Origin of the sequence: Pseudomonas sp. CCC3.1 (assembly GCF_034347405.1) — a bacterium.
Classification (GTDB): domain Bacteria; phylum Pseudomonadota; class Gammaproteobacteria; order Pseudomonadales; family Pseudomonadaceae; genus Aquipseudomonas.
In genome coordinates this window covers 4,589,506-4,820,191 of record NZ_CP133778.1, presented here as the reverse complement: position 1 = coordinate 4,820,191, position 230,686 = coordinate 4,589,506, and the positions used below count along the sequence as shown (strand labels likewise).

The 230,686-nt window shown below is 58.6% G+C and carries 174 protein-coding genes, 2 tRNA genes, 2 pseudogenes and 1 riboswitch (2 of these 179 running past the window's edge); of the genes and pseudogenes, 92 read left to right on the top strand and 86 right to left on the bottom strand.

From position 1 onward, the window contains the following. From putP to RHM56_RS20990, 3 genes are all read left to right on the top strand, one after another. Nucleotides 1–151, top strand: partial view of a sodium/proline symporter PutP gene (gene putP, locus RHM56_RS21000; protein WP_322235708.1) — the final stretch only. It extends 1,337 nt beyond the left edge of the window; 151 of the gene's 1,488 nt are visible here — the last part of the coding sequence; its start codon lies off the left edge, out of view; it ends in the stop codon at nucleotides 149–151. Between the two features lie 237 nt (nucleotides 152–388). Beyond that, nucleotides 389–733 (top strand): hypothetical protein, encoded by a 345-nt coding sequence (locus RHM56_RS20995; RefSeq protein ID WP_322235706.1) that lies wholly within the window; start codon nucleotides 389–391, stop codon nucleotides 731–733. 89 nt (nucleotides 734–822) lie between these two features. Then, entirely contained in the window at nucleotides 823–1,659 is an 837-nt protein-coding gene (locus RHM56_RS20990; RefSeq protein WP_019411485.1) for a 23S rRNA (adenine(2030)-N(6))-methyltransferase RlmJ, read from the top strand. Between the two features lie 79 nt (nucleotides 1,660–1,738). Here RHM56_RS20990 and msrA read toward each other — a convergent pair whose 3' ends face one another. From msrA to aceE, 6 genes are all read right to left on the bottom strand, one after another. Continuing rightward, the gene (msrA, locus tag RHM56_RS20985; RefSeq protein WP_322235704.1) at nucleotides 1,739–2,386 is read right to left on the bottom strand and encodes a peptide-methionine (S)-S-oxide reductase MsrA; all 648 of its coding nucleotides are present in this window, start codon (nucleotides 2,384–2,386) and stop codon (nucleotides 1,739–1,741) included. A 67-nt stretch (nucleotides 2,387–2,453) separates the two neighbouring features. Continuing rightward, a complete protein-coding gene (locus RHM56_RS20980; protein ID WP_322235702.1) occupies nucleotides 2,454–5,147 on the bottom strand; it encodes an EAL domain-containing protein in 2,694 nt (897 codons plus the stop codon). Nucleotides 5,148–5,333: 186 nt separating this feature from the next. After that, on the bottom strand, nucleotides 5,334–6,722 hold the full coding sequence (locus RHM56_RS20975) for an alkaline phosphatase D family protein (RefSeq protein WP_322235700.1): 1,389 nt from the start codon (nucleotides 6,720–6,722) through the stop codon (nucleotides 5,334–5,336). Then, a complete protein-coding gene (locus tag RHM56_RS20970) occupies nucleotides 6,710–6,958 on the bottom strand; it encodes a hypothetical protein (RefSeq protein WP_322235698.1) in 249 nt (82 codons plus the stop codon). Before RHM56_RS20970 ends, RHM56_RS20975 begins: the two co-directional genes overlap by 13 nt. A 150-nt stretch (nucleotides 6,959–7,108) precedes the next feature. Then, nucleotides 7,109–8,746, bottom strand: coding sequence for a dihydrolipoyllysine-residue acetyltransferase (aceF, locus tag RHM56_RS20965; protein ID WP_322235696.1), 1,638 nt, complete (start codon nucleotides 8,744–8,746; stop codon nucleotides 7,109–7,111). Between the two features lie 11 nt (nucleotides 8,747–8,757). Further along, nucleotides 8,758–11,403 carry a pyruvate dehydrogenase (acetyl-transferring), homodimeric type gene (gene aceE / locus RHM56_RS20960; protein ID WP_322235694.1) on the bottom strand — a complete coding sequence of 882 codons (2,646 nt, stop codon included), beginning with the start codon at nucleotides 11,401–11,403 and terminating at the stop codon, nucleotides 8,758–8,760. 384 nt (nucleotides 11,404–11,787) lie between these two features. On the opposite strand from aceE, the gene glnE reads away from it, so the two are divergent. The 8 genes from glnE to RHM56_RS20920 all read left to right on the top strand — a co-directional run bounded on the left by glnE (nucleotide 11,788) and on the right by RHM56_RS20920 (nucleotide 21,883). Further along, a complete protein-coding gene (gene glnE, locus RHM56_RS20955; RefSeq protein WP_322235692.1) occupies nucleotides 11,788–14,730 on the top strand; it encodes a bifunctional [glutamate--ammonia ligase]-adenylyl-L-tyrosine phosphorylase/[glutamate--ammonia-ligase] adenylyltransferase in 2,943 nt (980 codons plus the stop codon). Between the two features lie 204 nt (nucleotides 14,731–14,934). Further along, nucleotides 14,935–15,969 carry a lipopolysaccharide heptosyltransferase II gene (gene waaF, locus RHM56_RS20950; RefSeq protein WP_322235690.1) on the top strand — a complete coding sequence of 345 codons (1,035 nt, stop codon included), beginning with the start codon at nucleotides 14,935–14,937 and terminating at the stop codon, nucleotides 15,967–15,969. Next, complete coding sequence (waaC, locus tag RHM56_RS20945; protein ID WP_322235688.1) at nucleotides 15,970–17,031, top strand: lipopolysaccharide heptosyltransferase I; 1,062 nt, start codon at nucleotides 15,970–15,972, stop codon at nucleotides 17,029–17,031. Next, nucleotides 17,031–18,152 carry a glycosyltransferase family 4 protein gene (locus tag RHM56_RS20940; RefSeq protein ID WP_322235686.1) on the top strand — a complete coding sequence of 374 codons (1,122 nt, stop codon included), beginning with the start codon at nucleotides 17,031–17,033 and terminating at the stop codon, nucleotides 18,150–18,152. Before waaC ends, RHM56_RS20940 begins: the two co-directional genes overlap by 1 nt. After that, nucleotides 18,152–18,958, top strand: a complete 807-nt coding sequence (rfaP, locus tag RHM56_RS20935; protein WP_322235684.1) for a lipopolysaccharide core heptose(I) kinase RfaP — start codon at nucleotides 18,152–18,154, stop codon at nucleotides 18,956–18,958. The genes RHM56_RS20940 and rfaP overlap by 1 nt, the downstream gene beginning before the upstream one ends. Then, a complete protein-coding gene (locus tag RHM56_RS20930) occupies nucleotides 18,958–19,692 on the top strand; it encodes a lipopolysaccharide kinase InaA family protein (protein WP_322235682.1) in 735 nt (244 codons plus the stop codon). The genes rfaP and RHM56_RS20930 overlap by 1 nt, the downstream gene beginning before the upstream one ends. Beyond that, nucleotides 19,689–20,441 carry a lipopolysaccharide kinase InaA family protein gene (locus tag RHM56_RS20925; RefSeq protein WP_322235679.1) on the top strand — a complete coding sequence of 251 codons (753 nt, stop codon included), beginning with the start codon at nucleotides 19,689–19,691 and terminating at the stop codon, nucleotides 20,439–20,441. The genes RHM56_RS20930 and RHM56_RS20925 overlap by 4 nt, the downstream gene beginning before the upstream one ends. Beyond that, on the top strand, nucleotides 20,441–21,883 hold the full coding sequence (locus tag RHM56_RS20920; protein WP_322235677.1) for a lipopolysaccharide kinase InaA family protein: 1,443 nt from the start codon (nucleotides 20,441–20,443) through the stop codon (nucleotides 21,881–21,883). Before RHM56_RS20925 ends, RHM56_RS20920 begins: the two co-directional genes overlap by 1 nt. 13 nt (nucleotides 21,884–21,896) lie before the next feature. Here RHM56_RS20920 and RHM56_RS20915 read toward each other — a convergent pair whose 3' ends face one another. The 3 genes from RHM56_RS20915 to RHM56_RS20905 all read right to left on the bottom strand — a co-directional run bounded on the left by RHM56_RS20915 (nucleotide 21,897) and on the right by RHM56_RS20905 (nucleotide 33,037). Next, nucleotides 21,897–26,180, bottom strand: coding sequence for a membrane-targeted effector domain-containing toxin (locus tag RHM56_RS20915; RefSeq protein WP_322235675.1), 4,284 nt, complete (start codon nucleotides 26,178–26,180; stop codon nucleotides 21,897–21,899). Between the two features lie 96 nt (nucleotides 26,181–26,276). Beyond that, on the bottom strand, nucleotides 26,277–28,355 hold the full coding sequence (locus RHM56_RS20910) for a TonB-dependent receptor (protein WP_322235673.1): 2,079 nt from the start codon (nucleotides 28,353–28,355) through the stop codon (nucleotides 26,277–26,279). A gap of 377 nt (nucleotides 28,356–28,732) precedes the next feature. After that, nucleotides 28,733–33,037 carry a membrane-targeted effector domain-containing toxin gene (locus RHM56_RS20905; RefSeq protein ID WP_322235671.1) on the bottom strand — a complete coding sequence of 1,435 codons (4,305 nt, stop codon included), beginning with the start codon at nucleotides 33,035–33,037 and terminating at the stop codon, nucleotides 28,733–28,735. 257 nt (nucleotides 33,038–33,294) lie between these two features. Here RHM56_RS20905 and RHM56_RS20900 point away from each other — a divergent pair, with 257 nt between their 5' ends. From RHM56_RS20900 to RHM56_RS20870, 7 genes are all read left to right on the top strand, one after another. Next, nucleotides 33,295–35,052 carry a carbamoyltransferase gene (locus RHM56_RS20900; RefSeq protein ID WP_019411468.1) on the top strand — a complete coding sequence of 586 codons (1,758 nt, stop codon included), beginning with the start codon at nucleotides 33,295–33,297 and terminating at the stop codon, nucleotides 35,050–35,052. Then, nucleotides 35,036–36,166 carry a glycosyltransferase gene (locus RHM56_RS20895; protein WP_322235668.1) on the top strand — a complete coding sequence of 377 codons (1,131 nt, stop codon included), beginning with the start codon at nucleotides 35,036–35,038 and terminating at the stop codon, nucleotides 36,164–36,166. Before RHM56_RS20900 ends, RHM56_RS20895 begins: the two co-directional genes overlap by 17 nt. Next, nucleotides 36,166–37,062, top strand: coding sequence for an antimicrobial resistance protein Mig-14 (locus RHM56_RS20890; protein WP_322235666.1), 897 nt, complete (start codon nucleotides 36,166–36,168; stop codon nucleotides 37,060–37,062). Before RHM56_RS20895 ends, RHM56_RS20890 begins: the two co-directional genes overlap by 1 nt. 63 nt (nucleotides 37,063–37,125) lie before the next feature. Further along, nucleotides 37,126–38,550 (top strand): PIG-L family deacetylase, encoded by a 1,425-nt coding sequence (locus tag RHM56_RS20885; protein ID WP_322235664.1) that lies wholly within the window; start codon nucleotides 37,126–37,128, stop codon nucleotides 38,548–38,550. Further along, a complete protein-coding gene (locus RHM56_RS20880) occupies nucleotides 38,547–39,503 on the top strand; it encodes a glycosyltransferase (RefSeq protein WP_322235662.1) in 957 nt (318 codons plus the stop codon). The genes RHM56_RS20885 and RHM56_RS20880 overlap by 4 nt, the downstream gene beginning before the upstream one ends. A gap of 68 nt (nucleotides 39,504–39,571) precedes the next feature. Then, nucleotides 39,572–40,333 carry a glycosyltransferase family 2 protein gene (locus tag RHM56_RS20875; protein ID WP_322235660.1) on the top strand — a complete coding sequence of 254 codons (762 nt, stop codon included), beginning with the start codon at nucleotides 39,572–39,574 and terminating at the stop codon, nucleotides 40,331–40,333. 47 nt (nucleotides 40,334–40,380) lie between these two features. After that, the gene (locus RHM56_RS20870) at nucleotides 40,381–41,472 is read left to right on the top strand and encodes a glycosyltransferase (RefSeq protein WP_322235658.1); all 1,092 of its coding nucleotides are present in this window, start codon (nucleotides 40,381–40,383) and stop codon (nucleotides 41,470–41,472) included. Here RHM56_RS20870 and RHM56_RS20865 read toward each other — a convergent pair. After that, on the bottom strand, nucleotides 41,469–42,074 hold the full coding sequence (locus tag RHM56_RS20865; protein WP_322235655.1) for a toluene tolerance protein: 606 nt from the start codon (nucleotides 42,072–42,074) through the stop codon (nucleotides 41,469–41,471). The two genes, RHM56_RS20870 and RHM56_RS20865, sit on opposite strands and share 4 nt — an antisense overlap. Nucleotides 42,075–42,172: 98 nt before the next feature. Between RHM56_RS20865 and RHM56_RS20860 the strand changes: the two genes are divergently transcribed. The 3 genes from RHM56_RS20860 (at nucleotide 42,173) to hldE (ending at nucleotide 46,847) form a co-directional block, all read left to right on the top strand. After that, the gene (locus tag RHM56_RS20860) at nucleotides 42,173–43,339 is read left to right on the top strand and encodes an O-antigen ligase family protein (protein WP_322241827.1); all 1,167 of its coding nucleotides are present in this window, start codon (nucleotides 42,173–42,175) and stop codon (nucleotides 43,337–43,339) included. A 16-nt stretch (nucleotides 43,340–43,355) separates the two neighbouring features. Next, entirely contained in the window at nucleotides 43,356–45,167 is a 1,812-nt protein-coding gene (gene msbA / locus RHM56_RS20855) for a lipid A export permease/ATP-binding protein MsbA (RefSeq protein WP_322235653.1), read from the top strand. 258 nt (nucleotides 45,168–45,425) lie between these two features. Further along, complete coding sequence (gene hldE / locus RHM56_RS20850; RefSeq protein WP_322235651.1) at nucleotides 45,426–46,847, top strand: bifunctional D-glycero-beta-D-manno-heptose-7-phosphate kinase/D-glycero-beta-D-manno-heptose 1-phosphate adenylyltransferase HldE; 1,422 nt, start codon at nucleotides 45,426–45,428, stop codon at nucleotides 46,845–46,847. A 115-nt stretch (nucleotides 46,848–46,962) separates the two neighbouring features. Here the strand turns inward: hldE and RHM56_RS20845 are convergent, their stop codons facing one another. The 4 genes from RHM56_RS20845 to RHM56_RS20830 form a co-directional block, all read right to left on the bottom strand. Further along, complete coding sequence (locus RHM56_RS20845) at nucleotides 46,963–47,916, bottom strand: metal ABC transporter ATPase (RefSeq protein WP_322235649.1); 954 nt, start codon at nucleotides 47,914–47,916, stop codon at nucleotides 46,963–46,965. Between the two features lie 41 nt (nucleotides 47,917–47,957). Beyond that, a complete protein-coding gene (locus tag RHM56_RS20840) occupies nucleotides 47,958–48,770 on the bottom strand; it encodes an aldo/keto reductase (RefSeq protein WP_322235647.1) in 813 nt (270 codons plus the stop codon). Beyond that, nucleotides 48,767–49,942 (bottom strand): NAD(P)/FAD-dependent oxidoreductase, encoded by a 1,176-nt coding sequence (locus tag RHM56_RS20835; RefSeq protein WP_322235645.1) that lies wholly within the window; start codon nucleotides 49,940–49,942, stop codon nucleotides 48,767–48,769. The genes RHM56_RS20840 and RHM56_RS20835 overlap by 4 nt, the downstream gene beginning before the upstream one ends. A 275-nt stretch (nucleotides 49,943–50,217) precedes the next feature. Continuing rightward, nucleotides 50,218–50,550 (bottom strand): DMT family transporter, encoded by a 333-nt coding sequence (locus tag RHM56_RS20830; protein WP_322235643.1) that lies wholly within the window; start codon nucleotides 50,548–50,550, stop codon nucleotides 50,218–50,220. A gap of 147 nt (nucleotides 50,551–50,697) precedes the next feature. Here RHM56_RS20830 and waaA point away from each other — a divergent pair, with 147 nt between their 5' ends. Further along, nucleotides 50,698–51,975: a lipid IV(A) 3-deoxy-D-manno-octulosonic acid transferase gene (waaA, locus tag RHM56_RS20825; protein ID WP_322235641.1), complete on the top strand. Its 1,278-nt coding sequence runs from the start codon at nucleotides 50,698–50,700 to the stop codon at nucleotides 51,973–51,975. A 24-nt stretch (nucleotides 51,976–51,999) separates the two neighbouring features. Here the strand turns inward: waaA and RHM56_RS20820 are convergent, their stop codons facing one another. Next, nucleotides 52,000–56,700, bottom strand: coding sequence for a dermonecrotic toxin domain-containing protein (locus RHM56_RS20820; RefSeq protein WP_322235639.1), 4,701 nt, complete (start codon nucleotides 56,698–56,700; stop codon nucleotides 52,000–52,002). Nucleotides 56,701–56,793: 93 nt separating this feature from the next. After that, complete coding sequence (locus RHM56_RS20815; protein ID WP_322235637.1) at nucleotides 56,794–58,230, bottom strand: TolC family outer membrane protein; 1,437 nt, start codon at nucleotides 58,228–58,230, stop codon at nucleotides 56,794–56,796. Nucleotides 58,231–58,409: 179 nt separating this feature from the next. After that, nucleotides 58,410–58,515, top strand: a riboswitch (TPP riboswitch). A gap of 154 nt (nucleotides 58,516–58,669) precedes the next feature. On the opposite strand from RHM56_RS20815, the gene thiC reads away from it, so the two are divergent. After that, nucleotides 58,670–60,559 (top strand): phosphomethylpyrimidine synthase ThiC, encoded by a 1,890-nt coding sequence (gene thiC / locus RHM56_RS20810; protein WP_322235635.1) that lies wholly within the window; start codon nucleotides 58,670–58,672, stop codon nucleotides 60,557–60,559. A gap of 165 nt (nucleotides 60,560–60,724) precedes the next feature. Beyond that, nucleotides 60,725–61,990, top strand: coding sequence for a putative hydroxymethylpyrimidine transporter CytX (gene cytX / locus RHM56_RS20805; protein ID WP_322235632.1), 1,266 nt, complete (start codon nucleotides 60,725–60,727; stop codon nucleotides 61,988–61,990). An 87-nt stretch (nucleotides 61,991–62,077) separates the two neighbouring features. Here the strand turns inward: cytX and RHM56_RS20800 are convergent, their stop codons facing one another. Beyond that, nucleotides 62,078–62,815: an RsiV family protein gene (locus RHM56_RS20800; protein ID WP_322235630.1), complete on the bottom strand. Its 738-nt coding sequence runs from the start codon at nucleotides 62,813–62,815 to the stop codon at nucleotides 62,078–62,080. Nucleotides 62,816–63,036: 221 nt separating this feature from the next. Between RHM56_RS20800 and RHM56_RS20795 the strand changes: the two genes are divergently transcribed. The 9 genes from RHM56_RS20795 (at nucleotide 63,037) to RHM56_RS20755 (ending at nucleotide 72,365) form a co-directional block, all read left to right on the top strand. After that, entirely contained in the window at nucleotides 63,037–63,660 is a 624-nt protein-coding gene (locus tag RHM56_RS20795; RefSeq protein ID WP_322235628.1) for an NUDIX domain-containing protein, read from the top strand. Then, nucleotides 63,651–64,103, top strand: coding sequence for a DUF1249 domain-containing protein (locus tag RHM56_RS20790; RefSeq protein WP_322235626.1), 453 nt, complete (start codon nucleotides 63,651–63,653; stop codon nucleotides 64,101–64,103). The genes RHM56_RS20795 and RHM56_RS20790 overlap by 10 nt, the downstream gene beginning before the upstream one ends. Nucleotides 64,104–64,224: 121 nt before the next feature. Continuing rightward, nucleotides 64,225–65,040, top strand: coding sequence for a 3',5'-cyclic-AMP phosphodiesterase (gene cpdA / locus RHM56_RS20785; RefSeq protein ID WP_322235624.1), 816 nt, complete (start codon nucleotides 64,225–64,227; stop codon nucleotides 65,038–65,040). A 100-nt stretch (nucleotides 65,041–65,140) separates the two neighbouring features. Beyond that, the gene (locus RHM56_RS20780) at nucleotides 65,141–65,749 is read left to right on the top strand and encodes a YqiA/YcfP family alpha/beta fold hydrolase (protein ID WP_322235622.1); all 609 of its coding nucleotides are present in this window, start codon (nucleotides 65,141–65,143) and stop codon (nucleotides 65,747–65,749) included. A 52-nt stretch (nucleotides 65,750–65,801) separates the two neighbouring features. Continuing rightward, a complete protein-coding gene (gene parE / locus RHM56_RS20775; RefSeq protein ID WP_322235620.1) occupies nucleotides 65,802–67,706 on the top strand; it encodes a DNA topoisomerase IV subunit B in 1,905 nt (634 codons plus the stop codon). Then, the gene (locus RHM56_RS20770; RefSeq protein WP_322235618.1) at nucleotides 67,706–68,686 is read left to right on the top strand and encodes an esterase-like activity of phytase family protein; all 981 of its coding nucleotides are present in this window, start codon (nucleotides 67,706–67,708) and stop codon (nucleotides 68,684–68,686) included. Before parE ends, RHM56_RS20770 begins: the two co-directional genes overlap by 1 nt. Next, the gene (locus RHM56_RS20765; RefSeq protein WP_322235616.1) at nucleotides 68,683–69,204 is read left to right on the top strand and encodes a retropepsin-like aspartic protease family protein; all 522 of its coding nucleotides are present in this window, start codon (nucleotides 68,683–68,685) and stop codon (nucleotides 69,202–69,204) included. Before RHM56_RS20770 ends, RHM56_RS20765 begins: the two co-directional genes overlap by 4 nt. Nucleotides 69,205–69,215: 11 nt before the next feature. Continuing rightward, entirely contained in the window at nucleotides 69,216–71,480 is a 2,265-nt protein-coding gene (gene parC, locus RHM56_RS20760) for a DNA topoisomerase IV subunit A (protein ID WP_322235614.1), read from the top strand. A 180-nt stretch (nucleotides 71,481–71,660) separates the two neighbouring features. Further along, the gene (locus RHM56_RS20755) at nucleotides 71,661–72,365 is read left to right on the top strand and encodes a PqiC family protein (protein WP_322235612.1); all 705 of its coding nucleotides are present in this window, start codon (nucleotides 71,661–71,663) and stop codon (nucleotides 72,363–72,365) included. A gap of 181 nt (nucleotides 72,366–72,546) precedes the next feature. Here the strand turns inward: RHM56_RS20755 and RHM56_RS20750 are convergent, their stop codons facing one another. Next, nucleotides 72,547–74,085 carry an AhpA/YtjB family protein gene (locus RHM56_RS20750; RefSeq protein WP_322235610.1) on the bottom strand — a complete coding sequence of 513 codons (1,539 nt, stop codon included), beginning with the start codon at nucleotides 74,083–74,085 and terminating at the stop codon, nucleotides 72,547–72,549. Nucleotides 74,086–74,217: 132 nt separating this feature from the next. Here RHM56_RS20750 and serB point away from each other — a divergent pair, with 132 nt between their 5' ends. Beyond that, nucleotides 74,218–75,432 carry a phosphoserine phosphatase SerB gene (serB, locus tag RHM56_RS20745; RefSeq protein ID WP_322235608.1) on the top strand — a complete coding sequence of 405 codons (1,215 nt, stop codon included), beginning with the start codon at nucleotides 74,218–74,220 and terminating at the stop codon, nucleotides 75,430–75,432. Between the two features lie 96 nt (nucleotides 75,433–75,528). Here serB and asd read toward each other — a convergent pair whose 3' ends face one another. The 3 genes from asd to RHM56_RS20730 are packed head-to-tail and all read right to left on the bottom strand — an operon-like array spanning nucleotide 75,529 to nucleotide 78,790. Further along, nucleotides 75,529–76,380, bottom strand: coding sequence for an archaetidylserine decarboxylase (asd, locus tag RHM56_RS20740; RefSeq protein ID WP_322235606.1), 852 nt, complete (start codon nucleotides 76,378–76,380; stop codon nucleotides 75,529–75,531). Between the two features lie 9 nt (nucleotides 76,381–76,389). Then, nucleotides 76,390–77,217, bottom strand: coding sequence for a rhodanese-like domain-containing protein (locus RHM56_RS20735; protein WP_322235604.1), 828 nt, complete (start codon nucleotides 77,215–77,217; stop codon nucleotides 76,390–76,392). A gap of 43 nt (nucleotides 77,218–77,260) precedes the next feature. Next, nucleotides 77,261–78,790: an HDOD domain-containing protein gene (locus RHM56_RS20730; protein ID WP_322241825.1), complete on the bottom strand. Its 1,530-nt coding sequence runs from the start codon at nucleotides 78,788–78,790 to the stop codon at nucleotides 77,261–77,263. Nucleotides 78,791–79,055: 265 nt separating this feature from the next. Between RHM56_RS20730 and motA the strand changes: the two genes are divergently transcribed. Beyond that, complete coding sequence (gene motA, locus RHM56_RS20725; protein WP_322235602.1) at nucleotides 79,056–79,907, top strand: flagellar motor stator protein MotA; 852 nt, start codon at nucleotides 79,056–79,058, stop codon at nucleotides 79,905–79,907. Nucleotides 79,908–79,910: 3 nt separating this feature from the next. After that, entirely contained in the window at nucleotides 79,911–80,900 is a 990-nt protein-coding gene (motB, locus tag RHM56_RS20720; protein ID WP_322235600.1) for a flagellar motor protein MotB, read from the top strand. Between the two features lie 106 nt (nucleotides 80,901–81,006). Here the strand turns inward: motB and rsgA are convergent, their stop codons facing one another. Further along, the gene (gene rsgA / locus RHM56_RS20715; protein ID WP_322235598.1) at nucleotides 81,007–82,038 is read right to left on the bottom strand and encodes a small ribosomal subunit biogenesis GTPase RsgA; all 1,032 of its coding nucleotides are present in this window, start codon (nucleotides 82,036–82,038) and stop codon (nucleotides 81,007–81,009) included. A gap of 106 nt (nucleotides 82,039–82,144) precedes the next feature. On the opposite strand from rsgA, the gene orn reads away from it, so the two are divergent. Both orn and RHM56_RS20705 read left to right on the top strand, forming a co-directional pair. After that, the gene (orn, locus tag RHM56_RS20710; RefSeq protein WP_322235596.1) at nucleotides 82,145–82,687 is read left to right on the top strand and encodes an oligoribonuclease; all 543 of its coding nucleotides are present in this window, start codon (nucleotides 82,145–82,147) and stop codon (nucleotides 82,685–82,687) included. A gap of 110 nt (nucleotides 82,688–82,797) precedes the next feature. Continuing rightward, complete coding sequence (locus RHM56_RS20705; protein ID WP_322235594.1) at nucleotides 82,798–83,409, top strand: trimeric intracellular cation channel family protein; 612 nt, start codon at nucleotides 82,798–82,800, stop codon at nucleotides 83,407–83,409. Here the strand turns inward: RHM56_RS20705 and RHM56_RS20700 are convergent. Then, on the bottom strand, nucleotides 83,406–83,663 hold the full coding sequence (locus RHM56_RS20700) for a DUF3077 domain-containing protein (protein ID WP_322235592.1): 258 nt from the start codon (nucleotides 83,661–83,663) through the stop codon (nucleotides 83,406–83,408). The two genes, RHM56_RS20705 and RHM56_RS20700, sit on opposite strands and share 4 nt — an antisense overlap. A gap of 338 nt (nucleotides 83,664–84,001) precedes the next feature. Continuing rightward, entirely contained in the window at nucleotides 84,002–85,069 is a 1,068-nt protein-coding gene (gene queG / locus RHM56_RS20695; protein WP_322235590.1) for a tRNA epoxyqueuosine(34) reductase QueG, read from the bottom strand. Between the two features lie 62 nt (nucleotides 85,070–85,131). Between queG and RHM56_RS20690 the strand changes: the two genes are divergently transcribed. The 13 genes and pseudogenes from RHM56_RS20690 to RHM56_RS26010 form a co-directional block, all read left to right on the top strand. Continuing rightward, nucleotides 85,132–85,992 carry an NAD(P)H-hydrate dehydratase gene (locus tag RHM56_RS20690; protein ID WP_322235588.1) on the top strand — a complete coding sequence of 287 codons (861 nt, stop codon included), beginning with the start codon at nucleotides 85,132–85,134 and terminating at the stop codon, nucleotides 85,990–85,992. Then, nucleotides 85,980–86,450 carry a tRNA (adenosine(37)-N6)-threonylcarbamoyltransferase complex ATPase subunit type 1 TsaE gene (gene tsaE / locus RHM56_RS20685; RefSeq protein ID WP_322235586.1) on the top strand — a complete coding sequence of 157 codons (471 nt, stop codon included), beginning with the start codon at nucleotides 85,980–85,982 and terminating at the stop codon, nucleotides 86,448–86,450. Before RHM56_RS20690 ends, tsaE begins: the two co-directional genes overlap by 13 nt. Nucleotides 86,451–86,452: 2 nt before the next feature. Further along, the gene (locus RHM56_RS20680) at nucleotides 86,453–87,880 is read left to right on the top strand and encodes an N-acetylmuramoyl-L-alanine amidase (protein ID WP_322241824.1); all 1,428 of its coding nucleotides are present in this window, start codon (nucleotides 86,453–86,455) and stop codon (nucleotides 87,878–87,880) included. Further along, nucleotides 87,877–89,790: a DNA mismatch repair endonuclease MutL gene (gene mutL / locus RHM56_RS20675; protein ID WP_322235584.1), complete on the top strand. Its 1,914-nt coding sequence runs from the start codon at nucleotides 87,877–87,879 to the stop codon at nucleotides 89,788–89,790. The genes RHM56_RS20680 and mutL overlap by 4 nt, the downstream gene beginning before the upstream one ends. Further along, a complete protein-coding gene (gene miaA / locus RHM56_RS20670) occupies nucleotides 89,790–90,770 on the top strand; it encodes a tRNA (adenosine(37)-N6)-dimethylallyltransferase MiaA (RefSeq protein WP_322235582.1) in 981 nt (326 codons plus the stop codon). The genes mutL and miaA overlap by 1 nt, the downstream gene beginning before the upstream one ends. 90 nt (nucleotides 90,771–90,860) lie before the next feature. Then, nucleotides 90,861–91,121, top strand: a complete 261-nt coding sequence (gene hfq, locus RHM56_RS20665) for an RNA chaperone Hfq (RefSeq protein ID WP_019411154.1) — start codon at nucleotides 90,861–90,863, stop codon at nucleotides 91,119–91,121. 12 nt (nucleotides 91,122–91,133) lie between these two features. Further along, the gene (gene hflX / locus RHM56_RS20660; protein WP_019411155.1) at nucleotides 91,134–92,435 is read left to right on the top strand and encodes a ribosome rescue GTPase HflX; all 1,302 of its coding nucleotides are present in this window, start codon (nucleotides 91,134–91,136) and stop codon (nucleotides 92,433–92,435) included. A gap of 96 nt (nucleotides 92,436–92,531) precedes the next feature. Further along, on the top strand, nucleotides 92,532–93,713 hold the full coding sequence (gene hflK, locus RHM56_RS20655; protein WP_322235580.1) for an FtsH protease activity modulator HflK: 1,182 nt from the start codon (nucleotides 92,532–92,534) through the stop codon (nucleotides 93,711–93,713). Continuing rightward, entirely contained in the window at nucleotides 93,713–94,582 is an 870-nt protein-coding gene (gene hflC, locus RHM56_RS20650) for a protease modulator HflC (protein ID WP_322235578.1), read from the top strand. The genes hflK and hflC overlap by 1 nt, the downstream gene beginning before the upstream one ends. A gap of 346 nt (nucleotides 94,583–94,928) precedes the next feature. Beyond that, nucleotides 94,929–96,116, top strand: coding sequence for an ATP phosphoribosyltransferase regulatory subunit (locus RHM56_RS20645; protein ID WP_019411158.1), 1,188 nt, complete (start codon nucleotides 94,929–94,931; stop codon nucleotides 96,114–96,116). 57 nt (nucleotides 96,117–96,173) lie between these two features. Further along, nucleotides 96,174–97,463 (top strand): adenylosuccinate synthase, encoded by a 1,290-nt coding sequence (locus RHM56_RS20640; RefSeq protein ID WP_019411159.1) that lies wholly within the window; start codon nucleotides 96,174–96,176, stop codon nucleotides 97,461–97,463. 158 nt (nucleotides 97,464–97,621) lie between these two features. Beyond that, a pseudogene (locus RHM56_RS26015) lies at nucleotides 97,622–98,749 on the top strand (HAMP domain-containing protein); the annotation flags it as partial. 363 nt (nucleotides 98,750–99,112) lie between these two features. Beyond that, nucleotides 99,113–99,607, top strand: a pseudogene (locus tag RHM56_RS26010) (methyl-accepting chemotaxis protein); the annotation flags it as partial. A 114-nt stretch (nucleotides 99,608–99,721) separates the two neighbouring features. On the opposite strand, the gene RHM56_RS20630 reads toward RHM56_RS26010, so the two are convergent. The 8 genes from RHM56_RS20630 to RHM56_RS20595 form a co-directional block, all read right to left on the bottom strand. Further along, nucleotides 99,722–101,275 (bottom strand): iron ABC transporter permease, encoded by a 1,554-nt coding sequence (locus tag RHM56_RS20630; RefSeq protein ID WP_322235574.1) that lies wholly within the window; start codon nucleotides 101,273–101,275, stop codon nucleotides 99,722–99,724. Further along, a complete protein-coding gene (locus tag RHM56_RS20625; RefSeq protein ID WP_322235572.1) occupies nucleotides 101,275–102,297 on the bottom strand; it encodes an iron ABC transporter substrate-binding protein in 1,023 nt (340 codons plus the stop codon). Before RHM56_RS20625 ends, RHM56_RS20630 begins: the two co-directional genes overlap by 1 nt. A 121-nt stretch (nucleotides 102,298–102,418) precedes the next feature. Further along, on the bottom strand, nucleotides 102,419–103,525 hold the full coding sequence (locus RHM56_RS20620; protein WP_322235570.1) for a cytochrome-c peroxidase: 1,107 nt from the start codon (nucleotides 103,523–103,525) through the stop codon (nucleotides 102,419–102,421). Then, a complete protein-coding gene (locus RHM56_RS20615; protein WP_322235568.1) occupies nucleotides 103,522–106,263 on the bottom strand; it encodes a TonB-dependent receptor in 2,742 nt (913 codons plus the stop codon). The genes RHM56_RS20620 and RHM56_RS20615 overlap by 4 nt, the downstream gene beginning before the upstream one ends. A gap of 113 nt (nucleotides 106,264–106,376) precedes the next feature. Beyond that, nucleotides 106,377–107,339 carry a FecR family protein gene (locus RHM56_RS20610; protein ID WP_322235566.1) on the bottom strand — a complete coding sequence of 321 codons (963 nt, stop codon included), beginning with the start codon at nucleotides 107,337–107,339 and terminating at the stop codon, nucleotides 106,377–106,379. Beyond that, on the bottom strand, nucleotides 107,332–107,838 hold the full coding sequence (locus RHM56_RS20605; RefSeq protein ID WP_322235563.1) for a sigma-70 family RNA polymerase sigma factor: 507 nt from the start codon (nucleotides 107,836–107,838) through the stop codon (nucleotides 107,332–107,334). Before RHM56_RS20605 ends, RHM56_RS20610 begins: the two co-directional genes overlap by 8 nt. Before the next feature lie 204 nt (nucleotides 107,839–108,042). After that, nucleotides 108,043–108,129 (bottom strand) — tRNA-Leu (locus tag RHM56_RS20600). Nucleotides 108,130–108,304: 175 nt separating this feature from the next. Further along, nucleotides 108,305–108,391, bottom strand: a tRNA-Leu gene (locus RHM56_RS20595). Between the two features lie 224 nt (nucleotides 108,392–108,615). On the opposite strand from RHM56_RS20595, the gene rnr reads away from it, so the two are divergent. From rnr to RHM56_RS20555, 8 genes are all read left to right on the top strand, one after another. Further along, nucleotides 108,616–111,291, top strand: coding sequence for a ribonuclease R (rnr, locus tag RHM56_RS20590; protein WP_322235561.1), 2,676 nt, complete (start codon nucleotides 108,616–108,618; stop codon nucleotides 111,289–111,291). Further along, a complete protein-coding gene (rlmB, locus tag RHM56_RS20585) occupies nucleotides 111,288–112,055 on the top strand; it encodes a 23S rRNA (guanosine(2251)-2'-O)-methyltransferase RlmB (RefSeq protein ID WP_322235559.1) in 768 nt (255 codons plus the stop codon). Before rnr ends, rlmB begins: the two co-directional genes overlap by 4 nt. A gap of 305 nt (nucleotides 112,056–112,360) precedes the next feature. Further along, nucleotides 112,361–112,786, top strand: a complete 426-nt coding sequence (gene rpsF, locus RHM56_RS20580; protein WP_003439045.1) for a 30S ribosomal protein S6 — start codon at nucleotides 112,361–112,363, stop codon at nucleotides 112,784–112,786. A gap of 28 nt (nucleotides 112,787–112,814) precedes the next feature. After that, nucleotides 112,815–113,045: a 30S ribosomal protein S18 gene (gene rpsR, locus RHM56_RS20575; protein WP_003171373.1), complete on the top strand. Its 231-nt coding sequence runs from the start codon at nucleotides 112,815–112,817 to the stop codon at nucleotides 113,043–113,045. Between the two features lie 36 nt (nucleotides 113,046–113,081). Beyond that, nucleotides 113,082–113,978 (top strand): hypothetical protein, encoded by an 897-nt coding sequence (locus tag RHM56_RS20570; RefSeq protein ID WP_322235557.1) that lies wholly within the window; start codon nucleotides 113,082–113,084, stop codon nucleotides 113,976–113,978. Between the two features lie 19 nt (nucleotides 113,979–113,997). Continuing rightward, nucleotides 113,998–114,444 (top strand): 50S ribosomal protein L9, encoded by a 447-nt coding sequence (gene rplI, locus RHM56_RS20565; RefSeq protein WP_003439047.1) that lies wholly within the window; start codon nucleotides 113,998–114,000, stop codon nucleotides 114,442–114,444. Nucleotides 114,445–114,578: 134 nt separating this feature from the next. Then, complete coding sequence (gene dnaB / locus RHM56_RS20560) at nucleotides 114,579–115,973, top strand: replicative DNA helicase (RefSeq protein ID WP_016783319.1); 1,395 nt, start codon at nucleotides 114,579–114,581, stop codon at nucleotides 115,971–115,973. 144 nt (nucleotides 115,974–116,117) lie between these two features. Beyond that, complete coding sequence (locus RHM56_RS20555; protein WP_322235555.1) at nucleotides 116,118–118,424, top strand: YgiQ family radical SAM protein; 2,307 nt, start codon at nucleotides 116,118–116,120, stop codon at nucleotides 118,422–118,424. A 345-nt stretch (nucleotides 118,425–118,769) separates the two neighbouring features. Here RHM56_RS20555 and RHM56_RS20550 read toward each other — a convergent pair whose 3' ends face one another. After that, nucleotides 118,770–118,964 carry a hypothetical protein gene (locus tag RHM56_RS20550; RefSeq protein ID WP_322235553.1) on the bottom strand — a complete coding sequence of 65 codons (195 nt, stop codon included), beginning with the start codon at nucleotides 118,962–118,964 and terminating at the stop codon, nucleotides 118,770–118,772. Nucleotides 118,965–119,281: 317 nt separating this feature from the next. Here RHM56_RS20550 and azu point away from each other — a divergent pair, with 317 nt between their 5' ends. Beyond that, a complete protein-coding gene (gene azu / locus RHM56_RS20545) occupies nucleotides 119,282–119,728 on the top strand; it encodes an azurin (RefSeq protein WP_322235551.1) in 447 nt (148 codons plus the stop codon). A 66-nt stretch (nucleotides 119,729–119,794) separates the two neighbouring features. Here azu and RHM56_RS20540 read toward each other — a convergent pair whose 3' ends face one another. The 4 genes from RHM56_RS20540 to RHM56_RS20525 form a co-directional block, all read right to left on the bottom strand. Then, nucleotides 119,795–120,817: a DUF1338 domain-containing protein gene (locus RHM56_RS20540; RefSeq protein ID WP_322235549.1), complete on the bottom strand. Its 1,023-nt coding sequence runs from the start codon at nucleotides 120,815–120,817 to the stop codon at nucleotides 119,795–119,797. 332 nt (nucleotides 120,818–121,149) lie between these two features. After that, the gene (nadE, locus tag RHM56_RS20535; RefSeq protein ID WP_322235547.1) at nucleotides 121,150–121,977 is read right to left on the bottom strand and encodes an ammonia-dependent NAD(+) synthetase; all 828 of its coding nucleotides are present in this window, start codon (nucleotides 121,975–121,977) and stop codon (nucleotides 121,150–121,152) included. A gap of 3 nt (nucleotides 121,978–121,980) precedes the next feature. Next, complete coding sequence (pncB, locus tag RHM56_RS20530; protein ID WP_019408322.1) at nucleotides 121,981–123,195, bottom strand: nicotinate phosphoribosyltransferase; 1,215 nt, start codon at nucleotides 123,193–123,195, stop codon at nucleotides 121,981–121,983. A 65-nt stretch (nucleotides 123,196–123,260) separates the two neighbouring features. After that, entirely contained in the window at nucleotides 123,261–124,211 is a 951-nt protein-coding gene (locus tag RHM56_RS20525) for a LysR family transcriptional regulator (protein ID WP_322235543.1), read from the bottom strand. 151 nt (nucleotides 124,212–124,362) lie between these two features. Between RHM56_RS20525 and RHM56_RS20520 the strand changes: the two genes are divergently transcribed. The 8 genes from RHM56_RS20520 to RHM56_RS20485 all read left to right on the top strand — a co-directional run bounded on the left by RHM56_RS20520 (nucleotide 124,363) and on the right by RHM56_RS20485 (nucleotide 134,373). Next, nucleotides 124,363–125,853, top strand: coding sequence for an aldehyde dehydrogenase family protein (locus tag RHM56_RS20520; protein ID WP_322235540.1), 1,491 nt, complete (start codon nucleotides 124,363–124,365; stop codon nucleotides 125,851–125,853). A 124-nt stretch (nucleotides 125,854–125,977) separates the two neighbouring features. Beyond that, nucleotides 125,978–127,261 (top strand): FAD-binding oxidoreductase, encoded by a 1,284-nt coding sequence (locus RHM56_RS20515; protein ID WP_322235537.1) that lies wholly within the window; start codon nucleotides 125,978–125,980, stop codon nucleotides 127,259–127,261. A 362-nt stretch (nucleotides 127,262–127,623) separates the two neighbouring features. Continuing rightward, nucleotides 127,624–128,760, top strand: a complete 1,137-nt coding sequence (locus tag RHM56_RS20510) for an ABC transporter substrate-binding protein (RefSeq protein WP_322235535.1) — start codon at nucleotides 127,624–127,626, stop codon at nucleotides 128,758–128,760. A 305-nt stretch (nucleotides 128,761–129,065) separates the two neighbouring features. Further along, complete coding sequence (locus RHM56_RS20505) at nucleotides 129,066–129,980, top strand: ABC transporter permease subunit (RefSeq protein WP_019408327.1); 915 nt, start codon at nucleotides 129,066–129,068, stop codon at nucleotides 129,978–129,980. A 2-nt stretch (nucleotides 129,981–129,982) separates the two neighbouring features. Then, nucleotides 129,983–131,266: a high-affinity branched-chain amino acid ABC transporter permease LivM gene (gene livM / locus RHM56_RS20500; RefSeq protein ID WP_322235533.1), complete on the top strand. Its 1,284-nt coding sequence runs from the start codon at nucleotides 129,983–129,985 to the stop codon at nucleotides 131,264–131,266. Nucleotides 131,267–131,277: 11 nt separating this feature from the next. After that, the gene (locus RHM56_RS20495) at nucleotides 131,278–132,153 is read left to right on the top strand and encodes an ABC transporter ATP-binding protein (RefSeq protein WP_322241823.1); all 876 of its coding nucleotides are present in this window, start codon (nucleotides 131,278–131,280) and stop codon (nucleotides 132,151–132,153) included. Continuing rightward, nucleotides 132,150–132,866: an ABC transporter ATP-binding protein gene (locus RHM56_RS20490; RefSeq protein ID WP_322235531.1), complete on the top strand. Its 717-nt coding sequence runs from the start codon at nucleotides 132,150–132,152 to the stop codon at nucleotides 132,864–132,866. Before RHM56_RS20495 ends, RHM56_RS20490 begins: the two co-directional genes overlap by 4 nt. A 739-nt stretch (nucleotides 132,867–133,605) precedes the next feature. Then, a complete protein-coding gene (locus tag RHM56_RS20485) occupies nucleotides 133,606–134,373 on the top strand; it encodes an SDR family oxidoreductase (RefSeq protein ID WP_322235529.1) in 768 nt (255 codons plus the stop codon). Between the two features lie 28 nt (nucleotides 134,374–134,401). On the opposite strand, the gene RHM56_RS20480 is transcribed toward RHM56_RS20485, so the two are convergent. The 6 genes from RHM56_RS20480 to RHM56_RS20455 all read right to left on the bottom strand — a co-directional run bounded on the left by RHM56_RS20480 (nucleotide 134,402) and on the right by RHM56_RS20455 (nucleotide 138,776). Next, nucleotides 134,402–135,535, bottom strand: a complete 1,134-nt coding sequence (locus tag RHM56_RS20480; protein ID WP_322235527.1) for an AGE family epimerase/isomerase — start codon at nucleotides 135,533–135,535, stop codon at nucleotides 134,402–134,404. 134 nt (nucleotides 135,536–135,669) lie between these two features. Next, a complete protein-coding gene (gene ureG / locus RHM56_RS20475) occupies nucleotides 135,670–136,281 on the bottom strand; it encodes an urease accessory protein UreG (RefSeq protein ID WP_322235525.1) in 612 nt (203 codons plus the stop codon). 9 nt (nucleotides 136,282–136,290) lie between these two features. After that, nucleotides 136,291–136,965, bottom strand: a complete 675-nt coding sequence (locus tag RHM56_RS20470; protein ID WP_322235523.1) for an urease accessory protein UreF — start codon at nucleotides 136,963–136,965, stop codon at nucleotides 136,291–136,293. Continuing rightward, nucleotides 136,962–137,462, bottom strand: coding sequence for an urease accessory protein UreE (ureE, locus tag RHM56_RS20465; protein WP_322235520.1), 501 nt, complete (start codon nucleotides 137,460–137,462; stop codon nucleotides 136,962–136,964). Before ureE ends, RHM56_RS20470 begins: the two co-directional genes overlap by 4 nt. Nucleotides 137,463–137,623: 161 nt before the next feature. Beyond that, nucleotides 137,624–138,256 carry a TetR family transcriptional regulator gene (locus RHM56_RS20460; protein WP_322235517.1) on the bottom strand — a complete coding sequence of 211 codons (633 nt, stop codon included), beginning with the start codon at nucleotides 138,254–138,256 and terminating at the stop codon, nucleotides 137,624–137,626. Nucleotides 138,257–138,455: 199 nt separating this feature from the next. Further along, the gene (locus RHM56_RS20455) at nucleotides 138,456–138,776 is read right to left on the bottom strand and encodes a hypothetical protein (RefSeq protein WP_322235514.1); all 321 of its coding nucleotides are present in this window, start codon (nucleotides 138,774–138,776) and stop codon (nucleotides 138,456–138,458) included. Between the two features lie 330 nt (nucleotides 138,777–139,106). Here RHM56_RS20455 and RHM56_RS20450 point away from each other — a divergent pair, with 330 nt between their 5' ends. Beyond that, nucleotides 139,107–141,173 (top strand): AsmA family protein, encoded by a 2,067-nt coding sequence (locus RHM56_RS20450; protein WP_322235512.1) that lies wholly within the window; start codon nucleotides 139,107–139,109, stop codon nucleotides 141,171–141,173. A 92-nt stretch (nucleotides 141,174–141,265) separates the two neighbouring features. Here the strand turns inward: RHM56_RS20450 and RHM56_RS20445 are convergent, their stop codons facing one another. Further along, nucleotides 141,266–141,796, bottom strand: coding sequence for a ferritin-like domain-containing protein (locus RHM56_RS20445; protein ID WP_322235510.1), 531 nt, complete (start codon nucleotides 141,794–141,796; stop codon nucleotides 141,266–141,268). Nucleotides 141,797–141,882: 86 nt separating this feature from the next. Beyond that, nucleotides 141,883–142,776 (bottom strand): DMT family transporter, encoded by an 894-nt coding sequence (locus tag RHM56_RS20440; protein WP_322235508.1) that lies wholly within the window; start codon nucleotides 142,774–142,776, stop codon nucleotides 141,883–141,885. 97 nt (nucleotides 142,777–142,873) lie between these two features. On the opposite strand from RHM56_RS20440, the gene RHM56_RS20435 reads away from it, so the two are divergent. The 3 genes from RHM56_RS20435 (at nucleotide 142,874) to RHM56_RS20425 (ending at nucleotide 145,297) form a co-directional block, all read left to right on the top strand. Further along, nucleotides 142,874–143,659 carry a helix-turn-helix transcriptional regulator gene (locus tag RHM56_RS20435; RefSeq protein WP_322235506.1) on the top strand — a complete coding sequence of 262 codons (786 nt, stop codon included), beginning with the start codon at nucleotides 142,874–142,876 and terminating at the stop codon, nucleotides 143,657–143,659. Nucleotides 143,660–143,742: 83 nt separating this feature from the next. Next, nucleotides 143,743–144,033, top strand: coding sequence for a PsiF family protein (locus tag RHM56_RS20430; RefSeq protein ID WP_322235504.1), 291 nt, complete (start codon nucleotides 143,743–143,745; stop codon nucleotides 144,031–144,033). Nucleotides 144,034–144,286: 253 nt separating this feature from the next. Beyond that, on the top strand, nucleotides 144,287–145,297 hold the full coding sequence (locus RHM56_RS20425) for an AI-2E family transporter (protein WP_322235502.1): 1,011 nt from the start codon (nucleotides 144,287–144,289) through the stop codon (nucleotides 145,295–145,297). Nucleotides 145,298–145,388: 91 nt separating this feature from the next. Here the strand turns inward: RHM56_RS20425 and RHM56_RS20420 are convergent, their stop codons facing one another. Then, a complete protein-coding gene (locus RHM56_RS20420) occupies nucleotides 145,389–146,654 on the bottom strand; it encodes an Hsp70 family protein (RefSeq protein WP_322235500.1) in 1,266 nt (421 codons plus the stop codon). A gap of 301 nt (nucleotides 146,655–146,955) precedes the next feature. Here RHM56_RS20420 and RHM56_RS20415 point away from each other — a divergent pair, with 301 nt between their 5' ends. Then, the gene (locus RHM56_RS20415) at nucleotides 146,956–147,867 is read left to right on the top strand and encodes a DnaJ C-terminal domain-containing protein (protein ID WP_322235498.1); all 912 of its coding nucleotides are present in this window, start codon (nucleotides 146,956–146,958) and stop codon (nucleotides 147,865–147,867) included. A 2-nt stretch (nucleotides 147,868–147,869) separates the two neighbouring features. Continuing rightward, complete coding sequence (locus RHM56_RS20410) at nucleotides 147,870–148,175, top strand: chaperone modulator CbpM (protein WP_322235496.1); 306 nt, start codon at nucleotides 147,870–147,872, stop codon at nucleotides 148,173–148,175. A gap of 162 nt (nucleotides 148,176–148,337) precedes the next feature. On the opposite strand, the gene RHM56_RS20405 is transcribed toward RHM56_RS20410, so the two are convergent. Next, nucleotides 148,338–149,471, bottom strand: coding sequence for a HAMP domain-containing sensor histidine kinase (locus tag RHM56_RS20405; protein ID WP_322235494.1), 1,134 nt, complete (start codon nucleotides 149,469–149,471; stop codon nucleotides 148,338–148,340). A gap of 172 nt (nucleotides 149,472–149,643) precedes the next feature. Here RHM56_RS20405 and RHM56_RS20400 point away from each other — a divergent pair, with 172 nt between their 5' ends. Further along, complete coding sequence (locus RHM56_RS20400; RefSeq protein WP_322235492.1) at nucleotides 149,644–154,854, top strand: dermonecrotic toxin domain-containing protein; 5,211 nt, start codon at nucleotides 149,644–149,646, stop codon at nucleotides 154,852–154,854. Between the two features lie 101 nt (nucleotides 154,855–154,955). After that, nucleotides 154,956–160,175 carry an NEL-type E3 ubiquitin ligase domain-containing protein gene (locus tag RHM56_RS20395; protein WP_322235490.1) on the top strand — a complete coding sequence of 1,740 codons (5,220 nt, stop codon included), beginning with the start codon at nucleotides 154,956–154,958 and terminating at the stop codon, nucleotides 160,173–160,175. A 43-nt stretch (nucleotides 160,176–160,218) separates the two neighbouring features. Here the strand turns inward: RHM56_RS20395 and ureC are convergent, their stop codons facing one another. The 11 genes from ureC to urtA all read right to left on the bottom strand — a co-directional run bounded on the left by ureC (nucleotide 160,219) and on the right by urtA (nucleotide 170,285). Next, nucleotides 160,219–161,919 (bottom strand): urease subunit alpha, encoded by a 1,701-nt coding sequence (gene ureC, locus RHM56_RS20390; RefSeq protein ID WP_322235488.1) that lies wholly within the window; start codon nucleotides 161,917–161,919, stop codon nucleotides 160,219–160,221. A gap of 108 nt (nucleotides 161,920–162,027) precedes the next feature. Then, nucleotides 162,028–162,336, bottom strand: a complete 309-nt coding sequence (locus RHM56_RS20385; RefSeq protein WP_322235486.1) for an urease subunit beta — start codon at nucleotides 162,334–162,336, stop codon at nucleotides 162,028–162,030. After that, the gene (locus tag RHM56_RS20380; protein WP_322235484.1) at nucleotides 162,333–162,866 is read right to left on the bottom strand and encodes a GNAT family N-acetyltransferase; all 534 of its coding nucleotides are present in this window, start codon (nucleotides 162,864–162,866) and stop codon (nucleotides 162,333–162,335) included. The genes RHM56_RS20385 and RHM56_RS20380 overlap by 4 nt, the downstream gene beginning before the upstream one ends. Further along, entirely contained in the window at nucleotides 162,863–163,396 is a 534-nt protein-coding gene (locus tag RHM56_RS20375) for an N-acetyltransferase family protein (protein WP_322235482.1), read from the bottom strand. Before RHM56_RS20375 ends, RHM56_RS20380 begins: the two co-directional genes overlap by 4 nt. 9 nt (nucleotides 163,397–163,405) lie before the next feature. After that, entirely contained in the window at nucleotides 163,406–163,708 is a 303-nt protein-coding gene (gene ureA, locus RHM56_RS20370) for an urease subunit gamma (RefSeq protein WP_322235480.1), read from the bottom strand. A 113-nt stretch (nucleotides 163,709–163,821) separates the two neighbouring features. Then, nucleotides 163,822–164,661, bottom strand: a complete 840-nt coding sequence (locus tag RHM56_RS20365; RefSeq protein WP_322235478.1) for an urease accessory protein UreD — start codon at nucleotides 164,659–164,661, stop codon at nucleotides 163,822–163,824. Between the two features lie 33 nt (nucleotides 164,662–164,694). After that, the gene (gene urtE / locus RHM56_RS20360) at nucleotides 164,695–165,393 is read right to left on the bottom strand and encodes an urea ABC transporter ATP-binding subunit UrtE (RefSeq protein ID WP_322235476.1); all 699 of its coding nucleotides are present in this window, start codon (nucleotides 165,391–165,393) and stop codon (nucleotides 164,695–164,697) included. 101 nt (nucleotides 165,394–165,494) lie between these two features. After that, on the bottom strand, nucleotides 165,495–166,340 hold the full coding sequence (gene urtD, locus RHM56_RS20355; protein ID WP_416194867.1) for an urea ABC transporter ATP-binding protein UrtD: 846 nt from the start codon (nucleotides 166,338–166,340) through the stop codon (nucleotides 165,495–165,497). Next, nucleotides 166,337–167,416 carry an urea ABC transporter permease subunit UrtC gene (gene urtC, locus RHM56_RS20350; RefSeq protein WP_322235472.1) on the bottom strand — a complete coding sequence of 360 codons (1,080 nt, stop codon included), beginning with the start codon at nucleotides 167,414–167,416 and terminating at the stop codon, nucleotides 166,337–166,339. Before urtC ends, urtD begins: the two co-directional genes overlap by 4 nt. After that, nucleotides 167,416–168,918: an urea ABC transporter permease subunit UrtB gene (gene urtB, locus RHM56_RS20345; RefSeq protein ID WP_322235470.1), complete on the bottom strand. Its 1,503-nt coding sequence runs from the start codon at nucleotides 168,916–168,918 to the stop codon at nucleotides 167,416–167,418. Before urtB ends, urtC begins: the two co-directional genes overlap by 1 nt. Before the next feature lie 101 nt (nucleotides 168,919–169,019). Next, nucleotides 169,020–170,285, bottom strand: a complete 1,266-nt coding sequence (urtA, locus tag RHM56_RS20340) for an urea ABC transporter substrate-binding protein (protein ID WP_322235467.1) — start codon at nucleotides 170,283–170,285, stop codon at nucleotides 169,020–169,022. A 295-nt stretch (nucleotides 170,286–170,580) separates the two neighbouring features. Between urtA and RHM56_RS20335 the strand changes: the two genes are divergently transcribed. The 3 genes from RHM56_RS20335 (at nucleotide 170,581) to RHM56_RS20325 (ending at nucleotide 178,184) form a co-directional block, all read left to right on the top strand. Continuing rightward, nucleotides 170,581–173,991, top strand: coding sequence for a hypothetical protein (locus tag RHM56_RS20335; RefSeq protein ID WP_322235464.1), 3,411 nt, complete (start codon nucleotides 170,581–170,583; stop codon nucleotides 173,989–173,991). Nucleotides 173,992–174,159: 168 nt separating this feature from the next. Then, complete coding sequence (locus RHM56_RS20330; RefSeq protein ID WP_322235460.1) at nucleotides 174,160–176,934, top strand: DUF4329 domain-containing protein; 2,775 nt, start codon at nucleotides 174,160–174,162, stop codon at nucleotides 176,932–176,934. Between the two features lie 308 nt (nucleotides 176,935–177,242). Further along, nucleotides 177,243–178,184 (top strand): hypothetical protein, encoded by a 942-nt coding sequence (locus tag RHM56_RS20325; RefSeq protein WP_322235458.1) that lies wholly within the window; start codon nucleotides 177,243–177,245, stop codon nucleotides 178,182–178,184. A gap of 204 nt (nucleotides 178,185–178,388) precedes the next feature. Here the strand turns inward: RHM56_RS20325 and RHM56_RS20320 are convergent, their stop codons facing one another. The 12 genes from RHM56_RS20320 to cbiE form a co-directional block, all read right to left on the bottom strand. Next, the gene (locus tag RHM56_RS20320) at nucleotides 178,389–179,399 is read right to left on the bottom strand and encodes an iron ABC transporter permease (RefSeq protein ID WP_322235456.1); all 1,011 of its coding nucleotides are present in this window, start codon (nucleotides 179,397–179,399) and stop codon (nucleotides 178,389–178,391) included. Beyond that, nucleotides 179,396–180,346, bottom strand: coding sequence for an ABC transporter substrate-binding protein (locus RHM56_RS20315; protein ID WP_322235453.1), 951 nt, complete (start codon nucleotides 180,344–180,346; stop codon nucleotides 179,396–179,398). The genes RHM56_RS20320 and RHM56_RS20315 overlap by 4 nt, the downstream gene beginning before the upstream one ends. Further along, complete coding sequence (locus RHM56_RS20310; protein ID WP_322235451.1) at nucleotides 180,343–181,131, bottom strand: ABC transporter ATP-binding protein; 789 nt, start codon at nucleotides 181,129–181,131, stop codon at nucleotides 180,343–180,345. Before RHM56_RS20310 ends, RHM56_RS20315 begins: the two co-directional genes overlap by 4 nt. A 101-nt stretch (nucleotides 181,132–181,232) precedes the next feature. Further along, entirely contained in the window at nucleotides 181,233–183,356 is a 2,124-nt protein-coding gene (locus RHM56_RS20305) for a TonB-dependent receptor (protein WP_322235448.1), read from the bottom strand. Between the two features lie 166 nt (nucleotides 183,357–183,522). Further along, nucleotides 183,523–184,899 carry a PepSY domain-containing protein gene (locus tag RHM56_RS20300; protein WP_322235445.1) on the bottom strand — a complete coding sequence of 459 codons (1,377 nt, stop codon included), beginning with the start codon at nucleotides 184,897–184,899 and terminating at the stop codon, nucleotides 183,523–183,525. Between the two features lie 128 nt (nucleotides 184,900–185,027). Beyond that, nucleotides 185,028–187,118: a TonB-dependent copper receptor gene (locus RHM56_RS20295; protein WP_322235443.1), complete on the bottom strand. Its 2,091-nt coding sequence runs from the start codon at nucleotides 187,116–187,118 to the stop codon at nucleotides 185,028–185,030. A gap of 101 nt (nucleotides 187,119–187,219) precedes the next feature. Further along, nucleotides 187,220–187,600, bottom strand: a complete 381-nt coding sequence (locus tag RHM56_RS20290) for a DUF2946 domain-containing protein (protein ID WP_322235440.1) — start codon at nucleotides 187,598–187,600, stop codon at nucleotides 187,220–187,222. Nucleotides 187,601–187,648: 48 nt separating this feature from the next. Next, a complete protein-coding gene (locus tag RHM56_RS20285; RefSeq protein ID WP_322235437.1) occupies nucleotides 187,649–188,143 on the bottom strand; it encodes a copper chaperone PCu(A)C in 495 nt (164 codons plus the stop codon). Between the two features lie 47 nt (nucleotides 188,144–188,190). Then, nucleotides 188,191–188,589: a DUF2946 domain-containing protein gene (locus RHM56_RS20280; protein ID WP_322235433.1), complete on the bottom strand. Its 399-nt coding sequence runs from the start codon at nucleotides 188,587–188,589 to the stop codon at nucleotides 188,191–188,193. A gap of 220 nt (nucleotides 188,590–188,809) precedes the next feature. Then, nucleotides 188,810–189,538, bottom strand: a complete 729-nt coding sequence (locus tag RHM56_RS20275) for a cobalt-precorrin-6A reductase (RefSeq protein WP_322235430.1) — start codon at nucleotides 189,536–189,538, stop codon at nucleotides 188,810–188,812. Then, on the bottom strand, nucleotides 189,535–190,632 hold the full coding sequence (locus RHM56_RS20270) for a cobalt-precorrin-5B (C(1))-methyltransferase (protein ID WP_322235427.1): 1,098 nt from the start codon (nucleotides 190,630–190,632) through the stop codon (nucleotides 189,535–189,537). Before RHM56_RS20270 ends, RHM56_RS20275 begins: the two co-directional genes overlap by 4 nt. Further along, entirely contained in the window at nucleotides 190,625–191,836 is a 1,212-nt protein-coding gene (gene cbiE / locus RHM56_RS20265; protein WP_322235425.1) for a precorrin-6y C5,15-methyltransferase (decarboxylating) subunit CbiE, read from the bottom strand. Before cbiE ends, RHM56_RS20270 begins: the two co-directional genes overlap by 8 nt. Nucleotides 191,837–192,049: 213 nt before the next feature. Here cbiE and RHM56_RS20260 point away from each other — a divergent pair, with 213 nt between their 5' ends. From RHM56_RS20260 to RHM56_RS20225, 8 genes are all read left to right on the top strand, one after another. Continuing rightward, nucleotides 192,050–197,008, top strand: a complete 4,959-nt coding sequence (locus tag RHM56_RS20260) for a dermonecrotic toxin domain-containing protein (RefSeq protein WP_322235422.1) — start codon at nucleotides 192,050–192,052, stop codon at nucleotides 197,006–197,008. A gap of 146 nt (nucleotides 197,009–197,154) precedes the next feature. Then, nucleotides 197,155–198,498: a precorrin-3B synthase gene (cobG, locus tag RHM56_RS20255; RefSeq protein ID WP_416194866.1), complete on the top strand. Its 1,344-nt coding sequence runs from the start codon at nucleotides 197,155–197,157 to the stop codon at nucleotides 198,496–198,498. Next, complete coding sequence (locus RHM56_RS20250; RefSeq protein ID WP_322235417.1) at nucleotides 198,491–199,117, top strand: precorrin-8X methylmutase; 627 nt, start codon at nucleotides 198,491–198,493, stop codon at nucleotides 199,115–199,117. Before cobG ends, RHM56_RS20250 begins: the two co-directional genes overlap by 8 nt. Beyond that, nucleotides 199,117–199,848: a precorrin-2 C(20)-methyltransferase gene (locus RHM56_RS20245; protein WP_322235414.1), complete on the top strand. Its 732-nt coding sequence runs from the start codon at nucleotides 199,117–199,119 to the stop codon at nucleotides 199,846–199,848. Before RHM56_RS20250 ends, RHM56_RS20245 begins: the two co-directional genes overlap by 1 nt. After that, the gene (gene cobJ / locus RHM56_RS20240) at nucleotides 199,845–201,512 is read left to right on the top strand and encodes a precorrin-3B C(17)-methyltransferase (RefSeq protein WP_322235412.1); all 1,668 of its coding nucleotides are present in this window, start codon (nucleotides 199,845–199,847) and stop codon (nucleotides 201,510–201,512) included. Before RHM56_RS20245 ends, cobJ begins: the two co-directional genes overlap by 4 nt. A 409-nt stretch (nucleotides 201,513–201,921) precedes the next feature. Next, complete coding sequence (locus RHM56_RS20235) at nucleotides 201,922–202,719, top strand: hypothetical protein (protein WP_322235410.1); 798 nt, start codon at nucleotides 201,922–201,924, stop codon at nucleotides 202,717–202,719. A gap of 124 nt (nucleotides 202,720–202,843) precedes the next feature. Then, entirely contained in the window at nucleotides 202,844–203,560 is a 717-nt protein-coding gene (locus tag RHM56_RS20230) for a hypothetical protein (RefSeq protein ID WP_322235406.1), read from the top strand. Between the two features lie 141 nt (nucleotides 203,561–203,701). Next, nucleotides 203,702–204,355, top strand: coding sequence for a hypothetical protein (locus RHM56_RS20225; protein WP_322235404.1), 654 nt, complete (start codon nucleotides 203,702–203,704; stop codon nucleotides 204,353–204,355). A 41-nt stretch (nucleotides 204,356–204,396) separates the two neighbouring features. Here the strand turns inward: RHM56_RS20225 and RHM56_RS20220 are convergent, their stop codons facing one another. From RHM56_RS20220 to RHM56_RS20150, 15 genes are all read right to left on the bottom strand, one after another. Next, the gene (locus RHM56_RS20220) at nucleotides 204,397–204,993 is read right to left on the bottom strand and encodes a MarC family protein (protein WP_322235401.1); all 597 of its coding nucleotides are present in this window, start codon (nucleotides 204,991–204,993) and stop codon (nucleotides 204,397–204,399) included. A 79-nt stretch (nucleotides 204,994–205,072) separates the two neighbouring features. Next, nucleotides 205,073–207,850: a hybrid sensor histidine kinase/response regulator gene (locus RHM56_RS20215; protein WP_322235399.1), complete on the bottom strand. Its 2,778-nt coding sequence runs from the start codon at nucleotides 207,848–207,850 to the stop codon at nucleotides 205,073–205,075. A gap of 102 nt (nucleotides 207,851–207,952) precedes the next feature. Further along, on the bottom strand, nucleotides 207,953–209,251 hold the full coding sequence (gene purD, locus RHM56_RS20210; protein WP_322235396.1) for a phosphoribosylamine--glycine ligase: 1,299 nt from the start codon (nucleotides 209,249–209,251) through the stop codon (nucleotides 207,953–207,955). Nucleotides 209,252–209,440: 189 nt separating this feature from the next. Then, nucleotides 209,441–211,048 (bottom strand): bifunctional phosphoribosylaminoimidazolecarboxamide formyltransferase/IMP cyclohydrolase, encoded by a 1,608-nt coding sequence (gene purH, locus RHM56_RS20205; RefSeq protein ID WP_322235393.1) that lies wholly within the window; start codon nucleotides 211,046–211,048, stop codon nucleotides 209,441–209,443. Nucleotides 211,049–211,129: 81 nt separating this feature from the next. Beyond that, nucleotides 211,130–211,450 (bottom strand): DNA-binding transcriptional regulator Fis, encoded by a 321-nt coding sequence (gene fis, locus RHM56_RS20200; RefSeq protein ID WP_019408796.1) that lies wholly within the window; start codon nucleotides 211,448–211,450, stop codon nucleotides 211,130–211,132. Further along, nucleotides 211,447–212,460, bottom strand: a complete 1,014-nt coding sequence (dusB, locus tag RHM56_RS20195; RefSeq protein ID WP_322235391.1) for a tRNA dihydrouridine synthase DusB — start codon at nucleotides 212,458–212,460, stop codon at nucleotides 211,447–211,449. The genes fis and dusB overlap by 4 nt, the downstream gene beginning before the upstream one ends. Nucleotides 212,461–212,688: 228 nt before the next feature. Next, entirely contained in the window at nucleotides 212,689–213,966 is a 1,278-nt protein-coding gene (locus RHM56_RS20190) for a DUF3426 domain-containing protein (RefSeq protein ID WP_322235388.1), read from the bottom strand. Nucleotides 213,967–213,996: 30 nt separating this feature from the next. After that, nucleotides 213,997–214,875 (bottom strand): 50S ribosomal protein L11 methyltransferase, encoded by an 879-nt coding sequence (prmA, locus tag RHM56_RS20185; protein WP_322235385.1) that lies wholly within the window; start codon nucleotides 214,873–214,875, stop codon nucleotides 213,997–213,999. Between the two features lie 244 nt (nucleotides 214,876–215,119). Beyond that, the gene (gene accC / locus RHM56_RS20180; RefSeq protein WP_322235383.1) at nucleotides 215,120–216,478 is read right to left on the bottom strand and encodes an acetyl-CoA carboxylase biotin carboxylase subunit; all 1,359 of its coding nucleotides are present in this window, start codon (nucleotides 216,476–216,478) and stop codon (nucleotides 215,120–215,122) included. 17 nt (nucleotides 216,479–216,495) lie between these two features. Next, nucleotides 216,496–216,957: an acetyl-CoA carboxylase biotin carboxyl carrier protein gene (gene accB / locus RHM56_RS20175; protein WP_019826877.1), complete on the bottom strand. Its 462-nt coding sequence runs from the start codon at nucleotides 216,955–216,957 to the stop codon at nucleotides 216,496–216,498. Nucleotides 216,958–216,982: 25 nt separating this feature from the next. Continuing rightward, nucleotides 216,983–217,438 carry a type II 3-dehydroquinate dehydratase gene (gene aroQ / locus RHM56_RS20170; protein WP_003439222.1) on the bottom strand — a complete coding sequence of 152 codons (456 nt, stop codon included), beginning with the start codon at nucleotides 217,436–217,438 and terminating at the stop codon, nucleotides 216,983–216,985. 130 nt (nucleotides 217,439–217,568) lie between these two features. Then, the gene (locus tag RHM56_RS20165) at nucleotides 217,569–219,347 is read right to left on the bottom strand and encodes a protein-disulfide reductase DsbD (RefSeq protein ID WP_322235380.1); all 1,779 of its coding nucleotides are present in this window, start codon (nucleotides 219,345–219,347) and stop codon (nucleotides 217,569–217,571) included. A 144-nt stretch (nucleotides 219,348–219,491) separates the two neighbouring features. After that, nucleotides 219,492–220,001: a hypothetical protein gene (locus tag RHM56_RS20160; protein WP_322235377.1), complete on the bottom strand. Its 510-nt coding sequence runs from the start codon at nucleotides 219,999–220,001 to the stop codon at nucleotides 219,492–219,494. Between the two features lie 102 nt (nucleotides 220,002–220,103). Next, nucleotides 220,104–221,147, bottom strand: a complete 1,044-nt coding sequence (locus RHM56_RS26005; protein ID WP_416194922.1) for a methyl-accepting chemotaxis protein — start codon at nucleotides 221,145–221,147, stop codon at nucleotides 220,104–220,106. Nucleotides 221,148–222,117: 970 nt separating this feature from the next. Then, entirely contained in the window at nucleotides 222,118–223,788 is a 1,671-nt protein-coding gene (locus RHM56_RS20150) for a PleD family two-component system response regulator (RefSeq protein ID WP_322235372.1), read from the bottom strand. Nucleotides 223,789–224,077: 289 nt separating this feature from the next. On the opposite strand from RHM56_RS20150, the gene RHM56_RS20145 reads away from it, so the two are divergent. From RHM56_RS20145 to speA, 4 genes are all read left to right on the top strand, one after another. After that, nucleotides 224,078–225,148, top strand: coding sequence for a DUF2333 family protein (locus tag RHM56_RS20145; protein WP_322235369.1), 1,071 nt, complete (start codon nucleotides 224,078–224,080; stop codon nucleotides 225,146–225,148). Between the two features lie 3 nt (nucleotides 225,149–225,151). Next, entirely contained in the window at nucleotides 225,152–225,694 is a 543-nt protein-coding gene (locus RHM56_RS20140; protein ID WP_322235367.1) for an NUDIX hydrolase, read from the top strand. 297 nt (nucleotides 225,695–225,991) lie between these two features. Further along, nucleotides 225,992–226,363: a translation initiation factor Sui1 gene (locus tag RHM56_RS20135; RefSeq protein ID WP_178110145.1), complete on the top strand. Its 372-nt coding sequence runs from the start codon at nucleotides 225,992–225,994 to the stop codon at nucleotides 226,361–226,363. Between the two features lie 195 nt (nucleotides 226,364–226,558). After that, nucleotides 226,559–228,472, top strand: a complete 1,914-nt coding sequence (speA, locus tag RHM56_RS20130; protein ID WP_322235365.1) for an arginine decarboxylase — start codon at nucleotides 226,559–226,561, stop codon at nucleotides 228,470–228,472. 83 nt (nucleotides 228,473–228,555) lie between these two features. Here speA and RHM56_RS20125 read toward each other — a convergent pair whose 3' ends face one another. Next, nucleotides 228,556–229,884 carry an MATE family efflux transporter gene (locus RHM56_RS20125; RefSeq protein WP_322235363.1) on the bottom strand — a complete coding sequence of 443 codons (1,329 nt, stop codon included), beginning with the start codon at nucleotides 229,882–229,884 and terminating at the stop codon, nucleotides 228,556–228,558. A gap of 372 nt (nucleotides 229,885–230,256) precedes the next feature. Here RHM56_RS20125 and RHM56_RS20120 point away from each other — a divergent pair, with 372 nt between their 5' ends. Further along, nucleotides 230,257–230,686, top strand: partial view of an alpha-2-macroglobulin gene (locus RHM56_RS20120; protein WP_322235360.1) — the 5' portion only. It continues 4,463 nt past the right edge of the window; the window shows 430 of its 4,893 coding nt (coding positions 1–430); the start codon lies at nucleotides 230,257–230,259; the stop codon falls past the right edge of the window.

Here is a 230,686-nt window from a genome sequence, read left to right as displayed (position 1 = left end):
CTTCAACCTGCTGGGGCTGTACGAAATCATTCCGGGCTTCATCTTCGCCAGCATCGCCATTCTGGTGGTCAGCGCCATGGGCCAAGGCCCAAGCAAGAAGATGATCGAGCGTTTCGACGCTGCCGAGAAAGACTTCAAACTGAACCGCTGAGTGCGTTGAGCCACGGCTCAATCAAGGCGTGAAAAAAACGGCCCGTCTCCTTTGGAGGCGGGCCGTTTTTATTGGGGGCAGGTTGAAAAGAACGTCATGAGTCAGATGGGTTACCCGTTTAAACCTGATATTTCTCGTTTGTGCTGCGGGTTCTTCTGAAGCGTAAATGACAGGCCGAATACGTATTAGCCTTGGTTGAGCGCTCGCTTTCGAGCGCATTAACTAAGGACAGTTAAAATGCGAAAAAAGATACTCCTCGGGAATGTTTCCCCTCATGACCTGCCGTTCTCGCTGCGAAGCGATTATGTGTGGACCATTTGTGTGTACGCCCTCGCAGCGGGAGGCACCGAGCGGTTGTTGCTTGAAACGCATGGTTATTACGCCATTCCGGCGCCTTGGACCTTTGCCTTTCATTTGGATGACGACGAATCGCACAGCCCGGCTGAAGGTTACAAAATTCGTGTGGAGGTGCTGGATAAGCAAGTGCTGATTGCAGACGCCAGCGAGCAATTCTCGATTGACTGGTTGGCGGCTTCAAGGGATAGCGTTCATAACCTGGTGCTGGAGCCGCGGGCGATCTGATCGCGGGCGCCGTCCGGCGTGGATATTGGCTTTACCCCTGACGTTAGTCGCTGCACAGGGTAAACTTCGCCCCCTGCGCAGGAGCAACCATGAACTATCGTCACGCCTTCCACGCCGGCAACCACGCCGACGTTCTCAAACATATCGTCTTGACCCGCCTCATCGCTTTGATGTCGCGTAAAGAGCAGCCTTTTGCTTACCTCGATACCCATGCCGGGATTGGTTTGTACGACCTTCAAGGCGATCAGGCCAACCGCACGGGCGAGTACCTGGAAGGCATCGCGCGGTTGTGGGGGCAAAAAGACCTGCCTGCGGTGACAGCGGACTACATGCAAGTGCTGCACAAGATGAACCCGGATGGCGAGTTGCGCTACTACCCGGGCTCGCCTGAGCTGGCGCGGCGTCTGACCCGTTCGCAAGACCGCGTGTTGTTGAACGAAAAACACCCCGAAGACGGCGTGATGCTCAAAGACAACATGAAAGGTGATCGCCGGGTGGCGGTGCATTTGGGGGAAGGCTGGCACGTACCGCGGGCGTTGCTGCCGGTGGCTGAAAAGCGTGGCTTGATGCTCATCGATCCGCCATTTGAAAAGCTCGACGAGATGAAGCGCTGCGCCGAATCGTTGAAAGACGCCATCAGCCGCATGCGTCAGACCGTTGTTGCGATCTGGTACCCGATCAAGGACAAGCGTCAACTGCGTCGCTTCTACCAAGACCTGGCAGGTTCAGGTGCGCCGAAATTGCTGCAAGTTGAATTGTTCGTGCACCCGCTGGACACCCCAAACAGTCTGAACGGCTCGGGCCTTGCCATTGCCAATCCGCCATGGGGTCTGGAAGAAGAACTGCGCGAACTGCTGCCATGGCTGGCCAAGAAACTGGGCCAGACCCAGGGTGGCTGGCAGATGGAATGGTTGATCGCTGAGTAAAGATCACCTCACCCTGTAGGAGCGAGCTTGCCTCGCGATCTTTTAAAGATCAAAAGATCGCGAGACAAGGGGTGTGTCGTCAGATTGGGCACGTAACGCCTGTGCCACCGATGCCGCAGTAGCCCTGCGGGTTTTTCGCCAGGTACTGCTGGTGGTACGCCTCGGCGAAGTACACCGTCGGTGCCTCTTCAATTTCGGTGGTGATGGTGCCCAAACCAGCCTTGTTCAGTTCGGCCTGATACGCCTCTTTGCTGGCCTCGGCCGCCGCCAGTTGCTCTGGCGTGGTGCAGTAGATCACCGAGCGGTACTGGGTGCCGATGTCGTTGCCTTGGCGCATGCCCTGGGTCGGGTTGTGCAGTTCCCAGAACATCTTCAGCAGGTCTTCGTATTTGACTTTGGCCTGGTCGTAAACCACCAGCACCACTTCGGTGTGCCCCGTCAGGCCCGAGCAGACTTCTTCATAGGTCGGGTTGGGGGTAAAACCACCGGCATAACCCACGACCGTACTGACCACGCCGTCGACTTGCCAGAACTTGCGTTCTGCGCCCCAGAAGCAACCCAGGCCAAAAATCGCAAAGCCGACATCGTCCAGAAACGGGCCCAGCAGAGGGTTGCCGGTGACGAAGTGGGTTTCGGGCAGTTGCATCGGTGTTTCACGGCCCGGCAGGGCTTGTTCTTGAGTGGGTAGCACGTTTTTATTCACCAGGATTTCCGAGCGCAAGACCATGTTTCAAGTCCTCTCAGTCAGATTGTAGGAAGTTAGGCCATTAGTGTGCCCGAGTGTTACAGCGCTGTCAGGTCAGCGGTCCGCGCGGATAACGTTTGAGCTTTCGCTCCAATTCGGCGCCAGGGATCGGCCGGTCGAACAGGTAGCCCTGGCCAACGTCGCAGCGGTGGCGGCGCAGGAAGGCCAGCTGGGCTGCGGTTTCGATACCTTCTGCAACCACTTTGAGCTTGAGGTTGTGGGCCATCGCGATCACCGCGGAGGTGATTTCCATGTCGTTCTGGTTATCGGGAATGTCTTTGATAAAGCTGCGGTCGATTTTGATGATGTCGATCGGGAATTTTTTCAAGTAACTGAGTGAGGAATAACCCGTACCAAAATCATCCATGGCCAAGGTCAGGCCCAGTTCTTTGAGCTGATCGAGTTGCAGGCGGGTGTCGTCGGTGGCTTCCAGTAACAGGCCTTCGGTCAGCTCAAGTTCCAGCAAAGCGGCGGGTAGTTTTTCTTCCTTGAGGATGCTGGCAATCGAGGCCACTAGGTCCGGGTCGGAAAACTGTTTGGGCGACAGGTTGATCGCCACCTGTAAGTTGCCAAAACCTGCCGCACTCAGTTGTTTGCTCATGCGGCAGGCCTGGCGCGCGACCCATTTGCCAATGGGAATGATCAGCCCGGTTTCTTCAGCCACGCTGATGAACTGGTCGGGGCGGATCATGCCCTTTTCGGGATGGTTCCAGCGCAGCAAGGCTTCCATCCCCAGCAGTCGGCCGGTGCGCAAACAGAGTTTGGGTTGGTAAAACACATCCAGTTCGTTTTGCGTCAGGGCGCGGCGCAGGTTGTTTTCGACGAACAGCTTGTAGCTGGCCTCGGCGTTCAACGTCTCGGTGAACACTTGCACCTGGTGTTTGCCGTTGGCTTTGGCCTTGTGCAGTGCCAGACCGGCGTTGCGCATCAGGGTTTGTGGGTCGAGCCCGTGCAAGGGTGCACAGGCAACGCCGACAGAGCCGGTGACGCTGATCAGCTGGTTATCGACGAACATTGGTTTGTCGAGGGTCATGAGCAATTGGCTGGCGGTCTGCTGGCCGATTTCAAGGTTGGTGTTATCGAGCAGCACGGCGAATTCGTTACTGGCAAACCGCGCCAGATTGTCGTCAGGGCTGAGGCTGTTGCGCAGGCGCCGGGCCAGGCTGATCAGCAGCTTGTCACCGGTCTGGTGGCCGAGGCTGTCATTGATCCGCTTGAAGTTGTCGATGTCCACCAGCAGCAGGCAAACCTGAGTGGTGCTGTCGCGGGCGAAGCGCTCATCGAGGTTGCGAATAAAGGCCGGACGATTGCCCAGATTGGTCAGGTTATCGGTGTACGCCAGGCGCTCGATTCGCTGCTGAGCCAGCTTGGATTCGGTGATGTCTTCGTAAATGCCGATGTAGTGGGTCAGTTCGCGGTTGTCGCCATAGACCTTGGAGATCGACATCTGGCCCCAGTACGGCTCCAGATTCTTGCGTCGGCTCTTGAATTCGCCCTGCCAGCTGTTGCCATTGCTCAGGCTTGAGTGGGCATCGAACAGCAGGTCGCTGAGGTTCTCCAGGGCGGGCAGTTCGGACAGTTTGTGGCCCTGGACTTCTTCGGAGCTGTACTGGGTGATGGCGGTAAAGCTGGGGTTTACGTATTCGACCACGCCGTCGCAGTTGACCAGCAGGAAGGCGTTGGCGCTTTGCTCGACCGCCCGCTGAAACAGGTGCAGGGCGTTGGTGGCAGTGCGCCGGTTGTGGTTGTTGATCACTTGGGCGAACTGGTCGGCCAGCTCCCCGGCAAAAGCAATTTCGTCGGCCTTCCACACCCGGGTCTTGCCGGTCTGTTCGAGGCACAACACGCCGATCACTTGGCCATCAATGCGGATACTCGCATCGAGCATGGCATTGGTTGGGTGGTGATACAGGCTGGCCGCCAGCTCGCGGGTACGCGGGTCGCGATTGGCGTTCTGCGCATCGATAGAACGACTGGTGTGCAAGGCTTCGAGGTAGTCCGGAAAAGCACTGACGTCGATGACTTCTTGCGTCACGTAAGCCTGGCTTTCGCGCTGATAAGCGGAAATAGGCACCAACCGATGGTCCTCGAGGTTCCACAGGCTGGCGGCGTCGATTTGATAAATATCGCAAGCGCTACGGGTGATCAGCTCGGCGGCTTCTTGCAGCGAGTTGTGCTGGCTGTACTTGTGGCGCGCCAGGCGCAGGATCAGGTCCTGCTGGGCGCGCACGCGTTCCAGGTGTTGCAGTTGTTCTTGCTGGGCGCGCTGGTTCAACTCCAGGGCGATGTGCAGTCGGCTGTTTTGGGTTTCGAGTTCGGCGACAGGTGCCAGCGGGGGGCTACTGACCGGGCCTTCGAGCACCAAGAGGTAGCCGCGCAACAGGTGACGGCTGTGTTGCTTGTAGGATTCACCTACTTCCATCAGGTTCAGCGGCCCATGAGTGGTGTGCAAGGTGTAATGCACCACATAGTGGGGGCTGGTTCGCAGTTGTAGCTCTATCGCATCGTGCAAGCGATAGCGGGCCTTGGGTTCCATCAGGCTGGCGTAAGGTGAGCCGACCAGCGCGCACAACTCTGCCGCAGGCAAGCCAAAATGGCGCTCGCAACCAGGATCGAGGTAGAGCAAGGCCCAGCTGGCTTCATTAAGCCGTTCGAAACGCAGCATCCCGAGCCGCGAGGGCACGGGTAACTGCGTCACGACCTCGGCTGCCATTCTCGGGGCAGCATCGGATTGGCTTTTCATTGAGACACTCGCTTAACACATGCTGATGGCGTAAGGGCCCAAGCCCTGTTCCTGCGGTCTGCGGCAAGGTTGCATCATGCTTACAGCGCTGACAAGTGAACTTGACAGCGATAACGCTATAGAAGGTTATCGACAGGCCAGCGAGTTGCGACAGGCTGGCGTTCGAGGGTTTCAGTTTTATGACGGTTATTTAAGCTCAATTTTTGCCGATTGGAGGAGTTTACCTTTCGGGCTGTAAAACTCGACCTTCAGTTGCTGCCCATTCAGGGTCACGCAGGCGAAGTTGTCCTCGCTGACCATGCCGCTAGTCATTGTGGGTGAATAATGGCCTTTGTTATTACTGGCCAGAGGCGCATCCAGTATTAAATTACTGCGTTGGGCATAAGGCAGCAGCTTGGTGTTGCACAGAGGGGACGACACGATGCCGTGTATCACAAAGTTTGGGTCTGTGCTGTGGGTCAGCTTGCAGGTGAGGGAGCCGTGGATGTCGCCGCTGACAAAGATCACGTTTTTGATGGCATTGGAGCGAATGGTTTCCAGGATGCGGTGGCGTTGCGCGGCAAATGCCTTCCAGCCGTCATCACCATGGCTTCTTCGATCGGGCATGAACATGACGCTGCTGACGATGAACTTCACTTTTGCGGTGCTGTTGATCAGCCATTTGTAGAGAGCATTTTCTTGCGCTACGCCGATCATCCTGGTGTCAGTACCCGTTAAAACACGTTCGGTACGGCAATCCATCACAAACCAGTCTGTATCGCCGTCGGCGAAGGTGTACCAGTAGTTTTTCGGGCGGCGGTTGATGCGTCCATTGGCAAGCAGATCGTGGGCGGGGCCATGGCTGCACTGGAAGATTTCGTAGGCATGTATGGCATTTCGGTAGAGCGTTTCGTCGCCGTTGCTGCGATTTGCAGGCCAGTTATCTTCGATCTCATGATCGTCGAGGATCATATAAGTCGGGGTGCTGGACATGAGTTGGCTGATATGGGGCTGCGAGAATGCGGCTCGGTATTTGCGCGATATATCCGCGTAACTGCGGTCCGGGGCCACGATATTCAAGTCATCGACGTACACCTGATCACCCACCATCAGTACGGCATCCAGCGGGCCGGTACCCTTCAGGTCGTAGATGGTATTGAAGATCTTGTCACCCAGATCTGGCCGGGAGGGGACGTTCAGCGTGAGCCTGAGGTAGCGGCATGAACCTACGATGTATCGATGCTCCCGATCACGTTTGGGAGAGGCGGATCTGAACTGGTAGATCGTCGAGGGCCACCTCAGCGCAATCTGTTTAACGGTTTCTGTGGTGTGGTCGTGGGAGGTGGTGGTGAACCAGCCAGCCTGGTATTCGTATTGGGTGTTTGCGCTCAGGCCATTCAGCACAAGCGTGTCGGCCATGTCGTACGTCTCGCTGAGCCTTGAATACACCCCGGCAGACCATTGCTGTGTGCCCGCCTTGCGGTGGCGAATACCGGCGAAAACGATATCTCTATTATCAGGACCCCCTCTCACGAAAATGCGGGTGTGATCGGGGGTGGTGTAGCCGACAATCGGACCAACGGTTAGTTTTTCCACATCGAATTCCTTTCTGATGTTTGGCGATCAATGTCGCGGTGGTTATTCCCTTTTGTTAACCGTAGTGGTGCTTGATTGAATAATCGCTTCTCGTATTCAGCGGGCTTTGTAGTGTTTGGTTGTTGCGATGTGAGTGACTTTTCTGGTCGCCCAAGCAAGATGTCGTAGTCGCTGACGAAGCATGAGGCTGCGATGCGGGCCGCAGGACCGCCGTTCAGGGTCGCTTCGCCACCCATCGCAGCCTCATGCTTCGTCAGCGACTACGGGAATGCGCAAGGTGTCAGGCAAAAAAAAGCCCCGCTTATTGGGCGGGGTTGAGGTACGAGCGTGGCGCTCGGAAAACAGTGCGCTATCCCGGCCTTCGGTGAGGAAGGCCGGGACGTGGCTTACAGCAGGATGGTGCGAATGTCGCCCAGCAGCTGGCTCAGACGCTGGGTGAAGCGTGCAGCAGCGGCGCCGTTGATCACACGGTGATCATAGGACAGCGACAAAGGCAGCATCAGTTTCGGCTGGAAGGCTTTGCCGTCCCAGACTGGCTGGATGGTTGCCTTGGAGACGCCAAGGATCGCCACTTCTGGAGCATTGACGATCGGCGTGAAGCCGGTGCCGCCAATGTGACCGAGGCTGGAAATGGTGAAGCAAGCGCCTTGCATGTCGTCAGCCGTGAGCTTCTTGTCACGGGCTTTGGCAGCCAGTGCAGCCGCTTCAGCCGCCAGTTGCAGCAGGCTCTTCTGATCTACGTTCTTGATCACAGGGACCAGCAGGCCATCCGGGGTGTCTACGGCGAAGCCGATGTTGACGTATTTCTTGCGGATGATCGCTTTGCCGCTTGGTGCCAGCGAGCTGTTGAAGTCTGGCATTTCCTTGAGCAGGTGCGCGCAGGACTTGAGCAGCAGAGGCAGGACGGTCAGTTTCACACCGGCTTTTTCTGCGACGGCTTTTTGCGCGACGCGGAAAGCTTCCAGCTCGGTGATGTCAGCCTGGTCGAACTGAGTCACGTGCGGGATATTCAGCCAGCTGCGGTGCAGGCTCGACGCGCCGATTTGCATCAGGCGGGTCATGGCCACTTCTTCCACTTCACCGAAGCGGCTGAAGTCGACAGCAGGGATTGGCGGAATGCCAGCGCCGCCGGTTGCAGCGCCGGTAGCCGGAGCTTCCTTGGCTTTCTGCAGAGCGGTTTTGACGTAAGCCTGTACGTCTTCTTTCAATACGCGACCGTGCGGGCCACTTGGGCTCACCACGTTCAGTTCAACGCCGAACTCACGGGCCAGTTGACGCACGGCAGGGCCGGCGTGAACTTTGGCGCCGCGTGGCGCCGGTGCGGCGGCCGGGGCAGGAGCCGCCTCGGCTTTGGCAGCTGGCGCAGGTGCAGCAGCAGCGGCTGGCGCTTCAGCTTTGGCAGCAGGTGCAGCTTGGGCCGGTGCCGCAGGCGCAGCAGCGCCCGCCACTTTGAGCTTGAGGATGAAGTCGCCAGTGCCGACTTCGTCGTCCAGCTTGACCGAAATGCTTTCCACCACACCGGCGGCTGGCGATGGAATTTCCATGCTGGCCTTGTCGGATTCGAGGGTGATCAGCGATTGATCCGCCTCAACGGTGTCGCCAGCCTTGACCAGAATCTCGATGATTTTGGCTTTGCCCGACGAGCCGATGTCCGGGACGTGGATGTCCTGAACAGTCGAGCTTGCAGGTGCAGCAGCCGGGGCCGCTGGGGCCTCGGCAGCTGGCGCGGCGGCTGGCTTTTCAGCAGCGGCCGCAGGGGCAGCGGCTGGCGCTTGAGGTGCCGCAGCGGCGCCTTCGACTTCCAGCTCCAGCAACTCGTCGCCTTCTTTCAAGCGGTCGCCCAGCTTTACTTTCAGGCTTTTGACGATACCGGCTTTAGGCGCAGGGATTTCCATGCTCGCCTTGTCTGACTCCAGCGTCAGAATGCTCTGATCGGCTTCGATGCGGTCGCCGACTTTTACAAACAGTTCGATGACTTCGCCGTCACCGCTGCCGATGTCAGGTACTCGAATGAGTTCGCTCACAAAAATTCTCCTCAGCAGTCCAGTGGGTTGCGTTTTTCCGGGTTGATGCCGAACTTGACGATGGCTTCAGCCACCACCTTAGGTTCGATATCGCCACGGTCAGCCAGAGCTTCCAGGGCTGCCAACACCACGAAGTGACGGTCTACTTCAAAGAAGTGACGCAGTTTTTTGCGGCTGTCGCTGCGGCCGAAACCGTCAGTGCCCAGCACTTTGAATTCTTTGACCGGAACCCACTGGCGAATCTGCTCGGCGAACAGCTTCATGTAGTCGGTGGAGGCAATGACAGGACCTTTACGGCCAGTCAGGCACTCTTCAACGTAGCTCAGTTTAGGCTTCTGGCCTGGGTGCAGACGGTTGCTGCGCTCAACGGCCAGGCCGTCGCGACGCAATTCGTTGAAGCTGGTAACGCTCCATACGTCAGCCCCGATGTTGAACTCTTCACGCAGGATTTTCGCTGCTTCACGCACTTCACGCAGGATGGTGCCGGAGCCCATCAGTTGCACGTGGTGAGCGGCTTCCTTGGTGTCTTCTTCGAGCAGGTACATCCCTTTGATGATGCCTTCTTCAACACCGGCCGGCATGGCTGGCTGCTGGTAAGACTCGTTCATCACGGTGATGTAGTAAAAGACGTCCTGTTGCTCTTCGGTCATCTTCTTCATGCCGTCCTGAATGATCACCGCCAGCTCATAGCCGTAGGTTGGATCGAAGGTGCGGCAGTTCGGGATGGTGGCGGCCAGGATGTGGCTGTGACCATCTTCGTGTTGCAGGCCTTCACCGTTGAGCGTGGTACGCCCGGCGGTGCCGCCAATCAGGAAGCCACGGGTGCGGCTGTCGCCAGCGGCCCAGGCCAGGTCGCCAATACGCTGGAAGCCGAACATCGAGTAGAAGATGTAGAACGGCAGCATTGGCTGGTTGTGGTTGGAGTACGAAGTACCGGCCGCGATGAAGGAGCTCATGGCGCCTGCTTCGTTGATGCCTTCTTCGAGAATCTGACCTTTTTTGTCTTCTTTGTAGAACATCACCTGGTCTTTATCGACTGGCTCGTAGAGCTGGCCGACCGAGGAGTAGATGCCCAACTGACGGAACATGCCTTCCATACCGAAGGTACGGGCTTCGTCCGGGATGATCGGAACGATGCGCTGGCCGATGTCCTTGTCCTTCACCAGCTGTGCCAGGATGCGCACAAACGCCATGGTGGTGGAAATTTCACGGTCGCCGGAGCCGTCAAGGATGGCCTTGAGGGTGTCCAGTGGCGGGGTCGGAATGCTGATGCTCTTGGCGCGACGCTGAGGCACGAAACCGCCTAGTGCAGTGCGACGTTCGCTCAGGTAGCGGGCTTCAGCGCTGCCTTCTTCGGGTTTGAAGAACGGCAGGTTTTCCAGTTCGTCGTCTTTGACCGGGATGTCGAAACGATCACGGAACAACTTCAGGCTGTCGACATCGACTTTCTTGGTGTTGTGCGCGGTGTTTTTCGCTTCGCCGGCGCCAGTGCCATAACCTTTGATGGTTTTGGCCAGGATGACGGTTGGCTGGTCTTTGTGGTTGACCGCTTCGTGGTACGCCGCGTAGACCTTGTACGGGTCGTGGCCGCCACGGTTGAGTTTCCAGATCTCGTCGTCGGACAGATCAGCAACCATCGCCTTGAGTTCTGGCGTGTTGAAGAAGTGTTCACGTACGAACGCGCCGTCTTTGGCTTTGTAGTTCTGGTACTCGCCGTCGATGACTTCGTCCATGCGGCGTTGCAGAATGCCGTCGACGTCTTTGGCCAGCAGTGGGTCCCAGAAACGGCCCCAGATGACTTTGGTCACGTTCCACTGAGCACCGCGGAATACGCCTTCGAGTTCCTGGATAATCTTGCCGTTGCCGCGAACCGGGCCGTCGAGGCGCTGCAGGTTGCAGTTGATGACGAAGATCAGGTTGTCGAGGTTTTCGCGGCCTGCCAGGGAGATGGCGCCCAGGGATTCCGGCTCGTCACACTCGCCGTCGCCCAGGAAACACCAGACTTTTTGCTTGCCTGCCGGGATGTAACCGCGCGATTCCAGGTACTTCATGAAACGTGCCTGGTAGATCGCCTGGATTGGACCCAGACCCATGGACACGGTCGGGAACTGCCAGAAATCAGGCATCAGCCAAGGGTGCGGGTAGGACGACAGGCCCTGACCGTCGACTTCCTGGCGGAAGTTGTTCATTTGGTCTTCGGTGATGCGGCCTTCCATGAACGCACGGGCGTAAACGCCTGGCGAGGTGTGACCCTGGAAGTAGATCAGGTCGCCGCCGTGTTCTTCGGTCGGGGCCTGGAAGAAGTAGTTGAAGCCAATGTCATACAGCGTTGCGCTGGAGGCGAAGCTGGAGATGTGACCGCCCAGGTCAGAATCTTTCAAGTTCGTGCGCATAACCATAGCCATGGCGTTCCAGCGAACCAACGAGCGAATGCGGCGTTCCATGAACAGGTCGCCAGGCATGCGTGCTTCGTGGGTGACAGGAATCGTGTTGCGGTATGGAGTCGTGATGGCGTACGGCAATTGCGAACCGGTGCGAGTAGCGAGCTCACCCATACGGGTCATCAGGTAGTGAGCGCGTTCTTCGCCTTCTTTGTCGAGAACCGATTCCAGGGCGTCCAGCCATTCCTGGGTTTCGACGGGATCGAGGTCTTGCATGGCTTGCTCCAGGGCGGAAAGGCTTCCAGAATCGGTTGCCTGAGTTTGCGACTGGCCTTGTGGGCAGACGACATAAATTCTTGGATGACCGGAGGGTTGATTCCGGCGTTGTGTAGTTTTACTACAAATCGTTGCTCATTTCAGCCTTTCGAGTGTGTGAGCCAGTAGTAAAACTACAGGGAAGCCTTCGAAGGTCACCTGTTGGGTTGTGCGATAAATCGATATTGTTGGTGCTGTGCTAGGTATTCAGCCTTTTTTGCGCTATTTAATTTCTAAAAAATGACGATTTGCAGCTATTTATAACCTTTGTTCGACAGTCGGATTTAACCGCTGTTTCTTCCTGTCACCGTACTCGGCAATACCGTCGCCGATCAAGGATAGACCATGAGCCTTCCCTCGCTTGCCGCAATTCCCTCCCTTTTATTGCCCCTTGCCAGCCGTGCCGAGCAGTCTTGGCGCAGTGCAGTGGCCGGTCTGGAAGGCGGGCACGGGCTCGACCATTGGTCGTCTGAGCGCTGGACCGATTTCGCCCGGGTGAGTGCGGCGAGTGACTTCTTTATTGAACAAGCCTTACGTGACCCTTTGATGTTGCTCGACCTTGTGCACTCGGGGCAATTGGATCGCAGCTTTGCGCCCGGGGAGCTGTGTGGGCAGATTGCCGAGGCCGTGCAGCAGGCGCAAACCGATGATGAACTGGGGCGCGTATTGCGCCGCCAGCGTACGCGTCAGCAAACTCGCATCATCTGGCGTGACCTGACCCGCCAGGCGGACCTGATTGAAACCTGTCGCGACCTGTCGGACATGGCCGATGCGAGCATCGATCAGGCCTATCGCTGGCTGTATCAGCGTCATTGCCAGCAATTCGGCACCCCGACCGGGCATCGCAGCGGCGAGCCGCAGCAGATGGTGATTCTGGGCATGGGCAAGCTCGGCGCGGTAGAGCTGAACCTGTCGTCGGACATTGACCTGATCTTCGCTTACCCCGAAGGCGGCGAAACGGTCGGCGCCAAACGCCCGCTGGACAACCAGGAGTTCTTTATCCGCCTCGGTCAGCGCCTGATCAAGGCGCTGGACCCGATGACCGTCGACGGTTTTGTGTTTCGTGTCGACATGCGACTGCGGCCATACGGCTCGTCGGGCGCGCTGGTGCTGAGCTTTAACGCGCTGGAACAGTATTACCAGGATCAGGGCCGTGACTGGGAACGTTACGCCATGATCAAGGCGCGGGTGGTGGCGGGTGATCAAGCGATGGGCGCGCAGTTGCTCGACTTGCTGCGCCCGTTTGTCTATCGGCGCTACCTCGACTTCTCGGCGATTGAAGCGCTGCGCACCATGAAGCAGTTGATCCAGCAGGAAGTGCGGCGCAAAGGCATGGCCGACAACATCAAACTGGGGGCTGGCGGGATTCGCGAAGTCGAGTTTATTGCCCAGGCGTTCCAGTTGATCCACGGCGGCCGCGACTTGAGCCTGCAACAACGCCCGCTGCTTAAAGTACTGAGCATTCTTGAAGGCCAAGGCTACTTGCCGCCTGCGGTGATCAGCGAGCTGCGCGAGGGCTACGAGTTTTTGCGCTACACCGAGCACGCGATTCAGGCCATTGCTGATCGCCAGACCCAAATGCTGCCGGACAGCGAACAGGATCAGGCGCGCATCGCCTTTATGATGGGCTTCGACAGTTGGGTGCTGTTTCATGAACAACTGATGGCGTGGCGCGGGCGCATCGACTGGCATTTCCGTCAGGTGATTGCCGACCCGGACGACGAGAATGACATCGACGAAGGCGAAATGATTGTAGGCGGCGAGTGGTTGCCGCTGTGGGAAGAAGTCCAGGATGACGCAGCAGCCTGTGTGCAACTGGAAGAAGCCGGGTTCGTGGATGCGCCCAAAGCCCTGAAGCAACTGGCCAGCCTGCGCGCCAGCCCGCAATTGCGGGCCATGCAGCGCTTGGGGCGTGAGCGTCTGGATGCGTTTATCCCGCGCTTGCTGGCGCAGGCGGTCGAGCACGCCAGCCCGGACCTGGTGCTGGAGCGGGTGTTGCCGTTGGTTGAGGCGGTGGCCCGTCGTTCTGCTTATTTAGTGTTGTTGACTGAAAACCCCGACGCGCTGCGCCGTCTGCTGACGCTGTGTGCGGCCAGCCCGTGGATCGCGGAGCAAATAACCCGCTTCCCGCTGCTGCTCGATGAGTTGCTCAACGAAGGGCGCTTGTTCAAACCGCCGTTGGCGCCAGAGCTGGCGGCCGAGCTGCGCGAACGGCTGACGCGCATCCCCGAAGATGACCTTGAACAGCAGATGGAAGCGCTGCGTAACTTCAAACTGGCCCACCGGCTGCGGGTCGCGGCATCGGAAATCGCTGGAAGCCTGCCTTTAATGAAGGTCAGTGATTACCTGACCTGGCTGGCCGAAGCGATTCTGGAACAAGTGCTGGCCTTGGCCTGGCGCCAGACCGTGGCCAAATACGGCACCCCGCAGCGTTCGGACGGCAGCCTGTGCGACCCCGGCTTCATTATTGTGGGCTACGGCAAAGTTGGTGGTATCGAGCTGGGCCATGGCTCGGATCTGGACCTGGTGTTTATCCATGACGGCGACCCGTATGCCGAAACCGATGGCGCCAAGCCGATCGACAGCGCGCAGTTCTTCACCCGATTGGGCCAGCGGATCATCCATTTGCTGACCGCGCAAACCAACTCCGGTCAGCTGTATGACGTCGACATGCGCCTGCGTCCCTCGGGCGCGTCGGGTTTGCTGGTCAGCTCGCTCGGGGCGTTTGAGCGTTATCAGCAGAACGAAGCCTGGACCTGGGAGCATCAGGCGCTGGTGCGGGCGCGAGTGCTGGTGGGGTGCCAGCAGGTGGGGGCGGCGTTTGAAAAGGTCAGGGCGCAGGTGTTGGGCCGCGAACGTGATTTACCGACCTTGCGTCAGGAAGTCAGCGAGATGCGCGCCAAAATGCGTGACAACCTGGGCACGCGGATTACCGCTGCCGGTACGGGCGACAATGCCTTCCAGCCCACGGTGCCGTTCGACCTCAAGCAGGACGCCGGAGGTATCGTCGATATTGAATTTATGGTGCAATACGCGGCCCTGGCGTGGTCCAGGGAACACCCGGAACTGCTGCGCTATACCGATAACATCCGCATTCTGGAAGGGCTGGAGCAGGCAGGCTTGATGCCCGCGACTGATGCCAGCCTGTTGCGTGAGGCGTATAAGGCCTTCCGCGCCGTTGCCCACCGCCAGGCCTTGCAAAAGGAAGCCGGGGTGGTCAGCGGCGATCAACTGGTAGACGCGCGACGCGATGTTCGGCGTATATGGTCGGAGCTGGGCTTGAGCTAAGCTGCTCGTCATGGCACTACAGCGGGGAGGCGAACGTCTAACCCCTGTCTGTTAAGCAAACGCTGTCCTGTAGGAGCGAGCTTGCCTCGCGATCTTTTAAAAGGTCAAAAGATCGCGAGGCAAGCTCGCTCCTACAGTTGAGATAGCAGGGCTCTTAACCGACGGGGGTAGACGAATGCCTCCCTTGCTTGTTTATGGAAACTTATGAATATTTTGATCGTTGGGCCCAGCTGGGTCGGTGACATGGTGATGGCGCAGACACTGTTCCAGTGCCTGAAACAGCGCCACCCGCAGTGCGAAATTGATGTGCTTGCCCCTGAGTGGAGCCGGCCCATCCTTGAGCGCATGCCTGAAGTTCGCAAGGCCTTGAGCTTTCCGCTCGGCCATGGTGCGCTTGAACTGGCCACGCGACGCAAGATCGGCAAGTCCCTCAAGGGCCAATACGATCAGGCTATCTTGCTGCCTAACTCGCTTAAATCGGCGCTGGTGCCGTTCTTCGCCAGCATTCCAAAGCGCACCGGCTGGCGGGGCGAGTTCCGCTACGGCCTGCTCAATGACGTGCGCACGCTCGATAAAGAGCGTTATCCGTTGATGATCGAGCGTTTTATGGCGCTGGCGTACGAGCCGGGTGCCGACCTGCCTCGGCCGTACCCGCGGCCTGATTTGCAAATTGACCCGCACAGTCGCGACGCCGCCCTGGCCAAGTTCGGCCTGGCGCTGGACCGCCCGGTGCTGGCGCTGTGCCCCGGCGCAGAGTTTGGCGAATCCAAGCGCTGGCCGTCCGAGCATTACGCCAAAGTGGCCGAGCAAAAGATCCGCGAAGGGTGGCAAGTGTGGTTGTTCGGCTCCAAAAACGATCACAGCGTGGGCGAAGATATTCGCTCGCGGCTGATTCCCGGCTTTCGTGAAGAGTCAGTCAACCTCAGTGGCGAAACCTCGCTGGCCGAGGCTATTGACCTGCTGTCGTGCGCCGATGCGGTGGTGTCCAACGATTCGGGGCTGATGCACGTGGCGGCGGCGCTCAATCGCCCGTTGGTGGCGGTGTACGGCTCCACGTCGCCGGGCTTCACCCCGCCGTTGGCCGACCAGGTTGAAATCGTCCGTCTGGGCCTTGAATGCAGCCCGTGCTTTGAGCGCACCTGCCGTTTTGGCCACTACAACTGCCTGCGCGAACTGATGCCAGCGCCCGTGGTTGAAGCCTTGCAGCGGTTGCAGGGTTCAGTGGTCGAGGTCAACTAGGTGCGCGTTCTGTTGGTGAAAACCTCATCCCTCGGGGATGTGATTCATGCCTTGCCGGCGTTGACTGACGCCGCGCGAGCGATTCCCGGCATCACCTTTGACTGGGTGGTGGAAGAAGGCTTTGCCGAGATACCGACCTGGCACCCGGCGGTGGGCAAAGTGATCCCGGTGGCGATTCGCCGCTGGCGCAAAAATATCTGGGAAACCCTCAAGAGCGGCGAGTGGAAGCGCTTCAAGCAAAACCTGCGCGCTGAAAAATACGACCTGGTGATCGACGCCCAAGGGCTGGTCAAAAGTGCTTTTTTGACCCGCTACGTCAAAGCGCCGGTGGCGGGGCTGGACAAACACTCGGCCCGTGAACCGCTGGCCAGTCACTTCTATCAGCGCCGTTTGGCCGTGGCCCGCGGGCAGCATGCGGTCGAGCGTTTGCGTCAACTGTTCGCCGTGGCGCTGGGTTACGACCTGCCCAAAGGGTTGGGCGATTACGGCCTCGATGTTGAGCGCCTTGTTGAATTACCGCGCAAGAAGCCTTACGTACTGTTCTTGCATGGCACCACGTGGGACACCAAGCATTGGCCCGAAGTGTACTGGCGTGACTTGACGGTGCGCATGGGGCATTTGGGGGTCGAAGTACGGCTGCCGTGGGGTAATCCGGCTGAAAAAGCCCGCGCTGAACGCATCGCCAATGGCCTGCAAAACGCCGTGGTGCTGCCCAAGCTGAACCTGGCGGGCGTGGCTAAAGTGCTGGCCAGTGCCAGCGGCTGTGTGGCGGTCGACACCGGCCTTGGGCATTTGGCGGCGGCCTTGGATGTGCCGACCATTTCCCTGTTCGGCCCCACCAATCCGGGCCTCACAGGCGCTTATGGCAAGGTGCAGATTCACCTGGCCAGCGATTTTCCGTGTGCGCCGTGCCTGCAGAAAAAATGCACTTACCAGCCGACTGCACAGGATCAGCAGCGGTTTGACCTGAAGAAAGAGTGGCCGCTGTGCTTCACTCGTCTGAACCCTGAGCGTGTCGCAAGTCGATTAAGCACGTTGTTACTGGCTGAGGAACTGCGCTAATGCAACTGGCTTTTGTGTTGTACAAATATTTCCCGTTTGGTGGTCTGCAACGCGACTTCATGCGCATCGCGCTGGAGTGCCAGAAACGCGGGCACCAGATTCGTGTGTACACGATGATCTGGGAAGGCGATATTCCGCCGGGTTTCGAGGTGCTGGTGGCGCCGGTCAAGGCGTTTCACAACCACACCCGTAACGAAAAAATGCTCGCCTGGATGCAGGCCGATCTGGCCAAACGCCCGGTCGACCGCCTGATTGGCTTCAATAAAATGCCGGGGCTGGACGTGTATTACGCCGCCGATGGCTGTTTTGAAGACAAGGCGCAGAACCTGCGGCATTCGTTTTACCGCTTCTTCAAGCGCTACAAGCACTTTGCCGAGTACGAGCGTGCGGTGTTCGACAAGGACGCCAAGACCGAAATCCTGATGATTTCCGAAGTCCAGCAGCCGCTGTTCATCAAGCATTATCAGACCCCGTTGCAGCGCTTCCATTTGCTGCCGCCGGGCATTGCGCTGGACCGTCGCGCGCCGCCGAACGCGGCTGAAATCCGCGCCGAGTTCCGCCGCGAGTTCAAGCTGGCAGACGATGACCGGCTGCTGGTGCAAATCGGTTCCGGGTTCAAGACCAAAGGCGTCGATCGCAGCCTGAAAGCCTTGGCCGCCTTGCCGCCAGCGCTCAAAAAACGCACTAAATTATTTGTCATTGGTCAGGACGACCCCAAAGTCTTTCAATTGCAGAGCGCCACGTTGGGGCTGGGCGAGCATGTGCAGTTCCTCAAGGGGCGCAGTGACATCCCGCGTTTCCTGCTGGGTGCCGACCTGCTGATTCACCCGGCCTACAACGAAAATACCGGCACTGTGCTGCTTGAAGCGCTGGTGGCGGGTTTGCCGGTGCTGGTCAGCGCGGTGTGCGGCTATGCGCATTACATCAGCGACGCTGACGCGGGGCGTGTGCTGGACGAGCCGTTCGAACAGGCCCAACTCAATGAATACCTGACCTACATGTTGTCCGACGATGCTGCGCGTGCGGCCTGGAGCCAAAACGGCCTGGCCTACGCGCAGACGGCCGACCTCTATAGCATGCCGCAGCATGCTGCGGATGTGATTCTGGCGGAGCAACACTGATGAAACTGATACTTGCCGAACCGTTCAAAAGCTTGTGGGCCGGACGCGATGCGTTCACCGAAGTCGAGCGTCTGGAGGGCGAGGTATACCGCGAACTTGAAGGCCGCCGTACCTTGCGTACGGAAGTTGAGGGGCGTGGTTATTTTGTAAAAATCCACCGTGGCATTGGTTGGGGTGAAGTGTTCAAAAACCTGCTCACGGCCAAACTCCCGGTGCTGGGCGCAGGCCAGGAATGGCAGGCGATCAATCGCTTGCACGACGTCGGCGTACCGACCATGACGGCTGTCGCCTATGGCGAACAGGGCAGTAACCCGGCCGCGCAGCACTCGTTCATCATCACCGAGGAACTGGCGCCGACTGTCAGCCTCGAAGATTTCAGCATCAACTGGCTCAAAGAGCCGCCGCAGCCCGCGCTCAAGCATGCACTGATCGCTGAAGTGGCGCGCATGGTCGGCATGATGCACCGCGCCGGTGTTAACCACCGCGACTGCTACATCTGCCACTTTTTGCTGCACACCGACAAACCGGTCACGGCAGATGACTTCCGCCTGTCAGTGATCGACCTGCATCGCGCCCAGACACGTGCCGTGATCAGCAAGCGCTGGCGCAACAAAGACCTGGCCGCGCTGTACTTCTCGGCGCTGGACATTGGCCTGACCCCGCGCGACAAACTGCGCTTTTTGCGTGGTTACTTCCAGATGCCGCTGCGCCAGATCCTGCGTGACGAAGCCCGCTTGCTGGCCTGGCTTGAAGGCAAAGCGCAAAAACTCTACGAGCGCAAAGTGCGCTATGGAGATGCTTTGTAATGGCGGGTTGGAATCTGGAACCTGCTTACAGTGCGTTGGCCCCCGATTTTGGCAGTTTGGATGCGGTATTTGCCCTGCAGGGCGAACCGCTGACGCGCGACCCGTTATCGGACGTAATCCGCGTTGAGCGTGGTGGGGTCAATTACTACGTCAAACGCTACACCGGCGCGGGCAAAGGCTTGCGCCGTTATGTGGGGCGGCCACGGGTCAAGTCTGAATGGCAGAACCTCAAGCGCTTCGCCAAGTGGGGCATTCCCACTGCCGAAGTGGTTGCCTGGGGGCTTGAACGACGGGGTGCGGCGTACGATCGGGGCGCCTTGATCACCCGTGAACTGCCCAACACCCGCGACCTTTCCGAGTTGGCCGACAACAACGATCCGCTGCTCAAAGACCGGGCGTGGGTCGACGGCGTGAGCCGACAACTGGCGCGCTGCACGCGGATCATGCACGACCATCGTTTTACCCATAACGACTTGAAGTGGCGTAACTTGCTGATCGACGATCAGGCCAAGCTGTATTTGATCGACTGCCCGAACGGCGATTTCTGGCGTGGGTTCTGGCTCAAGTACCGCATCACCAAAGACCTGGCGTGCCTCGACAAAGTGGCCAAGTACCACCTGACAGCGACCCAGCGTCTGCGGTTTTACTTTCAATACACCGGACGCACTGCGCTCAACACGGCGGACAAAGAACGAGTCCGCCATATCGTGCGTTTTTTTGAGGGCCGGGAATGACTGATTTTTTGGCAGGAGCCGAACGGGCTTTACTGGAACGCAATGGATTGTCTGATTTCGATGCCCTGTGGAACCTGCAACTGGATGCGGTCGATGAGCCCAACACCAGCCGGGGTGGCTGGAGCAGTGTGTTTCGCATGGACGTGGAAGGCCAGGGTTTTTACCTCAAGCGCCAGAGCAACTACCTGACCCGCACCTTGCACAGTCCGTTCGGCGAGCCGAGCTTTGCCCGTGAGTTTCGCAATATTCAGCGTTACCAGCAGCTCGGCATTCCGGCGCTGGAAGCGGTGTTTTTTGGTGAGCGCAAGGTGCAGGGCGAGCGTCGGGCCATCCTCATGACCCGCGCTCTGGACGGCTGGAACGACCTCGATTCGCTGCTTGAACAGTGGCCGCAGATGACCCCTGAGCAGCAGCGCGCCATTTTGCACACCTGTGGCCAGTTGGCGCGTCGTCTGCACGCGGTGCGTCAGGTGCATGGTTGTTTCTACCCCAAACACATCTTTTTGCAGCCTGACGGCGCGGGTTATCGCGCCCAATTGATCGACCTGGAAAAGACGCGGCCCTTGCTGCTGGGCCAGCGAGATCGGGTCAAGGACATCGAGCCCTTGCTGCGCCGGGCTCAGGTCTGGACCGCAGACGACGTGCGTACGCTGCTCGCGGCGTACCTCGAACAGCCGGTCGAAAGTGGCTTGGTCGATGCATGGTTTGAACGATTGAATGTTCGTCGCAGCCACAAGGAGAGCCGTTGATGCGATTGTCCGAACTGCAAAAAACCGGGCGTGCGCCGGGCTTGCCGCTGAGTATCGAACTGGCAGATGCCGCCGGGCCTGCACAGTTGCAACTGCTGACCCTGCTGCGTGTATTGCCGGGCCAGCGGTATGTGGGTGCAGGCGTGTGGCGCGGGCGTACAGTGCTGGCCAAGTTAATGGTCGGCAGCAAGGCGGCGCGCAACTTTCAGCGTGAGCTGACGGGGGTGCGCCTGCTGGCCGAGCAAGGTTTGACCACGCCGCAACTGCTGGCGGATGGTTTGCAGGAAGGCGAGGGCGGTTGGCTGCTGTTTGAGTTTCTTGAGCACGCACAAAGCCTGGGCGAGGTCTGGAGCGAAGTTGCAGCGCTACCGGTCTTGGCTGACGAGCAACAGGCGGTACTGGCCGAAGCGTTGGCGGCGATTGGGCAGATGCACCTCAAGGGGCTGTGGCAAGAAGACTTGCACCTCGACAATCTGCTGCGTCAAAACGCCAAGCTGTATGTGATCGATGGTGCAGGCATTTGCGTCGAAGAAGCGGGTAAACCGCTGTCGCGGCAAAAAGTGCTGGAAAATCTCGGGGTGTTCTTCGCCCAGTTACCTAAAAATCTTGAGCCGTTTATCGAAGAACTGCTGGTGCATTACCTGCTGAGCAACGGCGAACACGCCTTGCCGCTGGAAGCGCTGCTCAAGCAGGTCGAGAAAGTTCGGGCCTGGCGCCTCAACGACTTTTTGAACAAAGTGGGGCGCGACTGTTCGTTGTTCAGCGTGCAGCGCGGGTCGTTGGCCTTGCGCGCCATTCGTCGCGAAGAAGAAGCGGCGATGCTGCCGGTTTTGGACAAGGCCGATGCCTTGCTCAATAAAGGGCATTTATACAAAACCGGCGGCGCGGCCAGCGTTGGCAAGGTTGAAGTGGCGGGCCGCACGCTGGTGGTCAAGCGCTACAACATCAAAGGCTTTGCGCACTGGCTCAAACGCTTTTGGCGTCCGAGCCGTGCGTGGCACTCCTGGCGCGAGGGCAATCGCCTGGCGTTTTTGGGCATCGCCACGCCCACGCCGCTGGCTCTGCTTGAAACGCGGTTTTTGTGGTTGCGTGGCAGAGCGTATCTGGTGACCGAATACTTGCCGGGCCCGGACATCATTGAGCGTTTTGCCCCCTATCAAGACAGCGGCGATGCGCCTGAATCCGAATTGCAGGCGCTGGACGGATTGTTTGCGGACCTGATTCGCGAGCGCATCAGCCATGGTGACCTTAAAGGCCACAACGTGTTTTGGGACAACGGCCGCTGGGCGCTGATCGACCTGGATTCGATGTGCCAGCATCGCTCCCTAAGCAGCTTCGCCCCAGCCTATGCGCGTGACCGGGCGCGCTTTATGCGCAACTGGCCGGTGGGCAGTGCGCTGTATCAAGTGATTGATCAACGCCTGCCCAAAACACCGGGGTAAACGGCCGCGGGTCTTACCTCACAAATACCAGCCCTCGGTCTTCCAGCGCTTTTATCAGGTCTTTGGCCCGAGCAAAGCGTTGTTCATGTATTTCGGGCCATTCAGGTCTGCGCAGGTATAACTTGCCATCCGGGTCGCTCAGAAAGGAGGTTTCGACCAATTCGCGGGCGGCGCTGCGATGAAACAGTGTCGCCCCATCGATGGGGTCGTTGGTAAATGTGTACCGATTCGGCTGGGCAAGCAGCCGGTCGATTTGCTGGCGCTGACGGGGTAACCAGAACGTGCGACTGGCCGCCACCTCAACAGATAGGCGCAAGTCGCTTTTGAGAAAAGCGCAACCATGATTGCCATTGCCCAGGAAGCTGATGCGGCCTTTATCCAGCCCTGTACCGATGGGGTTACCCGGTAATGTGTCCAACACTTTTAAACCGATGGCGCCATTGAGCTCTGCCAGGCCGGGCACACCCTCGAAGGTATTGGTATGGGTAAACCCGACGAGTGCAATCCATTTGTGTGCGCCATTTTTTGCTTGGTGTTCGCGTATGACCCGAGTCGAATAATAATTCATCGTTTCAACCCGGCGAACTGCGTAACCCTCGCGCCCCAATTGCGCAAGGTGGTAACTGGCCGCGCAGTCGATGGCCTGGACCTTGATCCGGTAACGGCGGGCGGCGGCAACAAGGGTCAGGAAGGTATAAGCCGGTTCACTATCAAGCCCTTCGCGCAGGTAGAGCTTTTTCAAATAGGCATTGAGGTTATGGCTGATGATGCCGTGTTGCCCATAGGTGTCCAGATCGGCCTGATGAAAATCGGTTTTCAAATGCTCAAGGTAGAGGGTTTTGACATCGTTCTTGACCAGCTCGGGCATGTTGTCGATCAGGAATTTTTTACTGGCAATCGAATAATGATTTTCGCCCACTACCAAGCCCGGTGATTGGGTATACACCTGGCGCAGAATATCGGCATGTGAGGCGGCAGGTGCCAGTTGGGGAATGGCCGGGCGTGGTGCCAGGGTCACCGTGTTGAAAAAATCCTTGGCGTCGCGGATCAATCGGAGTCGTATCTGGTAGAACAACAAACGGGTCCGGTCGACTTCCGGATCTCGAAATGTGCCGGTCAGCGGCTCTTGATAGCGGCCGCGACTGCTGATGACAACAGCAGCTCTGGCGTGGTGTCTGCGTGGCAGTTCGTAGGGGTGTTCAGGGTCAATCGGCGAGTCCGGGCGAGGGACTGGCACGCTGGGGCTTAAGGGTTCCCAGCGTGAGGGGCTGCCTGTCGGGGCGTGTTTGACCTCCCACTCGTTGTTGTCTAGGTTGCGCCTGACTTTGTACGCCGATTGAGCGGAGTTCGAGCCGCTTGCCAGAATCAGGTGCATATCAGGCCCCGGTACCGCGGAGCTGACTTCGAAGGTCATCTGGTTTTGCTGGATAAAGTGACGATCATTCAGCGTAAAGATGCCCTCCATGTCTGGCAGATCGTGGGGGATTTCGACGTCGATCACGCGGGCTCTGGCAATCAGTGTGTCGATGCCGGTTTTTTGCCGGGCCAAAGGCGTTGACCCACTGATCTCCCATTTACCCATGACTTCAGCGGCCGGGATTTTGAACTCGGCATCGGGCATGCGTCGGTCGCTCACCCACCACTCGGCATGTGTGCGGTCATATTTGGCCTGGTAAAGCGTGCGGCTGGCGTCTGGCAGGTAGTACTCGGTGCGGGTGCCTTGCGTCCACTCGTATACCCCTTGGCCAAAGGGTTCGCCGACGCGCAATGTCATGTTCGCGGGCGTTTTCAGGCTTGCGGCCGCCGGGTTGAAGGCCTGCGGCCGCGATGATGTACGCAGGCGGATGGAGGCAGCAAAGACCCTCGAACCGGCGAAGTCCGAGGCGGCATCGGTCAAATGAGCGATAGAACCCGCGAAGTGTTGCAGTGCTTCCAGTTCTTCGGCTCGCCGTAATGCGTCGACGCCTTGGTAAATGGCATAGACGAAGCGCGTCATCGTCAATGGAATCAGCACTTTGATGGGCAAGGCGAAGCTGATGATGTCCACCAGCGTCAGGGTGGTGTCTTTAATCGTCTGGATGTTCGCTTCCCGGGTCGAGGTGGACTGCTCATCGGCGTTACGCAATGCAAAGGCCGCTTCGGCTTCATAGCTGGCGGCCAGGAAATGTTGGGTAATGGGTTGGGTCTGGGTGTTGGAGTCCGTCAGGCCTTCTATCAACAAAGGGTTGATGTAGGCCTGCTCAAGCGCAGTGGTGCGTTGCAGGATGTAGTGACGCAGCTCCGGCAATGACAGTTGGGCGGCCAGTTCATTGAGCGTGCTAAATGGGCGAAACCACACCCGGTCGGGGGCTTCGGGGCAATAACACAGTTGCTGGGCATGACCTTCGCACCTAATCAGCAGCATGCCGGGCATCGGTTTGTAGCGCAGCATCAGCAGTTGCGTCGAAATCTTGGCTGCGTTGATGTCGGCCCTATTGTCGTCCAGCAACAGATCAACCCAGTCGGCCTGCTGGTTGGTGAGCTGCCCGGACATCCTCGCTTCAAGGGTGTCGAGGCGCAGCTGTGCGGTGCGCAGCAGGCCGTAGCGCTCTCTGCGCCAGCTGGCAGCGTCGGAGGTCAGTAACGTTTCGCGTAAAAAATGCTTGTAGGCGTTGCCGATATCCAGATCGCGCACAATGCTTTTGAGGTAAGCGCTGGTCAGTGTGGGATGACGTCTGCCGTTTTCGTCGGTGACGGTGGCGGTCAAGGCAAACGTCAGGTCCAGTGCGCCGACATTTTCCAGCGCCAGTTCGGGCAGCGAGCGCCGGGTTGAATGGGATGTCAGGGTTGGACCTGTGCGGCTCAGGCTATTGCCTGCTGCGAATCCGGAGGTGGCTAACGGGTAAATGACAGGGCCTGTTTGCAGGACTTGAGTGGTGATCACCGCGATTGCACGGGGCTCCACCTCAATGCCGAGATCGCGGCGGATGCGTTCTTTGAGTCGATCACGGGCAAAGTCCAGCAGGTAGGTTTTGTTGCCGCTCAGTTGGGCTCGCGGCATGCCGGGCGCCTGAGACAGTTCGGTCTCGCGGCTCAGGCGGGCTACGGCCAGTCGCCAGCGGTGTTTCAGCGCACCAGGGGCTGATGTGAGCCAGTCGGGCAACTGTTTTTCGAATAGATGGGTGTAGCGATTTTGCGCGATGGCCGCCGGGTTGAGGTAACGGGTCAACGCCAGGGCATCGCTCAGGTAGTCATCCAGTGCGTCCAGGTTATTAGCCTGTCCATTCAGTGTTGCGCTGCTCCACGCGTCTTCGATATCAGCCAGTTGCCGCTCAATCAAGGCCTCGACACTGCGGTCGAAAGCATGGCGTTGTATCTCCCGGTAGCCCAGCTTTTGGACCTGATCTCGCCAACCTTGCGCGTGCTGTGACGGCAGCTGATTGAGCAGTGAGTTGCGCTGTATCTCGTCACCGAGCCGTAGCCTCAGCTCAAGATCCAGAGCCTCAAACGAGCTGAACGCCTGCACGCCGCTGTTGGGTAGATAGAGCAGGGCGAGGGGGCCGGTTGCAAATACCGTGGAAAAAAGCGGCGTCTGGAAGGTGTCGAGGGCGCTGTTGAGCCCGGTTGCCTGCGCCTGGGTGACCACAAAGGCGCCAGACAATGGCCAGTCAGAGCCCGCACCTTTGACGACCACCTCATACACGCCCAAGTAGTGTTCGCTTGCGCGAAACTTGCGGGGCAATGCAACGGAGTTTGTCAGGATGTCGAGCAGCGCGTCGCTCTCGGCTGTTGATAGTGTTTTATCGTTTTTGCGCAATGATTGCTCAGCTTGGACCACCCCCATATAGAAGCGTCCCAGCCAGTTTTTTGGGGTTTTGTTGTCGAGCGCGGGGTGGGGGGTTTGCCAAAAATGCCTGAGTGCGTTGGTGAAGAACCACCTGCAATGTTTGATGATGTAACTGACGAAGCTTTCCAGCACGGCCACGGGCATATGCGCGATTTGATGTGCCGGGTCAGTTGAGTCAGGCACCCGGTAAGCGTGGGAAGACTCTTTGAAATAAGCGGGTATTTCGCCCGTTAAGTAACACGCTTTGATGGCGTCGATCAGTGAGTGAGAAATCCACTGGCCGTCCTGTCCCGGTTCGTCAGCCTCGGCCTGGTAAGTCAGATAAACCGTGCTGATATGGACATCGTCGCTCAGCACAGGGAAGAACAGTTCGAGGTGATGCTGGATCGCCGACTGAAGCGTGGGGACCCGAGAACAAAAGTCCAGTAACTGAGTGTGGGCGTCGTTGAGTGGGGTTGAAGGGCGTGTCATGAGCGTCAATTCCTTTACTGAGGGTGTCAGTAAAGGAATCACGCGGCGGCATCACGAAAGTGCTAGATAGTTGTTGGTCGTGAGAAATACAGGTGCTCAGAAGGTGTACTGCGCCCCAGCCCCGGCGTACCACGAGCGGCCCGGCGCGGCTTCGTAATAGCGGTTGTTGGAATCGCCAACAATCACCGAGCCCACGTATTGGCGGTCCAGCAGGTTGTCCAGGCGCAAGGTCTGGTGGAAGGTCCAGTGTTCGACCTTTTGCTCAAACTGCGCACGCCAGTTGAACACGCTGTAGGCCGGTGCGGCTTTTTGCGTGTTGGTGTCTTCGACGTAGACCTTGCTGCGGTACATGCCTTCAACGGCGGTGCTCAGCCAGTCCGTCGGTTTCCAGTTAACTTCAGCAAAAAGAGTGGTCTGGGGTACGCCCGGCAGGTAGTTGCCTTTGTCGACGGTGCCGCTGGCGCTGGAAAAGTCAGTGTCGTAGGTCGCCTGCAAGCGGGTGTAGGCCAAGGTGCTGGTCCAGTGTTCGGCCAACTGGCTTTCGACGCCCAGCTCAAAACCGCGACGCAAGGTGCGTCCGGCGTTCTGATAGGTGGTTCGCCCGCCAGTGTTGTTCAGCACCACCAGTTCATCTTCGGTGGTGATCTGGAAGATGGCCGCGTTGATCCGCGTGTTATTGAGTTGGGCCTTCAAGCCCATTTCGTATTGCGTGCTTTCGGACGGCTTAAGCCCAAAGTTGAAACCATTGCCGCTGGGTGAATAGGCCAGTTCTGCCTGCGTGGGTGTCTCGAAACCTTTGCCCGCGCTGACATAACCATGCAGCTCAGGGGTAAAGGCATACATCACGCTGACGGAGGGTGTGGCTTTTTCGTAGCGTTTGTTGCCGCTGTCGTCGCCGTTGCTCAAAAATTGATCATCGACGTCCATTTCCATGGTGCTGTAACGCAAGCCTGCCTGCACGGTCCAGTTGTCCAGTGCCCAGTTGGCTTGTACGTACGGGTCGAGGCTGCGAGCAGTGTCGACTTCGTCGCGCACCAGGGCGCCTTTGACGCCCAGTTGGTCGCCCACATAGTTGTTGTAGCCGTGGCGGCTGTCCTGGCTTTGGTCGTAATCCAGACCGCCGATCAGCGTCAGCTCGCCCGGTACGCCCTGCACGGGTTGCAGCCAGCGCAGGCTGCCGCCGTAGAACTTGCGGTCAAACTGAACCACGCCACCGCCCTGCTTGTTACTGGGCGAGGTGGGCGGAATCGCCAAGTACTGAATCACGCTGCGGGTGCCGGTGTAGGCATTGACCTGTAAGGTCGCATCACCGATATAGCGCTCGTAGTTCATGCCCAGTTGCTGATGGTCGATGCTTTTGCGCGTGTTGTAGGTCAGGGCGTTTTGCGCCACCGAACGCGGGTCTGCCTTGTAAGCTGCCCAGCTTTGCCCCAGCGGATCTTGCGTGCCGTTTTGCTCAAGGCTGCTGTAGATCAGCGCCAGTTTGCTGTCTTCGTCGGGCTTCAGGTTGAGCTTGGCAAAGGTCTGGTCGCGGCGGGCGGCGCTGTGATCGCGGTAGCCGTCGGTGTCCATGCGCGAAGCATCGAGCACGAAACCCACGTCATCGGTCGCGCCTTCGGCAGTGAGGTGGTTTTTATTCATGCCGTCGCTGCCGAACAGCGTTTCGGCGCCAATACGCGGCGGCCCTTCGCCATCACGCGAGAACATTTGAATGACCCCGCCAGCGTTGCTCCCGTACAGCGTGGCCGCCGGGCCGCGCAGCACTTCAATGCGCTCGGCGGTGTCGAGGTTAAACGTGGCTGCTTGGCCCTGACCGTCCGGCGTGCTGGCGGGAATGCCGTCGGCAATCAGCTTGATGCCACGCACGCCAAACGCTGAGCGGGCACCGAAGCCGCGTGAGGAAATCTGTAAATCCTGCGCGTAGTTTTGACGGTTCTGCACCACCAGGCCCGGCACGCGGGACAGCACCTCGGAGGCATTGATGCCCAATTGGCCATCCTGAATCTGTTCCTGATTGATGCTGTCGACCGAATACGGCACGTCAAAGCTCGGGCTGGCGCTGCGTGAGCCGGTGATGACGCTGGGGTCGAGTTCCAGCGGATCGGCAACACTGAGGGTCGTCAGGCAGAGGCCAGGCAGCAGCAGGGCGAGGCGAGCAGGTACAAAACATTTCATGGTCGGTTTCAGAGTTCCGTGTGAAGCGACCCGTCCGGGCGACGGGTATCAGGCTAGCAGAGGGCGCGCAGTTTAGCGGTTGAGGTGCTTTATTAGGTTAAAAAAGCGCTGGCGGCTTTTTCTGTTGATGCGTGTTCCGTTCTGGATATTGAGAAAAAAACCCGCTCCATTGCAATGCTGTTCACTTAAAAGCAACGCTACTCACGTGTGGGAACGAGCGAGCCCTAATGCCAGTCAGTTAAGCAAACGCTGTTGTAAATACAGCGAGAAACCTGTGGGAGCCTGGCTTGCCAGCGATGCAGGCGATGCGGTTTTTCTGTGAAGCCGCGTCGATACCATCGCGGGCAAGCCCGCTCCCACAGGGATGTGCATTAGGGTCAGATCACCTGTGTCATGTTGAGGTCCCGCAGGTCGTGAACAAGGTCCCTCAGTGAGTCATAGCGTTTCAGGTGTAGGGTGGGCCAACTTTCGCGATCGATAAATATCTGGCCGCCTGGGTCAGTCTGCAAAGGGGTGTGAATGATTTCGTGGTTACTGGCGCGATGGATTATTTGCGCGCCTTGCGGGGTTGCACTGTCCAGGCGAAAAACGCCAGGGCTCTTCAGGCGGTCATTGGTTTGAGCGTGGGTGAGTGCCGGCAGGTCGGGTTTTGTGCCTTGAATGTCAACTTGCAACCAGTAGTCATTTTTCAAGAATTGATAATTCAGCGCGTCGGGCAAGAACACCCCAATGTTCTGGCGCAACCCTTGGCTCGTGCCAGGAGACGAGTCTGAAACCCTCAGGCCAATCACCCCCTCGAGCTCAGCGACCCCCGGGATGCCTTCAAATCGGTTGGCATGTGAGTTACCCGTCAAGGCGACCCATTTGCTGCCCCCGATTTTTTCCTGATGGGCGCGAATGATCTGCGTGGCGAAATAGCTGAACATTTCATAGCGGGCGAGGCGGGCTGAGGGAATTTCGTTCCCTTGTGGGTCAAGCCGGATGCCCTTGTTGTTGTAACTGGCCATGCAATCGATGGCGATCACTTCAACACCCTGGCGCTTGGCTTCTCTTACCAGTTGGCTGTAAGTGTAGGGGCTGCTGGTATCTAATCGATGGCCAGCGTCTTGTGCTTTAAGGAACTCGTCCAGGACGATAGGCATCTTTCCGCTTTTAAAGTAATCGTCCAGCAGTGACTGATGCAGATCGGATTGCAGGTGTTCCAAATAGAGAACTTTCACGTCTTGTTTAGCGAGGGTTTTCAATTGAGTGATCAGGATTTTTTTCCCGGACAAATGGGAGTGTGTCTCACCCAGTACGATGCCTCGTGAGTGCTCAAACAGTCGCCCAAAAATATCTTCAAGGCTTGCTTTGGCCGGTATTGCAGGGCAAGTCACACGCGGCCTTGCAGAGATGGCCCTCAAGTGCGCGCGAGCATCCGCCAATAACTTGTATCTAAAGTCTGAAAAGTAAACTTTGAGTCCATCAAGTTCAGGGCTGCGGAACGTTGAGGTGGGGTGGAGAAAGCCAGGCAGCTTATTGATAAGCCCACTTATTTTGGCTCTGTGTTCGGTGGGTAGGTCATAAGCGCTATAGCTGACGGCGGGAGCGTCGTCCGGCAGGAGCGCGGGATCACGTATCAGGGGGTCCCAGCGCTTGATGTTGTCGGCCAGGCGATGCTTGATTTCCCAATGGCCGGCACGGCGTCGAACTTTATAACTCGCGGAGGCGCCACTGCTGGAGCCGGACGGCAACTGCAAGTACCAATTGCGGCCCAGCCAACCGCTGTAAACCTCAAATACCAGGCCACCTTGCTGGATGTAGCGCATGTTGTTGACGCGATAGATGCCGTGCTCATCAGGTGTGTGGGAGGTGAGATCGACGCCGCTGACCTGCGCCCTTTCGATAACCCGCTCAATGCCGGATTTGTGTTTCAGCAACGGCGTTGCCGGATCGACATCCCATATCCCGGTCGAGAGTTCGCGCAAGGGCGTGCTGTAGGTCGCGTCGGGTTTTCGGTCATCCAGTGCGCGCCAGAACTCATCCAGATTGTCGTACTGGCTGCGGTAGAGCTGACCCCGCCCGTCTTTGATGTAATGGGTTGCCTGGCCGCCGCCTGCGGGGGTTGATTCATACACCCCGGTGCTGAATTCATCGCCTGTGCGCACCTTGAGCGAGGCGCCTGGAGGTGTGCTCACGGCCCCCGAACTCAGCGAAGGCGTTGGCTGGGGGATGCGCAGGCGTATTGCGTTGCGGAAAATAGCCGAGCCGGTGAAGTCCGAGGCTGCGTCAGTCAGGTGGGTGATGGACTCCATGAATTGCAGCAGTGCTTCGTGTTTTTCATCACGTTGCAGGGCGTCGATGCCTTGAAACACCTGATAGATGAAGCGCGCCAGCACGATGGGCAGCAACACGCGTGTCGGCAAGACAAACGACACGATATCAATGGCTGTCAGGGCTGTTTCTTTGGCGGTATTGAGGTTGCTCTCCCAGGTAGAGGTCGATTGTTCATCGGCATCGTGGATGGCATGCAAGGCCTCTGTGTCGTAGGAAGCTTCGAACAGGTTGTAAGTGATGGCCTGGAGTTGCAGGTTTGAGTCGGTCAGGCCTTGCTCCAGCAAAGGTCTGATATACGCCTGTTGCGCTGGTGTCACCCGGCGCAACACGTAGGTTCGCCACACCTGCTGTGACAGCATCCTGGCCAGCTCATTGCGTGAGTTGGCGATCAGGAACCAGCGCTTTCCAGGGGCGTCGGGGGTATAGCACAGCAACTCCAGTGAAGCAGTCGAGCTGAATACCAGCACGCCCGGCAAGGGTTTGTAACGCATCATCAGGAGGTGGGCTTTGACTTGCTCGCCGTTGAGCCGAGGGCGCGTACTCTCGACGGGGTGGTCCAGTGCGGTTTTGACCCACGCGGCTTGATCGGCGCTCAACACCCCGGACAACGTGGCCTCCAGCAGATCCAGTCGCAACTGTGCGTGTTTAAACGCGACGTAGCGTTCTTTGCGCCAGTGGGCTTGTTTGGAGTTGATGAGCAGCGCGTTGAGCTTCTTTTTGTAGTTTTCGCCAATGTCCAACTGACGCACCAAGGCTTTTACGTAGTCGGTGGTCAGAACAGGGTGGGTGTTGCCCGCGCCGTCCTTGATCCGGGCGGTCAGGGCGAAGGTCACATCCCAGATGCCGACATTGGCCAGGGCCAGTTCGCTCAGGCTGCGGCGCGTCGTGTGAAAGCTGATCGTTGGTCCGGTCCGGTCCACGCTGAACCCGGCTGCAAATCCGGAGCCACTGATCGGGTTGATCAATGGCCCGGTGCGCACGGCCTCTGTGATTGAGACAAATATCGCGTCTGGATCAATGTCGATGCCGTGATCTTTTTTGATCTGTTGTTTGAGTTGCAGGCGGGCATAGCCCAGCAGCGTCTGTTTTTGGCCTATTTCACTCAGAGGCTCCGCGTCGGGTGTTACAGCCGCAAGTCGTTCGTAGTTCAAACGCTCGACATTGAGCCGCCATTGAGTCTTGTCCTCGTCAGATGCTTCTTTCAGCCAGTCAGGAAGCTGACGTTCTACCAACCGGGTATAGCGGTTGAGCGCAATATTTGCTGGGGACAATGGCAGGCTTGTGTCCAGGGACTGGTCAACACATTCAGACAGTTGATCAAAAGAGGTGTCTTGCTTGAGGCTGCGGGCTACTGACCAGGCATGGCGCATGTCGCGCTGTTGTTTGTCGATCAGTTGTGCGCTGTAGAACGTGGCGACGTCAGTGTCGGCAACCGGCGTGTAGTCCACGTGCTCATGGGTCATGGCGCGCACACGTTCTTGCGCCAGCGCACAGTCGAGCAGCCGTTCGCGTTGATAAGGGTCTTTGAGGCGTGCACTCAACTCCTGGGAAAGCGCGGTGAGCGAATCGTAGGTTTCCAGGCCATTATTGGGCGTGTAAAGCACCACCGGGCGCGGCGTAGCGTCTTGAACGATGTGGTTGTCGTGAGGCGCGGTGGACGCTCTTGGCAGATGTTTGGTGGTGATGACAAACACCCCGTGCAGAGCCGTTGCGGCCTGCTCGGGATGGCCATTGAGGGTTACGGTGTAAACGCCGTAGGCACTCGGCGTCGAGGGTGGCATGGGCGAAGTGCCCGTGCCAAACACTTGCTCGACAAGTTCCTTGCCAGTGGGGCTGAAGGTGATGTCTGCGTGCCGGACGCGGGCTTCGGTCAGGATCAGGTTGTGGGTAAATTGCGATAACCAGTGAGTGGGCGTTTGCCCGTTTAGATCGTGATGCGGCACTTGCCAGAAGTCCTTCAAGGCATCTCTCACACACAACTCAGGGGTGCGGGTGACAAACTCAAGGTATTTCTCAAGCTCAGGCGCAGTGATTTCTACGGCGAGGTCTTCGTCGTCCAGCGTGTAGGCATAGTTGTAAACGCGGGTTGCGCCTTGTACGAAAGTCGGTACTTGCCCGGTGAGGTAGCACTCATCTATCAGGGCGGTCAGTTGCTGGCTGGCGATGGTCGGAGACTGGCCAGGCTCTGCCGGCGCTTCCTGACTGATAAATAGAAAGTCAGTGCAGGCATCTTCGGGCAGCCGTGGGAAAAACACCCGTAAACGATGATCCAGCGATAGATCCAGGTTGGGGCATGCCTGGATGAGCGATCGCCATTGCGACGCTGCGTTCTTGAGTATGTCGAGATTTTCGAGGTGCGTGGGCATAGGGTTTTCCTGTCAATGACGCGTACGTCGGAGTGCTGACAGGGAATCGCAAAGTGTTCGTGCGTTGGGCTTACATATTGCTAGCCGTTGAAAATTATTGGCGTTCAAAGGCAGTGGTAAGGTATGGCAAATCGCGCGGGGGTCATTCCTGACGTCTTACGCTATAATCCCGCTCTTTAGTTGTTTCTCGCGGTGCGAGGAACACACCATTTTTTCAGGCGCCCGCCGCCTGCCTGCATTCAAAAGAGGCCCCACCTGTGGCATTGACGATTCTTGGCCTGTCCGGCGCCCTTAGCCATGATCCCTCAGCAGCCCTCTATATCGACGGCAAGCTGGTAGCGGCGGCAGAAGAAGAGCGCTTCGTACGCGATAAGCATGCAAAGAACCGCATGCCTTACGAATCCGCAAAATTCTGCCTTGAGCAAGCGGGCATCAAACCCTCTGACGTGGATGTGGTGGCGATTCCGTTCGCCCCGATCAGCTTGTTCGGCAAGGCGCGCTGGCACTACGCCAAACGCTATTGGTACGCCCCGGATCGCGCCCTTGATGCGATTCTGATGGGCAACCGTCGCTACAAGCGCTATCGCAACAAAATCGTGTTCTGCCTTGAGCAACTGGGTTTCGACCCGAAGAAAATCAAGATCGAACCGGTTGAGCACCACTTGGCTCACGCCTCCAGCGCTTACCACTGCTCGGGTTTCAAAGAAAAAACCGCGATCCTGGGTATCGACGGCAAGGGCGAGTACGCCACGACCTTCTTCGGTTATGGCGAAAACGGCAAGATCACCAAGATCAAGGAATTCTTCGACCCGGACTCCCTCGGCGGCCTGTATGGCGCGATTACCGAGTTCCTCGGTTTCGAGATGCTCGACGGCGAATTCAAGGTGATGGGCATGGCGCCGTACGGCGACGCCAGCAAATACGATTTCTCGCGTCTGGCTTCGTTTGAAAACGGCGAATTGGTGATCAACACCGAATACGCCAACGTCATCGGCCTGCGTCGCTATAAAGAGAAGGGCAAAGGCTTTTACTTCTCGCCAAAGCTGATCGAGTGGCTGGGACCAAAGCGCGAAGGCGATATCGCCGACGAGCCGTACATCCACTACGCGGCCAGCATGCAAGCGCTGTTTGAAAAACTGTCCTTGCAGATGATCGACTACTACTTGGGCGACATTCTCAAGGAAACCGGCAAAATCGCTTTCGCCGGTGGCTGCGCGTTGAACGTGAAGCTGAACCAGAAAATCATCGCTCGCCCTGAAGTCAAAGAGTTGTTCGTGCAACCTGCGTCCGGCGATGCCGGCACCGCGGTGGGTGCGGCCGCTTATGTATCCCACGCACGCGGTGTGCCAGTCGAGAAGATGGAACACGTCTACCTCGGCCCTGCGTACAGCAACGAAGACGTGATCGCGGCGTGTGCCCGTCACCCTGGAAAGCCCGCGTACCGCAAGATCGAAGGCACGCCAGAGAAGATCGCCAAGATCATGGTTGATGGCAATCCAGTGGCCTGGTTCCAGGGTCGCATGGAGTTCGGCCCGCGTGCCTTGGGCGGTCGTTCGATCATCGGTTGCCCGAGCAGCGCTGGCGTGGCTGACCGCATCAACGAACAAATCAAGTTCCGCGAGCGCTGGAGGCCTTTCTGCCCGTCGATGCTCGACACCGTGGGCCCGCAGATGATCAAGGTCGATCACCCTGCACCGTTCATGACCTTCACCTTTGAAGTGGCTGAAGAGTGGAAAACCCGCGTGCCAGAGGTTGTGCATGAAGACGGCACCTCGCGCGCGCAGGTGCTCAAGCGCGAATACAACCCGCGCTACTACGACATGATGAAAGCCCTCGAAGTGCTGACCGGCAACGGCGTGTCGCTGAACACCTCGCTCAACCGTCGTGGCGAACCCATGGTCTGCTCGCCGACTGACGCCCTGAACATGTTCTTCGGTTCTGATTTGCAGTACCTGATCATGGAAGACATTTTGGTGGTCAAAGAAGGCGCGGAGCGTTATGAATCGCTCGACTGAGCGTCATGTGCTGCAGTTCTGCCACGGCTATGACGGGCCGTTTCTGGACTGCGCGCGCCAGTACGCCAGCCTGTTCGCCAGCAGCGGGTATCGGGTAACCACGGTCTTTCTGACCGGGGCAGCCGACCCTGAAGTGGCGGCAGGCTGTGCGTCGGACGAAGTGCTGTTTATGGAGTTCAGCTCCAAGGCCATTCGTGGCCTGAAGCTGGGCGCCATCGCCAAGCTGCGTAAAATCGCCGCCTCGCGCACGTTCAGTTTTTGCATCGCCCACCGCTTCAAGCCGATTTATATCGCCCTGTTGGCCACCGGTTTGCCGGTGATCGGCGTGCATCACGCATTTGGCGACTATCAACGTCGCAGCCGCAAACTGTTCGCCCATCTGTTTCGCAAGCGCCTGAGCCTGCTCGGTGTTTCCGATGCGGTGCGCGACGACATGCGCAAATGCCTGCCCAAATGGCCGACGGGGCGCATCAGCACGCTGTACAACCGCATCGATATCGACGCCGTGCAAGCCAGCCAACTGCCAGGCACCCAGGCGCGTGAAGCGCTGGGGTTGTCGGTGGATGGCTTTATTGTCGGTAACGTCGGGCGCCTGCACCCGGACAAGGACCAGGCCACGTTGATTCAGGGCTTCGCCAAAGCCCTGCCTGATCTGCCGACTGATAGCCAGTTGGTGATTCTGGGCAAGGGCCGCCTGGAGCAAGACCTCAAAGAGCTGGCCCGCGAACTCGGCATTGCCGAGCAGGTGAAGTTTTTGGGCCAAGTGCCCGATGCGCGTCGTTATTTCCGCGCGTTTGATGTGTTTGCCCTCAGCTCCGATCACGAGCCGTTTGGCATGGTTTTGCTGGAGGCCATGGCCGCTGGCGTTCCATTGCTGGCCACGGCTTGCGGCGGGGCCAAGGAAGTGGTTGAAGGTGTCGGCATTCTGTTCCCGCTGGGCGATGCCGAACACTTGGCCCAAGGCATCAAACATTTGGCAGTGCTCAGTGATGAGCAGCGCCGGGCGTGTGCGGACTTGATGCTGGCGCGCCTGCATGAACGCTTTAGCGATCAAGCCGTGCACGACCGGTTCTGGCAATTGCCGCAAGTCACCGACCTGACTGCGGGGGCCTGATGTTCAATTTTTTCCAAGGCTGGCGTGAGCGCGGCTGGGACGTTGTCGACGCGGGTACTTATGCCGATGCCTGGCAGCGTTTTGGTGGCAGCGTCGCGACTCATCCTATGGTGGTTGAGCGTTTGGCTCAATTGGCCGGCATTCCGGTGCGCTATCTGGCCTGGGAGCAAAACGGTGAACTGAAAGCCGCGATCCCGACCTGGGGCCGCGACTTGGCCTTGTCCAAGGACGTGCTCAAGCGTCACGGCAAAAAAGGCCTGTTCGATCTGGGCAATGCAGAGATCATTCTGCCCGCGGCGGCGGAGGCCAACGTGCCTTTGCGCCATCGTGGCCGCTACCTTTCGGTGCTCAATGAAGGGCGTTTCAGCACGCTGATCGCGCAAACCGAACAGCTGGCCATGGCCCGCACCCCTGAAGAACTGTCGAAGAAATTCCGCTACAACCAGCGCCGCGAATTGCGTTTGCTGGAAGAAGCGGGCGGTGTCGTGCGCCCGGTGACGGATTTTTCCAGCACTGAGCTGGCGGCTATCTACTGCGATTTGTTCATGCGCCGCTGGGGCTTCGTGGCCACGGGGGCCGAGCATATGGCCGAAGTGGTTGAGCTGTTGCGTGAACTGTTGATCGGGTCAGTAATCTTTCTTAACGACTCGCCTATTGCAATTCAGTTGGTGTACCGAGTTGAATCGCCCGAATGGATCAGCGTTGAGTACGTTAACGGCGGTGTTGACCCTCAGACCCGTGATTTCAGCCCCGGTAGCGTATTGAGCTTCCTCAATACTCAGTCGGCCTGGGAGCAGGCTCGCGGTGTCAACAAGCCGTTGCGTTTCTCGTTTGGCCGCGCTGATCGCGAATACAAAGAGCGTTGGTGCAACCCGGTGCCGGTGTTCAGGGTGTAGCCGCAAATCTAGTGGAAGCGAGCAAGCCCGCTCCCACAGGGGATCACATACAAGAGCCAATTCATGAGCCGCAAACAGCAACTCCTCAAGCGCCATCGGCGCAACAAGCGAATGGGCTTGCTGATCGGCCTGCTGGTGCTGATTGCCAGCGGTGTGTTACTGGCCTGGTGGTTGCCGCTGGTGCTGGCAGTGCTGGGCTGGGTGGCCCATGAAGCGTGGTTCGCTGACCATCTGTTTTACTCGCCTCAAGACGACTACCAATACACCTTCGGGCCAGACGGCGAACGTTTTGGCCTGCACCTTGAGGGTGAGCGTCTGGTGCTTGATCAGCCGCTGAACCTTGCGGGTGGTGAAACCCTGGTCTTGGCCATCAAGGTCAACAGTCGCGGGCTGGGGCGCTTTCTCGACCCGAGCGTTCAACTGCTGGGCGGCGAGCAATCAGACCTGCAAACCTTCGAGCGCGGGGTCAACGGGCTGCGCTATCTGAACCTCAGTGAGCAAGCGGGTGTATTGAGCCGTGGCGAGTTACGCCTCAAAGGGCGTTGTTGCCGCGTGCAAGGCCAGCCTGAACTGTGGGTGTTTCGCCAGCCCGATTACCGCGAGCAGCGGGTGATGGTGATAGCGCCCCACGCAGACGATGCCGAACTGGCTGCTTTTGGCTTGTACAGCCAAGCCAAAGAAGCGTGGGTCGTGACCCTGACTGCGGGCGAGATTGAGGCTGAGCACTATCAGCAGATGGGCCTTGAGCGCGCCGAAGCGGCGAGACTGAAGGGGCGTCTGCGGGCATGGGACAGCGTGGCGGTGCCGCGCTGGGCCGGTGTGCCGCAAGCGCATTGCGCACAGTTGGGCTACTTCTGCCTGCAACTGCCCGCAATGCAGGCCGCGCCGGATCAGCCGATGGCGTCACGCGAGGCAGACGTAAGTGATATCCGGCTCTTTCGTCAACTCAATCCGTTTCCGATGCCCGGTGATAGCGATGGGGCACCGACCTGGAATAACCTGCTGGCGGATTTGCGGGCCTTGATCCTGCGCGCGCGCCCTGAAGTCATTGTGTTGCCGCATCCGACCCTTGACCCGCACCCCGACCATATCTGCGCGCAAGCTGCTGTGCTTGAAGCATTGCAAGGGCTGGAATGGCAGCCGACGACCTTGCTGGGTTACGCCAACCACCTGCATGACAATGATCGCTGGCCCATGGGCAACAGCGGCGACGGGATTGCCCTGCCGCCGGTCTTTGATGCCTCGCTCAGCTTGTACCCGTGCAGCCTGCCATTGACCCTTGATCAGCAGCGCGACAAGGCGATGGCGCTGGGCATGATGCATGACTTGCAACCCCGTGCCGCGCTCAAACGCAGACTGCGTCGGTCGATTCAGGTGCTACTCGCAGGCAGAAAGCCATCGCCTTATGGCGAGAATGAATATTTTCGTAAAGCAGTTCGACGGCATGAACTGTTCTGGCGTCTTGAGGCGCCGCAAGGAAAATCATGAAAGTTCTATTTCTAGTACAGAAAGAGCAGCGAGCCATTCTGGATCGCCTGTATGACGGCATCGCTGCGAACTGCGAGTGTGATATTCGCTGGCTGAGCAGCGATGAACAACGCAACTTGCGCGGGTATTTCCGACGCGAAGTGGACGTCGCGCGCTATGACCGCATTGTGTTTTTCTTGCGCTTCAAACAGGAAATCCGTCAGGTCAGCTTTATTCGCACCGTGCCCAACCTGGTGATTCTTGAGCACGATGCCTATCAGAACTACATCGAGTGCAAGTACACCGGTCTATTCAGTGCGCACTACCGCCAACTGCCGTGGGCGCGGGTGATCAGTTCCGGCTTTATGGTCACGCAACGTTTGCGCGATGAGGGGTTTGACGCGGTGTTCGTGCCCAAGGGCTACGACCAGACGCTGTTGCATGATCTGGGCCGTGAGCGCGACATTGAGCTGGCATTTGTCGGCAGCACCAACAGCGTGGCTTACAGCGGCCGTAAAGCCTTGCTCGATGAGCTGGCCAGTGTAGAGCCGCTGGTGGTCACGCGCACCAAGTCCGGTGATGACTACCGCGATACCTTGAACCGCATTCGCTTCTTTGTGAGCGCGGATGTGGGCATGGGCGAATACATGATCAAAAACTTCGAAGCCATGGCCTGTGGTTGCGTGCTGCTGGCCTTTGATCAGGGCGAGGCAGAAAACCGAGCATTGGGCTTTGAAGACATGCATAACATCGTTTTTTATCGTGATATTCCCGAACTACAGAAAAAACTGACACGTTTGCGTAATGATTCGCAACTAGCTGCCGATATTGCCCTTCGTGGTCGTGATCTGGCGGTGTCACAGTACAGCTTCGGTCGAATTGGCCAGCGGATTGTTGAAGAGCTACAACCGGCACTACGTCCTCATCCACCCCTGTCCTGGGTAGATCGAGTTCGATTGAAACTGGGTATCTGAGACGACCTGGGATCAATCGCGGTGATACACCCCAAAGGACTGAATCTAACAATGAGAGGAGGCGAACCGTGCGGTTCTGCCAAGAAAGTGACATTACCCTGGTTGTGACCAGTTGCGGCCGTCTTGACTTGCTCAAGCTGACGCTCGACAGCTTTGACCGGTTTAACACAGCGTCCATCCGCGAAGTCTTTATCACCGAAGACTCCGGCGACGAGGCCGTGCGCGCGGCGATTCCGCCCCACTGGCTTGAGCACTGCACTGTTTTCGTCAATAAACCGAAACTGGGGCAGTTGGCTTCGATTGATCTGGCCTACTCAAAAGTCAGCACACCGTACATTTTCCATTGCGAAGACGATTGGGAGTTTTATCGCCCGGGCTTTGTCGAAGACTCAAGAACCATTCTGGAACTCAAACCAGAAATCTTGCAGGTCTGGTTACGCAGCTATGCTCATGACTTGCGGATTCACAGCCCTTACCTACATTACGGTGAGCGTGAAGTGATCGGGGGGGTTGCCTGCTATCCGGTACTGTCGGATAAACCGGACTGGCAGAGCTTTTCTCTTAACCCTGGATTACGCCGTTACAAAGAATATTTGTTGTGCGCGCCCTATAGCGGGCATGGTGGCGAAAAAGCGCTGTCCAAGCGCTATGCCGAGCTTAATTTGCAGGCAGTTGCACTAGAGGCTGACGCGGTATTGCATACAGGTTTCGGCAATCATGTCGAAGTGCCAGAAGAGCGTCAGCGCAAGCTGCGACGTGGTCGCCGAGAGCGGATAAAGCTGTTTATTTCTTTGTTGCTGGGAGTGTTGATTGGCGTTCTTATCAGTTAGCGGGTGCGGGTTTGAATCGTGATGAGTGAACGACAATGAAGCGTGGGATGAGCATCATTAATGTGATGTGGTCGGGCGATTCACCCTATGCATCTGTACACAAGGTTCACCGGCAAGTCCTGTCCCAGGCGCCGTCCGGGGCTCCTGTTAAAACCTGGCTGTTGCAACACGAGGCCCCGGCTTGCTTGAGCGAGCTTGGGGGTGTTAAAGCCTGGAATTTGTCGTCGCGCTTTTTGAAAGGGCGTGGAATCTGGGTGTTTTCTCGTCCCTTGCGTAACCGTTTTTTTCGTAACGCGCTGCTCGAAAATGATGCCCAAGTGGTGCTGCTTGACGGTTTGGGCGTGGCGCGTGTGCTGTTGCCTGCATTACATGGATTGCCGCAAGTGCGTGCAGTGGTGATCTTTCACGGTTCAACCCGGCTGCAATGCAAGGATCTCTGTCTTTTCCGCAAGCTCTCGCCTGAGCAACTGACCCTGTGCGCTGTGTCGCAAACTCTCGCTGATTCGATCGCGGCGGACGTCAAGTTGCCGGTCCTTACCTTGAGCAGCATGCTGGATCCGCAAAAGTCTCAGCAACAATTGTTGTCACGTGAGCAGGCGCGCCAGCAATTGGATCTTCCTGTGCAGAGCCAGCAGGTGTTCGGCGCTGTCGGGCGACTGGTCGACTCCAAAGGCTTCGACACGTTGCTGAAGGCCTTTGCGCAAAACCTCAAAACCCACCCAGATGGTCTGCTGATGATTATCGGTGAAGGCCCCCGGCGTTCGTCCCTGGAATCACAAATCAATGCCCTCGGGTTGCAAGGCAAAGTGCTGCTGCCGGGCCATGTGAACAACGTGGCCAGCCTGTATCGGGCGTTTGACTGGGTGTTGATTCCCTCACAAGCAGAGGGGTTGGGGTTGGTCGTACAAGAAGCGGTGATCGCGGGTGTACCGGTGCTGGCGAGCGATTTGCCCGTATTTTATGAACAGCTGGGGGATGGGGGCTCTTACGTGCCGGTCAATGACGTCTCGGCCTGGGCCAAGGCGATTGACGCCTGTTCGTCTCTTGCGGCGGCTGATGTCGCTGCGCGCCAATACGCAGGGCTTGATCCGGAGCACGCCTGGTTGCGCTTTAAACAGGCATGTTCCGGCGTGTTTTAAGCCTGTTGAAAGGCGTTTTGCAGGGCCTGTACCGGGAACTTGTCGCTCAGGTTCTCGCGCTGGATGTAGCGCAAAAAGTGCTGAAGGTTACGTTGCACCAGCTTTTTAGACAGCGGAGCCTTAAAAAAGCGCATATCGGCTACGTCAATCAAACCCCACTGATTCTCTGGGGTTACCACGATGTTGCCCAAGTGCAGGGAACGGAAGTAAATGCCATCAGCGTGCAAGCGGCGGATCAACTCGATAAGCTTCGGCAGGTTTTCTTGCCAGTCAAACCCGTTTTTCTCTGCGATCTGACGCAGTGTTTCACCTGGCAACGGGCGATACAGCACCGCCGTCATGCCTGGTTTTTCCAAGCGATAGAACGCCAGTACCTTGAGTGTCGGGACTCCGAGTTTTTCAAGTTGAGCAGCGTTATCGATGAACCGCTTCGAATAAGGGCGCAGCAAGGCAGATGACAGGAGGCGCTTGCGACGAAACAGTTTCACTATGTTCCCGTCTTTCAGCAGGTAGACTTTTGCGCCATAGCTGTCTGCTTCAAGCGTTTTAGCGCCTTCAATCATTTGATTTAAAGCGGCTTGTGTAAGCCGTGAACATTGCATCGTAGAACCCTTGCGAGCAGTCAGACACACAATGATGCCGAAAAAGTGGCGTTTTAACCATTCCAGGTTGTCTGGGTGGTTGAATTAGGAGTGGGATGATGTACGAAAGCCGTTGGGCTCAAGCCCTTATGACGTGCGGTGTGTTGTGGTTCATGCTGGCAATTGCCTTTGCTCCCACGAACAAAATCTACCAACAGGGCCTGGTGTTGTTTACCTGGGTTCCGACACTGCTTGTTGCGTGGTCTGCGCGCTCGATATTAGGCCAGGTTTGGCAGGCGCAGCGGGCGCTTTGCCTGTCACTTGTCGGTTTGGCGGTGTGGGCCGTTGTCAGCTTGAGTTGGAGCGGTGAGCCACTGAGCCAGGCTAAACAGTTGGTTTATATCGCACTGTTTGTTGTGTCATTCCCGATTCTGGCCAATGGCCGCCCTGAACGCATCGTGCGTTTGATGCAATGGGGCGGACTCGGATTGGCAGTCATGGCGTTAGTCGCCATTGTTAATTTCTATCTCGTCAAAGGACATGCCTGGTCGGGGCGTCTGGAGGGGCTGGGCGAGTTGGCTCATCCTATTTTGGGTGCCTATGCGATCGGTGTGGCCGGCATCTGGATGCTGCACTGGGTGCCTCAAGGGCGTTGGGCGCAATTGCTTTGGCTGGTTGCGCTTGGGTTTCTGGGCTGCTTTGTCGTCATGACCCAAAGCCGTGGCGCGGCAGTGGCGCTGTTGCTGACCGTTCTGGCCATGCCGATCTGGCGCCGCGACCGACGCACCTTGGCGATTTCAGCCATTGCATTGCTTGGCGCTGCAGTGGTGTTTTGGTACATGCAGGCGTTGATGCTTGCACGCGGTGCTTCGTATCGGCCGGAGCTGTTTATGGCTAGCCTGCATATGATTGAAGCGCACCCATGGCTTGGCCTGGGGTTTGAGGCGCCGTTTAACGTAAAGGCCGTTGGGCTGACCTTTGATCACTCGCACAATCTGTTTACCAGTGTGGCGATCAGTTTGGGCCTGCCTGGGTTGCTGCTCTGGTCGGTTGCCTGGTTTTCGGTGCTGGTTTATGGCTGGCGCGCCCGGGCGAACGTGTTGGGCCAAGCGGTCATCGGCATGTGGGTGTTTTCGACGCTGGCCATGCAGTTTGACGCGGCCAGCCTGCTGGATACCCCGCGTGCAGAATGGTTTATCACCTGGCTACCGATTGCCGTGGCGACTCTTTTGTCGTTCAAGCCGGCGTGTCGTGAAGCCTGTGATAAAATTTCGCGTTTTCCTTAAATCAGTGAGCTCTACGATGAGTGATTCACCGTCCGAAGCGGAACAGAGTTCAAGCCTGAAAGTCTACTTCCGGCTTTTGAGTTATGTGAAGCCCTACATCGGCCTTTTCCTGCTGAGTATTGTCGGCTTCCTTATTTTCGCTTCGACCCAACCAATGCTGGGTTACATCCTCAAGTATTTCGTCGATGGCCTGTCCAATCCCGATGCGGTGTTGTTTCCAAATGTGCCTTACCTGCGTGATATGCGCCTGTTACAGGCCGTACCGCTGCTGATCGTTTTGATCGCCGCATGGCAGGGGCTGGGCTCCTTCCTGGGTAACTACTTCCTGGCCAAAGTATCGCTGGGGCTGGTCCACGATCTGCGCGTGCAGCTGTTTAATAACCTGCTGGTACTGCCTAACCGTTACTTCGACAAGCACAACACGGGTCGTCTGATTTCGCGCATCACCTTTAACGTGACCATGGTCACTGGCGCTGCCACTGATGCGATCAAGGTCGTGATTCGTGAAGGCATGACCGTGGTGTTCCTGTTTGCGTCCTTGCTGTGGATGAACTGGCGCCTGACGTTGGTGATGATCGCCATCCTGCCGTTGATCGCCGTCATGGTGAGCACGGCCAGCAAGAAATTTCGCAAGCAAAGCAAGAAAATTCAGGCGGCCATGGGCGATGTGACTCACGTGGCTTCCGAAACCATTCAGGGGTATCGAGTGGTTCGCAGCTTCGGCGGCGAAACCTATGAGCGCGAGCGCTTTTTGAAGGCCAGCCAGAGCAACACTGACAAACAACTGCGCATGACCCGTACCGGGGCGATCTACACCCCGATGCTGCAACTGGTCATCTACGTGGCCATGGGCATTTTGATGTTCCTGGTGCTGTACCTGCGCGGCGATGCGTCGGCGGGCGACATGATTGCCTACATCACCCTGGCGGGCCTGCTGCCCAAGCCGATTCGCCAGCTGTCTGAAGTCAGCTCGACGATCCAGAAGGGCGTAGCGGGGGCCGAAAGCATCTTTGAGCAATTGGACGAGCCACAGGAAGTCGACACGGGCACCGTTGAGCGCGACCACGTTAGCGGCCGTCTAGAAGTGCGTAACCTGAACTTCACCTACCCGGACACTGATCGTCAGGTACTCAAGGACGTGACGTTCTCGGTTGAACCGGGGCAGATGGTGGCACTCGTTGGACGTTCCGGCAGCGGCAAATCGACGCTGGCGAACCTGATCCCGCGCTTCTATCACCACACCTCGGGCGAAATTCTGCTCGACGGGGTTGAGATCGAAGACTATCGCTTGCTCAACCTGCGCCGCCATATCGCGCAAGTGACCCAGAACGTGACCTTGTTCAGCGACACCGTCGCCAACAACATTGCCTACGGTGATCTGGCCGGTGCACCGCGTGCCGATATCGAAAAAGCTGCGCGTGCTGCCTACGCCATGGACTTTATCGAGCAACTGCCACAAGGCCTGGATACTCAGGTTGGCGAGAACGGCGTGCTGTTGTCCGGTGGTCAGCGTCAGCGTCTGGCGATTGCCCGTGCCTTGCTCAAGAACGCGCCGTTGCTGATCCTGGATGAGGCGACTTCAGCGCTCGACACCGAGTCTGAGCGTCATATCCAGGCCGCTCTCGATCATGTGATGCAAGGCCGTACCACGCTGGTGATTGCGCACCGTCTTTCGACCATCGAAAAAGCCGACATGATTCTGGTCATGGACCAGGGCCAGATCGTTGAACGTGGCACTCACAATGAGTTGTTGGCTCAAAACGGCTACTACGCCCGCTTGCACTCGATGGGCCTCGATGCCCCGTCGGCTTCTGGCGACATCGCCTAAAGCTGGCTGAGAACCCTGTGGGAACCTGGCTTGCCAGCGATGCAGTCGATGCGGTTTTTCTGTTAAACCGCATCGATACCCTCGCGGGCAAACCCGCTCCCACAACGGTTTGAAGTTGCTTTACTGACGCCACGTATACCGTGCGTCGGGTTATGCAAGCCATCGCTGATTCTCATTCCTGCGATTAACGCCGTGAACTGACCTGCGTTCACCCTGTGTTAATATCGCGCCCCTGTTCATTTTGTATGTGGGTTCTCCATGAAGTTGTCCATGCCGCGATTCGATCAAGCCCCTGTCTTGGTGGTAGGCGATGTCATGCTCGACCGTTACTGGCATGGCGGAACCTCACGGATTTCCCCTGAGGCGCCAGTGCCGGTGGTCAAGGTCGAGCAAATTGAAGACCGTCCGGGCGGTGCAGCCAACGTTGCACTGAACATTGCGGCCCTTGGCGCGCCAGCCTCGCTGGTGGGTGTCACCGGCGACGATGAAGCTGCCGACAGTCTGGCCAATAGCTTGAAAGGCGCGGGTGTACGCGCCATTTTCCAGCGCATCGCGCACCAGCCAACCATCGTCAAGCTGCGGGTCATGAGCCGTCACCAGCAACTGCTGCGTATCGACTTTGAAGAGCCGTTTGCGACCGACGCTTTGGCGTTGGGTGCGCAAGTCGACAGCTTACTCGACGGCATTAAAGTGCTGGTGCTGTCTGACTACGGCAAAGGCGCGTTGAAAAATCACCAGGTATTGATCCAGGCCGCTCGCGCCCGGGGTATTCCGGTGCTGGCTGATCCTAAAGGCAAAGACTTTTCGATTTACCGGGGTGCGAGTCTGATCACTCCGAATCTCAGCGAGTTCGAAACCATTGTCGGTGGCTGCAGCGACGAGGCTGATCTAGTGGCCAAAGGCGCCAAGCTGATGGCTGATCTTGAGTTGGGAGCCTTGCTGGTCACCCGTGGTGAACACGGCATGACCTTGCTGCGTCCGGGCTTTGCGGCCATGCACTTGCCTGCTCGCGCCCGTGAAGTCTTTGACGTTACCGGTGCTGGCGATACGGTCATCTCGACCCTGGCCGCAGCCATTGCTGCCGGTGAAGAACTGCCGCACGCCGTAGCACTGGCCAATCTGGCGGCCGGTATTGTGGTGGGCAAGTTGGGTACGGCGGCCATCAGCGCGCCAGAACTGCGCCGGGCCATCCAGCGTTCGGAAGGCTCCGAGCGCGGTGTATTGACCCTTGATCAACTGTTGTTGGCCATCGACGATGCGCGGGCTCACAACGAGAAAATCGTCTTCACCAATGGTTGCTTCGACATCTTGCACGCCGGGCACGTGACCTACCTGGAGCAGGCGCGGGCGCAGGGTGATCGTCTGATCGTTGCGGTTAACGATGACGCCTCTGTGAGCCGTCTTAAAGGGCCGGGTCGCCCGATCAACAGCGTTGACCGGCGCATGGCTGTACTGGCTGGCTTGGGCGCTGTGGACTGGGTGATCAGCTTCCCGGAAGCCACCCCGGAAAACTTGTTGGCCCAGGTCAAGCCGGACGTGCTGGTCAAAGGCGGCGATTACGGGATCGACCAAGTGGTCGGTGCCGACATCGTGGCCTCGTATGGCGGGACGGTGAAAGTGTTGGGGCTGGTTGAAAACAGCTCAACCACGGCGATCGTTGAGAAAATCCGCGGCCAATAACAAACGCTGACCCTGTAGGAGCGAGCTTGCCTCGCGATCTTTTAGATAAAAAGATCGCGAGGCAAGCTCGCTCCTACAAGGGATTTGTGTGCAGCCCGGTACGCACAACGCCGCCTTACTTCTTCACTACCTTCCTGAATATCTGCCGCGCCTTGCTGGTCAGGCGCTTGAGCCTCGACTCCTTGCCCGGCGCGCTTAAACCTTGCTGCTTGAGCCAGTCCTTCCAGCGAATGCGTTCTTCACTGACCACCCAGCCTTCCTGAGGCGCAAAACTTTCAGCCAGATATAACCCTCGGGTGCTGGCCGGTTTCAGCTGACCCTTCGTCAAGGTATACAACTCGGCGCAGGGTTTGCCATCGGTCAGCGGCATCAGGTACAGGTCCGGGCGCTTTCGATTCAAGCGGGCCACCAGTTGATCACCTTCCAAGCGTTCTTCGACATGAAACAGGCTCAGCGACTTGGCTTCTTTGGGCACCTCAAGGCGCAAGTCGTAAATCAGTTGCAGGGACGCGGTCGGTAAATGGACGTAAGCCCGTGGACGCTCCAGCAAAGGCTGGCTGGCGCACCGCACAGGCCGTGCTGCGCCCGATAACGGGGTCAGGCGAAAGGGCAGGGCTTCGCGGTAATGCAGCGCGCTGGCGTAAGGCGCCGGCAGCCACGTCTCGTTGAAACGCCCGCTGAGCCAACCTTCCGGGGTTTCCAGCAGGCATTCTTCAGCCACTTCCTGAACGGCCGTGTGCAGCGGCAAGTTGACCTCATGCGCTGGCACATAGCCCGAGATCAGCTTGAGCACGACATCGCCTCGATCCTGACGCCGCTGGCGCACTAATACCCAGTAATCGCGGCCTTGCCAGGTCAGTGTCAGGCGCACCGACACCCCCAGGTTGGCCAACTCCACGGCGAAGCGTTCAGTGTCGGCGACACTCACCAGGCGGCGCTTGCTCAGGGTTTGCGAGAAGTTAAGCGGCATGCCGACGCTTTGATAGCTCAAGCCTTCAGGCGTGGCCTCGACATACAACGGCAGGGTTTTGAAGTCGCTGGGGTTCTTGCGGATCAGCATTCGCGGCATGTCGGCTCCTTCTTGCGTCGGGGTCGGCCGATTCGGCGGCTTTAGGCGTTACGCAGAACCTGCGCAACGGTCGCCACGTTATGGGCCAAGTGCAGCGGATTGATGGTGCCGACAATAGCACTGGCAACCCCGTGATGGCCAAACACCAGTTCGAAGCTGGCGCGCACCGGATCGACCCCGGGCTTGAGGCACACATGGCCGCTGGCCAGGGCTTTTTTCACCAGAATCGCCTTGCCGTGAGCGGCAGCGTAGTCAATCACCGGCTTTTCGGCCTGCTCGTTGAGGTTGTAAGTGACCATCGCGCAGTCGCCGTTTTCCAAGGCTTTAAGGCCGCCCTCGACGGTTTTGCCCGAGAGCCCGAAACCGCGAATCTTGCCCTCGCGTTTCAGCTCGGCCAAGGTGGCGTAGACGGCGCTTTCGTTGAGGATCGCAAGGTCATTACCGTCAGAGTGCACCAGCACCAGATCAATGAAGTCTGTTTCTAGACGTTGCAGGCTGCGCTCGACCGAATTTCGGGTGTGTGCGGCGCTGAAGTCGTGGCGCGACACGCCGTTGTCGAACTCTTCGCCGACCTTGCTGACAATCACCCAGTCTTGCCGCTGGCCGCGTAACAGCGGCCCCAGACGCTCTTCGCTGCGTCCATAAGCGGGCGCAGTGTCGATCAGGTTGATCCCCAGATCACGGCTCAGCTTGAGCAGCATTTTGGCTTCGTCATCATCCGGGATCTGAAAACCGCTGGGGTATTTCACCCCTTGGTCGCGGCCCAGCTTCACAGTGCCCAGGCCCAGGGGCGACACCCGCAGGCCGGTATTGCCCAGCGGGCGATGAAAGTCGTGCAGGGTTGCCTGGCTCATGGCAGCAGTTGCTCCCATGCGGTTTGGCCCAGTGGCGGGCGCGGGAACTCAGGCAGCGCAGGCGGGTTGCTCGGCTTGATAGCGTCCTGCTCAAGCGCGGTGATAACCCGGTCGGCGAAGTCCGGCGCCAGCGCCAGCTTGGTTGGCCAGCCCACCAGCAAGCGACCTTGATCTGCGAGGAAGGCATTATCCGGGCGTGTCAGCCCGGACTGCGCGGGCTCGGCACGATTGACCCGCAATGTGGCCCACTGCGCCTGGCTCAGATCAACCCATGGCAGCAAATTGCCCAGTTCTTTTTTAGCCACGGCGATTTGTTCCGCGGGTTCACGGGCTACGCCATCGGCTTCGGCAATGTCACCGCCCAAGTACCACACCCACTCGCCATTCGCGGCCGGGTGTGTGGTGACAGTAATCCGTGGCTTGGGGCCACCGCCCAGGCAGTGCGCGTACAGAGGCTTGAGGCTTGGGCCTTTGACCAGCACCATGTGCAGCGGGCGCAATTGTTGCGCGGGCACGCTGATTCCGGCGCTGGCCAGCAGCTCAGCATTACCGGCTCCGGCGCTGAGCACGATGCGTTGTGCATGAATGTCGCGGCCATCGACCCGCAGGCCAATCAACTCTTGGTTCTCAAACAGCGGCTCGATGTGTTGGCCAGCCAGCAGGCCATCGCCCGCCAACTCGGCCAAACGCTCGATCAGGCTTGGGACATCCACCACCAACTCAGCCAAGCGATACACCTTGCCCTTGAAGCGCGGGTCTTGCAGAGCAGGGGGTAACTGATCGCCCTTGACCTGATCGACTCGACCGCGCACAGCCTTACTGGCAAAAAAGCTGGTCAGATTGCCTGCCAAGGTGCCGGGGGACCACAAATAATGGGCTTCTGAAAGCAGGCGCACGCCGCTTAAATCCAGCTCGCCGTCGCCGGCAAGGGCTTCGCGCCAGCGGCGCGGCATGTCGGCAATGGCTTCAGAGGCGCCAGTCAGTGCACCGTGCAGCGCATACTTGGCGCCGCCGTGAATGATGCCCTGCGACTTCACGGTCTGTGCGCCACCGAGTGATTGGTTCTCGACCAAAATCGTAGAAAAACCCTGACGGCGCAGGCGGGCGTTGAGCCAGAGGCCAGCAACACCAGCGCCGACAATCAGCACGTCGGTGGAAATAACAGATGGCATGGGCGACCTCAGCGTTTAAAGACAAGGCTGAGAGTATACAGCCTGATTTTCAAACTGACGGTGTAGCCGCTGCCGCAGGCTGCGATGCCCCGGTTTTGAATACAGCGAGAAACCTGTGGGAGTCTGGCTTGCCAGCGATGCAGGCGATGCGGTTTTTCTGTTCAACGGCATCGATACCCTCGCGGGCAAGCCCACTCCCACAGGGGAATGTGCGTTAACTGACAGGCATTAGGCCCTGCGGCCCTTATCGCAGCCTGTGGCAGCGGCTACAGAGGTTAGTGGCCTGCTGTTTTCGAAAACAGTTGAATCACCACCACGCCCAGCACGATCAGGCCCATGCCGAGCATGGCCGGCAGGTCGAGTTTTTGCCCGTAGATAAACAAGGCGGCGACGCTAACCATCACGATGCCCATGCCCGCCCACACGGCGTATGCCACACCGACCGGGATCGTGCGCACCACCAGTGTCAGCATCCAGAACGCAGTGGCGTAACCGGCAATCACCAGCACCAGTGGCAGCGGTGTGCTGAAACCCTTGACCGCCTTCATCGAAACAGTGGCAATGACTTCAGCGCAGATGGCGATAGCCAAGTAGTAGTAAGCGGTCATGGTGTAGTCCTGAGTGTGAGGCGAAGCAATTTAACAGCACGGCATTCTAGTGGTTGTAAAAGTGTGTAGGGGCTTTTTGTGGCGCCTTGAAAGGGCCGTGTTCGGTGCCATCATCGTCGAGGTCGTTTTCAAGTAAACTCTGCGCCCATGAATAGAACTCTCTATACCTTGCTGTTTCATCTGGGGCTGCCGTTGGTGGCGATTCGGTTGTGGTTACGGGCGCGCAAGGCGCCAGCGTATGCCAAGCGCATCGGTGAACGCTTCGCCCTGAATCTGCCGGTTCTGCAGACGGGCGGAATTTGGGTGCACGCGGTGTCGGTGGGAGAAAGCATCGCCGCCGCGCCGATGATCCGGGCGTTGCTCAAGCGCTATCCACAGCTGCCCATCACTGTTACCTGCATGACGCCCACCGGGTCGGAGCGGATTCAAGCCCTGTTCGCCGATGAGCCGCGTGTGCAGCATTGCTACCTGCCGTATGACCTGCCATGGGCGGCCGCGCGTTTTCTGGATCGTGTGCAGCCCAAACTGGCTGTGATCATGGAAACCGAACTCTGGCCCAATCATATTCACCAGTGCGCCAAGCGTGGCATTCCGGTGGCATTGGCCAATGCGCGGCTGTCGGCCCGCTCGGCAAAGGGCTATGCACGCTTTGCCAGGTTGACCCGGCCGATGCTTGAAGACATGAGCCTGATTGCCGTGCAGAGCGAAACAGAAGCCGAACGCTTCCGCCAATTAGGGGCGCGGCCCGAGTGCGTAGAGGTGACGGGCTCGATTAAGTTTGACCTGAGCATTGATCCGCAGCTGCTGACCAAAGCCCGGGAATTACGCGAGCAGTGGCACGCGCAGGCACGTCCCGTATGGATTGCGGCCAGCACCCACGAGGGTGAGGACGAAATCGTTCTTGATGCTCATCGTCGATTGCTGGCCACTTACCCGAATGCGCTGCTGATTCTGGTCCCGCGCCATCCTGAGCGTTTCAACTCAGTATTTGAGCTGTGCCAACGCCAAGGCTTTGTGACTGTGCGGCGTTCTGCAAACGCGCAGGTCAGCTCCGGCACTCAAGTTGTATTGGGCGACACCATGGGTGAGTTGCTGTTTCTGTACGCGGTGGCCGACACTGCGTTTGTCGGGGGGAGCCTGGTACCAAACGGCGGGCACAATGTGCTGGAGCCCGCGGCGCTGGCCAAACCGGTATTGAGCGGGCCGCACCTGTTTAACTTTCTCGACATCGCTGCAAAGTTGCGCGAAGCCGGTGCGCTGGAAGAAGTGGACGATGCCCAGGGGCTGGCAATTGCCGTGCGGCGCTTGTTTGAATTGCCCTCTGACGCGCAGCAGATGGGCGAGGCGGGATTGAGCGTGATGCAGGCCAACCAGGGCGCCTTGAAGCGCTTGCTGGATGGCCTGTCGCGATTGATCTCGAACTAAGTCACATGGCCTGCCATAGGCAGGTTACTTCGCGTCTTCAACCAAGGGCACAAACCAGTGACGGGCCAGGTCCTTGCCGATCTCGCCGCGATGAACATTGACAGTGGCATGCTCGCCTTGCGCATCGTTCACTTGCGAGAAGTAGTTGAGCTTGCGTTGCGCTTTGGTTTTCAGGTGAGCGGCGGAGTAGTCCAGGTTTGGGGTGTTGGCCATAGGGTAGTGAAAATGGGCGTACCAAATAGGAAACCCCTCACGGTTGTTGATGGCGTACTCCTGCATAAAATCTTGCCGCTCGCCCCGTAACGGGATGCGCTTGCCCAGACTGGCGAGTTGCACGACTCGTTGATCCAGCAGAAATTGCAAATTGCTATTGGTCGGAGGCAATTCGAGGCTGAGTTGGACGCGTGTGGCGTGACCCTCGCTGAACAGGCTTTGGGCCGCTTTGCGCAGCATCTCGACTAAGGCCTGGTCATCCGGCAGTCGTGAGGTCGGTGGCTGGTTTTGCAGGGCCGCGTCCATTTCGGTGGCCAGTGTGTCCAGTTTTTTGGCTTCGTTGTCGTAGGCTTCCTGTGCGGCCTGCGGGTATCGGTAGCGTTTCCTGCTCTCACGAAGGCTCTTGAGCACGTTTTCAAACTTGCTGAACAGCTTGCGCGCCTCGCCTTTGACGATGTTGAGCGCTCGCGTGGCCGCAGGCGTGTGAGGTTGAGCCGTCTCGATTTCCAGCCATTCGTCGCCGTGCTGTGAGTACGTCGAGAGCAGTTTCCTGTCGTAACCGGAGCGAATTTCGACGGTTTCAATCGGCCACTCGTTGCTGGCCGGTTTTAATTCGCCAATGAGTTGACCCTTGCCTCGCACATTGATGATTTTTTTTGACGGTCTACCCATCACAGACAGGGGGCGCCTGCGGGGTTTTTTGCGGGGTTTCAGCGCGGGCTTGATCTCGGCCGCCAGTTGCGTGGTGGCGTCCTGGTAGAGCCCCTCCAGCATGTGGCGAAGCTTGTTGAAGTAATCGAACTCCAGATCATCGGCATTCACGATGGCTAACCCGCGCATCGCATCCAGTGCCTGACCGTAGTGCTCCTCCAGACTGTCCAATACCTCAAGGCGTTTTTCTGGTGAAAATTCCAGGGTGTTGAGCGCGTCATGGGTCTGGATGTGCTCTTTAAGATGATCAACCGCTTCATCCAGACCCGTTTCGGTCAGGGTGCTGGCTGCGACTTTAGAGCTGGCCAGTTTCAGGCAACCCAAATGAAAGCTCTTGATGGACAAGGGGGTGTGTTCATCGGGTGAGAGGTCGGCGACCAGGCGGTTGGCGGCTTCGGTGCTGGCTTCGCTGTGGTTGTACAACTGGTCCACATAGCTGTTTCTGAGTTCAAGGCGTTGGAGCGTGCGTTCATTGAGCGCGACCTCTTCTCTGACAAACCGCAAGAACGCCTCGGGATCGGCAGTCGCGGCTTGCTCCAGCTGTGGCCCGGGCCTGGCGAATGGTGCCCATTTCTTGAGCAGGGCCCTCTGCTCGGCCCCCGAGCGGACCAACGACTTGACTGAATTGTCGAAGAGCTTTTGCAGCAAGGAGATGACGATCCTGTCGTGAAACGGCACTTTCAACTCAGTGCGTTCTTTGTTGCTCTCCAGCAGTTGCTGGTAGGCATCCCGTTGTTTTTTCAAGGCCATTTCGAATCGATCGCGAAACGTGTCGAGTTGCTCGGGGGTAAAACGTTCGTCTGTTTCTGCGCGCTCCAGGGCCGATTGGGTGATGTCTACCGCTTTGTGCAGTGGTTCCTCCTGCTTGAAAAAAGCCTCCAGTTCCTCGTCTAACTGTTTGGTTCGTTCGATCTTTTGTTGCTGAAGGGCCGCGATTCGCTTGGGCGGCATACCGCCTCGCAAGCGCAAGCGCAGGTCAAACGACCAGTGGCCCTTTTTGTCCGATTTCAAATTGGGTCCGCGAAGATGGGGGTCGGAGGCCGAAATAATGACCGCCGCACCTTCCATGTCGACATCGACTGGGTACAGCGTTTGCTCAATCAAGGCATGCCACCTGTCGGCAATGCGATAAAGACCTGTGCGCAGACTGGTGGGTTGCGCGGGCGGCAGCGATTCAGGGAGGGGAACTTCAAAGCCCGCCAAGCGTTCCCGTTGACGGGGTGTCAGGCGATTTTGCGCACTGGCAAAACTGAAGTCGAGGACTGTGCTTTCGGTGTTGGGATACTCACCAGGCAGCGCCACTGCGCCCGAGGTCATTTTGGGAGCGGGCGGCTCTGGCCATAGTTCAGGGAGGCGCAGCGGCGCAAATGTGCGCAACGCCTGGGCTCTGAGCCCAGGAGGCAGAGCCGCAGGCCGGGGCAGACGGGCCGCTGCCTGATGGAACAACAGCATGGCAACGTTGAGTAGCACATCGGCGGCAGCCAGTTCTCGGGTTGCCGGGTCATTGCTGGCCAAGGCCGGTATGTCGCTGCTGACCGCAGCGGTCAAGCTGAGTAGCCCGCCCGTGAGCATGAGGGGGGGCGGTAACCCCGGCACAAACAGGAGGTTGTTGAAGAGCAGATTGCCGCCTTCCAGCAGGACGGCCCAGCGGCTTTCACTGTTGGACACGGAGTCAGTGTTTGCCTGTTCGACCAGAGCCCTGGCATTGCTGCCATAGATAAACAGCATCAGTTGGCCGTTGTTCAGGTATTGCAGCAGTTCGTTGTTGGTGCCGTTGGTGGCGATAAATGCAGGCTCCGGCACCTCCAGTGGTCCGAATTCACTGCCTAAGCCAAAGCGCACGTAATGGGGCTCTTTGATGCCGCCGTGCGCGTAGATAGGCCGGGCGATGTCACTGAGCCAGGTCAGTACGCTGTTTTGCAGCTCTCCCGGTTCGGCGATAGCGTCCAGCAAGGCGGCCCGGGTGGGAAACTCCAGCAATGACTGAGCGTAAAGCGGGCGATACAGCAGGTGCGGGCCGTCCTCAATGTTGCTGGGCTCAATGATGAACATATTGCTGACGATATCGGGAATGGCCTCGACCCTGCGCACCAGTGCCAAGTGCCGAATGACCACGTGTTTACCATCGACCACGCGCCCGGCCGTGCTGGCTTGCATCAGCGCGGCCACATAGCGCGCACCGAGCGGGGTCACGCCGTTTTGTTTTTTCAGGCTCAGTTCCAGCGCCTCCAGAGGGAGTTGAGCACTGACCTGTTCGGCAAATAGTTTTTCCCGTGCATTCGCCTCGGGTGTGCCGCTTAACAGCAATTGCTCAAGGCGCTCGGGATACACCTTGCCGATATTCACCTGTTCGATAAGACCGCCGCTCTGCGTGATGTAGTCAGCTGTCAGCCAGGCGGGCAGGTCGATACCCAGATGGCTACGTAGCGTTAATGTGCCCTTTGGGCGGCCGACCAGGTTCTTCAGCGCAAGATCGGTCAGGCTCATGGTGACGAGTTCAATAATGCCAATCGTGCCCGGCAACCCGGTTGCGACATGAAAGGTCAGCTCAATATTATCGGGGTGTAACCTGTTCTCCAGCGCCTGCACTGGGGCCCTGTTTTCGAAGTGCTGCTGGTCGCGTTGCAGCTGTTGATGCAGCGCATTGGCTGCAAACGCGTGGATGTCGAGAATGCCGTGAAGGTAAGTCTTCCCGTGGTTTATTTTTTTGGCCGTGGATAACGCCAGGCTGTATTGACGGTAGAGCGCATGGTCGGACGCTGATGCATTTTTCAGCCAGTCGGGTAATTGCCTCTCGAGTGCGGTCAGCGGGTCGATGTTGGCTTGCGGCGCGTCAACAAACAGCTTGGCGGTATTGGTGATGTCCAGGTAAACCGCTTGCAGCCTGTCCCAACCCATAGTGGCGGGCAGTTTGATCAAGCCAATGTGCTCCAGTTGCATGCTCAGGACGGCAGCCGCGCAGGCGTCAAACACATTGCCGTCAAGCTCAAAGCGTTTCAGGCGAATTTCATCAATCGTGTAATGCTGGCTGATACGTCGATTCCAGGCCCGGCCGAGTGAATCCATGGTGTTGAATGTACGTGTGACACCGCCAGGGTTGTGCACCAGCACTTGGCCAGAGGTTTCCAGCGCGATCCTTGAACTCAGGATCGAGCGGCCCACGTTGGCGTTGAGCAGGCTGGCTTTCAACCAATAAGCCGCCACGGCACGCTCACCGTATAGGCGGATTCTGTCTTCACGCACAGGCGTACGGATGACCTGATAAAGGCTGTCGCGGGCCGCATCGGTCAGATCCGCTTGTGTGAGGGCGCTGATGCTCAAGGTGTCTTTGATGACATCGCTGAACCACTGCCAGCGGTTGACGCCCGCTCCGCTTTCCTCTCCCCAGAAGTCTGTCAGCGCCCCTTGCAGGCCGATAGGCAGGCGCCATGAGAGCTCTTTGACCAGCCGCTCGATCACCTTCATGTCCAGCTCACCCTGAGTGGGTCTGAGCAACGTTGGCGGTGTATCACTCAGGTAATAGGCTTGACCCTCGATCGGGCTCAAGTCCAGTTCGGTACTGCTGCCTAGATACGCCAGAACGCGAGGCATGAAAGGCTGCAAAATCCAGCCGCCGCTGAGTTGGGGAACCGCGAGCTGGGTACGTTCGAGATCGAGAGTGAGCGTCGGATACTCGTGCTCAATGGCCGCAGCGAGCATGCTGCGGGTCACGGATTCGAGTGAAGGCGGGTTGGAAAATTGGCCGCGTACGGCGCTTTCCGGCGGGGTAAGAGATGTCGCTGTTGAGGGTGCAGTAGACATGGGAGTTCCTTGAGTGCCAAGAGGTCACACGACCGATGCCGTATTAACCTCTGGCGCTTACAAGGAACGGTGGTATCCGGGTATGTCCTTACATCACTTCACGACTGAGCGGATATTGGTCTCGGCTTCTTGAGCCAGATCTGGCGGCAGGAAGTCTTTGTCCGGGTTGTAGTCGGCTTTCAGGTAACGCGACAACGCTTCCAGATCGCCCGGGTTCAACGTGCCCGCCGCCTGTTTAAGGCGCAGGTTGTCGAGGATGTAGTCATAGCGGCTGTTGTTGTAGTCACGCACTGAGTTGTACAGCTGACGCTGGGCGTCGAGCACGTCAACGATGTTGCGTGTCCCCACCTGATAACCGATTTCCGTGGCTTCCAGAGCGCTCTGGTTCGAGATGATCGACTGTTTACGCGCCTTCACCTGTTCCACATCGGTATTCACCGCGCGGTGCAAGTTGCGCGTGTTTTCGACCACTTGGCGGCGTAACTGCTCACGCTGCTGCTCGGTCTGGTCCAGACGTGAGTACGACTCGCGCACTTGCGAACTGGTCAGGCCGCCGCTGTAGATCGGGATGTTCAACTGAATGCCGATGCTGGTCTGGTTGACCGGGCCACCATAACGCTGGTTCAGGGCATTCGGGTTGCTCAGGCCAAACGCGTCGTTGTCACCGGTTTTGTATTGCGCCACGGCGTCCACAGTCGGTGCGTGGCCGGCCTTGCGTTGCTTGAGGGTTTCTTCGGCGGCATCCACCGCGTAGTTACTGGCCAGCAAGTTGAGGTTCTGCTGCGCGGCGGTGTCGACCCACGCCTTGGCGTCGTTTGGCGTCGGCGGCAAGATCGGCAAACTGTGGCGCATGCCTTCAATCGCGTTGTACTGGCGATTGGTCAACGTCACCAGCGCTTCAAAGGCATCTTCGACCTGACGCTGGGCGAGCATGCGATTAGCCCGTGCCGTGTCGTAGCTGGCCTGAGATTGCAGCACGTCGGTCTTGTCCGACAGGCCTACATCAAAGCGCTCGCGGGACTGGTCCAGCTGGCGCTTGAACGTCGCTTCTTCAGCCTTGGTCGCGGCCAGCGTGTCCTGGGCGCGCAGTACCGAGAAGTAATTGTTTGCGCTTTGCAGGATCAGATTCTGCTCGGTGGCCGACAGTTGCAGTGCAGCCTGTTCGTTGACCGATTCGGCGGCTTTTAACTGGAACCAGCGGTCAATCCGAAAAAGCGGCTGGGCCAGTGTGGCTTGATACACCATCGCACTGCGGGTGGTGGTGGTCGATGGCCTGTCGATGCTTGTGCGCACGTTGCTCGACTCAGCGCCGCCCGACAGGTTGGGCAGCAAACCGGCACGGGCCTGCGGTACGACTTCTTTTTGTGCCGAATAGCTGGCACGGGCTGCCGCGAGGTCGGCGTTATTGTCCACGGCCTCTTGGTAAACACTGACCAAACCGTTTTGGCTGGATAGGGGAGCCGGTGTATCCAGAGCCATAGCGTTGGTCGCCCAAGACACGGCGATAGCCAGCGAGAGTTTGCGCAGCATGAGCGATCCCTAGTTCAATAGTGCGAAATTGATTGTCGAGGCCGTGTTCTGGCACTCGTGATTTCAAGACGTAGCGAGTGTAGTTGCCGCAACCCCTTGCAACAATGGCGTTGTTGAGTCTTTCGTCACGTCGTTTATTTCTGTGTTGGCGTTCTGTCTCGGTCTTCTCTAGACTGGCCGAGTTCTTGTCGGGGTGCCTTGCTATGAGGCTGAGATCGAATAATTTCGGATCCCGTTGAACCTGATCAGGTTAGCGCCTGCGTAGGGAACAAGATTTCTCGTCTCCCGGCGAGTCCTCTTGAGTGCCGTCCGGGATCGATTGTTCAAAAAATGATCAATCGTTCGAGGTCGTCACTCAGCACCCAGTCCTTGGGTGCGTCCGTGCTTTTTTCAGGTTCTCCCTCCGACAATCCACCTGGATGCAGTCTGGAGAGCCGTGATGAGTACAAAACTAAAAAATGCGATCAATCTCAGTGATTCGGCAAAAGTCGATGAACAGTCCGTCAAGCCGTTTACCCGTTCACAAAAAGTCTACGTACAGGGCTCGCGCCCGGACATTCTGGTGCCGATGCGTGAAGTCAGCCTGGATGTCACGCCGACTGATTTTGGCGGCGAAATCAACGCCCCGGTATTGATCTACGACACCTCCGGCCCGTATACCGACCCGTCCGTCGAGATTGACGTGCGCAAAGGGCTGGGAGACGTGCGTTCAGCGTGGATCGATGATCGCGATGACACCGAGCGCCTGCCGGGCCTGAGTTCGAACTTCGGCCAAATGCGCCTTGAAGACGCCGAACTGACCAAGCTGCGCTTCGCCCACGTGAAGAACCCGCGTCGGGCCAAGGCCGGGGTCAATGTCAGCCAGATGCACTATGCGCGTCAGGGCATCATCACCGCCGAGATGGAATACGTCGCCATCCGCGAAAACATGAAGCTGCAAGAAGCGCGTGCCGCGGGCTTGCTCGACCAGCAGCACGCGGGTCACAGCTTCGGCGCCAACATCCCGAAAGAAATCACCCCTGAGTTCGTGCGCGACGAAATCGCTCGCGGTCGCGCGATCATCCCGGCCAACATCAACCACGTTGAGCTGGAGCCAATGATCATTGGCCGCAACTTCCTGGTGAAGATCAACGGCAACATCGGCAACAGCGCGCTGGGCTCCTCTATTGAAGAAGAAGTGGCCAAGCTGACCTGGGGCATTCGCTGGGGATCGGACACCGTCATGGACTTGTCCACCGGCAAACACATTCACGAAACCCGCGAGTGGATCATCCGCAACTCGCCAGTCCCGATCGGCACCGTGCCGATTTACCAGGCGCTGGAAAAGGTCAACGGCGTGGCCGAAGACCTGACCTGGGAATTGTTCCGCGACACCCTGATCGAACAGGCTGAACAAGGCGTTGACTACTTCACCATCCACGCCGGTGTGTTGCTGCGCTACGTGCCGCTGACCGCCAAACGTGTGACTGGCATTGTGTCCCGTGGTGGCTCGATCATGGCCAAATGGTGCCTGGCGCACCACAAAGAGAACTTCCTCTACACCCACTTCGACGAAATCTGCGAAATCATGAAGGCCTACGACGTCAGCTTCTCGCTGGGTGATGGCCTGCGTCCGGGCTCGATTGCCGACGCCAACGACGCGGCGCAGTTCGGCGAACTGGAAACCCTGGGCGAGCTGACCAAAATCGCCTGGAAACACGACGTGCAATGCATGATCGAAGGCCCCGGCCATGTGCCGATGCAATTGATCAAAGAGAACATGGACAAGCAACTGGAGTGCTGCGACGAGGCGCCGTTCTACACCCTCGGCCCGCTGACCACCGACATCGCACCGGGTTACGACCACATCACCTCGGGCATTGGTGCCGCCATGATCGGCTGGTTCGGTTGCGCCATGCTGTGCTACGTGACGCCCAAGGAACACTTGGGGTTGCCGAACAAAGATGACGTGAAGACCGGGATCATCACCTACAAAATCGCGGCTCACGCGGCTGACTTGGCCAAAGGTCATCCGGGCGCACAAATCCGCGACAACGCCTTGAGCAAGGCGCGCTTCGAGTTCCGCTGGGAAGACCAGTTCAACCTCGGCCTGGACCCGGACACCGCGCGTTCGTACCACGACGAAACCTTGCCCAAGGACTCGGCCAAAGTCGCGCATTTCTGCTCCATGTGCGGGCCGAAATTCTGCTCGATGAAAATCACCCAGGAAGTGCGCATCTACGCCGCCAACCAGCGCATTGAAGCGATTGACGTAGACGTGGCCAAAGGCCTGGCGGAACAGGCCGAACGCTTCAAGCAGGAAGGCAGCCAGCTGTATAAAAAAGTGTGATGTAAGCCGCGCCAGCCGACGCTGGCGCCCATTTGTAGTCGCTGTCGAGGGACGAGGCTGCGATAAGGGCCGCAGGACCTTCAACAACAGGGTCGTTGCGCAACCCTTCGCAGCCTCGTGCCTCGACAGCGACTACGGGTTTGGTCCTTTATCGAGAATGATGTTTTGAACACACCCAGCACTTACTCGCCCGATGCCGCCGTCCCTTTGGACAAGCGCGTTTTCGGCGCCCGCGATCTGTTTTCCTTGTGGTTCTCCCTCGGCATCGGGCTGATGGTGTTGCAGACCGGGGCCTTGCTGGCGCCGGGGCTGGGCCTGTCGGGTTCGCTGCTGGCGATTTTTCTCGGCACCTTGGTCGGCGTGGCGTTATTGGCGTCGGTCGGGGTGATCGGCAGCGACACCGGGCTGTCTTCCATGGCCGCCCTGAAACTGAGCCTCGGCAGTCGCGGGGCCATGCTGCCTGCCGTGCTGAACGTATTGCAACTGATTGGCTGGGGTTCGTTCGAAATCATCGTCATGCGCGATGCCGCCAGCCTGCTGGGCGCCCGTGCGTTCAGTGAAGGCAGCTTGCTGAGCAATCCACTGCTGTGGACCCTGTTCTTCGGCGTCCTGGCCACGTTGCTGGCCGTGAGCGGGCCGTTGACCTTTGTGCGCAAAGTCTTGCGTAAATGGGGCATCTGGCTGTTGTTGGCCGCGTGTCTGTGGCTGACCTGGAACCTCTTCGCCAAAGCGGACTTGGCCGCGTTATGGGCGCAGAAGGGCGATGGTTCGATGCCGTTTGCGGTGGGTTTCGACATTGCTATCGCCATGCCGCTGTCGTGGTTGCCGTTGATTGCCGACTACTCGCGCTTTGGCAAACGCGCCAAAGGTGTGTTTGGCGGCACCGCACTGGGCTTTTTGATAGGCAACTTCTGGTTGATGAGCCTGGGCGTTGCCTACACCTTGGCGTTCGCGCCGAGCGGTGAAGTCAATGCGCTGCTGTTGGCGCTGGCGGGGGCAGGGCTGGGTATTCCGTTACTGCTGATTCTGCTCGACGAGTCCGAAAACGCCTTTGCCGACATTCATTCGGCGGCGGTTTCCAGCGGGTTCTTGTGGCGATTGAAGGTTGAGCATCTGGCGTTGGCCATTGGCGTCATCTGCACCGTGATCGCCTGCCTGGCGCCGCTGGCGCAGTACCAGAACTTCTTGCTGCTGATTGGCTCAGTGTTTGCGCCGTTGTTTGGCGTGGTGCTGGTGGATCACTTCATCCTGCGCAAACGCAGCGCCAACGGGGTGCCGGGTGTGCTGCACTGGCCAACCTTGCTGGCCTGGTTGGGCGGGGTGAGCACCTACCACCTGCTGGCCAACCTGTTCCCGGATGTGGGTGCAACCTTGCCTGCGTTGCTGCTGGCCGGGCTGTTGCAGTGGTTGCTGGGGCGTAAACGCGGTTAAAACGTGTAGGAGCGCGCTTGCCTCGCGATCTTTTGACCCGTTAAAAGATCGCGAGGCAAGCTCGCTCCTACAGCTACATATCGGTGTTTAGCCGCGGCCCGGGAACCACTCTGGTTTCACAATCCCGTTCAAACGCGTGTAAGGAATGCTCAACTCAACATTCCCTTCCGAGTACGGGGCAATGCTGTACACGTCGTACTTGAGCACGACTTTGTCCTTGAGCAACGCCACGTTCGGGGTTTGCTGGAACGGCCAGGTTTTAACGTACTCCGGGTCGTTGCCTAGGCGCGAACTGATCAGCCAGTTGTTGTGCGCCACTTTCGCCGCGCCCCAGAACGCGTGTTCTTGGCCCGGGACGAGCATGTCCTGCAAGGTCACTTCTTTCTGGTCTTTGCGCGACCAGTTTATAAACCCGCGTCCGGGCATGCCGTGTGCGCCGCCGGTGTCCAGGTAGCTGATCAACTCAATAATCACCAAGTCGTCATGCTGCTCACGTACCTTGGCCTGCAAGTACATGCTGTTGCGGGTGTCGGCCGTGCGCAAAAATTGCTCACGGTAGGCGTTCAGTGACGGCGCCAGCTTGTCGTTCGGCGAGTTGACGGTCATTTTCAGCAAGCGCTGTTCGATCAGGGCATCGAGTTTCGGTTCGCTGGCAACGTGCACCGTCTCAATGTTGACCAGCGGGCAGTCATCGCCCTTGCAGCCTGCTTTGACCTGCTCGGACGCATCCGGCGTAAACGTCAGGGGTTTGGGTTGAAATACGCTCTGGCAAGCACCCAGCGTCAGGGCGATGCAAGTCAGGGAGGCAATTTTTAAAAGCGACATGGTCGTCCTTCATCAACGAAAGAAAGGTGAACGCAGGCTCGTTCGACTGCCAACAAGGGCGTCAGTTCGCCGCTAAGCTTGAAGGTGTCAATTAGAGTTGGTTTGCAGGCAATCCGTCTATCCCCGCAGTGTAAAAGGGGCTGCATCCAGAACCACAGGCGCGTTAGGATGCGCGATGCCGAGGGCCACCCCGGTGTGAATTTGCCAGTAAGAGGTTTTCAATGACTGACATCACCAAGGCCACGCCCAGCGCTGTCGAGATCGTAAAGCGCGAGAACGGCTATCAGGGTTTTTACAAACTGGACCGGGTCTTCCTGCGCCATGAACTGTTTGCCGGTGGCATGAGCCGTGAGATCAGTCGTGAAGTATTTGTCCGTCATGATGCCGTGTGCGTGCTGCCGTATGACCCGCAGCGCGATGAAGTGGTGCTGATCGAACAGTTCCGGGTCGGCGCCTATGGCAAGACCGAAACCCCGTGGCTGATCGAACTGGTGGCAGGGTTGATCGACAAGGAAGGCGAGAACGACCCCGAAGATATCGCCCGTCGCGAAGGCGAAGAAGAAGCCGGGCTGACGTTCTCGAAGTTATGGCCGATCACCCGTTATTTCCCGTCACCGGGTGGCAGCACAGAATTTGTGCACCTGTACCTGGGGCGTTGCGACAGCTCTAACGCAGGCGGCCTGCATGGCCTGGAAGAAGAAGCTGAAGATATTCGAGTGACCCGGTGGGCGTATGAAGACGCGCTTCAAGCAGTACGAGATGGACGTATTTCCAATGCGGCGAGCATTATTGCCCTGCAATGGCTGGCGCTTAATCGCGCTGAAGTGAGGGGGTTATGGCAGTAAATGGGTTACGTGAACGCTACCGCGTTGATTTGATTGGCTTGCAGGCTGCCTGCGAGGCCAACTATGCGCGCCTGATGCGTTTGTTGCCCGACATGCGCGAGCAACCGAGTGCCCGCCAGATTGCGGTCACTCAGGGCGAACAAATGCTCGGCGTACTGACCCTTGAGGTTGTGCTCGATTGCCCGTACACCAGCACCTTGCGCGTGCGTCAGGAGCACAGCCTGCCGTGGCTGCCGGTGCCCGAACTGCAAGTGCAGGTGTACCACGATGCGCGCATGGCCGAAGTGATTGGCGCCGAACATGCACGGCGCTTTCGCAGCATCTATCCTTACCCCAACGTGGCCATGCACCAGCCCGACGAAAAAGCCCAGCTCAACGTATTTCTGGGTGAATGGCTAAGCCATTGTCTGGCCTGTGGGCATGAATACGCAGAAGTGCGCTAACGACCCCTGTCTCTGTAGGAGCGAGCTTGCCTCGCGATCTTTTGATCTATAAAAGATCGCAGCCTGCGGCAGCTCCCGCGTGAGAAATCGATAATTACCCCCCCCTGCCTGGGAGAATGCCTTGCCCAATGTCTCCACGCTGACCACCGAAGACCCGGTGCTGCTGGTGCAACTGACCGACAGCCATTTGTTTGCCGATGCAGACGGTTCGCTGCTGGGGCTCAACACCGCTCAAAGCCTGCAGCGTGTGATTGAACGGGTGCGCGCCGAGCAGCCGCAGATTGATCTGTTGCTGGCTACCGGTGATTTGACCCAGGATGGCAGCGTGGCGGCGTATCAGCGTTTTCGGCAATTGACCGAGCCGCTCTCGGCGAATGCACGCTGGATCCCCGGCAATCACGACGCTTGGCCGTCGATGCTCGAAGCCACCGTGCAAAGCCGCTTGCTTGAGCAGGTGGTGGACATCGGCAATTGGCGCATTACGTTGCTGCGCTCCAACGTGTACAAAAAAAGCCACGGTTATCTGGATGACACTGAACTGCAGCTGCTGGTGAATTCGTTGAGTGAAGCCCCTGATCGCCATCACCTGATTGCCCTGCATCACCACCCTGTGGAGGTGGGCTGTGAGTGGATCGAGTCGATTGGCCTGCACAATGCCAACGCTTTTTGGGGCGTGCTGGAGCGTTTTCCACAGGTTAAGGCGCTGCTCTGGGGGCATATTCACCAACCCTTCGACCAGCAGCAAAAGGGCGTGCGGCTGTTGGCATCCCCGTCTACGTGCGTCCAGTTCACGCCTGCCAGCCGAGACTTCAGCGTCAGCAGCGAGGCGCCCGGTTATCGCTGGTTGCGCCTGCAACCTGATGGCACTTTGGACACAGGGGTGTCGCGTGTGGATAACTTTGTGTTTGAGCCCGATTACAGCGCTAACAATTACTGAGTGCGGGTGACTTGGAAATATCTTGAGACGGGTTATTGCCCTAAACTGCGCGTCTTTATTGATACTGCGTTCAGCTTAAATCGTGCTCGGGAGTGATTGCATGTCGGGTTCCATCTTGTATATCCATGGTTTCAACAGTGCTCCCGAGTCGAAGAAGGCCACGCAGCTCCTGTCCGTGATGCAACGCATGGGGCTGAGCGATCAGCTGCGGGTTCCGGCCTTGCATCATCATCCGCGTGAAGCGCTGGCCCAATTGCAGGCGGCAATCCTCGAACTGGACCGCCCATTGCTGGTCGGCAGCTCGCTCGGCGGCTACTATGCGACCTATCTGGCCGAACAGCATGGGCTCAAGGCCTTGCTGGTCAACCCGGCCGTCAGCCCGCATCGGATGTTCGACGGCTACCTGGGCACGCAAACCAACCTGTACAGCGGTGAAACCTGGGAGCTGACCTACGATCACGTGCTCGCCCTGGCCGAACTTGAAGTGCAGGCGCCTCAAGACCCGCAGCGTTATCAGGTGTGGTTGCAGACAGGCGACGAAACGCTGGACTACCGCCATGCCGAAAAGTACTACCTAGCCTGCGCCTTGCGCATTCAGGGGGGCGGCGACCACAGTTACCAAGGTTTTGCCCAGCAACTGCCCGCGCTGTTGAGTTTCGCCGGGATAGCGGCACATCAGTATCAAACCATCGACTTTGCGGCCCTTTAAGGCGCCGGTCGAATGGCCCTTATTTTTCATTTACGACTAACGACGAGACCCTATGGCCACTCCCAGCGCTAGCTCTTATAACGCAGACGCCATCGAAGTCCTCTCGGGCCTCGACCCGGTGCGCAAACGCCCCGGCATGTACACCGACACCAGTCGGCCTAACCACCTGGCCCAGGAAGTCATCGACAACAGCGTCGACGAAGCCCTGGCCGGTCACGCCAAATCGGTGCAAGTCATCCTGCACGCCGACCACTCGCTGGAAGTCAGCGATGACGGGCGCGGCATGCCGGTCGACATTCACCCCGAAGAGGGCGTGTCAGGCGTCGAACTGATCCTGACCAAGCTCCACGCAGGCGGCAAGTTCTCGAACAAGAACTACCAGTTCTCCGGCGGCCTGCACGGCGTGGGGATTTCGGTGGTAAACGCCTTGTCGACCCAGGTGCGGGTCAAGGTCAAGCGTGATGGCAACGAATACCAGATGACCTTCGCCGATGGCTACAAGGCCACCGACCTTGAAGTCGTCGGCACGGTCGGCAAGCGCAACACCGGGACCAGCGTGTACTTTGCGCCGGACCCAAAATATTTCGATTCGCCCAAGTTTTCGGTCAGCCGTCTCAAGCACGTGCTCAAGGCCAAGGCTGTGTTGTGCCCGGGGCTGCTGGTCAGCTTTGAAGACAAAGGCACCGGCGAGAAAGTCGAGTGGCATTACGAAGACGGCCTGCGCTCTTACCTGGTCGACGCCGTCAGCGAATTCGAACGCCTGCCAGACGAGCCGTTTTGCGGCAGCCTGGCCGGTAATAAAGAAGCCGTCGATTGGGCGCTGCTGTGGCTGCCCGAAGGCGGCGACAGCGTGCAGGAAAGCTACGTCAACCTGATCCCGACCGCTCAAGGCGGTACCCACGTCAACGGCTTGCGTCAGGGGTTGCTCGATGCCATGCGCGAGTTCTGCGAATTCCGCAGCTTGCTGCCGCGTGGCGTGAAGCTGGCGCCCGAAGACGTGTGGGAGCGCATTGCGTTCGTGCTGTCGATGAAAATGCAGGAGCCGCAATTCTCCGGCCAGACCAAAGAGCGTTTGTCGTCCCGTGAAGCGGCGGCCTTCGTTTCGGGCGTGGTCAAAGATGCGTTCAGCCTGTGGCTCAACGCGAACCCCGAGCTGGGCATGCAGTTGGCGGAGCTGGCGATCAACAACGCCGGTCGTCGTCTCAAGGCCAGCAAAAAGGTCGAGCGCAAGCGCATCACCCAAGGCCCGGCCTTGCCCGGCAAATTGGCCGATTGCGCCGGGCAGGACCCGATGCGTTCCGAGCTGTTTCTGGTGGAGGGTGACTCCGCTGGCGGTTCGGCCAAGCAAGCGCGGGACAAAGAGTTTCAGGCGATCCTGCCGTTGCGCGGCAAGATCCTCAACACCTGGGAAGTCGACGGCAGCGAAGTCTTGGCCAGCCAAGAAGTGCACAACATCGCCGTGGCTATTGGCGTTGATCCGGGCGCGGCTGACATCAGCCAACTGCGCTACGGCAAAATCTGCATCCTCGCCGACGCCGACTCTGACGGTCTGCACATCGCGACCTTGCTCTGTGCGCTCTTCGTGCAGCATTTCCGCCCGCTGGTAGACGCCGGGCACGTGTACGTGGCCATGCCGCCGCTGTACCGGATCGACCTGGGCAAAGAGATTTACTACGCCCTCGACGAAGCCGAGCGTGACGGCATTCTCGACCGTCTGGTGGCCGAGAAAAAACGCGGCAAGCCGCAGGTCACGCGATTCAAAGGTCTGGGTGAAATGAACCCGCCGCAGTTGCGTGAAACCACCATGGACCCCAATACCCGGCGTCTGGTGCAGCTCACCCTGGAAGACTACGCCGCGACCTCGGAAATGATGGACATGCTGCTGGCGAAAAAACGCGCGGGTGATCGTAAGTCCTGGCTGGAATCCAAAGGCGACCTGGCGCAGGTGCTGGCCTGATGCGCAGTGCCTTGCTGGCGCTGTTGTGTGTGAGTGCGAGCCCGGTCATGGCGCAGGACTGGCCTGAGCTGGCGCTGAGCTCCGAGCATCCGGTAGAAGGCATGCGCGGCGGCAACCTGTCCGGGTTGGCGATGTGTCAGGGCGAGGTGTGGGCGGTGTCTGATCGCGACGATGATCAGATTTACCATCTGGATACCCGCTACGCCGAATGGCACGCCGAGGCAGTGGCCATCGACGTGCCGCCCGCGCCAGAAAGCGGGTTGCCGTGGGGTGTACGCATGATGGGCAAAGCCATCAGCCCGCTGCGCGGTGGCGACCTGGACTTCGAAGGCATCACCTGTGATGACGCCGGTAATCGTTACGTGGTCAGTGAAGCTCACGCGGCGGTGCTGTCTGTTCCGCCGATTGGCGCCCCTTCGTGGCTTAAAATCGACCCGGCGCTGGTGCGCCAGGCACGTGCCAGTGGCATGTTGCTGCACTTCAATGCGCTGTTTGAAGGCATTGCGGTCAGCCCGCAGGGCAATCAGATTTGGCTGGCGGCCGAGCGCGAGCGCAGAGGTTTGTTGACCATTCGCAAAAAACAGAGCGTATGGGACTGTGAAAACGGCTGCGTATTGATGAGCGAAGGCGGCCTTGAACAGCCGCCGCCTCAGCTCAAGGGCAAGGCGCAACAAAAAGATTTCTCTGATCTGGCGCTGTTCGAGGGCAAGCTGTTCACCCTTGAACGCATGGCTTATCGCATTTGCCGTCGTACCCTGGACACCGGCGAAGTCGAGCGCTGCTGGTCGTTTGCCAACGATGCATTGACGGCCGCGCGCCTCTACAAAAGCCCTTATGGCAACGCCGAGGCCTTGAGCCTGGATGCCAAAGGCGCCTGGATTGGCGTCGATAATGGCAGCCACGTGCGTGCCGATGGTGAGAAGCGTCCCATCGTTTGGCGTTTTGCTGCCCCGCAAGGTGGCTGGAGCGCCAAGTCATGAGCCAGCAACCACCGGGCAAAGGTGTGGGGCGGATCTTTATGATCGTGGCCTGGTGCGCCGGTTTGTACTTGGCCACGCAATTTTTCGGGCGTTGGGAACAGCGTCAGGACAACCCCAACACCGACGTGACCTCGCAACAAGGCGAGGGCTATATCGAGGTGACGTTGAAGGGCAACGTGCAGGGTCACTTCGTCGCCAGCGGCCGCATCAACAACGTGCCGGTGGAATTTTTACTGGATACCGGGGCCACCGATGTGGCGGTCCCGCAGGAGCTGGCCAGGCAACTGGCGCTGCCCAAAGGTGCCCCCGTGACGCTGAGCACCGCCAATGGGCGGGTGCAGGGTTATCGGACCCAGATCGACCGCCTGCAACTGGGCGCCATCGTGCTGCGCAACGTGCGTGCGGTGGCGGCTCCCGGCCTTGAAGGCGAGCAAGTGCTGCTGGGCATGAGTGCTTTGAACCAACTTGAATTTACCCAGCGCGGCGGCACCATGCTGCTGCGCCAGACAACGAACTGAATGAGGTCCGCATGAGCGACTCCCTTGATCTCAGCCTGGACGGCGTAGAACGCCGGTCACTGGCCGACTTCACAGAACAGGCCTACCTCAACTACTCCATGTACGTGATCATGGACCGGGCCTTGCCGCATATCGGCGACGGCCTCAAGCCAGTACAGCGGCGTATTGTGTACGCCATGAGCGAGTTGGGCCTGGACGCAGACTCCAAGCACAAAAAATCGGCGCGTACCGTCGGTGACGTACTCGGCAAGTTCCACCCGCACGGCGACTCGGCCTGCTACGAAGCCATGGTGCTGATGGCGCAGCCGTTCAGCTATCGCTACACGCTGGTCGACGGGCAAGGCAACTGGGGTGCGCCTGATGACCCCAAATCCTTCGCCGCCATGCGTTACACCGAAGCGCGTTTGTCGCGCTATTCCGAAGTGCTGCTCAGCGAACTGGGTCAGGGCACGGCGGACTGGGTGCCGAACTTTGACGGAACCCTCGACGAACCTGCGGTGTTGCCGGCACGTTTGCCGAATATCCTGCTCAATGGCACCACCGGCATCGCCGTGGGCATGGCCACAGACGTACCACCGCACAACCTGCGCGAAGTCGCCAGCGCCTGCGTGCGTTTGCTCGATGAGCCCAAAGCGACTGTTGAGCAACTGTGCGAGCACATTCAGGGCCCGGACTACCCGACCGAAGCTGAAATCATCACCCCGCGCGCCGACCTGCTGAAGATCTACCAGACCGGCCGCGGCTCGGTGCGCATGCGTGCCGTGTACCACGTTGAAGACGGCGACATCGTTGTCACCGCGCTGCCGCACCAGGTATCGGGTGCCAAGGTGCTGGAACAAATCGCCGCGCTGATGCAGGCCAAGCCGACCAAGCTGGCGATGGTCACCGACCTGCGTGACGAGTCCGACCACGAAAACCCATGCCGCATCGTGATCATCCCGCGCAACAACAAGGTTGATCTCGACGAACTGATGCAGCATTTGTTCGCCGTGACCGAGCTTGAGTCGACCTTCCGGGTCAACATCAACATCATTGGTCTGGACGGCAAGCCACAGCTCAAAAACCTGCGCGCCTTGCTGGTTGAATGGCTGGAGTTCCGGGTTCGAACCGTGCGTCGTCGCTTGCAGTTCCGCCTCGATAAAGTCGAGCGCCGCCTGCACCTGTTGGACGGTTTGCTCACCGCTTACCTGAACCTCGACGAAGTGATCCACATCATTCGGACCGAGGAGCATCCCAAGGCCGAACTGATTGCCCGTTTTGCCCTGACCGAAACCCAGGCCGACTACATCCTCGACACGCGCTTGCGCCAATTGGCCCGCCTTGAAGAGATGAAGCTGCGCGACGAGCAAGACGCGCTGCGTAAAGAACAAGCCAAGCTGCAAACCTTGCTGGGCAGTGAAGCCAAGCTCAAAAAGCTGGTGCGCACTGAACTGCTGGCAGACGCCGAAACCTACGGCGATGACCGCCGTTCGCCGATTGTGTCCCGCACAGAAGCCAAGGCCTTGTCGGAAAACGAGCTGGTGCCGACTGAGCCGGTCACCGTTGTGTTGTCTGAAAAAGGCTGGGTACGTTGCGGCAAAGGCCACGACCTGGACGCAACCGGTTTGTCCTATAAAGCAGGCGACGGTTACAAAACCGCCGCTGCCGGGCGTTCCAACCAATTTGCCGTGTTTATTGATTCCACCGGGCGCAGCTATTCGGTGGCCGCGCACACCTTGCCGTCTGCCCGTGGTCAGGGCGAGCCGTTGACCGGCCGTCTGACGCCGCCGCCGGGCGCCACGTTTGAATGCGTGCTGCTGCCCGATGACGACTCGCTGTACGTGATTGCGTCCGATGCCGGATACGGTTTTGTGGTGAAAGGTGAAGACCTGCAAGCCAAAAACAAAGCCGGTAAAGCGTTGCTGACCCTGCCAAAAGGCGCGCAAGTCATGCTGCCGCGGCCTGTGGCGGATCGCGAGCACAATTGGTTGGCGGCGGTGACCACCGAAGGTCGCTTGTTGATCTTCAAAGTCAGCGACCTGCCGCAACTGGGCAAAGGCAAAGGCAACAAGATCATCGGCATCCCCGGCGAGCGGGTGGCCAGCCGTGAAGAGTACGTGACCGACATCGCCGTGCTGCCGGATAACGCCACCTTGGTGTTGCAGGCGGGCAAGCGCACCTTGTCGCTCAAGGCTGACGATCTTGAACATTACAAAGGTGAGCGAGGACGGCGAGGCAACAAGTTGCCGCGCGGTTTCCAGCGCGTGGACGCGTTGTTGGTAGAAACGCCAAATTAAGCGTGCTGCGTGCCGCCGAACTGCGTTTTTTCGCGCAGATCGGCGTCGCAGCGCTGGAGTCATGCTTGATATTCGCGGATGATATGGCGCACTTTCGGCACCGCTAATGGCGATGTGCCCAACGAGTTTTTTCGAGAATCACACTGTGGCGTGCCCTGCGGCGGCCACCTGGATGGAATGATGAACGTTCTGCGCCTTCCTTTAATTGCGTTGCTGGCCGGTGTGCTTGGCCTGGCGGGGTGCAGCGTGCACCAGCCAGCGTCCCTGTACCAACTGGACAGCGGCAACCCCGGCCAGCCCAAGCAAAGTGCTGGCATGGCGGTGGTACTTGGCCCGGTGATCGTGGCTGATTACCTGCAACGTGAAACCCTGCTGCAACGTCAAACCGATGGCAGCCTGAGCGCGGCCACCGATGGTCGTTGGGCGGGCAGCTTGTCGTCAGACATCGACCAGTTGCTGGTGCGCCAGTTGGCGTGGCGTCTGGACAGTCAACGCGTTGTTTTAGCACCTGCGACTGCGGGCTTTGCCCCGGACGTACAAGTGCTGTTGTCGATCACGCGGCTAGACTCGGGTAAAGACCAGCCTGCGATTCTGGATGCGCAATGGCGCCTGCTCGACCGTCGCGGCCAAGTGCGTGACAACCGCATGGTGCACCTGCAACAGCAGCACGACGGCAGCACGGCCTCACAGGTCAAGGCCCAAGGCGAATTGTTGCAGCAACTGAGCGAGCAACTGGCCGTGGCCCTTAAGCCGCTGGCCAATCAGCCGCCATTGATTGAGCCGCACAAGCCGGAAACCAAGTCTGCGCCCAAACAAGAAGTGAGCAAGCCAAAGATTCCGATGGCTGCACCGATTCGCACAGACATGGAAGTGTTCCGCTTCTGAGGCTGTTGCCAAACACAAAAAATCCCGCACCTGTGCGGGATTTTTTTTGGCTCTTGCAAACGGCGCATCAACCTCTCTGTGGGAGCGGGCTTGCTCGCGATTCAGTCGCCTCGGTACATCTGACTCACCGAGGTGTTGCAATCGCGGGCAAGCCCGCTCCCACAGGAAGTTCCGGATGGCTTTACCCGCGATTCTCATGCATGCGTGCCAGTTGGCGTTCGAGCATGGACGGGTAGGGCTCCATCAATCGCTCAACGCAGCAGGCGCCTTCGGGGCTGGCAATCGGGCGAATACGGGCGCGTTGACGGATCAACGCGTCGTCGCTGATTTTGCGTTCCACCAGCAGCAGGTTGCGGCTGTGTTGCGACAGCGCCAAGGCGTCTTGTGCCGTTTCAGTCAGCAGCAGGTCGATCTGGCTGATGCCGCTCAGCCCCTCACCCAGCACCAGGCCCAATTGCAGTTGCAAGGTGATGCCGCTGTCCGCGACTTCGATCTGCAAGGCATGGCCCAAGGCGCGTAACAACTCGCCGCAGCAAATAGCGTTGGTCAGGTAGTCGTCGCCGCTGTCTTCGCTATGGAACAGCATCAGCGTGCTGCCATCGTTCAAGGTGTGCAGCTCGCTTTGGTACAGCGACGCCGCCTGGTTCAGGCAGTCGCGATAACGCTCCAGCAGTTCCATCAAGCGGGCGCGTGGCAAGCGACGCAGTTGCTCTTGAGCGCCCAGTTGCACGGCCAGCACCGCACTCGGTTGCGGCGCAGCAGGTTTGCTCGGTTGGGCTTTGACCAGCGCAGCAGGCGCGACCGCCGTTGGGGTGGTGTCGCGCAAGTCAGCGAACGGGTCTTCGTCGTCGCTCTCGTCTTCTTCGGTGCTGATCACTTGGCGCGGTGCCGCTTTGGGCGCTGGCACGGCGGGGGCTTCATCAAAGCCTGGATCACGCAGGTTGCGTACTTCGAAGGCCGGTTCGTCTTCTTCGGCTTCTTCTTCGTCGTCGTAATCCGGTTCTGGCTCGGGTTCCGGCTCAGGCGCCGGTGGGGCCAGGCGGGTGTGCAGCTGACGGGCCAGATCACCGATTTCATCCTGGCGATTGATGGCCGGGGTGTACGGGTCGGGTTCACGCAGCCAGACACGCAACTGCAATAAAGGTGTCGTAATGTTCCTGCCCAAACGCAAGCTCAGTGCCAGCGCCAATGCCAGCAAAATAGCGCTCAAAATGCCCATGCTCTGCAAGCTGATGGTCATCGGCTGCTCGAACTGGTTCATGTCCAGGCTGATGCGCAAGTGCCCGGCCGTTACATCCTGAAAGGTAATTTTGGTCTGATACACGCCTTCGGTTTCGCCCAGCAGGCTGCTTTTTGGGCGTTGGCCGGCTTCGGCGAGGATGCGGTTATCGACGCTATAAATAGCAGCGTGCGCCACCAGCGGGTTTTTGGTCAGGTTGTTGAGCAGCACGTTGAGGCTGAGGATGTCGTTGGACACCAGCAACTCGGTCGCCGACGTGGCTGTTTGTGTGGTCAGGCTCTGGCCCAGCGCATCGGCTTGCTCGTGCATGGCCTGTTTGAACTGCAAGCCCATCACCACGGCGTAAATGACCAACGCCAAGGCGACTAGGATCACGTTGTGGCTGGCAATACGCAGAGCAATCGGAACGCGTCTGTCGCGAAGGGCCCGGAAGATCAGCAGGAAGAAGTTATCGGTTTTTACAGGCGATGGCCGGTTCACTGAGCGCGGCTCTTAGTCCGTTAAGTTGGTGCGCAGTATAGCGAGCAGCCCTGAGGCGGCAAAGCCTTGGCGATGCCCGATGGTCACTGAAAGTGGGTAGAATGCGTTTTTTTTAGCGAATGGGGGTGTGCCTTGCGCGAAATCGTCCTGATAAACATCACCGGTGAAGACCGTCCGGGTCTCACTGCGGCCATCACCGGCGTGCTGGCCAGCAATGGTGTGAATATTCTCGACATCGGTCAGGCCGTCATCCATGGCGTTTTGTCGTTGGGTTTTCTGGTGAATATTCCCGAAGCCGAGCAAGTGTCCGCCGTGCTTAAAGACCTCCAGCCGCTGATCGCTAATGAGGGGCTGCAACTGCGTTTTGACCCGATTACCGAAGATCACTACCAGCGTTGGGTCAGCGAGCAAAGCCAGAAGCGCCATGTCGTGACGTTGATGAGCCGTCAGGTGACCGCCCTTGAGTTGCAGCGCGTGACCTCGGTGATCAGCCAGCACGGGCTGAACATTGAGCAGACCGATCGTCTGTCAGGCCGTGTCCCGCTGGACGCGCCTACGCAGTTGAGCAAAAGCTGCATTGAGTTGCGCGTGGTCGGCGAACTGGCCGACATCGACGCCCTGCGTGCAGCGTTCTTTGACTTGGCGCAAGAACTCCAGGTCGACATCGCTTTGCAAGAAGACACCCTGTTCCGCCGCAATCGCCGTCTGGCGGTGTTCGACATGGACTCCACGCTGATCGAAGCCGAAGTCATCGACGAACTGGCCAAGGCCGCTGGCGTGGGCGATCAAGTGTCGGCTATCACCGAGCGTTCGATGGCGGGTGAGCTGGACTTCAAGGCCAGCTTCAAAGAGCGCTTGGCGCTGCTGAAAGGTCTGGATGTGGGCGTGCTGGATTCCATCGGTGCGTCGTTGCGCCTGACCGAGGGGGCAGAGGTGTTGTTTGCCGAACTCAAGCGTCTGGGCTACAAAACCGCGATCCTGTCAGGCGGTTTTACCTACTTCGCCAAGCAATTGCAGGCCAAGCTGGGCATCGACTATGTCTTCGCCAACGAGCTGGAAGTGGTGGATGGCAAAGTGACGGGCGTGGCGGTTGAGCCGATTGTTGATGCACAGCGCAAGGCAGACTTGCTGACTGAGCTGGCGCACAAGGAAGGTTTGAGCCTGGAGCAGACCATTGCGGTCGGTGACGGCGCCAATGACTTGCCGATGCTGGCCATTGCCGGTTTGGGTGTGGCGTTCCGCGCCAAGCCGCTGGTTAAAAAGTCGGCTAAGCATGCGATCACAACCTTGGGTCTGGACGGCGTGCTGTACCTGCTGGGTCAGCGCGACCGCAACAGCCAGGGTTAAGCGTTGACGCATCCCCTGTAGGAGCGAGCTCGTCTCGCGATCTTTTGATGGTTTAAAAGATCGCGAGGCAAGCTCGCTCCTACACGGTCTGAAGTGTTATTCGCCGATCTTCTCGCCCATCATCACGGGCGTACCTGCCGCCAGCGTTTCAGCCCACTTCACTTGTTCCGGGCCAAACAACACGATGGCCGTCGAACCCAGTTTGAAACGACCCAACTCGGCACCTTTCTCCAAATGGATCGGCGCACGGGCCGCTTCGTCGTAACGGAAGGTTTTCAGCTCGCGCTTAGGCGGGGTGACCAGACCGGCAAACACCGTCTCAATCGATGCCACGATCATGGCGCCAACCAGTACCACGGCCATCGGGCCGCGTTCGGTATCAAAAATACACACAGCACGTTCGTTGCGGGCAAACAGCTCCGGCACGTTTTCGGCGGTGGTTTGGTTAACCGAGAACAGACGGCCCGGCACATAGATCATTTCGCGCAGAGTGCCGGCTAGTGGCATGTGCACGCGGTGGTAGTCCTTGGGCGACAGGTAAATGGTGGCAAATTCGCCGCCCATGAACTGCGACGCCACGGCGGCATCGCCGCCCACCAGTTCCAGCACGCTGTAGCTGTGGCCTTTGGCCTGGAACACACGGCCGTGTTCAATCGGGCCCAATTGGCTGATCGCGCCATCGGCCGGGCTCAGGATGGCACCCGGGGTTGGGTCCAGCGGGCGAGCGCCGTCTTTCAAGGCGCGGGTGAAGAAGGCGTTGAAGTGCTCGTATGCGGTCACGTCCTCAACCAGTGCCTGAGACATGTCCACTTGGTAGCGCTTGGCGAACCAGGTGGTGAATGCATTTTTAAACCAGCGCACGCGGCATTCAGCAATACAGCCGGCCAGACGTGACAGCAGGTGATGCGGCAACAGGTACTGACTCAGGAGAAACAAACGCTTTTTCATGCAAAATCCTTAGTTTTTTACAGGCAGTTCGACGGGCGTGTCGGGGTGGTTGCCCCATTCGCCCCAAGAACCGGCATAGCCTTTCACGCGCGGATAACCGAGCGCTTTGGCGACCAGATAAGTAAAGCCAGAGCGGTGGTGAGTCTGGCAGTGGGTAATCACTTCTTTGTCCGGCGTGATCCCAAGGTCCTTGAGGACGTGGGCCATGTCGGTGCGGATGCGCAGGTTGCGGGATTTATCCATGCCTGCGGTCCATTCAAAATGCGTGGCGCCGGGGATGTGTCCGCCCTTGGCCGCCAGTACTTTTTCGCCACGGTATTCGGCTTCGCTGCGCGCATCCCAGATTGCGAGATCTGCGGCGCCCAGGCGGCTTTGCAGGTACTCGCGGGTCGCGGTGGGCTCGTCGTGCAAGGTCAATGTAACCGGGCCAGTAGCAGCAGATGGAACATCTTGAGTGACGTCATACTTTTCGCCAATCCAGGCATGAATGCCGCCGTCCAGATAGTGATAGGCAGAGTGCCCGATCACATCCAGTAACCAGATAAAACGCCCGGCCCAGCCGCCACCTTCGTCGTCATACACCACGTACACAGCTTTGGGGTTGTGTCCCAACTCGCCAAACAGCGCTTCGAGTGCGGCCTGGGTCGGCAGCAAACCCGGCGCTGGAGGCTGGCCCAGTTGCGTGCGTTTGGGGTCGACAAAATGAGCGCCCGCGATATGCCCGGTTTCGTAGCGCGCAACGCTGGTCAGGTCGACCAGGATCAGGTTGGGTGCATCGAGTCGCGTGCGCAGGTCGCAGGGTTCAATGACTAACGGCAAGCCAGAGAAGTCAGGCATGTGTTCTCCAGAGCAAAAAAAGGGGCGAATTGTAGCGCAAGCGTTAGCGCCCGCGGGCAGTAAAGGTGTTTAGCGCTTTCTCGATACATTGCGCGGTTTTACCAAACGCTTGCACGCTGGTTTCCGAGAACGGCCCGCCGTCCTGGTCGGCCAGTATCAGCATGACCACGCGGCCATTACTGCCCAGCGAGCGTAGCAGCAGGTGTTCGCCGGGGAACAGGCTGCGCAGGTTATCGGGCAAGGCCGCCGAAATCACGGCGTTGTTTTCGGGTGTCAGGCGTACTTGCGCTGGTTTCGTCATCAAGCGTAGCAAGGCCGTACTGTCGCTGACATTCAAGGTCATGTCGAACGCTGTTTTTGGCACGCCCACGAGTTGAAACGGGCGCAGGATGCTCGACGTTTTATCGGCCATCAGCAGGATGATCCGACGCATGCCGCACGCCTGCAGCGCTTCACGCGCGCAGAGGGTGAGGTGCATCGGGTTAGCAAAGGCACTCGGCTCTTCGAGCAGCTGGCCGCAGAATTTGCGCCACGCTTGCAGTGCTTGCGCCGAAGGTGGCGGGGCAGGCTGGCCATGGGTGTTTGCGCGTCGCGCGTCCCAGGGCATGAGCAGCGAGAGCGCCGGGTGCCAGAGGTCGGGCATCGAGTGATAGCGGGCACTGCTCGCGGCATTCTGGTGCACCTGTTGCTGCACTTCATGCAGCGGCAACTGCAAATACAGGCTGCTCAGGTACTGCCAGCGCAGGTGATGCGGCGAGTCCCAGCCCTGCTGGGCCGACAGTGCCAGGCCATTGGCCAGCAACAGACTGTTGGCGGGGTGGCTCAGCCAGCGGCGCAGTGCCGGGTCGGCATCCAGATGTTGCTGCTGGAGCAGCGGGTGTTGAATGTCGCGGGCGATGTGCAGCACGTTGATCAGCGTGCGCTTGTCATCCGTGATCACCGCGTACCCTTGCATCACCCATTCGGGCAGCCGCCACAACTCGGCCAGGGCTCGACAGATTTCAAACAGGCGCACGCCAAACAGCGCGTGCTCAACCTTGCGGGCGCACTCACCCTTTTGAATCACCCGGGCTTCCCATTCTTCAAGCTGTTTGGGGTGGCTCATAGCCATCGGCCACAGCGGCGAGAAGAACAACAAACTGCCCCAGTACACTTCTGGCCACAATCGTGCGAGGCGGTTGCCAAACAGGCCGATGCCTTGTTGCGCGGCATGCTGGCTGATGAGCTGGACTTGTCGCAATGCCACGGGGATGTCTTCGGCGGGCAGCACCGGCATCTGTTCAAGCAATTCTTGGGTGCGCTTTAAACCGAGGCGATTAATGGCCACCTCAAGACTTTCGGCAGGCTCACTGAGGCTGCTTTGCGCGTGTTGATTGGCTTCACGGATCAGGCTCAGGGCGAGCGCCGGACTGTCTTGCATGACTTCGGCCATTTCGCGCAACGAGCGGCGACTGTCGCTGATGGTTTTGCACACCCGCGCATGACTTTGCTGCGGGATCGGCAAGGCAACCGCGTCGAGGTGGGTGACCCACGCATCCAGGGTGGAGGGCTGTACAGTCTTTTCAGTGGCCATGATGGGCGCGCGGTCATCATCAATGTAAGTGGAAATGAATATTGCACCGCCCAGTTCATCGCACAAGTTGTTGATGTCGCGGTTCATGACAGCGTCTGCAACTTCTTGGGTTTTCTTGCGCAAATGATCTGACGCGGGTGATGCAGAAAATGGTTTTTCTGCTTCAACGGCTATAGTCTGGCGCAGACATGCCGATAAGAAGTGAAAGAGTTTTAGCTACGCTGGAATATGCCCCGAACCCGACTCACTAAGTACCTTATTACCTATGGCTAAAATTATCGGCATCATCGTCGTATTCGCGAGTGTTCTCGGCGGCTATGTGCTTTCCCACGGCAAGATCGGTGCGCTGATTCAGCCTTTCGAGGTCATGATCATTGGCGGTGCGGCCTTTGGCGCCTTTCTGCAGGCCAACCCCGGCTACATGACGATGCACGTGATCAAAAAATCACTGAGCATGTTCGGTTCGCGTTTCACCCACACCTTCTACCTGGAAGTGTTGGGGCTGGTGTACGAGATCCTCAACAAGAGCCGCCGCGAAGGCATGATGGCCATTGAGGCCGACATCGAAGACGCGGCTGCCAGCCCGATTTTCGCCAAATACCCGACCGTTTTGAAAGACGAGCGCATGACCGCGTTTATCTGCGATTACCTGCGCATCATGTCGTCGGGCAACATGGCGCCCCATGAGCTTGAGGGGCTGTTCGACATGGAACTGTTCAACCTCAAAGAAGAACTCGAACACCCTTCACATGCCATCACCGGGATCGCCGACGGCATGCCGGGTTTCGGCATTGTGGCCGCGGTGCTCGGCATCGTGGTGACCATGGCCTCGTTGGGGGAAGGCGATCAGGCGGCCATCGGCATGCACGTGGGGGCGGCGCTGGTGGGGACCTTCTTCGGTATTTTGGCGGCGTATGGTTTCTTTGGTCCTTTGGCGACCTCGTTGGCCCACGATGCCAAAGAAGAACTCAACGTCTACGAGTCGATCAAAGCATCGCTTGTGGCCTCGGCCTCAGGCATGCCGCCGTCGCTGGCGGTCGAATTTGGTCGCAAAGTGCTCTATCCCAAGCATCGACCGAGCTTCTCCGAGCTGGAGCAAGTGGTTCGCGGTCGCTGATCTATGGAAAACAATCAGCCGATCATCATCAAGCGCGTCAAGCGCTATGCCGCAGGCCATCACGGCGGCGCCTGGAAAATCGCTTTTGCTGACTTCGCGACGGCGATGATGGCGTTCTTTCTGGTGTTGTGGCTGATGACCGCGGCCACCCCGGAACAAAAAATCGCCATTGGCGGCTATTTCAAAGACCCGATCGGCTTCACGGAAAGCGGCACGCCGTACATCATCGACCTGGGCGGTACGCCCGCGCTGGCGCCGGACAACACCCTCAACCCGGATGAGAAGCTGCAACCTCAGCCCGACAAAATCAAAGTCGATGCGGATCAGATTCAAAGCATGGCCGAGCAGGTTGAAAAAGAACGCCTGGAGCTGTTGCTGCAAGAACTGCAAAACAAGGTCGAAGAAAATCCGCAGCTGCAAAAATTCAAGGATCAACTGCTGTTCGAAATCACGCCTGATGGTTTGCGCATCCAGATCATGGATGCCGAAAACCGCCCGATGTTCGATGTGGGCAGTGCGCGCCTCAAGTCCTATTTCGAAGATATTTTGCTGGCCTTGGCCGATACCATTAAAGCGGTGCCGAACAAAATCAGCATCAGCGGCCACACCGACGCCATGCCGTATGCAGGCACGGGTGACTATGGCAACTGGGAACTCTCAGCCAACCGCGCCAATGCCGCGCGGCGAGCGCTGGTGGCGGGCAGCTACCCCGATAACCAAGTGGCGCGGGTAGTGGGCTACGCGTCATCGGTGCTGTTCGACAAAGCCCGCCCGACCAACCCGGTCAATCGCCGGATCGACATCGTGGTACTGACCAAAAAGGCCCAGCAAGCGATTGAGGGAGAGCAGGGGCCTGAGCCGGTCAAGGCACAAGAACTGCCCAAGGCGCTGGCTGACCCGATCAAATTGCCAGCCGACCAACAGCCGCCACCGATGCACGAAGAACGGCAGAAGCTGAACTTGTTTGACGACAGAATTCCAGCCAAGCAATAACCCCTCTGTGTAGGAGCGAGCTTGTCTCGCGATCTTTTGATCTGCAACATCAAAAGAGCGCGAGACAAGCTCGCTCCTACAGGATTGGGGAGGGCAGGGTGAGGTTCTAGTAGGTGCTTTCCGGCAAGCTGGCAATGATCGAGCGATAGCTGTTCATGCGCTGTTGCTGCACGCGGCCATCTTCCAGAGCCATCAACAACGCGCAGCCCGGCTCGCGGTCGTGTTTGCAGTCGCGGAAACGGCAGTGGCCGATCAAGTCGTTGAACTCGATAAAGCCCGCTTCCACATCAGCCCGGCTCACGTGGCCCAAGCCAAACTCGCGAATACCCGGGGAGTCGATCAACTCGCCGCCGCCTGGGAAGTGGAATAAGCGCGCAGTCGTCGTGGTGTGCGTGCCCTGACCGGAAATCTCCGACAGCGGCCCCACCCGCAGGTTGACCTCAGGCAGCAAGCTGTTCACCAGCGATGACTTGCCCACGCCCGACTGACCCACAAACACGCTGATGCGGCCGTCCAGCTGCGCTTGCAACTGCTGCATGCCATCGCCGTGATGCGCGGACACTTCGAGCACTGGGTAGCCCAACTGACGATAAACACCCAGCAACGCATTCAGCGCGGGGGCGTTTTGATCGTCGATCAAATCTGCTTTGTTGAGCAGCAACAGTGGACGAATCCCGGCGTGCTCGGCGGCGACCAGATAACGGTCGATCAGGTTGGCGTGCGGCTCGGGCATCGGCGCGAACACAATCACGATCATGTCGACGTTGGCGGCGACTGGCTTGAGCTGGCCACGGCTGTCGGGGCGGCACAGTTCGGTTTTACGCGGCAACTGGGCGACGATAACGCCGATGCCCTGATTGCCCGCGCGCCACACCACCGTGTCGCCGGTTACCAGTGCGGGCAGGTTGGCGCGCAAGTGGCAACGGAACATCTGGCCTTTCAGCTCGCCTTCCTGGGCTTCGACTTCGACCTGCACACCAAAGTGCGCGATCACCAGGCCGAGTTGCTCGGGGCCTAAGTCGCCGCCTTCAAGCGCTTCGACAGCACTGGATTCACGTTTGGCAGCGCGGGCAGCGCGCTCGCCCTGGATCTTTTCGATGCGCCAGTTTTGGCGACGATTGAGCTGGCGTTTGGCCATGGGTGTTCCGTGTTGATAAAACGATAAGGAGGGTAAAACGCTGGCGAGTTTAGCACGAGGGCCGTGCGCCTAAGCTAAACTGCGCGACTAAGCTCTGGAGGCCTTTATGAACAACGCGCAGAACCTGATCTGGATCGACCTGGAAATGACCGGCCTTGACCCGGACAACGACGTCATTATCGAAATGGCCACCATCGTCACCGACAGCAACCTCAACACCTTGGCCGAAGGCCCGGTCATCGCCATCCACCACAGCGACGACGTGCTCGCCCGCATGGACGAATGGAACACCCGGACTCACGGCGGCAGCGGCCTGACCCAGCGCGTCAAAGACAGCACCACCAGCATGGCCGAAGCCGAAGCGCAGACCATCGCCTTCCTTGAGCAATGGGTACCCAAAGGCAAATCGCCGATCTGTGGTAACAGCATCTGCCAGGACCGGCGTTTTCTGTACACCCACATGAAGGCCCTCGAAAGCTACTTCCACTACCGCAACCTCGATGTGTCGACCCTCAAAGAACTGGTAGCGCGCTGGGCGCCCGAAGTGCGCGATAGCCTGGTAAAAAAAGGCACGCACCTGGCGCTGGACGATATTCGTGAGTCGATTGCTGAGTTGCAGCATTACCGCAAACACTTCATCAAATTCTAAACACCTGCCCCTGTAGCCGCAGCCTGCGGCAGCGGCTACAAAAAACACGCCCCCTTTTGGTGCTCTCAGCAACTGAGTAGACTGCGCGCCTCATTGCAAGGATCGCCGCCATGTTGCTGATGCTCTATTTAGTTGCCATTACTGCCGAAGCCATGACTGGCGCGCTGTCTGCCGGGCGTCGGGGCATGGACTGGTTTGGTGTGGTGCTGATTGCCTGCGTCACTGCGCTCGGCGGGGGTTCGGTGCGCGATGTGCTGTTGGGGCATTACCCGCTGACGTGGGTCAAACACCCGGAGTATCTGGTGCTCACCACGTTTGCCGCCTTATTGACGATTTTCATTGCACCCCTGATGCGCCATTTGCGTTCGCTGTTTTTGGTGCTCGATGCGCTGGGGCTGGTGGCGTTTACCCTGATTGGCTGCATGACGGCACTGGAAATGGGCCAAGGCATGCTGGTGGCGTCGGTGAGTGGGGTGATTACCGGGGTCTTTGGCGGCATCCTGCGTGACATCTTCTGCAACGACATCCCGCTGATTTTTCGTCGCGAACTCTACGCCAGCGTGTCATTTGCCGCCGCGTGGTGCTTTCTGCTGTGCACCTACCTGAACATGCCCAACGAACAGGCGATTTTCGTCACCTTGTTCGGCGGGCTGCTGCTGCGCCTGTTGGCGATTCGCTTTAACTGGGAAATGCCCAAGTTCGTGTACAACGACGAGCATTAATCGGCCAGCAGCGAATCCCCCAGGCCGCGGGCCATCTCCATGCCGTGAATCACACTCCAGAGCTGCTCGGCTTCAAGGCCTGAGAGGTGGGCGCTGATCTCGTCGGCGTTCAGTTCCGCGCTTTTTAACAGCAAAGACACCTGCATCAGTGCGTCCCGTGCGGGAATGCCGGGGTTGATGGTGAACAGCCGCGTGCAGTAATGGGGGCTTGTTTGGAAGGTGTCGAGGGGTGGGTCGGGGACGATCTTATTCATGCGCGAAACTCCAAGCGTTGGAGCTGTCGCCAATCCGCTGTCAATCGGAAAGGGTGGCAGCTATGTGCGGGTTGACAGACCGAGGAGTCTCGCGAACTCGGCGCACCCGAAGATGCCCCGCACATGGCCGCCATAACACAGTAGTGGTCATGCGAGATCAGACGGTCTGTCAAAACCGGCCACTGAAATCAGTGACTCAGCGAGACTATCCGCGCAGTTCCAGCGCCACAAGGCGGTGAGGATTCTCTAGGAAAGGTCCTGCGAATGAAAGGGATGAAGCCGGTACAGGCGTTGCGAATTGTGTGGGAATTACAACCACATCCTTGTGGGAGTGGGCCTTATGTGCGTTGTTCGTGCTGCTTAAGCGCCCACTCCACATGCTCCTGCACCAACTCGGACGGGTAATCACGCCGTGCGTTCAGCGCTTCCAGCACGGGAATCGTTGAGGGCGCATTGCCCAAGCCCACCGCCAGGTTGCGCAGCCAGCGTTCGTAGCCCGCCCGTCGCAGAGGCGAGCCTTCGGTGCTGCTTAAAAACGTGTCTTCGTCCCACATAAACAGCTCGGCCAAGCCGGCGTTGTCCAGGTTGTGCCGGGGCTTGAAATCGCCCTCGGCGGTGGTGCGGGCGAAGCGGTTCCAGGGGCAGACGATCTGGCAGTCGTCGCAGCCAAATACCCGATTGCCAATCAGCGGGCGCAATTCTTCGGGGATCGCGGTTTTAAGCTCAATGGTCAGGTACGAAATGCAGCGCCTCGCATCCAGCACATACGGCCCGACAAACGCGTTGGTCGGGCAAATGTCCAGGCACGCGGTGCAGCGCCCGCAATGTTCCGTTTCGTGAGGTTCATCCACTGGCAGCGGCAAATCCACAAACAATTCGCTCAAGAAGAAGTAACTGCCCGCTTTGCGATTGAGCACCAGGGTGTTTTTGCCGATCCAGCCTAATCCGGCTTTTTGCGCGATGGCTTTTTCCAGCACCGGGGCGCTGTCGACAAAAGCGCGAAAGCCGAATGGGCCGATGTCTTTTTGAATGCGGTCGGCCAGTTGCTGTACGCGCTTGCGGATCAGCTTGTGGTAGTCGCGGCCCAAGGCGTAGCGCGACACGTAGGCTTTCTCGGGTTGGGCCAGCAATTGCGCCATGTGGGTATCGCCGGGCAGGTAGTCCATGCGCAACGACACCACGCGCAACGTGCCGGGCACCAGTTCTTCGGGGTGTGAGCGTTTGCTGCCATGGGCGGCCATGTACTCCATGTCGCCGTGATAGCCAGCGGCCAGCCAGCGCTCCAGATGGTGTTCGTGTTCCCCCAAATCAAGGCCAGCAATGGCGACTTGTTGAAAGCCCAGCTCACGGCCCCATTCCTTGATGGACTGAGCAAGCGCGGGGAGGTCGGCAGTAATAGCAGGCATGAGGCAAGAGAAACCGGAGCTGAGATGCGTATAATTCTGCCAGACATCGGAGCCCGACACGCATGCCGCAGACCAAACACCTGTTTCCTGAACCCCAGCCACTGCGCGCAGACACTTTGGCGCGACTGCCTGCGCGTGCGCCAAGCGCGCACAAGGGCCAGTTCGGGCATGTGCTGCTGATTGGCGGCGACCGGGGTTTTGGCGGCGCCATTACCCTCAGTGCCCAGAGCGCGCTGCGCTGTGGCGCGGGCCTCGTGTCGCTGGCGACCCGGCCAGAGCATGTGCCTGCGGCCTTGGCCCGGCTGCCTGAGGTGATGACCTTGGGCGTGCTGTCGGCCAACCAGTTGATGGGCGCCTTGGCGCAAGCCTCGGTGGTCGTGGTGGGGCCGGGGTTGGGGCAGGCGGCGTGGGGGCGCAGTCTGTTATCGGCGGCGGCTCAAGCAAAAATGCCTCAAGTGTGGGATGCCGATGCGCTAAATCTGTTGTCCAACGCTGACTTTTCGCTGCCAGCAGGCTGCGTGCTCACGCCGCACCCTGGCGAAGCCGCGCGTTTGCTGGGTCTTAGCACTGAACAGGTGCAGGCCGATCGCCCGGCGGCGGCTCGGGCGCTGGTTAAAAAATACTCAGCAGTATGCGTCCTTAAGGGGGCTGGCACGTTGATTGCCGGGCTGGAGGGCGAATTGGCGCTGTGCACACACGGGCACCCGGCCATGGCCACGGCCGGTTTGGGGGATGTGCTGGCCGGTGTGGTCGGGGCGCTGTTGGCGCAGGGCATGACGGCATTTGAAGCCGCGTGCCTGGCGGTGTGGGTGCATGCCCGTGCCGGAGAGCAACAAGGGCAATTGGGCCGTGGGCTGGCGGCCAGTGATTTGATACCAGCCATTCGTCAGTTGTTGGAGGAGCAAGCACCGTGTCTGAATTAGTACTGCAACTGGCTGATGAAGAGGCCATGGTCGCCTTTGGCAAGCAGTTGGCTCATATCACCCAAGGGCATGGCGTGATTTTTCTTGAAGGAGACCTCGGGGCGGGTAAAACCACCCTGTCGCGGGGCATTATTCGCGGCCTTGGGCATGTGGGGGCTGTAAAAAGTCCTACATTTACATTGGTGGAGCCTTACGAGATTGGTGACATCAGGGCGTTCCATTTTGATTTGTATCGCTTGGTCGACCCTGAAGAGCTGGAATACATGGGCATTCGCGATTATTTCGACGGTAAAGCTTTATGCCTCATCGAGTGGCCCGATAAAGGTGCAGGCTTTTTGCCAAAGCCTGACCTGACCATTACCATTAGCCCGCACAACGCCGGGCGCTCGCTGAAGGTGTCGGCACAAGGCTCGCGTGGCGAGGCTTGGTGTAAAGCGTTGGCATTGGAATTCAAATAATGATGGGGTTTGGTATGCGCTTTCGCGCGTTGGTCAGTGTCGCCGTAGGTCTGTTGCTGAGTGTCATGGCGGTGAATGCCGTGGCAGCGACACAAGTGAAAAGCGTGCGTTTGTGGCGTGCCCCAGACAACACACGGCTGGTGTTTGACCTGACGGGCCCGGTGCAACACAGCGTGTTCACGCTGACCTCGCCTGATCGTCTGGTGATTGATATCAATGGCGCGACCCTGGCCGGGCCGTTGAACGTGGCCACGGCCAACACGCCGATTACCAGCATGCGCTCGGCGCAACGCACGCCGACCGATTTGCGGGTGGTGATCGACCTCAAAAAACCGGTCACGCCCAAGAGTTTTGTACTGGCGCCCAATGCCCAGTACGGCAACCGTCTGGTGGTCGACCTGTTCGATCAGGGGGCCGACATTGCCCCAAGCTTGCCCGCCACCAATGTGGCCAAGGTGCCTGTGGTTCCGGTAACGCCTGCGCAGCCCGAAATCAAGCTGCCGCCTGCGCCGAGTGGCAAGCGCGACATTATTGTGATGATTGACCCCGGCCATGGTGGTGAAGACCCGGGTGCTTCCGGTTCGGGTGGTCAGCACGAAAAAGACGTGGTGCTGGCGATTGCCCGAGAGTTGCAACGCCAGATCAATGGCATGAAGGGGTTTAGAGCAGAGTTGACCCGTACCGGCGACTACTTTATTCCGCTGCGTGGCCGTACTGAAATCGCCCGCAAGAAGGGCGCCGACCTGTTTGTGTCGATTCACGCCGACGCCGCGCCTTCCAAGGCGGCCTTTGGTGCGTCGGTGTTTGCGTTGTCTGAACGCGGCGCGACCTCTGAAACCGCACGCTGGTTGGCTGACAGCGAAAACCGTTCTGACTTGATCGGCGGTGCGGGCAACGTGAGCCTCGATGACAAGGACCGGATGCTGGCGGGCGTGTTGCTCGACTTGTCGATGACTGCCTCGCTGACGTCCAGCCTCAATGTTGGGCAGAAAGTACTGAGCAACATTGGCCGGGTGACCCCGCTGCACAAACAACGTGTTGAGCAAGCCGGGTTTATGGTGCTCAAGTCGCCAGATATTCCGTCGATCCTCGTCGAAACCGGGTTTATCTCAAACTCCAACGAAGCGTCCAAGCTGGCGTCGAGCAGTCACCAGCAAGCGCTGGCGCGTTCGATCAGCAGCGGCGTGCGTCAGTTCTTCCAGCAAAACCCGCCACCGGGCACGTACATTGCCTGGCTGCGTGACACCGGCAAGATCGCCCAAGGCACCCGCGAGCACACCGTGCGCCCTGGTGAAACCCTGGCGATGATTGCGGTGCGCTATCAAGTGGGCGTGGCGTCGCTGCGTTCCAGCAACAACTTGAGAACCGATGAGTTAAAAGTTGGCCAAAACCTGAACATTCCGGCCACCGACTTGGCGTCCAAGCAATGAGTGAAGAGCTTTTAAGCAGCAGCGCTCGCATTGAACTGCTCAGCCCGCGTCTGGCTAACCAGATTGCGGCGGGCGAGGTGGTTGAGCGCCCGGCCTCGGTGATCAAGGAGTTGCTGGAAAACAGCCTCGACTCGGGCGCCAAGCGCATTGATGTGGACGTGGAGCAGGCCGGGATCAAGCTGCTGCGGGTGCGTGACGATGGCAGCGGTATTTCCAGCGACGACTTGCCGCTGGCGCTGGCGCGTCACGCCACCAGCAAAATCCGTGACCTTGAAGACCTTGAACGGGTGATGAGCCTGGGCTTTCGCGGGGAGGCCTTGGCCTCCATCAGTTCGGTGGCCCGCCTCACCCTGACGTCGCGCACTCGTGATGCCGACCAGGCCTGGCAGGTCGAAACCGAAGGCCGCGACATGGCGCCCCGGGTTCAGCCCGCCGCGCACCCGGTCGGCACCTCGGTTGAAGTCCGTGACCTGTTTTTCAACACCCCGGCGCGGCGCAAATTCCTCAAAACCGAAAAAACCGAATTCGATCACCTGCAAGAAGTGATCAAGCGTTTGGCGCTGGCGCGTTTTGATGTGGCCTTCAATCTGCGCCACAACGGCAAAAGCATTCTCAATCTGCACGAAGCCCGTGACGACACTGCCCGCGCTCGACGCGTGGCGGCGGTGTGCGGCCCGGCGTTTCTGGAGCAGGCGCTGCCGATTGAAGTGGAGCGCAACGGTCTGCATTTGTGGGGTTGGGTCGGTTTGCCGACCTTTTCGCGCAGCCAGGCCGACTTGCAATATTTCTATGTGAATGGCCGTGCGGTGCGCGACAAGCTGGTGGCGCACGCGGTGCGTCAGGCGTACCGCGATGTGCTGTTCAATGGCCGGCACCCGACGTTTGTGCTGTTTTTTGAAGTCGACCCGTCGGTGGTCGACGTCAACGTGCACCCGACCAAACACGAAGTGCGCTTCCGTGACGGGCGCATGGTGCATGACTTTTTGTATGGCACCTTGCACCGCGCCTTGGGCGATGTGCGCCCCGAAGACCAGTTGGCAGCGCCTGCGCCCGTGCCAGGCGCTGAACGCCCAACCGGGCTCGACGCCGGCGAGTTCGGCCCGCAAGGCGAGATGCGCCTGGCCGCCCACCTTCTGGAGCAACCGCAGGCCGCACCTGCCCCGCATGTGCCGGGGTCTGGCGCCGGAGCGGGCTATCAGTCTTACTATCGCCCGCCGTCTTCGACACCGTCGGTGCCGACCGCTGAAGCTAAAAGTGCGTATCGCGAGTTTTTCGCGCCACTGCCCGAGGCCAATGCGGCGCCGTTGCCTGACGGACAGGGCGATATTCCGCCGCTGGGTTTTGCCCTGGCGCAGCTCAAGGGCATTTATATCCTTGCCGAAAACGCCCAGGGGCTGGTGCTGGTGGACATGCATGCGGCCCACGAGCGGATCATGTATGAGCGTCTTAAAATCGCCATGGCCAGTGAAGGCTTGAGTGGCCAGCCGTTGCTGGTGCCTGAGTCGATTGCGGTCAGTCAGCGTGAGGCCGATTGCGCCGAAGAGCACGCCGAATGGTTCCAGCGACTGGGCTTTGAGTTGCAGCGTCTGGGCCCGGAAACCCTGGCCATTCGCCAGATTCCGGCCTTGCTCAAACAAGCCGAGGCGCAGCGTCTGGTGCATGACGTGCTGGCTGACTTGATGGAATACGGCACCAGTGACCGGATTCAGGCGCACCTCAACGAATTGCTCGGCACCATGGCGTGCCACGGCGCGATCCGGGCTAATCGCCGTTTGGCGGTGCCGGAAATGAATGGCTTGTTGCGTGACATGGAAAACACCGAGCGCAGCGGTCAGTGCAATCATGGTCGTCCGACCTGGACCCAAATGGGCCTGGACGACTTGGACAAACTCTTTTTGCGCGGTCGCTGATGACAGGTTCCAACGCTTTACCCCCGGCCATCTTTTTGATGGGGCCGACCGCTGCGGGCAAAACCGACCTGGCGATTGAGCTGAGCAAAGTACTGCCCTGCGAGCTGATCAGCGTCGATTCGGCGCTGGTGTATCGCGGCATGGACATCGGCACGGCCAAGCCCTCGAAAGACATTCTGGCGGCGCACCCGCATCAGTTGATCGACATCATCGACCCGTCTGAGAGTTATTCCGCGGCTGATTTTCGCCGTGATGCGCTCCAGGCCATGGCTGAAGTCACCGAGCGGGGCAATATCCCGCTGCTGGTGGGCGGCACCATGTTGTATTACAAGGCGTTGCTTGAAGGGCTGGCGGATATGCCAGCGGCTGACGCCGACGTGCGTGCGCAGCTTGAAGAAGAGGCCCGGCGCCTGGGCTGGCAAGCCCTGCACGACCAGTTGGCGGCCATTGACCCGGAGTCTGCGGCGCGTATTCACCCCAATGATCCGCAGCGTCTGACCCGTGCATTAGAGGTTTATCGGGTCAGTGGCATGAGCATGACGGCCCATCGCCAAAAACAATCTGAGCAATCTACTAAAGCAGCAGCTTCTGGCCGGGGACAATTGCCCTATACTGTCGCCCAACTGGCCATCGCTCCGGCGAACCGGCAGGTGCTGCATGAAAGAATTGCACAAAGATTCGGGCAAATGCTGGAACAGGGATTCATTGATGAGGTCTTAGCCCTGCGTAAAAGAAGTGACCTGCATGCCGGGTTGCCGTCTATACGTGCAGTGGGCTATCGCCAAGTCTGGGATTACCTGGACGGCAAGCTGACAGCAGCCGAGATGCAGGAGCGCGGCATCATTGCTACGCGCCAATTGGCCAAGCGTCAGTTCACCTGGTTACGCAGTTGGGATGACCTACATTGGCTAGACAGCCTGGACTGCGACAATCTGCCACGAGCCTTGAAATACCTGGAATCGGTCTCCATATTGAGCTGAGTCTTGGGAATTGCCGTCTATCCTATGGGTATGGCGACACCAGCCATCTAATTTTTGTTTCTATTTTTTATCCTTACAGGAGTGCGGCATATGTCAAAAGGGCATTCGCTACAAGACCCTTACTTGAATACTTTGCGTAAAGAGAAGGTTGGCGTTTCCATCTACTTGGTCAACGGGATCAAGCTGCAGGGGACTATCGAGTCCTTCGACCAGTTTGTGATCCTGCTGAAAAACACCGTCAGCCAAATGGTTTACAAACACGCTATCTCGACAGTAGTACCAGTGCGTCCAATTCGTTTGCCTAGCGCAACTGAATCGGAACTGGCAGACGCTGAACCAGGTAACGCCTGATAGGAGTCTGCTTTGTTCTTTGAGCGCCACGGTGGTGGTGAGCGAGCGATCCTCGTTCACTTGGAAGGTCAGGACCCTGAGGCGCGCGAAGATCCGCAGGAGTTCCAGGAGTTAGCTGTATCGGCCGGCGCCGAGACCGTCGCGTTTTTTAACGTGCCGCGTCATCGGCCATCGGCCAAGTACCTGATTGGCAGTGGCAAGGTCGAGGAGTTGCGCGACCTGGTCAAGGCCGAGAAGGTCGACATTGTGATTTTCAATCACGTCCTCACGCCCAGTCAGGAGCGCAACCTCGAACGTGTTTTCGAGTGCCGCGTGCTTGACCGTACCGGGCTGATTCTTGACATCTTCGCTCAACGCGCCCGTACCCATGAAGGCAAGCTGCAGGTCGAACTGGCTCAGCTTGATCACATGAGCACGCGTCTTGTGCGGGGCTGGACTCACCTTGAACGTCAAGGTGGCGGCATTGGCATGCGCGGGCCGGGTGAAACCCAGCTCGAAACCGACCGCCGTCTGTTGCGTATCCGCATCAGCCAGATCAAGGCCCGCCTGAAAAAAGTCCGCAGTCAACGTGAGCAATCCCGTAGAGGGCGCCAACGCGCCGACATTCCTACGGTGTCGCTGGTGGGGTACACCAACGCCGGCAAATCCACGTTGTTCAATGCAGTCACCGGCTCTGATGTCTTCGCCGCTGACCAACTGTTCGCCACGCTCGACCCGACCTTGCGCCGCCTTGATCTGGGCGACCTGGGGCCGATCGTGCTGGCCGATACCGTGGGCTTTATTCGTCATCTTCCGCACAAGCTTGTTGAAGCATTTCGGTCTACGCTCGAAGAGTCGAGCAACTCTGATTTGTTACTGCACGTGATTGATGCGCACGAGCCTGAGCGCATGCAGCAGATCGAACAGGTGATGGTGGTGTTGGGCGAAATTGGTGCCCAGGACTTGCCGATCCTCGAGGTCTACAACAAAATCGATTTGATTGAAGGTGTAGAGCCGCAGATCCAGCGCGATGCCGATGGCAAACCGCAACGGGTCTGGTTGTCGGCCCGTGAAGGTCAAGGGTTGGAGTTGCTTGAGCAAGCTATCGCCGAGTTGCTGGGTAATGATTTGTTCGTCGGTACCTTGCGCTTGCCGCAACGTTTTGCTCGACTGCGTGCACAATTCTTCGAACTGGGAGTGGTGCAAAAGGAACAGCATGACGATGAGGGCGCCAGTTTGCTGGACGTACGCCTGCCGCGTTCCGAGCTAAATCGCTTGGTCAGCCGTGAAGGGATGCAACCGCTGGAATTCATCGAAGAACACACTTTGCAATAAAAGCCTCGCAAAGCGGCTGTGCCGCTGTGATAGGCATTCTGTAGCATTGGTCGGCGCGCCGTGGGCGCGTCTTTGCTTTATCAGATGGAGAGCGCTATGGCTTGGAATGAGCCGGGTGGCAACTCGAATAATCAAGATCCCTGGGGTAGCAAACGCCCTAAAAATGGCGACCGCAAGGGACCACCAGATCTCGACGAGGCCTTCCGAAAGCTACAGGAAAGCCTGAATGGGTTGTTCGGTGGTGGAAAAAAACGTACTGGCGGTAGTGGCAACGAAGGCGGCCCAAGCGGTAAGGGTGCTGGTTTCGGTTTGCTCGGTATCGGTTTGGTCGTGCTGGCAGCCGCGTGGCTGTACAGCGCGGTGTATGTAGTCGACGAACAGGAGCAAGCCGTGGTGCTGCGCTTGGGCAAGTACTACGAAACCGTAGGGCCGGGTCTGAACATCTACTTCCCGCCGTTCGATAAAAAGTACATGGAAAACGTGACGCGTGAGCGTGCGTACACCAAGCAGGGCCAGATGCTCACTGAAGACGAAAACATCGTCGAAGTGCCGCTGACCGTGCAGTACAAGATCAGCAACCTGCGCGACTTCGTGCTCAACGTTGATCAACCTGAAGTCAGCCTGCAACAAGCCACCGACAGCGCCTTGCGACACGTCGTGGGCTCCACTTCGATGGATCAGGTGCTGACCGATGGTCGTGAACAAATGGCTGTAGACGTCAAGGAGCGCTTGCAGCGTTTCCTCGATACCTACAAAACCGGTATCACCGTGACTCAGGTCAACGTACAAAACGCGGCTGCACCGCGTGAAGTGCAGGAAGCCTTTGATGACGTGATCCGTGCCCGTGAAGACGAGCAGCGTGCCCGTAACCAGGCCGAAGGCTACGCCAATGGCGTGGTGCCGGAAGCCCGTGGTCAGGCGCAGCGCATCATCGAAGATGCCAACGGCTACCGTGATGAAGTGGTTTCTCGCGCCAAAGGTGAAGCCGACCGCTTTACCAAGCTGGTGGCCGAGTACCGCAAAAATCCTGAAGTGACCCGTGACCGTCTGTACCTGGACACCATGCAGGAAGTCTTCAGCAACACCAGCAAAGTACTCGTGACCGGTAACAAAAACGGCCAGAGCAACCTGCTGTACTTGCCGTTGGACAAAATGATCGAAGGCCGTAATGGCAGCACCCCGGCAACGGGTTCGGCGGCTGCGGCGAGCAACAATGATTCAAGCTCGCACATCAACACCGATCTGCCGACACCACCGCGTACCAGGGAGAGTCGCTGATGAGCAATAAATCGCTGATCGCCCTTATTGTTGCCGTTGTCGTGGCGATCGTTGCCTGGAACAGCTTCTACATCGTCTCGCAAACCGAGCGTGCCGTGCTGTTGCGCTTCGGCCGTGTGGTTCAGGCGGATGTTCAGCCGGGCCTGCACGTGAAGATTCCTTACGTTAACCAGGTGCGCAAGTTCGACGCCCGCCTGATGACGCTGGACGCGCCGACTCAGCGTTTTCTGACGCTGGAAAAGAAAGCGGTCATGGTTGATGCCTTCGCCAAGTGGCGTGTGAAAGATGCCGAGCGCTTCTACACCGCGACCTCGGGCATGAAGCAGATTGCTGACGAGCGCCTGTCGCGTCGTCTGGAGTCGGGCCTGCGTGACCAGTTCGGTAAGCGCACCCTGCACGAAGTGGTGTCGGGTGAGCGTGATGCACTGATGGCTGACATCACCGCATCGCTGAACAAAATGGCTGAAAAAGAGTTGGGTATCGAAGTGGTCGACGTTCGCGTCAAGGCCATTGACCTGCCTAAAGAAGTAAACCGCAGCGTTTTCGAACGTATGAGCACCGAGCGTGAGCGTGAAGCACGTGAGCATCGGGCCAAGGGTAACGAACTGGCAGAAGGCATTCGTGCTGACGCCGACCGTCAACGTCGTGTTCTGGTGGCCGAGGCTTATCGCCAGTCCGAAGAAGCACGCGGTGATGGTGATGCCCAGGCAGCGGCGATTTACGCCAAGGCTTATGGTCAAGACCAAGAGTTCTACAAGTTCTATCGCAGCCTGCGCGCTTACCGCGAAAGCTTTGCGAACAAGAGCGACGTACTGGTTCTGGACCCAAGCAGCGACTTCTTCCGCTACCTGGAAAAGTCCAAGCCGTAGTAAACCGGTAGGAGCGAGCTTGCCTCGCGATCTTTTGATCTTGAAAGCTCGCTCCTGCAGCAAAAAAGCATCCTGTACACGCACTCCGCCGGGCGGGCAAATTGCCTCGCGGGGTGATCCTTTTAGAAAACGTGTGTATGATGCGGCAGCCGGGAAATTCCCGGCTTTTTTGCGTCTGCATGTTTGATTGACCGAATGGCTGTTACAGCGTCGGCAGATTTTTCGAGGAATGTGCTGAGCCTGTCATTCAGGCTTTTTTGCTGTGCGCGCTGAAGACACAGCCACGTTCTGCTTTACTCAAGGCTCGCCTGCTGGCTGGCCGCCCGGATCACAGGGGAATGGCGTAATGGCAACGGTAGACCGCTGGCTTCTGCCAGATGGCATCGAAGAAGTACTTCCACCTGAGGCAGCCCGCATTGAAGTGGCGCGGCGTCAGGTGTTGGATCTGTTCCAGAGCTGGGGCTATGAGTTCGTCGTCACCCCGCATATCGAATACCTGGAGTCCTTGTTGACAGGGGCTGGCCAGGATCTCGACTTGCGGACCTTCAAGGTTATTGACCCCAAAACGGGTCGCCAGATGGGTTTTCGTGCCGACATCACGCCGCAAGTGGCGCGCATCGATGCGCATACCTTGCGCCGCGAAGGCCCGAGCCGTCTGTGCTACGCCGGTAGCGTGCTGCATGCTCAGCCGCGCGCGTTGTCATCCTCGCGTAGCCCGATCCAGTTGGGTGCCGAGTTGTATGGCGATGCAAGCCCGAGCAGCGACGTAGAAGTCATCAGCCTGATGCTGGCGATGTTGCAACTGGCCGACGTGCCTGATGTGCACATGGACCTAGGGCATGTAGGCATTTACCGTGGGCTGGCCCGTGCGGCCAACCTGTCGGTTGAAGTGGAACAACAATTGTTCGACGCCCTGCAACGCAAGGCGATCGACGAAGTAACGGCCTTGACCGAAGGCTTGCCGGCTGATTTGGCAGGCATGCTTCAGGCATTGGTTGGATTGTGTGGCGGCCGCGAAGTGCTGGTTGCTGCGCGTGAGCGTCTGGCCAAGGCTCCGGCCCCGGTCCTGGCAGCTCTGGACGATTTGCTGGCAATTGCCGAGCGGTTGTCTGTGCGTTTCCCGCAGTTGCCGCTGTATTTTGACCTGGGTGAGTTGCGTGGGTATCACTACCACACAGGTGTGGTGTTTGCGGTCTTTGTACCGGGCGTTGGAGATTCCATCGCTCAGGGCGGTCGTTATGACGACATCGGTGCTGTGTTCGGGCGTGCCCGTCCAGCGACCGGCTTTTCGACCGATTTGAAAACCCTGGTGACCCTGGGGCGTGCTGAAGTCGAGTTACCGTCTGGCGGTATCTGGATGCCTGACAGCACAGATGCGGCACTCTGGCAGCAAGTTTGCCAGCTTCGCAGTGAAGGTCAGCGTGTGGTTCAGGCGTTGCCTGGGCAGCCACAAGCCGCCGCCCGTGATGCGGACTGCGACCGCCAATTGATTCAGCAGAACGGCTTGTGGCAAGTAGTGCCGCTGGTTTCTTGAGTTTTCCTGCCGGCGGTTGTTGCCGGCACCAAGTTTGCGCGAATGAGGACAAGTGTTATGGGTAAGAATGTCGTAGTCCTGGGCACCCAATGGGGTGATGAGGGCAAAGGCAAGATCGTTGATCTGCTGACCGAACATGCTGCCGCTGTAGTGCGCTACCAAGGTGGCCACAACGCTGGCCACACCTTGGTAATCGACGGCGAAAAAACCGTTCTGCACCTGATCCCGTCGGGCGTACTGCGCGAAGGCGTGCAGTGCCTGATCGGTAACGGCGTGGTGGTTGCTCCCGACGCCCTGTTGCGTGAAATCATCAAGCTGGAAGAGAAAGGCGTACCGGTGCGCGAGCGCCTGCGTATCAGCCCGTCCTGCCCGCTGATCCTGTCGTTCCACGTTGCACTGGACCAGGCCCGTGAAAAAGCCCGTGGCGAGCTGAAGATCGGTACTACCGGTCGTGGCATCGGCCCTGCTTACGAAGACAAGGTTGCTCGTCGTGGCCTGCGTGTTGGCGACCTGCTGAACATGCCGCGTTTCGAAGCCAAACTGCGTGAGCTGGTGGATTACCACAACTTCATGCTGGTCGGTTACTACAAAGAAACCGCCATCGACTTCGACAAGACGCTGGCCGAGTGCAAAGAATACGCCGAGCTGCTGAAGCCGCTGATGCTGGACGTGACTGCTGAGCTGCACGACCTGCGTCGCGCTGGCAAAGACATCATGTTCGAAGGCGCTCAAGGTTCGTTGCTGGACATCGACCACGGTACCTACCCGTACGTCACCAGCTCCAACACCACAGCCGGTGGCGTTGCGACTGGTTCGGGCGTTGGCCCGATGTTCCTGGACTACATCCTGGGCATCACCAAGGCTTACACCACTCGCGTAGGTTCGGGCCCGTTCCCGACTGAGCTGTTCGACGACGTTGGCGCGCACTTGGCCAAACAAGGTCACGAGTTCGGTGCTACCACCGGCCGTGCTCGTCGTTGCGGCTGGTTCGACGCCGTTATCCTGCGTCGCGCTATCGATGTGAACAGCATCTCGGGCATCTGCCTGACCAAGCTGGACGTACTCGACGGTCTGGAAACCATCAACATCTGTGTCGGCTACAAAGATGCAAACGGTGTTGAAGTGGCGCCGACTGACGCTGACAGCTACGTAGGCCTGGAGCCTGTGTACGAAACCGTACCGGGCTGGACTGAATCGACCGTGGGTGCCAAAACCCTGGAAGAGCTGCCAGAGAACGCCCGCGCTTACATCAAGCGCGTAGAAGCACTGATCGGCGCACCGATCGACATCGTCTCGACAGGTCCGGACCGCAACGAAACCATCGTTCTGCGTCACCCGTTCGCGTAACACGTCGCGATACAAAACAAAGGGCCCTTAGGGGCCCTTTGTTGTTTTAGCCCTTTGTAGGAGCGAGCTTGCCTCGCGATCTTTTGATCTTCTAAACGCTCGCGAGGCAAGCTCGCTCCTACAGTAAGCAGGCCTGCGGCACGACCCTTGCTTTGAAAATGCCATTAGTGTGCCATCAATATAATGGCACCGTTGTAGAGGGGTTTTCTGTGTCTGCCGTTCTCTCATTGTTACAAAGCCGTTTGCTGCGGCCTGTATTCGTTACCCTCGGTATCGCCCTTTTGGTGCAAGTGCTGGTGGCGGTGGCACTCACACGGAGCACGGTCACGGCGCTGGAGTCTGATTTAGACGCGGGTCTGGCCTCTGACAGTCAAAAGCTCTCGGCTGAACTGGCGCAGGCCGACCGTGAGGTCAAAAGCAGCCTTGACGGCTTGTCTGCCAGCACTCGTCAGCGTCTGAGCGCAGGCTTGGCGCCGCGTCTGAAAGAGGAGCAAATGCAACTGTGGGAAACGCTGGAGAAGAGCCTCAAGGACTCGGCGAATGACATGGCGCAATTGCTGGCGTCTGTTGCGCCCCGTGCCATATGGGACAACGATGTGCCTGCGCTGTCTGAATTCGCGCGCCGTGCGCAGCGAAATCCCAATGTGTTGTTCGTGGTATACGACGACGCGACGGGGCAACACCTGACGCGTTATCTCAATCGAGACAACCCCATCAACCAAGCGCTGCTGGAAAAGGGCAAGGGCGAGCGAGCGCTGGACAAAGTGCTGGATGCGGCGCGCAGCGACCCGGCGGTGTACTACCTCGAAGCGCCTATCAGCCCTAATGGGGTTGAGATCGGCAAAGTCTTGATGGGGGTTTCCACTGCGTCGGTTGAGCAAGAACTGGCGGCTTTGGATAAGCGCTTTGCCGTGTTGATCCAAAGCAGTGAGCACTTGGTCGACGAAAGCCTGCAAGGTGCGGCGAGCGACAGCTCAAAGGCGTTGGGCGCGCGTTTGCAGTCGGCTCAGGCTGCGGCGGCGCAGATGCAAGCCAATACGGCGCTGACGGTGCGCGACGCGGCAGACACCTTGCGCTGGCGTATCGGTTTGAGCCTGGCGCTGGTGGGCTTGGGCGTCTTGCTGTTGCTGGCGGTGGTGTTGGGCAGGCGTGTGGTCAACAAATTACTGCTGTTGATTGCGGCGCTGAATGATCTGGCGGCGGGCGATGGCGATTTGACCAAGCGTGTGGGCCTGAACAGCAAGGACGAAATTGGCGACATGGCAGCGGCGGTCAATCGCTTTGTCGACAAATTGCAGCCCATCGTGCGGGAGGCGGGGGATGTGGCGCAGCGCACCGGGGTCGAGATTGGTGCCATGAGCGTGCGCAATGCCGGGGCGGATGCGGCCGCGCAGTTGCAGCGTGATGAAGTGGCGCAGAGCCTCAAGGCGCTGTCGACCATGGCCGATGACGCGCAGTCTGAGAGCCAGGCAATGCAGGCGGCGCTCAAGCAGGTGGTGGATATTCGTCAGGCGACCGATGAAAACACCCGTACTTCTGCGCAAGTGGGGGGCTTGATCGAAGCGCTGGCCGGGCAAGTGGGGGCGGGCGCCAAGGTCATCGAGCGGCTGGCGCAGCAAAGCGAGCAGATCGAGGTGGTGCTGACAGTGATTCATGGCATCGCTGAGCAAACTAACTTGTTGGCGCTGAACGCGGCCATTGAAGCGGCGCGGGCCGGTGAGACGGGTCGTGGCTTTGCCGTGGTGGCGGATGAGGTCCGTGCGCTGGCGAGCAAGACGCAAAGCTCCACAGGCGATATTCAGGCGCATATCGTGGCCTTGCAGCAGGGCGCCAAAGAAGCCGTGGCAGCGATTGCTCAGGCTGGGCGTCAGGCCGATGAGGGCTTGGCCGTGTTGCGCGGTAGCGTGAAATTGCAGAAGAGTGTGCAGGCATCGGTTGAGCAGGTGCACACGGCCATCGGTGAGGCCACCAAAGCCGCGGCGCATCAGGCGCAGGGTGCGCATGCGGTGCGCGGGCGGGTAGAAGTGATTCATGCCCAGGCAGAGCGCGCAGCAGAGGCGGTGACGCAGACCACGGCCAGCGGCAAGGTATTGGATGGTTTGGCAGCGCAACTGAAAGCGAGTTTGGGGCAGTTCAGGGCCTAAACCTGTAGTCGCTGTCGAAGAATGAGGCTGCGATGGGCCGCGAAGCGGCCCCAGACAGCGGTCCTGCGGCCCATATCGCAGCCTTCGTACCTCGTCAGCGACTACACGTGCTGTTCAGCGGCTCAAATACATCCGCGTTGTCAGCAAATACACCGGCAATCCCGACACCAGTATCAGCAACGCCGCATAAGGTGCCGCCGCCGCAAACTCGATGTTCGAGGTGTGCGACCAGACCTGTGTGGCCAAGGTGTTAAGCCCGGTAGGGCTCAGCAGCAAGGTCGCGGTCAGTTCCTTCATGGCGTCCAGAAACACTAGGGCGAAGGCTGCGCCCAGCGCCGGGAAGATGATCGGCAGCGTCACCCGGCAAAATGCCGAGAACGACGAAGCGCCCAACGTTCGCGCAGCTTCTTCCAGTTGCGGCGCTGCTTTGTTCAGCGCCGTGCGGATCGGCGCCTGTGCCAGTGGCAAAAACAGCAGCGCATAAGCGATCAGCAGCAATGCCGAGGTCTGGTACAGCGCGGGCACGTAATGCAGCGAGAAGTACACCAGCGCCAACGCAATCACCAGCCCGGGCAGCGCGTGCAGCAGGTAGGGCAGGCGTTCGGCCCAGATGGCCAGTTGGCCTTTGTAGCGCACCACCAGCAACCCCACCGGCACCGCCAGCACCAGGCACAGTGCCGCGCCGCCCAGTGCCAATGACAACGACGAGAACAGCGCTTCGCCAATCTCAGCCACCGGGAATGCCGCCGAGCTGCCTTTGACCAGCCAGTACACCAGCATGCCCAGCGGAATGCCGCTGCCAATCACTGCCAGTAGCAAGCAATACACTTGCCCCAGCAATAACCACTTGCCCAGTCGCACTTGTTCGGCGCGTCTGGCAGCCCCTTGGCCGATGCGAATGTGTCGGCCTTTGCCGCGTACTTTCAGCTCCAGCCACAACAGGCTCAGGCACATCACCAGCAGCACCGCAGACAGCATCGCCGCATTGGCGTTGCTGAACTCCAGCTCAAATTGCTGGTAAATCGCGGTGGTGAAGGTTTGCAGGCCGATGATCGACAGCGCGCCGAATTCCACCAGCATGTGCAGAGCAATCAGTAATGAGCCTGCCAGCAACGAAGGCCAGACCAGCGGCAGGGTGATGTTGAAAAACACCCCCCAGCGATTCTGACCCAAGGTGCGGGCTGATTCTTCAAGGGCCGGATCGAGGTTGCGCAAGGTGGCGGCGACCGGCAAAAAAATCAGTGGGTATTTGGACAGGCTCATCACCAGAATCGCCCCGCCTAGACCTTCAAAGCTGGCGCTGAGCGAGACCCAGGTAAAGCTGCTGACGAACGCCGGGACGGCAAACGGCAGGCACAGAATCACGCCCCACAGGCGTCGCCCTGGCAAGTTGCTGCGTTCCAGCAACCAGGCCAGCGACAACCCGACCAGCGCGCAGGTCACGGTCACGCCGACCATCAGCAACAACGTGTTGCGCATCAGGCCAAACACGTAAGGCCGCCAGAGCAGGCTCAGCGCTTGCGCCCACCCGGCTTGCCAGGCTTTGGTGCCGACATACAGCAGTGGCAGCAGGCTAAGTCCGACCAGCAACAGGACAGGCAGCAACAGCCAGATCGACGGTCTTTTGCGTTTCAGGGAGTAGCGCGCGGGGTGGGCAGCAGAGAGCATCAGAGCAGGCCGGTTTCGCGTTCGAGGTCCAGCGCTTCTTCGGCGTTGCCCAGGTCGGCTGGCGTGATCTTCGGTGCTTGCAGCTCATCAAACGGCTTGAGACCGCGCTCCGAAACCATGCCTTTGCGCATCGGGTATTCGGCGGTGGTGTTGGTGATCACCCGCTGACCCTCTTCGCTGGCCATGTAGGCGAGCAGTTGCTGGGCTTCTTTGGGGTGTTTGCTGGCCTTGATCACGCCAGCGCTGGACACGGTGATCAAGCCGCCTGCATCGCCATCGGTGAAGTAGTGCAGTTTGGAGTCCAGTTCGCCTTTTTCTTTTTTCAGGGCAAACCAGTAATAGTTGTTCACCAGAACGGTGGCGACTTCGCCATTTTCCACCGCCTTGAGCGCTACCATGTTGTTGGTGTAGGTCTTGCCGAAGGCGCGCAGACCGGTCAGCCATTCTTCTGCGGCATCACGTCCGTGCAGCTTGATGATGGCCACGGCTTGTTCCTGAAACGCGCCGCTGGTGGGTACGAAACCGACTTTGCCTTGCCATTCAGGGTCTGCGAAATCGAGTACCGACTTAGGCAGGTCTTCTTCCTTGATCAACTTGGGGTTGAACGCCACGACGCGGGTGCGGGCGGTGACGCCGATCCAGGTGCCATTGGCGGCCACGTATTCTTTGGGCAGTGCTTGCAGGGTGCTGTCGTCAGCCTTGGCCAGAAAACCTTGCTCGCCGAGGTTGTTGAGCGGCGGCGATTCTTCGGCATAGAACACATCGGCGGGCGAGCGGTCACCTTCTTCCATGATCTGGCTGGCCAGTTGGTTGCTGCTGCCTTTGCGCACGTTGACGTGGATGCCGGTCTTGGCCTCAAAGGCGGCGGCGAGGTTGTCGCCGACCTCCTTATGCTGGCCGTTGTACAGCGTCAGGGTGACAGGGTCGGCAGCGTAGGCGGGAGCGGTCAGTGCTAGACCGAGAATGGAGAGAGTCAGACCGCGCAGTAGGGATGTCGCAAGCCGGGTATTTCGGAGCATCATTCGCTGGGTTCCTCACTTGGGTACTACAAAACTTGAAACAATAATAAACGATATTGTTTCTCAAGTGCGCTTGACCCAGCGTCCAATTGCGCCCAAGCGACGTTCTGTGATGCTCATTCTTCTACAGAGTGTCGAGAAAACTGCGCAACGCACGCAGTTCGTCCTTGTCCAGGTTCAGTGCTTTCAGACGTTCACTGGTGCTCGGAAACAGCGGGTCATTGGCTTGTTGCGCGTTGCGGCGCGGGCGCGGCATGCCCATGTTGTAGAACGCCAGCGTGCCTTCCATGTTGACGAACAGGCCGTTGTGCATCCAGGGCGCAGTTTTCATCACCAGGCGCAATGACGGGGTGCGGAAAGCGCCCACATCCTGTGGCTGGCGTGTCACTTCATAGCGCCCAAGGTCTTCGTATTTGCGCCCGTAATAGCTCAGGCCCACGTTATGGAACTGTTCGTCGCTGAGTGCCGGGCCAAAGTGGCAGTTCATGCAGCGCGCTTTGGTGCGAAACAGGTGCAGGCCGTAAAGCTGTTCATCGCTCATGCGTTGCGGGCGTCCGCGCAGTAATTGCTCGAAGGCGGTGTTGCGCGTGGCTTTGACCAAGGTGCGCTGGTAAGTGGCCAGTGCTTGCCCGGTGTGCTCGGTGGTGATGGAGCCCGCGCCGAACACCTGGGCAAACTGTTCGCGGTAGGCGGCATCGGCATTGAGTCGTTCGAGCAGTTGCACACTATCAAACGCCATTTCCACGGGGTCGACGATAGGGTGCAGAGCTTGCTGCTCAAGGCTGCCGCCCCGGCCATCCCAAAACAGGTTGGTGCTGTAACCACTCATTACCAGGCTGGGCGCATTGCGGCGGCCGCTCTGGCGGTCATGGCCAAACGACACCCGACGACCATCGGCAAAGGCCATGTCGGCTTCGTGGCAGGACGCGCAGGCAATTTGCCCGGAGCGCGACAGTTTGGGGTCGTTAAACAGCTTTTTGCCCAGCTCGGCCTTGGTGTCGCTGAAAGGGTTTTCGGGCGGTGCAGGGACGTGGTCGGGCAGGGCGGCCATCTCTTGCCAGTGCACATCGGCGTCTACCTGCGGGGCGGGCCATTGGGCGACAGGTTGGCGATACAGCTGGGCGACGCAGGCCGTGTACTGGGCGGTCTTCTCATCGCAAGCGCTTGCTGCTTGGGCGTCGAGGCAGCTCAACGCCAGTGCAGCGCTGAAGCAGGCGGTCAGGCTGTTCAAAATGTGTACCCCACTTCGAGCATGAATTGGCGCCCGACTTCAAAGGTGGGCAGGCCGCTCGTTTCGGTGGCGCCGACGATTTGTTTGTCCAGCAGGTTGGTGACGTCGAGGTTGACGAACACGGCTTGGTCTTTGCCTGTGGGCATTTGCCAGGCCAGCCGGGTGTCCCAGGTCAGTGCGCCGGAATACGGTGTTTCGGCCCACACATAGGCGTCGGAGCCTTCATGCACGACTTTCTTGCCCGTGGCGGCAATCCGGCGATAGCCATCGCGATAGCGCAGGAAATGACTCCAGGTCAGGTTCAACGGGGCGATTTCGGTGATGGTCGTCAGGCGTGCTGTCCACGGGCGGTTGTAGTTGGTCGCGGGCATGTCGGAATACTTCATGAACTTGCCGTCGTACTGGATCGTCGGGTCTTCAACGTAAATGGCGCCGATGCTGGCGTTGTAGTTCGACAGGCCGGTGTTATTGACCTTGCTCCAGTCCATGGCGAACTGGCCCGAGGTGCGGGTGCTGCCCAGGGTAAAGGCTTGCAGCGGGGTGATGGTCAGGGTGTAGATGTCGGCGTCGCTTTTGCCGCCGTTGTAATAGGTGTAGTAGTTGGCCGCCAGGGTGCCAGTGTCTTCGGAAGGCTGGCCGATTTGCGCGCCCCAGGCGCGGCTGACTTGCTGGCGGCCCATGCGCTTGACGTATTTGACAGCAAATTCGGTGTCCCACTGCACATGGCTCAGGCCCAGTGTCAGCTCATCGTCATAGGGCACCTTCAACTGGTTGAACTGGCTGTCATTGGCGTTTTGTTTGCCCATCACCCAGTCAGCGGTCTGGCTGGCGCGGCTGTATTCGGTGCCCATGGCGGCGATGCCGTCGCGCAGACGGTAGGCGTACAGATTGCGCCCGTAGTAACGGTTGGCGCCGCCGATGAGGTGGGTTTTGTTGTCGCCAAACACGTCCAGTTCAATGGCCAGACGCGGCGCCACGGTGGTCTGGCTCATGTAGTTATCGCCGTCGATGCGCACGCCGGGCCGCACGGTGAGGCGTTTGTAGCGCATTTCATCTTGCAGGTATAACGCCCACGAGCGCGTGTCGAAGGCGACTTTGCCTTGGGTCAGGGTCATCTTGTTGGCGTATTGGCCGTTCCAGCCATTGGCGGTCTGGCCGATGGAGCAATAGGCGTCGTTGCCCACGCAGGTATCGGTGCTGGCGACGCTGTAGCTGCTGTAAGGCTTGTTGCGCTCATAGCTGGCTGAGCTTTGCGACAGCTCCAGGCCGGTTTGCAGCGAGTGGTCGATGCCCAGCCACTGGAAGCTGTTCCAGTCGGCCTTGAGTTTGTAGGCCAGGGTTTTCTGGTTTTCTTCGATGTCGCCAAAGCCGCCTTCAGTGGCGAAAGCCGAGGTGCTCCAGTCTTTGGTGGTCGACGTGCGCCACAGCACCATGTAGTCGCTGTCGGAATAGCGTGAGGTATGCAGTTCGCTCCAGCTGAGGTTTTGTTCGACCCGGGCCAGTGGCGCATTCCATACCAGCCGTGCGCTGAGGCTGTCGCCGCCAGCTTCCATCTCGCGAGCGGAGAGCAGCGAGTTGGGGCCAAAGGTTTTGGCGGTTTCCGGGGCGTGGGTCAGGCTGACGTCGAGCTTCCAGTCGTCATTGACCTGCCAGACGGCCTTGAGGAAGTAGTTATCGATGCGCCGTGTCTGAGTTTCGGCGGCGTTGGCGGTCTCGGTTTGGTTGGAAATGGCAAAGACCCGGGTCGGAATGGTCGAGTCTTTACGCGAGAAACTGCCTAGCAAGCCGAAGTTGTCCGTCACATGCCCTTCGAGGGTGGCGCGGGTAATGATCTTTTTAAACTCGGGCTGGCTGCTGTTGCCGAAGCCCGCTTTGAAGCTTTCAAGGTCGGGGTCGTCTTCATTCAGGTGGTAGCGGGTCCACTCGGAGCGCGACATTTGCACCGACAATTTGCCGTGGAAGTCTTTCTTGGGGTCGCGGGTGTTGGCCTCGACCACGCCACCGTTAAAGCCGCCAAATTCCACCGGAATGTTGCTGTCATAGACACGGATGTTTTCTAGCAAATCAGTGTCCAGGGCCATGCCCTGGCTGCGCCCCGGCAACTCATCGAAATCATCGTTGCTGTTGCCGGGGTCGAGGTCGTTGTTCATGCTCATGCCGTCGACCACAAACAGGTTCTGCCACGGGCGTGCGCCGTTGATGCTGATATCGGCCGGGGCTATTTCGCCGGGTGTCTTGCTGCTGAGCTGATTGTTGTCGAACTGTACGTTGGGGTTGGTGCGCAGCAAGCTGGTTATATCGCCATTGCCTGAAGGCAGGTTCTCGATCATTTGCCGGTCTATCACGTGTTCGCCCTGGAAAACGGCGTCCATCGCGGTAATCGGTGTGCTTTTGATCTGCAAGACATCGCTGTCGGTCGGCGGCAGAACTGATGCGCTGTCAGGCGAGGTGACTTCCCATTGCAGGCCGCTGGAGTGCAACAGGCGAGCCAAAGCGTGTTCCGGGTCTAGGTTGCCATTCACCGGCGAGCTGCTCAGGCCGGTGAGCAGGGCGCTTTCTGCGCTGACCTGCCAGCCGGATTGCTGCGAAAACGCAATCAGTGCGGCGGCCAGCGGCTGGGCGGCTATCTGGTAATGCTGAAGGCTGGATTCAGCCTGGGAGGCGAGGGTCAGTGCGGGTAAACCCAGCAGCAGGCCCAAAGACAGGGATCGGACGCAACGCAAACGCAGAGAAGGCATGAGAGGACCTACGAAATGAAACGCCTTGGTCACTAATGCGAATCTTTATCAGTGACGTTCGTAGGTAAAGACTCTCGGCTGCTGAGGATTTCCAGAAATAGTTGAAAAAAGATTTACGGCGCGTCGGTAACGATCAAGGCATACGGCAGGCTGTCTTGCACGGCGCCACCCAGCGGGGCGATAGCGGCCTGCAAGGCGCGTTTTGGGTCACGCAAGTTCAGGGCGGCGGTAATGCGGCGTTGGCCCAGGGTTTTGTCTGTCAGCAGGATCAGGCCGGGCTGATAGCGACGCAGTTGTTTGATGACGTCTTCCACGGATTGATCGACGGCAACCAGTTGCCAGCGACGCCAAGGGGCAATGGACTCATTGGGCCATTGCGCGAGCCGGGTTTGATTGTCTTTGGCGCTGTAGCTCAAGTGATCGCCGTGATGAAGGCTGGAGGGTTGCGGCGCAGCAGGGGTTTTTACGGCGACAGTGCCGCTTTCAACGCTGACCTGTACCTCATCGTTTTCCACGCTGACGGCAAAGGCGGTGCCGGTCACACGAACCCGCACTTGCCCGGCGTTGACGTAAAACGCGCGGTCTGGCTCGGATTTGACCGAGAAAAAGGCTTGGCCCCGTAGCAGCGTGACTTGTCGCTGCGCGGGGTCGAATTGCACGTCGGCCACGCTGTTGCTGTCGAGCAGCATGTGGCTGCCGTCGCTGAGCGTGATGTCGCGATGTTCGGCGATAGGACTGCGGTAATCGGCCCGCAGGGCTTGCCAGTCGGGCAAGAGCATACACACTGCGCAGGCCGCGGCGGCGGCGCCCATCCATGAGTGTTGGCGGCGGCTGAAGCGACGAGGCGCTGGCGTGGTCGGCGCAGCGGCGCTTGTCGCGTTCGGCAAATTCAGGGCGGCGCCGCTCAGTTGCCAGACTTTCTGCGCCTTGCGCCATGCCGCGTCATGTTCGGGGGCGCTGGCACGCCAGTCATTCAGGCGTCGGTTGAGCTCGGGGTCGTGGGGGTTTTGCTGAATCAGCAGCAGCCAGTCCAGCGCGGTTTCCCAGACCAGGTTCGCAGGGGGCTTATCAGTCATCACTCAGTTGTTCCGCGCAGTAGGTCAGGGCATCGCGGACCAATTGGTGGGCCAGGCTCACAGAGATACCCAACTGGGTACCGATTTGTTGGAACGTCAGGCCTTGCAGTCGATGCAGGACAAATGCCTGTCGTGTCCGTTCAGGCAGGCGGGACAGAGCATGTTGCAATTTACGCAGCTCGTCCAGATGCAGGGCTTCCTGTTCTGGGGAGGGCGTGTTGGAGACATGCTCGTCGAGCAGTTCGTCGCGGGAAGTGTGGCGATTCTCAAGGGTGACGCGGCGATTCAGGTCAAACGCCAGGTTGCGCACAATTCGGTACAGGTAGCCGACCGGCTGAGTGAGCGGGACCAGATTGTCTGCACCTTGGCTAAAGCGTAGCCACGCATCCTGAACCACATCTTCGGCTTTGGCGCGGCAACCCACGATGGGGGCGGCATAGTCCACAAGCGCATGTCGATGCGTGAGGTAGAGCTGTAGTCTTTCGTTGTTGTCGGACACTCGAATCCAGGAAGACGCGCAGGCGATCTGAAGGTGGCCGGATATTAGTGCGAGTGAGATGGATTATCAAATACAACGTTTGTGTACTGGATAGAAGGCATCAGACCAAGGGAGGGGGAGTGGGCGGTGAATGCCGGAAACTAAAAAGCCCGCTTTCGCGGGCTTTTTGAGTGGTTTCACAACCTGTTGGCTGTAAACCTGAATTGGTGCCCAGAAGAAGACTCGAACTTCCACGGCCTTGCGGCCACCAGCACCTGAAGCTGGCGTGTCTACCAATTTCACCATCTGGGCAGTATCAGCAACGTTGCCGCTGTTGATGTGGCGCACTATACGGAGAGCTATTTGATCTGTAAACCCCTGTTTTGGTTTTAATAAATCAAATTTTTATAAGATCCCGAAATGCAAAAAACCCGCTTTCGCGGGTTTTGTGTGAGCCTGAATATTGTACTAATCTCCATCTCTAAATTGGTGCCCAGAAGAAGACTCGAACTTCCACGACCTTGCGATCACCAGCACCTGAAGCTGGCGTGTCTACCAATTTCACCATCTGGGCAGCATCTTCAACGTTGCCGTTGTCGATGGCGCGCACTATACGGATGACCCTTTGACCTGTAAAGCGTTGTGATTAAAAATATTGCAAATATTTCGCGAATGGTTGGTCTGCGGCAGTAAAGCGTGTCAGAACGGGCTAATACAGGACTGTATGAACCCGAAATTTCCCGTTTCAATACGCGTATGCCAAACTAACCCGCATATAGACAAGGTGAAAACTATCTAATGGCCGATTGGCAGACCCTCGATCCCGAGGCCGCACGTGAAGCGGAAAAATACGAAAACCCTATCCCTAGCCGCGAGCTGATCCTTCAGCACCTGGCCGAACGCGGCTCGCCTGCTGCTCGCGAGCAGTTGGTAGAAGAGTTTGGTCTGACGACAGAAGACCAAATTGAAGCCCTGCGTCGTCGCCTGCGCGCGATGGAACGCGATGCTCAACTGATTTACACCCGCCGGGGCACCTATGCGCCGGTGGACAAACTCGACCTGATTCTCGGCCGCATCAGTGGTCACCGCGATGGCTTCGGCTTCTTGATCCCGGATGACGGCAGTGACGACCTGTTCATGAGTCCGTCGCAAATGCGTCTGGTATTCGATGGCGACCGTGCGCTGGCCCGTGTTTCGGGTCTGGACCGTCGTGGTCGTCGTGAAGGCGTGATTGTTGAAGTGGTCTCGCGTGCTCACGAAACTATCGTGGGTCGCTACTTCGAAGAAGGCGGTATTGGCTTTGTAGTGGCCGATAACCCGAAAATCCAGCAGGAAGTGCTGGTAACGCCGGGCCGCAATGCGGGCGCGAAGGTTGGGCAGTTCGTTGAAGTGAAGATCACTCACTGGCCGACCCCGCGCTTCCAGCCGCAGGGTGATGTGCTTGAAGTGGTGGGCAACTATATGGCGCCCGGCATGGAAATCGACATCGCGCTGCGCACCTACGATATTCCTCACGTCTGGCCAGAGGCTGTGCTTAAAGAAGCTGGCCGCCTGAAGCCGGAAGTTGAAGAGAAAGACAAAGAGAAACGCATCGACCTGCGTCATCTGCCGTTCGTGACGATCGACGGCGAAGATGCTCGCGACTTCGATGATGCGGTGTACTGCGAAGCCAAGGCTGGCAAGCTGCGTCTGTTCTCGGGCGGCTGGAAGTTGTACGTGGCGATTGCCGACGTTTCCAGCTACGTGAAAATTGGTTCGGCGCTGGACGCAGAAGCTCAGGTACGCGGTAACTCGGTGTACTTCCCTGAGCGTGTGATCCCGATGCTGCCAGAGCAGCTGTCCAACGGCCTGTGCTCCCTGAACCCGAAAGTCGACCGTTTGGCCATGGTATGCGAGATGACTATCTCCAAAACCGGCGAAATGACCGACTACAAGTTCTATGAGGCGGTGATTCACTCTCAAGCGCGACTGACCTACAACAAAGTCAGCACCATCCTTGAGCAGCCGAAAACCAGCGAAGCCAAGCAACTGCGCAGCGAATACGCTGACGTTGTGCCGCACCTCAAGCAGTTGTACTCGCTGTACAAGGTGTTGCTGGCCGCTCGTCATACCCGTGGCGCGATTGATTTTGAAACCCAGGAAACCCGAATCATCTTCGGCTCCGAGCGCAAAATCGCTGAAATTCGCCCAACCACGCGTAACGACGCGCACAAGTTGATCGAAGAATGCATGCTGGCAGCCAACGTGGCCACCGCTGAGTTCCTCAAGAAGCACGAAATTCCTGCGCTGTACCGCGTGCACGATGGTCCGCCACCTGAGCGTCTGGAAAAACTCCGCGCGTTCCTCGGTGAGCTGGGTCTGACCCTGCACAAAGGTAAAGATGGCCCGTCGCCGAAGGACTATCAGGCGCTGCTTGAAACCATCAAGGACCGTCCGGATTTCCATCTGATCCAGACCGTGATGCTGCGCTCGTTGAGCCAGGCGGTGTACAGCGCTGACAATCAGGGCCACTTCGGCCTGAATTACGAAGCCTATACGCACTTCACTTCGCCGATTCGTCGCTACCCGGACTTGCTCACTCACCGGGCGATTCGCAGTGTCATCCATTCCAAGCAGGATACCCCGCACGTTCTGCGTGCTGGCGCGATGACCATTCCTAAAGCGCGTATTTACCCGTACGACGAAGCGATCCTGGAGCAGCTCGGCGAGCAGTGCTCGATGAGTGAGCGCCGTGCCGACGAAGCCACGCGTGACGTGACCAACTGGCTCAAGTGCGAGTTCATGAAGGATCGCGTTGGCGAGACGTTCCCGGGTGTCGTCACAGCCGTGACCGGCTTTGGTCTGTTTGTTGAGCTGACTGACATCTATGTAGAAGGCCTGGTCCACGTGACCGCCTTGCCGGGCGACTACTACCACTTCGATCCTGTGCATCACCGCTTGGCGGGCGAGCGCACCGGTCGTAGCTTCCGTTTGGGCGACACCGTCGAAGTGCGGGTTATGCGCGTCGACCTCGACGAACGCAAAATCGACTTCGAAATGGCTGAGAAAACCCTCAGCGCGCCGATTGGTCGCAAGAATCGTACAGGTGATGCACCTGCTGGCAAGAGCGCTGGCAAAAATGCCGGCAAGTCCGGTACCAAGGCGACCGAGCCGCCAGTTGAGGCTGCTAAACCAGCACGTCGCAGTGCACCGGCCAAAGCACCTAAAAAAACCACTGACGACGCTTACCGTTCAAGCGATGCCGCGGCTAAAAATGCCGAATTGCGCAAAAGTCGTGAATTGAAAAAGGCGCTGCTGGCCGATGCGAAAAGCGGCGGTCGGACATCGGAGCCGGGAAAGCCGGGAAGGGCAGCACCCGCTAAAGACGCGGGCAAGCCTTCCAAGCCAAGCAAACACCGCAAAGGCCCGCCAAAATCGGGCACCGCTCCTGCCGCCAAAAGCGGCGGGGCGCGCAAACCTAAGGTCAAACCATGAGTCAGTTGGAAAAAATCTACGGCATTCACGCTGTAGAAGCGTTGCTTCGTCACCACCCGAAACGCGTCAAGCAAGTGTGGCTGGCTGAAAGCCGCAACGATCCTCGCGTCCAGACTCTGGTTGCGCTGGCTGCTGAAAACCGGGTCGATGTTGGCCAGGCTGAGCGTCGCGAAATGGACGTTTGGGTTGAAGGCGTGCACCAGGGGGTCGTGGCTGAAGTCAGTCCGAGCCAGGTGTGGGGCGAGGCCATGCTCAACGAATTGCTCGATCGCACGGAAGGCGCTCCGCTGATTCTGGTGCTGGACGGCGTGACCGATCCGCACAACTTGGGTGCTTGCCTGCGTACCGCCGATGCGGCCGGTGCTTTGGCTGTTATCGTGCCCAAAGACAAGTCTGCAACGTTGACGCCTACTGTACGAAAAGTAGCCTGCGGCGCAGCGGAAGTCATTCCGTTGGTGGCCGTGACCAACCTTGCTGCAACCCTGAAAAAACTTCAGCAGCGCGGTCTGTGGATCGTGGGCACGGCGGGTGAAGCCGAGCAGGAGCTGTACGAGCAAGACCTGACGGGCCCGACCATCCTGATCATGGGCGCAGAAGGCAAAGGCATGCGTCGCCTGACCCGTGAGCATTGCGACTACCTGGTGCGTCTGCCGATGGCAGGCAGCGTCAGCAGCCTGAACGTCTCGGTAGCGACGGGCGTATGCCTGTTCGAAGCCTTGCGTCAGCGCAGCGTCAAAGCCAAGGCACCAGCGAAAAAGAAATAAGCCAAACCTGCGTAAACCCTGTAGCCGCTACCGAAGGCTGCGATCGAGTGCGAAGCGCTCGGCTTGACGGTCTAGGTCTGCGGCCTTATCGCAGCCTGCGGCAACGGCTACAGGGGTTGGATGATTAAGATTGTTCAAATAATCACCAATCACCTTGCACCTCTCTTGTCCCTTCTCTACAATTGCGCCCCTTGCCGTCATGGCGGGCGCATATGTGCCTCTCTAGGCAAGACACACAAGTGTCATTCACTCCTTGTCTGACCGCTTTTTAGTTAGCGGCAGGCTACAACCCGTAAGGAGCATTCATGCGTCATTACGAAATCATCTTTTTGGTCCACCCGGATCAAAGCGAACAAGTCGGCGGCATGGTAGAGCGTTACACCAAGCTGATCGAAGAAGACGGCGGCAAAATCCACCGTCTGGAAGATTGGGGCCGTCGTCAACTGGCCTACGCAATCAACAATGTTCACAAGGCTCACTACGTGATGCTGAACGTTGAGTGCACTGGCAAAGCCCTGGCTGAGCTGGAAGACAACTTCCGTTACAACGATGCTGTGATCCGTAACCTGGTCATCCGTCGCGACGAAGCCGTAACTGGCCAGTCCGAGATGCTCAAGGCTGAAGAGAACCGCAGTGAGCGCCGTGAGCGTCGTGACCGTCCTGAGCATTCTGACAGCGCCGATGGCGATGACAGCGATAACAGCGACGCCAGCGATAACGCTGACGAGTAATCCACGGACCTTTTGAGGAGCCAATTACATGGCACGTTTCTTCCGTCGTCGTAAATTCTGCCGCTTCACTGCAGAAGAAGTGAAAGAGATCGATTACAAAGATCTCAACACTCTGAAAGCTTACGTATCCGAGACCGGCAAAATTGTTCCAAGCCGCATCACCGGTACTAAAGCTCGTTATCAGCGTCAGCTGGCCACCGCTATCAAGCGCGCCCGCTTCCTGGCCCTGCTGGCCTACACCGACAGCCACGGCCGCTGAGACCGGGCAGTCGACAGGTAGTAAAGGATTGAATGCATGCGTGCCCTAGCTGAGTTCATCATGCGAGGCCGTGTGCAGGCCGCGTTAATCGTGGCCGGATGTGCGGCATTGCCGTTTTTGTTCTGGTTGAGTGCTGCTGCGGGGTGCCTTGTGCTCCTGCGGCGCGGTCCGAGAGATGCCTTGAGCATCCTCTCATGGGCTTTACTGCCGGCCTTGGTCTGGTGGTTTATGGGCGAACCGCGCACCTTGATGGTGCTGCTGGGAACCCTGGGATTGGCGATGATGTTACGCGCCGGTCAGCCCTGGTATCGCGTGCTGCTGGTCAGCGTAGCGTTGGGTGTGGTGTATGGCGTGATCCTGGGTACGGTTTTCCGCGAACCCATTGGTGCGATGGCGCAGGAGTTGGAAAAACTTCTGCCGCAGGTCCTCAATGGTCTCTACGACAAGTTATCTGACGTAGAGCGAGCGCGCCTTGGAGCACTGATTGCACCCGTCCTCACCGGTTTGATTGCAGCTTTGATGCAGGTCGTCAGCGTGCTAAGCCTGATACTTGGGCGTTATTGGCAAGCGCTGTTGTACAACCCGGGCGGTTTTGCCAGCGAATTTCGCAGCATCCGCCTACCGCTAGGTCCAGCGTTACTGTTGCTGGCGTGCATGCTTGTAGGACCGAACTTCGGTCCGCAAATGGCCATGCTCACGCCGTTGTGCAGCGTAGCGTTGTTCTTCGCCGGGCTGGCCCTGATACACGGGCTGGTGGCGCAAAAGCGACTGGCCAAGTTTTGGCTGGTGGGGTTGTACGTCACGCTGTTGCTGTTTATGCAGCTGATCTATCCGTTGCTCGTGGTTTTGGCCATTGTCGACAGCCTGATTGATTTTCGCGGACGTCTGGCGCCGAAAGACGCTGATAAAGGCTCTGCGGACGGTGAAGGTTAAAAGTTAAGAGGATTTTCACATGCAACTGATCCTTCTGGAAAAAGTCGCAAACCTGGGCAACCTGGGCGACAAAGTAAATGTTAAGGCCGGTTACGGTCGTAACTACCTGCTGCCGTACGGCAAAGCTACCGCTGCAACCGCTGCCAACCTGGCTGCGTTTGAAGAGCGTCGTGCTGAGCTGGAACAAGCAGCAGCTGACAAGAAAGCTTCGGCTGAAACACGCGCTGCCCAACTGGCTGAGCTGGAAGTGACTATCACTGCCACCGCTGGTGACGAAGGCAAGCTGTTCGGTTCGATCGGCACCCACGACATCGCTGATGCACTGACCGCCTCTGGCGTTGAAGTTGCAAAAAGCGAAGTTCGTCTGCCGAACGGCACTATCCGCAACGTTGGCGAATTCGACGTGGCTGTGCACCTGCACGCCGAAGTTGAAGCAACCGTACGCGTTGTTGTGGTAGCTGCTTAAGCAGTCTTAACTGACTGGCACCTTGTGTGCTGGACGGTTAACATCGGGCACGATCCTGTTTACAGGTCGTGCCCTTTGTCTTTCTGCAGTACCTGATTTTCAAATCCCTGCTTTTCCTGAACAACCAAGTGGCCATGAACGATATCTCCGCTCCTGAGCAATACGACCTGCAAACCGCTGCCCTGAAGGTGCCGCCGCATTCCATCGAGGCCGAACAGGCCGTGCTCGGTGGCTTGATGCTGGACAACAACGCCTGGGAACGCGTGTTGGATCAGGTTTCGGACGGTGATTTCTATCGACATGACCATCGCCTGATTTTCCGTGCCATCGCCAAGCTGGCAGACCAGAACTCCCCGATCGACGTCGTGACCCTTGCCGAGCAATTGGACAAGGAAGGTCAGACCTCACAAGTCGGTGGCCTGGGCTACCTCGGCGAGCTGGCCAAAAACACCCCGTCGGTCGCCAACATCAAGGCGTATGCGCAGATCGTGCGCCAGCGGGCGACCTTGCGGCAGCTCATCGGCATCAGCACCGAAATCGCCGACAGCGCGTTCAACCCTGAAGGGCGCAGCGCTGAAGAGATTCTCGACGAAGCTGAGCGGCAGATCTTTGCGATTGCCGAGGCCCGGCCAAAAACCGGCGGCCCGGTCAGCGTCAACGACCTGCTGACCAAAGCCATCGACCGCATCGACACCCTGTTCAACACCGACAATGCCATCACTGGCCTGTCCACTGGCTACACCGACCTGGATGGCATGACCAGCGGCTTGCAACCTGCGGACTTGATCATCGTCGCCGGTCGTCCGTCGATGGGTAAAACCACCTTTGCGATGAACCTGGTTGAAAACGCCGTATTGCGCAGTGAAAAAGCGGTACTGGTTTACTCGCTGGAGATGCCAGGTGAATCGCTGATCATGCGTATGTTGTCGTCGCTTGGGCGCATCGACCAGACCAAGGTCCGTGCCGGTCGCCTTGAAGATGATGATTGGCCGCGCCTGACCTCGGCGGTCAACCTGCTCAACGACCGCAAGCTGTTCATCGATGACACTGCGGGCATCAGCCCTTCGGAAATGCGCGCGCGTACCCGGCGTCTGGTGCGTGAACACGGCGACATCGGCCTGATCATGATCGACTACCTGCAACTGATGCAGATCCCGGGCTCGGGCGGTGATAACCGCACCAACGAAATCTCCGAGATCTCGCGTTCCTTGAAAGCCCTGGCCAAGGAATTCAATTGCCCGGTCGTGGCGCTCTCGCAGCTCAACCGCTCCCTTGAGCAGCGCCCCAACAAGCGCCCGATCAACTCCGACTTGCGTGAGTCCGGAGCCATCGAGCAGGATGCTGACGTGATCATGTTCGTGTACCGGGACGAGGTGTACCACCCCGAGACCGAGCACAAAGGCATTGCCGAAATCATCATCGGCAAGCAGCGTAACGGCCCCATCGGCACCACGCGGCTGGCGTTTATCGGCAAATACACACGCTTCGAGAATCTGGCGCCGGGCAGTTACAACTTCGACGACGACTAACCACCCGGCCCCCTAGCCTTTGTGGGAGCCTCCAATTCCGACCATCGCCGTCGGAATTGGTTGTTTTTTGTGCTATATTCCGCGCCCGCGAATTTCTTGCGAAATGACGCGCCCTCTTTTCTGCACTCAACACCGGTCATCGACATGCAAGCAGCCAAGCCTTTATTTGACTATCCGAAGTACTGGGCCGAATGTTTCGGTCCAGCACCATTCCTGCCAATGAGCAGGGAGGAGATGGATCAGCTTGGCTGGGATTCATGCGACATCATCATCGTGACCGGTGATGCTTACGTCGATCATCCTTCGTTCGGCATGGCCATCATTGGTCGTTTGCTGGAGTCCCAGGGCTTTCGCGTGGGCATCATTGCTCAGCCTGACTGGCAGTCCAAAGACGACTTCATGAAGCTGGGCGAGCCGAACCTGTTCTTCGGCGTTGCTGCCGGCAACATGGACTCGATGATCAACCGTTACACCGCCGACAAGAAAATCCGTTCCGATGACGCCTACACCCCGGGTGGCATGGCTGGCAAACGTCCGGATCGCGCAAGCCTGGTTTACAGCCAGCGCTGTAAAGAAGCCTACAAGCATGTGCCGATCGTACTCGGCGGCATTGAAGCCTCCTTGCGCCGCATTGCGCACTACGATTACTGGCAAGACCGCATACGCAACTCGATCCTGATCGACGCCTGCGCCGACATTCTGTTGTACGGCAACGCCGAGCGCGCGATTGTTGAGGTCGCCCAGCGCCTGTCTTACGGCCACAAGATCGAAGACATTACCGACGTTCGCGGCACCGCGTTCATCCGTCGTGATACACCCAAAGACTGGTACGAAGTCGACTCCACGCGTATCGACCGTCCGGGCAAGATCGACAAGATCATCAACCCGTACGTGAACACCCAAGACACTCAGGCGTGTGCCATCGAGCAAGAAAAAGGTCCGGTTGAAGACCCGAACGAAGCCAAAGTGGTGCAAATTCTGGCCAGCCCGCGCATGACCCGTGACAAGACGGTCATTCGTCTGCCATCGGTTGAGAAAGTGCGTAACGACTCGGTTCTGTATGCCCACGCCAACCGCGTGTTGCACCTTGAAACCAACCCGGGTAACGCCCGCGCGCTGGTGCAAAAGCACGGCGAAGTGGACGTGTGGTTCAACCCGCCACCGATCCCGATGACCACCGAAGAAATGGACTACGTGTTTGGCATGCCTTACGCGCGCGTTCCGCATCCTGCGTACGGCAAGGAAAAAATCCCGGCCTACGACATGATCCGCTTCTCGGTGAACATCATGCGCGGCTGCTTTGGTGGCTGCACCTTCTGCTCGATCACCGAGCACGAAGGCCGGATCATCCAGAACCGTTCTGAAGAGTCGATCATTCGTGAAATCGAAGAGATTCGCGACAAAGTGCCAGGTTTCACCGGGGTCATTTCCGACCTCGGCGGCCCGACCGCGAACATGTACCGCATCGCCTGCAAAACCCCGGAAATCGAATCCGCGTGTCGCAAGCCATCGTGCGTGTTCCCTGGCATTTGCCCGAACCTGAACACCGACCACTCGTCGCTGATTCAGTTGTATCGCAGCGCCCGTGCCTTGCCGGGTGTGAAGAAAATCCTGATCGCCTCCGGCCTGCGTTATGACCTTGCGGTCGAATCGCCGGAGTACGTGAAAGAGCTGGTGACCCACCACGTGGGTGGTTACCTCAAGATCGCCCCGGAACACACCGAGGAAGGTCCGCTCAACCAAATGATGAAGCCGGGCATTGGCAGCTATGACAAGTTCAAGCGCATGTTCGAGAAGTACACCAAGGAAGCAGGCAAAGAGCAGTACCTGATCCCGTACTTCATTGCTGCGCACCCTGGCACCAAAGACGAAGACATGATGAACCTTGCGCTGTGGCTCAAGGGCAATGGCTTCCGTGCTGACCAGGTGCAGGCGTTCTACCCGTCGCCGATGGCCACCGCCACTGCGATGTACCACTCGGGCAAAAACCCGCTGCGCAAAGTCACGTACAAAAGCGACTCGGTGGTGATCGTCAAGAGCGAAGAGCAACGCCGTCTGCACAAGGCGTTTTTGCGCTACCACGACCCGAAAGGCTGGCCAATGCTGCGTGAAGCGCTGACCCGCATGGGCCGTGCTGACCTGATCGGCTCGGGCAAAGATCAGTTGATTCCGCTGCATCAACCGGCGACTGACAGCTACCAGAGTGCGCGTCGCAAGAACTCGACACCTGCTGGCAGCCACAAGGTTGCGGGTGAGAAAACCACCAAAATCCTGACCCAGCACACCGGCTTGCCGCCGCGTGCCAGCGATGGCGGCAACCCGTGGGACAAGCGCGAGCAGGCCAAGGCCGCTGCATTTGCCCGTAACAAACAGGCTGCCAAAGAGCGTCAGGAAGCTGCCAAAGGCGGCAAAGGCAAAAAACCGACCCGTAAGCCGGTAGTGCCGCGCTAAATCGACGGATCACATGAATCCTGTGGGAGCCGGCTTGCCGGCGATAGCATCCGTGCGCTGTCTAAGGTAGATCGCGGCGTCTGCATCGCTGGCAAGCCAGCTCCCACGTGGACCGATGATGTCAAAACCAACGCCAGCCTTCGGGCTGGCGTTGTGCATTTTGGCCCACTGAGAAGCCTTCCACGCGCATGCAGCCCATTTCGCATTGGCTGGTAGGGGGTTGGTCGTTTAAAGCGTCTGAGGGCGCTACAAGGGTGTCAGGACTGCTGCGAGGATCAACAGCGGGGCTGCTGATCCTGATCACAGATCCTGTGGGCCGGGTTGTGGATAACCGGGCCGAGGGCGTTACGCGTTGGGTGCTTGTTCTTCTGTGGCGCCGGTGTCGTCTTCGGCGACTTCATGTTCTGCGTCGACTTCCTGATCCGTTTCTACGATGCCGCCTTCAGCTGCTGCTTTCTTGCGCGCGAGCTTTTCCTCTTTCTTCTGCTCTTTAGCCAAGTCTCTTTGACGCTTAGCGAAGTTATAGTTTGGTTTGGCCATGGGCGATCCTCTGGGGGTCGAAGGTGAGGTTTAGCGGCGCGTATTCTGCCCTGTATTAGTGCTTAGCCGTTAGCTGGGTTTTTGCAAGGTGGCTGTTTGTGTTGAGAAGTCGACTCTACACCGCTCAAAAAGAACGATGTGGATTAAATCTCATAAAGCAAAGAATGGCCTAAGGTGACTGGCCCTGTGCTCGTTTGCCTGATAGAAGGTCATAACAAAAACGTCATAACGTGACGTGGATCATTGGAGCCGAGACTGTTTTCATGCATCCTGTATACAAATAATGGATTTTTTGTACCCTACCTTGGAGAAAACCCATGTTTGCCAAAGTTGTTGCGGTATCCCTTTTGACGCTGGCCAGCGGCCAATTGCTCGCTGCAGAGTGCAAGGTCGAAGTCGATTCGACTGACCAAATGTCGTTTACCACCAAAGCTATCGAAATCGACAAGTCGTGCAAAACGTTCACCGTAGAACTGAAGCACTCTGGCAGCTTGCCAAAAACCGTGATGGGTCATAACTGGGTACTGAGCAAAGAAGCTGACATGCAGCCGATTGCCACTGATGGCCTTAGCGCTGGCATCGACAAAAGCTACCTCAAAGACGGCGACACTCGCGTCATTGCGCACACCAAGATCATTGGCGCTGGCGAGACCGACTCCGTGACCTTCGATGTTTCCAAGCTCAACGCGGATGAGAAATATGGCTTCTTCTGCTCGTTCCCAGGCCATATCTCGATGATGAAAGGCACTGTCACCCTTAAATAAAAATCTGACGTGCTGACTGAGCAGCCCTGACGCGCCTTGCGCCGTCAGGGCTGTTTGCGTTCAGGGTCAGGCTTTTGAGTCGGTCATCTTGAAAATGCCCTGAGCGTTACTGCTGTCGAAATTCAGATCAATGCGCCCGCTGTCCGGGTCGACCTTGCGCTGAATAAACTCCACGAACGAGCCGGGCACCTGATGTTCGTGGCTTTGGCCTTGGGCATCGATCAACTCGCGGGTGACGGTGCAGGCGCGATAAGCGGTCTGCATGACCCGCCCCGAGGCTGAGACTTCAATGCTGTCCTTCATCGGCCGTTGCAGATCGCGCTGCTGAGCGACGCAGGCCTCCAGATCCTGCACGCGGTCTGTCAGGTGATTGAAGCTGTTGCCTTCGGTGGCAATCCAGGCCATTTCTGCGCTCTCATTGAGCAGGCACTGATAGTCCACCTCGTGCACCACGCCATGCTGGCGGTCAAAGGCTCGATGCAACACGGGCAACAGGCTGCGGGCTTCGTCCAGGCTGCAATGGCGGGTGAGGCTCAGGCGATTGAGCAGGCCCAGGTGTTCGGGGTGTAGCGGGTCCAGACTGGAGCTGACCACGCGGCTGACGGCTTGCTGAAACACCTCGCTAAAACGCCCCGGATGCAATTCCGAGACAAAGAACTGTGCGATGTCTTCCGGCAGATCCATCTGGCGATAGCCCCAGCCCGTCATATTCAGCTTGGTCAGCGGATAGGTGCGTACATCGGTAAAGCCCAGCGGCTCCAGCAAGCGTGAAAATGCCAGACGCCCACGCGGCAGTTGGCCGTTGTTGGGCCAGTCCACCGTGCGAATCGCTCCATGGTCAAACACCACTTTGCGCCCTTGCCGGGCTTGTTCTTCGACATAGCGTCGGCCGTCCGGTACGGCATTCACTAGCGTATGAAACAGACACAGATTCAGCGCTTGCGCGAGCCACACGCGATGCAGCGCCTGTTCGCTCCAGTTAAAACGCTGTAACGCTTCTGGCACCTCGACATGCTCGCGCAACCAATGAGCCGTTGGCTGATCGAGTGCAGACTCGACCAGAGAGAACAAACCATCAAAAGAAGACATGGGGCAGGGCTCTGACGACGAAATAGACGTCTATCAAAGCCTTTGAGAGGAGGGGCGACAAGCGAAAAAAAATGCGGGGTTCATTCCGTTAATTCATACGCAAAAAAACGCTGTAGCCGCTGCCGCAGGTAATGCCAGTCAGTTAAGCGAACGCTGTTTTGAATGCAGCGAGAAACCTGTGGGAGTCTGGCTTGCCAGCGATGCAGGCGATGCGGTTTTTCTGTTAAACCGCGCCGATACTTTCGCGGGCAAGCCCGCTCCCACAGGGGATGTGCGTTAAGCGAAGCTTATCGCAGCCTGCGGCAGCGGCTACAACGATTCTGCGTCACGCATCAAGGCGCGAACGGCATTTCACGCTTGTGGTGGGTCTTTTCATACGTGCTGCGAATGATGTTGAACGCCTTTTCACTCACCGGCTCGCCATGCAAGAACGCATCAATCTCGGCGTAGGTCACGCCGTGCGACGCTTCATCAGGCTTGCCCGGCTCCAGGTCTTCCAGGTCCGCTGTCGGGACTTTTTCGACCAGCGACTCGGGCGCACCCAAATGCCGCGCAATGGCCCGTACCTGGTTCTTCACCAGCCCGCTGAGCGGTGCCAGATCGCAGGAACCATCGCCGAACTTGGTGAAAAAGCCCATCACCGCCTCTGCCGCGTGGTCGGTACCGATCACCAGCCCGCCTGTCGCGCCCGCGATGGTGTACTGCGCCACCATGCGCATGCGCGCCTTGGTGTTGCCCAATACGAAATCCACGGTCGCAGGGGGCTTGCCTTCAAACGCCGTAATTTCGCCAGCCAGTGCTTTGACTGCCGGTCCGATGTTCACGGTCTGGCGCTCATCCGGCTTGATAAAGTCGACCGCCGCAGTGGCATCGGCTTCGTCGTGCTGCACGCCGTAAGGCAGACGCACAGCGATAAAACGGTATGCCTGATCGCCGGTTTGCTCGCGCAACTGCTCAACGGCACGCTGAGCCATGAGCCCTGCGGTCAACGAATCGACGCCGCCGCTGATGCCCAGCACCAGGGTCTTGAGCCTGGCGTTGTGCAGGCAGCACTGAATAAAGGTGATGCGCCGTGCAACCTCGGCCTCAAGGGCGGCGGTGTCTTTGAACGGCGGTTGGACCTTGAGATCTTCAGCAATCTGACGCTGTACGGCCTGCATGATTCACTCCTTGGAGGATTGTTCAGGAATATGGAAAACGTGGCGCAAGTAGGCGGCGAAATTCGGATCGGAGCAATGGGTCTTGCCCGGCTCATCCGAGATCTTGGCCACTGGCGAGCCATTACAGGCGGTCATTTTAAGCACGATGCTCATCGGCTCGACACCCGGAATGTCACAGGTCAGGTTAGTTCCGATGCCAAAACTGACATTGATTCTGCCGCGCAACGCCCGGAAAATCTCCAGTGCGCGGGGCAAGGTCAGGCTGTCGGAAAACACCAGGGTCTTGCTCATCGGATCAATGCCCAGCCGGTGGTAATGCGCGATGCATTTTTCGGCCCACACCACCGGGTCGCCCGAGTCGTGGCGCAAGCCGTCAAACAGCTTGGCAAAGTACAGATCAAAATCAGCCAGAAAGGCGTCAGTGGTGATGCAATCGGTCAGGGCAATGCCCAGCAGGCCGCGGTATTCACGCACCCAGCAATCGAGCGCAGCGCTCTGGCTGTCGATCAGTCGCGGGCCCAGTTGCTGATGCGCCATGATCCATTCGTGGGCCATGGTGCCCAGCGGTTTCATGTCCAGTTCGCGGGACAGGTTGACGTTGCTGGTGCCGACAAAGCGCCCAGGGAAATCGTGCTTGAGTACCGTGACCACTTCTTCCTGCACGCGGTACGAAAACCGGCGACGCGTGCCGAAATCGGCCACTTGCAACTCGGATAGTTCGTCATCGTTGGCGTTGGCCTGTAGCCAGTCGAACTTGCGATACAACTGCTCGCGGGCCTGGGATAGCACAGTGCCCGCATAGCGCGAGCGGTTGCGCACCTCACTGACAATCGACAGCATCGGCACTTCAAACAAAATCACATGCAGCCACGGCCCACGCAGACGGATAAACAGCTCGCCGTTTTCGATCCCGGTGTGCACGTAGCGCATGTTGAAGCGAAACAGCCCCAGAAAGCGGATGAAATCGGGCTTCATAAAGGTGATCCGCTCCAGAAACCCGAGCTGATCCGGCGTCATGCTCAATTCGGCCAGTCGTTCGATCTGATGGCGAATCTCGCTCAAGTACGGGCGCAAGTCCTCGCTGTTACGGCAGCGGAACTCCCATTCGACTTCAACGTTGGGGTAGTTGTGCAGCACCGCCTGCATCATGGTCAATTTGTAGAAGTCGGTGTCGAGCAGGTTCTGCACGATGCGATCGGCAAATACACTCTCGCTCATAACGGCAATCTCCATGCTGCGCGTGCCTTGATTGCCACGGCGTTCAGCTTTTTCAATGAATGGCGCTAGTGGCTCATATCCGCAGGCCCTTTTGCCAGCGGTTTTTTTCTCTCATCTGTTGGGGCGTCTTCCAAGTGTTCCATCATCCACGTCACAAACGCCTTCACCTTGGGTACGCCCGCCGAATGCTCAGGGTAGGCCAGGTAATACGCGTCGCGACTTGGCAGCCTGTGCTGCCAGGCAATGACCAGCTTGCCGTCAGTCAATTCTTCTTCGACCAGAAACCGAGGCAGCAGCGCCACGCCGCAACCAACCTGGGCTGCGCGAATGCACATATAAAAGGTTTCGAAGCGCGGCCCGTGATAGCTGTGGTCGGTGTGGTAGCCCTGACTCTCAAACCATTCATGCCACGCCTGTGGGCGCGAGGCGTTTTGCAGCAAGACCAGGTCGGTCAGTTGCGTCGGGTCGGTGAACGGGTGGCTTGGCAAGCTTGAGGGCGCGCAGACCGCCACCAGCTCTTCGCCAAACAGCTTCACGCATTCGGTGCCGGGCCGTGAGCCCTGGCCAAAATAAAACGCCAGATCGCTTCGGCCTTGCAGCAATTCGTCAGCAGGCTGCTCGTTGCACACATCCAGATGAATATGGGGATGGCGCAATCGCCAGCCCTTGAGGCGTGGCATCAGCCAGCGTGCGCCGAAGGTCGAGGGTGTCGACACACGCAGCACCTCGGTTTCGCCGCCGTAAGAGCGCAGCGTGTGGGTCGACATCTCGACTTGGGTCAGGATTTTTCGGACTTCTACCAGGTACAAATCCCCGGCAGGCGTGAGTTGCAGGCGGCGACGCACGCGGCGAAACAGCAAATGCTGGAGCAGTTCTTCCAGCTGTGCGACCTGTTTGCTGACGGCACTCTGGGTCAGGTTCAGTTCTTCGGCCGCGCGGGTGAAGCTCAGGTGCCGGGTCACTGCCTCAAAACACTGCAAGGCGGTGATCGATGGCAGATAGCGCTTGTTGAGCATGCAGACCCCCCAGGTTCTAGTTGTTTGCCGACTTTACTCGCCCAGCATGAATTTTCGGAATGATATCTCGCTTAAAGGTCGTTTGTTACCACCGGGTGAGCCAGCTACAACTAACGGCCTGAAAACCATTTTTAAGTTGAAGGAGTGCCCCATGGTTGCTGCATTACTGGATCGTCTTGGTGTGAACCCCGCGCTGTACCAACAGGGTAAACAGCCGGTACACACACCGATTGATGGCAGCCAGATTGGCGCCGTGCAGTGGGAAGGGGCCGCCGAGGCCGAGCAACACGTGACCCGCGCCGAGCATGCATTCGAGGCCTGGCGCAAGGTGCCCGCCCCGCGCCGTGGCGAACTGGTGCGCCAATTCGGTGATTTGCTGCGTGAGTACAAGACCGATCTGGGCGAGCTGGTGTCGTGGGAAGCGGGCAAAATTACCCAGGAAGGCCTGGGCGAAGTACAGGAAATGATCGACATCTGCGACTTCGCCGTCGGTCTGTCGCGCCAACTGTATGGGTTGACCATTGCCTCGGAGCGCCCAGGTCACCACATGCGCGAAACCTGGCACCCGCTGGGCGTGGTTGGCGTGATCAGTGCGTTCAACTTCCCGGTTGCCGTCTGGGCGTGGAACACCACGCTGGCGCTGGTCTGCGGCAACGCCGTGATCTGGAAACCCTCCGAAAAGACCCCTCTCACTGCGCTGGCCTGTCAGGCGCTGTTTGACCGGGTACTGAACAAATTTACCGACGCGCCCAAGTACCTGAGCCAAGTGATCATCGGCGGCCGTGAGGCGGGCGAAGCCTTGGTGGATGACCCGCGTGTGGCGCTGATCAGTGCCACCGGCAGCACCCGCATGGGCCGCGAAGTGGCGCCAAAAATTGCGGCACGCTTTGCCCGCAGCATTCTTGAACTGGGCGGCAACAACGCCATGATCCTCGGCCCAAGTGCCGACCTGGACATGGCCGTGCGCGCCATCCTGTTCAGCGCCGTGGGCACGGCCGGTCAGCGTTGCACCAGCCTGCGCCGCTTGATCGCGCATGAGTCGGTCAAAGAAGAAATCGTCACCCGGCTTAAGGCCGCTTATTCCAAGGTGCGCATTGGCCACCCGCTGGAAGGCAACCTGGTCGGCCCGCTGATCGACAAACACAGCTTTGAAAACATGCAAGACGCTCTGGAACAAGCCTTGAGCGAAGGCGGGCGAGTATTCGGCGGCGAGCGCCAATTGGCCAGCCAATACCCGAATGCGTACTACGTGGCCCCGGCGATTGTCGAAATGCCGGAACAGAGTGAAGTGGTGTGCCACGAAACCTTCGCCCCGATCCTGTATGTGGTTGGCTACAACGACTTTGCCGAGGCGCTGCGCCTCAACAACGCCGTGCCGCAAGGGCTGTCGTCGTGCATCTTCACCACTGACGTGCGTGAGGCTGAGCAATTCATGTCGGCGGTCGGCAGTGACTGCGGCATCGCCAACGTCAACATCGGGCCGAGCGGGGCTGAAATTGGCGGTGCGTTTGGTGGCGAAAAAGAGACGGGCGGCGGCCGTGAGTCGGGTTCCGATGCGTGGCGCGGCTACATGCGGCGTCAGACCAACACCGTGAACTACTCACTGGAACTGCCGCTGGCGCAGGGTATTACGTTCGATTGAGGTCATTCTGTAGGAGCGAGCTTTTAAAGATCAAAAGATCGCGAGGCAAGCTCGCTCCTACAGGGGCAGGTAATGTTTGATAAATAAAGCGCATCACCGTTAGGTTTCACCTCTGGAGCTTGGCATGCCTTTACAAGAACAGTGTTTATGGGAAACCCTGACGCCTCAGCGCCCTCAAGCGCCCATGTTTAAAGGCGAATTGAACGTTGATGTGTGCGTCATCGGTGCCGGGATCACCGGGCTTTCAGCCGCTATTCATTTGCTCGAACAGGGTAAAAGCGTCTGCGTGCTGGAAGCACATCGCACCGGGTACGGCGGTTCGGGGCGCAACGTAGGGCTGGTCAACGCCGGGATGTGGATCCCGCCGGACGACATCGAAGCCGGTTTTGGCGAGGCCATCGGCAGCCAGCTCAATCGCATGCTCGGTGCCGCGCCATCGCTGGTGTTCAGCCTCATCGAGAAGTACCGCATCGACTGTCAGCTGCGCCGCGAAGGCACGCTGCACATGGCCCATAACGCCCGTGGCGAAGCCGATTTACGCAGCCGTGAACAACAATGGAAACGTCGCGGCGCGCCTGTCGAATTGCTCACTGGCGCGGCGTGCGAAGCCGCTACCGGCACCTCAAAAATTGCCGCCGCCTTGCTCGATCGGCGCGCCGGAACACTCAATCCAATGGCCTACACCTCGGGCCTGGCCAAAGCTGCCAGCGACTTGGGTGGGCATGTGTTTGATCTTTCCCCGGTCACCGGGCTTGAACGCCAAGGCCCGCGCTGGTCGGTGCAAACCGCACGCGGAGCGGTCAGTGCCGAGCAGGTGGTGCTGGCGTCCAATGCCTACACCGAAGGCGAGTGGACCGAGCTGCGGCGCAACTTTTTCCCCGGTTATTACTATCAAGTCGCCTCCAAACCCCTGACCGATGACACCGCCAAGCGCATCTTGCCCGGCGGCCAAGGCTCGTGGGACACGCGCCAAGTGCTCAGCAGCATTCGCCGCGATGCCGAAGGCCGCTTGTTGCTCGGCAGTCTGGGCAACGGCAATCAAAAACCGACCTGGTTTCTCAAAGCCTGGGCTGATCGTGTGCAGCAACACTACTTTCCCTACTTGAAAGGCGTGGAATGGGAGTGCACCTGGACCGGCTGCATCGCGTTTACCCCCGACCACCTGATGCGTTTATTTCAGCCTGCGCCCGGTTTAGTGGCAGTCACCGGCTATAACGGCCGGGGCGTGACCACTGGCACGGTGGTGGGCAAAGCGTTTGCCGACTACCTGTGCAACGGCGACGCTAAAGCGTTACCCATCCCCTTTGCACCCCAGCAGCCAGTGTCTGGCGCGGGGCTGCGCAGCTGTTTATATGAAGCCGGTTTCTCGCTGTATCACGCAGGTCAATGCCTGAGAATTGTTATCTAAGCGTGATATTCAATCGCCAGCACGACGTTTTTGCGTACAGCGACTAGCCTGTTGTGGTGCGGCTTGTAGCAGTTACGCACCGAGAGTGTGCAGTTCGGTGACGCGTGTGGTTACAAGGCGGTTGCACGATGCAGGGCAACCCGGTTGCAACATTTGTTGTGCTGGGTGGCACCTGTAAGAAACAAGTGGTTTCACCTTCCTCGGTTTAGACGGTTGCACGCCCAATAAAAATGGGCTCGAAACAGTCGACAAAACAATAAAACAACGGCTTTTCCAAGAATAAAAAACCAATGGCACGCGCCTTGCTCAGCACTTTATGTGAAGTCGCAGTGCCAACTAAAAAAACTCAGGAGCACCACCTCATGTCGCAGACGTTCTACAAGAAAGGCTTTCTGGCCCTCGCAGTGGCTACTGCGTTGGGCGTTTCTTCGTTTGTTCAAGCTGATGTGAAAATCGGTGTGGCGGGCCCGATGACCGGCGCCAACGCGGCATTTGGTGAGCAGTACATGACAGGCGCCAAGGCGGCGGCAGAAGTCATTAACAAAGCAGGCGGGATTAACGGCGAAAAAATTGTACTGGTCGCTGGCGATGACGCCTGCGAGCCGAAGCAAGCGGTCGCCGTGGCCAACCGATTAGTCGATCAGGACAAAGTGATTGGGGTTATAGGACATTTCTGTTCTTCGAACACCATTCCTGCGTCTGAGGTGTACGCCGATGCCGGTGTGATCATGATCACGCCAGGTTCGACCAACCCGCAGGTCACTGAGCGCGGAATGGACGCCGTGTTCCGCATGTGTGGGCGTGATGACCAGCAAGGCATTGTGGCGGGCGATTACATTGTCGACGTGCTCAAGGGCAAGAAAGTCGCGGTCATCAATGACAAGGACACCTACGGCAAAGGCTTGGCCGATGCCACCAGTGCTCAACTGACCAAGCGCGGTGTGAAACCTGTTCTCGAAGAAGGTTTGACCCGTGGCGAGAAAGACTTCAGTGCGCTGGTGACCAAAATCCGCGCAACCGGCGCTGACGTTGTTTATTTCGGCGGCCTGCACCCGGAAGCCGGCCCACTGGTGCGCCAACTGCGTGAGGCTGGCCTCAAAGACGTGAAGTTCATGTCCGATGATGGCGTTGTAACCGACGAACTGGTGGCAACTGCTGGCGGCGCGCAATACGTCGACGGCGTGTACATGACCTTTGGCGCAGATCCGCGCCTGCTGCCAGACAGCAAGGCGGTCGTTGAAGAGTTCCGCAAGGCCGGTAAAGAACCAGAAGGCTACACCCTGTACGCCTACGCCTCGCTTCAAGCCCTGGCGGATGCTTTCAATGGCGCCAAGTCCAACAAAGGCGAAGACGCTGCCAAGTGGCTCAAAGCTCACCCGGTCGAAACCGTAATGGGCAAGAAAGAGTGGGACAGCAAAGGCGACCTCAAAGTCTCTGACTACGTGGTGTACCAGTGGGACAAAGACGGCAAATATCACCAGCTGGAAAAACAGAAGTGAGATGAATTGCTCGCCTGAACGGCGCTTTGCGTCCGTTCAGGCGGGAATGAACCTGCACAACCTGTCTTCTTTTCCAGGAGCTGCGTAAACCGCACCACCCAGGCGAATGCCCGTCAGTTAATAGATGCAACGAGAAACCTGTGGGAGTCTGGCTTGCCAGCGATGCAGGCGCTGCGGTTTATCTGTTAAACCGCGTCGATCTCATTGCGGGCAAGCCCGCTCCCACAGGGGATACGCGTTAACTGACGGGCATTAGTGTGGCGGGCGCGTGTTTGCGCAAGGGCTCAAATGCGTGAGATTGCGTTATGGACGGTATTTTCCTGCAGCAACTGCTGAATGGCCTGACCCTCGGGTCTGTTTACGGCCTGATTGCCATCGGCTACACAATGGTCTACGGCATCATCGGCATGATCAACTTCGCACACGGCGAGGTGTACATGATTTCCGCTTACCTCGCGGCAATCAGTCTGGCTCTGCTGGCGTACTTCGGTATCGAATCCTTCCCGCTGCTGATGTTGGGCACTTTAATCTTCACCGTGGTGGTCACTGGCGTGTATGGCTGGGTGATCGAACGCGTGGCCTACAAACCTCTGCGTAACTCCACACGGCTGGCGCCGCTGATCAGCGCCATCGGTATTTCGCTGATTCTGCAAAACTACGTGCAAATCGCCCAAGGCTCACGCCAGCAAGGCGTTCCGACGTTGCTTAGCGGTTCCTGGCGCGTCGATATTGGCACCGGTTTTGTGCAACTCACCTACACCAAAGTCTTCATTCTGATCGCGGCCTTTGTGGGCATGGGCCTGCTGACCTACATCATCAAGTACACCAAACTGGGCCGCATGTGCCGGGCCACCCAACAAGATCGCAAGATGGCCTCGATTCTGGGGATCAACACCGACCGGGTCATTTCCTACGTGTTTGTGATCGGTGCCGCCATGGCCGCACTGGCCGGTGTGCTGATCACCATGAACTACGGCACCTTCGACTTTTACGCCGGTTTTATCATCGGCATCAAAGCGTTCACCGCTGCGGTACTCGGCGGCATTGGATCACTGCCCGGCGCCATGCTCGGCGGGCTCATCCTGGGAATTTCCGAGTCGCTTTTTGCAGGCTTGGTCAACTCTGACTACAAGGACGTGTTCAGCTTCTCACTGCTCGTGGTGATTCTGATTTTCCGTCCCCAAGGCCTGCTGGGTCGTCCTCTCGTGGCGAAGGTGTAAGTATGTCTGCAGCCATTAATAAACCGATTGATATTAAAAAGAGCCTGGTCGATTCGATTCTGGCCGGGTTGATCTCACTGATTGTGTTCGGGCCTATCGTGGGGGTCGTGCTCGACGGCTACAGCTTTAACCTGCAACCGGCCCGGGTTGGCTGGCTGGTGGGAATTGTGATGGCGGGGCGTTTTGCCCTGAGCCTGTTTTTGCAAACGTCCAAGGGCCTGAAAATCCTTCAGGGCTTTGAGTCCACCGGCTCTGGCGTGCACGTGCTGCCCCCGGACTACAAATCGCGACTGCGCTGGATCATTCCGGCACTCATCGTGATTGCCATCGTGTTCCCGTTCTTCGCCAACAAATACATCCTGACGGTGGTCATTCTCGGCCTGATTTACGTGTTGCTCGGCCTTGGGCTGAACATCGTGGTCGGCCTGGCCGGGCTGCTCGACCTGGGTTACGTCGCCTTCTACGCCATCGGGGCCTACGGGCTGGCGCTGGGCTACCAGTATCTGGGGCTCGGGTTCTGGTCGGTGCTGCCGCTGGCGGCCATTGCCGCGGCGTTGGCGGGATGCATTCTCGGGTTCCCGGTGTTACGCATGCATGGCGACTACCTGGCCATCGTGACCTTGGGCTTTGGTGAAATCATCCGTCTGGTGCTCAACAACTGGCTGTCGTTCACTGGCGGCCCCAACGGCATGCCGGTGCCGTCACCGACTTTCTTCGGGATAGAGTTTGGCCGCGTGGCCAAAGAGGGCGGGGTGCCGTTCCATCAGCTTTTCGGCCTGGACTACAACCCCAATATCAAATTCCTGTTCATCTACATCGTGCTGTTTTTGGTGGTATTGCTGGTGCTCTACATCAAGCACCGCCTGACCCGCATGCCGATTGGTCGCGCCTGGGAAGCCCTGCGCGAAGACGAAATCGCCTGCCGCGCCATGGGCCTGAACCACGTGCTGGTCAAACTCTCGGCATTCACCCTCGGTGCTTCGACGGCAGGCTTGGCCGGTGTGTTTTTTGCCAGCTACCAAGGCTTCGTCAACCCGTCCTCGTTTACCTTCTTCGAGTCGGCGCTGATCCTCGCCATTGTGGTGCTCGGCGGCATGGGCTCGACGGTGGGCGTGGTAATTGCCGCGTTCGTGCTGACCGTGGCCCCTGAGCTGCTGCGCAGCTTTGCCGAATACCGGGTGTTGCTGTTCGGCGTCTTGATGGTGCTGATGATGATCTGGCGACCGCGAGGTCTGATCCGTATTAGCCGTGTCGGGGTTACACCACGCAAGGGAGTCGCGCCATGAACAATCCCTCCATGGACAAAGACGTGGTGCTCTCGGTCGATAAGCTGATGATGCACTTCGGTGGGATCAAAGCCCTGAGTGATGTCAGCCTCAAGGTCAAACGCAACTCGATTTTTGCCCTTATTGGCCCTAACGGCGCGGGCAAAACCACGGTGTTCAACTGCTTGACCGGGTTTTACAAAGCGACCGGCGGCAAGATCGAAATCACCGCCCGTGGTGCGCATACCAATGTGATCAAACTGCTGGGCGAGCCGTTCAAGCTCACTGACTTCGTGTCGCCCAAAGCCTTCGTCAGCCGCCTGTATTACAAAATGTTCGGCGGCACTCACCTGGTCAACCGCGCAGGCCTGGCCCGAACTTTCCAGAACATTCGCCTGTTCAAGGAAATGTCGGTGCTGGAAAACCTGCTGGTGGCACAACACATGTGGGTCAACCGCAACATGGTCGCGGGCATCCTTAACACCAAGGGTTATCGCAAGGCCGAAAGCGATGCGCTGGACCACGCCTTTTACTGGCTGGAAGTGGTCGATCTGGTGGACTGTGCCAACCGTTTGGCCGGTGAGCTGTCATACGGCCAGCAACGGCGGCTGGAGATCGCCCGGGCCATGTGCACGCGCCCGCAGATCATCTGCCTGGATGAGCCCGCAGCCGGTCTTAACCCCCAGGAAACCGAAGCGTTGAGCGCGATGATTCGCCTGCTGCGTGACGAGCACGACCTGACCGTGGTGCTGATTGAGCACGACATGGGCATGGTCATGAGCATTTCCGATCACATCGTGGTGCTCGACCACGGCAACGTGATCGCCGAGGGCGGGCCAGAAGCGATTCGTAACGACCCGAAAGTGATCGCCGCCTACCTTGGCGCAGACGAAGAGGAGCTGATATGACGAGCACGATCCTCGAACTCAAAGAGCTGGATGTGCACTACGGGCCGATTCAGGCCCTGAAAAAAGTCTCGATGCACATTGAAGAAGGCGAAACCGTGAGCCTCATTGGCTCCAACGGTGCGGGAAAATCGACGCTGTTGATGTCGATCTTCGGTCAACCTCGGGCCAGTGGTGGGCAAATTCTTTATCAGGGCGTGGACATCACACAGAAGTCCTCGCACTACATCGCCTCCAACGGCATTGCCCAATCGCCGGAAGGACGGCGCGTGTTCCCGGACATGACCGTCGAAGAAAACCTGCTGATGGGCACCATCCCCATTGGCGACAAGCACGCCAGTGAAGACATGCAGCGTATGTTCGAGCTGTTCCCGCGGCTCAAGGAGCGCCGTACCCAGCGGGCCATGACCATGTCGGGTGGCGAGCAGCAAATGCTCGCCATCGCCCGTGCGCTGATGAGTCGGCCTAAATTGCTGTTGCTGGACGAACCCAGCCTGGGGCTGGCGCCGATTGTGGTGAAACAGATCTTTGCCACCCTGCGTGAACTGGCCAAGACCGGCATGACCATCTTCCTGGTCGAGCAAAACGCCAACCACGCGCTGCGTTTGTCGGACCGGGCCTACGTGATGGTTAACGGCGAAATCCGCCTGACCGGCACCGGCAAGGAACTGCTGAGCAACGAAGAAGTGCGCAACGCTTACTTGGGAGGGCATTAACCCCGCCACTTAACTGTAGGAGCGAGCTTGCTCGCGATCTTTTGATCTTTTAAAAGATCGCGAGCAAGCTCGCTCCTACAGGGGTTGCCGCAAATTGTGGAAAACAATATTGCAACCCTACGAAAGCGCGACATAAAGACGCTGCAAATCACTGTTTTGTCATCGTTTTGACTTGTCCCCGTTTGCTGTGGAGGTGGCTGTGGGTAACGTGGGAGTAGTTGGCTGTAGCCCTTTGTTTATAAGGCTTGCAGAAGCATGGTTGTTTTTTGATCAGCGTTTTTTGCTTGGCTTGTCGCGTGACTTGTCAACAGGTTTATTGAATTATTACCGCCGATAAATGGGCATGACTAACCTGTGGATAAGTCTGTGATTAAACTCTGGAAAGAACGCGCTAGGCGGCGTAATGACTGGCTTCTGGCTATCTGTCTGATTTAGCCGCTCGCACCTTTTTGGGGCGCCTGCATGCCGGGGATGTCCCGGTCAAGTTAAAAACCCTTCAAGTAGCGCTGTAAGCCTTGTGCACAAAGGCTTTTCGCATTTTCGAGTTGCCCCCAAAGACTGTGGGCGGGCCTGTGGATAAGGTGAGTGTAAACAGCGCTAGCCCATACAGGCCAAGGCTTGGAAAGATTTGGTTGTTTTTTGTACAGTTTGCTGGCCTTGATGCTGACGCGCAGGCCGGGCATTCTGCTGAGGGTCTTATTTCAACGGCGGCAAAAGCCCGCCAGCCAAGGAGAACACGATGACTTCCACGCTGTTTATTACCGGCGCGACATCCGGATTTGGTGAGGCGTGTGCGCGCAAGTTTGCGCAAGAAGGTTGGAAACTGGTCCTGACCGGCCGTCGCGCAGAGCGCTTGAATGCGCTGTGCGAAGAACTGTCCCAGCACACCGAAGTGCATGGCCTGGTGGTGGACGTGCGTGATCGTGCAGCCATGGAGCAAGCCATTGCCAACCTGCCGCCGTCGTTCAGCACGTTGCGTGGACTTATCAACAACGCAGGCTTGGCGTTGGGCACAGACCCGGCGCCCAAGTGCGACCTCGATGATTGGGAAACCATGGTCGACACCAACATCAAAGGCCTGCTGTACACCACGCGCCTGCTGTTGCCACGGCTGATAGCGCACGGGCGCGGTGCCGGGATCGTTAACCTGGGTTCCATTGCGGGCAGCTATCCGTACCCGGGCAGCCACGTGTATGGCGGCACCAAGGCGTTCGTGAAGCAGTTCTCGCTCAACCTGCGCTGCGATTTGCAGGGCACCGGGGTGCGGGTCAGCAACATTGAACCGGGCTTGTGCGAAAGCGAATTCTCCATGGTGCGCTTCGGCGGCGACAAAGCCCGTTACGACGCGACCTACCAGGGCGCCGAGCCGATCCAGCCGCAAGACATTGCCGAGACGATTTTCTGGGTGCTCAACACCCCGGCGCACATCAACATCAACCGCCTTGAACTGATGCCTGTCACCCAGTCGTGGAGCGGTTTCGCCATCGAACGCAACGCCAAAGAATAAATGGGCGCCTTCCCACAGGGGAGATGTGTCAGCTTATGTACTGCGCCAAGCCGCTGTAGCAAGTGGCCAGGTGATAAGGCGTGGTCGAGGGCATGTCTTCGCGGCTGACTTTACCCGCTGCATCCCGGCATTCGTACCAGCCGCCCGTGTGCAAAAAGTGCTGCTGCAACGCCAGCAATTGGCGTTGCACACGCTCAAGGCAGTCAGGGCGCAAGGTCAGGGCGCGCAGGTACTCGGCCTGAGCCCAGATGCGCTGGGTGCCGTCACGCAAGGTGCCATCCGGGGCCAGCATGCCGCACACCGCGCCGGTCTGCGGGTCCACCCCGACCTGCTCGGCAAAGCTGAACGCGCGGTCCAGCGAGCCATGCAAGGCGGTCTGGCGCAGCAGGGGCGAGGACGCCAGCAAGAACAACCATTCGAACTGATGGCCCGGCTCAAACCAGTTATCCACAGCCCCGTGCGGTTTTTCCAGCATGACGTTATGCACAGGCTCGATGAAGCGCTGTTGCATGCCGTCGGCCAGCGCCAGCAAGGCGGCTTGCGTCGGGGCATCGTCGCGCACTGACAGCGTGGCTAAAAAGGCCTCGGCCAAGTGCATCAGCGGGTTTTGCAGCGGGCCGCTGCCCAGTGTCGACCAGTCCCGGTCGAGGCTGGCTTCGTACAGGCCGTTGCCGTCACTGAACTGCTCGGCCACCACCTTGAGTGCGGCATTGAGCGCCGACTCCACCAACGGCTCGCGTACTTTGGCCCAGTAATGGGCGCAGGCGAAGATGATGAAGGCGTGGGTATAGAGGTCTTTGCGTTGATCCAGCGGCGCGCCCTGCGGGTCGATGCTGTAGAACCAGCCGCCATGTTCGGCGTCGTGGAAATGGCTTTGCAGCGAGCGGAACAACGCTGCCGCGCGCTCGGCGGCACGGGGGAAGTCCGGGTCGTCGATCAGGCTGGCAAACACATACAACTGGCGGGCGCAGGCCATGGCGCGATAGCGCTGGGGCGGCAACGGTTGATGCGTCGGGCTGAGTGCCTCGTAAGGCAGCGCCAGTTCGGCATTCCAGCCGGGGCCTTGCCAGAGCGGCACGATGACCTGACGGAAATGCTGCTGTACGGCCGCAAAGGTGGCGGTCAGTTCAGGCGAAAAGGCGGAGTTGGCTACATCAGGCATCGGCGGGCGTCGTCACGGCTGGGGCGTTTGCGCGACATGATACACCGTGAGCCTAAACTCTGTAGGAGCGAGCTTGTCTCGCGATCTTTTAAACGATCAAAAGATCGCGAGGCAAGCTCGCTCCTACAATAGGGTTAAGACACCAACAGGCCCTGTTTCTCGATAAACGCCACGATGGTGTCCAGGCCGTGCCCAGTCTTTTGGTTGCTGAACACAAACGGTTTGCCGCCGCGCATGCGTTTGGTGTCGCTGTCCATCAGCTCCAGCGAAGCACCGACCAGCGGCGCCAGGTCGATTTTGTTGATCACCAGCAAGTCGGATTTGCAGATTCCCGGCCCGCCCTTACGCGGCAATTTATCGCCCGCCGACACGTCGATCACGTAGATCGTCAGGTCAGACAGCTCCGGGCTAAAGGTGGCCGACAAGTTATCCCCACCCGATTCGACCAGAATCAGATCCAGTCCAGGAAAGCGTCGGTTCAATTGATCGACGGCCTCAAGGTTGATCGACGCGTCTTCACGGATCGCCGTGTGCGGGCAGCCGCCGGTTTCGACGCCGATGATGCGCTCTGGCGCCAGTGCTTCGTTGCGCACCAGAAAGTCGGCGTCTTCGCGGGTGTAAATGTCGTTGGTCACCACGGCCAGGTTGTACTTGTCGCGCAGCGCCAGGCACAGGGCCAGCGTCAGTGCGGTTTTGCCGGAGCCCACCGGGCCACCGATGCCGACACGCAAAGGTTGTGTGTTCATTACATTCTCCTAGGAACGAAACAGGCGGCTGTACTGGCGCTCGTGGGCCATGCTTGCCAAGGTCAGTCCGAAAGCGGCGCTGCCCATGTGGGATAAGTCGAGAGAGCTGGCGTGTTGTTGTGCCTGCTGCAAGGCGGGCGACAATTCGCTGGTCATGCGTTGCGCGGCTTGCTGGCCCAGCGGCAAGGTTTTCATTAACACCGCCAATTGGTTTTCCAGCCAGCTCCACAGCCAGGCGGCGAGCGCATCCTGTGGGCTGATGCCCCATGCGCGGGCAGCCAATGCCCAGCCGAGCGCCAGATGCGGCTCGTTTTGTTGGCTGAGAAACAGGCGGGCAGGGTCATCCAGTTCGGGTAAACCGGTGAGCAATTGCTGCAAGGAATAGCCCATTTGTCGGCTTTCCTGATGCAGTTCGCGGGTTTCGCGGCTGGCGCGGTGTTCGTCGCACACGCGCTGCAAGGCGCTCCAGTCCTGGTCGGCGGCGGCTTGGCAATGAGCGAGCAACAACGGCGCTTCAAAACGCGCCAGATTGAGCAGCAACTGATCGCGGATCCAGCGCGCAGCCGTCGCCGGGTCACTCACGCGGCCATTGTCGACGGCCATTTCCAGCCCTTGGGAATAGCTGTAGCCGCCAATCGGCAACTGCGGACTGGCCAGGCGCAGCAGCGCCCATGCCGGATTCACAAACGCACACCAAACTGATGCAGGCGCGGCGCGTAGTTGAAGTCTTCTTCACCTGCGCGTGAGTGATGATGCCCGCCGCCATAGGCGCCGTGCTCCGGTTGGAACGGCGCTTCAATGGCTTCGGTGGTCGCGCCCAATTGCTCCAGCATGGCCTTGAGCACGTAATCGTCGAGCAGGCGCAGCCAGCCATCACCGACCTGCAAGGCCACGTGGCGGTTGCCCAGGTGATAGGCGGCGCGGGTCAGTTCAAAGGCGTTGAGGCAGGTCACGTGCAGCAACTGTTCGGGGCTGGCACACACGCGCACGATGCGCCCGTCCTGGGCTTGAAGAAATTCGCCATCGTGCAGGGGCGGCTGGCCGCGCTCAAGGAACAGGCCCACGTCTTCACCTTCACTGCTGAAACAGCGCAGGCGACTTTTGCTGCGGGCTTCAAAGTTGAGGTGTAGCTCGGCGCTCCACACGGGGTGGGTTTCGACTCTGCGATGAATCACCAACATTAGAAGGCTTCCTGCAATGAACAATACGTGAGGCACAGCAAGGGGCTTGCCAACCTTGGGCAAGCAGCAAACTGTAGGCCCAAACACGGTGCACAAAGATGAAGATGTTCTAAATAAGTGCGGGATAACGGCAGTCGCGCACCAAAGAAGTGCGCGTACGGTTATTCAGTGCTGCCCAAGCCTTGCCAGTGCTTGAGCCCGATAAAGATAAAGCGCAGCTGCTGACTGATTTTGGCTTGCGGCTGCAAGTATTCAGGCAGCGCCTCGGCGGGCGGGTCGATGACGTCAGGCAAGGCGGCGAACACGCTTTTAACCACCAGATCGGCGATCACAGTGAGGCCGGCGTGGTTCAAGTGCTGCAACTTGGGTTTGGAACCCAGGTCGGTCGCCAAGTCTGAGGTGATGTCTTCACGCAGTGCGCCAATGGCCTGACGAACCGGCTGTGAGCCGCCGTACTGCTCGCGGGCCAGAAACAAAAACTGTGAGCGGTTGGCTTCGACCACATCGAGAAAGATACGCACCGAAGCGTTGATCACACCGCCCATAAACAGCTCGTTGTGACGCACCAGACGAATGGTTTCGCGAAAGGTCTGGCCGACTTCACTGACCAGCGCCAGGCCCAGTTGGTCCATGTCGCTGAAGTGGCGATAAAACCCGGTGGGCACGATGCCAGCGGTTTTAGCCACTTCGCGCAGGCTCAGGCTGCCAAAGCCGCGACCCGATTCCATCAAGTGGCGGGCAGCATCCATCAGCGCTAGGCGGGTTTGTTGCTTCTGTTCGGCGCGAGGCAGCATTGGGGCGGGTGTTCCAGACAAGTACAGCGGGGCACTCTAGCAAATCGGCTTTGATAACGTCGAACGGTGTGTTGCTTGAACCCCTGTAGTCGCTGCCGAAGGCTGCGATGGGGTGCGCAGCAGCCCCTTGTTTTTGACGGCAAAACGAAGGTCCTGCGGCCCTTATCGCAGCCTGGCGGCAGCGACTACAGGTGTTGCATCAGCTCGCACGTTGATTGCGCTCGGCCAGACGATCCGCGCCACCTTCGGCGACCATGTTGGCATTGCGCTGGGTGCGATCGTAGCCGTCTTCAGCGACACGGTTTTGCTGGTCGAGGGTGCGTTGTGCGCCATCTTCGGCCACGCGGTTTTGCTGATTGAGGGTACGCTGCGCGCCATCTTCAGCCACCGAATCAAGCGGCTGGCTCAAGGTGCTTGCAGCCGGTTGTGCCATCGGGGTGGGCTCATCGTCAGCAGGCATTGCGAAGGCGTTAAATGCGATCAGGGAAAGGGTAAGACCAAACAGGACAGGGCGTTTCATGGTGTTGTGCTCCGTAGCAGTGCAACTAAGTAGGAATGTTGGCAATGCTACGCTTGGAAAATCGATATCAAAGTTCATACGGCCAATGGTGATAATCGACAAAATTGATTATCCCTCGCTAAAGGCTCTAGTCTGCGGGTCTTGAAGGGGTATAAATGCACGCTCAAGGCGCGTTTGCAGCCCGACGTGGTCTACAAAAGAGCAGGGTGTGTGGAGGCAATCGTGAGTTTTTTCCACGAAAACCGTCTTTGCGTTAAACCTTGAGCCGCCTTCGCCAGTCGTACCCACATAGTCAGCAGGACGTTCAGTCGTTATTTAAGGAGCCGCAGCATGACGCGCACCCGTAAAACCCTTGCCTGGATGGGCGGCATTTTTGTTCTGCTGGTGGTCGTGTTGGTGGTGATTCTGTCTACCTTCGACTGGAACCGCCTCAAGCCGACCATCAACACCCAAGTGTCCGAGCTTTTGCATCGCCCGTTTGCCATCAACGGGGATCTGGCAGTGCGCTGGCAGCGTGAAGAGGATCAAGGCGGCTGGCGTGCCTGGGTGCCGTGGCCGCATGTGATTGCGCAAGACCTGACCCTGGGCAACCCTGATTGGTTGAAAGCCCCGCAAATGGCCAGCCTCAAACAGGTTGAATTACGCCTGTCGCCGCTGGCGCTGCTGAGCCAGACGGTGGCCATCCCGCGGATCAATCTCACCGAGCCCAGCGCCAACCTTGAGCGTTTGGCCGATGGCCGGGCGAACTGGACCTTTACCTTCGACCCCAAAGACCCGAATGCCGAGCCGTCTAACTGGACGGTCGATATTGGCGCCATTGGTTTCGACAAGGGCCACGTGACACTGAATGACCAAACCCTTAAAACCCAACTGGATGTGCTGATTGATTCGCTGGGCAAGCCCATCCCGTTTAGCGAGATCGTCGGCGAAAGCGAGGCGAAAAAGGCCCAAGAGAAGGGCTCGGTGCCACAAGACTATGCGTTTGCCTTGAAGGTCAAAGGCCAGTACCACGGCCAGAAACTCAACGGTTCCGGCAAAATCGGCGGCTTGCTGGCGTTGCAGGACGCGACTCAGCCGTTCCCGCTGCAAGCCCAGGTGGACATTGCCGACACCAAAGTGGCCCTGGCCGGGACCTTGACCGACCCGTTGAACCTGGGTGCGCTGGACCTGCGTCTTAAACTGGCCGGCAGCAGCTTGAGTAACCTGTACCCGCTGACAGGCGTGACCTTGCCTGATTCGCCACCTTACTCCACCGATGGCCGCCTGAGCGCCAAACTGCGCGAGGCCAGCGGCGCGACCTTCACCTACAACAACTTCAACGGCAAAATCGGCAACAGTGACATTCACGGCAACCTGGGGTATGTGGCGAGCACACCACGGCCCAAATTGACCGGCACGCTGGTGTCCAACCAATTGCTGATGGTCGACTTGGCGCCGCTGATTGGCGCGGACTCCAACGCCAAGCAAAAGGCTCGGGGTGGCGAGAGCAAACAACCGGCGAACAAAGTGCTGCCCGTTGAAGAGTTTCGCACCGAGCGCTGGCGCGACATGGACGCCGATGTTGAGTTCACCGGCAAACGCATTGTGCAGAGCGCGGAACTGCCGTTCACCGACCTCTACACCCACCTGGTGCTCAAGGACGGCGAATTGACCCTCGAACCGCTGCGCTTTGGCGTGGCGGGCGGCAAGCTGGATGCGCAAATCAGCCTCAATGGCCGCGACACGCCGTTGAAGGGCCGGGCCAAGCTGACCGCGCGCAACTTCAAACTCAAACAGCTGTTCCCGACCTTTGAACCGATGAAAACCAGCTTTGGTGAACTCAATGGCGATGCCACGATTGCCGGTACCGGCAACTCGGTGGCCAAGCTGCTGGGCACGGCCAACGGCGATTTGAAGATGATCATCAATGACGGTGCGATCAGCCGCAGCCTCATGGAAATTGCTGGCTTGAATGTCGGCAATTATGTGGTGGGCAAAATCTTTGGCGACGAAGACGTGAAGATCAACTGCGCGGCGGCTGACTTCGGGATTAAAAACGGCCTGGCCAGCACCCGCCTGTTCGTGTTCGATACCGAGAACGCCATCATCTACATCGACGGCACGGCTAACTTCGCCACTGAGAAGTTGGACCTCAAAATCACCCCCGAGTCCAAAGGCCTGCGCTTGTTCTCGCTGCGCTCCCCGTTGTACGTGCGCGGCACTTTTGCGCACCCCGATGCGGGCGTACAGGCGGTGCCTTTGCTGTTGCGCGGAGCCGGAATGGTCGCGCTGGGCGTGATTGCTGGCCCTGCGGCGGGTCTGCTGGCCTTGATTGCCCCGAGCGGAGGCGAGCCCAACCAATGCGCGCCACTGCTGCAACAAATGCAGCAAGGCAAAGTGCCGAAAACTGTGAAGTAAAACGAATCCTCACAACCCGTAGGAGCGAGCTTGCCTCGCGATCTTTTGATTATTTAAAAGATCGCGAGGCAAGCTCGCTCCTACGGGGGGGGTTAGAGGTCTTGCAGAATATCCGCCATGTCGTCGGCGTGTTCTTCCTCTTGGGCCAGGATGTCTTCGAAGATCCGGCGGGTGGTCGGGTCTTTATCACCGATGTACTGGATGATTTCGCGATAGCTGTCGACCGCAATACGCTCAGCGACCAGGTCTTCGTAGACCATTTCTTTCAAGGTTTTGCCCGCTACGTACTGCGCATGAGCGTTTTTGGACAGCAGGTCGGGGTTGAACTCCGGCTCGCCCCCCAGTTGCACAATGCGTTCGGCCAGTTTGTCGGCGTGTTCCATTTCCTGGTTGGCGTGCTCCAGAAACTCGTCGGCGGCGACGCTGGCCTTGAGCCCATTGGCCATGAAGTAGTGGCGCTTGTAGCGCAGCACGCACACCAGTTCAGTGGCTAACGATTCGTTGAGCAGGCGCAGGATTTCTTTGCGGTCAGCGCTGTAGCCTTGGGTCACCGCACCGTCTTCGACGTTCTTGCGAGCGCGATCACGCAGGGTTTTTTTATCGGTCAGTTGTATCTCGGTCATTTCATTCTCCTCACTAATACGGTGGCTGCTTCGCTCTGTTGGCGAGGTCAGTTCGTTAGTTGTGAGTTCTGTGCGCCGAGAAAGTTTTATCTGATTTCAACCGGCCTGGATTTACCCAGCGCTGTCGTCCAGCGCTCAGACAAGATCACCCCGCCTAACGTCAGCGCGCCGCCAATCACGTGGTAAGCGTGCAATTGCTCGTTGAGCACCACTGCTGCAATCAGCGCAGTAATCAATGGCAGCAGGTTGAAAAACAGCGAGGTACGGCTCGGGCCAAGCACGGCGACGGCCTTCATCCAGGCCAGCGGCGCGAGCATGGACGCCAGCACGCACGCATACAGCACCAAGCCGATGTTGTGCAGGTTGGGGCCGACCTTGGGCGACACCAGGTACAGCGGGAACAACACCACAATCGCCACCAGCACTTGCAGGTACAGCATCTGCAACGGCGGCAGGCGCAACTGCCACTTCTTCAGCAACGTGCTGTAAATCGCATAGGCCAGGGTGGCGATCAGCATCATTGCGTCGCCCAGGTTCAAGCCATGGGCGAGCAGCACCGCCACACTGCCGTTCGAGACCACCACCAGCACCCCGGCAAACGACAGCACGGCACCGACCAGCGCCCCGGCGGTCAGGCGTTGCCCCAGGCTGATGATGGACATGGCCAGCACCATCAGCGGCATCAATGACAGGATGATGCCCATGTTAGTGGCCGACGTGAGGGCGGCGGCGAAGTACGCCAGGCTCTGGTAAATCACCATGCCGAGCAGGCCGAGGATGAAAATCTTGCCCAGGTTAGGGCGGATGACTGGCCAGTTGGCGATCACCGGTTTGAGCAGGAACGGGGTAAACAACAGGCCCGCCAGCAGCCAGCGGTAAAAACTGATCTCGGTCGGGTAGATGACGCCGACCGCCAGTTTGTTGATCACGGTGTTGCCGGCCCAGATAAAAATGGCCAGCAGAGGGAAAGCGTATTGCATCAGTAGTAACCACAGGGTGTGTGAGCGGCGATTATCCGCCTGTCTGTCTGCAAGCCTATACTTCGATTCGGCCAACCTCCTCTGGAATCCAGACAGCATGCGCAGAAAATTGATTTGTGTCCCCGAGTTCGAGCAATTGCCTGCGCCGGTCTACTTCCGTTATGCCGAGTTTGATGCCGACAGCCATTCGACACCCCATCTGCACCGTTGGGGGTCGCTAGGCTATGTGGCCAGCGGGGTCATGCGTTTTGAGGTGGCCGGGCGACGTTTTATGTCGCCGCCGCAGTACGCGCTCTGGGTTCCACCCAATACCGAGCACAGTTCCTACAACTCCCATGCGATTGTTTACCGCTCGGTTTACCTGGATACCGTGCATTGCCAGCATTTGCCACGCGAACCGGTCACGCTGGCCATCAGCGACATCCTCAAGAGCATCCTCAGCGACTTTGCGCGCCGCGACATTCACATCCCCCAGAGTGAGGCCGACATTCGATTGGCGCAGGTGTTGGTCGATCAACTGCGTCAGGCACCGGTGCATCAATGCTATTTGCCCTATGCCAGCCATCCGGGGCTACAGCTGGTGCTTGAAGCGCTGCAAGGCCAGCCCGGCGACAACCGACCACTGGGGCAATGGGCCGAGCAAGTGCATGTGAGTGAGCGAACCCTGGCGCGCTTGTTTGTGCGCGAGTTGGGCATGAGCTTTGGTGAATGGCGCCAGCGCCTGCGGTTTCTGGCCGCGATTGAAGCACTGGAATCCAGCCGCAGCGTGCAAGACGTGGGTTTTGACCTGGGCTACAGCACGTCATCGGCGTTTATTGCGATGTTTCAGCGCCAGGCCGGGTGCACGCCAGAGCAGTATCGTCGGCAAACGCGGCACCTTTGAACGCCAGGCGGTTGATGTAACAGAGTTTGTCTACACTGAAGAGCGACCGCCGCCAATCGGTGCGGCAATAAGGAGAAAACTCCATGAAGATGCTGCGCGTTCCTCTGCTGATGGTGGGTTTGCTGCTGTGTTCTCACGCGTTTGCCGACACTGCCCAACAAAACAAAATGACCAGCTGTAATGCCGATGCCAGCGCCAAGACCCTCAAGGGCGATGAGCGCAAAGCCTTCATGAGCAGTTGCCTCAAAGCGACACCGGCAGCGGCCATGACCCCACAAGAGCGAATGAAAAGCTGCAACGCCACCGCCAGCACCCAAGCCCTTAAAGGCGACGCACGCAAAGCCTTCATGAGTGATTGCCTGAAGAAAAAATAACCCAGCCCTGGGCCATTTCGTAGCAGTTGTCGAGCCCCGCGAGGCTACGTCCGGCTGCGTAGCAGTCGTAAAATCAGTCATGGTGGTGTTTCAGATCAACCGTGCATTCAGTATTTACGATCGCTTCGCAATCGGACGTAGCCTCGCGGAGCTCGTCAACTGCTACGGAGCTTCCATCAGTCACAAATTGTAGTGATCCCCGTCGAAGGCTGGCAGACTGCCGATCCCTTCGCGCTGCTTGTTTTGAGGCTGTATGCCATCGTTTTCTCAGCGTCACATTTTATTTGCCAGCTACATCATCATCATGGTTGGGCTGTTACTGGTTTTTCCGTTGCGCCTGTTACCCAGCCTGTTGGCGGGTTTGTTGGTTTACGAACTGGTCAACATGCTCACGCCACAGCTTCAGCGTTTGATCGCCGGGCGGCGTGCGCGCTGGCTCGCCGTGGCGTTGCTGGGCACGTTAGTGGTCAGCATTCTGGCGTTGATCTTTGCCGGCGCCATCAGCTTTTTGCTGCATGAGGCCGAAAACCCGGGCGCCTCGCTGAATAAATTCATGGTGGTGGTGGACCGCGCGCGTGGGCAATTGCCGCCGTTTCTGGACAGCTACCTGCCTGCCAGCGCTGCTGAGTTCCGCATCGCGTTCAGCGAGTGGATGAGCAAGCACCTGAGCGACCTGCAACTGGTGGGCAAAGACGCGGCGCACATGTTCGTGACCTTGCTGATCGGCATGGTGCTGGGGGCCATTATTGCCTTGCAGCGCATCCCGGACATCAGCCGCCGCAAGCCCCTGTCGGCCGCACTGTTCGACCGTTTGCACCTGCTGGTGCAGGCGTTTCGCAACATCGTGTTTGCACAGATCAAAATCGCGCTGCTCAATACCGCGTTTACCGGGGTGTTTCTGGCGCTGATCCTGCCACTGTTTGGCGTGCACCTGCCGCTGACCAAAACCCTGATCGTATTGACCTTCCTGCTGGGCTTGCTGCCGGTGATTGGCAACTTGATCTCCAACACCTTGATCACCATCGTCGCGTTGTCGCTGTCGATCTGGGTGGCAGTGGCCGCGTTGGGCTACCTGATAGTTATCCACAAGCTGGAATACTTTCTCAACGCCAAGATTGTGGGCGGTCAAATCAGTGCCAAATCCTGGGAGTTGCTGTTGGCGATGCTGGTGTTCGAAGCAGCCTTCGGCCTGCCGGGCGTGGTGGCTGGGCCGATCTATTACGCGTATTTGAAAAGCGAGCTGAAGCAGGTGGAATTGGTGTAAACCGATTTCGCGTAGGAGCGAGCTTGCCTCGCGATCTTTTGATCGTTTAAAAGATCGCGAGGCAAGCTCGCTCCTACACGGGTTTGTTTAATTAGCCGTAACGCTTTTTGGCTTCAATCGCCAAGCCGCTGCCGATGCTGCCGAAGATGTTGCCTTCAACATGGCGTGCGTTTGGCAGCATGGCCGAGACGCTCTGGCGCAAGGCCGGGATACCGCTCGAACCGCCCGTGAAGAACACGGTGTCGACGTGCTCGACGCTTACACCAGCGCTGCTCAGCAACTGGGTCACGCTGTTGCGGATGCGTTCCAGCTGGTTGTCGATGGACGCTTCAAACAACGCCCGGCTCAGCTCAACGCTCAATCCTGCCTCAACCCGGTCCAGCGGCACATGGCGGCTTTCGCTGTGGGTCAGTTCGATTTTGGTTTCTTCGATTTCCATCGCCAACCAGTGACCGGCACGCTGTTCGATCAACTTGAACAGGCGGTCGATGCCGCCTGTGTCGACGATGTCGTAACGCATGCTGTTCAGCGCGATCTGGGTTTTCTGCGCGTACACCGAGTTAATGGTGTGCCAGGTCGCCAGGTTCATGTGGTGGCTGGTCGGCATGTAGGCGCCGCTTTTCATGCGGCTGCCGTAACCGAACAGCGGCATCACGCCTTGCAGGCTCAGCTGTTTGTCGAAGTCGGTCCCGCCGACGTGCACGCCGCCGGTGGCCAGAATGTCGTCCTGACGGTTGTCTTGGCCGCGACGCTCGGGTGACAGGCGCACCAGCGAGAAGTCGGACGTACCACCGCCGATGTCGACAATCAGTACCAGCTCTTCGCGCTCGATGGTCGACTCATAGTCAAAGGCGGCGGCAATCGGCTCGTACTGGAACGACACTTCCTTGAAACCGATGGCGCGGGCCACGTCGGTCAGGGTGTTTTCGGCTTCCTGGTCGGCCAGCGGGTCGTCATCGACGAAGAACACCGGGCGGCCCAGCACCACTTCTTCGAATTCGCGACCGGCGGTGGTTTCGGCGCGCTTTTTAAGTTGGCCGATAAACAGCCCCAGCAAGTCCTTGAACGGCATCGCTGTGCCCAGCACGCTGGTGTCGTGCTTGATCAGCTTGGAACCCAGCAGGCTCTTGAGCGAGCGCATCAGGCGGCCTTCGTAGCCTTCCAGGTACTCATGCAGCGCCAGACGACCGTACACCGGGCGGCGCTCTTCTATGTTGAAGAACACCACGGAGGGCAGGGTGATCTTGTCGTCCTCGAGCGCAATGAGCGTTTCCACGCCTGGACGGAGCCAGCCGACGGTGGAGTTGGACGTGCCAAAGTCGATGCCGCAGGCACGTGCTGGAGAGGCGCTTTTCATGTCTTTCGAGTTCCGGTTAAAAAACGGCCGCGCAGTGTATGTCAGTCAGTCACAGAATCGAAGCGCCACTATTCGATAATTCGCAGGTTTTAATCCACTTGAAAGACTATCCTTCATCCCCAAACTTCCAGACATGGCTTGGTAGTTGTGAGGCGATTCAGTGAGGCTCGCACGCTACCGATAAACTTTTGTAGCGCTGTTCAGTCACACGATTGAGAGCGGTCAATCATCAGACTGAGTATCCAGAGCATTCTGGGATGCCCAACGCTGCGCGATATTGATAACGGATGGTGATCCTTACATGGACTTCAAAGACTATTACAAGATTCTGGGTGTCGAGCCCACGGCTGACGATAAGGCGATCAAAGCCGCCTATCGCAAGCTCGCGCGCAAATACCACCCGGATGTGAGCAAAGAAAAAGACGCCGAAGAGAAGTTCAAGGACGTCAACGAAGCCTATGAAGCGCTTAAAAGCGCCGATAAACGCGCTGAATACGATGAAATGCGCAAATACGGTCAGCATGGCCAACCGTTCCAGGGGCCGCCAGGCTGGCAGGGCCGTTCGGGCGGTGGCTTCGAGGATCAGGGCGATTTTTCAGACTTCTTCAGCTCGATCTTCGGATCGCGCGGCGGCGGCTTTGGTGGGCAATCAGGCCGCAGTGCGGGCCGTCGTGGGCAGGATGTAGAAATGGAATTGCCGATTTTCCTTGAAGAAACCCTGTCGGGCGAATCGAAGCCGATCAGCTTCCAGATTGGCGGCGTCAGCAAGACCCTGAATGTAAAAATTCCGGTTGGCGTTGCAGACGGCGAGCGTATCCGTCTGAAAGGCCAGGGCGGTCCGGGCGTGGGTGGCGGCGCGAATGGCGATCTGTACCTGATCATCCGTTTTGCTCCGCATCCTCATTTTGATGTTGAAGGTCACGACTTGGTCGTCACCGTGCCGCTGGCACCGTGGGAAGCCGCCCTGGGAACCAAGGTGGCGGTGCCAACCTTGACCAGCAAGCTCAACCTGACCATTCGTCCGGACAGCCAGAGCGGCCAGCGCTTGCGCATCAAAGGCCATGGCTTGGCGGACAAGCACGGTCAGCGTGGTGATTTGTATGCCCAATTGAAAGTGGTCATGCCCAAAGAGTCCGACGAGGCCACAAAAGCCCTGTGGCAAGAACTCGCCGAAAAAGCGGCATTTGATCCGAGAGCCCAATGGAGTAATTGACCATGAGTAGCACCCTGATCGTTCAGCTGGACATGGAAAGGTTCTGCGAAGAGGCCAATATCCCGGCCACTTACGTGATAGAGATTGTCGAACACGGAATTATCGAACCTCAGGGCCACACCCCGGAGGTGTGGCGGTTTGCCGACTATGAGCTGACCATTGCAAGGCGCGCGGCCAAGCTGCACCGAGACCTTGAGATGGAATGGGAAGGCGTCGCGCTGGCGCTCGACCTGATCGAAGAAGTGCAGCAACTGCGCTCTGAAAACCGGCAGCTCAAGCAGCAACTAGGGCGGTTTTTGACCGACTGAATGTTCAACCCTTGTGGCAAGTGCTACCCATGACTCAACTGTAGGAGCGAGCTTGTCTCGCGATCTTTTAAAAGATCAAAAGATCGCGAGGCAAGCTCGCTCCTACGGGGTTCGCTTTCGCTTAAATGAACAGCATTGCAAGCCAGGCTCCCACAGCGTGCGCTAAGCGTTTTTTGGCAGCACCACGGTAAACGTCGTGCCTTCGGCTTGCGTCGAGGTCACGTCAATCTGGCCGTGGTGCGCGTCGACCACTTCTTTGACGATAAACAGGCCCAGCCCCAGGCTGGTCGACGTGCCGGGCAAGGAGGGATCTTCGCTCGGGCTGCGCACCAGTGGATCAAAGAGGGTGCCAACGGCATCCTCAGTAATCGGAATGCCTCGGTTGTGCACGCGCAACGTCACGGCGTCGGCACTGCCCGCCACGCTTAACGAGATTTCACCTTGTCGGGCGCCATGTTGCAGCGCATTACCAATCAGGTTTTGCAGCAACTGGCTGATGCGGCTCGGGTCCCACAAACCTTCAACATCGCCCTCGACCCGCAAGGTCGGCGTGCAGTCGGGTTGCCCGGCGCACGCTTCCTCAAGTGCGCTCTGGCAAGCGTTGCCCAGGTTCATCACGCGCCGTTCAATGGGCAAGCCGGTGCCCAAGCGGCTGCGCACAAACTCCAGCAAATCACTGACCATCGCCCCCATGTGGCGCGCGCCATTTTTAATCGCGGCCACGTAATTCAGTGCGTTGGCATCGAGCTTGGCTTTGCGTTCGAGCATTTCAGTGGACATGCTCACGGCTTGTAAGGGCGCGCGCAGGTCGTGGCCCAAAATGGCCAGGAAGATGTCTCGCGAGCGATTGACCTGTTCGGCATAGGCCGCCGTGGACTCGGCCAGCGCTTCATCAATCGCTTCGTTAAAGCGAATCATGTCTTGCAGGTGGATATGGGCGGGGCTGTCGACGCTTTTTACCCACAGACGAATCACGCAGGCGCGCAGGTGGCGAAACTCTGACGTCATCTGCACCAGATCAAAACCGACCGCATGGCGCAGTTCGCCATGGCTGGCAGAGGCTCGGTCCAGGCTTGGGGTCTTTTCCAGGCTTTCGCCTTCAGCCTTGGCCTGCTGCTCGCTGGCCGTTTGCGCGGTGTTCATGTCGCGCGAGGCCGCGATCAGAATAGCCTTGGCATGATCGCGCAACTCGATGCTGTCCATGTTTTCGGCAGCGGGCGTGATGGTTGCGGCGAATTGCTCCCATTCATCAACGATACGGTCAACGTTTTGCACGATGAATTCAGACAGGCGCATGGCCACATCCCTTGCTGCAAGAGCGATAGTCGAAAAGGGTCGCGCATTCTAGCGCCTAAACTTGCTTGCGCCCAATCACCACTGGCCCGGTCAGGCCCATACATAGATACCCCTTGAGTGCTCAGACCGCTCGATAAGCTGATGACTTCATCACTTATCAAGGAGTGAGCACATGTCAGGCTCCCCCGATTTACCCGTCTCAACGATTGCCGTGCCTCTGAACCATGGGCGGCATTACCATCGCATCAAAAAAATTATTCCGTCCCACCTGGTGTCCGCCAGCCCTGAAATGCGCAGTGCATTAAGGCAGACCAAGGCAACTGTTCCTGGCTGGTATGGGGCTGCGCCACGCGCGCAAAAAGTGGCCCTTAAAGCGTTGTTTGACGACCTGGCCGCCAAACAAAAGCTAATGGCTCAGTCCCTGAAAGACCTGCAATCGCTCAACGATTTTGCCCAGCCTTTGCTGGAAAATGCGCTCAATGCGGCAGGTTATCCGCTGCCCGTGAACGACGTATTCCTGCATGTGTACACGCCGGTGGCCGGGGTCTTTGGCCTGAGGTCCGAGGTGGTGGGTTCCAGAACCCTGTCACTGCTGCAAGCTGCGCTGCATAACTTCGAAGAACCCGAAACCGCCGTGAATTACTTTGCGCCGCCTTCGGGATTTATCACCCGTCCTGACGCCCTCGGCCGATTTTCGTCTTACTCCACCACGTTGACGATTGAGGCGTTCACGGCGCTGTGTCGGCAACTGGATCTGGGCGCCAAATACCAAGCGCATCTTGAGCTGCATTTAACCCCTCAGAGCATTTTGGAGCAGGGGCGTCTGGAGGGCCGCTACATCAACCAGAAAAAAGCCATGCTCAAAGTGGATGCGCAGGTTGCTTTGCTTAAAGGAGACATCGATACCCACGCCCATGACTTGCTCATGCGAGTGATCAGCGGTGAGCGTGAGATCAAAACCGGTGATCAACAAGTCTGGTATCGCTACCCGTGTGTGATGGGGCTTTTACTCAAAGGATGCGTCGTGTTCGACCTTTGCGTGAAAGATCACTACTCCGACGCGATGATTGTGTGGATTCCCGGCGACCCTCAACACCCGCTCAAAAAGTACGCCAGTTTTTTTGATTTCCGTGACGAACTGCTGAACAAACTGACCCCGGCCGCCTCCACTGGTCGAGACGCCGGGCTCACGGCGTATCAGCAGTTTTTGAGCCGTTTTATTGCGCAGAAGGACCGGCCGTATTACTACAGGCGCTTAACCGAGCTGGTAGCGGATGCACCTAAAGGGCCTTGGGGTGACGAGTGGTTTCACGATGCACGGGTTCAGCTCTGGACGCACACCTTGGCGCCGCTGCCGTCCTGGGGATTGAGCATAGAACATGCGCCTGATGTGAGCAGTCGGCGGGTGCAGAAGCAGCATCCCTCGATCACTATCGAGATCTGCACCATGAGCGGTGACCGCGCGTGGGTGGACGTCGAACTGTGGGCAAAGCAGTTCGAGGACATGCGCAGCCGTGCGTTTGCCAATGCTCGCAACATGGCGCTGCCGACCGCCGATGCCGATGCCGCTAACCACGCCAGTCGGATTTCGCACTACCTGAACATGGGCTTTTACGCGCTCAATATCGTGAGCATGTTCGTACCGGTCTTGGGCGAGGTCATGATGGCCGTGATGGCCGGGCAGCTACTCTACGAGACCATTGAGGGCATTGAAGAATGGTCCTCCGGGGACACGGAGGCCGCCTGGGAACATATCAACGATGTACTGGAAAACATGGTGCTGTTGGCCGCCGGTGCTGCGGTGATGCAGGGTGTTGTCGCGCCGGTGATTGAACGGCTCAAAGTGATCAAGCTTCCCGACGGCAAGCAACGCTTATGGAAGGGCGATATAGACGAGTATGCCCATCCGATCACGCTGGAGCCCGGCTCACAGCCTGATGAAAGTGGTTTGCACACACAGGATGGTCAGACGCTGCTGCCCTACGACAATAAAAACTTTGTGCTGGTAAAAGACCCGGCAACAGCCCAGTACCGCGCCCTGCATCCCACCAGGCCTGACGCCTACTCGCCCGAGTTCAGGCACAACGGGCAGGGTGTGTGGGTGCATGAGGGTGAAGACCCCATGACGTGGGAGCGCAGCACCTTGCTGCGGCGGCTGGGGCCTTCGGTTGAAGGCTTGAGCGATGCAGATCTTGAGTCGATTCTCAGCATCAGCGAGGTCCACGAAGATGTTTTACGCCGCATGTATGTCGAAAACGAGCCCACGCCGATCCTGTTGATGGAAAGCATTCGCCAGTTCAAAGCGTATACGCAGGTTGAGGCAGCAATCAGCCAGGCTTTAGCGGGGCCAATGAGTGCTGAGTTATGCACCTATGCGGCCGCATTCACTGTGGATCTGCAAGGCTGGCCAGCCGGTAAAGCCATTGTGGTGTTTGACCTGGAAAACCTGGAGGCGCCGGTCATACGCTATGGCGATGCTCAAGCGTCCGGGGGCAACATTATCGCGATCAGTCGCTCGCAATTGATGAACGGTGAGCTGGCTGGCCATGTGGTCACAGCGTTGAATCAGCAGCAACTTGAAGGGTTGCTCGGTGAGCGCCTTCCGGTTGCGCGCGATGAACGGTTGAAACTGTTCAAAGAGCACTTGAGCACACTGATGCGCGCTCAGACTCAACGCTTGTTTGACAGCCTTTATGAAGACCGTTTGGTTGAGGGGGATCCGGCCAGAGCGCCCATCGAACTGATACAGCGCGTCTTCCCCAAACTGCCGAGATCGATTGCCCGGCGCTTGGTGGCGCAGGCAAACAAGGCAGAAGTTGAGTCAATGGCGCGCAATAAAGTCCCGAGGCGATTGATGCAAGACGCTCGGAATTTGCAGCGCCAGGCCCGTTTGTCTTCCGCCTACTTGGGCTTGTACAGGGAAGGGATGGTCACGCCCGACACCGAAGCATTGGTACTGAACACACTGGAAAACGTGCCGGGATGGACCGATGACCTGCGCCTTGAAGTCCGCAATGATGGTTTTGAGGGTGAGTTGCGGGCCAGTTTTGGTGCGCAGGGCGCAAGCCATCGCAAGGTGCTGGTCAGGGTCGCAGATGGCAAGTACATGGCGCTGGACGAACAAGGCGAACAGCTGCACGGCGTCGATGATCTGTACCGCAGTTTGCAGCACGCACTGCCGGATTCACATCGTCGATCTATGGGGTTGCCGCACACCGGTCAAGGAGGCGAGCTCAAAATCAAGGTTCAACAGCACGCATTACCCCGTAATCGGTTGCGCGGGTTGTTGAACATGCGCGTTGAAACAGCGCCTTTTTATCAGCCACCTGTGCGTTTGTCCGATGGTAAGTTGGGTTACCCCTTGAGCGGTCGCGGCGCCTTGCAGGGCGCAGGTGTCTTCAGCTCCTACCGCGCCAGGCTCAAGTCGCTTTATCCCAATATGAAGCTTTACGAAATCGAGAGTTTCTTTTCTTTCTATGGCAGTGAAGCCACCAACAACCTGTTGGCCCGTGAAAGGGAACTCGGTCGTTTGCTGGATACGCTTGATGAGTGGGAACTCTCGCCAATAGACGGAGTAGACGTGGCAGAGCCGCCCACGCCCGCGCAGCAACACGTTGTGAATGGCCGTCATTACGTCAGAACGATGTTGGAGTGGGCATGGCGAAGAAGCGGTGATCCACACCTGGATCAAAATCGGGTCTATCGGGGGCAAGAGCTGTCGTTTGATCAGGACCTGGAAAATCTGGGTCCTATTCTTGAAAGCTTGCCGGCACTGCCAGCTGACTTTAACCATGTCAGTCGAATCAATATCGCAAACGCTGGCGTTACGGATGCAATCAACGGGTTTCTGTCTCACTTCCCGAAACTGCGCTCGCTGGAGCTCAGCGATAACCCATTGACCCGCCTGCCAGCAGCGGTAGAAAAAATGCTGCGACTGAATGAACTGCTTCTTTCCAGGACGGCGATTACATTGAACCTTGAGTCGGCTGCTCAATTTAGGGAGCTGACCAGAATGGAGTACATGGCGCTTGATGGCTCCCCTCTTGGGCTCGCCCCTGATGTTTCACGAATGGTCAAGCTCGAAACCTTGAAACTGGAAGGGTGTGGGCTCGATCGTTGGCCTGCAGGGGTGTTTGCGTTGCCCCGTCCGAGTGAATTCTTGCTGGACCTCAGTGAAAACCCCCTCACTGAAATTCCTGAGGTTGCTCCGGGTTCGCATCGGGCTGAAATTATTGGACGCACCGTTATTTCACAAGAGGATGTTTCCGAGAGCGTCTATGCCCGTTATGAGGCGTATTGCGAGTCTGTGGGTATCGACACTGAGCGTCACTTCCTGCCGGGCCTTGAAAAGAGCAGCCAATATTGGATTTACGGTCAAATAACCGAGAAAGAAATAAAAAAATTAACAGCGATATGGAACCGCGTAGAGAAAGAGGTGGGTTCTGAGCCGTTGTTCGAAATCTTCAGTGACCAGGCAGAGAACTTTAAGAAACGCACGCTAGCGTTCAGAGCGGATATGACCATCAAGGTCTGGGATATGTTGCGAGCTATTGACGAAAGTCCGACCCTGCGCGACAGGATTTTCCTGATGGCGTCCGCGCCCTTCACCTGTGTTGATGCGGGGGCACAGCTGTTCAATGCCTTGGGCGTTGAAGTCTTGATCTATGAAGCGTATGGGATCCCTGAGTTAGAGCTGCGGCAAATCAAGATGCTAAAGCTGGCCAGAGGCAAGGCCCGGCTGGATGAATTGGGGCGCATTGCCAGAGCGCGAGTCGCCGAGCTCGAGGCGCTCGGCCACAAACACCCTGAGTTTGCAGAGGATGGCACCTTAGTCAGGCATTTCAACGATGACGGCGTTTTAATGACTGACATTGACGAGGTCGAAATTTACCTGCGTTACACCACCGAACTGGCTCAACGGCTGGACCTGCCTTGGCAGTCGCCCAGCATGATGTTCGCGGCGCCCGATGTCACCGCAGACATGATTGAAAGTGCCTTCAGCCATGTCATGGCTCTGGAAGCGGATGATGGGATCGTTACGCAGCTTTTGGAGCAACCCATGTGGGTGACGTTTTTAGAACGGGCTTTTAACGACAGTTTCGAGGCTGTACAGGCCAAAATGGATGCGTTATCGGACTTGCATACCGCTCAAGAAGAATGGGCCAAGCCGGGTGATTTATCCGTTGCGCAGAAAGCAGCGCTGCGCACCCAGATCGAAAAAATCGCGGTTTTTCTGAAAATACCGGCCAGCGATGTTGCACCTGGCAAGATCATGAGCAGCGAAGACTATGATGCCCGCATGCAAGGTTTGTATGAGACTCGCCAGACGTACCTGCAAATCATGACCAAGAAAGCGCTGGCCGAAGAGTCCGCAGCGCTTTAACGCCGGTTTTAAGCCATTAGATCTACAGCTACATAGATACCGCTTGGGCACTGGAACGCCTCGATAAGCTGATGAATTCATCACTTATCAAGGACTGACCCGTGCCCGATTCTGCATTGCCCGTGACCCATGGGCGCCATTATGACCTCATCAAAAAAGCCATCCCCCAGCATTTGATCGACGCCGTCCCGGCATCACGGGCGGCGTTAAAGCAGATCAAACCGCGTATCCACGATTGGTACATCACAGCCACTGCGCAACAAAAGAACGCGCTCAAAACCTTGCTGCAAGCTCGCGTCATCGCACAAGGACGACTCGACAAAACCCTGAGCCGCCTCCAGCCACTCAACGATTTTGCGCAACCGTTACTGGCTCAAGCGCTAAAAACGGCAGGGTTCACCTTGCCCGTCGATGACGTTTTTTTACGTCTGTACAGGCCAACGGTTGATGCGTTTGGCTTGAAAACGGGAGGTTTCAGTTCAGTCACCCTGTCGCTGCTGCAAGCCGCGCTGCATAACTTTGAACAGCCCGAAACCGAAGCCAACTACTTCGGCAGCGGTTCGGGCTTCATCACCCCGCCGGATAACCAAGGGCGCTTCGAGCCGTACGCGACCACGCTCAAGATCGAGACCTTTGCCTCGATCTGCCGCCAGTTGGATATTGGCGAGCAGTATCAGCAGCACCTGCACTTTATGTTGAACCCGCAAAGCCCTGTCTCCCAAGGGCCCTTGTACGCCCGCTACCCGGCTCAGCAAAAGGCCATGCTCAGGGCCGACGCGCAGATCGCGTTGCTCAAGGGCGACATTAATGACCACGCCCATGAGGTACTGATGCGGGTCGTTAACGGAGAACGTGCGATCAAGACGGGTGAGCAGCAAGTCTGGTATCGCTACCCTTGCGTGCTGGGGCTGATGCTCAAGGGCTGCGTGGTATTCGACTTGTGCGTCAAGGGGCAGTACTCCGACGCGCTGATCGTCTGGATACCCGGTGATCCCGAGCATCCACTCAAGGGGTACGCCAGTTACTTCGACTTTCGCGACGAGCTGTTGCGCAAGCTGACACCCACACTCTCGTCGCCAAGGCGTGCCGGGCTGACGGCGTATCAGCAGTTTCTGAGCCAATTCATTGCTCAAAAAGACCGGCCCTATTACTACAAACGCTTGACCGAACAGGTGATCGAGGCACCCGGGCAACCCAGGCCGATGGAATGGTTTCGGGCTGAAAAAATCCAGTTTTTATTCCGAGTAGCCGCGCCACTGCGATCACTCTTGCTGAGGATCCCGCCCAACCCTGAAGGGCATGCACGCCGCGTGCAAGCGCTGTTGCCATCGATCAACATCGAAATCTGCACCATGAGTGGTGATCGCGCCTGGGTCGATGTCGAGCTCTGGCAACAGCAGTTTCAGGACATGCGCAGCCGTGCATTTGGCAATGCCCGCAACATGGCTATTCCCACCGCCGATGCCGACGCCAATAACCACGCTGAACGGCTCTCGCATTACCTGAACATCGGCCTGTTTGCAGTCAATCTGGTGTCGCTGGTGGTTCCACCATTGGGTGAGGTGATGATGGTGGTGATGGCCGGTCAGTTACTGTACGAGACCATTGAAGGCATCGAAGAGTGGTCGGATGGCGACAAAGAGGCCGCGTGGGCACACCTCAGTGATGTGCTGGATAACCTGGCGACGCTGGCCGCTGGCGCGGTGGTCTTGCAGGGCGTGGTGATGCCGGCGATCGAACAGCTCAAGGTGGTGACGCTGCCCGGTGGCGCGCAGCGCCTGTGGAATTCCGACCTGAGCCCTTATGAGCATGCAATTGAAATCCCGGCCCACTCCATCGCCAACGAAGCAGGTGTGCACCGTATCAATGGGCAGGATGTGTTGCCCCATCAGGGCAACGTCTATGTGCTGAAAAAAGACCCAGTTGGCGATCATTATCGAGCGGTTCACCCACGCCAGCCCGATGCCTATCAACCCGAGTTCAGGCACAACGGGCATGGCGTCTGGGTGCATGAGGGCGAACAGCCCGCGACTTGGGAGCGTCGGACCTTGCTGCGGCGTCTGGGGCCATCGGTAGACGGCTTGAGTGATCGCGAGCTTGAGCAGGTGCTCAGTGTCAGCGGCATCGAAGACGATGATTTACGGCGTATGTACGCCGAAAACCAGCCGACCCCGGTGCTGTTAAGTGACAACATCCGGGCGTTCAAGGCGTATGCAAAAGCCGACATGGCGGTTGCCGAAGTGCGTGCGGGGCGTATCTCCGATGAGCTGTGCAGTTATGCTGCGGCGTTTACCGTCGAGCTGCCCGGCTGGCCGGCCACGATGGCGATTGACCTGCTTGAGCCGCCGCCCTCGCAGGTCCAGGCCACGCGCTACGGCCATGCCGCTGCGCAGGGCTCGAATGTGATTCGGATCAGCCGTGCAGCGCTGATGCGGGGCGAGTTGCCGGGGCGAGTGGTCGATGCGCTGGATCCACAGCAACGGGCAACGTTGCTGGGTGGGCGCGTGCTGTTGGCGCGTGAGCCGCTTGCCGATGCTTTCAAGGAGCATCTGAGCGAGCAAATGGACAGGCATTCCCTGCGTCTGTTCAACAGCCTCTACGAAGGCCCGTCGATTGCGGACGATGCCGAACGGTTACCCGTCGAGCTGTTGAAGCGCGTGTTCCCGTCATTGCCGACCCTGGCTGCCAGACGCCTGGTCGCGCAAGCGGGTGGTACTGAACGTGACCTGCTGAGCCGAGGCAAAGTCCCGGCCCGGATGATGCAAACCGCGCGGGTATGGCAGCGCGATGCGCGTTTGTCAGCCGCTTACCGAGGGTTGTACCTGGACGGTCTGACGACCACTGACACCGAGGCGCTGGTGTTGAACTCGCTGGACAATGTGCCGGGCTGGCAAAACCAACTGCGCCTGGAAATCCGAAATGACAGCGTGACCGGCGAATTGCGTGCGGCCTTCGGGCCGGGGGATGCCGCTCAGCGCAAAATCATGGTCAGGGTGGGCGACGGCCAATACCGGGCTCACGACGACAGGGGCAATGAACTTAACGGCACCGCTGACCTGTATGCCAGCCTGCAACATGCCTTGCCCGATCAGCATCGACTCGCGCTGAAACTGCCACATGTCGGCCAGGGCGCTGACTTGAGGCTCACCCTTCAACGCTACGCACTGCCCCGTGCGCGGTTGCAGGCGGTGCTGAAAATCAAGGCCGACAGCCAGCCTTTCTTTGTCCCGCCCAGGCGAATGGCAGACGGCCAATCAGGCTATCCACTCAGCGGTCGAGGCGTGCTGGCCGCCGCCGAGTCGGCCCCGTCCACCTGGCTGAAATCCCGGCTTGAGCATCTTTATCCGACGTTCACGGCCGATGATGTGCAGGCCTTTTTCGACCTTCACCAATCACTCGCCCACGTGCGTATCAGCGCATTGGAGCGAGAGTGGCTCGAACTGCGCGAAGCGCTGAGACAGTGGGAAAACGCCCCCATCGACGGCGTCCCCCTGAGCAGTCTTGTCACGGATTCTCAGCGCGCGGTCTTGCGGACTCGACGGGCGGTCCACGAGCATTTGATCCAGGCGTGGCGCAGAACGGGCCCAACGCACACGTCGGTGTCGAGCGGGTATGAGGGGCAAGGGCTGAACCTGTTGCTGACCGAGCTGGGGCCCGTGCTGGAAACCTTGCCAGCGCTGCCAGCCGACTTTAGCCATGTCAGCCAACTGAGCCTGTGGAGTGTTGGGGAATCGGCGGGCATCGACCGGTTTTTATCGCACTTCAAAGAACTGCGGGCGCTGCACATCAACCAAAGTTCGCTGACCACTTTACCCCCTGCCATTGGCCGGATGCCGCATTTGACCGTGCTGGACTTGAAGGGCAACAGCATCGTCTTGACCCCGGAGTCGGCGGCCCAGCTGAAAAATCTCACCCAGTTACGGCTCATCAACCTGGATCAATCTCCGCTCGGGCTGGCGCCAGACATCAGCCGCATGCCGTATCTGAAAACCGTATCCCTGCAAAACTGTGGGCTGGATCGCTGGCCTGTGGGGGTATTGGCGCAGCCCAGGAGCCGGACGTTCAAGCTGATGCTTGAGCACAATCCGCTGCAACACATCCCGGATGTAGCCCCCGGATCTGACAAGGCGGGCACGCTCGCGCGTACGCTGTTGACCCGCAATCGGGTTGCTGACGACGTATTGGCCAAGTACGACTTGTATGGTGAGGCGGTGGGCATTGATCCTGATCGCCAGCACCCGCCGAGGCTGGAAAAAGGCAGCCGCTACTGGCTGGCGGGCATGACCGCGGATGAATCTGAGCAGAGGCGCGCACTGTGGAACCGGGTCGAAGAATCTGTGGGCTCCGAAGCGTTTTTCAACGTGCTGACCGATCAGGCGCGCAACCTTGTCTATCGCAGGCCTGAGTTCAAGCGTGACTTGCAGGGCAAACTCTGGCTCATGCTTGAGGACATGGATGAAAGCCCCGAACTGCGCGACACATTGTTTGAGATGGCCAGTGCGCCGTTTACCTGCGTGGATGCTGGCGCGCAGTTATTCAACGCCATGGGTGTCGAAGTCATGGTGCATGAAGCGTATCGCGGGACTGAGCCTGCATCGGTCGGCGCCGATATTCTGCGCGTGGCCAGAGGCAAAGCGCGATTGGACGAACTGGGGCGCATTGCTCGGGCGCGGGTGCAGGAGTTGGAAGCGGCGGGCCGCCAGCACCCGCAATTTGATAACGCCGCAAACCGCATCGAGCATAGGGATGCCAGCGGCAGGCCGGTACGTGACATCGATGAAGTGGAAATCTATCTGGCTTACACCAGCCAGCTTGCCCAGCGATTGGAGCTGCCCTGGCAGGTTCTTGACATGATGTTCCCTGAGCCGGATGTCACCGAAGCCTTGATTGAAAGCGCTTACCGACGGGTACAGGCGCTGGAGGAGGGGGAAGGCCTGCGTAACCAGTTGCTGGAACAGCCGATCTGGCGGGACTACGTGCAAGGTGCCTACGCCTCGGAACTGGCCGTCGTGCGTGAAAAAATCACCGCATTGACAGAGCTGCAAACGGCGCAGCAGGCGTGGGTTGATGAGCCCGACTTGAGTGCGCAACAACGTGACGATCTACGCCAAACCATTGAGCGCGCCGCTCGATTGCTTGGCAAACCTGCCAGTGAAACGGCGATCGGGCAGGTGATGAGCAGCGAGGTCTACGATGCGGCAATGCGCCAGCTGGATGTTGAACAGCGCCAGTTGTTGGAACGCTTGACCGATGAAGCGCTCAGCCCTTGGCAGCCTGTTGTACACGGGCTCTATGATTTTGGTAGCTCCGAGTCTGACTGACCCCGCAAACACCAAGGGCAGTTCCTTTGCCCTTGGTCCTCAATCAAAACAGAAAGTAGCGCTGCGCCATCGGCAGCACATCAGCGGGTTCGCACCACAGCAGGACACCATCGGCCTTGACCTGATACGTCTGTGGGTCGACCTCGATGTTGGGCAGGTAGCCGTTGTGAATCAGGTTGGTCTTCTGCACATCGCGACACCCTTTGACCACTGCGATCTGCTTCTTCAACCCCAGAGCCTCAGGGACGCCTGCGTCAAACGCGGCCTGGCTGATAAACGTCAGGCAGGTGGCGTGGCGTGAGCCGCCGTAACTGGCAAACATCGGCCGATAGTGCACAGGTTGCGGCGTGGGGATCGACGCATTGGCGTCGCCCATCAGGCTGGAGGCAATCGCCCCGCCTTTAAGAATGAGCGTCGGCTTGACCCCGAAAAACGCCGGGCGCCACAGCACCAGGTCGGCCCATTTACCCACTTCAATCGACCCCACCTCGTGGCTCACACCATGGGTGATGGCCGGGTTGATGGTGTATTTGGCGATGTAGCGCTTAGCCCGGAAGTTGTCGTTGCCGGGGCTGTCTTCGGGCAGCGGGCCGCGTTGCTTCTTCATCTTGTCGGCGGTTTGCCACGTCCGGGTGATCACTTCCCCCACGCGGCCCATGGCCTGGCTGTCAGAACTGATCATCGAAAACGCGCCCAGGTCGTGCAGGATGTCTTCGGCGGCGATGGTTTCACGGCGGATGCGGCTTTCCGCGAAGGCCACGTCTTCGGCAATGCTCGGGTCCAGGTGATGGCAGACCATCAGCATGTCGAGGTGTTCGTCGATGGTGTTGCGAGTGAACGGCCGGGTCGGGTTGGTCGAGCTGGGCAGCACGTTGGTCAGGCCGCAAGCCTTGATAATGTCGGGTGCATGCCCGCCGCCCGCGCCTTCGGTGTGGTAGGTGTGGATGGTGCGACCCTTGAACGCCGCCAGGGTGGTTTCGACAAAGCCCGACTCGTTGAGCGTGTCGCTGTGAATCGCCACCTGCACGTCATACAGGTCGGCCACGTTCAGGCAGTTGTCGATAGAGGCGGGCGTGGTGCCCCAGTCTTCGTGCAGCTTGAGGCCAATGGCACCGGCTTCGACCTGCTCGATCAGCGGTTGCGGCAGGCTGGCGTTGCCCTTGCCGGTGAAGCCCATGTTCATCGGGAACGAATCAGCGGCTTGCAGCATGCGCGCCATGTGCCACGGGCCGGAGGTGCACGTGGTGGCGTTAGTGCCCGTGGCCGGACCGGTGCCGCCGCCAATCATGGTGGTCACGCCGCTGTTGAGCGCTTCTTCGATTTGCTGCGGGCAGATGAAGTGAATATGGGTGTCGATGCCGCCAGCGGTGAGGATCATGCCTTCACCGGCGATGACCTCAGTGCTGGCGCCGATGGCGATGGTCACGTTGGGCTGAATGTCCGGATTACCGGCTTTGCCAATGGCGTGGATGCGGCCATTTTTGAGCCCCACATCGGCTTTGACGATGCCCCAGTGATCGATGATCAGCGCGTTGGTGATCAGCGTGTCCACGACCTCGGCGGCGAGCAACTGGCTTTGGCCCATGCCGTCACGGATCACCTTGCCGCCGCCAAACTTCACTTCTTCACCATAGGTTGTGAAGTCTTGCTCGACCTCAATCCACAGCTCGGTGTCGGCCAAACGAACCTTGTCACCTACAGTCGGGCCGAACATATCGGCGTAAGCCTGGCGGGATATTTTCATGGTGTGTTCCTAAAATTTTTACCGATCCTGTAGGAGCGAGCTTGCCTCGCGATCTTTTAAAGGATCAAAAGATCGCGAGGCAAGCTCGCTCCTACAAAGGGATTTGGGTTAGTCCAGATTGCCCATCACACGCCCGGCAAAGCCGAACACGCGGCGCAGCCCGGCCAGTTCCACCAGTTCCACGTCGCGGGTCTGGCCCGGCTCGAAGCGCACGGCGGTGCCCGCCGGGATGTTGAGGCGCATGCCGCGGCTGTCGGCACGGTCAAACATCAGGGCGTCGTTGGTTTCGAAAAAGTGATAGTGCGAGCCGACTTGAATCGGTCGATCGCCCCGGTTGGACACGCTGAGGCGGTGGGTGCGGCGACCGACGTTGAGTTCGATCTCGCCCGCTTCAACCCTGTATTCACCTGGAATCATTGCGGCTCACTCAAGGTTTTGTAGTAGATGGCCGTGGGGCTGTAATGGCCGTCGGGGCTTTGGCAGTAGTTGGGCAGTTCGCCGACGCGGGTGTAGCCCAGCGCGCTGTAGAAGTTTTCGGCAGGTGAACCGGCTTCGGTGTCGAGGTGCAGCAGGCCGCGTTTTTGCTCGCGTGCCCCTTGCTCCAAAGCGTGAATCAGCACTTGGCCCAAGCCGCGGCGGCGGACGTCGTTGAGCACCAGCAGCTTTTGCACTTCGGCGCGGTTCAGACCATTGGTCTTTTGGCACAGCACCAATTGCACGCTGGCCAGCACGCGCTGCTCTTCAACCAGCGCCCACAACAGCAGGTTGCCTTGATCCAGTTGCGCATGCACTTCGTCGAAGTAGCGATTGGCTTGTGGCAGGTCCAGGTCGTTCATAAAGCCGACCGAAGCGCCATGCTTCACGGCGTCGAGCAGCAAGACGATCAAGTCTTCACGGTACTGGGCAAAGGTAGACGCCGTGACTTGAATCACCTGTTCGGCGTTCATTGGCCGTGCTCCTTAGGTGGCAGTGCGCCGGGGTTAAGCATGAGTTGCATAAAGGTCAGGTCGAGCCAGTCGCCGAATTTGATACCGACCTGCGGCATGCGCCCACTGGTGACGAAGCCCAGCTGTTTATGTACGTGGATCGACGCTGCATTGCCGCTTTCGATGGCCGCGACCATCACGTGTTTGCCGCACGCCCGGGCGCGCTTGATCAGTTCGGCCAGCAACTGCGGGCCGAGGCGCTTGCCGCGCTGCTCGGGGTGCACGTACACCGAGTGTTCGACCGTGTGGCGAAACCCTTCAAAGGGCCGCCAGTCGCCAAACGAGGCATAACCGAGGACAGCATGGGTCGCGTCGACGATCACCAGAATCGGGTAGCCCTGCGCCTGACGGGCGTTGAACCATTGCTGGCGGTTATCGAGGTCGACGGTTTGCTCGTTCCAGATGGCGAGGGTATTGAGCACCGCATCGTTGTAAATATCGCGAATCGCCGGCAGGTCAGCCGGGACGGCATCACGAATGACATAAGACATGACGCGGCCTCAGGCGATGGGTTGGTGGACAGTGACCAGCTTGGTGCCATCCGGGAAGGTGGCTTCGACCTGGATGTCGGGGATCATTTCCGGGATGCCTTCCATCACTTGCTCGCGCGAGAGCAGGGTGGTGCCGTAATGCATCAAATCCGCCACAGTGCGGCCATCGCGGGCGCCTTCGAGGAGGGCGGCAGAGATATAGGCGATGGTTTCCGGGTAATTGAGTTTCACGCCGCGGGCCAATCGACGCTCAGCCAGCAGGCCAGCGGTGAAGATCAGCATCTTGTCTTTTTCGCGTGGAGTCAGGTCCATGGTGGAGTCCGTGTATAAATCAGAAAAATAAGGGGCTGTAGGAGCGAGCTTGCCTCGCGATCTTTTAAAAGATCAAAAGATCGCGAGGCAAGCTCGCTCCTACAGTTAGTGCATCAGGTGCTCCAGATTCTCGGTGCTACTGCCTCGCGCCCCAGCAGTGCCGGGCGCAGCAAGCGCCATAAATCAATCAGCCAGCCGCGTGCCTGCAAGGCTTCGCTCGCCAGACAACGCGCCACCAGCAACCCCGGCAACTGGGTCAAATCCCCGCGCACCGGGTTCGGCAAACTGCGGCAGGTTTCCAGCAGTTCAGCGCTGATGTCACCCGTGACCAACAACGTCGCAAACACCGGGTTGCCGTCCAGCCCGATGGGCGAGTCCAGCAGCCCGTCGTCGCCGACAATGCGCTGGCGCTCATGCCAGAGCAATTGGCCGTCGCGGCGAATATCCAGCCCAGACTGAAAGTGCCCGCGCTCAAAACGCTCGCCACTGGCCAGTCGCCCCAACGCCACCATGTCCCAGTAAAACAACTTGGCATCGCCTTCAAGGTCGATGCGGGTGCTGAGTTCGGCCTGGGCCGCGCTGAAGACGATGGTTTCTTGAGGCAGCCATTCCAGGGTCGCGCCTGCGGCCACGCTTAATTCAACGGTTTGATACGCCGGGCCCGCTGCGCGATACCACTTGGCCGCGCCGGGGCTGGTGAGTTGCGCCCAGGCACCGGGGCCGACACGGGCGCGGATGTCCAGCCGGTCACCGCCCGCAATCCCGCCGGGCGGGTGCACGATGATGTGCTGGCACACTTCGGGGCCTTCGGCGTACAGGTGCTTTTGCACCCGCAACGGGCCAAGGTGGCGGCGCAGGGTCGGGCGCGTGCTGTCACCGAAACGGCCATAGCCCAGCTCCAGCTCGGCATGCCAGCTGGGGACGAACAAGGCGGTGTTGGCAGGCAGGTTCATATGTAGGACTTTTTACCCTGAAAGAGTGACAGATTAAATCGTCACCAGTCCGCGCACACCTTCTGTTTGCATATTTTCACCACGGCCTTGCTGCACGATTTCGCCGCGCGACATCACCAGGTACTGATCGGCCAGTTCTTCGGCGAAGTCGTAGAACTGCTCCACCAGCAAAATCGCCATGTCGCCGCGTGCCGCGAGCATCTTGATCACTGCGCCTATCTCCTTGATCACCGAGGGTTGAATGCCTTCGGTGGGCTCGTCAAGGATCAGCAAACGCGGGCGACTGGCCAGTGCGCGGCCAATCGCCAGTTGTTGTTGCTGGCCACCGGACAAGTCACCGCCACGGCGATGCTTCATTTGCAGCAACACCGGAAACAGCTCGTAGATAAACGCCGGTACTTCTTTGGCTTCAGATCCGGGAAAGCGCGACAGGCCCATCAGCAGGTTTTCTTCGACCGTCAGGCGCCCGAAAATCTCGCGGCCCTGCGGCACGTAAGCGATACCGGCGTGCACCCGCTGGTGAGGCTTGAGCGCGGTAATGGCTTTGCCTTCCCATTGCACCTCGCCTTCCTTGACCGGCAACAAACCCATCAAACACTTGAGCAGCGTGGTTTTACCCACGCCATTGCGGCCCAGCAGGCACGTCACTTCACCCACTTTGACCTCAAACGACAGGCCGCGAAGGATGTGGCTACCGCCGTAGAACTGGTGCAGCTTTTCGACTTGAAGCATGTTCGGATTCCTTCATTCCTTTGTAGGAGCGAGCTTGTCTCGCGATCTTTTGATCTTCAAAAAGATCGCGAGACAAGCTCGCTCCTACAGGGGGATTTGATCTAACGACCGAGGTAGACCTCAATCACCCGTTCATCCGCCTGCACCTGTTCCAGCGAGCCTTCGGCCAGCACGCTGCCTTGGTGCAGTACGGTGACGTGGTCGGCAATCGAGCCCACAAAGCCCATGTCGTGTTCCACCACCATCAGCGAGTGCTTGCCCGCAAGGCGTTTGAACAGCTCGGCGGTGAACTCAGTTTCGGCGTCGGTCATGCCCGCCACCGGCTCGTCCAGCAACAACAGTTGCGGGTCTTGAACCAGCAGCATGCCGATCTCCAGAAACTGTTTCTGGCCGTGGGACAGCAACCCCGCCGGGCGCTGTGCCGAGCTGGTCAGGCGGATGGTGTCGAGGACTTCGCCGATGCGGTCTTTTTGCTCGCCGGTGAGCGTGGCGCGCAAGCTGGCCCACACCGATTTGTCGGTTTTCTGCGCCAGTTCCAGGTTTTCAAACACGCTCAAGGCTTCGAAAACCGTGGGCTTTTGAAACTTGCGGCCGATCCCGGCTTGGGCGATTTGCACTTCGCTCATCTGCCGCAAATCGAGGGTTTCACCAAACCAGGCCTGGCCTTCGCTGGGCCGGGTTTTGCCGGTGATGACGTCCATCATCGTGGTTTTGCCCGCGCCATTGGGGCCGATGATGCAGCGCAATTCACCCACGCCGATGTACAGGTTGAGGTTGTTCAGCGCCTTGAAGCCATCGAAGCTGACGCTGATGTCTTCCAGGGTCAAAATCGTCCCGTGGCGGGTGTTCAGGCCTTTGCCAGCGGAGTGGCCCAAGCCGATGGCGTCGCGGCTGCTGCCAGCGTCTTTGTTGGGGTCGATGAGAGGTTCGAGCATGACATTCCTCATTGTTCGCCCTTTTTCTTCAGCAGGCCGATCACGCCTTTGGGCAGGTACAAGGTCACGATGATGAACAGCGCGCCCAGGAAGAACAGCCAGTATTCAGGGAAGGCCACGGTGAACCAGCTCTTCATGCCGTTGACCACGCCCGCGCCAAGCAACGGCCCGATCAAGGTGCCGCGCCCGCCCAAGGCCACCCATACGGCGGCTTCGATGGAGTTGGTCGGCGACATTTCGCCGGGGTTGATGATGCCCACTTGCGGCACATACAACGCGCCCGCCAAGCCGCACAGCACGGCGCTCAACACCCAGACAAACAGCTTGAAGCCGCGTGGGTCGTAGCCGCAGAACATCAGGCGGTTTTCGGCGTCACGCAGTGCAGTCAGCACGCGGCCAAACTTGCTGCGCGCCAGACGCCAGCCCAGGAACAGGCTGACCACCAGCAACAGCACGGTGGCGAAAAACAGCACGGCGCGGGTGCCGGGTTCGGTGATGCCAAACCCCAGAATGCTGCGGAAGTTGGTAAAGCCGTTGTTGCCGCCAAAGCCGGTTTCGTTGCGGAAAAACAGCAGCATCCCGGCGAAGGTCAGGGCCTGGGTCATGATCGAGAAGTACACGCCCTTGATCCGCGAGCGGAAGGCGAAGAAGCCGAACACCAGCGCGAGCAACCCGGGCGCCAGTACCACCAGGCACATGGCCCACCAGAAATGTTCGGTCCCGACCCAGTACCACGGCAGCTCAGTCCACGACAGAAATGTCATGAACGCGGGCAATTCATCGCCCGAGGCCTGGCGCATCAGGTACATGCCCATGGCGTAGCCGCCCAGCGCGAAGAACAACCCGTGGCCCAGCGACAGCAGCCCGGCGTAGCCCCACACCAGATCCAGCGCCAGCGCGACGATGGCGTAACAGAGAATTTTGCCCACCAAGGTCAGGGTGTAAGCCGAGACCTGGAACGGACTGTCGGCGGGCAACAGCGAGAGCAGCGGCATGGCCAGCAGCACCAGCAACACAAGCCCGCCCACCAGCGCGGTGAGTGTGGGCCCGGCTTTTTGCGTGGCAGTAAGCATCAGAGGCTGATTCATCAGTCGATCACCCGTCCTTTAAGCGCGAAGAGACCTTGCGGGCGCTTCTGGATAAACAGAATGATCAGCCCCAGGATCAGGATTTTGCCGAGCACGGCGCCAATCTGTGGTTCGAGGATCTTGTTCGCGATGCCCAGCCCGAAGGCTGCGTACACAGTGCCCGCCAGTTGGCCGACGCCGCCCAGCACCACCACCAGGAACGAGTCGATGATGTAGCCCTGACCGAGGTCCGGGCCGACGTTACCGATCTGGCTCAAGGCCACGCCGCCCAGCCCGGCAATGCCCGAGCCCAGGCCAAACGCGAGCATGTCGACGCGCCCTGTTGGCACGCCGCAGCAGGCGGCCATGTTGCGGTTCTGGGTAACAGCGCGCACGTTGAGGCCCAGTCGGGTTTTGTTCAGCAGCAGCCAGGTCAGCACTACTACCGCTAGGGCGAAGACGATGATCACCAGACGGTTGTACGGCAGCACCAGGTTGGGCAGTACTTGCAGCCCGCCCGAGAGCCAGGCCGGGTTGGCCACTTCAACGTTCTGTGCGCCGAACAGCACGCGCACCAGTTGGATCAGGATCAGACTGATGCCCCAGGTGGCGAGCAGGGTTTCCAGCGGGCGGCCGTAGAGGTGACGAATGATGGTGCGCTCCAGCACCATGCCCACGGCGGCGGTGACGAAGAACGCCACCGGCAACGCCAGCAACGGGTAGAACTCGATGGCGCCGGGGGCGAAGCGTTGAAACAGCAATTGCACGCAATAGGTCGAGTAGGCGCCCAGCATCAGCATCTCGCCGTGGGCCATGTTGATCACGCCCAGCAGGCCGAAGGTGATGGCCAGACCGAGTGCCGCGAGCAGCAGAATCGAACCCAGCGACAGGCCGCTGAAGGCTTGGCCCAACAAGTCGCCGATCAGCAATTTTCGTTTGACTTGCGCCAGGCTGGTTTCGGCGGCGGTGCGCACGCTGGCATCGGTTTCGACGTCGGGTTGCAGCAGGGTTTCAAGGCGGGTGCGCGCCAGCGGTTCGCCGGTTTCGCCGAGCAGGCGCACGGCGGCCAGGCGAACTGCCGGATCGGGGTCGACCAGTTGCAGATTGGCCAACGCCAGGCTGAGGGCCGAGTGCACATCGCTGTCGGTCTCGGTTGCCAGTTGCTGGTCGAGGAACTTGAGTTGCGCCGGTTTGGCGGACTTTTGCAGCTGTTGCGCGGCGTTCAGCCGCAGTTTCGGGTCGGCGGCCAGCAGTTGATGACTGGCCAGTGCAGTGTCGATCAGACCGCGCAGGCGGTTGTTCAGGCGCAGGGTTTTGACTTCGCCAGCGACGCTGATCTGGCCTTGTTGCAGGCTGTTGATCAGCTCTACGCGGGCGGGTGTGGGCTGTGCGGCCCAGCTTTCGAGGAGCTGGGCCTGCTCGGAATTGTTGGCCGCTGCGAAGTCGCTGGCGTCATCGGCGAAGACGGCCAATGGCAGCAACAGCAAGCAGCCGAGGATGAGACGGTAAAGGGCAGTGGGCATAATCATGGCCTTGCACAAACTGTAGGAGCGAGCTTGCCTCGCGATCTTTTAAAAGATCAAAAGATCGCGAGACGAGCTCGCTCCTACAGGGGATTGGAGACTTAGTTACTCTTCACCGCGTAATCCGGCTTTTTGTCGTTGCCAGGAATGTACGGGCTCCACGGCTGGGCGCGGATCGGCTCTTTGGTTTGCCACACGACGTTGAACTGACCGTCATCCTGAATTTCGCCAATCATGACGGGCTTGTGCAGGTGGTGATTGGTCTTGTCCATGGTCAGGGTGTAGCCCGATGGCGCGGCGAAGGTCTGGCCGGCCATGGCTTCACGCACTTTGTCGACGTCCGTGGACTTGGCTTTTTCAGCGGCCTGCGCCCACATGTGGATGCCGACATAGGTGGCTTCCATCGGGTCGTTAGTCACGGCTTTGTCAGCGCCCGGCAGGTTGTGGGCCTTGGCGTAGGCTTTCCAGTCATCCACAAATTTTTTGTTGACCGGGTTCTCTACCGACTGGAAGTAGTTCCAGGCTGCCAGGTTGCCCACCAGCGGTTTGGTGTCGATGCCGCGCAGTTCTTCTTCGCCTACCGAGAACGCAATCACCGGCACGTCGGTGGCTTTCAGGCCCTGGTTGGCCAGCTCTTTATAGAACGGCACGTTGGAGTCGCCGTTGACGGTGGAGATCACAGCGGTCTTGCCACCGGCCGAGAATTTTTTGATGTTGGACACGATGGTCTGGTAATCGCTGTGACCAAACGGGGTGTACACCTCTTCGATGTCCTTGTCGGCCACGCCTTTGGAATGCAGGAACGCGCGCAGGATTTTATTGGTGGTGCGCGGGTACACGTAGTCGGTGCCCAGCAACACAAAGCGCTTGGCGCTGCCGCCGTCTTCGCTCATCAAATATTCAACCGCCGGGATCGCCTGCTGGTTGGGCGCTGCACCGGTGTAGAACACGTTAGGCGACATTTCTTCGCCCTCGTATTGCACCGGGTAGAACAGCAGGCCGTTGAGTTCTTCAAACACCGGCAATACCGATTTACGCGACACCGAGGTCCAGCAACCGAACACCACGGCGACCTTGTCCTGAGTCAGCAACTGACGGCTTTTTTCAGCGAACAGCGGCCAGTTGGACGCCGGGTCGACCACCACCGGTTCGAGCATCTTGCCGTTGACCCCGCCTTTGGCGTTGATCTCGTCGATGGTCATCAAGGCCATGTCTTTGAGCGAGGTCTCGGAGATCGCCATGGTCCCGGACAGCGAATGCAGAATCCCGACTTTGATGGTTTCGGCGGCTTGCACCGTCCAGGTCAGGCCCATGGCCGCAATGGATGCCGTGAGGGTAAAGGCTTTGATCAGGCTACGACGCTTCATGGTGCGATCTCCAGGAACGTGATTGTTATCAGGTGTAGATGCGGGCGATGAAAGGGCTTGTGCAAAGGCTGTGCCGGGATTCCCCGAAGGCTCTGGCGCGTATGTTTGCGCGATAAGTGGGCATTTCTGCGCACTCATTTGGCGCTGCGAGAGAGTGCGGTGCGCGTAAATGCGCTGCTTTGGTGCCGGTCGCAGCGTGGCTAATTAATTACCACCTGAAGGCAGTCCGAAAGGCCAAAGATTGCGCTGAATCGTGCGTCTGCCGATTCCCACGTCATCAAGGAGATGGATGCCTATGGAACCTGTTTATGAAATACCGCAAATGGTGGTTGCACCCAATGTAACGGTGAGCCTGCCGAGCTTGAGTCCGGCCTTTGTGAGCGCCGACGATGCGGCGCGTTTTGCCCATGAACTGATTGGCGATCTGCGCAATGTGGGGTATGGAGGGCTCATTCTGCAAAATGCTCAAGGGCGTTTCGTGGCTACGCGGCCGGTCAAGCTGACGGGAGAGGATTTCACCCCTCAGCAATTTATATCGAGCGATGCCAAGGGCCTGTTGAAGCATCCGCCTGGGTACACCTGTCACGCGTTCTATCATTCGCGACCGCATAAGCTCGCCGAGGAGCAAAGGGTGCCGCCCGGGGCATCGCGCGAAGAAGTATTGACCCTGGCCAACTTCTTTTTGCCTCCGGACATACTGGCCCAACTGGGGTTTTCCAGTTTTGTAACGACTCATTATTTGTCGGGGTTCAATGGGTCTTTGCTCAAGGCTATAACCAGCCCGACCAATAACTCGAAGGAACTGTTCTCGTACCTGGAACTGGCCATGGAGGACAGTTCACTGCTGAGTAAATTGATTGATTTCGTCAAACAGGTGGTTGAAACGCTGGACGTGAGCGTTATCCAGAGCACCGACGTCTGGCGCGGCAAGGTGGGTGAGCTGACGCCGGATTTCTTTTCATCTTCATCCGGCAATCAAGTGAGTCTTGATAGCGCGGTCATCCAGCGTCCGGCTTTTGGCCCGTTACTGAACAGCGAAGCCTTGGCGCTTGAGTACATCCGGTCACGCTCGGACATAACCCCCGATCAGCATTACGGCTTTATTCTCGAAAACACCTCGACCCGTGAATTTATCGTCAGTGAGCCCGTGACCGGGGCGTTGGACTTTGATTTTGCTCGGGCCTTTGTCGTCGGCAGTGATGGCGAGCCTCAATTGCCAGCAGGCTTTGCCATCTCGGCTGTCTACGGCTGTGATGGCGAATACCGGGACCCTGCATTGATCCCGCTCGAACAGCCGTCGGTGTATAAAAATTTTCTGCACATCGATGCTTTGGAAAAAGGCATCTTGAAAACCCAGGAACTGGCCGCAGCAGACAGTATTACGGCGTTGCCGTTGTATATCGTGGCCCGAGACGGGGCGCTGCTGAAGTACGTGTCCAAGTCCTCGCCGGTTGAGAAAAGCCTGTTTGCCAGGTCGCCCGAAAGTGAAGGTGAGGACATAGTCTTACTGCGCAATGTGCTGATGGGGGTTGAGAAGATCGAGGCGTTGATCCACGGTTTGGCCCACACCGGCGAGCTGAAGGTGATACATGGCAGTGAAGTCTGGGGGCGCGAAGGTCTGGTCGGATTGAGTTGGCAGCCCTTTGATGGCTTTTTGAGGCGCACCTTGAGCCCTGTCTTTATTGAGATGGACGATGCCGTGCGTTATGCCCATGAACAGATTGCCCGGCGCGTGGACTTCACCTACGGCGGGCTGGTCCTCAAGCGCGAGGACAACCTGTTCGTCGTCACTGAGCCGATGGCCGTGCGCACCGAAACCTTTGACCCGGCAGTGGTTATTCCACCCGAGCAGTCATCGTTCAGACCGTATGGCTGCGTGGTGGTCGGGACCTACCACACCCGTCGCATCAGGCCTTTACAGCTCTGGCGCACGGCCAATGAAGAGGAACTGAGCCGCACACTGTTTGCGCCCCATGAGTTGCGCAGCGCAATTTTGGATCGCCGCGGCAAGGTCCGCTACTTTTCGGCGCAGGACGGTGCACTGCTCAAGTACATACCCAGCGGTTCTGAACTTGAAACCCGATTTCTGACGCGTATCTCGCCTCCCGTCGCACACCCCGAGCAGGTGCGCAGCAACTCCAGCCAGATCAAGCTGCGTGACAATTCGCTCAAGCCGAGTCAGTTCATCGCCCAAGTGGCACGGGCAGGCGAATTGCACGTGGTGGTGACCAGCCGCTTATGGGGAGAGCGGGGCAAGGTAACGTCCGAATGGAAGCCCGCTCAAGCCCCGGTCGCGGGGGGCAGGCTAACCCTGCAACCGGCCTTGAGCCCGGTGTTCAGCCAGGCAACAGACGCGGTGCGCTATGTCCATGGCCGTCTAGGCTCCCGTGAGCACACCCAGTTCGGGATCATTCTTAAAAGCCAGAGCGCTGAGCAGTACATCGCCACAGAACCTCTGCGCACCAAGGCCGCGCTTCTAAGCGATGTGTTTGCGCGTCCTTTTGGTACTCAGGCGTATAGCCTGCCTGCTGGTTTTACCTGTGATTCGGTGTACATGGCCACGCCTGACAAGTCCGTCGCGCGGGTGTCCGATGACGTCTTCAGCGATTTTATTGCCCCGGCCGATCTGGTGAACCTGGCGGTGCTTTCGAGCGCGGTGCGCGACCTGTCCAATGGACGGCTCGATTACCCGACGATGTTTATTTCAACCCGCAACGGCGCGCTGCTCAGTTACAAGGCCATCAACTTTAACGCGGTGCTGGATCTGGACAGTGGCTTTGGTCCGAATGAGCCGATGCTTGCCTTGTTGAACAGCAACAAGTTGCGCACTCCGGATTACGTGCGCAAGGTGGCCAGCAGCGGTTTTCTGGAAGTGCTGCTGTCCAATAACCTGTGGGCGACGCTGGGGGTTGTGACCTCGGGCTGGCGGCCTTTTGCCATGGACATCGACATCATCAATCGACCCGGCGCCACTGTGCCAGCGCTGGGCCCCGCGTTCAGCCATATCGATGATGCGGCGCTCTACAGCAATCGCAGACTGCGCCGCCCGCATGCGCATCATGTCGTGGGGGCCGTATTTTATTCATTCGCCCAGGCCCTCTATGTGCCGCAAGAGCCTGAAACCAATGGTGCTCCGGCGAATGCTCAGGACACTATTTTCCTCAATGCGCTGTTTGAACGAGCGACAGGCCGCTCGCGGCCGTTACCGGCTTTGCCATCGGGTTATGGCCCGATTGCTATTTATTATGCGCATCAACCTGTGAAGCCCAGTGTCGTCAGGCCCGGCCAGCGCAACTGGGTGGATAACGTGTTTTGGCCGATGGACATTTGCTTTATGGCCAGGAGCCTTGTCCGTCTGGAGTTTGCAATCAACGTGGCCTATGCCGCAGGCAATGATGGATCGCTGTTGAAATACGTGCGCCATGGCGGCCACGCCGAAGATGACTTGTGCCAATTGGTAGTGGGTTCTGACTACTGGGAAAACCAGTATTTGAATCAGGATTGGGTCGATAAAGGCCTCGAAACTGAAAGCCAGTACGTCGCCAAGTTACTCAATGCGGGCGAGTTGCTTGTGGTCAATCCCAGCGAAAACTGGTCGCGCCCGGGCTGGGTGACCGCCGATTGGAAGACCTCTGAGCCAGCAAAGGTCAGCCCCGTGCTGCCGTGGGCACGCTCGTCGACAGCGGATGAAAAAGACGAGCTTTAAAACAGGTTTGGCAGCGTAATGGCAATGGTAGTCGCTCCCTTCAGGAAGCGACTGCGTCTGCACCAGACGTGTTGTTCAGCGTTAACTATGTAACGCCTCTGTAAGGCGCAAAGGGGCGACTATAGGGGGGATCGCGCTAATGCTGATCCCTTCATAAGGACATGAACAATGATCGATTATTTAACGGCTCAACCTTCGGGTTGGGCACCTCCTGATTTAACACCGCCACTACCTCCCCTGAGCCCTCCATATCTGAGTGCAGACGACGCCGCCCGCTATGCACATGAACTGATAGGAGATCGACGGGATGCCAAATACGGAGGGGGTATTTTTAAAAATGGCAAAGGCCAATACTTTGCAACGCTACCGATCAAGGGTAAAGACGGTGGTTTTCTCTGGTGGCTCTTTTTATCGACAGATTCGCAGGGGCGGGTAAAGCATCCAGAGGGGTATACGTGCTGTGCTTTATATCTTTCACATGAAGCTGATTATGAGGCGATTTTCCAGCACTACAGAGGGACTCCTGAAGCGCTGCAGACACGGATTAATTTTTTCTATTCTCAAAGCATTTACATCATGTTGGCACTGAGCAGTTTTGTCTCGGTCAACTATTTATCGGGTTTGAACGGTTCTCTGATCAAGTACCAAGGCAGTGGCTCTGAGCGAGAAAAGCAGCTGTTCAAAAAGTTGGAAGTTGCTGCCCATACTAAAGAAGAGCCATTTGAACAGGTCACTGATGCTGCCCGGACTTTGGCGAGTGCCGGGCAGTTGAGCGTCATTCAAGCCACAGAAGTCTGGCACTGGAAAACAGGCCTGATTGACGCCAACTTTTCGCTCTATAGCGCCCAACGCGCTCAGTATGCTCAGGCGGTGGTGATTCAGCGCCCTGCTTTGGGGCCATTGTTATTCAGCGAGCAATTAGCACTGGATTACTGCCTTTCGCGTATCTGGCAGACGCCAGAAAGCAACTACGGCTTCATGCTTAAACATGCTCAGCGCGATGAATATCTAGTGACTGAGCCTGTAGTGGGAAGTATGGATTTTCTCTTGCATGAGGTTTTTTCTAATGCAGATCGTACTGATCTGGTGTTGCCCGAGGGTTTTACAATCATGGCCGCCTATGGGTGCGAGAGTGAATACCACGACCCTGATCAAATTCCATCTGTTCAGTCACTCTTGTTTAAAAACTTCATACATCCGGAATCGCTTGCCAATGCAATAGACGTGACACTGAAGTTGGGGTTTCGAACCGGTCATCAGTCCATTCCTATCTATATAGCCACTCGCGATGGCGCGCTGTTGGTGTATGTGTCGAGTTTGTCTGCTAATGAGAAAAAGCTCTTCGCCAAGCTTCCGCAGAATGAAGGCGGCGTGAGGGAGTTGACCAGAAACGTACTGGCTGACGTTGAACCGACCGTTTCTTATATTCAATTGGTGGCCAACGCCGGTGAGTTGAGTGTACTTCGTACCAGTGAGCAGTGGGGGCAGGTCGGCAGGGTCCAATCCGATTGGCTGCCTTATGAGGCGTTTACTCCTCGCTCATTTAGCCCTGCATTCACAGACGCTGATCATGCGGCACGGTACGCCCATAAGCTCATCGCGAAACGAGTGGATGCGGTGTACGGCGGATTGATCTACCACGTTCCGGGTGATCGTTTTGTTGCGACTTTGCCGTTGGCCGTGAACACCGAAACCTTTGACCCTGATCGCGTAATACCCACAGAGCTGAAGGGGTTGGCACCGGCAGGCAGCACCGTGGTCGGTGTTTATTACACACGTCGAGTCCGGCCGTTGCAGTTACGGCGCTCATTAACTGAAGAACGCTTGAGCCGCACTATGTTTGCTCCCCAGCAACTGCATGCAGCAGTTGAAGAGCTGAATGGCGTTAGAACGTATTATTTTTCGGCGTCAGATGGGGTTTTGCTCAAATACACCGTGACCCGATCAGAGCAGGAGCATCTGCTGAGCGATCAGTTAGCCCCTGAATCCGATCCCTCGGGGCAGGGCAAGGTGAGTGTCATAAGCAGAGCGTTACGGGCCAATTCACTTAAACCCAGTGCCTTCATTGGCATGGTTGCGCGCGCTGGCAAGCTGGAGGTAATTGCCAGCAGCCCGTTATGGGGACCTCGCGGCCCCGTGGGGCCTGAATGGAAGCCTTATCCGCGCCCTTCATCTGAGGGAGAGAAATTCGTGTCTCCCGTGCTGAGCCCTCTGTTTTCGAGTGAGGAAGAGGCCATTCGCTATGCTCATGAAAACATGGGGGATCGGCAGGTACACCAACGCGGCTTGATCTTGGAAAGTGTAAAACGCAAGGCTTACGTCACGACCGAGCCTGTTAATGCCAAGGGCTATACATTGCCCAGAGATTTTCCGTTTTCCGAGGAACTCAGGCATTACAAGATCCCTGAAGATTTTGTTGTATGTGCAATGTATATCGCTGCGCCCAGGGTCCCGGTAGAAGAGGTGAGTGATCCGGTGTATGCGAACTTTATTGCCCCGGCAGACTTGGGAGAAGAGCTTCGTTATATACATGGCCATCATGCGCAGAACCGCCCAGCAAGGCATCAATTTTTCAGGCTCTATCTTTCAACCCGCGATGGCGCACTGCTGCGGTATCTCACCAGTGAGGCGTCGCAAGACTTGGAGCGCCAGTTATTTCGCGAACACGGTCAAAAGGTGATTGAGGACTTAAAGAGCAAACGCATGAGTGCTCAAGGCTATGTGCAACGGGTGGCATACATCGGCCTATTGGAAGTGTTGTTTACCAGCCCCCAATGGGCCTCTGTTGGCGAGGTGACCAAAGATTGGGTATCTCCGATGGCTGTCGCGTTACCCGAGCATGAAGCGTTACCCAGCGACCAAACTTCGTCTGTCGGGAACGATGCACCACCTACCATTGAGCCGTCGCCGCCTGCATTGAAGCGCGACAAGGACGAATTATAGGTGGTGTGTCTGCCCGTTATTTAAATAGACGTAGAACTTGAAATGTCATTCAGGAGGAGCGTGCGGAGGCCCGCGGATTGTTAATGCACTCGGCGTTTCTGTTTTTTGGGGCGGCGCTATATTTTTTACTGGCTGTACTTATATATGACATTGATGCAGGCAGTCTGAATAGACTGGTGTGCGCCAAGGCAATGCCTTGTGCGAGATAAATGACAAACCTGATTGATACATTAAGTGTCTCTAGAACATTGCGAGGCTGCTAATCAGGCGGACTGTTAATGGTTGATCTACTTTAAAAGGATTAGAAAATGACTGAAGAACATCATTCGCAACCTCATGAGCACTCCCCACCTCCTGCCCAATGGACACAGCCGTGGGAGCTTCTTCTGCCGATTGAAAGTACCGGGATTTGTAGCGGCATTTCGGCAGTAGCGTTTAATAATAAAATTCATGCGTTCTTTGTGGTTGACAATATTCCTGGCCATTTGGGGCTGAGTTATCTTGTGCTCGGCAACAATGCGGAAAATAAACTGGTGGTGGAGAAACAGGAGTATCTAGATGCTCGCTACCTTACGCGGCATCGACCGGCGGTTACCGTGCATGAAGGGCGTTTATTCTGCTTTTATACGGGCGTTGATAAAACTGTGCATTACCATGTGTTCTCAGGTAGCAGTTGGACACACGGCGAACAAGTGCCGGGGGTTCTGACAGAACATGCACCTTCGGTGTTTAGCACGAATGGAAAACTGCATTTGGCCGTGCAAGGTCTGTATAACGGTGAGTTTTACCATAAAATTTTCGAGAACTTCGAGTGGGAGAACACAATAAATACTCCTGGTATCTCCTTCAAAGGAAGCCCTTCCCTCGGCGGCAATGGCAGCTTGTTGTACGTTGCACTGACAGGGGTGGATGATAGTGTGGTTTTATTCTCTTTCCACTCGGGTAGTTGGCAGTTTCTGTACACGTCCCCCAACTACAAAGTGCAGGGCTCACCTACGATTTATTTCGGAAGGAATTTACTTATGTGCGCCTCGGTCAACGCTCGTGACCAGCGTGTTGTGACTGAAGTCCTCGGTATGGCTTGGCCAGATCCAGCGCATCCGGGAGGCATTCAACACTTGGGTGTGACGCTCGGAAAATACCTGTCAGAGCCGTGCCTTATAGAGTACGGGGAGCAGTTGTATTTAATCGGTCGCCGGCCATGTAATGATGTGGGGATCTCTTTGTATAAGCCGCAGGTTATCGGATAACAATACCGCCCAAGCCTCATGGGTGTTTAACGTGTGCTTGGAGATGTTCTGGAATAGCTGGATCTTATTCGGTTATTTCTCTTTCAGGACGGGGCAAACAAGAGCACGTTGAACTCGCCATTCAAGCGTGTTTCGATTGACGTGATGCCTGAACAGTGGCTGCTGTTACCCCCAGTCAAATACTGATACTTGGCACTACGAGCGTTAACGCTTGCGCATCAGGCCGATAAAGAACAACCCACCTATCGCCGCCGTGGCCACGCCAATCGGCAAGTCTTCGGGGGCGATCAGGGTGCGGGCTGCCACGTCGACCCAGACCAGAAACACGCTGCCGAGCAGGGCGGACACGGGCAACAATCGCCGGTGTTCCGCCCCCACCAGGCGGCGCGCGATGTGCGGGATCATCAGGCCGACAAAACCGATCGAACCGCTGATGGCCACCAGTACGCCGGTCATCAGTGAGGCGATCAAAAACACCTTGAGCCGCACGTTGCGCGCGTTCAACCCCAGGGTGACGGCAGTTTGCTCACCGGCCATCAAGGCGTTCAGCGGGCGGGCCATGCCCAGCAGCAACACCAGCCCCAGCAGCACGCTGGCGCTGGGGATGGCCAGCAGTTCCCAGCGTGCCAGCCCCAGGCCGCCGAGCATCCAGAACAACACGGCGGAGCTGGCGCGGTGGTCGCCCAAAAACAGCAAGGTGTTGGCCACGGCCATCATCACGAAAGACACGGCCACCCCACACAGCAGCAGGCGGTCACTGTCGAGGCGGCCTTGACGGCTGGCGATGGCCAGCACCAGCAGCATGCTCAGCAGGGCGCCAATAAAGGCGGCAATCGGCAAGGTCAGCAAACCGACAATCTCGCCCACGTGCAGCACCACAATCACCGCGCCCAAGGTCGCGCCGCTGGTCACGCCCAGTAGATGCGGATCAGCCAGCGGGTTGCGGGTCACGGCTTGCAGCACGGCACCGATCAGCGCGAGGCCCGCACCCACCAGGGCGCCGAGCAACATGCGCGGCACGCGGATCAGCCACACAATGTGTTCTTGGCCCGCGCTCCAGTTCACCTCGCCGATGCCAAACACCTTGTTCACTAAAATGTGCCACACCACGTCCACCGGCACCCGCGCCGGGCCAAAGCCCAGCGACACCACGCACGACACCAGCAGCAGTGCGCCAAGGCCAACCAGCAACAGGGCGTAGCGGCGAGCCATCATTGTGGGTGAAACCCCTTGGCCAGGGTTTCGATAGCCAGCACGTTGTCGATGCCCGGCGTGGCTTGCACGTAAGGGATGACGATAAAGCGTTTGTGTTTGATGGCGTCCACCGATTGCAGGGCCGGGTTGGTTTCGAGGAAGCGCTGTTTTTGCTCGGCGGTGACTTCGCTGTAGTCGACGATCACGATCACTTGTGGGTTGCGTTCGACCACGGTTTCCCAGTTGACGCGGGTCCAGCTGGCGTCGATGTCGCTGAGGATGTCGTCGCCGCCGGCGGCTTCGATCAGTGCGTGGGGAATGCCTAGTTTGCCCGAGGTCATGGCCCGGTCTTCGCCGCTGTCATACAAAAATACGCGGGGTTTTGAGGCGGGCAGCGTCTTTTGCACCTCGGCGATTTTTTGCTGCATCTGGGCGATCAGCGCATTGGCGCGGTCTTGCACGTCGAAGATTTTGCCGAGGTTGCGCAGGTCGTTGTAGGTGTCGTCCATGCTGGCGGGCGGGCGCTTCATCACGAACGCGCACGACTCGGTCAGCTCATACACGTTGATGCCCAGCGGCGTCAGGGTGTGCGGCGTGAGGTCGCCGCCCACGCGCATCCCGTAATCCCACCCGGCGAAGAAGAAATCGACGTTGGCGTTGAGCAGGGTTTCAACCGACGGGTACTTGCTGGCCAGCTCTGGCAGGCCGTCGAGAATGGCCTTCATCTCTGGCGTGACCGACTTCCAGCCACTGATGCCGCTGTAACCGGCCATGTGCGGTTTGAGCCCCAGGGCAAGCATCATCTGGGTCATGTTGATGTCGTGGCTGACGGCATGCTTGGGCGCTTGCTCGAAGGTCACGTCGCGGTTGCAGCTTTTGATCGTCAGCGGGTATTTCGTCGCGTCGGCGTGGGCAAGCTGTGCACCCAGTACAACGCTCAGGCACAGCGCAAGGCGGATCAGGTTCATGGTTGGGTTATCCAGGTAATACGGGGGTAGCCGGACAGGGGATGCTCGTCGACCAGCGCGTCTACGCCAAATACGTTGCGTAACAGGTCGACGGTCAGCACCTCGCGTGGCGTGCCGCTGGCGATGATTTTGCCGTGATTGATCACGTACAAACGGTCGCAAAACGCGGCGGCCAGATTGAGGTCGTGGATGCTGGCCAGGGTGCCGATGTTCAGGCGTTTGACCAGTTGCAGCAATTCCAGCTGATAGCGCGGGTCGAGGTGATTGGTCGGCTCGTCGAGGATCAGCAGTTCGGGTTGCTGGGTCAGGGCGCGGGCCAGAATCACGCGCTGTTTTTCGCCGCCCGACAAAGTGGCGAAGGCGTGGTCTTCAAAGCCGTGCAGGCCGACAGATTCGAGCGCGTTTTTAGCGAGTTGGCGGTCGGCTTCGGTGTCGCCGTCGAACAGCCCTTTGTGCGGGGTGCGGCCCATGGCGACCACTTCATCAACGGTCAGGCCAAAGGCGTCAGGGAATTCTTGCAACACCACGGCGATACGCTGTGCGCACCAGCGTGGGGATTGTTGCCACAGGTTGTGCGGGCCAAGGTGAACCTGGCCCGACTCAGGCTTGCTGAAGCGATAAGCGCAGCGCAACAGACTGGTTTTACCGCTGCCGTTAGGCCCGATCAGCCCCACAAACTCGCCTGCGGCCACGTGCAGATTGGCATCGCGCAGTTGGAACTGGTGATGGCAATGGCCGTGGCCCAGAGGTGTCCAGGCGAGTTGGTTGAGGGTGAGCTGAGTCATGCATTTACCGGTCAATCCTGTAGGAGCGAGCTCGCCTCGCGATCTTTTGATCTTTTAAAAGATCGCGAGGCGAGCTCGCTCCTACAGGTTATGTGTTGTGCTTAAAAGGTGTAATCCGCCGTTACGAAGAACGAGCGCGGCTCACCCATGATCCATTGCTGGCCGTCATTGTATTGGCTTAAGGCGTACTGGCGGTTGAACAAATTGTTCAGGCGCAGACCCAGGGTGGTTTTTGGCAGGGCTTTCCAGCTCACGGTGGCGTCAACCACGGTGTAACTCGGCAGCACGGCGGTGTTGGCAAGGTCGGCGTAACGTGCGTCGACATAACGCACACCGGCGCCCGCATTCACGTCATCGGTCACGGCTTTGCTCAACCACAGGTTGGCGGTGCGGCGCGGCACTTCGGCGGGGCGATTGCCTTTGAGCGACACGCCGCCTTGATCAAACTTGTCGTATTGCGCCCGCACGATGGCCGCATTGGCTTGTAGCTGCCAGCGATACGGCAGTTGCAGATCAAGGCTGGCCTCCAGGCCTTTGGACGACTGCTCGCCCACTTGCAACGTGCGCGTGAAGTCGCTCGGGTCAGTGGTCAGCAAATCCTTTTTGACGATGTGATACGCCGCCAATGTCCACTCGCCACGCTGGTCCCAGAACAGTTGCTTGAAGCCGACTTCGGTCTGGCGAGCATGGGCCAGGCCAAAGTTTTGCTGGTTTTGGTTCAGGCTGATCAAACCGCCCACACCATCGACGCTGGTGGCTTGCTGGGCGTAGACCGAGGTGTCCGGCGTCAGTTCGTAGACCAGGCCAACTTTCCAGCTGTTGGCTGACAGGCTGCGATCACTGTGGGTGGCGTCGCCCGTGACAGAAAAGTCATCGCGGTCCAGGTGCACCATGTCGCGACGAACGCCCGTCACCAACGACAGTTGGTCAGTCAGCTCGGTGCGGTTTTCCGCGAACAGCGAGACTTGTTGCGTGGTGGTGGTGTACTGGTCGCGGTAAGGCGACGCACTTTGCCATTGGCCACGATCCGGGTGGTACAGGTCGATAGGCTGGCTATCAACGACATCGGTATAGGGCGAATTGCTGTGAAGATTGAAGTGGATGCGGTTGTAGTCCATGCCCACCAGGGTTTTGCTGTTGAGGCCGAACAGGTCATGGCTGAGCGCGAAGGTCTGGCGGTCGCCGACCTGTTCCTGCTCATGCTTGATGCTGAAGTAACCGCTGCGCATCAGGCTTTGGCTGGCGTTGTCCCAGGCATGGTTTTCGGCGTTCTGCCAACGGCGCTGGGCCTTGAGGTAATAGAGTTCGTTGGTGGCGGTGAGGCTGTCATTGATCCGCCATTCGCTGTTCAGGCGCGTCCACTGATCGTTGTAGTGCAGCTTGGCGTCACTGATGTTGTAGTTCTTGTCGCGCAGGCCCTTGTGATAACGGCCATTGATCAGCGGCACGCCGAAGTCGTTCTGCGGTTCTTGGTCGCCGTAGTCGTGGCTCAGGGTGAACGCCAGATCGTCGCTGGCCTGCCAGCGCAAGGCGGCACTGATAAAGGTGTTTTCAGAATCGCCGTGGTCGATCCAGCCATTGCTTTGGGTGTGGTTGATGTTCAACCGGTAGCTCAGCGTGTCGGTCAGCGAGCCGCCGCTGTCCAGCGCTTGCTGTCGGGTGTCGTAGGAGCCGTAGCCGACGCGAATGTGGTTTTCGATTGCGCCGCTGAACGGTTTTTTCGGGATCACGTTGATCACCGCCCCCGTCGCCCCTTCGCCGTACAACACCGACGCCGGGCCGCGCAGCACATCGATGCGCTCAACCGACCAGTCATCCACCGGGAACGTGACGGTGCCCGCGCCGCTGTACATACGAGTGCCGTCGTACAGCTGCATGACCGAGCCTTCGCCGACAAAGCCGCGCGCCGAGTAGGCCGAGCCGCCGTTGCCCGGCGAGCCGGTGAACGAAATGCCGGTGGTGCGGGTTACGGCGTCTTGCACGCTGCGGTCGCCGCGTGCGCGGATCTGCGCGCCCGTCAGGCTTTCGACGCTGGCCGGGGTTTCGAGGCTGCTGAGGTTCAGGCGCGAACCGGCGGTGGTGGCGGTTTTTAGGTCGACGCGTTCGGCGTCAACTTCAGGCGCGGTAATCGTGGCGGCGGGCAACATCAGGGACGACGCGGTGTCATCCGCATGTGCGCTGTTAATCGCCAACAGGCAAAGGCTGGACAGCAAGTACTTGTTCATTGGGGCAGTGAGTCGCTTTTTTCTAGAGGTGTACCCGCTGCCTCCTGGCGGCGGGGGGATCGAGCTTAAATTGTTTTGTTACAGAGTAACAACAATTTAGTGCGTGATACTGGCGCGCCAGTATCCACATCTGCCTGGATCGTGCATCTCGGATCACTCATGCCGACTATGAAGTCTGTTCATGTGGCCGTTTTGAACGAACCCGCATCAGCAGCCGGTCCAGCAGCCACACGCCAATCAGCGAGGCGCCCACCAGTGGAAACACAATCGCCAGGGCGAGGATGATCACCACGCCGGTTTTCCAGGTGGGCAGGTCGTGGCGCAGTGGCGGCACGCCAAATCCCCCTTGTGGGCGGCGTTTGTACCAGATCACCAGGCCGCTGATCGAACTCAGCAAGATCATCAGGCACACCAGCAAAATCGCGATCTGGTTGAGCGAGCCGAACAGTTTGCCCTCGTGCAGCATCACGCCCATTTCGGTGGCGCGGGCGACGTTGCTGTAATGCTGCCAGCGCACATCGGCCAGCACTTCGCCGGTGTATTGATCAACATGCAGAGTAGCGTCGTTGCGCGGGTCATCGGCGAACACGGCGAGGGTGAACACGCCTTCAGCGGTGGTCGGCAGGGTGATGCTGTAGCCGGGTTCGACCTTGCGTGTCGTGGCTGTTTCGACCACCTGTTGCAGGGTGATACCGGGTGCTGCCGGGCCAGTTGAATGGGCGGCATGAGCCATGTGTTCGGCGTGCGCGCCCGAGACCGGCATCGGGGTGTTTTCCATCGCCCAAGGCACGGTTTGGCGAGCGGCGGTGTTGAGCGTGCGGGCTTCAACGTCGGATTTGGGCACGTTGTTCCACATCGCCGCCGGGAACTGGTTCCACAGGTCGGCGTATTGCTTGCCCCAAAAGCCGGTCCAGGTCATGCCGCTGATCAGCATGAACAGCAGCAATGCGGCGCCCCAGAAACCCGTGACGGCGTGCAAATCGCGCCACAGCACCCGCCCGCGGCGACTGAAGCGTGGCCACAAAATGCCCGCCGCAGATTGCCCGCGTGGCCACCACAGGTACAGCCCGGACACCACCAGGACCACGCCCCACCCGGCGGCGAGTTCCACCAAGCGGTCGCCGAGGGTGCCGATCATCAACTCCCCGTGCAGGGCTCGCGCCACGGCTTGCAGGTTGAGCTTGGCATCTTGCTCGCCCAGCACGTCGCCGCTGTACGGGTTGATGAACACATTGAGTTCGCGCCCGCCATTGCTGACGACAAATTGCGCGCTGCGCTCAGGGTTGATCGGCGGCAGGTACTGGTTGATGTGGCCTTGTGGATAAGTGGCCTGCACGCGCCGGAGTTGTTCGTCGGCGCTAAGGCTGTGATGGCCGGGGCTGACGTTGATCAGGTGGTCGTAGAGCAGCGGATCGAGCTGGGGTTTGAACAGGTAAATAATCCCGGTCAGCGCCAGCAGAATCATGAACGGGGCGACAAACAGCCCGGCATAGAAATGCCAGCGCCAGGCCAGGTTGTAGAAAGAAGGGGTTGGTTGGCTCATCAGGAGCGGCTCCGCAAAGTATTTATGAGCTGTAGGACGAGCCGGTCGACGCTCGATTGCCTCGCGATCTTTGCTTTTAAAGATCAAAAGATCGCGAGACGAGCTCGCTCCTACAGGGGAAGGTGCTGTTAGAAGCTCATATCAACCTTGGTCCACAGCGTGCGGCCCGGTTCGTTGATCGCGGTCGGGTCGCTCGACGGGTAGCCGTAACCCGCGTTGCCCGCCATGTTCAGGTGCTCGCTGTAGTTTTTGTCCAGCAGGTTGTCGACCCCGGCGCTGACCTTGAGGTTTTTGTTGATGCGGTACGCGCCGTTCAACGAGAACACCCCAAAACCGGCGCTTTTGCCGTAGTCCTTGCCGACCACGTTGCCCGCGTTGCGGTCGATGCGGTCCTGGCGCGCAACCACCCGCCACAAGGCGCCAGCGCTCCAGTCGTCTTCGCTGTACGTGAGGCCGAGGCGGGTGTCCAGCGGTGGCATTTGCGGCAGGGCTTTGCCGTCCGTGGTGTTTTTGCCCCAGGCGTAGGCCAGGGTGGCGTCGGCTTTCCAATGGGAAGTCAGTTGATACGCCGCGCCCACTTCACCGCCCATGATGCGGGCATTGATGTTTTGCGCCTGGGAGGCGGTTTGGGTGTAGTCGAACAGGATGTAGTCGTGCACCACGCCTGCGTAGGCCGACACCCAGGCTTCCAGGTCCTGGGTTTTGTATTGCAGGCCGACATCGAGCTGGGTGGTCTTTTCGGGCTTGATCGCGTCAAACGCGTTCACCGAGCCAGCCGGGCCGGATTTGGGCGAAAACAGTTCCCAGTAATCCGGGAAACGCTGCACATGGCCTAAACCGGCGTAGAACGTGGCCGGGCTGCTGGACACGTCATGTTCATAACGCACAAAGCCGCTGGGCAAGGTGTCGGCGCGGGTTTTGTCCTGGGTCGGGTTGGGCATGCTCATCATCCCCGAGCCGATTCGCGCCCGAAAGTCCTTGGCCGAGGCGCGGTCCAGGCGGGCGCCGGTGATCACCCGGTCACGCTCGGCGGCGTACCAGGTCAGTTCGCCAAAGGCGCCGTAGTTGTGGAAGTCGGCGTCCTTGCTCCAGTTCTGATTCTTGTAAGTGTCGATGCCCATGCCGGAGCGGGTGCGGTGCTCGTTGGTCTGTGCATCGATGCCGCTGATCAATTGCACATCCGCCCAGCGCCAGGTCGCCTTGATGCGGGCGCCGAGGGTGCGGCGGTCGACGTTGGATGCCATGGGGCCCGCCATCATGCCGGTGCCGGACGGAGTGCGCAGGGTGTAGTTGTCCATCACGTGGTCGGCGTAGTTGTAGTAAACCTGCGCTTCGAGCTTGTCGAGCACCTCGCCGATGTTGGATTTTTCAAAGCGCAGGCCGAGGCTTTCGCGCTTGTATTGGCTGCCGTCCATGCCGCGCCCGGCCGAGCGGGCTTCGCCATCGCCCTTGCCGGCGGTGAGTTCGAGCAGGGTGTCAGCGTCCGGGGTCCAGCCGAGGGCCACGTCGCCGTTCCATTTGTCATAGCGCGAGGGCACGGTGTCGCCATTGCCGTCTTTGTAATCATCGGAATGGGCGGTGTTGCCAATCACCCGTACGTAACCCAGCGGGCCACCGGCGGCGGCATCGAGGGTTTTGTCGAAGCGCCCGTTGGAGCCTGCCAGCACGCTGGCATTGACCCGAGTGCCCAATTCACCAAAGTGCTCGGGCTCGCGTTCAAACAGCACCGTGCCTGCCGACGCGCCCGGGCCCCAAAGCACGCTTTGCGGACCTTTGATCACAGTGAGTTTGTCGTAGGTTTCGGGGGCTATGTAGGACGTCGGCGTGTCCATGCGGCCGGGGCAGGCGCCAAGCATCTGGCCGCCATTGGTGAGGATGTTGAGCCGCGAACCAAACATGCCACGCAAGATTGGCTCGCCGTTGGTGCCGCCATTGCGGATCAGGGCAAAGCCGGGGATGGTCTTCAAATAATCGCCGCCATCGCTGGCGGGCACTGGCTGGCGCGGGTCTTTGGGGTTGGTCACGAGGGTCAGCGGTGAACTGGGGGCGACGGCGGTAATCACCAGCGGGCTGATTTCATTGGCGTGCGCGGCGTGCTCGTCAACCGTTTCGGCAGCCAGGGCCGCGGGAGCCAGCAAGGCACAGCACAGTGTGCTCAGGGCAAAAGGGAACACCGCTTGGGCGTGAGGCAAACGGGAGGCAGCAGTAAAGCGGGACATAGGCATTCCAGTATTCAAGCGAAAACAACACGGCCAACGCCCTGCGGCTGTCTAAAGCAGCGCCTGCAGGTCGGCCGGGGTTTGGGTTGTTTGTGGGGTGCTTAAACGAATGCCGGTGGGGCGCGGGAGCGGGCGCCGGGGAAGATGGGTTGTTGTGCATGGCCCAGCCGCGTTTGCAGCGACAAATAGCGTTGGGGGCGGGGCGCATCCAGCAGGGTAATGTCAGCGGTGTGGGGCAGCGCCGGGCAACTGAACAGCAACGTGCAGTAGCCGCATTTTTCCCACAGGGCGTGGTGTTCGGCAGTCGGTTTTTGAGGGGCCGCATGGTCGCCGTGCGCAGGCATGTCCATGCTCATGTCCATGGACATAGGCATCGACATGGAGCCGTGATGATCCATCGGCACCGCTTGGGAAATCAGCGGGCCGATAAAAATCATCAGCATGGCAAACAGGCTCAACCAACTGCCGCGAATCTGCGACATGGAGTGCCTGGCGCGAGGGGCGCGCATCGGGCTCAAAAACCGTGGTCGTTAGTGAGCGTGCTGGTGTTCCATGCTGTCTTCAGGGGGCTGTTTTTGCACCGAGACTTCAACCGGTATGTCACCGGCTTTCTCGAAATGCAGGGTCAGCGGGAAGCGTTTGCCGTCTTGCAGCAGGCTGCGGTCTGTAATGTCGACCAGCATCACGTGGTACGCCATCGGTCCGAAGGTCACCGTGCCACCGGGGGCAACGGCGACGTCAGTTACCGGCTGCATCCGCATCAGGTCGCCCTGCATCACGTGCTGGTGCAACTCGGCGCCCCCGGCAATCGGGGTCTTGGCGCTGAGCAGGCGGTCGGCGGTGCTGCCGGTGTTATGGATCACAAAATACGCGGCCACGGTGGGCGCGTTGGGGGGGAGCTCTTGTGACCACGGGTGAGTGATTTGCAGATCGCCGCTTTTGTATTCGTGGGCGTTGGCAAAACAGGCAGGCAACAACAAAGCCGCCGCAATAACGGCGTGCTTGAACACAGACAGGTTCAACATGGTCATTCTCCGAAACGATTCAGACGCAAAGGGGTTGCGAGGACGAATCAGACCAGAGGTGACGCGCGGGGATTGAGACTGGGCCATTGCTGGCGCGGTGTCGGATGTTTGAGGTGCTGGGGGATCAGGCTGTGGCCACGTTCGATGGCCGCAAAATACAACGAAGGAATATGCGCGGGTAAGGCTACCAGCGGGGCTGAGCCCGAACAGCACCAGCAGTGCTGCATGGCGGAATGATCGTCGGGTTGCGTGTCGTTTGTGTCGAACTTGCCCAGCGACACCGCCACCATCTTGGTGCCCGTCGAGGTACAAAAGCTGCTCATCATGAACTGCTCGACAGAGCCTTGACTGGATTGCGCCATTGCCCCGGAAAACGACATGGCGAGCATGTTGAACAGCACTGCGAAGCAGGCGATCCAGGCAAATGCAAACCGTTGTCGGGACATGACGAATTCCGTAAGGGAGCGATCAAGGCGGCTATTTAGCCTGAATGAGCGGTGTAAGTAAAAAGGCCGTGTATGTGACGAAATGTCGCGTGGCTACAGAGCCCGCCATCGCCAATCCTTGTGGGAGCCTGGCTTGCCAGCGATGCAGGCGATGCGGTTTTTCTGTTAAGTCGCGTCGATACTATCGCGGGCAAGCCCGGCTCCCACAGACGTTTGCTGCTCAGGAATTCTTCCGCTGACCTAAAGCCTCCAGCAATTGATCCACAGCCCCAAACTCCCGATCGACCTTTGCCAGCACCGGGCGCTGCAAAATAAGCACCGGTACCCCGCGTTCACGGGCGACTTCAAGTTTAGGTTCGGTGGCGCTGCTGCCGCTGTTTTTGCTGATGAGCACGTCGATGTTGCGTTGGTCAAAAAGTGTACGTTCGTCATCAATCAGAAACGGGCCGCGCGCGCCAATAACCTCGCAATGGGCATTGCCGGGGTAGACGTCCAGCGCGCGCAAGGTCCAGAACTGGTTCTCGGGGATTTCATCCAGGTGCGCCAGCGGTTCTCGCCCCAAGGTGAACAGTGGGCGGCGAAACGCTCGCAAGGCGTCGACCAGTTCGTTCCAGTCCGCCACTTCACGCCAGTCATCGCCCGCTTGTGCGACCCACGCCGGGCGGCGCAAGGCCCAGCACGGGACGCCACTGAGGGCGGCTGCACGGGCGGCGTTCTGGCTGATTTGCGCGGCGTAGGGGTGGGTGGCGTCCAGCAGCAGTTCGATGTTCTGCTCGCGGATGTACTGCGCCAGCCCTTCGGCGCCGCCATAACCGCCGACCCGCACTTTGCACTGTAAGTCGGTGGGCACGCGGCCCACACCGGCTAGGCTGTAGACGTGTTGCGGGCCCAGTGTGCGGGCGATGGCCAGGGCTTCGGTGACGCCGCCCAGCAGTAAAATGCGCTTCATGCAAAAGCTCCGGCGTGGCCGACGATTGCGCCTTGGCGGTCGATGGCAAAGACTTCAATTTGCACCTGCGCAGGGACCACGCTGCGGGCGAAATTCAAGGCGTGCTGGCACACCGCGTCACCCAGGGCGATGCCTTGCGCGCTGCACATCGCCAAGGCCTGCTGGCTGGTGTTGGCCTCGCGGATCGCCTGTTGCAGCGCCGCATCGGCGCCGATGGCCGCGGCCCACTCAGCCAGTTGCGGCAGGTCGATGCTGGAATGGCGGCTGTGCAAATCCATGTGGCCAGCCGCCAGTTTGCTGATTTTTCCGAAGCCGCCGCAGAGGCTCAACTTATCCACAGGGACTTTGCGCACGTGCTTGAGCACAGCGCCGACAAAGTCGCCCATTTCGATCAGGGCGATTTCCGGCAGGTTGTAGACGCGGCGCATGGTGTCTTCGCTGGCATTGCCGGTGCAGGCGGCGATGTGCAGGTAGCCGTTGGTTTTGGCCACGTCGATGCCTTGATGGATCGAGGCGATGTAGGCCGCGCAGGAGAACGGGCGGACGATGCCGCTGGTGCCCAGAATCGACAGCCCACCGAGGATGCCCAGGCGCGGGTTCATGGTTTTAAGCGCCAGCGCTGCGCCATCTTGCACATTCACGGTCACTTCAAAGCCGCCCCTGTAGCCCTGCTCGGCGGCCAGTTGCAGCAAGTGTTCGGTCATCATTTTGCGTGGCACGGGGTTGATTGCAGGCTCGCCTACCCCGAGGACCAACCCCGGGCGGGTCACGGTGCCCACGCCTTGCCCGGCCACAAAGACAATGCCGGGCGCAGCGATGAGGCGCACGTGCGAAAACAGTAGTGCGCCGTGGGTGACATCGGGGTCGTCGCCCGCATCTTTGATCGTGCCCGCTTCGGCGCCACCGTCGTGCAGGCGGCAGAACTCCAGGCGCATCTGGACTTTTTTGCCCTTGGGCAAGGTGATTTCTACCGCGTCGTAGCCGATACCGCTCAGTAACAGGCGGGCGGCGGCGAGGCTGGTGGCGGTGGCGCAGCTGCCGGTGGTCAGGCCGCTGCGCAGGGGCGCGGGTTGTTCGGCTGTTTCGTCACGCATCGAGAGGTTTGATCATGTCTAAAAGAGTAATCGGCAACGCTTGGCGCCACGTGTCGAACTCGCCCAGCGGCTGTGCCTGGGCAATATGAATACGGGTCAGTTCGCCGCCGTGGCGCTCGCGCCAGCTCATGAGCAGCATTTCACTTTGCAGGGTCACGGCATTGGCCACCAGCCGCCCGCCGGGTTTGAGCTGTTGCCAGCAGGTGTCGAGCACGCCTTCGCGGGTGACGCCGCCACCAATGAAAATCGCATCCGGGGGTTCCAGGCCTTCCAGGGCGTGCGGGGCCTTGCCGCGAATCAGTTGCAGGCCGGGTACGCCCAGCGCATCGCGATTGTGCTCGATCAATTGCTGGCGACCTTCATCCGCCTCAATGGCCAAGGTGCGGCAGCTCGGGTAGGCGCGCATCCATTCAATGCCAATCGAGCCGCTACCCGCGCCCACGTCCCACAGCAGTTGGCCGGGTAAAGGCGCGAGGCGGGCGAGGGTGATGGCGCGCACGTCGCGTTTGGTCAGTTGGCCGTCGTGTTTGAAGGCCGAGTCTGGCAACCCGCCCACCCGTGACAGCGGCTGGGCCGACGCATCGGCCAGGCACTCGATGGCCACCAGGTTGAGTGCTGCGATGGGCGGATCGGTCCAGTCATCGGCGCTGGCTTCGATGCGCCGCTCGTCCGCGCCGCCCACGTGTTCAAGCACACACAGACGGCTGGGGCCAAAGCCGCGCTCACGCAACAAGGCGGCGATGGCGGCGGGGCTGTGGCCGTCATTACTCAGCACCAGCAAACGCACGCCGCTGTGCAGATGTGCATTGAGGGCCGCAATCGGTCGTGCCACGATCGACAGCGTGACCACGTCCTGCAAGGCCCAGCCCAGTCGGGCGGCGGCCAAAGAGCAGGACGACGGCGATGACAGCACGCGCATTTCTTCACGAGGGATGCGTCGTGCAAGGCTGGCCCCGACGCCAAACAGCATCGGGTCGCCGCTGGCCAATACGCACACCGGTTGATGGCGTAAATCCAGCACCGGGGCCATTGAAAAAGGGCTCGGCCACGTCAGTCGCTCGGCGCGGATACACGCAGGCAGCAAGTCGAGCTGACGCTGGCCGCCGAACACTTTGTTCGCGTTCATCAGCGCGTGGCGTGCGCGTTTGCCCAAGCCACTGAAGCCTTCTTCACCGATTCCCACAACTGTTAGCCAGGGCGACATGCCAAACCTCTTGATAAACGTCGAATGATTCATGGACTGCCGACTTTTAACGCCCTGGCAGACACGGGCCGCATGATACGCGCCTTGAGGAATAAAGCGCCTGTTTGGGTGGTACTGGGCTAGTGCCTTGACCGTTCAGGTTTGGGCCATCTTCAGAGTATAGAAGGCAGGCCTGCGCTTGGACGGGTCGCTGGCACTGCTCAGGAGCAAGCAATGAACGATATGACTCCCTCAGACGATTGGACTGCGGGTATGCGCGATGGATGCATGAATGATGTGGCCCGCCTCGGCGCCTCGGGTGAGTTGACTGTGCAAGCAACGGATTGGCTGACGTCGACACTGTTGGCCGAACATCACGAGGTCTACGTGTATCGGTTGCTGATCGCTGCCGCAGACGCGCCACTGGCAGATTTGGCCGGTTATTTTGCAGTGATTGGGCCCCTCCCGGGCATGAGCCATTTTTTGTATTCGCCAGTGGCGGGCCTGCAGGCATTCAGCTCTTGGCAAGCGCTGCACCGCGCACTTGAACAGCGCCTGGCCGACGTGCAGCAGTGCGAAGACGTGCTGCGTTTTGTCCCGGTTGAAGTGCGGGAGGGGCTTGGCTCGGGCGGTACGTTGAGGCTTGAGCGTGAGCCGATCAACGGCAATGTATTTGTCGAGCGGCGCCAGTCGGTGCTTGATCTGCGGCTGCATAACCTGGAGGCGCTGAACCGCTGTCTGATCAAATTGCCGTCGCTGCACGACACCCAGGCAGAGGACCTGAAAGTCGCCATCGAGGCTTATTGGTCAACCGATGTTGCGGGTTTAAGCCTGCGAGAACGCTGTGTGCAGGCGGTGGGCGACCGGTTTTTCAATGGGCTGTTGCAGGCCCGGCACGCGGGTGTTGTGTCGCCAGAGCAGTTCTCTGAGTTCAAAGCGTTTCCTCGGCTGAATACGCGTGTTGCGGGCCATTGGCGTGAGCGCTGGCAACCCGCACGCCTGTTATTGCTGGAGTTTGGCACTGCTCAGATCGAGCTGACGGGGTTGTTTAATGCGTACCTGCCAGCCAGCACGGGCGAAGTCTTTCTGTTCGGCAATCGTGGCGGCCTGGAAAAGTTTGCCAACCGTTCGCAACTCAGGGACGCGTTGTTGTCGGGGTTAAAAGATACTCAGAAAGAAAAAGTCTTGATGAGTCACGTTGCCCTCGAAGAGCAAGCCGAGCTGCGGGTCATGCGTGAGGTGATTGTTGAAGTCGAACTCATTGGCTCTGGCATGTTCGAGACGCTGGTGCAGTCCATTTTGATCAAGCAGTTGCGCGACACCGTGTACCTGATGGGCAAGGTCAGCGCGCAGGGTGTCGGTTTTCGCGCGGCGGTTGACCATGGATTGGATATCCGCAACCTGCTCGACCCGCAACTCATGACGCTGGATACCCACGGCCGCTGGACCACGGGTTTTGTGTTAGACCCGCCTCCTGAGCCCGCGCCACGCTTGCAGCATCCACTGGGCGCAAGTGAGGTTCGGTTGCTGCACAACAAACTGCAAGCGCTTCAGGCCCAGATCACACAGCTCTTGCAACCGATACCGAGCCTGTTCGGCTTTGCTGACGAGCGTCTAGCGGTTCAGCTTGCGGCGGCGGGCAAAGGGCATTCAAAGCCTCAAGACCTGGTGGTTCAGACCTATTCCAGCTACTCGTTGCGCAAATCCCCCGAGCCGTTGACTTCGCGGCCCTTGAACGAGCGTTTGCTTGAGCGCTTGACCGGCTGTGATGCCTTGCCGCGCGAGGCGGCGTATGTCCGTGTGAGTGCGCAACGTAACAGCCCGCAGCTAAAGCCCGTGGACAGTCTGGACGGTGCCGCCTTGTTACCGATGCTTGATCGGGCTGCGGAGGATTTTTTAGCCGGTTTCAGCCAGCAGCTACGGCTTTTTTTCGGCGTGGATCAAGGGTCGCAGAACGTCTTGTCGCGTAGCCGGAGGTTGGCGCAACTCAGAGGCACAACGTTGCGTTATGCGCTGCAACTCAAACGCCTGGATCCGCTTTTCAGCGTGGGCGACGTGGGCGTGATCAGTGCGCTGCTCGATCAGCCTAAGCGGGCGCATCGGGCCACCCTTAACGGATTTGTGCCGGATGCAAGCGAGCTGTCATTCAGGCTGGACGGCTTCATGGACGTTATTCGCCTGAGCCAATGCGTGGTCATGACCGAGCGCGGAGGCACTGATCCACAGAACTCGGGCCGCGCCATACTCTGGACCTTACAAACCGGGTTTGAGCGTTTCAGCGGTATTGAGGCGTGCCTGGATACGTTATCTGAGCGGTTATACAGCCCCCTCCGGCGCTGGGAGTTGCTTGAATGCATTGATCGCCGGGTGCATCCAGCCTTGCTGGCGCATCTGCGGCATGAGGGCGTGGCGAGCACCCGGTTTGTCCTGTCGGTGATCAACACGCACTGGCTCGAAAACAGCCAGAACCTGGCCATTGAACAGCAAGTGCGTGACGTGCAGTACGCGTTTGAACAGGCGGTGCTCAGCCATAAGTCCGCGCAGGGCATGGTCAATCATGTGCAAACCCATTCAGTGCACACGGGCCTGAACCTTGAGGGCCTGCAAGAACAGGCGCGAAGCTGGCTCTTTGCCCAATCGCTGCCTGGCTGGCTGGTTCATGCATCGCACGCCGACCAGCAAGAGTACGCCAACGTCCTGTGGCGTTATCAACAGGTGCTGGACACGGGAGAGAGTTATCTCGATGGCGTGCCCGAGCTGCTGGTTTACGCACGCGAGCGACTCACCGAGCGGTTAGCCCTGGATTTTCCGGGGCAGGCATTGGACCCCGATCAGATTGAAATCAGTGTGGTGGAATTCACGGGACCTGCGGGTGGGGAAATAGCGGGGCAAGCAGCGGTATCGCGGGTCACACACCCACTGACGTGGTTCAGCCTGAGTAACTTTTTCAACCTCGAATCCGGCATTCGTTCGTACCGTTCGCTCAACAATCGGCTGTTGCCTGCGGGGTTCGATGACCGTTATGTACGCGACATGCTGCGCAAGCTGGATACCAGCGCCGGCTATCAATCACTGCTTGAAGAAAAACTCTCACCGGGCAAAGAAAGCGCCGCGCATCGGCAGCAGTTGTTCTGCCAGCAGTTGCCAGCCCAAGTGCTGCAACAGGCGCTAGAGGCCAAACTGACGGGTACGCTGAGTGAAACGGCCTATCACTACGTGAAGCAGATTTTTACCTGCCCCGACGGCATGGCGCGCGAATCGCTGGGCGAGCCTGCGGTGGTTGTCCGCCCGCTGGAGTTGCTGGCAATTGCCGGGCGTCATCCTGATACGGTGCAAGGAACGTATTTGATCGGCCCTGCTGCGCCGAGCGGCGGGCCACTGATTGTTTATGCGCTGTACAACAAAGATTACGTGCTCAAGGAGTACGCCGATGAGCAGGCGTTACTAGAGGATTTGTATCGTTCGGCTGCGTTGCAGACGTACGTGCTGGCACGCTTGGAGGCGCGTGTCAGAAAAGTGTATGACCATGGCGGATTCATTGAGCCGCACATCGGTTACATCGATCCGACGCTGACGTCGTCGCTGCAAGCCAATCCGCCGGTAACGCTGGCGACACGCGCAGTAACCGGCAATGTGCTGCACACCCTCTACCGCGATACGGTGCAACTGCGGCTGCAACAGGCTCGCGATCAGTCCAAAACGGTTGCGCAAGCTGACTGGGCATCGCTCAAACACCTGCTGTCACTGATTGCGGACATTGTGCTGTTGGTGCTGCCTGGCAAGTTGGCGTTGCCGTTGGTGGTCTGGCAAAGCGAGCAATACCTGAAGGCGGCCGTCGAGTCCGGCGCTGAAGGGCATTGGGGGGCAACCCTGAGTGAGTTTGCGACGGGGTTATTGCTGTTAAGTGCGGCCTATACAGCGTTAAAACCGGTACGAAAAACACCCCCGGCACCGATGATGGGCCACGTTGAGCCCATGGCTTTAGCTTCCGCTCGCCTGAGCGATGAGCAACAACGGAGTCTGCGTCCTTTTGAAGTGAACGACATCGCGCTGAACGCGCTCAGTGAAGACACCCAGACGGGTATTTTCAGCGATCCTGCCAGTGCGTATTCCTACGTGCCGTTAGGCGGCAAGGTCTTTCGCCTGGTGACCTGGAGGGACAGGTGGCGCGTGTACATCGGCCCGGACCGCCAAGGGCCGCTGGTCAAGCGTAATCAGCGCCAACTCTGGGAACTGGACCTCAAAGAGCCCTTGCTGGGGGGCGGTCCAATGATCTCTAAACCGGTGAATGTGGTGGTGACGGCCTTGTTTCAGCGCAGCCTGAATATCTCGGCGTTTGGCATGCGCAAGATTCAACGTTTGTTTCCTGTCAAAGCCCAGTTCATTCGTGAGGCCCATGAACACGCGGTGGACTATTTGAGCGACTGTCAGGCGCATTTGCAGTCGGTCAACTCGGTGAGTGAGTTGAGTGCACCCACCCAAGCGTTTCTCCAGCAGTTCTTCAGTGTCGAACGTATCGGTTCTGTGCTGCTGGAAAAGTTGAAGAAGGTATCCGAGCGGGTATTGAGCTTGATGCAGCACCCGAAATACTCACCCGTGGACTCAAATCGGTATGCCATCTGTGAACTGCCGGACACAGACACCCTGGCGATTGCCGGGATCTATGACGTGCAAAGGCCGATTTACCTGAACTCGAGCTTCTTCGAACACCGACACACGCATTTGGCCCCGATTATCCGGACCGAAGAGGGGCGAGCATTCGATACCGACAAGCATCGCGGCGCAGCGGCGTTGATTCATGAATTCACCCATCTGGCACTCGATACCTTTGATATCAACTACGTGGGCTCGACCTTTCCTTTTCCAGAAGTGCTGGTCGAAGACAATGGTGTGATCACGGAACTGAAGAGCGCTTTGCGCACCTATCGAGACCAGCAACTGAGTCTCTCGATCGGGCAGCAAGCGCTGTTTAAACCCCTGGATGCACGCACTTCTACCTTGGGCGACATGTTGCCCTTCGCCCAAAGTGAGCTTTTGAAACGTACCGGCACCAAAACCCTTGGCGAAGCGCAGGCATTGTTCGTCAACGACCCCAATGCGCGGGCCGACATCATCTTGATGAACGCCGATTCGGTCACGGTCCTGCTCACATGGCTGGGGTACTTCAAGCCCCGCGAAACGTGGGTGGTGTAACGCTGTAGCGCCTGCTTTGATCTGAGCAGCGCTGGCGTTGTGTTCATAAAACCCTGTCGCGAGCGTGCCCATCTATCAGATGTATGCCTCGCGACTTTTCATGCAACAGAGCAAAGCAGGCATAATACGCGGCCCCAGATAGCGTAATGCCTGCCGTGAACACACCATCCTTCCCTGAATCGCCTAAAACCGCTGTGCGCCCCTCGGCCTGTCCGGGGTTGCTGCGCATTGTTGACGCGATGGACGGCGGGATTTGTCGGGTCAAACTCGCAGGCGGTTCAATCACCGCCGCGCAGGCGCAGGCCGTGGCCGATGTTGCGCAGCGCTACGGCCGCGGTGTGATCGAGGCGACCAACCGCGGTAACCTGCAAATTCGCGGCGTGGGTGCGCAACATCGTGAACTGATCGAGCCGCTGCTCGCCGCCGGGCTCGGGCCAGCCACTGCCGCCAGTGACGATGTGCGCAATCTGATGCTCAGTCCCAGCGCCGGGATCGACCCGAACAGGCGCCTGGACACATGGCCGCTGGCCCGACGCATCCTCGCCAGCCTTGAGCAAACACCCCGTTTTTCCGAGCTGTCGGCCAAATTCGCAGTGCAACTCGACGGCGGCGAGACGCTGGCCATGCTCGAACACCCGCACGATCTCTGGTTGTCGGCCATTGAGCTTGAAGGGCAAGCGTGTCTGGCATTCGGTCTGGCAGGTTGCCCAGCGCACAATCCGGCGCTGGCCGCGGTACCTGAAGCGCAAGGCCATGAGTTGGTGATGGCCGTGCTCACGCTGTTTCTGGATCTGGCACGCCCGGATCAGGCACGCATGCGGCACCTGCTTAAGGAGGTCCCGGCGCAACAGTTTGTGCAGCGCTTGGCCGAGCGTCTCAGCGTGCCCTTGATTCCCGTGGCGCATTGGCAACGAGAATCGTCAGCCAGCGCGTTGCACATTGGCACTTATCCACAGCGTGAAGCAGGCCAGGTCTACATTGGCGCGGTCCCGCCGCTGGGTCGGCTGGATGCTTCTATGCTCAGCGGATTGGCGCAACTGGTGACCACGTACGGCGATGGCACGCTGCGTTTCACCCCTTGGCAAAGCGTGCTGCTGCCCAATCTGCGGGCCGAAGATGCGCTTGCGGTGACGCAAGAGCTACAGGCATTGGGGTTGATGTGCGACGCGGCGCAGCCGTTGGCACACCTGATCGCGTGTACGGGGTCGAGTGCCTGCGTCAAAGGCCTGGCCGATACCAAACAGGATGCGCTGCAATTGGCCTCACAGCTGACGCGGCCGCTGAGCGTTCATTTGAGTGGCTGTGGGCGATCTTGCGCGGCAGCGCATGTGGCGCCCGTGACGCTGCTGGCGGTGGCACCCGGTCATTACGACCTCTATTTACGTCATGCAGAGCAACCCGGTTTCGGGGTTCTGCATGAGCGCAATCTTACTATTGAAGCGGTAAGCGCCTTACTCGACGCTCACCAACGGAGCAACACCGATGATTGATTACATCCGCGATGGTCAGGAAATCTATCGCAACTCTTTCGCCATTATTCGTGCGGAAGCCAAGCTCGATAGCATCCCGGCTGACCTTGAAAAACTCGCGGTGCGGGTGATTCACGCGTGCGGCATGGTCGATGCCATCGAAGACCTGCGCTTCTCGCCCGGCGCAGGCAAGGCCGGGCGTGATGCGCTGGCGGCAGGTGCACCGATTTTGTGTGATGCGCGCATGGTGCTCGAAGGCGTGACCCGTACCCGTCTGCCCGCCAACAATCAGGTGATCTGCACCCTCAAGGAAGACGGCGTTGCCGAGATGGCGCAGGAGAAAGGCAACACCCGTTCGGCAGTTGCACTAGAGCTGTGGCGCCCGTATCTGGAAGGCAGCGTCGTGGTGATCGGCAACGCACCGACCGCGCTGTTTTACCTGCTGGAAATGATCGACGCCGGGGCGCCAAAACCGGCGCTGATTCTGGGCTTCCCGGTGGGCTTTGTCGGCGCTGCCGAATCCAAGGCCATGCTGGCGGCTGACAGCCGTGGCGTGCCGTTTGTGATCATGCAAGGCCGCCGCGGTGGCAGCGCAATGGCCGCTGCGGCGGTCAATGCACTCGCAACGGAGATCGAATAATGACCCCGCCAGGACGTTTGATCGGGCTGGGCGTCGGCCCCGGTGACCCGGAGCTGATTACCGTTAAAGCCTTGCGCCTGCTGCGTGAGTCGCCGGTGGTGGCGTACTTTGTCGCCAAAGGTAAAAAAGGCAACGCGTTCGGCATCATCGAAGCCCACCTGCAAGGCGCGCAAAGCCTGATGCCGCTGGTGTACCCGGTGACCACAGAAGCGCTGCCTGCGCCGTTGTCGTATGAGCAAATCATCAGCGATTTTTACGATCAGGCCGCTGAAGATGTCGCTGAGCACCTGCAAGCCGGGCGTGACGTTGCGGTGATCTGTGAAGGCGACCCGTTTTTCTACGGCTCCTACATGTACCTGCACGACCGTCTGGCCCAGCGTTTTGAAGCGCACGTGGTGCCGGGCGTGTGTTCGATGCTGGGTGGCGCTTCGGTGCTGGGCGTGCCGCTGGTGTATCGCAACCAAAGCCTGAGCGTACTGTCGGGCGTGCTGCCCCACGACGAACTCAAGCGCCGTCTGGCCGATGCCGACGCTGCAGTGATCATGAAGCTGGGCCGCAACTTCCATAAAGTCCGTGAAGTGCTGGACGAATTGGGCCTGGCCGAGCGCGCGCTGTACGTTGAGCGCGCGACCATGAGCAACCAGAAAATCGTCCCGCTCAATGAAGTGGAACCGATGTCTTCACCTTACTTTTCGCTGATCATCGTGCCCGGTGAACGGTGGCAAGGATGAGCCGCCCGGCACCGGCCATTGTCATTTTGGGCAATGGCAGCCTGAACACGGCGCGGCGTATCCAGCAGTGCTACCCCCAGGCGAAGATTCATGGCCTGGCCGAGCGCGTTGACGGCGCAGACCTGACTTACAGCGACTTTGGCGCCACAGTCCGTCAGCTGTATCAGCAAGACACGCCGATTATTGCGCTGTGCGCGGCGGGCATTGTGATCCGCACGCTGGCGCCGTTGTTGCTGGAGAAAGGCGCTGAGCCGCCGGTGCTGGCCGTGGCGGAAGATGCCAGCGCCGTGGTGCCGCTGTTGGGTGGTTTGGGCGGGGTGAATGACATGGCGCGGGAAATCGCAGCCGGTTTGGGCATCGCCCCGGCCATCACCACCAGCGGCGAGTTGCGTTTTGGCACCTGCCTGCTCAACCCGCCTGCGGGCTATGCCTTGGGCGATCTGGAACTGGGCAAACGTTTTGTGTCGGACCTGCTGGCCGGCGAGTCAGTGCGTATTGAAGGGGATGCGCCGTGGCTGGCCAAGGCGCAACTGCCAGAAGACCAGCACGCGCGCTTGGCCATTCACGTGAGCAGTGCTGCGCGTGAGCCTGCGGCCGACGAGTTGTTGATCTACCCGCGTAACGTGCTGTTGAAGACCGCCAATGAGGTCTCGGCGCACACCCTGCGTGACGCGTTGCAGGAGGCGAAATTGGCCTGGCAATCGTTGGCGTGCGTGGTGGCCGATGATCGCTTGATGGCCAGTGCCGAGTTGCGTGACGCGGCCCGTGAGCTGGGTGTGCCGCTGCGGTTTGTAAGCGCGGATGAGTCAGATGTGCCTGCCGCGTGGCAGGCGTTGGGCAACGGCTTAACGTTAGGCGTGGCCGCCGCCCCGGTAGACCCGCATCAGATAGGTCGTCCCCGTGGCCGTCTGGCAGTCATCGGGCTGGGTCCGGGCGCTGCTGAGTTGATGGTGCCTGCGGTCAAGGCTGAACTGGCCAAAGCCAATGATGTATTGGGTTATGAAACCTACGTGCGCATGGCTGGGCCGTTTCGTGCTGACCAAGTGCTGCACTGCACGGACAACCGCGAAGAAATGCAGCGCGCGCGGCACGCCTTTGAACTGGCGGCCCAAGGGCGTTCAGTGGTGGTGGTGTCGTCCGGCGACCCTGGCGTATTTGCCATGGCGGCGGCGGTGCTTGAGGCGTTGCACGAGTCCACTGACCCGCTATGGCATAGCGTCGATCTGGAAATGCTGCCCGGTGTTTCAGCTTCGCTGGCCACCGCTGCACAGGCGGGTGCGCCGTTGGGGCATGACTTCTGTGTGATGTCGCTGTCCGACAACCTCAAGCCCTGGAGCATCATCGAAAAGCGCCTCGACCTGGCTTCCCAGGCTGATTTGGCCCTGGCGTTCTACAACCCGATTTCCCGTTCGCGCCCTTGGCAACTGGGGGTGGCGCTGGAAATTGTCGCGCGTCATCGCACGCCGCAGACTCCGGTGGTATTGGGACGTGATATTGGTCGCCCCGGCCAGACATTACGCGTCACCACCTTGGGAGAGCTGACCCCCGAGCAGGTCGACATGCGTACCATGGTCATTGTCGGGTCGTCCACCACGTGTACATTCCCGCGAGCCGATGGCCGTGACTGGGTGTATACGCCGCGTTGGTATGGCGAGAAGCCCTAGGCTCTGTACGAAATGTATCTACGCTCGGTTATGCGGCGTTGAAAACAGGCTTGCCTAACCTTCGCTCGAAAAATTTCGTACAGACTCTAAGTGCGACGTCTCTAAACGATGAACTCAATGGCCCTTAAGGGCCATTGTTGTTTGTGTTGTGGCCGTTAACTAAGAGGCTATGAAATATTAAAAAAACAAGTGGGAGTTTTCAGGCGCAGGCCTTTGTTTGGATGTCTGAATAAAGTGTTTTGTGTGTGTGTTTGTTCGTTGTTGTTTTAATTGTTGGCGCAGAAGGCAGTGTTTGGGGTTTGGTAATAATTGGTATGGGGTTGTTTTTTGCATTGTTGTCGCGAGGGGGCTAAGTTTTATTTACCCGGCAAGGAAAGTCCGGTCATTAAATTGCATGGAGTATGTCGTTATGGAATTCGTTAAAGACCAACTGCCAACCGCTGAAGAAACAGCGCTGTTTTTTAAATCTCTGCCTGCCGTTCCGCAGCCTATCGTTCCGCAGACTAGGGTTGCAAGGCTAAAAGCTAAATCGTTGGCGCCTGAAAATACTGGGGAAGAGGCTTTTATGGGGGTAACATCCCCTGTTGTTGTTGCCTTTGCGGATGGTGTTTCCGCCGAAAAACGCAGCGCGGTTATGAAGAGCGTAGAGTTTGCGGAGAAATATGCCGATACAGAGGCGTCTCGTAAATTTGAGCCTATGAAGTGGTATATGGCTTATGGACATGCTCTTAATCACATCGGTTGGACTACCCCCAATTTTTTATTTCACGATTACGATACGTCGAAAATTAATGTCACGATGGACGCCCTGGTACTGGATATTATCGCGCAGGTTGCGGGTATTAATAAGGCGGCGTTCCTGCCTTTGATGGGCAAAGTACTTGATACGATTAAAAATGATAACGCGCTCATTACATTGTTTGATAACAATAGTAAGGGCGAAAACATAGGCCGTTTCCAGCTTTTGCCGTGCTTGGAGTCCCGTGAGGGTACTCCCGTTGCAGTCTTTGCCGGCTTGGAGTGTGCTTTCAGATCGGACGAGGGCGGAGCATGGTTCTGGAAGTGGAAAAGTTCGAATCTTGAAGTTCAAAAATCATCGTCGGTGATTGAGATGACCTTCGACACTTACAAGCGTGCCGAGCCTCAGATTTTCGAGTGGCTTGGTCAAGAGCAAGATAATTTTTTTAAGCGTATTAAAAGGTCCTGAGCAGATAAGTCCAATAGGGGTTACGGTTCTTTCAGGTCTGTTGGGCTTTAATAAATATTATGTTGGCGGCGTTCATTGAGCGCTGCTTTATATCAGGTGAATTGATGAAGGGGCGCCGTAAGTGATGTGTGACTATGAAATGAAGGTTGTGTCAGGGCAGTTAATCCTATTGCATAAGACATTAGCTGGTCAGATTAAAAAGGATGTTTTGAATGGCCAGTTGTATGCGCAGTTATACGCCAGTGATAATGCAGACAAGTTCTCTGAAACAGTAGCGTGGGACCAGTGGCTGACTAGCGCGAGAGTTAAGTTGAAATGGTCCGCACCTTTTACACGGGCTAGTCGTCCGCAGCCAGCTGACGAAGCAAATATCAATGCGACGACGTTGGTCATGGAGCAGTTTGCCCATGCTCCACATTTTGATTCATCTGTGATGGAGGAGGCCGTCAGGGGTGGATTGAAAGCATTGGCTAGCTCGCCAATTGCACAGAAAGTATTTTTTGATTCGGTGCTGCGGGCGACGAAGCCTGATTCATCGTTGAAGACCGCTGAGCGTTCAGACATTCTTGTGTACGTTAGCGTGGTCAGCCCTAAAGCTCACATGATTGATGTTCAGATCAGCTTTTCCGTGCATCAGTTATTGGACGAAAACTTGTTCGATCAATGCTTCGCAGGCAAGGACGTTATCGGGCCGATGTTGTTGTCAGTCTCGGAATTTGAACTGGATACGTCGCAGTACAGCCTTGTCAGAGACGATGTCATTGCCGGCCTTGAGGGGGCTGACGCGACACTGATTATTGATCTCGACTTACCTCCTCCTGCCATTGTTATTACACCCTAGACGTTTCAGTGCACGGGTAGCAAAAGCCATCGGATGGCACCAGCACAAGGAGTGCGACGTGAATATTGAAAATTGTTTCATTAGTAATAAGAACTCCCCCTGTTTCAGGTCGGTATTGTCTGTGCTTGGGAGGACGTTCCAATGAGTAGTCGATCAATCATTGCAGGCGGCAGTGTTGTGTCATTTGTGGATGGTATTGCGGCTGAAGATCAAAGCGACATCATGAACAGTATTGGTTATGCGCAACTCATGGCCGATCGGCACTGTGATCGTAGGAAACAGCTGGCTGACTGGTTTGAGGTTTTCACCGATGTCTTGATGGACGTAGGGTGGGAGGTGGATGAGGAAGTAATGGACGCCGATGTGCCGGTCCAAAGTGCCTATGACAGCCTGGAAGAGGCTGCGCTGCTTAACCTGCCGGGCCTGAAGCAAGCGTCACTGAGAAAAGTGGTAAGGGATTCAATTGAGGCGTTACGGCTTGATTCCATTGCTCAAGAGATCTTTGAGGGGCGTTCTCGCTCCGGACGCATTGCTTATTATCAGTTCGTGCCTTGTGAGTCCCGTAAAGAATCGGGCAATTATATCTATGTGAGTGGGCTGCGAGTCAGTTCCCGTTTTAATGTAAAAAACATATTGTTCAATGGTCGCACCCTTCGTGAAACCGATGTTCTCGACACGCAATTAATATGGGCCGGTTTTTATCTGAAGCCAGAGCATTACGATAGTCACCGGGCTGCTGTATTGGAGGGAATGGCCCAAGTACGAGATGATTTTTTTAGAAGGCTGAAGCGCTGAGTCATTCGATTTGCCCCTTGAGCGGAAGTGGTACTGACCGCTCAAGGCACCAAATAACCTTTTATCCCGGTAAAGATGATCTGTGCCGCCAGTGCGCAGACAAAGAGCCCCATCAGTCGGCTAATGATTTGCAAGCCTTGTTCGCCCACAATGCGCTCGATTCTGTTGGACAAGTAAAGCACCAGCCCAACCGTCAGGCTGGCCATGACAATACTCGTAATCGCCATCAGCTTGTCATCCCAGTGGGGCTGACTGACGCCCATCACCAGTAACGCACCAATGGTGCCGGGGCCAACAGTGATCGGAATGGTCAGCGGCACAATGGTGACGTCTTGCTGAACATTGTCGCTCTGCACGGCAGATTTGCCTTGGGCCATGCCCAGCGCGGAGATGAACAACACACTGCCGGCGCCAATGCGAAAGGCATCGACCGTGATGCCGAAGACGCTAAAAATCACCCGTCCAAACAGGTACAGCAATACGCTGGAAATCACGGTTGCCAGCGCGACTTTCCAGGCCAGGCGACCCCTTTCCTTGTTTGAATAGCCGCGAGTCAGGCTGATAAAACACGACAGGACGAAGAACGGGCTGTAGAGCACCAGCATCTTCAAATACACACTGAACAAAACATGCAGCATGGTCTGGGCTCACATCGCAGGAAGTCGCCGAAAGTCTATCAGGGGTTTAGCGGTCTGTCGGTACGCCTAGGTCATGTAGTCAGGACGGTTGAGCCTGGGATTGACGCAGCTCACGTTGAGCCACCCAAAACTCAACCAATTCACGCAGTTGCGACAGCTCGACAGGTTTGGCCATATGCCCATCCATGCCCGCCTGGCGCGCACGCTCCTTGTGTTCGGCCAGAATGTGCGCGGTTAACGCGACCACCGGTGTACGTACACGCTGATGGCTGACTTCCCAGGCGCGCAATTGTTCGGTGGCTGAAAAACCATCCATCACCGGCATTTCACAATCCATGAGCACCAGGTCGTAGCGCTGGGTTTTCATGGCTTGCAGGGCTTCGGCACCGTTACTGGCGGTATCGGGGTGCAAGTTGAGTTTGCTCAACATGCCGCGAATGACCTTGGTCGAGATGTTGTTGTCCTCGGCCACCAGAATGCGGAAGTTGCTGGGCACGGTAATAGGTGCTGATGGGCCGTTGCTCAGGGTGTGCGCTACGGCATGCCCGTTGTTGCGCTGGGTCAGTTCGTCAGCCAGGGTGGTTTTCAGGGTGTAACCTGCCACGGGTTTGGCCAGAATGCGTTTGATACCGCAGTTTCGCGCAATGATCTTGCTCGGGGCGTTGCTGATGCCGGTGAGCATCACCAGCAGAATGTCGTGATTGAGGCTTGGGTCTTCTTTGATTTTGGCAGCCAGTTGCATGCCGGTCATGCCGGGCATGTTCTGGTCCAGCAAGACAATGTCGAAGTAATCACGCAGGTGCGCCTTGGTGCGCAGCAAAGCGAGTGCTTCTTTGCCGGAGGCGGCGGCGCTGACATTCAAGCCCCAGGCCGAGCATTGCTGCACGAGGACTTTACGGCAGGTGTCATTGTCATCGACGACCAGCACTCGGGCGCCTTTGAGCGGGCCGTCCAGATCCGAGGTCGGGTGCTCAAGGTGCTGTGGGTCCAGCGGCAGGGTCAGCCAGAAATTGGTGCCTTTGGTTTGCCCGGTCTTGATCCCGAATTCGCCGCCCATCAGGGTGATCAGCTGGCGGGCAATCACCAGCCCCAAATGGCCGCCCAGGCGGGTGGCCGCGAGGAAGTTTTTGCTGTGCAGTTCGGCGTGCAACAGTGCGTCGCGCTCTTCCTCGTCCATAGGCTGGCCCGAGTCCTGAACGGCAATCCGCAAGCGTGGCGGATCACTGCGTTCTTCCAGGGCAACCACAATCAGGATCTCGCCCTCGTCGGTCTTCTTCAGCGCACTTTCGAGCAGGCTCAGCAGGGTTTGGCGCAAGCGCGTTGGGTCACCGCTGATCACGCGTGGCACTTGCGGCTGGATAAAGCTGATGAGTTCGACGTTTTGCTGTTCGGCCTTGGTGCGGAAGATGCTCAGGCAATCATCAATGAGCGCGTTAAGGTCGAACTGCACATCGTCGAGTTCGATCTGCCCGGATTCCAGTTTGGAAATGTCGAGAATTTCGTTAATCAGTGTCAGCAGTTCGTTGCCGGCGCTGTGGATGGTTTGCACGTAATCGCGTTGTTTGACAGATAACGGCGTACCGAGCAGCAATTCAGTCATGCCCAATACGCCGTTCATCGGTGTTCGAATCTCATGGCTGATCTTGGCCAGAAACTCGGCTTTGGCATTCACTTCGGCATTGCTGGCGGCCAGGTCGCAGCTGATGCTGAACTGGTCTTCCGTGATGCTGCGGGTGCGCTCGCTCAAGGCCACGCTCATCAGCAAACCGCTGACACACACCACGCTCATCAGGGCCAGCACCAGCTCTTGCGGGGCAATCAGGGTCAAGCCCAGCAGGGACGGCAGGATCACCAGCGTGCCGATGTTGAAGATCACCATCGCTACCACAAACAGGCGGGCCGGTCGGTAGCCCTGTTGCCAGTGGTAAACCGCCACCAACAGGATGCTCAGGCTTGCCAGCCCGACCAGTGCGTAAGTAATGAGGTTAAGCGGCAGGCTGTCGAAGAACAGCAGCAACAGGCCGCACAGGCCGATGATCAGAATGTCGATGAGCAACAGTTTGTGCAGCGGGTGCGGGCCTCGCGTGGAGAAAAAGCTGTGGGCGAACATCAGTCCGCAAGGCGCGGTCAGTATCAGCGCCAGATACGCGCCGGGGGTTTGCACGCTGTGCCACTCGGGGACCCAAGGCCCCAGCAAGTTTAAAAACAGCGCTGAGCTGGTCAGCAGCAAGGTTTCGCAGAGGGCAAGCCACAGGCTGCTGACCATGCGCGAAAAGGTAAAGCGGATCAGATTGTGCAGCACCAGCATTGCCAGGCAGCCGAGCAACAGCCCATAGAGCAAGGGCATGCCTTGGTCGGCGGCGAGCATGACGGCGGTACTGAGGGTAATGTGCGGGCGCAACTGGTGTTCAGACACCATGCGCAAGTAAACATCCAGAGGCTGAGTGGCCTGAGGCAAGGGCAGCAGGTAGTCGCTGCTCGACAGCGGCTTCTCGGTTTGAGGCAGGGTATTGCCAGCAGTGACTTCGGAAATCAGCCTGTGGTCGTCCAGGACATACAAGTCCAGGCGTGCCAGGTCCGGGGCAAAGACTCGCAGGATCTGCTCATGTTTGTCCGGCTGTAACCGGAATCGTAGCCACAAGGCCTCGCCGGGTTCGGCGGCCACCATGTGCTCAAGTTCGATGGGCGTGAATTGGTTGTTGAGCCGTGCTGAGCGTACATCGCTCAGTTGCAGGTCGCCTTGAGGATCTGAAAGCACAGACCAGTTACCGCCTGGGGCAGCGTAGGCAGGTGTCAGACAGAGCAGAGCCGTCAGCAGGGTGACGGTGATTCCTATGGCGATCCTAAGCCAGCGCACGGTGAGATCCCTTCGTAGTTTGAAGCCAGAGGCGGTAACTATGCGCGGCGCTGGAATAGTTAGGCAAGGGCTGATCCGCCCCTGCCTATCCATACGGATCTCTTATTCCTGAGACTCACCGCGTTCGCGTGCAATGGCTCGGTAGCCAATATCATTGCGGTAGAAGCAGCCGTCCCATTCGATGGCTTTGGCCAGTGCATAGGCCTGCTTTTGTGCCGCTTCAACGGTGTCGCCCATGGCCGTAGCACACAGCACGCGACCACCTGCAGTCACGACTTCGCCGGCGGCATTCAGTGCGGTGCCCGCGTGGAACACTTTGCCTTGCAGTTGTGCTGCGGCGTCCAGTCCGTGGATGACAGCCCCTTTAGCGTAGTCGCCAGGGTAGCCGCCTGCTGCCAAAACAATTCCCAGGCTTGGACGCGGGTCCCACTGCGCTTCAACCTTGTCCAGCGCCTGAGCCAGCGCCGCTTCAACCAGCAATACCAGGCTCGACTGCAGACGCAGCATCACCGGTTGGGTTTCCGGGTCGCCGAAGCGGCAGTTGAACTCGATCACTTTCGGGTTGCCAGCCTTGTCGATCATCAGGCCTGCGTACAGGAAACCGGTGTAGACATTGCCTTCTTCGGCCATGCCGCGCACGGTTGGCCAGATCACCAGATCCATCACGCGCTGGTGAACATCGGCAGTGACCACGGGAGCAGGGGAGTAAGCCCCCATGCCGCCGGTGTTCGGGCCGGTGTCAGCATCGCCTACGCGTTTGTGGTCCTGGCTGGTCGCCATTGGCAATACGTTTTTGCCGTCGACCATCACGATGAAGCTGGCTTCTTCGCCGTCGAGGAACTCTTCGATCACCACGCGAGAACCGGCTTCGCCAAATGCATTGCCCGCGAGCATGTCGCGCACGGCGTCTTCGGCTTCTGTCAGGGTCATGGCGACGATCACGCCTTTACCGGCTGCCAGGCCGTCGGCCTTGATCACGATTGGCGCGCCAACCTTTTGCAGGTAAGCCAGAGCCGGTTCGATCTCGGTGAAGTTCTGGTAATCGGCGGTCGGAATCTTGTGACGTGCCAGGAAATCCTTGGTGAACGCTTTCGAGCCTTCCAGCTGAGCGGCGCCAGCGGTTGGGCCGAAGCAGTCCAGGCCGCGTGCGCGGAACAAATCAACCACGCCGGCAACCAGCGGGACTTCCGGGCCAACGATGGTCAGCGAAACGTTCTTCTCGGCAAAATCAGCCAATTGCTCAAGGGCCAGCACGTCGATAGCGACGTTCTCGCACTTGGCTTCAATGGCGGTGCCAGCGTTGCCAGGGGCAACGAATACTTTAGTGACACGCGGGTCCTGAGCTACTTTCCAGGCCAGTGCGTGTTCACGGCCACCGCTGCCAATGATCAAAACATTCATTTCAAAAACCTCGGATGACGCTGAATTCTGTTTAGAACCTAAAGCGTTTAACGCTTCAGGAGGTTGTAATGAAGCCGGTAGATGCAAGGCGGAGCCGACCTCGATGAGCGGAGTTGCCTTTTGGCAATGAGCATCATCGAGGTCGGCTCCAACGCAGCAGATGCCGGGTTCAGTACGACCGTCGTCTAGTTAGTGACGGAAATGACGCATACCGGTGAACACCATGGCAATGCCCGCTTCATCGGCGGCGGCAATCACTTCGTTGTCGCGCATCGAGCCACCAGGCTGGATCACCGCAGTGATACCGGCCTTGGCGGCGTTGTCGATGCCGTCACGGAACGGGAAGAACGCGTCCGATGCCATCACTGCACCCTGTACCTGCAAGCCTGCGTGTTCTGCTTTGATCGCAGCAATGCGGGCCGAGTTTACGCGGCTCATCTGGCCTGCGCCGACACCGATGGTCTGACGGCCTTTGGCGTAGACGATGGCGTTGGACTTCACGTATTTGGCGACTTTCCAGGCGAAGATCAGGTCGTTGATCTCTTGCTCGGTCGGTGCGCGCTGGGTCACGACCTTGAGGTCTTCGTTGCCGATCATCTGGATGTCACGGCTCTGCACCAACAGACCGCCATTGACGCGCTTGAAGTCCCAGGCCGGTGCACGGTCTGCGCTCCACTCGCCGCAAGCCAGCAGGCGCACATTGGCTTTGGCAGCCACAATGGCGCGCGCTTCTTCGCTGACGGACGGGGCGATGATCACTTCAACGAATTGACGCTCAACAATGGCCTTGGCGGTTTCAGCGTCCAGTTCACGGTTGAAGGCGATGATGCCGCCGAAAGCCGATTCGGTGTCGGTGGCGTAGGCCAGTTCGTAAGCCTGACGGATGCCGCCTTCGGCGTCCGGGCTCACGGCCACGCCGCACGGGTTGGCGTGCTTGACGATCACGCAAGCCGGTTTAACGAAGCTCTTCACGCATTCCAGCGCGGCGTCGGTGTCGGCCACGTTGTTGAACGACAGCTCTTTGCCTTGCAGTTGGGTCGCAGTGGCGATACCCACTTCGCCAGGTTTGGCTTCAACGTAGAACGCCGCGCTTTGGTGCGGGTTCTCGCCGTAACGCATTTCCTGCGCCTTGATGAACTGGCTGTTGAAGGTGCGCGGGAACTGGCTGCGGCCTTCAGTGCTCAGGGTTTGCGCCGCCTGATTCACGGTGCCCATGTAGTTGGCAATCATGCCGTCGTAGGCAGCGGTGTGTTCAAACGCCTTGAGCATCAGGTCGAAACGCTGTGCGTAGGTCAGGCCGCCTGCCTTGAGGTTTTCCAGGACGTTGGCGTAATCGCCAGCATTGACCACGATGGCCACGTCTTTGTGGTTTTTGGCTGCGGAGCGAACCATGGTCGGGCCGCCGATATCGATGTTTTCGATGGCGGTCGGCAGGTCGCAGCCTGGCTTGTTGATGGAAGCTTGGAACGGGTAGAGGTTTACGGCTACCAGGTCGATCGGCTTGATGCCGTGCTCGTTCATGATGTCGTCGTCAATGCCGCGACGGCCGAGGATGCCGCCGTGGATTTTCGGGTGCAAGGTTTTCACCCGCCCGTCCATCATTTCCGCGAAGCCTGTGTAGTCCGCGACTTCCACTGCGGCCACGCCGTTGTCTTGCAGCAGCTTGAACGTACCGCCAGTGGACAGGATCTCGACGCCGAGGGCTTCCAGTTCACGGGCGAAATCAAGGATTCCGGTTTTATCGGAAACGCTGATTAAGGCGCGGCGGATCGGCAGGCGGGTAGTCTGATCGGTCATCTCGATTTCCATCAAAAGCAAAGGAGTCAGCAAAAAAGGCGGCCTGTTTTATCAGGACGCCTTTCAGGTTTGATTGAATGCTTACAGCAGATCGTACTGTTTGAGCTTTTTGCGCAAGGTGCCGCGATTGAGTCCCAGCATCTCGGAGGCTTTGGTCTGGTTGCCCTTGACGTAGTTCATGACGCACTCGAGCAGAGGGGCCTCGACTTCGGAAAGCACCAGGTTGTACACGTCCGTGACTTCAGCGCCCTCCAGGTGGGCGAAATAGTTGTGCAGCGCCTTTTCGACACTCCCGCGAAGGGTCTGACCTTCTTCGCTTGGCGTATTGAGGTGCTGTTTCAAATTGACGTTGTCGCTCACGGGCGTTGTTCCACTCACTAATGTCTCGGTCATCATCGTCATGCGGCCACCCATCCTTCGTCCCCTGTCCCCAGGCTCTTGTGTCGTTCGGCGAAAAACGCCTGAACGTTGGCGCATTGTGCTTCCGTATCTTCTAAACGATTGAAGTGGGCGCGGAACTCCTTGGCGCCCGGCAAGGTTGCGAGATACCAACCGACATGCTTGCGGGCAATACGTACCCCCAATACCTCCCCATAGAAGGTGTGCAATGCGGCCAGATGCTCTAGCAGAATACGTTCCACTTCGCTCATCTCCGGTGCCGGCAACAGCTGGCCGGTACGCAGAAAATGATCAACTTCGCGGAAAATCCAGGGCCGCCCTTGAGCCGCCCTGCCTATTAACAGTCCATCGGCGCCGGTGGCATCAAGCACGTGCCGGGCCTTGTGGGGTGAATCGATGTCGCCGTTGGCGAACACGGGTATCGACACCGCCTGCTTGATCGCGGCGATGGTGTCGTACTCGGCGTCCCCGGTGTACAGGTCGGCACGGGTTCTGCCGTGAACCGCCAACGCTTGAATCCCGGCCTGTTCGGCGATTTTTGCCACCGTGAGGCCGTTCTTGTTGTCCCGGTCCCAGCCGGTCCGGATCTTCAGGGTGACCGGCACATCAACCGCAGCCACAACGGCCTGCAGGATCTCGTTCACCAATGCTTCGTCTTTCAGCAACGCGGAGCCAGCGGCCTTGTTGCAGACCTTTTTTGCCGGGCAACCCATGTTGATATCAATAATCTGTGCGCCCAGTTCCACGTTGGCCCTGGCGGCATCTGCCAGCATTTGCGCATCACCGCCAGCGATCTGTACCGAGCGGGGCTCGGGATCACCGTCGTGAATCATGCGCAGGCGCGATTTGCGACTGTTCCAGAGACTCATGTCACTGGTCACCATTTCCGAAACAACCAGGCCTGCACCCATCCGTCGACAAAGCTGACGAAAGGGCTGGTCGGTGACCCCCGCCATAGGGGCGAGAATCAAACCGTTGTGCAATGTATATGGGCCGATGCGTACCGCCGACATAGGACTTCCCTGTTGTGGGGCCGGATCTTGGGAGTTCGAAAAAGGGTTGGCATGATACCCGCTCTCGATGACTGGATAAAGACGAAATTGGATGATTTTTGAACAATAGGGGCTGAAAGCCAGCTTTCAACCAGCTACAAGCTTCGAGCTACAAGCTGCAAGAAGAAACAAATCTGCTTTTAGCTTCAAGCTTGCGGCTTGAAGCTTGCCGCTAAAAGCGCAGAGCGCTCACTCGGGCGAGTGAAAACTCAGGCTGTAATTCACCGCTTTCGGGCCCGGATCAAGGATGTCGAGGGCAATGTGGATGGGCGTCTGTGGCGGCATTTCAGCCTTGCCAGCCAGGTCGCCGCTCAGGTATTCGCCGGGTTTGAAGCGACGACTGGCGATCATTTTTCCGTTCAGGTCGGCAAAACGCAGTTCCAGCAGCGGGAAGGGCTGGGAAAACGGCGCGCGGTTGTAGAGGATCGCATCCACCACCAGCGCTCCGGCGAACTCAGGGTGGCTGCGCACCACCAGATTGCTGCTTTTGATACGGTCTATGTCGACCTTCGAAGGCACCGTGCAGCCAATCTGTGGGCACAGTTGCTGGAACAACGGGCGATATTGGTCCTGGCGGGCCAGTTCATCGAAGTGATTGGCAATGTATTGCCCGGCCAGTGCCGCTGCGGCCAGCAGTACCAGTAGCGCCCAGAACAGGCGCTTGCCCCACGGCGTGCGGCGCTTTTGCCAGTCCAGGTGCAAAGGATCGTCTACCAGATCCAGCAACATGTCCTCACGCACGCCCGGTTCGCTGCGTTTGTGCTTGTGTTTGACCAGCGACGGTGGGGCCAGTGGCTCATCGTCATCGTTGTCATCAATGGCAGACAGGTGTTCGACGCGCCCTCCCAGCTCATCGTCATCCTCTTTGGATAGCTTGAGCGGCGGGGTGTCATCGGGCTCGTCGAGGTCCAGCGACAGAGACGGTTCGGTGCGCCCTGTGTCGGCGGGCTCGACGTCTTTTTCTGTGGCTTTTTCTGCGGCTTCTGCGGCCTTGGCGGCCAGGGCAGACGTCTCGGCGCGTTCTGACGCCGAATCGCTGAATAGGCTGTCAGACCATTCGCCTTCTTCGGCATCGGCTGTGTCACGACGTGCGCTCAGGGCGCTGTCTTTGCTCTTGGTCGGCTGGCCGAAACTTTTGCTGGGCTGAATCTCCAGCTCTTCAAGTTTGGCCAGCTCTTCGTCCAGATCCAGATGTTCGAGGTCCAGTTCGGCCGCTTCCCAATGCGCAGGGCTGACGGCCTTGGGCGCGACAGGCGGTTCGGTCACCTCGGGCTCTGCCACAAGTGGCGTCACAGTTGTAGGCAACTGCTCTTTTTCAGTGCCTTTATTCAGCAGTTGCTGTGCGGCATTGAACACTTGCAGGCAGGCACCGCAGCGCACCACTCCGCGAGCCATGCTCAGTTGAGAATGGCTGACACGGAAGCTGGTTTGGCAATGTGGGCACTGTGTTACGAAGCTATCGCTCATGCGGCCATCCGGGTTAGGCAGGCGGTCATTCTAGCGCCGACGACCACTGATGCGCACCCAGCCGTCGCGATTGGCGATGGGGTCCAGATCAAAGTCTTTAGCGTAGGCTGCGGCAACATCTTCGCCCTGTTCGGCGAGGATACCGGACAGTGCCAAACGGCCACCTGGTTTGACCAAGCTCGACAGCTGTGGCGCCAGCGATACCAGCGGACCGGCCAGAATGTTGGCGACCAGCACATCGGCCTGAACCTGGGGCAGGTCTTCTGGCAAATACAGCGGGAATAGCTCAGGAGCGATGTTGTTGCGCCCGGCGTTATCGCGCGAAGCTTCCAGCGCTTGTACGTCGATGTCGGTGCCGACCGCTTCTTTGGCGCCCAGCAACAGGGCGGCAATGGCCAAAATGCCCGAGCCGCAGCCGAAGTCCAGCACGTTGCAGTCGTTGAGGTCCTGACCGTCCAGCCATTCCAGGCACAGCGCGGTGGTGGGGTGCGTGCCAGTGCCGAACGCCAGGCCCGGATCGAGCAGCAGGTTGACGGCTTCTGGCTCAGGGGCGGCGTGCCAGCTTGGCACAATCCACAGGCGCTGGCCAAAACGCATGGGCTCGAAGTTGTCCATCCAGCTGCGTTCCCAGTCCTGGTCTTCGATAACTTCGGCGTGGTGCTCAGGCAGCGGCGAGCCGGTCAGCAGTTCCAGATGGGACAGCACGAGTTCAGCTTCGGTGCCGCCTTCGAACAGTGCCAGCAAATGGGTGTGCGACCACAGCGGGGTGGTGTTGAGTTCCGGTTCGAAGATCGGTTGGTCTTCGGCATCCATGAACGTGACAGAAACGGCGCCGACTTCGAGGAACGCGTCTTCGTAGGTTTCGGCTTGTTCTGGGCTGATGGCGAGGCGTACTTGCAGCCAAGGCATGGCGGGCACCTTTGAAAAATAAGAGTGTGCAGCCGAAAGGGCTGCGAGAAACGCGCCAGTTTACGCGAGCGCAGGCATAGCGGGTAATCAAAAAACGATGAAAAGCGCTGCTGATGGTGATGCTGTCGCGGGCAAGCCCTAATGCCAGTCAGTTAACGCATATCCCCTGTGGGAGCCTGGCAATGTGTGTCATTCAGACACAACAAAGCCGCTCGAAAGCGGCTTTGTTGAGCAGAAAACAAACTTACTTGTTAGCCAGTTTGTGTTCCAGGTAGTGAATGTTGACGCCGCCTTTGCAGAAGCCTTCGTCATTCACCAGGTCGCGGTGCAGCGGGATGTTGGTTTTGATCCCGTCGACCACGATTTCGTCCAGTGCATTGCGCATGCGGGCCATGGCTTCGTCACGGGTCGCGCCCCAGGTGATCAGCTTGCCGATCAGGGAGTCGTAGTTGGACGGAACCTTGTAACCGCTGTACAGGTGCGAATCGACGCGAACGCCGTTGCCGCCCGGTGCGTGGAAGTGCTTGACCAGGCCTGGGCTCGGCATGAACGTCGCCGGGTCTTCAGCATTGATCCGGCATTCCAGCGAGTGACCGTGAATGTTCACGTCAGCCTGGGTGAAGGACAACTTGTTGCCTGCGGCGATGCTCAACATCTCTTTAACGATGTCGATGCCGGTAACCATTTCGGAAACCGGGTGCTCTACTTGTACGCGAGTGTTCATCTCGATGAAGTAGAAACGACCATTTTCGTACAGGAACTCGAAGGTGCCCGCGCCACGGTAGTTGATGTCGACGCAGGCCTTCACGCAGCGCGCCAGTACTTCTTGGCGAGCCTTCTCGTCGATGCCCGGTGCCGGTGCTTCTTCCAGCACCTTTTGGTGACGGCGTTGCAGCGAGCAGTCGCGGTCGCCCAAGTGGATGGCGTTGCCTTGACCGTCGGAAATGACCTGAACTTCCACGTGACGTGGGTTGGTCAGGTATTTTTCGAGGTAGACCATCGGGTTGCTGAACCAGGCGCCGGCTTCTTCGCGGGTCTGCTTGGCAGCTTCGATCAGGTCTTCTTCGCGGTTCACAACGCGCATGCCACGACCACCACCGCCGCCAGCGGCTTTGATGATCACTGGGTAGCCGACTTCACGGCCAATGCGCAGCGCGGTTTCTTCGTCTTCTGGCAGCGGGCCGTCAGAACCCGGAACCGTCGGAACGCCCGCAGCGATCATGGCGTGCTTGGCCGATACCTTGTCGCCCATCAGGCGGATGGTGTCAGCTTTCGGGCCGATGAAGGCAAAGCCGGATTTCTCGACTTGTTCGGCGAAATCGGCGTTTTCAGCCAAGAAGCCGTAGCCTGGGTGGATCGCCGTGGCGCCAGTCACTTCGGCCGCCGCGATGATGGCCGGGATGTGCAGATAAGACAGGTTGGCTGGTGCCGGACCAATGCAGACGGTTTCGTCTGCCAGGCCCAGGTGCATCAGTTCTTTGTCAGCAGTGGAGTACACCGCGACAGTCTTGATGCCCAGTTCCTTGCACGCCCGCAGGATGCGCAAGGCGATCTCGCCGCGGTTGGCGATCAGGACTTTTTCCAGCTTCTGAGGCTTCAACATCGTTGGCTCCCCGTGGTTCAAACGATGGTGAACAGCGGTTGGTCGAATTCAACCGGCTGACCGTTTTCTACCAGGATGGATTCGATTACACCGGCTTTCTCGGCGGTGATGTGGTTCATCATTTTCATCGCTTCAACGATGCAAATGGTGTCGCCGACTTTAACGGTCTGGCCGACTTCAACGAAGGCAGGCGAGGTTGGCGCCGGGGTGCGGTAGAAAGTGCCGACCATTGGCGACTTGACCACAAAGCCGTTCAGTTTAGGTGCCGCAGGTGCTTCGGTCACGGTAGCAACCGGTGCTACAGCCACTGGAGCAGCAGCCGGAGCTTGTTGCATTGGCGCTGGTGCGTAGAACTGTTGGGCTGGAGTTTTGCTGTGACGGCTGATGCGTACGGACTCTTCGCCTTCTTTAATTTCCAGCTCGTCGATGCCGGACTCTTCCAGCAGTTCGATCAGTTTCTTAACTTTACGGATATCCATGAATCGTCAACTCCCAATGGGTCGGTCAGGGGCGTTTAGCTTGTAGTTCAAGCTGTTCCAGGGCGGCCTCCAAGGCCAGTCGATAACCGCTGGCGCCAAGGCCGCAGATCACACCTACCGCAACGTCGGAGAAGTAGGAGTGATGGCGGAAAGGTTCGCGTTTGTGCACGTTAGACAAATGCACTTCGATGAATGGGATGCTCACCGCCAGCAGCGCGTCACGTAATGCCACGCTGGTGTGGGTAAAAGCAGCCGGATTGATCAGAATAAAATCCACGCCTTCATCGCGTGCGGCGTGAATTCGGTCGATCAATTCATACTCGGCATTGCTTTGCAGATAGAGCAAATGGTGACCGGCATCGCGGGCTCGCTGCTCCAGGTCCTGATTGATTTGCGCCAGGGTAGTCGCGCCGTAGACGCCCGGTTCGCGGGTGCCTAGCAGGTTCAGGTTGGGGCCGTGCAGAACCAGAAAAGTCGCCATCTGCTGTTCCTTATTTTCTATGTGCAATTGTTAACGCCGGGCGACTATGCCGAAAAGCTGAATCAGTGTCCAGTTGTCTGCAAAAGCCAGCACGATGTCCGATGTTCGCGAAAAGTTTGTGACCAAGGCTCTAGATCTGGTCATTCGCGATGGCGACACGTTCGGCGAAGTCCGCAGCATTGATCTCACCGATGACCCGTTGGTCACTTTTTTCTGCGCCATTTTTACCGAAGAACATCAGCGCCGGAGGGCCGAACAATTGGTAGCGATCGAGCAGGGCGCGCTGTTCGGCATTACTGGCGGTTATGTCGAAGCGCACCAGTCGATAGCCTGTGAGCAGATTGAGCACCTGCGGGTTGTTCAGCACCTCGTGCTCGATCACTTTGCAACTGATACACCAGTCGGCGTACCAGTCCAGCAATAGCGGCTGGCCTGCGGCCTTGGCCTCGGCCAGCGCGCTGTCGAGCTGCGCCGGGGTGCTGACGGTTTGCCATTGCCCGGCTGTTTGCGCGCTGGATATCGTGGCAGGGCTGGCGGCTTGGGAATGACCGACAGGATTGAACGGATCACTTTGACCGCTCAACGCGCCGAACCAGCAGGCCAGTGCATAAACCAGCAACAACAGCCCGAGCAACTGCGCCAGACGTTGTCGCGAAGTTTTGTAGACGAATTCCAGCGTGCCGAGAAACAGGCTCACGCCTGCTGCCAGCAAGCCGATCAGCAACAGCGTGAGCGGGCCGGGCAATACGCGGCTGAGCAAGCCGATGGCCAGGCCGAGCAGCAGCACGCCAATAGCGTTTTTCACGCTGACCAGCCACGGCCCGCTTTTTGGCAGCCAGGCCGCGCCGCCGGTGGCGACCAGCAACAGTGGCGCGCCCATGCCCAGCCCGAGGGCGAACAGCTTCAAACCGCCGCCCAGCGCATCGCCACTGGCGCTGATATACAGCAGCGCTCCGGCCAGCGGGGCCGAGACACATGGCGATACCAGCAAGCTGGAGACCACGCCCAGCACCGCCGCGCCCCACAGCGAGCCGCCTTGGGTGCGATTGGCGACACGGTCCAGCCGATTGCTGATGGCCTGCGGCAACTTCAGCTCGAAGACGCCAAACATGGCCAGCGCAAAAATGGCGAAGAACAGCGCAAAAGGCACCAGAACCCACACTGATTGCAGTCGGGCTTGCAGATTGAGTTGCGCGCCGAACAGGCCCATCAGCGCCCCGAGCAACGCAAAACAGGCGGCCATCGGCAGCACATAGGCCAGCGACAGGCTAAAGCCGCGCAGCCCGCCGACTTGGCCGCGCAAGACCACGCCCGACAAAATCGGCAGCATCGGCAGCACGCATGGCGTAAACGTCAGGCCTAACCCGGCGAGGAAGAACAGCGCCAGTTCGCGCCAGTTCCAGGATGTTGCGGGTGCATTGTGGCTCTCGGCAACGGGCGAAGCGGGCGCGCCGCCAATGCTCAGGCGTTCGGTTTCTGGCGGGTAGCACAAGCCTTTGTCGGCGCAGCCTTGGTAGGTGACCACCAGGGTGAAGGGGCGTTGATCATTGGCCGGGCGCGGGATGTCGACATCGAGGATGCCGTGATAGACCTCGACGTCACCAAAGTATTCATCGTGTTTTTGTTCGCCGGGCGGCAGTTGCGCTGCGCCCAGAGCGATGTCGGCGGGTTCGGTTTTGAAGGCGAAGCGGTGCTTGTAGAGGTAATAACCTTCGGTTGGCACGAAGCGCAGCTTGATGGTCTCGGGCGTTGTGTCAATCAGATTGAGCTTGAACGCTTCGCGAACCGGCAAAAAATCGGCGCTGTTATTGATAGCACCCAGCGTTGAACTGGGGCGGGCGTCCAGCAGGCTCGCGCCCATGGCAGGCACGGCGAACAGCAGGCACAGGACAAAGAACAAACGGCGCATATAAATCTCGCTAATAAAACCTGCGCGCATGATAGCGGAGTGAAGAAGTGTGTGCCGACCCGGCCCTTGTAGGAGCGAGCTTGCCTCGCGATCTTTTGATCTTTAAAAGATCGCGAGGCAAGCTCGCTCCTACAGAGGGGGGATTTAACGTTGTCTGGCGGGAAGGTCTTTAACGATGAATTTCACATTAACGTCATTGCGTTTGTAGACCCATGAAGTATGTCGGTCAGTGGCGGTTGAACAGGTCACGTCCATCACATCAACCAAAATGATGTTAATGCTGATGCCTTCGCTGATCGGCGTTTCACACCTCACTTGCTCATATCGCAACGCCCCCACAGGTTGGTAAGTAAATTCGCTGACACTTTTAAAGGCATGTTTTTGCAGGCGGCTAATGTCGGTGTTATCGGCGTCGGGTAATGAAGCCAGGCGTAAGGTTGCGCTCAAGGCTTGTGTATCAGACAACGCATAGGTGCTGGTCGAAAGGGGCAGGATCAGGCAGGGCCGCAGTTGCTGGCCATTCGGCGTGCAAAGAGAACCCTCCAGTGACGTAACAATGATGGCGATAAAGCGCGACTGATTTTCAACCTGCAGCGTTGCGCTTTCGGCGAGCGGACAGTAGAGAACCAACAGCATGAAAAGAGTGGGTCGCATGGGAGCGCCTATTGATGCCGCAGACGTTTATCGAGTCTGTGTGGGACGGCATCAATTTAATATCACTCCCGCTTCGTCTGGATACTGTCAGAAGTGACAGGGTCACACCCGAAACGCTTGCACCGCCGTATTCAGTTCTGCGCCCAGTTGCAGCAGTTGCTGGCTCTGATTGCGGGCAATGCCGATGCGTTGCAAGTTGTCGTCGCCCAGCAGGTGGATACGTTCACTGTGGTCACGAATTTCACTGACCGCCGCGCTTTGTTGGGCGGTGACGTCTGCAATGCGCACGGCGGTGTCGGAGATGGTGGTAATCGCCCCGACAATTTCATCCAGCGCGCCGTCGGCATCCTGCGCTTGCTGGGCGGTGGCCTGGGCGTGCACAACTTGTGCTCGCATGCCTTCAACCGATTGGCGGGCCGCCAGTTGCAGCCCGGCGATCAGGGTCTGGATCTCGCTGGTTGCCCCGGTGGTGCGCTGCGCCAGAGAGCGCACTTCTTCAGCGACTACGGCAAAGCCGCGGCCCATTTCACCTGCGCGGGCGGCTTCGATGGCGGCGTTGAGCGCCAGCAGGTTGGTTTGATCGGCGATGGAGCGAATCACTGTCAGCACGCCGCCAATGGTGGCTGATTCTTCGGCCAGCTGCTCGACGGTCTGGGCGTTGCCTTGTACTTCGCTGACCAGTGCGTGCAGCCCGGTGAGGCTTTGGCCGATCACGCGCTGGCCTTGAGCAACGGCGGTGCCAGCACTGCGACTGGCATCGGCGGCATGGCTGGCGTCGCCCGCCACTTGCGAAATGGTCGCCTCCAACTCGCCCAGCGCATCGCGAATCTGGCCGGTGTCCCCGGCCTGCCGCTCAGCGCCGCCGTGCAGGTCGGTACTCAGTTGGGCCAGGGTCTGGCTGCTGCCCGCGACTTGCTCGGCGTTGAGGCGAATGGTGCCCACCAGGTTCACCAGATAAGCGCGCAGGCGATTGAGCGACGCCTCGATGTCATGCAACTCGCGATTGGTTTTGCCCAATTGAATGTCGCGGCTGAAATCGCCTTCGGCCCAAGTCGACAGCAGCGGCGCCAAATACGTGAGTACCCGCGCTAGCTTGCGTTGCAAGGTGTCGATCAACAGCGCAATCAGCAGAATCAGGCCGATCATCAAGACTTGAATCAAGCGCACTTCGTCTTGAATCTGCCCGTGTTCGGCGCGAACCACGGGTTCCAGTTCGGCGATGGCGTGTTGTACGGCGCCGAGCTTGAGGTGTGTGGTGGTGCTGAGCTGGGTGCGTTGTTCGATTTGTGTCTGGGTGCGTTTGAGTTCGGCTGGGTAACGGGCCAGCAGGTTGTTCAGCTCGCGTTTGAGGTTGACCCCCGCATCTTCTGTTTGCGCGGCTTGCGTGGCATCAAGCCCCATCAGCGCCGCGAAGTCGTCGTTGCCCGTGGTGCTTTTGCTGCTGATGCCGAGCAAGGGCAAGGTGTCGATCTGCTGCGCTTGAGCCTGGATGCTGGCCAGTTCGCGCTCAACGTCACCGGCCAATTCACTGCGTCCGCTGCTGACCAGTTTGTCGCGGTTGAGCGACAGTTTGGCCAGGTGCAAGGAGGCGGTGAGCAGCGGCGGTAAATAGTGCGCAGCCTCGGGGGTGCTGGCTTCGCTGGCGTATTGGTTGAGTTGCTCAAGGCTGGCCGCCAGCTCGCGTTCGGCTTGCAGCAGCAAGGCTTGCGGGTCGCCCGCCAATTTACCGGCCGACAGCAGTTCGGTGTTGCTGAAGGTGCTCAGGTTTTCAAGGCTGGGGCGCAGTGCGTTGGCCAGCGCGGGCGGCAACGGATTCAGTTCGGTCTTGAGTGCGTCGAGGGCGCTGTTGGCCTCGCTCAAGCGCACGGCATCGCCGCTGGCCAGGTAGTCTTCGATGTTGCGTGCGACCTGGTTCTGGAACTGTTGCGAGAGGCTCAGGTAGCGCTCCATCAACACGTAGGGCCGCTCCAGCGCCTGTTGTGACCACCATAAGGTCGTGCCTAGCGCGAGACACACGGCGACCAGCAACAGTGTGTTGAGGTTGGTTAGCAGCTTCAGACGCATATGGATTCTGCCTACTACGCAGTGAGAAGCGGCTGAAGTTATTGCATTTAAGTTACAGCGGTGTGACGAGCTCGTCGGACTCGGATGAAATAGTGGCAATTTGCCTTATCTGGTCAAAACGCTGGACCTGGTTGCGCCCGTTTTTCTTGGCGCAGTACAGCGCTTCATCCGCTTGGGCGGCCATTAACAGGCTGTCAGCGTCACCTTTGAGCTCTACCACCCCGGCGCTGAACGAGCAGCGCAGGTCGGAGGGTTGCGCGGGGTAGTGAATCTCCGAGAAGCGCTCACGAATCAGATTGAGTACCTCGTAGGCTGATTCTTGGTCGGTGTCCGGCATGACAATCGCAAATTCTTCACCGCCGTAACGGCCAATGAAGTCGGTTTTGCGCAGGCGTTGTTTGAGGTACAGCGCCAGACTTTTAATCACCCGGTCGCCCATAGGGTGGCCGTAACAGTCGTTCACGCGCTTGAAATGGTCGAGGTCGAGCATCGCAAAACTCAGCGGGCCATTTTCGCGGCGCGCGCGGTAAGTGCAGTCTTCGAGCAATTGCAGGATATGCGTGTGGTTGTACAGCCCGGTCAGGCTGTCGCGCACCATGCGGGCTTTCAGGTTGCGGGCGCGGGCAGCGCGGTTACGCACAGTCGTAATCAGGTGGCGCGGCTTGATCGGCTTGGTCAAGAAGTCATCGCCGCCTTCGCTCATGGCATCGAGCTGTTTGTCCATGTCGTCCTCGGCCGACAAATAGATGATCGGCACGCTGACGTAGCGCTCATTGTGGCGAATCACCTTGGCCAGCTCAGTGCCGGTACAGGCTGGCATGTACATGTCGAGGATGATCAGGTCCGGCTGGAATTCAGCCAGTTCGGCCATCGTCTGAATCGGGTCGGTCAACGTACGGGTGATGATCCCGGCGGTGTTGAGCAGGCGCTCGGTGTGCAGCGCTTGCGCCCGCGAGTCATCAATGATCAGCACCTTGTACGGCTCGTATTGCGCCACGCAGGTCAGCACCTCGATTTTTTCCATCAGGCTGGAGACTTCGAGGGTGCCGGTCAGAAACGCTTGGCCACCTGCGCGGACAGCGGCCAGTCGGGTCGGTGTGTCAGTTTCATGCTGGCTGAAAAACAACAAGGGCAGTTTTTGTTCAAGGCCGATTTGGGCCTCGCCAGCCAGCTCCAGGCCTTGGCCGACACCAGCGAAATCAACGTCCATCACAATGGCGGCCGGATGGCGCTCGGCCATGGCGTGACGGAAGGCTTTAGGGGTTGCGAATGCCACGGCGTTGAGTTCGAAAAACTCCAGTTGCGTGGCCAGACGCTCCGCCCGCTCAAGGTCTTGCAGCAGGATGTAGACCGGTTTGCGCAGCGGCGGCAACGCAGTCTGTGCCAATTGATCGCCCTGGCGCAGGCCGGTGCGCGACAGGCGTTGCATCAAACGGTTGAGGTCGGTGATCAACGCGCTGCTGAGTCGGCCACGATTGGCCACCACCTGCTGCAACACCTCATCGATGGCTCGCGCCAGCTCGGTGTGTTCGGGCTGCTCAAAACGTTCGGCAAAACGCAGCAGGCGCAGGTTGGCTTCGCTGAATTCAGCGAGGCCTGAGGGCGACCATTCCTGAGTCTGCAAACGCTGCCAAATTTCAAGAATTTGGCGGGCCTGATGAGTAACGCGCTGGGCGAAGTGATGCTTCAGGCGCTCGTGGCTGGGGTCTTCTTGCTCGGTCATATCCTGGCTGCTGGGTAAGGGGGCATGCTGAGGTCGAGTGCTGGCTCTATGCTAGCACCTCATTTTCAATTGAACCTGTCCCGGCGCTAAATTAACTCGCACACGACAAAAACAGCCATCGTCCGCCCGTTCGTAGGCGTGGCTGCGAGCATGTTCTATAGTGCCGCTTGCATATGACCCCTGCATTGCTGCAGGACAGCTTAGCCTCGATTTAAAATCGTGCACGCAAGGCACGATGAGGTAGGGTTGTGGTCGAACTGTTGAATCAAGCATCTGAAGGGATATAGCCATGCTGGACTGGAAAAAACGTGAGGGCGACAGTGCCCGCGAGTCGGTCAAGGACACTCATGCAAAGCCGCGTGGCTACTTCAAAAGTATTCTGCTGAGCCGTTCCATTGCCGTCTTGGTCGGCATTTATGCCGTGGTGTGTCTGGGGCTGGGCTGGTACTGGAGCCAGGAGCCGGACTTGTTCCCGGTGCAGCAAAACGCCCAGTTGGCGGCCGAGAAAAGCGGCCAGCAAATGGTGCCGGGCTTCACCACGGTCGAAACCTTGAAAACCGTAGCCGGTACGTTGCTCAACAAGCCGGGCGGCTATCTGTCTAACGATCGCTTCCCGCCGGGCGTGTTTCTGGACAACATTCCGAGCTGGGAATACGGCGTGCTGGTTCAGGTGCGTGACCTGACCCGCGCCTTGCGCAAAGATTTCGCCCGCTCGCAGTCGCAATCGGCTGAAGACGCTGATCTGGCCAAGGCCGAGCCGCGTTTCAACTTCGACAACAAGAGCTGGATGCTGCCGTCCAGTGAGTCTGAATACCAGGAAGGCATCAACTCCCTGGGCCGTTATCAGGCGCGCTTGTCCGACCCGAATCAGAAAAACGCCTTGTTTTACGCACGTGCCGACAACCTCAACAACTGGTTGGGCGATGTAGGCACGCGCTTGGGTTCGCTGTCGCAACGTCTGTCGGCCAGCGTGGGCCGGGTCAAACTCAACACCACGCTGAAAACTGAAAGCCTGCAACCGGGCCAAGTGCCGGTGGTGGACGAAGAAATCGTTGAAACCCCATGGATGCAGATCGACAACGTGTTCTACGAAGCCCGTGGCCAGGCCTGGGCTTTGTCGCACTTGCTGCGCGCCATCGAAGTCGACTTCGCGGATGTGCTGGCCAAAAAGAACGCCACGGTGAGTGTGCGTCAGATTATTCGTGAGCTGGAAGCGGCTCAGGAGCCCGTCTGGAGCCCGATGATCCTCAATGGCAGCGGCTACGGCGTGCTGGCGAATCACTCGCTGGTCATGGCCAACTACATTTCCCGCGCGAACGCGGCCGTCATGGACCTTCGTCAATTGCTGTCGCAAGGGTAAGTGATGGCTATATCCGCGCTTGAGGCTGCACACCGTGCGGCCTCCGATGTCGAACGGGTTGCCTGGGTGGATCGTGATGATCACGTGCTTGGGGCATTGCCCCGGCATGAGTTGCGTGAACGCGGCTTGATCGGGCGCGGCACTTTTATTCTGCTATTCAATTCGGCAGGTGAACTGTGCGTGCACCAGCGCACCTTGAGCAAAGCGCTGTACCCGGGGTTTTGGGACGTGGCGGCGGGTGGCATGGTCGGCGACAACGAAACATATGCCGAGTCGGCGGCCCGTGAACTGGCAGAAGAGTTGGGTGTGAGCGGCATCCCATTGACCGATCACGAACGGTTTTACTTCGAAGACACACAAAACCACCTGTGGTGCGGTGTTTTTTCAGGCGTCTGGGACGGCCCGTTGCAGGTTCAGCCCGAAGAAGTCCAGCAAGCACTGTTCATGCCGGTGGCCGAAGCGCTGCGCCTGAGTGAGCAGCAGCCTTTTTGCCCGGACTCACTGGATGCGCTGAAGCGGTATCTGGCACCACCGCCTTCGTTGTAGCCGCTGCCGAAGGCTGCGATGGGCTGCGCAGCGGCCCCGTTTTTCAATAAAAGCGAACGCCCTCCGGCCCTTATCGCAGCCTGCGGCAACGGCGACAGGATTTAGATGATTTTTACGCCGATTGGCTATTGGGCAGCGGCGATTTTGTCGTTACACTGCGCGACCTTTTTCAGGCTCAGGCGCTTTTCCCGCTTGAGTTGCGCTGCCCCTGCCAGAGTGGGGCTTCGCGGTCGGTATACCTTGGCGCATCAGCGTCATGCACCGGCCAATTTTTTGTCCTCCATATGAGGATTGCCGGTGGCCAAAAAAGCCGCATCCTTCGCCGCCCTGGGTGGCCTGGTATTTTCCACCGACGCAGGTCGTCATTGTCCAGACTGTCGCCAGCCAGTAGACGCCTGTACCTGCAAACAAACCCTGATCCCTGCCGGTGATGGCATTGCCCGTGTGCGTCGCGAAAGCAAAGGCCGTGGCGGCAAGACGGTCACGACCATTACGGGCGTGCCGTTAGCCGAAGACGCACTCAAAGAGCTGGCCACCACGTTGAAAAAACGCTGTGGCACGGGCGGTGCGTTGAAAGACGGCATCATCGAGATCCAGGGCGACCACGTCGAGCTGCTGCTGGCAGAGCTGCTCAAGCACGGGTTCAAAGCCAAGAAATCCGGCGGCTAGCAGCCTCTGTGAAAACCACCGCTGAGCGTGTTGTGTCGCTCGCCATGGTTTTCACAGAGCCTGTTATCGCGGGTTTCTAAACTCGGCGCCGTTGTCAGGGTCTACCCCTGTGCAGACTAAACGTCACTTTCACTCTTTAGACTGCGCCTGCCTGCTTTCAGGTTGGGCTATTTGACTTATATATAGGGGACTTCGATGTCCGTACGACGCACACGCAAAGACGATGGCAGCCAATGGACAGTTGCGGACAGCCGCAGTGTTTACGGGATTCGCCATTGGGGGGCCGGGTATTTCGCGATCAATGAAGCCGGTCGCGTAGAAGTCCGTCCGAACGGCCCGAACAGCTCGCCCATCGATCTGTACGAGCAAGTCGACGAACTGCGCAAAAGTGGCTTGTCCTTGCCATTGCTGGTGCGTTTTCCAGATATTTTGCAAGACCGAGTGCGCCAACTGACCGGCGCTTTCGATGCCAACATCGAGCGCCTGGAATACCAGAGCCAGTACACCGCGCTGTACCCGATCAAGGTGAACCAGCAAGAAGCGGTGATCGAGAACATCATCGCCACCCAAGACGTGTCGATTGGCCTTGAAGCCGGCTCCAAGCCTGAGCTGCTGGCCGTGCTGGCGCTGGCCCCGAAAGGCGGCACCATCGTCTGCAACGGTTACAAGGACCGCGAATTCATTCGTCTGGCGCTGATGGGCCAGAAGTTGGGTCACAACGTGTTCATCGTGATCGAGAAAGAATCCGAAGTGGATCTGGTGATCGAAGAGGCGGCCTCGCTCAAGGTCAAGCCACAGGTCGGCCTGCGCGTGCGCCTGTCGTCTTTGGCGTCAAGCAAATGGGCTGACACCGGCGGCGAAAAATCCAAGTTCGGCTTGTCGGCCGCGCAATTGCTGTCAGTGGTTGAGCGCTTCCGCGATGCCGGTCTGGACCAGGGCATTCGCCTGCTGCACTTCCACATGGGCTCGCAGATCGCCAACCTGGCGGACTACCAGCACGGCTTTAAAGAAGCGATTCGTTACTACGGCGAACTGCGCAACCTCGGCCTGCCGGTTGACCACATCGATGTGGGCGGCGGTCTGGGCGTTGACTACGACGGCACGCACTCGCGCAACGCCAGCTCGATCAACTACGACATGGACGACTACGCCGGTGTTGTAGTCGGCATGCTCAAAGAGTTCTGCGACGCACAAGGCCTGCCGCACCCGCACATCTTCTCGGAAAGCGGCCGCTCCCTGACCGCGCACCATGCCATGCTGGTGGTGCAAGTGACCGACGTCGAGAAACACAACGACGACGTGCCAGAGATCGAAAACAAGGAAAGCCTGCCAGAGACCGTGCAATGGCTGGTGGACCTGCTGGGCCCGACCGACATTGAAATGGTCACCGAAACCTACTGGCGCGCGACGCACTACATGAGCGACGTGGCCACCCAGTACGCTGACGGCAAAATCACCTTGTCGGAAAAAGCCCTGGCCGAGCAATGCTACTTCGCCGTGTGCCGCCGCCTGCACAACTCGTTGAAAGCGCGTCAGCGTTCGCACCGCCAAGTGCTGGACGAACTCAACGACAAGCTGGCCGACAAGTACATCTGCAACTTCTCGGTATTCCAGAGCCTGCCGGACACCTGGGCGATTGGCCAGGTATTGCCGATTCTGCCGCTGCACCGCCTTGATGAAGAGCCGCTGCGCCGTGCTGTATTGCAAGACCTGACCTGCGACTCCGATGGCAAGATCAAGCAATACGTCGACGAGCAGAGCATCGAAACCAGCTTGCCGGTTCACGGGCTCAACGAAGGCGAAGACTACCTGCTGGGCATCTTCCTGGTGGGCGCCTACCAGGAAATTCTGGGGGACATGCACAACCTGTTCGGTGATACCGACTCGGTGAACATCTACCAGAAGGCCGATGGCAGCGTGTACCACGCCGGTATCGAGACCCACGACACCATCGAAGACATGCTGCGTTACGTGCACTTGTCGCCGGAGGAGTTGATGACTCACTACCGCGACAAAGTGGCCAGCGCCAAGCTCTCTGTTAAAGAGCGCACTCAGTACCTGGACGCACTGCGTTTGGGCCTGACGCGTTCGTCTTACCTGTCCTCGTAAGACTCAACTGACCCGTAGGAGCTAGCTCGTCTCGCGATCTTTTGACCCTTAAAAGATCGCGAGGCAAGCTCGCTCCTACAGGGTTATGGGGTAAACCAGCGGATTCGCGTCGCGTATAGCCCCAGAATCACGCTGCGCAGCACCATAAACAACAGAAAACTTATCCACAGCCCGTGGTTGCCATCGCCATGCAGCGCCAAGGCGACGGGGAAGGCGATGACGACGCTGATCAGCATCGCATTGCGCATTTCGCGGGCGCGAGTGGCGCCGATAAACAGCCCGTCCAGCAAGTAACTCCACACTGCAATCAGCGGCAAAACGGCCAAGTACGGCAAGTACTGGAAGGCAGTTTCGCGCACGCTCGCAATGTCGGTTTGCATCTCGATAAACAGGTGCCCGCCGAACACAAACAACAGCGCAAACAGCACGCTGGCCAACAACGACCAACCGCAGGCCACCACCATTGAACGGCGCAACGCCGTGCGATCGCGGGCGCCAATGGCATGCCCGCACAGCGCTTCAACCGCGTGGGCCAGGCCATCCAGTGCGTGAGCCGCCAACAGCAACCCATTGAGCAACAGCGCATTGGCCGCCACGGTGGCATCGCCCAAGCGTGCGCCTTGCACGGTGATGGCAAAAAACACCGATTGCAGCAGCAAACTGCGGATAAAAATATCGCGGTTAACCCCCAGCAGCGGCTTCCAGTTGTGCCAGATACGCAGTGCGGCCCAGACCAATGTGCCCGGATACGCCCGCAATGCGCCGCGTGTCAGCCACAGGCCGAGCAGGGCGCCGCTCCATTCGGCAATCACTGAGGCTCGCGCGGAGCCGACCACGCCCCAGTCCAGCCCGAGGACAAACCACACGTTGAGTCCGATATTGATCAGGTTGGTGGTGAGCAAAATCGCCAGCGGTGCCCGCGCGTTCTGCGCGCCTAAAAACCAGCCGACCAGTGCATAACTGGCCAAGGCGGCAGGCAAGCCAAGCAAGCGGGTATGGAAAAAATCCAGCGTCAGCGCATGCAGCTCGGCCGAAGGCTGCATCACACTCAAGGCCACGCCACTGAAAGGGATCGCAATCGCCCCCAGAAAGAGCGAGAGCAGCATCGCCAGCAACAAGCCTTGCAGCAGAATTTGCCGTAATGCGGTGCCGTCATTGCGCCCGGCGGCTTGTGCGGCAAAGCCGGTGGTGCCCATGCGCAGAAAACCCATCATCCAGGCCAGGAAGATATACAGACTGGCGCCCACCGCCACCGCGCCCAATTGGTGAGCGTGGGGCAAATGGCCGATCACGGTGCTGTCGACCAGCGCCACCAGTGGCACGGAAATATTCGACAAAATCATCGGCGCTGCCAGCGCCCACACCCGGCGATGGGTCGGGCGGTCGCGCCAGTCAGCTAATAGGGAAGACATGCAGGCTCCTTTGGGGAGCGGCATTGTAGAGCGAATGTCTGCCCCGTAGGAGTTGCTGAAGATCGATGGCGCGCAAACTCGTAGCAGCTGCCGAGCCTGCGAGGCTGCGTCCGGCTGCGTAGCAGTCGTAGAATCAAGCACTGCGGTGTGTCAGTTAAACTCTGCACTTAGGGTTTACGATCGCTTCGCAATCGGACGTAGCCTCGCAGGCTCGTCAACTGCTACGAAATCGGCTTGCTGCACACCATTGAATCTCCCTCGCGGGAGCAGAGAACCCATTGCGCATTCCCAGGTCAATCTGACCAGCGCGTCAGCCGTTCGCGCCACGCTGTTATATAGTCGCCCCTTCACTGCCCTGTAAATGAGTACACCATGCTTAACAAAGGACTGTTCCTGGCTTGCGCGCTGGCGCTGCTGAGCGCTTGTGATTCTTCTTCATCCGGCAAACCCGAGACGGCGAAGCCGGTGGCGGCTGCGCAGGCGGCCAAGCCGGTGCAAGACCCCAAGGTGCTGGCCGAGCGCTACGCTGGGCGCCCGTTAAGCGTGGTGGATGTCTCTGAAGTGCAACTGGACGGCGCCAGCACGTTGTCGGTGAGCTTTTCGGTACCGCTGGATGCGAAGCAGAATTTCGCCGACAAATTGCACTTGGTCGACGCCAAGACCGGCAAGGTCGATGGCGCTTGGGAACTGTCGGATAACTTGATGGAACTGCACCTGCGCCATCTCGAACCCCAGCGCAAATTGATCCTCACCGTTGACCCCGGCCTGCGCGCCGTCAACGACGCCACCCTGGCCGCCGAGT

Coding starts and splice junctions, on each gene's coding strand:
- glnE (WP_322235692.1), top strand. CDS start 11,788: ATGAGCCTTCCCTCGCTTGCCGCAATTCCCTCCCTTTTATTGCCCCTT.
- orn (WP_322235596.1), top strand. CDS start 82,145: ATGAACAACGCGCAGAACCTGATCTGGATCGACCTGGAAATGACCGGC.
- RHM56_RS20925 (WP_322235679.1), top strand. CDS start 19,689: ATGACTGATTTTTTGGCAGGAGCCGAACGGGCTTTACTGGAACGCAAT.
- accB (WP_019826877.1), bottom strand. CDS start 216,957: ATGGATATCCGTAAAGTTAAGAAACTGATCGAACTGCTGGAAGAGTCC.
- RHM56_RS20860 (WP_322241827.1), top strand. CDS start 42,173: ATGTACGAAAGCCGTTGGGCTCAAGCCCTTATGACGTGCGGTGTGTTG.
- RHM56_RS20165 (WP_322235380.1), bottom strand. CDS start 219,347: ATGCGCCGTTTGTTCTTTGTCCTGTGCCTGCTGTTCGCCGTGCCTGCC.
- rnr (WP_322235561.1), top strand. CDS start 108,616: ATGGCCGATTGGCAGACCCTCGATCCCGAGGCCGCACGTGAAGCGGAA.
- RHM56_RS20420 (WP_322235500.1), bottom strand. CDS start 146,654: ATGAAAAGCGCCTCTCCAGCACGTGCCTGCGGCATCGACTTTGGCACG.
- RHM56_RS20225 (WP_322235404.1), top strand. CDS start 203,702: ATGAGTAGTCGATCAATCATTGCAGGCGGCAGTGTTGTGTCATTTGTG.
- RHM56_RS20380 (WP_322235484.1), bottom strand. CDS start 162,866: ATGAACGCCGAACAGGTGATTCAAGTCACGGCGTCTACCTTTGCCCAG.
- RHM56_RS20610 (WP_322235566.1), bottom strand. CDS start 107,339: ATGACTGATAAGCCCCCTGCGAACCTGGTCTGGGAAACCGCGCTGGAC.
- RHM56_RS20495 (WP_322241823.1), top strand. CDS start 131,278: ATGGACAAAGACGTGGTGCTCTCGGTCGATAAGCTGATGATGCACTTC.
- RHM56_RS20415 (WP_322235498.1), top strand. CDS start 146,956: ATGGACTTCAAAGACTATTACAAGATTCTGGGTGTCGAGCCCACGGCT.
- RHM56_RS20260 (WP_322235422.1), top strand. CDS start 192,050: ATGAACGATATGACTCCCTCAGACGATTGGACTGCGGGTATGCGCGAT.
- RHM56_RS20905 (WP_322235671.1), bottom strand. CDS start 33,037: ATGCCCACGCACCTCGAAAATCTCGACATACTCAAGAACGCAGCGTCG.
- fis (WP_019408796.1), bottom strand. CDS start 211,450: ATGACGATGATGACCGAGACATTAGTGAGTGGAACAACGCCCGTGAGC.
- prmA (WP_322235385.1), bottom strand. CDS start 214,875: ATGCCTTGGCTGCAAGTACGCCTCGCCATCAGCCCAGAACAAGCCGAA.
- RHM56_RS20520 (WP_322235540.1), top strand. CDS start 124,363: ATGGTTGCTGCATTACTGGATCGTCTTGGTGTGAACCCCGCGCTGTAC.
- accC (WP_322235383.1), bottom strand. CDS start 216,478: ATGTTGAAGCCTCAGAAGCTGGAAAAAGTCCTGATCGCCAACCGCGGC.
- waaA (WP_322235641.1), top strand. CDS start 50,698: ATGAATAGAACTCTCTATACCTTGCTGTTTCATCTGGGGCTGCCGTTG.
- RHM56_RS20570 (WP_322235557.1), top strand. CDS start 113,082: ATGCGTGCCCTAGCTGAGTTCATCATGCGAGGCCGTGTGCAGGCCGCG.
- RHM56_RS20835 (WP_322235645.1), bottom strand. CDS start 49,942: ATGCCATCTGTTATTTCCACCGACGTGCTGATTGTCGGCGCTGGTGTT.
- RHM56_RS20460 (WP_322235517.1), bottom strand. CDS start 138,256: ATGCTGCCTCGCGCCGAACAGAAGCAACAAACCCGCCTAGCGCTGATG.
- RHM56_RS26005 (WP_416194922.1), bottom strand. CDS start 221,147: ATGATCGGCCTGATTCTGCTGATTGCGCTGTTGATCGACACCTTGCAA.
- cobG (WP_416194866.1), top strand. CDS start 197,155: ATGCCTGCCGTGAACACACCATCCTTCCCTGAATCGCCTAAAACCGCT.
- msbA (WP_322235653.1), top strand. CDS start 43,356: ATGAGTGATTCACCGTCCGAAGCGGAACAGAGTTCAAGCCTGAAAGTC.
- RHM56_RS20795 (WP_322235628.1), top strand. CDS start 63,037: ATGACTGACATCACCAAGGCCACGCCCAGCGCTGTCGAGATCGTAAAG.
- RHM56_RS20550 (WP_322235553.1), bottom strand. CDS start 118,964: ATGGCCAAACCAAACTATAACTTCGCTAAGCGTCAAAGAGACTTGGCT.
- RHM56_RS20865 (WP_322235655.1), bottom strand. CDS start 42,074: ATGCAATGTTCACGGCTTACACAAGCCGCTTTAAATCAAATGATTGAA.
- rlmB (WP_322235559.1), top strand. CDS start 111,288: ATGAGTCAGTTGGAAAAAATCTACGGCATTCACGCTGTAGAAGCGTTG.
- RHM56_RS20995 (WP_322235706.1), top strand. CDS start 389: ATGCGAAAAAAGATACTCCTCGGGAATGTTTCCCCTCATGACCTGCCG.
- aroQ (WP_003439222.1), bottom strand. CDS start 217,438: ATGGCGACTTTTCTGGTTCTGCACGGCCCCAACCTGAACCTGCTAGGC.
- rpsF (WP_003439045.1), top strand. CDS start 112,361: ATGCGTCATTACGAAATCATCTTTTTGGTCCACCCGGATCAAAGCGAA.
- RHM56_RS20765 (WP_322235616.1), top strand. CDS start 68,683: ATGAGCCAGCAACCACCGGGCAAAGGTGTGGGGCGGATCTTTATGATC.
- thiC (WP_322235635.1), top strand. CDS start 58,670: ATGAGTACAAAACTAAAAAATGCGATCAATCTCAGTGATTCGGCAAAA.
- urtA (WP_322235467.1), bottom strand. CDS start 170,285: ATGAAGCGTCGTAGCCTGATCAAAGCCTTTACCCTCACGGCATCCATT.
- RHM56_RS20910 (WP_322235673.1), bottom strand. CDS start 28,355: ATGAAATGTTTTGTACCTGCTCGCCTCGCCCTGCTGCTGCCTGGCCTC.
- hflC (WP_322235578.1), top strand. CDS start 93,713: ATGAGCAATAAATCGCTGATCGCCCTTATTGTTGCCGTTGTCGTGGCG.
- RHM56_RS20290 (WP_322235440.1), bottom strand. CDS start 187,600: ATGTCGCAGATTCGCGGCAGTTGGTTGAGCCTGTTTGCCATGCTGATG.
- RHM56_RS20150 (WP_322235372.1), bottom strand. CDS start 223,788: ATGACCGAGCAAGAAGACCCCAGCCACGAGCGCCTGAAGCATCACTTC.
- miaA (WP_322235582.1), top strand. CDS start 89,790: ATGACAGGTTCCAACGCTTTACCCCCGGCCATCTTTTTGATGGGGCCG.
- parC (WP_322235614.1), top strand. CDS start 69,216: ATGAGCGACTCCCTTGATCTCAGCCTGGACGGCGTAGAACGCCGGTCA.
- RHM56_RS20510 (WP_322235535.1), top strand. CDS start 127,624: ATGTCGCAGACGTTCTACAAGAAAGGCTTTCTGGCCCTCGCAGTGGCT.
- rfaP (WP_322235684.1), top strand. CDS start 18,152: ATGAAACTGATACTTGCCGAACCGTTCAAAAGCTTGTGGGCCGGACGC.
- ureA (WP_322235480.1), bottom strand. CDS start 163,708: ATGGACCTGACTCCACGCGAAAAAGACAAGATGCTGATCTTCACCGCT.
- RHM56_RS20755 (WP_322235612.1), top strand. CDS start 71,661: ATGAACGTTCTGCGCCTTCCTTTAATTGCGTTGCTGGCCGGTGTGCTT.
- urtC (WP_322235472.1), bottom strand. CDS start 167,416: ATGAATCAGCCTCTGATGCTTACTGCCACGCAAAAAGCCGGGCCCACA.
- RHM56_RS20895 (WP_322235668.1), top strand. CDS start 35,036: ATGAATCGCTCGACTGAGCGTCATGTGCTGCAGTTCTGCCACGGCTAT.
- RHM56_RS20490 (WP_322235531.1), top strand. CDS start 132,150: ATGACGAGCACGATCCTCGAACTCAAAGAGCTGGATGTGCACTACGGG.
- mutL (WP_322235584.1), top strand. CDS start 87,877: ATGAGTGAAGAGCTTTTAAGCAGCAGCGCTCGCATTGAACTGCTCAGC.
- RHM56_RS20970 (WP_322235698.1), bottom strand. CDS start 6,958: ATGGGTGGCGAAGCGACCCTGAACGGCGGTCCTGCGGCCCGCATCGCA.
- RHM56_RS20410 (WP_322235496.1), top strand. CDS start 147,870: ATGAGTAGCACCCTGATCGTTCAGCTGGACATGGAAAGGTTCTGCGAA.
- RHM56_RS20400 (WP_322235492.1), top strand. CDS start 149,644: ATGTCAGGCTCCCCCGATTTACCCGTCTCAACGATTGCCGTGCCTCTG.
- pncB (WP_019408322.1), bottom strand. CDS start 123,195: ATGAGCGAGAGTGTATTTGCCGATCGCATCGTGCAGAACCTGCTCGAC.
- RHM56_RS20705 (WP_322235594.1), top strand. CDS start 82,798: ATGTTGCTGATGCTCTATTTAGTTGCCATTACTGCCGAAGCCATGACT.
- urtB (WP_322235470.1), bottom strand. CDS start 168,918: ATGCCCACTGCCCTTTACCGTCTCATCCTCGGCTGCTTGCTGTTGCTG.
- hldE (WP_322235651.1), top strand. CDS start 45,426: ATGAAGTTGTCCATGCCGCGATTCGATCAAGCCCCTGTCTTGGTGGTA.
- RHM56_RS20625 (WP_322235572.1), bottom strand. CDS start 102,297: ATGATGCTCCGAAATACCCGGCTTGCGACATCCCTACTGCGCGGTCTG.
- RHM56_RS20920 (WP_322235677.1), top strand. CDS start 20,441: ATGCGATTGTCCGAACTGCAAAAAACCGGGCGTGCGCCGGGCTTGCCG.
- RHM56_RS20250 (WP_322235417.1), top strand. CDS start 198,491: ATGATTGATTACATCCGCGATGGTCAGGAAATCTATCGCAACTCTTTC.
- RHM56_RS20190 (WP_322235388.1), bottom strand. CDS start 213,966: ATGAGCGATAGCTTCGTAACACAGTGCCCACATTGCCAAACCAGCTTC.
- RHM56_RS20885 (WP_322235664.1), top strand. CDS start 37,126: ATGAGCCGCAAACAGCAACTCCTCAAGCGCCATCGGCGCAACAAGCGA.
- RHM56_RS20555 (WP_322235555.1), top strand. CDS start 116,118: ATGCAAGCAGCCAAGCCTTTATTTGACTATCCGAAGTACTGGGCCGAA.
- RHM56_RS20845 (WP_322235649.1), bottom strand. CDS start 47,916: ATGCCGCGAATGCTGATCCGCAAGAACCCCAGCGACTTCAAAACCCTG.
- RHM56_RS20505 (WP_019408327.1), top strand. CDS start 129,066: ATGGACGGTATTTTCCTGCAGCAACTGCTGAATGGCCTGACCCTCGGG.
- RHM56_RS20915 (WP_322235675.1), bottom strand. CDS start 26,180: ATGACACGCCCTTCAACCCCACTCAACGACGCCCACACTCAGTTACTG.
- RHM56_RS20140 (WP_322235367.1), top strand. CDS start 225,152: ATGGCTATATCCGCGCTTGAGGCTGCACACCGTGCGGCCTCCGATGTC.
- RHM56_RS20540 (WP_322235549.1), bottom strand. CDS start 120,817: ATGTCTTCTTTTGATGGTTTGTTCTCTCTGGTCGAGTCTGCACTCGAT.
- RHM56_RS20285 (WP_322235437.1), bottom strand. CDS start 188,143: ATGTTGAACCTGTCTGTGTTCAAGCACGCCGTTATTGCGGCGGCTTTG.
- RHM56_RS20820 (WP_322235639.1), bottom strand. CDS start 56,700: ATGTCTACTGCACCCTCAACAGCGACATCTCTTACCCCGCCGGAAAGC.
- RHM56_RS20800 (WP_322235630.1), bottom strand. CDS start 62,815: ATGTCGCTTTTAAAAATTGCCTCCCTGACTTGCATCGCCCTGACGCTG.
- queG (WP_322235590.1), bottom strand. CDS start 85,069: ATGCCTGCTATTACTGCCGACCTCCCCGCGCTTGCTCAGTCCATCAAG.
- asd (WP_322235606.1), bottom strand. CDS start 76,380: ATGAAAAAGCGTTTGTTTCTCCTGAGTCAGTACCTGTTGCCGCATCAC.
- RHM56_RS20980 (WP_322235702.1), bottom strand. CDS start 5,147: ATGAAAAGCCAATCCGATGCTGCCCCGAGAATGGCAGCCGAGGTCGTG.
- RHM56_RS20335 (WP_322235464.1), top strand. CDS start 170,581: ATGGAACCTGTTTATGAAATACCGCAAATGGTGGTTGCACCCAATGTA.
- msrA (WP_322235704.1), bottom strand. CDS start 2,386: ATGGTCTTGCGCTCGGAAATCCTGGTGAATAAAAACGTGCTACCCACT.
- RHM56_RS20405 (WP_322235494.1), bottom strand. CDS start 149,471: ATGCGCCTGTCTGAATTCATCGTGCAAAACGTTGACCGTATCGTTGAT.
- RHM56_RS20870 (WP_322235658.1), top strand. CDS start 40,381: ATGAGCATCATTAATGTGATGTGGTCGGGCGATTCACCCTATGCATCT.
- RHM56_RS20325 (WP_322235458.1), top strand. CDS start 177,243: ATGACTGAAGAACATCATTCGCAACCTCATGAGCACTCCCCACCTCCT.
- RHM56_RS20780 (WP_322235622.1), top strand. CDS start 65,141: ATGTCGGGTTCCATCTTGTATATCCATGGTTTCAACAGTGCTCCCGAG.
- RHM56_RS20280 (WP_322235433.1), bottom strand. CDS start 188,589: ATGTCCCGACAACGGTTTGCATTTGCCTGGATCGCCTGCTTCGCAGTG.
- RHM56_RS20680 (WP_322241824.1), top strand. CDS start 86,453: ATGGGGTTTGGTATGCGCTTTCGCGCGTTGGTCAGTGTCGCCGTAGGT.
- rpsR (WP_003171373.1), top strand. CDS start 112,815: ATGGCACGTTTCTTCCGTCGTCGTAAATTCTGCCGCTTCACTGCAGAA.
- RHM56_RS20295 (WP_322235443.1), bottom strand. CDS start 187,118: ATGTCCCGCTTTACTGCTGCCTCCCGTTTGCCTCACGCCCAAGCGGTG.
- hfq (WP_019411154.1), top strand. CDS start 90,861: ATGTCAAAAGGGCATTCGCTACAAGACCCTTACTTGAATACTTTGCGT.
- RHM56_RS20315 (WP_322235453.1), bottom strand. CDS start 180,346: ATGAACCTGATCCGCCTTGCGCTGTGCCTGAGCGTTGTACTGGGTGCA.
- urtD (WP_416194867.1), bottom strand. CDS start 166,340: ATGAGGAATGTCATGCTCGAACCTCTCATCGACCCCAACAAAGACGCT.
- RHM56_RS20445 (WP_322235510.1), bottom strand. CDS start 141,796: ATGACCGAGATACAACTGACCGATAAAAAAACCCTGCGTGATCGCGCT.
- parE (WP_322235620.1), top strand. CDS start 65,802: ATGGCCACTCCCAGCGCTAGCTCTTATAACGCAGACGCCATCGAAGTC.
- RHM56_RS20455 (WP_322235514.1), bottom strand. CDS start 138,776: ATGAAACGCCCTGTCCTGTTTGGTCTTACCCTTTCCCTGATCGCATTT.
- RHM56_RS20830 (WP_322235643.1), bottom strand. CDS start 50,550: ATGACCGCTTACTACTACTTGGCTATCGCCATCTGCGCTGAAGTCATT.
- RHM56_RS20815 (WP_322235637.1), bottom strand. CDS start 58,230: ATGCTGCGCAAACTCTCGCTGGCTATCGCCGTGTCTTGGGCGACCAAC.
- RHM56_RS20615 (WP_322235568.1), bottom strand. CDS start 106,263: ATGCCTTCTCTGCGTTTGCGTTGCGTCCGATCCCTGTCTTTGGGCCTG.
- hflK (WP_322235580.1), top strand. CDS start 92,532: ATGGCTTGGAATGAGCCGGGTGGCAACTCGAATAATCAAGATCCCTGG.
- RHM56_RS20435 (WP_322235506.1), top strand. CDS start 142,874: ATGCGCAGAAAATTGATTTGTGTCCCCGAGTTCGAGCAATTGCCTGCG.
- RHM56_RS20790 (WP_322235626.1), top strand. CDS start 63,651: ATGGCAGTAAATGGGTTACGTGAACGCTACCGCGTTGATTTGATTGGC.
- livM (WP_322235533.1), top strand. CDS start 129,983: ATGTCTGCAGCCATTAATAAACCGATTGATATTAAAAAGAGCCTGGTC.
- ureG (WP_322235525.1), bottom strand. CDS start 136,281: ATGAACACACAACCTTTGCGTGTCGGCATCGGTGGCCCGGTGGGCTCC.
- RHM56_RS20220 (WP_322235401.1), bottom strand. CDS start 204,993: ATGCTGCATGTTTTGTTCAGTGTGTATTTGAAGATGCTGGTGCTCTAC.
- RHM56_RS20125 (WP_322235363.1), bottom strand. CDS start 229,884: ATGTCTTCCCTATTAGCTGACTGGCGCGACCGCCCGACCCATCGCCGG.
- speA (WP_322235365.1), top strand. CDS start 226,559: ATGTCCGTACGACGCACACGCAAAGACGATGGCAGCCAATGGACAGTT.
- RHM56_RS20235 (WP_322235410.1), top strand. CDS start 201,922: ATGGAATTCGTTAAAGACCAACTGCCAACCGCTGAAGAAACAGCGCTG.
- RHM56_RS20230 (WP_322235406.1), top strand. CDS start 202,844: ATGTGTGACTATGAAATGAAGGTTGTGTCAGGGCAGTTAATCCTATTG.
- dusB (WP_322235391.1), bottom strand. CDS start 212,460: ATGTCGGCGGTACGCATCGGCCCATATACATTGCACAACGGTTTGATT.
- RHM56_RS20330 (WP_322235460.1), top strand. CDS start 174,160: ATGATCGATTATTTAACGGCTCAACCTTCGGGTTGGGCACCTCCTGAT.
- nadE (WP_322235547.1), bottom strand. CDS start 121,977: ATGCAGGCCGTACAGCGTCAGATTGCTGAAGATCTCAAGGTCCAACCG.
- RHM56_RS20275 (WP_322235430.1), bottom strand. CDS start 189,538: ATGAAGCGCATTTTACTGCTGGGCGGCGTCACCGAAGCCCTGGCCATC.
- RHM56_RS20515 (WP_322235537.1), top strand. CDS start 125,978: ATGCCTTTACAAGAACAGTGTTTATGGGAAACCCTGACGCCTCAGCGC.
- RHM56_RS20690 (WP_322235588.1), top strand. CDS start 85,132: ATGCCGCAGACCAAACACCTGTTTCCTGAACCCCAGCCACTGCGCGCA.
- RHM56_RS20735 (WP_322235604.1), bottom strand. CDS start 77,217: ATGCCTGACTTCTCTGGCTTGCCGTTAGTCATTGAACCCTGCGACCTG.
- RHM56_RS20525 (WP_322235543.1), bottom strand. CDS start 124,211: ATGCTCAACAAGCGCTATCTGCCATCGATCACCGCCTTGCAGTGTTTT.
- ureC (WP_322235488.1), bottom strand. CDS start 161,919: ATGAAAATATCCCGCCAGGCTTACGCCGATATGTTCGGCCCGACTGTA.
- RHM56_RS20305 (WP_322235448.1), bottom strand. CDS start 183,356: ATGAACAAGTACTTGCTGTCCAGCCTTTGCCTGTTGGCGATTAACAGC.
- purH (WP_322235393.1), bottom strand. CDS start 211,048: ATGACCGATCAGACTACCCGCCTGCCGATCCGCCGCGCCTTAATCAGC.
- RHM56_RS20425 (WP_322235502.1), top strand. CDS start 144,287: ATGCCATCGTTTTCTCAGCGTCACATTTTATTTGCCAGCTACATCATC.
- RHM56_RS20480 (WP_322235527.1), bottom strand. CDS start 135,535: ATGCCTGATGTAGCCAACTCCGCCTTTTCGCCTGAACTGACCGCCACC.
- RHM56_RS20700 (WP_322235592.1), bottom strand. CDS start 83,663: ATGAATAAGATCGTCCCCGACCCACCCCTCGACACCTTCCAAACAAGC.
- cobJ (WP_322235412.1), top strand. CDS start 199,845: ATGAGCCGCCCGGCACCGGCCATTGTCATTTTGGGCAATGGCAGCCTG.
- waaF (WP_322235690.1), top strand. CDS start 14,935: ATGAATATTTTGATCGTTGGGCCCAGCTGGGTCGGTGACATGGTGATG.
- RHM56_RS20930 (WP_322235682.1), top strand. CDS start 18,958: ATGGCGGGTTGGAATCTGGAACCTGCTTACAGTGCGTTGGCCCCCGAT.
- RHM56_RS20160 (WP_322235377.1), bottom strand. CDS start 220,001: ATGCGACCCACTCTTTTCATGCTGTTGGTTCTCTACTGTCCGCTCGCC.
- RHM56_RS20450 (WP_322235512.1), top strand. CDS start 139,107: ATGACGCGCACCCGTAAAACCCTTGCCTGGATGGGCGGCATTTTTGTT.
- rplI (WP_003439047.1), top strand. CDS start 113,998: ATGCAACTGATCCTTCTGGAAAAAGTCGCAAACCTGGGCAACCTGGGC.
- RHM56_RS20890 (WP_322235666.1), top strand. CDS start 36,166: ATGTTCAATTTTTTCCAAGGCTGGCGTGAGCGCGGCTGGGACGTTGTC.
- cbiE (WP_322235425.1), bottom strand. CDS start 191,836: ATGTCGCCCTGGCTAACAGTTGTGGGAATCGGTGAAGAAGGCTTCAGT.
- azu (WP_322235551.1), top strand. CDS start 119,282: ATGTTTGCCAAAGTTGTTGCGGTATCCCTTTTGACGCTGGCCAGCGGC.
- RHM56_RS20940 (WP_322235686.1), top strand. CDS start 17,031: ATGCAACTGGCTTTTGTGTTGTACAAATATTTCCCGTTTGGTGGTCTG.
- RHM56_RS20640 (WP_019411159.1), top strand. CDS start 96,174: ATGGGTAAGAATGTCGTAGTCCTGGGCACCCAATGGGGTGATGAGGGC.
- rsgA (WP_322235598.1), bottom strand. CDS start 82,038: ATGGCCAAACGCCAGCTCAATCGTCGCCAAAACTGGCGCATCGAAAAG.
- urtE (WP_322235476.1), bottom strand. CDS start 165,393: ATGCTTCAAGTCGAAAAGCTGCACCAGTTCTACGGCGGTAGCCACATC.
- RHM56_RS20385 (WP_322235486.1), bottom strand. CDS start 162,336: ATGATTCCAGGTGAATACAGGGTTGAAGCGGGCGAGATCGAACTCAAC.
- RHM56_RS20245 (WP_322235414.1), top strand. CDS start 199,117: ATGACCCCGCCAGGACGTTTGATCGGGCTGGGCGTCGGCCCCGGTGAC.
- RHM56_RS20310 (WP_322235451.1), bottom strand. CDS start 181,131: ATGACTCAGCTCACCCTCAACCAACTCGCCTGGACACCTCTGGGCCAC.
- RHM56_RS20145 (WP_322235369.1), top strand. CDS start 224,078: ATGCTGGACTGGAAAAAACGTGAGGGCGACAGTGCCCGCGAGTCGGTC.
- purD (WP_322235396.1), bottom strand. CDS start 209,251: ATGAATGTTTTGATCATTGGCAGCGGTGGCCGTGAACACGCACTGGCC.
- motB (WP_322235600.1), top strand. CDS start 79,911: ATGGAAAACAATCAGCCGATCATCATCAAGCGCGTCAAGCGCTATGCC.
- RHM56_RS20430 (WP_322235504.1), top strand. CDS start 143,743: ATGAAGATGCTGCGCGTTCCTCTGCTGATGGTGGGTTTGCTGCTGTGT.
- RHM56_RS20770 (WP_322235618.1), top strand. CDS start 67,706: ATGCGCAGTGCCTTGCTGGCGCTGTTGTGTGTGAGTGCGAGCCCGGTC.
- aceE (WP_322235694.1), bottom strand. CDS start 11,403: ATGCAAGACCTCGATCCCGTCGAAACCCAGGAATGGCTGGACGCCCTG.
- ureE (WP_322235520.1), bottom strand. CDS start 137,462: ATGTTGGTGATTCATCGCAGAGTCGAAACCCACCCCGTGTGGAGCGCC.
- RHM56_RS20365 (WP_322235478.1), bottom strand. CDS start 164,661: ATGAACCTGCCTGCCAACACCGCCTTGTTCGTCCCCAGCTGGCATGCC.
- RHM56_RS20300 (WP_322235445.1), bottom strand. CDS start 184,899: ATGAGCCAACCAACCCCTTCTTTCTACAACCTGGCCTGGCGCTGGCAT.
- RHM56_RS20375 (WP_322235482.1), bottom strand. CDS start 163,396: ATGTCTTATGTCATTCGTGATGCCGTCCCGGCTGACCTGCCGGCGATT.
- motA (WP_322235602.1), top strand. CDS start 79,056: ATGGCTAAAATTATCGGCATCATCGTCGTATTCGCGAGTGTTCTCGGC.
- RHM56_RS20630 (WP_322235574.1), bottom strand. CDS start 101,275: ATGCTCTCTGCTGCCCACCCCGCGCGCTACTCCCTGAAACGCAAAAGA.
- RHM56_RS20270 (WP_322235427.1), bottom strand. CDS start 190,632: ATGCGTGACGAAACAGCCGAACAACCCGCGCCCCTGCGCAGCGGCCTG.
- RHM56_RS20320 (WP_322235456.1), bottom strand. CDS start 179,399: ATGATGGCTCGCCGCTACGCCCTGTTGCTGGTTGGCCTTGGCGCACTG.
- RHM56_RS20880 (WP_322235662.1), top strand. CDS start 38,547: ATGAAAGTTCTATTTCTAGTACAGAAAGAGCAGCGAGCCATTCTGGAT.
- dnaB (WP_016783319.1), top strand. CDS start 114,579: ATGAACGATATCTCCGCTCCTGAGCAATACGACCTGCAAACCGCTGCC.
- RHM56_RS20645 (WP_019411158.1), top strand. CDS start 94,929: ATGGCAACGGTAGACCGCTGGCTTCTGCCAGATGGCATCGAAGAAGTA.
- RHM56_RS20990 (WP_019411485.1), top strand. CDS start 823: ATGAACTATCGTCACGCCTTCCACGCCGGCAACCACGCCGACGTTCTC.
- RHM56_RS20485 (WP_322235529.1), top strand. CDS start 133,606: ATGACTTCCACGCTGTTTATTACCGGCGCGACATCCGGATTTGGTGAG.
- RHM56_RS20840 (WP_322235647.1), bottom strand. CDS start 48,770: ATGAGCCAGGCAACCCTGCACGACTTTCATCGCCCGCTGGGCAATACC.
- RHM56_RS20440 (WP_322235508.1), bottom strand. CDS start 142,776: ATGCAATACGCTTTCCCTCTGCTGGCCATTTTTATCTGGGCCGGCAAC.
- RHM56_RS20730 (WP_322241825.1), bottom strand. CDS start 78,790: ATGGCCACTGAAAAGACTGTACAGCCCTCCACCCTGGATGCGTGGGTC.